Here is a 230686-nt window from a genome sequence, read left to right on the forward strand (position 1 = left end):
TCCAGCGCACCGGGTTTGGTGAACTGCATCGGATAGCCAATCTTTTCCGGGTTCGGATGATATAGACGAATGGAGTTGGTATCCCCGATAACCACGTAGTCGAAGTCAGTTCCGCTCTGCAGTTTGTCGGCAATCGTCGCCAATCGCTTGTAATCACGATGCTTAACCGCCGTGATGATACTGTCGTTAGAGGCGATGATTTTGGCCTGATTCATTGCCATATCGCGGACATGCGTTGCCAGATAATCTTCAAAGCTGGCGGTGAAGTATTGTGCCAGGGCGGCAATGATAAAAACAGAAACGACCAGAATGAGCAGAAAGATACGTAAAGGAAACGCCAGACTGCGGAAAAAAGGAAACCGTGTTTTATTTTTCTGTTCTGCCATCACATTTTTCCTCACCGACGTTAACTAAAACTAATTTCTCATTGTAGTTGTAATTAAAATGTTCTATTTACACGTTATGGTATAAAACAAGATCGTTGCAGATTCCCCACCTTAAATCAATTAAACAAATTAAAACCACACCTTATTTTAGGGTTAAATTAATTAAAAAACTTAAAACCATAAAACACATTAAAACCTTCTAACTTATTGTGAAATAAATCAAAAATTACCTCCAAAATACCCCTTACGATGTATGCATCAGGGAAAAAAAGAAATACTCCGTAATAAAAAACCATTCCCTTCAATTGCAAACAAAACGTTATCAGGTTGCTAAACAGAGCAACAAAAACAGAAACCCAGTAACAAATATAGCATCGGGGCTCTATTCACTATGTTCGGTAATAATATATTCACGCAAGTTAAACGCTCAGAAAATAAAAAGATGGCGGCTATCGCGCAATTTCTGAAAGAGAATGATTTGAGCGTAGATACGACCGTCGAAGTATTTATCACCGTCACCCGTGACGACCGTCTGATTGCCTGCGGTGGTATCGCTGGGAATATTATTAAGTGTGTCGCAATCTGTGAATCTGTCCGTGGCGAGGGCTTAGCGCTAACGCTGGCGACTGAGTTAATCAACCTTGCCTATGAACGCCATTGTACGCACCTCTTCATCTATACCAAAACCGAGTACGAATCGCTGTTTAAACAGTGCGGTTTTTCTACGCTCACCAGCGTTCCCGGCATTATGGTATTGATGGAAAACAGCACCACACGTCTGAAACGCTACGCCGAGTCACTGGCAAAACAGCGTCATGATGGGAAAAAAATTGGCTGTATCGTCATGAACGCCAACCCCTTCACCAACGGACACCGTTTTCTGATCCAACAGGCGGCCGCGCAATGTGACTGGCTGCATCTGTTTTTGGTGAAAGAAGATACCTCACGTTTTCCGTATGAAGACCGCCTGGATCTGGTGCTTAAAGGAACAAAAGACATTCCGCGTTTAACCGTGCATCGCGGTTCGGAGTACATCATTTCCCGCGCCACATTCCCATGTTACTTCATCAAAGAGCAGAGCGTTATTAACCACTGCTACACCGAAATAGACCTGAAAATCTTCCGCCAGTATCTGGCTCCGGCTCTCGGCGTCACGCACCGCTTCGTCGGTACTGAGCCGTATTGCACCGTCACCTCCCAGTATAACAACGATATGCGTTACTGGCTGGAGACCCCAATGCTTCCCGCCCCACCGATTGAACTGGTGGAAATTGAGCGGCTGTGCTTCCAGGAGATGCCGATTTCCGCCTCCTGGGTGCGCAAGCTGCTGGTTAAAAAAGATCTCACGGCTATCGCATCCCTGGTCCCTGACGCCACGCTGCAGTATCTGCAAAGCATGGTTGAACGAGCCTCATCGGGTGCGGCAGTCCGCCAAAATACCCCCGCATTAGCAACAGGTGAAAAATGAAAATAAACCAGGCAGCCGTCGCAGGCACACTCGAGTCCGGTGATGTGATGATTCGCATCGCCCCACTCGATTCGCAGGATATTGACCTGCAGGTTAACAGTAGCGTCGAAAAGCAGTTCGGTGATGCCATCCGGGCCACCATTCTGGACGTTCTGTTCCGCTACAACGTACGCGGCGTGCAATTGAATGTTGATGATAAAGGCGCACTGGACTGCATTTTACGTGCGCGACTGGAAGCACTACTGGCCCGCGCTGGCGGTATTCCGGCACTGCCATGGGAGGATTGCCAGTGATTTCCGAATCTTTGCAACAACGTAAAACCCGTACTCGCCGCAGCATGTTGTTCGTACCGGGCGCCAATGCCGCCATGGTCAGCAACTCGTTCATCTACCCGGCAGATGCGTTGATGTTCGACCTGGAAGACTCCGTCGCGTTGCGTGAAAAAGATACCGCTCGCCGCATGGTGTACCACGCGCTGCAGCATCCGCTGTATCACGACGTTGAAACCATCGTGCGTGTAAACGCCCTCGACTCCGAATGGGGCATCAACGACCTTGAAGCCGTGGTACGTGGCGGTGCTGACATCGTACGTTTACCGAAGACCGATACCGCGCAGGATGTCATCGACATCGAAAGCGAAATTCTGCGCATCGAAAACGCCTGTGGCCGTGAACCCGGCAGCACCGGTCTGTTAGCCGCCATCGAATCGCCGTTAGGCATTACTCGCGCGGTAGAAATTGCCCATGCTTCCGAACGTCTGATCGGTATTGCCCTGGGTGCGGAAGACTATGTACGTAACCTGCGCACTGAGCGCTCCCCGGAAGGTACTGAACTGCTGTTTGCCCGCTGCTCTATTTTGCAGGCTGCACGTTCTGCCGGTATTCAGGCGTTCGACACCGTGTATTCCGATGCCAACAACGAAGCGGGTTTCCTGCACGAAGCCGCACACATCAAGCAGTTGGGTTTTGACGGCAAATCGCTCATCAACCCGCGCCAGATCGAACTCCTGCATAACCTGTACGCCCCAACGCGCAAAGAGCTGGCTCACGCCCGTCTGGTTGTGGAAGCCGCTGAAGCCGCTGCTCGCGAAGGTCGTGGCGTAGTTTCCCTGAACGGCAAAATGGTCGACAGCCCGGTTATCGAGCGCGCCCTTCTGGTTATCTCCCGTGCAGAACTTTCCGGCATTCGCGAAGAATAAGGCAAAAAAATGACGCAGAAAATCGAACAGTCTCAACGCCAGGATCGCGTGGCGACCTGGAGCCGTCATGCAGAAAGTGAGCTTTCCGCTTATCAGAGCACCGCAAAAGTAGAATTGCAGGCGCAAAAACCGCGCGACAAAAAGCTGTGCGCTAACCTGGAGGACGCTATTCGTCGTTCAGGTTTACAGGATGGTATGACCATCTCTTTCCACCACGCTTTTCGTGGTGGCGATCTGACGATTAACCTGGTGATGGACGCCATCGCCAATATGGGCTTTAAAAATCTGACGCTGGCCTCCAGCTCTCTGAGCGACTGCCATGCTCCACTGGTTGAGCACATCCGTCAGGGTGTGGTTAGCCGCATTTATACCTCCGGTCTGCGTGGTCCGCTGGCGGAAGAAATCTCACGTGGCCTGTTGGCCGAGCCGGTACAAATTCACTCCCACGGTGGCCGTGTGCACCTGGTGCAAAGTGGCGAGCTCAGCATTGATGTGGCGTTCCTCGGCGTGCCGTCCTGCGACCAGTTTGGCAACGCCAACGGTTATACCGGTAAAGCGTGCTGCGGCTCACTGGGCTATGCCCGCGTAGATGCCGAAAACGCGAAACAGGTTGTCCTGCTGACTGAACAGCTGCTGACCTATCCGCATAACCCGGCCAGCATTACGCAGGACCAGGTAGATCTGATCGTGCAGATCGATCAGGTTGGCGATGCTGACAAAATTGGTGCCGATGCGACCCGCATGACCACCAACCCGCGTGAACTGTTAATCGCCCGTAGCGCGGCTGAGGTCATTGCTAATTCCGGCTACTTCAACGAAGGCTTCTCACTGCAGACAGGAACCGGCGGCGCCTCTCTGGCCGTTACGCGTTTCCTGGAAGACAAAATGCGCAGCCGCGATATCCGTGCCGACTTCGCGCTGGGCGGCATTACCGCTACCATCGTTGACCTGCACGAAAAAGGCCTGATTCGCAAACTGCTGGACGTTCAGAGTTTTGACCGTAACGCCGCAGAATCGCTGGCCCGCAATCCAAACCACATTGAGATCAGTGCCAACCAGTATGCCAACTGGGGCTCAAAAGGCGCATCCGTCGATCGTCTGGACGTCGTGGTGCTCAGCGCGCTGGAAGTTGATACCAGCTTCAACGTTAACGTACTGACCGGTTCTGACGGCGTACTGCGCGGCGCATCCGGTGGTCACTGCGATACCGCGGTTGCCGCTGCGCTGTCTATCATCGTCGCGCCGCTGGTTCGCGGACGCATCCCGACCCTGGTTGATAACGTGCTGACCTGCGTAACCCCAGGCTCCAGTGTTGACATTCTGGTCACCGACCACGGTATCGCCGTCAACCCTGCACGTCCGGAACTGGCAGAACGTCTGAAAGAAGCCGGTATGAAAGTGGTGTCCATTGAATGGCTGCGCGAACGTGCACAGCAGCTCACCGGTCAGCCACGCGCTATCGAATTCACTGACCGCGTGATTGCCGTTGTGCGTTACCGCGATGGTTCAGTGATTGACGTTGTGCATCAGGTGAAGGAATAAACCATGCACCTGCTCCCTGAATACGCCACCCAACACGCGGTTTCCATTCCGGAGCTGCTCGCCAGCCGCGATGAGAGACAAGCAAGGCAACAGGAGTGGCTGACACGCCACTCTGCGCCGCTGGTCTCGTTTACCGTCGTCGCACCGGGACCGATTAAAGACAGCGAATTAACCCGTCGTATCTTTAATCACGGCGTAACCGCCTTGCTCGCGTTGGCGGAACAATCCACCTGGATTGTCAGGGAGCAAACAGCGCTGGTTTCTGCCAGCGGTCCAGAAGGTCTTTTGTCTATTGAGGCTCCGGCCCACGACCTCAAGCTCGCCACAATTGAACTTGAGCATTCACACCCGCTGGGACGGCTATGGGACATCGATGTCCTGACCCCTGAAGGGGAAATTCTGTCCCGGCGTCATTTCGCACTCCCTGCCCGCCGCTGTCTGCTGTGCGAGCAAAGTGCTGCCGACTGTGCGCGGGGTAAAACCCACGCGTTTTCCGACTTACTCACTCAGATGGAGGCACTGCTGCATGATGCCGATTCCCGCAACATCAACCAATAACGCAGTCCTTCCTCTGGATCTGCCTGATGCTTACGCAACGCTTGCGTGGCGCGCCATGTTGACTGAAGTCAACCTGTCGCCCAAACCCGGTCTGGTAGATCGTATTAACAACGGCGCGCATAAAGATATGGCGCTGGAAGATTTTCATCGCAGCGCTGAAGCGATTCAGTCGTGGCTGCCACGTTTTATTGAATATGGGGCGTTTAGCGCACAGCTGTCGCCTGAAGATGTATTGAAAGGACTGCGCCCGCTGGGCATGGCCTGCGAAGCCGATATGTTCCGCGCCACCGCCGGGGTGAACACCCATAAAGGGAGCATCTTTTCACTGGGACTGCTGTGCGCCGCCATTGGCCGCCTGCACCAGCTCCAACTCACTGTTACCGCTGAAACCATTTGCTCTACGGCAGCAACATTTTGCCGTGGCCTGACCGAGCGCGAACTGCGCCAGAACAATCAACAACTCACGGCTGGCCAACGTCTTTATCAGCAATTGGGATTAACCGGCGCACGGGGCGAAGCCGAAGCGGGATATCCGCTAGTCATCCAGCATGCCCTGCCGCACTACCGCGCACTGCTGACTCAGGGCCGCGACCCTGAACTGGCGTTACTCGACACATTATTGCTGCTGATGTCTATCAACGGCGACACCAACGTGGCTTCACGTGGCGGCGTAGAAGGTCTGCGTTGGCTACAGCAGCAGGCCACCGCCCTGATGCAGCAAGGGGGGATTCGTACCCCTGCCGATCTCGAATATCTACACCAGTTCGACCAACAGTGCATTGAACGCAACCTCAGTCCCGGAGGTTGCGCCGATCTGCTGATCGTCACCTGGTTCTTAGCTCAGATTTCACAAGTTCATCATTATCACAATTAAAGATCCTTTCCGGAGAATCACACACATGTCTTTAGCAAAAGATAAAATATGGAAGTTATTGGCCCCCCTGGTCGTCATGGGTGTCATGTTTCTTATCCCCGTCCCTGATGGAATGCCTCCACAGGCCTGGCACTACTTTGCCGTGTTTGTGGCGATGATCGTCGGTATGATCCTGGAGCCAATTCCGGCAACAGCGATCAGCTTTATCGCCGTAACGATCTGCGTTATCGGCAGCAACTATCTGCTGTTTGATGCTTCAGAACTGGCCGACCCGGCATTTAAAGCGGGTAAGCAAGCGCTGAAATGGGGTCTGGCTGGCTTCTCCAGCACCACCGTGTGGTTGGTGTTTGGTGCGTTTATCTTCGCACTGGGTTATGAAGTCACCGGTCTGGGTCGTCGTATCGCGCTGTTCCTGGTGAAATTCATGGGTAAACGTACCCTGACGCTGGGCTATGCGATTGTTATCATCGACATTCTGCTGGCACCGTTTACTCCATCCAACACCGCGCGTACCGGTGGTACCGTATTCCCGGTTATCAAAAACCTGCCGCCGCTGTTTAAATCATTCCCGAACGATCCTTCAGCGCGCCGTATCGGTGGATATTTGATGTGGATGATGGTCATCAGCACCAGCCTGAGCTCCTCGATGTTCGTGACCGGCGCTGCGCCAAACGTACTGGGACTGGAATTCGTCAACAAAATTGCCGGTATTCAAATCAGCTGGTTGCAGTGGTTCCTCAGCTTCCTGCCGGTCGGTATTATTTTGCTGATCGTTGCTCCGTGGCTGTCATACGTTCTGTACAAACCAGAAGTTACTCACAGTGCTGAAGTTGCCGCTTGGGCCGGTGATGAACTGAAAGGCATGGGTAAACTTACCCGTAAAGAGATAACGCTGATCGGTCTGGTACTGCTCAGCCTGGGCCTGTGGGTCTTCGGTGGTAAACTGATTGATGCAACCGCAGTGGGCCTGCTGGCTGTCTCCCTGATGCTGGCGCTGCACGTTGTACCGTGGAAAGACATTACCCGTTATAACAGCGCATGGAACACTCTGGTTAACCTCGCCACGCTGGTCGTTATGGCGAATGGTTTAACCCGTTCAGGCTTCATCGACTGGTTCGCCAACACTATGAGCACGCACCTGGAAGGCTTCTCGCCTAACGCGACCGTGATCGTTCTGGTGCTGGTGTTCTACTTTGCTCACTACCTGTTTGCCAGCCTTTCCGCTCACACCGCCACCATGCTGCCGGTTATTCTGGCCGTCGGTAAAGGTATCCCGGGCGTGCCGATGGAACACCTGTGTATCCTGCTGGTACTGTCCATCGGTATCATGGGCTGTCTGACTCCATATGCAACAGGCCCAGGCGTTATCATCTACGGCTGTGGTTATGTGAAGTCCAAAGACTACTGGCGTCTGGGTGCTATCTTCGGCGTTATCTACATCGCTATGCTTCTGCTGGTCGGTTGGCCGATTCTGGCAATGTGGAGCTAATCATTCCTGTTCACGCCTGATGAAAATGATGCCAGTCAGCTAAACCTGACTGGCATTTTTTATGATTAAATAGATGATATTCAGAATTTATATAAGTGTCCGAAATCATCATGACATCAACATGGCGTTATTCTTCGTTGCTGGCAGCACTCTTGCTGCCAGTTTCTGCAGCTCAGGCCGATGAACTTCAGGCAAAACAGTACGCTGATTTTGACAGCTACGTGCTGGCTCTCTCCTGGCAAACCGGATTTTGTCAGAGCCAACACGAGCGTAATCGTCAGGAGCCTGACGAATGTCGTTTGCAAAAAGAGAGCGCAGACAAAGCGGATTTCCTGACCGTTCACGGTTTATGGCCCAGCCTGCCTAAATCCATTGCCGCCCGTGGAGTAGACAATCGCCGTTGGATGCGTTTTGGCTGCGCGACTCGCCCTATTCCCAACCTGCCTGAAGCCCGCGCCAGCCGTAAATGCGCGGCCCCCGAAACCGGGCTGTCGCTGGAAAGCGCGGCAAAACTCAGCGCCGTAATGCCCGGCGCTGGAGGGAGATCCTGTCTGGAACGTTACGAGTATGCCAAACATGGCGCGTGTTTCGGTTTTGATCCCGACGCGTACTTCGGCACGATGGTACGGCTGAATAATGAGGTTAAGAACAGCGAGGTGGGCAAATTCCTGGCGGAAAACTACGGCAAAACCGTCAGCCGTAACGCATTTGACGCCGCCGTTGCCAAAAGCTGGGGCAAAGAGAACGTCAAAGCTGTGAAGCTAAGCTGCCACGGCAATCCAGCGTATCTCACTGAGATCCAGTTATCCCTGAAAGCCGACAACATCAACCAGACGTTATCTGCCCAGTCATTCTTACCGCAACCGCATCCAGGTAGCTGCGGTAAACAGTTTATTATCGACAAAGTGGGATACTGAAACTTGTGACCGACGCTGCGAGCTGGCGTCGGTCCGTAAACTTAGCGTTTTGCACGGGCGTCCGGGCGAACTAAATCAAAACGATGTGTTTCACTGATCGAATAATACGCCGTTGGCCCACCTGCACGCAGTACCGGCTTCGCTTTCGCCGTCTGATAGATGCCGTCTTCCAGGAGCGTTTCATCTATGTGAATGCCTACCACTTCCCCCAACACCAGCCAGGTTTCAACCGGTGAGCCATCAGCAGTAGTCAGTTGCAGGCTTTGCGATAAGCGGCACTCAAAATTGACCGGGCTTTGCGCCACGCGCGGCACGTTGACTATCCGGCTATCTGCCTTGCTAAGCCCGGCGGCAAAAAACTCGTCCTCACCGTGCGGCAAGCTGGCTGACGTTTCGTTCATCGCAGTGGCCAGCTCAAGAGTCGTCAGGTTCCAGACAAATTCACCAGTTTCGATAATATTCTGCACGCTGTCTTTCCAGCCGCTGCTGGCGAAACCGATAATCGGCGGATGATAGTTAAAACAGTTAAAGAAACTGTACGGTGCCAGATTGTGCCGACCGTTGCCGTCACGCGACGCAATCCAGCCAATCGGGCGCGGTCCAATGATGGCATTTAGCGGGTCGTGCGGTAAGCCGTGTCCCTGTGACGGTTGATAGAAATACATAGCGTTCCCTGTTGAAGTTAACGTCAGCGCAGCACAAATTATGCTTCGCTCATCCCCCTGGAAAAAGAAGATCAGCGTAGAACAATCTGCCAACGATTACGACTGAATAAAGTTGAGCAGGTCACCGTTGATCTGTTGCTTATGGGTGGTGCAAATGCCATGCGAGCCGCCGACATATACCTTCAACTGCGAGTCCGGCAGTATTTCCGCCGCGACCTTTCCGCAGGTTTCAAACGGGACAATCTGATCGTCATCACCGTGGATCACCAGCGTCGGGATGGTCATCTTTTTGAGGTCTTCACGCAGATCTGTTTCCGAAAACGCGTGTATACAGTCGTACAACGCTTTGATGGAACCTTGTAAGCCTTGTTCAACAAAACTTTCCCTGACGGCTTTCGACTCTTTTGCGCCCGGACGGTTGTAGCCATAGAATGCAGCGGTCAGTTCATAGAAAAAGGCGGCGCGATCGTTCAAAACCCCCTCACGGATGCCATCGAATACCTCTTTCGGCACGCCATTTGGGTTAAAGTCAGTCTTGATCATGATGGGCGTCACCGCGCCAATTAACACCGCTTTTGCCACCCGCTGCGTCCCATGCCGGCCAATATAACGAGCCACTTCCCCACCGCCGGTAGAGTGTCCGACATGTACGGCATCTTTAAGATTGAGATGCGCGGTAAGTTCAGCCAGGTCGTCAGCATACTGATCCATATGATGTCCATCCCAGGGTTGGGCCGAACGCCCATGTCCGCGCCTGTCATGGGCGATCACACGAAATCCTTTCGATCCAAGGAACAGCATCTGATCTTCAAACGCGTCTGCCGTCAGCGGCCAACCGTGACTAAACACAATAGGTTGTCCACTTCCCCAGTCTTTAAAATGCAAATAGCTGCCGTCTTTCAAGGTAAGTTTGTCGTACTGGCTCATGAGATCTCCTGTCGCGGAACACTGAGTTGTTTGACGCGCCCGCAGCGAGCGCTTAAAAAGCATAATGCAAATTGGAGAACGATCACGTTTTTCGGCTAAAATCACACCATATGCGACAATATTGATGATTTACCTGAATGTGAACTAAATCACTTCAAACATGGGGTAAGTCTCAGTATCATCATAAAAGCTAAACCCTTGCCGCCTGACGGTGAGGGTTTTCTTTTGGGATTATTTACCTGCGCACCCGCAGTATCGACGACATGGAGTAATAAATGTCCAGACCAACTATCATCATTAACGACCTCGATGCGGAACGCATTGACCGCCTGTTGGAGCAACCTGCGTTTGCTGGTTTACCGATTGCCGACGCCCTGAACGCCGAGCTGGATCGTGCCCAAATGTGTTCTCCAGAAACCATGCCGCACGACGTCGTGACCATGAACAGCCGCGTGAAATTCCGCAATCTGAGTGATGGCGAAGTCCGTGTGCGTACCCTGGTGTATCCGGCCACTATGACTGACAGCAACACACAGCTTTCGGTAATGGCACCTGTCGGCGCTGCACTTCTGGGGCTACGCGTGGGTGATACCATTCATTGGGAACTGCCAGGCGGGACCTCAACGCACCTCGAAGTTATCGAGCTTGAGTATCAGCCTGAAGCTGCAGGCGACTACCTGCGCTAACTCTGTCTTATCAAAGCCACTCGCTTTATCTTACAGGGGATGCATCCGCATCCTCTTTCCGGTTAGATCTCCCTGCTCCTCGCTTTCTTTCCTGTTCGCAAAACATAAATCTGTGTCGTGACTGACAGAATCATTTTTAATACTATGCTGTTATGTGTTCATGTAATGACAAGGAGAATGTTTATGTACAACACAATCATAATGCCTGTTGATGTATTCGAAATGGAACTGAGCGACAAGGCTATTCGCCATGCAGAATTTCTGGCCCAGGATAAAGGGGTTATTCATCTGCTGCATGTGCTGCCAGGCTCAGCGAGCTTAAGCCTGCATCGCTTTGCGGCCGATGTCCGTCGTTTTGAAGAGCATTTGCAACACGAAGCGGAAACCCGTCTGCAAACGATGGTCGGTCACTTCAGCATCGATCCTTCCCGTATTAAACAACACGTCCGCTTTGGCAGCGTCCGTGACGTTGTCAACGAGTTGGGTGAAGAGTTGAATGCGGATGTCGTTGTCATTGGGTCGCGTAACCCATCAATCAGCACCCACCTGCTCGGCTCAAACGCTTCCAGCGTTGTTCGACACGCGACTTTGCCAGTGCTGGTTGTTCGTTAACAGCCACTGATTTGCTAAAGAAAACCCCTGCCAGGTTAACGCCTGACAGGGGTTTTTATAGTGCAGGTGAGTCTTACTTTTTTTATGCTACTGTCGTGCGAATCAGATAATCAAACGAACTTAACGAGGCCTTCGCGCCTTCACCTGTCGCGATGATAATCTGCTTATACGGTACGGTGGTGCAGTCACCGGCAGCGAAAACGCCTTTCACGCTGGTTTCGCACTTGGCATCGATGATGATTTCACCCATACGGTTACGTTCAACGGCACCTTCCAGCCAGTTGGTGTTCGGTAGCAGCCCAATCTGAACAAAAATACCGGCCAGTTCCACATTGTGAACATCGCCGCTCACACGGTCACGATACTCTAGGCCAGTAACTTTGCTGCCATCGCCTTTCACTTCTGTCGTTTGCGCATTCAGAATGATGTCGACGTTTTTCAGACTGCGAAGCTTATTCTGCAGCACCTGGTCGGCCTTCATTTCAGGAGCAAACTCCAGCAGCGTCACATGTTCAACAATACCTGCCAGGTCGATAGCCGCTTCAACGCCGGAGTTACCGCCGCCAATCACCGCAACACGCTTGCCTTTAAACAGCGGGCCATCACAGTGAGGGCAGTAGGTTACGCCTTTGGTGCGATACTGATCTTCACCCGGAACGTTCATGTTGCGCCATTTCGCGCCGGTGGCGATGATAATGCTACGTGCTTTCAGCACCGCGCCGGAGGCCGTTTCAATCTGATGCAAACCGCCTTCCTGCGCTGCTGGAATGAGTTTGCTCGCGCTCTGGCTGTCAATCACATCGACATCATAATCATCAACATGTGCTTTCAGCGCACCTGCCAGTTTCTGACCTTCAGTTTTCGGTACTGAGATATAGTTTTCAATATCAATAGTATCAAGGACCTGACCGCCAAAACGTTCGCCCATCAGACCGGTGCGAATGCCTTTACGTGCAGAGTACACCGCTGCCGCCGCACCTGCAGGACCAGAACCGACAATCAATACGTCATAAGCATCGCGCTTATTCAGCTCTTCAGCCGCACGTTTTTCTGCGCCAGTATCCACTTTCGCCACGATCTCAGTCAGCGTCATACGCCCCTGACCGAACTCTTTGCCGTTCATAAATACCGCCGGAACGCCCATCACGTTACGATCGGTGATTTCGTTCTGGAAAGTACCGCCGTCAATCGCCGTATGTTTGATACGTGGGTTCAGCACCGCCATCAAGTTCAGCGCCTGCACCACGTCCGGGCAGTTATGGCAGGAAAGTGAATAATAGGTTTCAAATTCAAAATCACCGTCGAGATCGCGGATCTGCTCCAGCAACGTCTGCGCCTCTTTTGACGGATGACCACCGGTCCACAACAGCGCCAGCACCAGAGAGGTAAACTCATGACCCAGCGGAGAACCGGCAAAACGCGGTCCCTGGTGAGAACCGGGATTGGTAATCAGGAACGATGGCTTACGCACCGCCAGAGTATTGTCTTCTTTGAAGGTGACTTTTTCTGACAGTTCAGCAATTTCAGTCAGCAGTTCCTTGATTTCTGCCGATTTAGCGCTGTCGTCCAGCGTCGCAATCAGCTCAACAGGTTTGGTCAGTTTCTCAAGGTAAGCCCTGAGCTGGGTTTTCATATTTGTGTCGAGCATTCTTCTTCCCTCTCTGAAAACATCATCATGCAAGCCGATTTTGCGGGACTGCATTAATGCAACTTGCGTCATGGTGCTGGAATGAAACAGGCGCAAATTTGCGCCTGTGGAATGCCGGATGCACTACGTTTATCCGGCCTACAAACTACGCGACTTAGATTTTACCAACCAGGTCCAGAGATGGCGCTAAGGTTGCTTCACCTTCTTTCCATTTCGCCGGGCAAACTTCACCTGGGTGGGAAGCGACGTACTGTGCGGCTTTGATTTTACGCAGCAGGTCAGACGCATCACGGCCGATACCTTCAGCAGTAACTTCGATTGCCTGGATGATACCCTGCGGGTCAACAACGAAGGTTGCGCGGTCAGCCAGACCTTCATCTTCACGCATGTTGTCGAAGTTACGGGTCAGGGCGCCAGTCGGGTCGCCGATCATCGCGTATTTGATTTTTGCGATGGTTTCAGAGCTGCTGTGCCATGCTTTGTGGGTGAAGTGGGTGTCGGTAGAAACGGAATACACATCTACGCCCAGTTTCTGCAGTTCTTCGTAATGGTCTGCAACGTCACCCAGCTCGGTCGGGCATACGAAAGTAAAGTCAGCCGGGTAGAAGAAGAAGACGCTCCAGCGACCTTCGGTATCTTTCTCGGTTACTTCGATGAACTCACCGTTTTTGAACGCCTGGTTTTTGAAAGGTTTAATTTTGGTATTAATCAAAGACATCTGTACTTCCTCCGTGTTTTCGTTGAGAGATAAGTTAACGAAAATCTCTTCGCAGGGCTAATGCGTTTCCTTTATCAAATCAATAAGCGTTAACTAACAACTCACTCAAACTCATGTTGTGAACCTAAAGATAAAAGTAAAAAAGGCCCCCTTTGCAGGGAGCCTCATTACCCGAGCTACCCGCAGGTAACGTCAGTGCCAGCAGAGCTGGCTATGTGTTGCGCTCTACATTACCTTAACAAAGGTCGTAACAGCGATGGGGATTACATCACCCAACTAAAGAAAGGGCAATCGACAGACCGTCGATCTTACCTATGGCTGTGATAGGTTTTGCAATTAAGCCCACTTTCCTGCTGATTTTATAAGGAAAATCAATGTTTAAACGCATCTTACTCTTAACTCTTCTCCCCGCTATCGTGCACGCAGAGGAGCTCCCTGCCCCTGTTAAAGCCATTGAGAAACAGGGAATTACCATCCTGAAGCCCTTCGACGCACCGGGTGGAATGAAAGGCTATCTGGGAAAATACCAGGACATGGGGGTCACTATCTATGTCACGCCTGACGGTAAACATGCCATCTCCGGCTACATGTATAATGAAAAAGGCGAAAACCTCAGTAATGCGCTCATAGAAAAAGAGATCTATGCCCCTGCCGGACGTGAGATGTGGCAGCGAATGGAAAAAGCGTCGTGGATTCTGGACGGGAAAAAAGAGGCCCCGGTCATCGTTTACGTGTTTGCCGATCCCTTCTGTCCTTATTGCAAACAGTTCTGGCAGCAGGCGCGCCCATGGGTAGATTCCGGTAAAGTTCAGTTGCGTACGCTGCTGGTTGGCGTGATCAAGCCTGAAAGCCCGGCAACTGCTGCTGCGATCCTGGCATCCGAAGATCCGGCCAAGACCTGGCATGACTATGAAGCATCCGGCGGGAAAATGAAGCTGGAAATCCCGGCTTCAGTCCATCCAGAACAGATGAAGGTACTGAATATCAACCAAAAAATCATGGATGATTTAGGTGCTAATGTGACGCCCGCGATCTACTACATGAGCAAAGACGATACGTTACAACAGGAAGTGGGATTACCCGATAAGGAAAAATTAAATATTATTATGGGGAATAAATAAAGGTAACAAAATGAGTGATTGTTATGGTTCTCATTTCAATCACTCTTTTAAATATATTTTTATCTTAACTATCAAGCAATCTGTGTTATTTTAGTTTAAGTTAATCATTCATTAAGCTATAAACATAAATTCTAAGAATGATTAGAATTTAAATTATTCAATAATTGAATTACCCAATACATTACCATCACAGGAAGGTATGCATGGCTAACCTCTATGACCTCAAAAAATTCGATCTTAACCTGTTGGTAATTTTTGAATGTATTTATCAACATTTGAGCATCAGTAAAGCTGCGGCAACACTGTATATCACCCCTTCAGCCGTCAGCCAGTCATTACAGCGACTGCGTACACAGTTTAACGATCCCCTGTTTATTCGCTCAGGCAAAGGCATTACGCCTACGGTCACAGGGGTAAATCTTCATCTTCACCTTGAAAAAAATCTCAACAATCTGGAACAAACCATCAATATCATGCACGGTTCCAGCCTGAAAAATAAATTCGTCATCTACAGCCCACAAATTACAACCAATCTGAATGTGACATCTTTAATTAATAACCTCAGAGAAAACTCAGATATTGAAATTGAACATCATGATATATTGATGTCAGCAGAATCGGCTGAAAATATCCTTGCATATCGTAAAGCCGATCTGGTTATTTCAATAACACCGGTCCACAATCGGTCTATTGTATGCACTCATTTTAAGACCATTGAGTGTGTTTTAGTATGCAGCGGCAACCACCCCAGAATAAATGAAACGAGTACACTCGAACAAATCCAACAAGAACAGTTTACATATTTTTCCTCTGAAGAACAGGGTATTAAAGATTATCGTTCCCGTGTCAGTGAATCGATGGTATTCCATAACGTCGGTTTTAGTAGCGATTCCTTACTCTCGATTGCTAACGTTATCGCCACTACGGATATTATTGGTTTTCTCCCCAAACAAATTTATGAACTTTATCAACCAGCATTGAACTTTAAAGAAATAAAAACCGATTTTGAATTGCCAAAAATTAAACTATTCATCATGTATAACCGCGCATCACTTAATAACAAAGCCTTTGCAGATTACATAAACAAACTATCTTTAGATAGTTAATGATAACGCATTTAAATTCATACAAAACATATAACGGTGACATTACATGCAAATAATGAATATATTTAAATATTGCATGTCGCAAGAAAAAGCCTATCTTATTACGGACATTTATTATGGCTGCAAATAATAAAAATTCGATATGGATTTGATATGTCTGTTTATAAAATACCGTTGGATAAAAATGTTCTGCAAGCAGCACAGGAACGCATTACCTGGACGCTTGAGACTCTACCGCGTGTCTGCGTTTCTTTCTCTGGAGGTAAAGATTCGGGGTTAATGTTACATCTGACCGCCGCCATTGCCCGCCAGTTACAGAAAAAAATAAACGTCTTATTTATCGACTGGGAGGCTCAGTTTTCCTGCACTATCGACTATGTCCAGGCGCTACGCGAGAGTTATTCCGATATCATCGAAGAATTTTATTGGGTTGCATTGCCACTGACGACGCAAAATTCACTGTCACAATTTCAGCCTGAATGGCAATGCTGGGAACCGGGTACTCAATGGGTGCGCCAACCGCCCGCAGATGCCATTACCGATCCCGAGTTTTTCTCTTTCTATCAACCCGGTATGACTTTCGAGCAATTTGTTCGTGAGTTCGCTGAATGGTTTTCGCAGAAACGACCGGCCGCCATGATGGTCGGGATCCGCGCCGATGAGTCATATAATCGTTTTGTCGCCATTGCGAACTCGAAAAAACAGCGTTTTGCCGATGACAAACCTTGGACCACCAGCGCCCCCGGTGGGCATACCTGGTATATTTATCCTATTTATGACTGGAAAACTGCTGACATCTGGACGTGGTTTGCGAAGTCAATGCTCCCGTGTAATCCCCTGTACAACCTGATGTATCAGGCAGGGGTTCCCACGCGATACATGCGTATCTGCGAACCCTTTGGACCAGAACAACGCCAGGGGCTGTGGCTTTACCATGTTATTGAGCCTGAACGCTGGGCAATGATGTGCTCCCGCGTCAGCGGGGTAAAAAGTGGCGGGATATATGCTGGTCAGGACAACCATTTTTACGGTCACCGCAAAATATTAAAACCCGAACATTTAAGCTGGCAGGAATACGCCATGCTGTTATTGAAGAGTATGCCGGAAACGACCGCCGAACATTATCGCAACAAAATCGCCGTCTATTTACAGTGGTATAAGAAAAAAGGCATGGAGAATATCCCACAAACCCAGGAAAGAGATATTGGTTCAGTGGATATTCCGTCGTGGCGGCGTATCTGTAAGGTCCTGCTGAATAACGACTATTGGTGCCGGGCTCTCTCATTTAGTCCAACGAAACCCAAAAACTATCAACGTTACAATGAGCGTATGAAAACAAAACGCCAGGAATGGGGACTCTTATGCAACAGCGATTAACTCAGGAACTCCTCGGCTTTCTTTCTGGTTTATCAGAACCAGAGAGAATTGAAGCCATAAATGAATTCAGAAAGGCAATACACAGCGTCAGTCCCTTTCGCGAGGAGCCCGTAGATTGCGTTCTTTGGGTTAAAAATGATCATATTTCACCCAATGACTACAACCCCAATAACGTTGCGCCACCGGAGAAAAAGCTGCTGCTGAAGTCCCTCGAGGCTGACGGGTTTACACAGCCCATTGTGGTGGTTCACTCAACGGCTGAAGAGTACGAAATTGTCGACGGTTTCCACCGCCACGAGTTAGGTAAAGCCAAAGCCTCACTGAGGCCCAGGCTGAAAGGATATCTGCCGGTTGCCTGTTTAGAACGCGAACGCCATGAGCGTATGGCGGCAACCATTCGCCACAACCGCGCTCGCGGGCGTCATCAAATCCACGCCATGTCCGAGATTGTCCGCGAGCTATCGCAACTGGGATGGAGTGAAGAAAGAATTGGCAAGGATCTTGGTATGGACAGCGACGAGGTGTTACGCCTGAAGCAAATTAACGGCCTGCAAGCGTTGTTTGCCGACCGTCGATTCTCCAAAGCCTGGACCGTGAAATAGCTACAACGAAACCAGACGCTCGGCTGCCGCTAACAGCGTCGATTCTTGCTTGGCAAAACAGAGGCGAATCAGTTTATGCGGGAAAGGATCGGCGCAGAACACCGACAGCGGAATTGCCGCCACGCCCACTTCAGTGGTCAGCCACTGGCAAAACTCCACGTCGTTAAGCGAGGAAACGGCGCTGTAATCGACCAGTAAAAAGTATGTGCCTTCACACGGCAGAATTTCCAGTCGACTATCACGCAGTGCGTTCACCAACACGTCGCGTTTTTTCTGATAAAACGCGGGCAGTTCGCGATAGTGTACCGGATCTTCTCGTAGCATATCCGCCAGTGCGAGCTGAGCCGGCGTGTTGACGGAAAACGTCAGATACTGGTGCACTTTTCGTAGCTCAGCGCTAATGGCGGCTGGCGCAACGCAGTATCCGACCTTCCAGCCAGTCATATGGTAGGTCTTACCAAACGATGAAACAGCAACAGCGCGTTCCCGCAGCTCTGAATGTGCCAGCACGCTGGCATGCCCCTGTTTGGCGAAACAGATATGCTCATAAACTTCGTCGCTGATGACAAAGATCTCGCGTTCTTTAATCGCCTGCCACAGCGCGTCAAAATCGGCGTGATGCCACACAGTGGCAGAAGGGTTATGTGGCGTGTTCAGGATAACCAATCGGGTACGGTCGCTGAGTAAGGCACCAAACGCCTGCCAGTCGACGCGAAAAGCCGGTGGTTGCAGGGCAATACGTTTAACCACACCGCCGGATAATTCAACCGCAGGCGCATAGCTGTCGTAGCTCGGGTCAAAACAAATCACCTCATCACCTGGGCGCACCAGCGCAGTGATCGCGGCATACAATGCTTCCGTGGCCCCCGCCGTGATGGTCACTTCATTATTCGCGTCAGGTTTATAGCCATACAGGTCTGCCGTTTTATCCGCGATAGCTTCGCGCAGCGGCTGCACGCCCGTCATCGGCGCATACTGGTTTGCGCCATGCGCGACGTGATACGCCAGACGCTCTTGCAAAAAGAGTGGACCGTCAAAATCAGGAAATCCCTGCGAGAGGTTAATGGCCTGATGCTGCTGCGCCAGCGCACTCATTTGCGTGAAGATAGTGGTGCCCAGATTAGGCAGTTTGCTTTGCGGAATCAGCGGGTTATTACTCATTATTGTTATCCCAGCGTGTGATGTTGTGGTTGAAGCCACTATAGCACGATGCTAGTATTTGGCAATCAAGACGTTCAGACGTCCATATAAAAATAACCTGCCTGGACAGGACAGCCAAAAGGACAACACAACATGAGTAATACCGAGATTCGCGTCGTCACCGGCCCAGCCAACTATTTTTCCCATCCTGGCAGCCTGTCGAGACTGAACGATTTTTTCTCTGCCGACCAACTTTCACGCGCCGTGTGGGTTTATGGTGAACGCGCCATCGATGCGGCCCGCCCTTACCTGCCAGAGGCTTTTCATCTTGCCGAGGCTAAACGCCTGCTGTTTACGGGACATTGCAGCGAAACCGATGTTGCTCAACTGGCAAAAGAGTCGGGAGAGGATCGCAGTGTGGTGATTGGCGTGGGTGGCGGTACATTGCTCGACACCGCTAAAGCGTTGGCCCGTCGTCTGGATCTGCCGTTTGTCGGTATTCCTACTATCGCGGCGACCTGCGCTGCCTGGACGCCGCTCTCCGTCTGGTATAACGATTCGGGCCAGGCACTACATTTCGAAATTTTCGCTGACGCGAACTTCCTCGTGCTGGTCGAACCCGGGATCGTTCTCAATGCGCCAGAAGAATACTTACTGGCGGGGATCGGCGACACGCTGGCAAAGTGGTATGAAGCCGTCGTGCTCGCACCTCAGCCGGAAACACTGCCATTGACAGTACGTCTGGGTATTCAAGCTGCGCAGACCATCCGCGACGTCCTGCTGGAAAGCAGCGAGCAGGCGCTGGCAGACAAACAACAAGGCACGCTAAGCCGCACGTTTTGCGATGTGGTAGATGCGATTATTGCCGGAGGCGGCATGGTTGGTGGTCTGGGCGAGCGCTACACACGCGTGGCGGCAGCGCATTCTGTTCACAATGGCCTGACCGTCCTCCCACAAACCGAGAAGTTTTTACACGGCACCAAAGTGGCGTACGGCATCCTGGTGCAGAGCGCGCTGCTGGGACAAGATGATGTGCTGGCGCAGTTAATTACTGCTTATCAGCGATTCAACCTGCCAACCCGGTTAGCTCAACTGCAAGTGGACATCAATAACCGCGCCGAAATCGACAAAGTGATTGCGCACACTCTGCGCCCGGTGGAGTCCATTCACGCCCTGCCGGTAACGTTAACGCCGGAGACACTGCGCGCAGCATTCGAAAAGGTGGAGTCGTTTACGGTGTGATTATGGTGCGGGTTGCCTGATGGCGGCTTCGCCTTATCAGGCCTACGGTCAGAGCATTGTGGTAGGCCGGATAAGCATCAACGCCATCCGGCAAAAAATCAACAGCACTTCGCGCCACCTTTCCCGCCATATCGTGCATCCTGGCGCTCACGGAAAAATTCTTCGTAGGTCATTGGCGTCTGGTCCGGATGCGTGACGCGCATATGTTCAACATAGTTGTCATAATCCGGCATACCTATCATTAATCGGGCGGTTTGGCCTAAATACTTCCCGGCTTTGGCGAGTGTTTCAAACATAGTGTTTCCCTTTCGTACAAACGCCCTCCCCGTTCAGGAGAGGGCTCGTTGGTTAAGAGAATATTAGTGCGCGCCTTTCGCCTGCGCCACGATCTCTTCAACATTCTCAGGCATTGGCTCGTACGGTGTCTCTTTCGACGTTGGTTTGTCCTCTTTCAATGCTGCCAGCGCAGTTTTGATGGAGAACAGACCCAGCACCACAACGACTACCATGAAGAAGATGGTGAGACCCGCATCCAGGCGGTTGTTAAACACCAGTTGCGTCAGCTGCGACTGGGTGTATTGCGCCGGAATGTTACCGCTGTCGATCATCGCCTGGAACTTGTTGGCGATAGCCAGGAAGCCGATTTTCGCATCCGGGCTAAACGCTTTCTGCCAGCCAGCGGTCAGGGTACAAATTAGCAACCAGGCCGTTGGCACCAGCGCCACCCACGCGTAGCGCTGGCGTTTCATCTTGAACAGCACCACAGCACAGAGCATCAACGCCATACCGGCCAGCATCTGGTTAGCGATACCAAACAGCGGCCACAGGGTATTAATACCACCCAGAGGATCCACCACGCCCTGGTGTAAGAAGTAACCCCAGGCCAGCACGCACAGCGCTGTAGCCAGCAGGTTTGCAGGCAGCGAATCGGTACGTTTCAGGCTCGGTGATACCACGCCCAGCAAGTCCTGCAGCATAAAGCGCGCGGCGCGTGTACCGGCATCTACCGCCGTCAGAATAAACAACGCTTCAAACAGAATGGCGAAGTGATACCAGAACGCCACATCCATCATGCCACCCAGCGCGCCGTGCAGAATGTACGCCATCCCGACGGCCAGCGTCGGCGCACCACCTGCGCGGGAGATGATGGATTGCTCACCCACTTCATTGGCGATTTGATGCAGGGTGTCTGGCGTAATGGCAAAGCCCCAACTGCTGACTACCTGCGCCGCAGAAGCCACTACGTCAACCGTGCCCGCAGGAGCCAGCACCGCCATCGGGCTGTTCATCGCAAAGTACACTCCCGGATCGATGATGCACGCTGAAACCAGCGCCATAATGGCGACAAAGGATTCCATCAGCATTCCGCCGTAGCCGATAAAGCAGGCCTGCCCTTCATTCGCCAGCATCTTCGGCGTGGTTCCGGAGGAGATCAGCGCATGGAAGCCAGAAACCGCACCACAGGCAATGGTAATAAACAGGAACGGGAACAAGTTACCGGTCCAGACCGGGCCAGTACCGTCAACAAACTTGGTCAGCGCTGGCATGGTCAGCGTCGGACGCATGATCAGAATCCCTACTGCCAGACCAACAATGGTGCCGATTTTCAGGAAGGTAGAGAGGTAATCACGCGGGGCCAGCAGCAGCCACACCGGCAGGACGGCGGCAACAAAACCGTAGCCCACCAGCATCCACGTCAGCTGTACGCCGGTAAAGTCAAAGTACGGTGCCCAGGTCGGGCTTTCAGCCACCCAGCCGCCGGAAATAATGGCAAACACCAGGAACACCAGACCGATGACCGACACTTCGCCAATGCGGCCCGGGCGCAGATAGCGCAGATAAATCCCCATGAAGATCGCCAGCGGGATGGTGAACGCCACGGTGTAGGTTCCCCACGGACTGTGGGTCAGCGCTTTCACGACGATCATCGCCAGTACCGCGAGAATAATCACCATGATCATAAAACAGGCCACCAGCGCAATAACGCCCGCCGTTGGGCCCATCTCTTCTTTCACCAGTTCGCCAAGGGAACGACCATCGCGACGGGTAGAAACAAACAGCACCATGAAGTCCTGCACCGCACCCGCCAGTACCACCCCGGCGAGAAGCCAGATCATCCCCGGCAGATAGCCCATTTGCGCCGCCAGCACCGGTCCAACTAACGGACCCGCTCCGGCAATTGCCGCAAAATGGTGACCAAACAGCACTTTTTTATCGGTGGGAACATAATCCAGACCGTCGTTATGGCGCACGGCTGGCGTCATACGCGTCGGGTCAAGCGCCAGTACATTTTTCGCGATGTACAGGCCGTAGAAACGGTAAGCGATAAGGTAGACACAGACCGACGCCACGACTATCCACAACGCGTTGATCTGTTCACCACGATTTAATGCGATATAGCCGAGGGCAAATGCTCCCATAACGGAGAGCACTGTCCAGACGAGGTACTTCCCTGATTTGTTCATAGTTGTTATCCGTTGTCCGATCCAGAGAGATGTTACATTTTGTTTCTATAACATCTTTTCTGAATTTAACAACCTGACAACCATGCAAACCCGAAGTATCACTGAGTATTTACATTGCATTGTTAACTAGATCACTTCATTTACCTGTTAACTCTGCAATTTCATTTTACTTTGCCGGGTGACCTCACCCCATCACCGCAGTGCCTAAACGGCAGGTGCAGCAGCGTCGTCCCTGCTCATCAAAGATGACGATTTCCCAGCTTTGATTTTGACGCCCAAGGTGCAGCGGCTGGCAAACGCCGCGCACTTTCCCCTGCGATACCGCCCGATGATGCGTGGCGTTGAGTTCCGTCCCCACCACGCATTGCCCGTCGCGGGTCATCAGATAACCCGCCATCGAACCCAGCGTTTCCGCCAGAGCCGCCGACGCGCCACCGTGCAGCAGGCCAAACGGCTGATGCGTGCGGCTATCCACCGGCATTTCGGCTTCCAGCACATCATCCCCCAGCCGGGTGTAGACCATGCCTAAATGCGCCACCATCGTGTTCTGACTGGTGGCATTGAGTTCATCCAGCGTTAAATGACGCTTCCAGATCATCGTCATGCCCCCAGCGTGGAACCGCCGTCCACCACGATATCCTGTAACGTAATGTGACTGGCCAGATCGGAAGCGAGGAATAAAATAGTGTTGGTGATCTCTTGCGGCCGGGCGATTTTCCCCAGCGGAATCCCGAGTTTAAACTGCTCGCCAAATCCACGAATGCGCTGTTGCTCCGCGTCATCGCTAACCCACAGCGTGCGCTGCATATCGGTGTCGGTCGAGCCTGGCGACACCACATTACAGCGCACACCGCTGCCCGCCAGTTCAAGTCCGACGGTCAGCGCCAGACTTTTCAACGCGGCTTTTGACGCGCCGTAAGCACTCATGCCGATACGCGGCGTGTGCGCCGCATCCGACGCGACGGTCACGATCGCCCCGCCCTGCTGGCGACGAAACTGCGCCATCGTCTGCTGAAACAGATTGAACGCCCCACCAACGTTAACCGCAAACGTCTGCTGCCACTCCTCAGCGCTCAGCGCATCGGTGGCCCCCATACGCAAAATACCTGCGGCATTGACCAAAATATCCAAACGCTCGCGCGCTTTGAGGACGCGCTGGCACACATCAGCTACCTGTCCGGCATTCGCCACATCCAGCACTTCGGTCGCAAACGGGTAGTTATCCTGAGGAAATTCGCGATCGAATCCTGTCACCTCAGCGCCTGCATTCGCAAATGCCAACGCCGTGGTGTAGCCAATCCCTTTACCCGCGCCGGTTACCCAGACGGTTTTCCCGGCAAAATCAAATCCAGCCATTACTTCACCTCACGGGAGAGCAGTGCCCACCATGCGTCAATGGTCGGTTTTTTCGCCAGCATCACGAAATCAATGTCACCATGAACCTTACGCCAGCGCGCCGCCAGCGCCATCATGCGCACGGAATCCAGCCCGTAGTCGATCAGGTTTTCGTCATCCATCGGCTCTTCAGACTCATCCAGCAACGGCAGAATAACGCTGCGCAACGCATCTTTACTGGTCGGGACCGGTGTCGGCAATAATTCCTGGGTCATTACCACACGCCCGGAACGTCCCGCCACGTATTTCAGCGACATCAGGTGTTCGTCACGGCTAAAGTCCGCCAGCGCATCGGCAACCATAAACGGCTTGATGTCACGCATGAAGGCGTCCGTTGCGGTGGTCATACAGCCGATATGCGCATACACCCCGGTAATGATCAGTTGATTACGTCCGGTTTCCTTGAGCATCTGTTCCAGCGGGGAGCGATGAAATGCGCTATAACGCCATTTCACCAGAATGGTATCCGCTTCATCCGGCGCCGGCGCCAGCGCCTCAACGATCTTTTGTTGTTCCGGGGAACGCGTCAGGCCCGGTCCCCACATATCATTGAGCAGAGCGCGGTCTTCATCACTCTGTTCTTTCGGCTGAGCGGTGTAATACACCGGAATGTTATGCTCTTTGCAGTACTGGCGCAGCGCGGCGATGTTCGCGACGACCTGCTCCATCATCGGGCAGTTATCGCCCCAAAAGCCGATAAAATAATCCTGCATGTCGTGGATCAGCAGCGCGGCGCGTTCAGGGTCAAATGCCCAGTCGACTTTGTTCACCGGAACATCGAGCGCCGTTGGTAGCGCATAAGCCTGCAGTTTAGGAATTGCCATTTCTATTTCTCCTTCAGGCCAGTGAACGTGATGCCAGCCACTGACGTAATTGTTTTTTATCTACCTTCCCCACTGGAGTCAGCGGTAATGACTCAACGCACTCAACACGATCGGGTAATTTGAATTCCGCTATGCCCTGTTCGCGTAGAAAACGGCGCACCTGCACCGCGCGCAGCGGCTCTTTCACCACCAGCCAGGCACAGCTTTTCTCACCCATCAGTTCGTCTTCCATACTGACCAGCGCGGCATGGATCACCATAGGATGGCGCAGTAGCAGGTTTTCAATCTCTTCAGCAGCGATCTTCTCCCCGCCGCGATTGATCTGATCCTTTTCACGCCCCTGAACGGTGATGTAACCATCCGGATCGATAGCGATCAGATCGCCGGAACAGTAAAAGCCGTCGGCGTCAAAGGCGCTGGCATTATGCTCAGGACTTTTGAAATAACCGCGGAAGGTGTACGGACCACGCGTCATCAGGCGTCCGGTCTCTCCCTGGGCTAAAGGGTTGCCGTCAGCGTCTGCTACCCAGACTTCATCATCGGGACACATCGGGCGACCTTGGGTATTGATGATGCGCTCAGGACTGTCGTCCAGACGGGTATAGTTCACCAGCCCTTCCGCCATGCCGAAGACCTGCTGCAACTGGCAGCCAATCTCAGCCGGAATACGTGCCGCAAGCGTGGCGGAAAGTCTCGCGCCACCGACCTGAAGCAGTTTCAGCGAAGCCAGTTGCGCATTACTGCCCCACTCAGCAATCGCCTGCAACCACAGGCTCACCGCAGGCGGCACCAGCGCCGTGACGTTAACCTGATGCTGTTCAATCAACGGGAAACACAGAGTGGCACTCGGATCAGCCGCCAGCACCACAGTGCCGCCGGCCAGGAATACGCCCAGCGCGCCTGGCGAACTCATGGCGTAGTTATGCGCCGCCGGGATCGCGCACAGATAACGCGTTTCCCCGGTGAAGCGGCAAATCTCATTGCTGCGACGCACGCTGTAGTAGTAATCGTTATGAGTGCGAGGAATCAGTTTTGGCGTCCCGGTCGTCCCGCCAGAAAGCTGGAAGTACGCCACCTCATCAGCAGGCGATGGCGTGGCGGAAAAATCTGTCGCAGGCTGGTTTATCGCCGTTTGCAGATTGTGTTCACCCTCATCATTACGCAGTTGCACCACGCGCACTGAATTGTGTTCGGCCACAAAAGCGTTAAGAAAATCGTCGCCGCTAAACAGCGTATGCTGGCGATCGGCAATCAGCAGTGCCGGCTCAATCTGTTTGGCATAGGCGTTGAGTTCGTTACGCTGATGGCTGAACAGGGCCAGCACTGGAGCTACGCCCAGCTTGAGCAGCGCAAAGAAGGTGATGTACAGCTCAGCCACATTGCCCAGTTGTACCAGCGCGGTTTCGCCAGGTTTGATCCCCTGGCGACGCAAACTGCAGGCAAGATTGTCAGCGGCCTGATTCAACTGGCGATAGCTCAGATGGCATTCACCATCAATAACCGCCGTATGGTCGCTGTCGGCGTGACGGGTCAGAATGTCGGTCAGCGGCAAATCCTGCCAGTAACCTTTTTCACGATACCTGCGGGCAAACTCTTCCGGCCAGCGGGTGAAAGGAATACTCATTATTGCTCCTTAAAGCCAGTCCACAAGGCTCTTAATGCAGTCCAAAAACATTCAACATCGTGGAGAGCTTGGCCCCCGTTTCACGCCATTCCGCAACCGGGGAAGAGGCTGGAACAATTCCTGCTCCGGCAAAAAAACGCACCTGATTGCGCAGCAGCTTCGCACAGCGGATCGTCACCACCCACTCACCGTTACCTTCGGCATCACACCAGCCGACAATACCGCCGAACAATTCACGATCGAACGGCTCCAGCTCGGCGATAAGCTTGCGCGCAACCTGATGTGGGAAGCCGCTTAGCGCAGGCGTCGGATGCAGCAGGCACGCCAGCGTCAGGGCGTTTTCCTGCGGGTTGGCTTTACCTTCAAACGGCGTACCGAGGTGCCAGAGCGTCGGCGTGGTAACCAGTTGTGGAGAAGAAGGCAGTTGCAGTTCACGGCTGCGATCGCGCAATACCGTTTTCATCGCCTGCGTCACCAGTTCGTGCTCATGGCGGTCCTTCTCAGACGCCAGCAGGCGGATCCCTGCTTCGCGATCCAGCACATCATCAGGCTGACGACGTGCTGAGCCCGCCAGCGGCAGAGAACTGAAACGATCGCCTTCTTTGCGCAGTAACAGTTCCGGACTGGCACCAATCAATACGCCGCCGTCTTCAATCGGTACATGGAAGTTGTAGCTCGCTGGATTTTGCGCCACCAGACGCTCCAGCAGCGCACCGCTGTCAATGTTGGCATCGGCGGTGATATCGATCAGGCGTGACAACACCACTTTGTCGACTTCTGGAGTGGACGTCAGCGCTGCCGCCCGGGCGACCATATCTTCAAAAAAGTCCTGTTCCGGGATCGATTTACGTTCAACGACGTTCAGCGACTGATGCGCGGTAAAGTAACGTGATGATTGCTGCTTCGCCGTGCGAGAGAAGCTCAGCCATGATTGGGGAATAAACAGCGATGATGGCTGGCGGGTATCAAAGGGAATCGCCCCGACCATGACAGGGTTCGCGATGCCCTGCGATTTGGCATCAGCAAACAGTGCGTTCATTTTCTGTTGGAAAGGGCTGTCTGGCGAATCGCCATCAATTGCCGGTTCCGCATAGCGGGCGAAGCATCCTGACGTCGTAAAACTACGGTACGGCGACATAAAGAAAAAACTGTCGGGAGCGAGCGTCGGCATAGTCTGCGTTTTTTCCTCGGCCAGTGACATATCCATATCATCCTCCAAAAATGATAAAGGCTCTAATAATGATTATCATTTATATTTTCGGTCGCTAACCTAAAAGCAAAGCGGCGGTATGTCAACTCTTGTGGTAGCACAATGTGCGACTTTGGCTTGCATCCTTGCTCGCTAACAATGAAAATGAGAAGCATTACTCATACTGATAACAGGAAGCCGATTCGTGAGTCTCCCCTCTTTTTGTCGCACCGTGCTTTTACTGACTGGTGTATTTATTTCAGGAGTTTCTTTAGGTCACACCGCCGACTGGCCGCGTCAGGTTACTGACAGCCGCGGCACGCATACGCTGGAGCATAAGCCGCAGCGAATTGTCTCCACCAGCGTGACCCTCACCGGCTCGCTGCTGGCGATTGATGCCCCGGTCATTGCCAGCGGTGCCACTACGCCGAACAATCGCATCGGCGATGCGCAGGGCTTTTTACGTCAGTGGAGCGAAGTAGCAAAAGAACGCAAACTGAGCCGCCTGTATATCGGCGAACCGAGCGCCGAAGCCGTCGCAGCTCAAATGCCAGATCTGATTCTGGTAAGCGCCACAGGGGGAGATTCTGCCCTCGCGCTATACGATCAGCTGTCCACCATTGCGCCAACGCTCATCATTAATTACGACGATAAAAGCTGGCAGTCGCTGCTGACCCAGTTAGGTGAAATTACCGGTCAGGAGCAACAGGCAGCAGCGCGAATTGCCGAGTTTGATAAGCAACTTCAGGCGGTTAAGCAACATATTACCCTGCCACCACAGCCGGTCAGCGCGCTGGTATATACCGCCGCGGCGCACAGCGCCAACCTGTGGACGCCTGAGTCAGCGCAAGGCAAGCTGATGGAGCAGTTAGGGTTCACGCTGGCAACGCTGCCTGCCAACTTGCACACCAGCCAGAGTCAGGGCAAACGCCACGATATCATCCAGCTTGGCGGTGAGAACCTGGCGGCAGGCCTGAACGGCGAAGCGCTGTTCCTGTTTGCTGGCGACAGCAAAGATGCCGACGCTATTTACGCCAATCCGCTTCTGGCGCATCTGCCAGCCGTGCAGAATAAACGCGTTTACGCCCTGGGTACGGAAACCTTCCGTCTCGACTACTACAGCGCCACGCTGCTGCTGCAACGTCTGTCGGCTCTGTTTTAATGGTCAGCGCCGGATGCGGCTCACGCCTTATCCGGCCTACAACCGTAGAGCACAACGCGATCAGGCATTCACGGGGACCTGCCGGAATCGGCGCACTTCTCGCAACAACAGCAGCAGTAACAGACCGACAATCACCAGCCCGAATCCACTCACGCTTGCCGAAGCAACCGGCGTCATCATCGCGCCCAGCCCACCTAACAACGCCGCGCCAATCGCATCGCCGGTGACGTTTTGCGCCGTCCACAAACCGTTAATTCGCCCGAGCATCGCTTCCGGCGTCTGCGTCTGTAACAGGGTGTACTGCAACAAAGAGCTGACCGCGCTCAACCAGCCAAACAGCGCCAGACAAACCACACCAAGCTGCCAGACGGGCATCAAGCCAAACAGGCCGATAGCCATAAATGAAGCCACGGTCGATGCCAGCATAATCAGTCCCGGGCGAACGCTGTGCGCCAGTTGTCCGCTGGTCAATGCGCCCACGCCTGCCCCCAGCGGAATAGCCGCATACAACAGGCCAATTTGCGCACTCGACATGTGCCAGTTAATCGCCAACGCCGGATACAGCACACGCACGGCGCTCGCCATGGTTAACAGACCACCGAGCAGCGCAATGCCGCCAATCAGCGGGCTGGCAAGCAGAAAGCGAAATGCTGCCAGCAGCGATTTCAGCGGATGCTCGCGCGGCTGCGGTGGAGGTGGCAGTGCGGGAAGGCTCAGCAGAGGTAACAAAGTAATAAATGTGCCAGCCGCCGCCAGTCCGTAGTTCCAGGCCACGCCGCCGGTCGCGAGCAGCACCCCGCCAAGCATCGGCGAAATTACCGATCCCAGACGCACCGTCAGCATGGTAATCGCCCCGGCCTGCATCAAATTCTCGCGCCCAACCAGCGCTGGCGTCGCTGCCAGCAAAGCGGTCACGCCCAGCGAGGCAAAGAAACCGTCCCATAAGCCAAGCAAATAAATCGCCAGCAACGACGGTTCAGGCAGCAGCGCATTCAGACACAGGCCAATAAAGCCAATACCACAGGTTCCACGCGCCAGCAGGATCACTTTTTTACGCTCATAGCGGTCGGCCAGCACTCCGCCCACCATCAGGCCAATAAACATTGCGCTACCGGTCAACGTCACCGACAAACCCACCTGCCAGGTCGACTGGGTCATCATCTGGATTTGTACCGGAACCGCCACGCCGAGTAGCCCCAGAGAGACAATGGAAATAAAACGGGCGAGGAAGACAGCGCGAAATGCTGGGTGGGTCTTTAACAGGCTGAGATTGAGCAGCCAGGATTGTCGATTCATTACAGAGCCTTACCAGGTACTTTTTCAATATCCATTCGATGGCTGCACATGCTAACATATCCAAATAAGATCGATAACGATAATTACTATCATTATCAGGGAAGTTGATATGTCATGCTCTGTTTCCGCGACACGTGCCTTCGCCGTGCCCGGACTATTGTTATTACTTGTTCTCACCACGGTATTAAGTCTGGTTATTGGCGCCAAGTCGTTACCTGCCTCCGTGGTGCTGGATGCGCTCACCGGCAGTTGTCAAAGTGCTGATTGCACCATCGTGCTGGACGCGCGCCTGCCGCGCACGCTGGCGGGGCTGCTCGCCGGTGGCGCGCTGGGCCTGGCTGGCGCACTTATGCAAACGCTCACGCGTAACCCTCTCGCCGATCCCGGCATTCTGGGTGTCAACTCCGGCGCCAGCTTCGCTATTGTGCTGGGGGCCGCGCTGTTCGGCTTTTCCTCTGCGCAAGAACAGCTGCTGATGGCCTTTTGCGGTGCGCTGGCTGCATCGCTGATCGTAGCTTTTACCGGTAGTCAGGGCGGCGGGCAGTTAAGCCCAGTACGTCTGACGCTGGCGGGCGTTGCGCTGGGCGCGGTGCTGGAAGGATTATCCACCGGCATCGCCCTGCTCAACCCGGACGTTTACGATCAGCTGCGTTTCTGGCAAGCCGGCTCACTGGATATCCGCAGCCTGCAAACGCTGAAAGTTGTGCTGGTACCGATACTGATTGCCGCGGCTGTCGCACTGTTCCTCAGTCGCGCTCTGAATAGTCTGAGCCTCGGCAGCGACACCGCTACCGCGCTTGGTAGTAAAGTCGCTCGCACGCAGTTTATTGGCCTGCTGGTTATTACCGTACTGTGCGGCAGCGCGACCGCGATTGTCGGTCCTATCGCCTTTATCGGCCTGATGATGCCGCACATGGCGCGCTGGCTGGTGGGGGCGGATCACCGCTGGTCACTGCCCGTAACCCTACTGGCAACGCCTACTCTGTTACTGATTGCCGATATAATCGGTCGCCTGATTGTCCCCGGCGAGCTGCGCGTGTCGGTAGTCAGTGCTTTTATCGGTGCACCGGTGCTTATCTTTCTGGTACGCCGTAAATCCCGCGGAGGTGGCGCATGATGCACCTCTCCCGCCGCCTGATAATCAGCAGCCTGCTGCTGATTGCAGGTTGTCTCGTCATTGGTTTGTGGAGCCTGCGTAGCGGCGTTGTTACGCTGGAAACCCAGCAAATTATTGCCGCCCTGCTCGGCGATGCGCCGCGCAGTATTACGCTGGTGGTGACCGAATGGCGTTTGCCACGCGCGCTCATGGCGCTATTGATTGGCGCGGCTCTCGGCGTGAGCGGCGCAATATTTCAGTCGCTGATGCGTAACCCGCTGGGTAGCCCGGATGTGATGGGTTTCAATACCGGAGCCTGGAGCGGTGTGCTGGTGGCAATGGTGCTGTTCGGACAGCATCTCACCGCTATCGCGCTGGCGGCCATGCTGGGTGGGATTCTGACCTCTCTGGTGGTCTGGGCGCTCGCCTGGCGCAATGGGATCGACACCTTCCGGCTGATTATTATTGGTATCGGCATTCGCGCCATGCTGGTGGCGTTCAACACCTGGCTACTGCTGAAAGCATCATTAGAAACCGCGCTGACGGCTGGGCTGTGGAACGCCGGATCGCTCAATGGCCTGACCTGGGCCAAAACCTGGCCTTCTGCTCCGCTGATTATCATCATGCTGGTGTACGCCGCGCTGCTGGTACGCCGGATGCGTTTACTGGAAATGGGTGATGACAGCGCCTGTGCGCTTGGCGTCAGCGTTGAGCGTTCACGTCTGATGATGATGCTGGTTGCGGTGGTACTGACCGCTGCCGCCACCGCGCTGGCCGGTCCTATCTCGTTTATTGCTCTTGTCGCGCCGCATATCGCGCGACGTATAAGCGGTACATCGCGCTGGGGATTAACCCTGTCGGCGCTGTGCGGCGCGTTGCTGTTGCTGATGGCGGATTTATGCGCCCAACAGCTGTTTATGCCTTATCAGCTTCCGGTGGGCGTTGTCACCGTAAGCCTCGGCGGTATTTATCTTATCGTCTTGTTAATTCAGGAGTCCCGCAAAAAATGATCGAATCAGTAGCCCGTTTGCGTGGCGACCAGTTAACGCTGGGTTATGGCAAGTTTACCGTGGCGGAAAACCTCAATGTATCGATTCCCGACGGCCATTTCACCGCGATTATCGGGCCAAACGGCTGCGGGAAATCAACGCTACTGCGCACGCTGAGTCGTCTGATGACGCCCGCGCACGGCAAGGTCTGGCTCGATGGCGAGCATATTCAGCACTATGCCAGCAAAGAAGTCGCCCGCAGAATAGGTTTGCTGGCGCAAAACGCCACCACGCCGGGAGATATTACGGTACAGGAGCTGGTTGCCCGCGGACGCTACCCGCACCAGCCGCTGTTTACCCGCTGGCGGAAAGAGGATGAAACTGCGGTCTCAAACGCCATGCAGGCGACGGGTATCACCCATCTGGCATCACAAAGTGTGGATACCCTTTCCGGCGGACAACGTCAGCGTGCATGGATTGCGATGGTGCTGGCGCAGGAAACGTCGATTATGCTGCTCGATGAACCCACCACCTGGCTGGATATCAGTCATCAGATCGATCTGCTGGAACTGTTGAGTGAGCTAAATCGGGAAAAAGGTTATACGCTGGCCGCCGTTTTGCACGACCTGAATCAGGCCTGTCGCTATGCAACACATCTGATCGCGCTGCGTGACGGAAAAATAATTGCCGAGGGTGCACCGAAGGAGATCGTCACCGCGCAGCTTATTGAAAAAATCTATGGACTGCGCTGTATGATTATCGACGATCCGGTTGCCGGAACGCCGTTAGTGGTGCCGCTTGGACGCAACAAATAACACGCGTTACAGTATGGCGGCCAGCTTGCCGCCATACGACAATTCATCACACCAGTTGCTGATCAATAAACGTCATTTTTTGCTTACGCGACATCATGGCATGGTTCAACAGAACACCACCGCACGCCACCATTCCCCCCAGTAATGCGGCCAGAATAACGATCATTGATTTAGCCGGACCGTCTTTTTTCACCGGCAGCGAAGGTGAAAGTTGATACTTAAACGGCGTAAATGTTACGTCACCCACATTCATCGCTAACAGTTGCTCAACGTGATACTGGCGATTACGTAATTCACCGTTAATTTCAGCAATATCGGTCACTGATTTTTCTATTTCTAATTTACGTTCGATGCCGTCAGCACCCAGTGAAATAGAGAAATCGGGGTCATCCTTCACGGCCTGGCCATTACTGTAGACCGGCTTTTTAATCCCGGCGGCATTGGCGATCTCCAGCGAATAGTTCAGTCGCTGGATATTTGCTTCCAACTGGTTTTTGAGCCTGACGCGATCCATCTCCAGTCTTTCTTTCTCATAGCTGGTTTTGATGAACAGCTTATTACGAATATCTTCCAGCGTTTCTTTCACCACAAGGGCAGAAATATACTGGATATATCCCTTCAGCACTGACTGGGCTTCTTCGGCCTGAGGTGCGGTAAAGCTCAACGTCCATGCGGTATACAGCGAAGTTTCGTTCTTCTTACCCAGGTTAGTATCAACCGCTTTCATTTTCTCACTGAGCCTGACAATTGCCTGATGCAACTCCATTTCGTCGATATCAGCACCTTTCAATTGATCCATTACGTAAGGCGAAGAGCGCAGATACTCTTCTAACAATGAAGGCGACTGGAATTTTTTGATAAACAGGTTAAATACATCACCACTGCTAACGCTAATATCCATATCCAGCACGCGCAATTTGGTCAACGTATTCTCGAGTCCCTGCCATTGAACCGCTTCTGCCGGCGTCACGATGGCCTGACTGGTCCATTTTTGTGGCAGCAGAAAAGAGACCAGAATACCCACACAAGCAAAGGCGAAAACGGTCGCTATAATTTTCGCTCTTGCACGCCATAAGATTTCGATTAGATTCACTAAATCGATTTCATTTGCGTTTGCCGTTGGCTGAGGATACCCAGTAAATTCCGAAACGTTATCTTGCTTTATATTTAATGATGACATGTTGCGTGACCTGAAAACTTTCCTAAAAGAAAAACATTCCTGTGGGAGAAGTCTACCAGCTAGTCAGAATTATCCGAAACAATCTTTGTGCTTATCGCCCTACCAAAAATTATATTCGGAATTTATTCACCCCTTTCATCACCTTGTATTGCATAAAAAAGAACAATTCCATAACATATTATTTACATTATGGAATTGTTCGATCACCGCGATAGCAATATTCGTCTTGTTACACAGATTTATTAATCAGTGCATTTATTACAGGCCCTATCGCCTCAAATGAGGCAGGGGAAATAATATCAACATGCGCGCAATCCTGGCGGTAAACATCCAGACTGGATATCCACGGTAACCAGCTGCGTTCAGGACTGACACCCGGTACTAACGTGCGCTCAGCAACGAACAGCGTAGCGTGACCTGCAAACGGCACGCTGTGTGCCGTGGTGAGCAGGCGAACCGCATCGGCATAGTTGCCTTCGATTGCGTTAAATAAAGCCTCTGACGCATTCCCCTGCTGTGCAGCCAGAAACGCTTCGCGTTCACGCTCGATCTCCGCCAGTACCGCTGGATCCAACCCATTAGCCTCTTTTTCTTGCCAGTTTTGCGTTTCTGGCGGCCAGGTATCCAACAGCCCGAGGAATGCAACCGTCTCTCCTCTGGCATGTAAGCGCGCGGCGATCCCTTGTGCCAGCGTGCCGCCCAGCGAATAACCTAATAAATAGTAAGGTCCGTGAGGCTGTTGACTGAGCAATGTTGCCAGGTGATGTTCGCATACCGCATCAAGATTTTCCGCCGTCTGCATAGGGCCATCCGGGCGCGGCGACTGAATACCTATAATCGACCACTGCGGGCTGAGATATCGCGATAGCACGCTAAACTGCCAGGCAAAACCCGACGCCGGATGGAAACAGAACAGCGTTGGGCCGTGACTTTCACGCAGCGGCAGCAGTGCCTCAAATCCCATATGTTGCGACTGCTCATCATCAGTGCTCTCCAGTAGAGCACTCAGTTGTTCAACGGTAGAGGCCACCATAATCTGCCCCGGCGTCACCTGACGCTCAAAAACCCGGCTCAACTGTGCCGCCAGCTTCATCGCCAGCAACGAATGTCCGCCAAGCGCAAAGAAGTCTGCCGCCACGTCATTAACCTCGCAACCCAGCAAAGCCGCAAAAGACTGCGCGATGGTGGTTTCAGTCCCTGCTCGCGGTGCGCGCCCGGAAGTACGCGACGTCAACTGCGGCATCGGCAGCGCTTTACGATCCAGTTTACCGTTCGCGCTAAGCGGCAGCTCCGCCAGCTGCAACAATACCGTCGGCACCATATGCGCAGGCAGTTTTTCACGCAGCTTTTCCCGCAACGCTGACGTATCCAGCGGAAAACCCGATTGTGACACCAGATACCCCACCAGTTGACGCGCATCGCCGCCTGTCGCCGCCGCCTGGTTGAATACGCAGGCGTGGGCAACGGCATGCTCGACATCAGGCAACTGCTGCATCACCCGGTCAATCTCGCCGAGCTCAATGCGTTGTCCGCGAATTTTAAGCTGGTCATCGCTGCGTCCAAGGTACTCCACCGCGCCATTTTCCAGCCAGCGCGCCACATCTCCGGTACGATACATGCGTTCGCCAGCGTTAAACGGATCGGCGATAAAGCGGCTTGCGGTCAGATCCGGACGGCCCAGATAACCTTGCGCCAGTTGGATCCCTGTCAGATATAAGTCACCAGCCACGCCGAAAGGCACCGGGCGCATCATGGCATCCAGAATACGTAAACCGGTATTCCATACCGGATAGCCAATCGGCACGCTGTTGCCGGTTACAGCAGCAAGGTCTTCCCCCCAGGCCGGATACCAGCTCACATCAACCGCCGCTTCCGTTGGTCCGTACAAATTGTGCAGTGGCGCATGAGTTAACTGTTCCCACTCACGGCATAAATCTGCAGGCAAGGCTTCGCCGCTGCAAAATACCCGTTTCAGCGAGGCACAACTCTCCCGCGCGGTTTCCGGCGTCAGTGAAGCGACAAAAGCGGCCAACATAGAGGGAACAAAGTGCGTGGTCGTCACCCCATATTGGGCAAAGAACTGCTGCATCGCCAGCGGATCGCGGTGCGCCTCAGGCTCTGCCATTACCAGCTTTGCCCCGGCAATAAACGGCCAGAAAAACTCCCATACCGAGACGTCAAAACTGCACGGTGTTTTCTGCGCCACCACATCATCCGCGGTCAGCGAATAGTGATTTTGCATCCACAGCAGACGGTTAACGATGGCGGTTTGCCCAACCATCACCCCTTTTGGTCTACCGGTAGAACCGGAAGTAAAAATGATATAGGCAGTATGATTGGGCTGAGATAGCGCCAGCGGAGCAGCATCTTCTGCTGGCAGGGGCGAGTCATAGCACAGACTTTCCAGCCCAGGAATATCGCTAAAGCGCGCCAGTTGCTCATTGGTCGCGATCAACAATTTTGGCTTCGCGTCTTCGAGCATCATCCGCAGGCGATCGTCCGGGTATCCGGTATCCAACGGCAGCCAGGCTGCACCGGCTTCAACGATACCGTGCAGCGCCAGCGTCAGGAACACGGAACGCGGTAATGCCACGGCGACGCTGTCGCCAGGCTTGACGCCGCGTGCACGCAAAAGGCTCGCCAGCGCCACGACCTGCTGGCGCATTTCGCGATAGCTAAACTGATAGCGGGCATCGGCCAACGCCGGGGCATCCGGCGTTTTATCGGCCTGCTGTACCACCAGCGCGCTCAGCGTAGTGGACGGGATCTCGACGGTGGTGTGATTAATCTTCGCCAGCCGCTCATGTTCTGTTGGCAACAGCATCCCGGCGTCGCCGCAGCATAGCGCCGGATTGTCGGCAAACTGCTCGATAAGCCCGATTAAACGCGAGGCATGCTGCGCCAGCGTTTCTGCATCGTAGCGCTGTTTATTGGCCAAGATTTCAATACTCAGCCCACCGTTTTCATCCGGGAATAACGCCAGCTCAAGATCGTTCACCGGCCCTGTCGCCAGCGTGTGGGTTTGTGCCTGAACGCCGGGAATATTCAGCTGATAGTCGAATATTTTCACGTTCAGCACCGGGCCAAACAGCGGCTCAGCACCAGCTGCACGCCCGCTGTCGCGAACGATTTGTTCGGCATCATAACGTTGATGCCGACGCATTTTCTTCAACTGCCCGGCCAGTCGTTGTGCAAGCACAGGCAAGCTTTCTGCCGCATCCAGCCTCACACCAAATGGCAGTACGTTTAAAACCGGTCCAGTGGAGGTCAACGCCGCCGACCCCATGCGCCGCATAAAGATAAACCCGGCGGCATAATCCATTCGGCTGCATAAACGTCCCAGCCACAATGCCACCAGCGCGAGGGCCAGATCCGCACGCTGAACGTCAGGCATACGTGCCGCAAGCCGACGAAACGCCCCTTCAGGCGCGGTTAACTTCATACGAATAATATCCGCGCTGGCCGATCGTCCCGGCAACGGATTGTTCGACAGCGAGGCAGGAGGCGGGAGTTGCTTTCGCTGCTCGCTCCAGAAAGCGCCGTCGCGTTGCCAGGCATCGCTTTGACGGTACTGTTGATACTCTTCCACCACCTCGGCGAACGGCGTAAAAGGCGAGTCTGGCGTAGGCTCGCCGTGTAGCCATGCGCGATAAATTGCGGCTATCTGGCGGGTAATGGCCGGAAAACTGAAGCCATCGACCAGCAAATGATGGTAACGTTGATACCAATACCAACGCTTTTCTCCCACCTGTATAAGCAGGTGAAAAACCAGCGGCTTATTGCCATCAGCACGTATGTCCTGCTGCAGGTCTGCCTGCATCAACGCACGCGCCGCCTCATGTGGATTGGATTTTTCGCGCAGGTCGATAATTTCAGGTTGCGCAAAGGCGAGCGCAGAATCCACCCATTGCCAGATCTCACCGTTATCTTCGCTAAACCGCATCCGCAGGGTATCGGCCTGCTCCAGGCCCGCCACAACGGCTTTCGCCAGCAACGACGCGTCCAGTTCGCCAGTTAACTCTACGTAGTGCGCCACGCTCCATGCCGAGGGCAATGTGGAGAGTTTTTCGGCCATCCAGATCCCCGGCTGAGCCGCCACTAACGGTAAACGCTGAGTCATGGAGCCTCCTGCACATCGACGTAGTTCGCGGTCGTCAGCGTGGTCCAGTTTGCTTCCAGCCATTGCTGGCAGGCTTCCTGGGATTGGGGTTCGCAAGCAATTTGCCAGCCAGCAGGAAGCGAGCACTGCTGCGGCCAAAGGCTAAACTGACGCTGGGGATTTTGCAGAATGTAAAACTGGCCCTGCGGATTATCGAAGGGGTTACTGAATTCCATACTCAACTCCTGTCGTGGAACATCGTCCGGTTAAATCGTGTCGGTAAGCGGTTGCCAGAGCGTCATTAGCCCTTGCATCAGACCGCCGCGCCAGCAAAGCGCATCGTGTCCGCCATCAACCTGACGCCAGAAAATAGACTGTGGTGCAGAAGGTAACTGGGCATATAACGCCTGATTAGCGCGATAAATAATGGGCTCGCGGATCCCCGCTTCCAGGACAATACGCAGCCCCTGAGCACTCACCTTCCCGCTTTTCAGTTGCTCGACGATCGCCCCGTCCTGATGACCACCGCGATGCGGCCACCAGTAAGAACCGGACTGGCTAAGCACACAGCCAAAGCGCGCGGGCCAGTTCAGCCCGGCATAAAGCGATGACAACCCGCCAAAACTTTGCCCAGCCACCACGGTGCGCTGCGGATCGTCACTAAACGCGGTCGTTGTCTTCACCAGTGGTAATAGCTCCTCCTGCACCGCCAACCAAAAATCCGCATTACACGGTAGCTCATGGCTGCGGTGAGCCGTATCAATGGCATCAATCAGGAGATAAACGGCAGAAGGAAGGTGTCCGCGATGCGTGAGTGAAGTCAACGCAGGCCAGACCGGCATACTCTGTGCCCAAAACTGTCCGTCCAGCAGGATAGCCAACGGACGCGTTTCGGGTTGAGCATCACCGGTGGTAAACACCCATACGCGACGCGTATTGCCGAGCCTGGCGCTATGCCATTGCAGGCAAACTGCGGGTGAATCTGGGTTTTCAGGTCGATCCCATCCTGGCTGTACGGGTGCCTCCGGCATTTCCAGCGCAGACACCGCGTGGCCACGACCGCCCTGCCAGCTCAGCGAATTAAGGGGATCGGCAATGGCCTGTGGCAGCAATTGCCGCCAGCCTTCACGCAGCAGGTTTCGGTCAGACGCTTCGCCTGCCACAAGCGAGGAAAAGATATCGTTGCGCTCTGTTGGGATAAAACAATAGCTGCCACGCCAGTTGGCGCTGAGGGAAACACTCCAGCACCAAACATTTGTTCCATCAATGCGTCGCATCGACTGAGGGGGGGCATTTTGATGGTGGTCGGTGACGCCGGTGATATAAACCCAAACGCGATGGATGGCTGACTCATTTTCCGTTCCCTGCGGGTCACGCCACCAGAAGGTTACCCGATAATTTCCGTTGTCTTCACGCTCCCACTCCGGGCCTTTTTTCGACTGCCACCACGCCTCGCTTCCCATCTTTAACGTCGTCACAGCCATAACCCCATGTTTATTGTGAAATTTTATGATCTAGCGTGAAATATATTGATAATATTATTGATAACTATTTGCATTTGCAATAGCGTATTGTCGCGCTGTGGGAAGCGCGTACAGTTTTTCACCACTTATAAACCGACCTGGCGCTGCGTACTTTTTCTGGAATGGATAGTTTACGCAGATGCGGGCGACATCAGGCCAAATGCCGCACCACGGCACATTGGTACTCGTGGCTAAAAGAACAGCAGGACATACAATGAACAACAAGATTCATTCACTGGCCTTATTGGTCAATTTAGGGATTTACGGGGTAGCCCTGCCAGCAATGGCAGAAGATCAAACCGATAGCGTCGCTGTCTCTCCTGAAGACACCATCGTCGTTACCGCCGCCCAGCAGAACCTGCAGGCGCCGGGCGTTTCAACCATTACCGCTGATGAAATTCGTAAGAACCCTCCCGCTCGCGATGTGTCGGAAATCATCCGTACCATGCCTGGCGTTAACCTGACCGGTAACTCAACCAGCGGTCAGCGCGGCAACAACCGCCAGATCGATATTCGCGGCATGGGGCCAGAAAACACCCTGATTTTGATCGACGGTAAACCGGTTACCAGCCGTAACTCCGTGCGTCAGGGCTGGCGCGGCGAGCGTGATACTCGTGGCGATACCGCCTGGGTTCCACCGGAAATGATCGAACGTATTGAAGTGCTGCGCGGTCCTGCCGCGGCACGCTATGGCAACGGTGCAGCTGGCGGTGTGGTGAATATCATCACCAAAAAGGGCAGCAATGAATGGCACGGCTCCTGGGATACCTATTTCAACGCCCCGGAACACAAAGACGAAGGTTCGACCAAACGCACCAACTTTAGCCTGAATGGTCCAATGGGCGGGGATTTCAGCTTCCGCCTGTACGGTAATCTTGATAAAACCCAGGCCGACGCATGGGACATCAACCAGGGCCATCAGTCAGAACGTACCGGCACTTACGCCAACACCTTACCGGCCGGTCGTGAAGGGGTGATCAACAAGGACATTAACGGCGTGGTGCGCTGGGATTTCGCCCCGCTCCAGTCACTGGAACTGGAAGCCGGTTATAGCCGTCAGGGCAACCTGTATGCGGGTGACACCCAAAACACCAACACCAACCAACTGGTGAAAGATAACTACGGGAAAGAGACCAACCGTCTTTACCGCCAAAACTACTCTTTGACCTGGAACGGCGGTTGGGATAACGGCGTCACCACCAGCAACTGGGTGCAGTATGAACATACGCGTAACTCCCGTACACCAGAAGGCCTTGCAGGTGGTACGGAAGGGATCTTCGACCCGAATGCGTCACAAAAATATGTCGATGCCGACCTGAATGACGTCATGCTGCACAGTGAAATCAGCATTCCGTTAGATCTGCTAGTTAACCAAAATCTGACGCTCGGTACCGAATGGAACCAGCAACGCATGAAGGACATGTTGTCCAATTCGCAGACCTTTATGGGCGGTGATATTCCGGGCTCCAGCAGCACCAATCGTAGCCCGTACTCAGATGCAGAAATTTTCTCTCTGTTTGCTGAGAACAACATGGAACTGACCGACAGCACCATGCTGACGCCGGGTCTGCGTTTCGACCACCACAGCATCGTTGGCGACAACTGGAGCCCATCTCTGAACCTGTCCCAGGGGCTGGGCGATGACTTCACCCTGAAGATGGGGATTGCGCGCGCCTATAAAGCACCAAGCCTGTACCAGCTCAACCCGAACTACATTCTGTACAGTAAAGGCCAGGGTTGCTACGCTACCGGTTCCGCGACCGGAATTGGTTGCTACATGATGGGCAACGATGACCTGAAGGCTGAAACCAGTATCAACAAAGAGATTGGTCTTGAGTTCAAGCGTGACGGTTGGCTGGCTGGGGTAACCTGGTTCCGCAACGATTACCGCAACAAGATTGAAGCAGGTACGGTACCGTTCGATAGAACATCTATCACCAACAAAGGGAAAACGACTTACACCGATATCTACCAGTGGGAAAACATTCCTAAAGCGGTGGTTGAGGGTCTGGAAGGTACGTTGAACGTGCCGGTTAGCGAAACCGTTAACTGGACCAACAACATTACCTACATGCTGCAAAGTAAGAATAAAGAGACCGGCGAGCGCCTGTCGATTATTCCTGAGTACACGCTGAACTCGACTCTGAGCTGGCAGGCACGCGAAGATTTGTCGCTGCAGTCCACCTTCACCTGGTACGGCAAACAGCAGCCGAAGAAATACGATTACCAGGGTAAACCGGTAACCGGTAGTTCGGCGAGTGAAGTCAGCCCGTACAGCATCGTCGGCCTGAGCGCGACCTGGGATGTGACGAAAAACGTCAGCCTGACCGGCGGCGTGGATAACGTCTTCGACAAACGTCTGTGGCGTGAAGGTAATGCCCAGACCACGGGCGATATTGTAACCGGGAACTATATGGCGGGCGCTGGCGCGAATACCTATAACGAACCGGGCCGGACGTGGTTCATGAGCGTAAACACCCACTTCTGATAACGCTTTCCCTCTCCTCGCTGCGGGGAGAGGGAAATTATAACTATCATGCACACCACGCACACACCGCTCACTTTCGCAGACCACATGCTGCACATGGTCGAGTTCGATCCCGACAGCTTCCATGAGCACGACCTGCTCTGGCTCCCTCACCACTCTCAGCTTCAATCCTGTGGACGTAAGCGTAAAGCTGAGCACTTAGCAGGGCGTATTGCCGCAGTACATGCATTACGTGAATACGGTATCAAAACTGTACCTGGCATCGGCGGGCAGCGACAACCGCTGTGGCCACAAACGTTGTTTGGCAGCATTAGCCACAGTGCGTCAACTGCGCTGGCGGTGGTATCGACGCATCCCGTCGGGCTGGATATAGAAGCTATTTTTACGCCACAAACCGCAGTTGAGCTGACTGACGGTATTATCGATAACCGCGAACGATCGATTTTGCATCATGCTGGTCTGCCCTTTCCGCTCGCCTTAACTCTGGCATTCAGCGCCAAGGAGAGCCTGTATAAGGCTTTTTCCACTCAGGCATCCGGGTTACCAGGTTTCACCAGCGCAAAAATTACCGCGCTCACGAATCAGCAATTAACATTGCAAATCATGCCATCATTTTCGCCTAACCTCGCCAATCAGGAAATTAACGTGCATTGGTTTCAACGCGATAAAAACATCATTACCCTGTGTGCACCCACGCTGTCAGGATCGTGATCCTTTTCTCCTTTTAAGAAATTAGCTGCGCAAATCGTAGACAGTTCGATTATCTCGACTTATCGTTAGCTTGAATAATAAATCATATTTGAATAAATATTCAAAGTGGAGAAAGAGATGAACAAGACCCTGATTAAATCCGTATTACTGGCCTCGATCCTTACCGCATCGGGTTCGCTGTATGCTGCCGACAACGGACTGATTGCGATTATCACCCCTTCACACGACAACCCGTTCTTTAAAGCCGAAGCCGACGGCGCGATCGCCAAAGCGAAAGAGCTGGGATATACCACGCTGGTCGCCTCTCATGATGATGATGTCAATAAACAAAACCAACTGATTGAGACCGCCATAGCCCGAAAAGCGAAAGCCATCATTCTCGATAACGCGGGCGCCGATGCTACCGTTGGTCCACTGGAAAAAGCCAAAGCGGCGGGCGTGCCTGCATTCCTCATCGATCGTGAAATTAATAAGACCGGCATCGCAGTCGCGCAAATCGTGTCGAACAACTACCAAGGCGCGCAGCTCGGCGCAGAGAAATTCGCCAAACTACTGGATGGAAAAGGCAAGTACGTTGAGCTGCTGGGACGCCAGTCCGACACCAACGCGCATGTGCGCTCACAGGGATATCACGATGTGCTCGACGACTATCCGGATATGAAAATGGTCGCCCAGCAAACGGCGAACTGGAGCCAAACTGAAGCGTTTACCCGTATGGAAGCTATTTTACAAACCAACCCTGATATCGTCGGCGTCATTTCCGGCAACGACACCATGGCGCTGGGCGCAGAAGCTGCCCTGAAGGCTGCTGGGAAAAACAATGTCATCGTGGTGGGTTTTGACGGCAGCGACTACACCCGAGATTCCATCATCAACAAGAGCAACATTAAAGCGACCGTCCTTCAGCCCGGCTGGCAGCAGGCACAAATGGCGGTTGAGCAGGCTGATTACTATCTTAAAAACGGCAAAGCGCAGAAAGAAGAAAAACAGCTCATGGATTGCGTGCTGATTGATGAAACCAATGCCAGCAAGCTGAGTAAATTCAACCTGAGCCACTAAGCGGAGGCACTATGTCGTTAACACAATGGGGTGCTGCACTGGTTGGGTGCGCCACCCTGTTGCTGACGGCCTGCACGGTAGTTGACCTCGACGAAAACGGCAACCCCATCATCCCGGCCGACCCACAGGCCAAAGCCAGTTTCGACAATCAAACACCCGAGCAGATCGCGCAACAAACCTGGCAATCCCGCGTCCTGGATACGGCAAAGCAACACGCTCTGGATGCGTCAGCGCTGAGCGCACGCCTGAAGACGCCCTCACCCACCGCCGAGAGCGTATTTGTGCGCCTGACCAGTCAGATTGAGAACGTCGACACCACCAATGCGCGCGAGAAAAGCATTATGATGAGAGTCAATGACGCCCCTGTCACCATCCAAATAGGCCCGGTGATGCGCGGCAATGCCATTCGCGATGCGAGTGGTTTTAAGTTTGAAGACTTCACTAACCAGGTTCAGTTTGCCCAGCTTTCCCGGGCGTATAACCGCGAAGCGGTAAAACACTTGCCCGCAGTGGACGAAAGCTGGCAAGGGAAGCGTGCCACGGTACTGTTCGCCGTAACGCTGAATGCAGGAAAAGCGGAAAACGCGGCAGCGTTAGCGCTGGAACAGGAGGCACACTGATGAATAATTCCTCAGCAGAGGACATCATCCTGCGCACACATGCCATCTCAATGCTATTTCCCGGCACGATTGCGCTGGACAGCGTGGATTATCAGGTGTGGCGCGGTAAGGTCAACGTGATTATTGGCGAAAACGGTGCGGGGAAATCCACGCTGATGAAGATCCTCGCCGGTGTTCAGCAGCCCAGCAGCGGCGAGATGACGCTCAATGGCAACCCTGTTCGCTTCGCCAATACCCGGGACGCCGCGGCGCACGGGATTGGTATGGTGCATCAGGAACTTAACCTGTTTGAGAATCTCACCGTCGCGGAAAATATTTTCCTTGGCCGGGAGATCCAAAAAGGCATGACCCCCATTGATGAGGCCGAGCAGGAGAAGCGTACTGCGGAGCTGCTAACCCGACTCGATCAGCCCATTTCACCCCGCGATCTGGTCGGCAATCTCAAAGTTGGACAGCAACAGCTGGTTGAAATCGCCAAAGCGTTGGCGGAGGACGCTGACATTCTAATCCTCGACGAACCCACCTCGGCGCTGAGTAAAACCGAAGTCGAGATCCTGTTTCGCGTGATTCGCGAACTGACTCGCCAGGGCGTTTCGATAATCTACATCTCTCATCGACTTGAAGAATTGATGGCGATTGGCGATGTGATCACCATTTTACGCGATGGCAAATTCCAGGCCGAAGCCAGAGTTAGCGATATCGATGTGCCGTGGATTGTGCGTGAAATGCTGGGCAGCGACCCGGTGAGTAATTTTCTTGAGCCAGGCCGCACGTTCGGCGCGCCGGTTCTCGAAGCGGAACATATTACCTGCGTCAATGCCGCTGGCAATGCGGTGGTCAACGACGTCACCTTTAACGTCCACGCGGGCGAAATTGTCGGTATCTATGGACTGATGGGGGCCGGACGAACCGAATTGTTCGAGTGCTTGCTGGGTACTGAGCGCAACTACCTCGGTAAACTGTGGCTCGACAGCAAGCCAGTTCCACAGCGCTTAACCACCGCCGACCGCATTCGTATGGGAATGAGTCTGGTACCGGAAGATCGCAAGCGCACAGGCATTTTTCCCATTTCTTCGGTTGCCAGCAATCTGACTATTGCCAGCCTGTGGCGTCGCCTGCAGCGCGGTTTTGCCATCGCCCGCAAAGATGAGGAGGCCGTCGTCGCCAGCACAATTGGTAATCTGTCGATCAAAGTGTCCTCACCGGATGTTGAAATCCAGGCTCTGAGCGGGGGTAACCAGCAGAAAGTGGTGATTGGTCGCTCCCTACTTACCAATCCCAAAATTCTGTTCCTTGATGAGCCCACACGCGGCATTGACGTTGGCGCGAAGGCCGATGTGTTTCGCATGATGGTACAGCTTTCACAACAGGGTATTGCCGTTGTCTTCTCCACCTCGGATTTAAAAGAAATTATGGCGGTCTCTGACCGCATTCTGGTGATGTCTGGCGGCAAGCTCACGGCCGATATTACTCGCGATCGTGCCGAAGAATCGGCGCTGGTCACCGCAAGTGCTCAGGGGTTCTGACATGAAAACACTACAATCTGCCGTCGTCGCACCGCGAGCCGGCGTCACCTTCTCGCGGGAAAATATCCTGCTGCTGATCCTGAAATTACGTACCTTTATTGCGCTATTTCTGATCGTCGGATTTTTTGCCTTCACCGTCCCCGGTTTCCTCTCTGGCGGCAGCATGGTCATTATGATCAAGCACATCGCCATTAACGCGTTTCTGGCGTTGGGAATCACTTTCGTCATTATTACTGCCGGCATTGATCTCTCGATTGGCGCTACGCTTGGGCTGTGCGGCATGATTGCCGGATGGCTGATCACCAAAGGCATTGTATTACCCATGTTTGGCATCGCTATCTTCCCCAGCGTCTGGGTGATTGTACCTGTCGTACTGCTGATTGGCGGATTGATTGGCGCAGCAAATGGCTGGATTATTACGCGCTATAACGTCGCACCTTTTATTTGTACGCTGGGCACCATGTACGTATTGCGCGGCGCGGCGATGCTGACCTCTGACGGACAAACATTCCCCGGGCTTTCCGGCAATCCACAGTTGGGTAACACCGGTTTTGATGAAATTGGCGCGGGAACTCTGTTTGGTATTCCGTGGGCCATCTGGATGATGATTGTGCTGGCGCTGGTTATTGCCTACGTTGCCCGCCGTCTGCCCTTTGGCCGCCACGTGTACGCCATCGGCGATAACGAACGCGCTGCTGAACTGTCCGGGGTAAAAGTGAGGCAGGTAAAAATCTGGGTGTACACCCTGTCCGGACTATGTGCTGCAATTGCCGGAATAGTTGTTTCAGCACAACTTTCCGCTAGTCATCCGGCCAACGGTACAGCATTTGAGATGAACGCCATTGCCGCCGTTGTACTAGGTGGTACGTCGCTGGCCGGTGGTCGTGGCACCATCTTAGGCACGTTAATTGGCGCTTTCGTTATCGGTTTTCTGGCCGATGGTCTGGTGATGATGGGCGTCAGCGAATTCTGGCAAATGGTGATTAAGGGCATCGTGATTATTGTCGCGGTCATTATCGACCAGATGCAAAACCGGATGCAGCAAAAAGCCGCAGTGGTTGCGCAAAAGGCGGCGATGGAAAGTCAGTAGCCCTGAAATTACGCCTGATGGCGCTGCGCTTATCAGGCGTAGGTCGTGTATGACATATGGGCCTGATAATGCACCGCCATCCGGCAGTGGGGAAATTTTATTTCATGACGGCTTCAGCCTGCCCTGCCGAAACCTTATCATCCAGTTTAAACATCATCAGCAACCCCAAACTAATGGCATGGAAAATGGCAGGAATCCCGGCAATTAAGAACATAATCGCCGTCATCGTTTCCGATGACACCGCCTCACCCGCTTTGTAACCGCTAAGGGAGAGCACTAGCCCAACCATCCCACCCGCCAGTGCCAGACCAACCTTCATCGAAAAGAGCGTACCGGCAGCGACAGCCCCAGACATTCTGACGCCGGATTTGTCTTCACAATAGTCGGCACAATCAGAAGGCAGCGCCCAGGCAGTAATCGAGCCAAGTTCAGCCATCAATACCGACAGCACCAGTAGAACACATGCCAGTGAGATTTGTTCAGGGTTAACGAAATAGAGACATAATGCCGCCACGCCACCGCCCAGTTGCGCCACCTTCAGCGTACCTAATTTCGAGAGCTTGTTGCGCTTAATCAGTTGAATAGCAATCATCGGCGCAATGATCCCCGCAATCGCTGTGGCCGAAAGCAGACCAGAAACAAAGCCATCCCCACGATTCAGGAAATACTTCACAAAATAAATAGTCACACTGCCTTTAATTACAAAAGCAATGGAGCTGGTAATTTTGAACAGATAGAAAACAACAACCGGTTTCGCTTTCAGCATAATTCCCAGTTGTTTGGTAAACGGGACTTTATCGGTCTCCACGCTAACCTGATATCGCTCCTTTGTTCCCCAGAAACAGAGCAGCATAAACGCCGTGGCCAGCACGGCAATAAAGCTCATCGCCATCATGTAGGCGCGTGCTTCATCGGTTTCTCCATACCAGGCGACGAAAATCGGCACTACCATTGAGCAGATAAGAAAGGCCATTTTAGCCAGTGGGAAACGCCAAGAGTTGGCGCTTAAACGATCCATGGGATCGGCGGTGAGTGTCGTCAACAACGCCACATACGGCACCACCGTGGAGGCATACATCAGGATCAGAAATAGATAGGTAATCACTGCATAGACTAGCTTTCCAGTGGGTGAAAAGTCCGGCGCCAGAAAGACTAAAAAACAGGAAATACCGTAAGGGATCGCCAACCAGAGCAAAAAAGGACGATACGAGCCGTGCTTTGTCCGCGTGCGATCGGAGATATTACCGATAAATGGATCATAGAAGGCATCAACCAGACGGGCAACAATAAACAATATCCCCATCGCCGCTGCCGAAATCCCTAAAACATCGGTATAAAAATAGGGCAAAAACATCATCGTCATCCCAAGAAAAATGTTCGCTGACGAATCACCTAACCCATAACAGATCTTCTCTTTGATACTCAATTTATGCTGTTGCTTCATGAGAAACCCTCTTTATGAATATATATTCATTATCGAATTACTATTCACGCAAAGGTTAAGCCCACGAATTTAGCGCTGGCAAGTGGTTAGTCGTGACATTGTTACCAGTATCACAATTAACCTCATTCTTTTGCTCCTAAGCGCGCCGTCATCTAGTGGCGAAATGTCATCTTATTAATAAACAAGACGTTTATGCTGGCTGGCCGTTTCTCTCGTCATTCAGATAACGCTTACTCCTTTCAGTCTCACAGTAAAAATCTTACAGTAATCAGCAGAAATGGCGGCGTTTTTGTGATCGCATGCTCATTTTTTCGCCTTGACAGTGGAATGTTAACGGTAACCTCCCTTACTCTCATCGTGAATATAAAATCACAATGGAATATATATTCCAAAAGAGAGGTGCTATGAGCGAACAAAGTATTGCCCTGTGGGGGCGGTTTGAGTATCAAGTCACGGACGTTGACGATCCTCGCCATTTTACCGACACCGAGCTATCAGCCACCTTTACCTGCGGCGAAGAATCCCGCACGGTTTGGGGCTTTTACAACGGTAACGGTCAGTTCATACTGCGCTTTATGCCGGATATCCCCGGCGTCTGGCACTATCGCATCAGCTCAAATATTCCTTCGCAGTCCCCTGTCGAAGGAACGTTTACCTGCGTCCCTGAAACACAGTTAACCGGCCCGGTACAGCGTGATGGCGACGGGCACTTCCGCTATGCCAATGGCAACGCGTTTTATCCTTTTGGCACCACGGCCTACGTCTGGAACTACCAACCGGACGATATACAGCAACAAACGCTGGCATCGCTGGCGGCGAGTCCGTTCAATAAAATCCGCATGTGCGTATTTCCTAAACACTATCGCTACAATCTGCAGGAACCGATGCGCTTCCCCTTTCCGGGTACACTCGACCAGGGATTTGATTTTACCCGCTTCGATACCACCTTTTTTGCCCAGTTGGAGAGTCAAATACAAAAGCTGGATGAACTGAATATTGAGGTGGATTTGATCCTCTTTCATCCGTACGACCGCTGGGGATTTTCCGCCATGTCGCAGGAGACCGATCGCCGCTATCTCCGCTACGTGGTGGCACGCCTCGCATCGTTTAAAAATATTTGGTGGTCGCTGGCCAATGAGTTCGACCTGCTGAAAGAAAAACCGATGTCATTCTGGGATGCCGCCATAGCGCAAATCAAACGCGAGGATCCCTCTTCGCACATGATCTCCATTCATAACTGGCACAACCCGCCGATCCACTACCGCTCAAATGCGCACTGGTACGATCATCACAATCCCGCGCTCACCCACGCCAGCATCCAGCACCACGATATGCACTTTGTCCCGGAATGGCGGCAGACATTTGCCAAACCCATTGTCATTGACGAATGCTGCTATGAAGGCAATGTCGATCTCGGCTGGGGCAATATCACCGGAGAAAAAATGACTGCATTGTTCTGGCATGGCGTAATACTCGGCGGCTATGTCACTCACGGCGAAACATACCTGAATGAAGATGAGATTATTTGGTGGTCACATGGCGGCACGCTCAAAGGAACAAGCATCCCGCGCATCGCTTTTTTGCGCAACATCCTTGAGGAAGGACAAGCCAAACGCCTGGCGCCGCTCCCGTGGGGCAGCCACTGGGATACATCGATGGGGATAAGCTGCGAGGGCAACTGGGGACTGTTCTATTTTGGCGATCATTGCCCTGCCTACAAGATGATGACTATGTTGCCGGAGAATACGACGTGGAAGGTCGATATCATTGATACCTGGGCCATGACGATAACGCCGGTTGCGGGGGTTATTCAACACGGTGACAAGCTGGATCTACCGGCTAAGCCATGGATTGCTCTACGCTTAATAAAACTCTGATAACTACAGCCAGCCCCAGGGGCTGGCGATAACTTGACTCACCGCGGCGTCACCCTTTGACCAGATTGCGCGCTGTCGGGTAGTCGGTGATCAGTACGTCGATATAATTCCCCTGCAGCGCGCCACGGATCGCATTCTGTTTTTCTACCCCGCCCGCCAACGCTATCACATGGTTGCAGTCGCGGATCTGCGCCAGCTCCATGCCGATAACCGGGTCTTCCTCATGGCTGAGTACCGGATTGCCCGCCGCGTCGTAATAATGCAGACAGATATCCCCGACCGCGCCGCGTTCGGCCAGCAGTCGCAGCATCTCTTCGTTGTAATAGTTTCCTGAATTTTTCAGCAATTGAGAAGGTTCCAGCTCCCCGATGCCGACAATCGCCACATCCACTTCAGCAAATTTTTCGACGACCGCCGCCACGTCCGGGCTGTTAACCAGCCGAGAACGTTCTTCCACCGAATGCTCAATACTTTGCGAAGGCAACAGCCAGGCCGGGCAGCCGAGGTGTGCCGCCAGCTGTTGCGTCAGAATCGTGGCCTGCACGTTGCCGTTTGGCCCCACGCCACCCAGTAATTGGATCACGCCTGCCGCCCGGATATTTTGCGGGTGCATTTCATCAACCATGCAGCGAATGGTACTACTCCAGGAGGAAATACCGACCAGGTCTTCGGCACGCAGACGAGTTTCAACGTAATGTGCCGCCGCACTGCCAATGGCATGCTTAATTTGCGTACTACTGGGGTTGTCGCCAACATCCACGACAATCGCCTGGCGCAGACCAAACCGCTCTTCAATGGCTTTTTCCAGCTCGACAAAGATATTAGTCGGCTGTACGACGGTGATTTTCACCAGCCCTTCTTTCTGACAACGCGTCAAGGCACGGGAGACAAAGGACTGCGACAAATGCAGCAGCGTGGCGATTTCAGACTGTTTTTTATTTTCGGCGTAGTAAAGTGTGGCAATCTTAACCAGCAACCGCTGTTCATCCTGCTTTGACATAACATTCCCCCTGGTAAACTGCCTGTTATTTTTATTCATACCTGAATAGATAACAAGTCGTCTGCGCCTTTCCGGTTATCGCGTTAGTGTGATCCTTTTCTCTTTTCGCCAAAATTTGCTGCTATAAGGCGTAGACAAACCCTCAGACAAGGCATATCTTTAATCATGAATAATAAATCAGTAGTGAATATTTATTCTAACCGATAACGACCAACTGTTTTAGCTGCATATTACGCAGTGGATAGCGAGACAGTTGCACTACTGCACCCACATGGAATATTTATTCACTAAGGATTAAACATTCAAGAGGTGTCTTATGAATCCGTTTTCGCTCTCAATACCAGAGCTAGTCAAGAAAGCACGTGCGGTACGTCGTCGCATTATCGTGTTGAATGCAGAAAGCCCGGCGGGGGGACATACCGGCGCTGATCTGTCGCAGGTCGAACTGCTGACAGCACTCTATTTTCGCATCCTGAATTGCTCACCAGAGCTTATAGCAAGCGATGAGCGCGACATCTACATCCAGTCGAAAGGTCATGCAGTGGGCGGTTACTACTGCGTGCTGGCTGAGGCTGGTTTTATTCCCGTGGACTGGCTGGCGACCTATCAGCACGCCGATTCACACCTGCCGGGTCATCCGGTGAAACACAAAACGCCAGGGATCGAACTGAATACCGGAGCGCTCGGTCACGGTCTGCCGGTCGCCGTGGGCATTGCGCTGGCAGCTAAACGTAACAACAGCAAGCGCCGGGTGTTTGTCGTTACCGGTGATGGTGAACTGGCAGAAGGAAGCAACTGGGAAGCCGCACTGGTCGCCGCCCACTACAAGCTGGATAACCTGATTATCATCAACGACAAAAATAACCTCCAACTTGCCGGCGCAACCAAAGAGATCATGAACACCGATCCACTGGATGAGAAATGGCGCGCCTTCGGTATGCAGGTCACAGAGTGCCGCGGTAATGATATGAGTGATGTGGTGCGCACGCTGGAAGGGTTAACCCCGGAAGGTAAACCGCACGTCGTCATTGCCCACACCACCAAAGGGGCCGGGATCTCCTTTATTCAAGGCCGCCCGGAATGGCACCACCGCGTGCCAAAAGGGGAAGAAGTTGAACTGGCGCTGGAGGAACTGAAAGATGCGTAATAGTGAACACCTCGCCACCGTGATGGTGAATACCTTAATTGCCGCGGTCGAGCGCGGAATGGACGTTGTACCCGTCGTTGCTGACTCAACGTCTACGGCGAAAATCGCCCCGTTTATGAAGGAATTTCCCGGTCGTCTGGTCAACGTGGGTATCGCCGAACAGACGCTGGTTGGCACCGCCGCCGGCCTGGCGCTGGGGGGCAAAATCGCCGTCACCTGTAACGCTGCACCGTTCCTTATTTCGCGGGCCAATGAGCAAATCAAAGTCGACATTTGCTACAACAACACCAACGTGAAGCTGATCGGCCTGAACGCGGGCGCCAGCTACGGCCCCCTCGCCAGCACACATCACAGTATTGATGACATTTCCGTTCTGCGCGGTTTTGGCAATATTGAAATTTACGCCCCGTCCTGCCCAGTGGAATGCCGGCAGATTATCGACTATGCCTTAAGCCACGTCGGCCCGGTTTATGTTCGCCTCGACGGAAAAGCCTTACCGGAACTGCACGACGAAAATTACCAGTTCACTCCGGGTAATATCGATATTCTGCGGAAAGGAAAAGATGTCGCGCTGGTCGCGATGGGCTCAACCGTCCATGAAATTGTCGAGGCTGCCACAGTGCTGGAACAGGCGGGTATTGATGCTAGCGTAATCAGTGTACCGTCAATTCGTCCCTGCAATACCCAACAACTGTTGGCGGCCTTAGCCCACTGCAAGGCCGTGGTCAGTGTGGAAGAGCATAACATTAATGGCGGCGTGGGAAGCCTGGTGGCCGAGGTACTGGCAGAAGCTGGCTGTGCCATTCCGCTGCGCCGACTCGGCATTGGCGATGGTCAATATGCTATCGCGGCCGATCGCGCGGCAACACGTGCCTGCCACGAAATTGACGCCGCTGGCGTCGTGAAAAACGCCGCCGCGCTATTGCAGCACCACACGATAAAACAATAACAACAGAACACTTACTGGAGAAAGCGATGTCACGAATTCCTCAACAGTTGACCATGGCGGTGATTATTGGCAATCGGGGATTTTTCCCAAGCTATCTGGTTGCTGAAGCCCGCGAACAAGCCAGCGTGCTCTTTGCGCGACTGGGTATTAAAACCATTATGCTCGACGATACGCAAACGGAACTCGGCGGGGTAGAAACCCGCCAGGATGCGAAAGTGTGCGCCGAACTTTTCCGCGCTCACCGCGACGACATTCACGGCGTGGTCGTGCTGTTGCCGAACTTTGGCGATGAAAAAGCAATAGCGGAAACGCTGCGCCTGTCTGGCCTGAATGTCCCGGTACTGGTTCAGGCGCAGGAAGATAACCTTGATAAAATGGGGCTTGCCACCCGCCGTGACAGCTTCTGTGGAAAAATCTCCCTGTGCAATAACCTGCGTCAGTACGGCATTCCATTTACGCTCACCACCCAGCATGTCTGCGATCTGGCCGGTGAGGTTTTTGCTCAAGATCTGAAACGTTTCGAACAGATTTGCCGTGTTGTCAGCAGTATGCGTGGCGTACGCGTCGGCGCTATCGGTGCTCGCCCGGCTGGATTCAATACCGTTCGCTACAGCGAAAAATTACTCGAAAGACTGGGTATCGCCGTTGAAACGCTGGATCTGTCTGAAGTCTTTACCCGCATCAAATGTCTGCGCGATGACGATATCCGTGTGGATGAAAAACGTCGTCTGCTGCTGGATAACGCCGATGCCAGCGCCATTCCCGCCGACAAACTCGTCACAATGGCAAAACTGTTTGTCGTCATCAGCGAATGGGTCATCGCTAACGATATAGATACCACTGCGATCCAGTGCTGGACTTCGCTGCAGGAAAATTTAGGCATCAACGTATGCTCAATCATGAGCGTGATGTCCGGGCAGTTAATGCCCAGCGCATGCGAAGTGGATGTGATGGGTGCGCTGTCAATGTACGCCCTCGCCAGCAGTAATTTAAGCCCGGCTTCCATTGCCGACTGGAATAACAATTTCGGCGACGATCGTGATAAATGTGTGCTTTTTCACTGCGGAAACTTTGCATCAGCCAGTCTGGAGAGCCCCAAAATGGGCACAGCGGACATCATCGGTACCACCGTTGGGAAAGAGAACACCTGCGGTGCAGTACATGGACGCATGAAAAGCGGCACACTGACCTATTTCCGCCTGAGCACCGACGATTTAACCGGTGAAATCAAAGCGTACGTCGGAGAAGGCCAATCGGTAGACGATCCGCTGGATACGGTTGGCTGTCGTGCAGTAATCCAGGTCCCGCATCTGGAGAATTTACTGGCGTGGATCTGTCGTAACGGTTTTGAACATCACGTGGCAATGAACCATTCCGCCAGCGCCGAGGTGCTGCATGAAGCCTTCACCCGCTATCTCGGGGTGGATACGTTGTTCCATCGCTAATACTCAGGGAAACAGAGAGGCTGGAGAAAACGATGTCAGCAACGAAAGACATTATTATTGCGCTTGATGAAGGCACCACCAATGCCAAAGCCGTTGCGCTGGACGGTAGGGGAAATGTGGTCGCGAAGTTCTCCCGCGCGCTGGCGATCCACACGCCTCGCGAAGGCTGGGTTGAACAGTCCGGCGACGCGCTGCTGGAGGCCTCTCTGGCTGTAATGGCGCAAGCAGTTGCCGCCGTAGGTACGCAGCGGGTGGCGGCGCTGGCGATCAGTAATCAGCGAGAAACGGCAATCGGCTGGTATCGCGCAAGCGGGCGTCCGCTCGGCCCCGCCATTACCTGGCAATGCTCGCGCACGGCTGACTTTTGCCGGGCGTTGCGCGAGCAAGGTCATGAGGCGAAAATAAAATCCATCACCGGATTGCCCGTCGCCCCGCTCTTTTCCGCCTCTAAAATGCGCTGGCTTCTGGAGTCCGTCCCCAACGGAATGGCGCTCGCGCAGCAAGGCGAAATTTGCCTCGGCACTATCGATAGCTGGTTACTGTGGAATCTTACCGGCGGTGCGGCGTTTCGTTGTGACGCCTCCAACGCTTCGCGCACGCAGTTGCTCAATCTACATAGCGGCCAATGGGATAGCGAGATGCTGGCGCTGTTTGGTATCCCGCAACAGGCGCTGCCAGAAGTTTGCCCTTCCAGTCATCATTTTGGCGTGACGAAAGGTCTGGCGACCATCCCCGATGGGATCCCCATTCTGGCGATGATTGGCGATTCTCATGCCGCGCTCTTTGCCCACGGGCTAGGTGCTGAAGGTTGTGTTAAAGCGACCTATGGCACCGGCTCATCGGTGATGGCTCCGGTATCTTCAACGCAGTCTGCGGTGAATGCGCTGGCAACAACTATTGCCTGGCATGATGGCGATACCCGGGTCTATGGTCTGGAAGGCAATATTCCCCATACCGGCGATGCTGTGGCCTGGATGGCCGACAGTACCGGCTTAAGCGAACTGCCGGAGGAGCAACTGTTACATGAACTCAATACTCTGCCCGCCACGGTCGACTCGACGCTGGGCGTCTATTTTGTTCCGGCACTTACCGGGCTGGGCGCACCCTGGTGGGATGAAAGCGCCCGGGGGTTAATTCATGGCCTCAGCCGCGGCGTGAAACGCGCGCATCTGGTGCGCGCCGCGCTGGAGTCTATTACCTATCAAATTGCCGATGTGGTGCAAGCGATGCACCAGCACAGCGGTTTCAGCCTCAGCGCGCTGATGGTTGATGGCGGGCCGACAAAAAATGATTGGCTGATGCAGTACCAGTCCGATCTGCTGGGTTGCCCGGTTATGCGCAGCGACATTCCCGAGCTTTCAGCCATTGGCGCCGGGCTGCTGGCACGCAAGGCGCTGCTCGGTACAGAAACCGCTCAGCTACGCCATTTTTTGCCCGACCACATATCATTTCAGCCAAACGCAGAGCGTCACGGTCGATTGCAAAAACGCTGGCACGAGTGGCAAAGCGCCGTTGAGCGTACGCGCTGGCAAACACCTTAGCGAGTCAGCAATCATGATAAATCCGCCCGCAGCCACGACTGAGTGCGGGCGCTAATCGCGAACAAACTCACCAATCGCCAGATAGGTGGCTTTAGCTTCCTGCGGGACTTTGTCCTCCAGCATTAGATAAGCATGCGTCATCCCAGGAAAGTGAACATGCTGTACGGGTATCCTCTCAGCTTGCAGTCTGGCGACAAAAGCAAAATCTTCATCCCGCAACGGATCCAGCCCACCACTGAATACCAGAGTGGGTGGAAAATCCTGGCTCAACGGCAGGTAAAGCGGAGACGTCTGTTTACGATCTTCTTCATTGCGGAAATATTGCTGAAAATACCAGCGTATTTTGCTTTCATCCAGTAGCTTTCCTGTACCATTCTCCTGCACCGATGGCCAGTTCAGCGTGTAGTCCAGGCTCGGATAAATCAGCACCAGGCGATGAATAAATCCTGGCTGCTCGCGGGAAAAGTAGGCCGCCAGCGTCGCACTAAATGCACCGCCACCGCTGTCGCCGATAAGCGTGAGTTGGCGAGTGTAAGGAATATGCTGACTTTCGAGCAGCGACCAGACGTTTTCTATTACGGCTTTAGCATCGGAAAGACCAGCCGGATACGGGTTTTCTGGCGCAAGTCGATAATCAACCGACACAACGATATTCCCTGTCGCCATCGCCAGATGACGGGCAACCGGGTCATACACTTCCACCGAACCGCTCAGATGCCCACCGCCATGGATAAACACCACCACCTTCGGCTCTCCGGTCAGTGCCGGGCGATAAATCCGTACCGGGATGCGACGCTCTCCGGTATCCACTTCCGTATTGATAATCGCCGCCATCGGTTCTGAGGTGGACACATTTGCTTTTGTCAGTGCTGCTAACCCTGCTCTTGAGCTGAGCGTGTCGTAGCAAAGGTTGGGATTGCGAGGTTGTGCTGCGAGAAAATCAGCCAGAAGCGCGGGAGGTGTTTGCGTCAGCGAGCCGTGTTCCTGTTGCCAGCGCTGTTGATAACATTGCTGTTGCGTCTGCACAGTCTCAGCGTTGGCAGTCTCACAGGAAAAGCACTCTGCCATCGACTGGCGTTGCCGTCCGTTTTCATCAAAGTTCTCTGCTGCCAACCAGCGCTGTAACACGGCGTCACACTGGGGCCATTCGCTATCAATCATTGATAACCAGTCGCTGTCGCGATTACGCCCCTTGCGCACAATCTTCTGGCGAAAGCGACCTTCGAAGATAAACCCAAGGCGTTCCGCTGCCCGTCGAGAAGCGGTGTTCAGAGAATCGCATTTCCACTCCACGCGACGATAGCCCAACGCAAATGCCTGGCGTAACAGCAGCCAGATGCTTTCGGTGCCGAGAACCGTATTTTTCATACGCGGTGACCAGGTCACATGACCAATTTCGACCGAACCGTGCTCTCGTTCAATCGCCATAAAGCACACCAGTCCGACAGCTCGTCCTGAACGCTGTTCAATGACGGCATAGGGAACCAGAGATGCATCAGTAACTTTCCCCTGCACCCAGCAAGCTGCGGCCTCGACGCTTGTGGGGCGAGAGCTTGCAAGCCAGGTCCAGTCGCGATCGTCCGGCGCCTGCGCGTAGGCATCAAACAGATCGGCGGCATGGCTGTCGGCATCCAGGGGAACCAGTCGACAATATTGCCCTATCAGCGTTTCCCGTGGCAGTACGGCAGCGCCATTCCAGTCCGGCACGACATCGCCGACGGTCTGCCCATAAAGATTTATTTCCGGCACGATTCAACCCCAGTAGCGAAGTAAAAAATAGTTATAACACCGGCCATTACACCTTCAAAGCGTCACAAGGGTGATTTTGACGACGAACAGAAAATCAGCAGTCCTTCTATACTAATTAAAAATCAACGCGGAAGAGAGCCTTATGCCACTACCCGATTTTCATGTTTCCGACCCTTTTACGTTAGGCATTGAACTGGAAATGCAGGTGGTCAATCCGCCAGGTTACGACCTGAGTCAGGACTCCTCCCGGCTGATTGATGCCGTAAAACCGCAGCTCACCGCCGGAGAAGTGAAGCACGATATCACCGAAAGTATGCTGGAGATGGCGACCGGAGTTTGCCGCAATATCGACCAGGCTGATGCTGAATTGTCCGCTATGCAGCAGATAATTATGCGAGTTGCTGCAGAGCATCACCTCGCCATTTGTGGCGGTGGCACACATCCATTTCAAAAATGGCAGCGTCAGGAAGTCTGCGATGACGAACGCTATCGGCGCAACCTGGAAAATTTTGGCTATCTTATCCAGCAGGCGACGGTGTTTGGCCAGCATGTGCATATCGGCTGCGCAAACGGCGACGATGCAATTTACCTGCTACATGGCCTGTCGCGATTTGTTCCCCATTTTATTGCGCTCTCGGCCGCCTCACCTTATATGCAGACCTCCGACACGCGGTTTGCCTGCGCGCGACTGAATATATTCTCCGGATTTCCCGATAATGGCCCGATGCCATGGGTGAATAACTGGCAGGAATTCGAGGGGCTATTCCGTCGACTGGCTTACACCAGCATGATTGATAGCATTAAAGATTTACACTGGGATATCCGCCCCAGCCCGCACTTTGGCACGGTAGAGGTTCGGGTAATGGATACACCGCTGACCCTTGATCATGCGGTCAATATGGCAGGACTTATTCAGGCTACCGCCCACTGGTTACTCACCAAACGCCCGTTCAAACACCAGGAGCGTGATTACCTGTTGTATAAATTCAATCGTTTTCAGGCCTGTCGCTTTGGTATGGCGGGAATCGTCACCGACGTGAATACGGGCGATGGGCATCGCCTGGTGGATGACACGCTACGGCTACTGGAGAATGTTGCCGCCTCTGCGGATAAAGTGGGTGCGACCAGCGCGATTGAAGCCTTACGCCTACAGGTTAAACATGGTCATGACGAAGCGCAGAATATGCGTGATTTCGTGGCGGAAGGGGGATCGTTGAGTGGTCTGGTGAAAAAGCATTGTGAGATTTGGGCGGGGTTGTAAGCGTGGGATTTGCGTTGTCCGCAGAGATCCCGGACAATAGCTTTTTAACTCAAGTTTAACAATGTCATGAAACACCCGCTTGAATCACTGATGACTGTCGCAGGGATCCTGCTACTGGCTTTTTTGTCTTGCCTGCTGCTACCCGCCCCCTCACTTGGCCTGGTGCTGGCACAAAAACTCGTCGCCATTTTTCATCTGATGGATCTCAACCAGTTTTATACTTTGCTGTTTTGTCTGTGGTTTTTACTGCTGGGCGTGCTTGAATATTTGCTGCTGCGTTTTATCTGGCGGCGCTGGTTCTCGCTGGCGGATTAGGCCCGCGAGAACCCGTTGCCGTTAATGCGTTCGGCTATGATTTTCTTTGCGATAAGCTCCCGGCGGCTGGCTGAACGTACGGGTGAAAATACGCGTAAAGGTCTGCTGCGAATCGAATCCGTATTTCAAACAGATGTCGTACACTTTCTGGTCGGTATCGCGTAGATCGCGCGCCGCCAGCAGCAGCTTGCGCTCGCGGATGTAACGCCCAAGACTTTCGCCTTTGTACTGCATAAAAAGACGCTGCAGGTGCCATTTGGAATATCCCGCATGGCGTGCAATATCATCAATGCGCAATGGCTGATTCAAATTATCATCAATCCATTCAACAATCGTATCAATTACCTGAGCAGAAATCGTCATCATGCTCTCCCCTGTATTCATTGTGTCACCTGTTGCCACCAGGCCGTAAACGGTTGGTCCGGTTCGGACAGTATTACCGGTTCACCCAGCATTGGCGTCAGCAGTCGGTAATCCTGATGACGGCTGGCAAGCGCCAGTCGTTTGTAAGGATCATCCCAGGTATGTTTCGCCAGAACGAAACGGCCGGCATGCCCTGGCAACACGGCTTTCGCATGCAGATCTGCCGCGGCCTGAGCCGTCTCTTCCGGCATCATGTGAATGAACTTCCAGTCCTGGTCATACTGACCGTTCTCCATAATCGCCAAATCGACAGAGCCAAACTGCTCGCCGATGGCTTTAAAATGCGGTCCATAGCCGGAATCGCCGCTGTAATAAACGTTCTGCTCCGGCGTTTCGAACATGAAGCTCGCCCATAGCGTTTGGTTGCGTTTGATACCGCGTCCCGAGAAATGACGAGCAGGCAGCACATGAACGATCAGCGAATCCGTCACTCTGACGGACTGATTCCAGTCCCGTTCTTCGATTATCTCGCTGCGCATCCCCCAGTAACGCAGATGCGACCCGACGCCGAGCGGCGTAATCACCCGCTTAATTTTCGGCATTAGCGCCTTGATAGTGGCGAGATCCAGATGGTCATAGTGATCGTGCGAGATGATGAGCAGGTCTATCTCCGGCATCGTCTGCGCAGTCCATGGATAATCACCGGCAAAGGCCTTGTTCAGGAACGAAAACGGTGCGGCATAATTGCTGAACACCGGATCAATCAGGATTCGTTGACCCGCCAGCTGTAAATACCACGAAGAATGGCCCAGCCAGACCAGGGTATCCTGCTGCGGCGAAAGCCCGGCGAGATCGGTCGCGACCATAGGTAACGGTTGTGCTGGTCGTGCATTTTCACGCTTAGCGACCAGAAACTCCCACCAGGCCGCCAGCATGCCTTTGTTGCCGGTATAGCCCGGTGTCTGCACCTGGTTATGAAACTGTCCATCACGATAGTGCGGTGACTGTTCAACCTGACTCAGTTGTGCCCCTTGCGGCGCCTGACCAAACCCGGCATTGAGTACAAACGGTAAACTTGCAGCTGCAGCAATAAGCATAATAACAACCACACAAACTGTGAGACGCTTCATATCCTGACCTTAAACGCGCCCCCTTTCCGCTGGTTTGCGCGACTGACTCTTGATTATGAGTGAGTAAGCACTCATTATAGAAATCGAAAGTTCGTCGTCAAGATGATTTTCAATCTTTGACATTCGCCGTTGCGGTGCTGCAAAGGCCGTGATTCAATCATGTTTTTTACAGACTTAAGGGTAAAGTGTAGTGGCTCGTCCGAAGAGTGAAGACAAAAAATTGGCATTACTGGAAGCTGCAACCACAGCATTTGCACAATCAGGTGTTGCGGCCTCTACCGCCGTAATCGCGCGCAATGCAGGGGTTGCGGAGGGAACGTTGTTTCGCTATTTCGCGACCAAAGATGATTTGATCAACGAACTTTACCTCTTTTTAAAACACGATCTCTGCCAGTCGATGATGGCAAATCTGGATCGCTCAGTGACCGATGCCAAAACCATGACTCACTACATCTGGAATAGCTACATTAGCTGGGGTCTGAATCATACCTGCGGACATCGCACCATTCGCCAGTTGGCCGTCAGCGAGAAAATCAGTAAAGAAACAGAACAGAAGGCTGACGATATGTTCCCGGAACTGCGCGATCTTTGCCATCGCTCCGTGCGACCCGAGTTTATGTCGGACGAGTATCGCGCCTTTGGCGACGGGCTTTTTTTAACACTTGCAGAAACAACCATGGAATTCGCTGCCCGCAATCCTGCCCGCGCGGCTGAATACATTTCGCTGGGGTTTGAAGCCATGTGGCGCGCCCTGACTCGCGAGGAAAAATAATGGACGGAAAGACACTGCATGCCTGCGCAAAGCGCCTTGCGCTAGAACTGCCTTTCACCGAGCACTGCTGGCCTTTTGGCCCGGAATACGACGTGTTCAAGGTCGGCGGCAAGATTTTCATGCTGGTGTTTGAACATCACGGACGCCCGCTGGTTAACCTGAAATCCGATCCGCAAAAATCACTGTTAAATCAACAGATCTACCCCAGCATTGAACCCGGTTATCACATGAATAAAAAGCACTGGATCTCAGTCTATCCTGGTGACGATATTACCGAGTCATTACTGGCAGAGCTGGTGAATGATTCCTGGCACCGCGTCGTCGATGGCTTGCCGAAGCGGGATCAAAAATGCCTGCGTCCAGGTTGATTTATCGCTAACCCCGATAAGTGTTTTTGCATTTTCCTGTCTTATCTTTTTCCTGCTAACCCTGTACCCTGCTGAAACAAAACGCACCCGCAGGGTATGGAAAATCACCAGGAGTAGTTATGGATATTGTTTCTGTCGCCTTAAAACGTTACTCCACTAAGGCATTTGATCCGAATAAAAAACTGACCGCTGAGCAGGCCGAAAAATTAAAAACGCTGCTGCAGTATAGCCCGTCCAGCACCAACTCTCAGCCATGGCACTTTATTGTCGCCAGCACTGACGAAGGTAAGGCGCGTGTGGCTAAATCCGCAGCTGGCGGCTTTGTATTCAACGAACGTAAAATGCTGGATGCTTCCCACGTCGTGGTGTTCTGCGCCAAAACGGCGATGGACGATGCGTGGCTGGAACGCGTGGTGGATCAAGAAGAAAGCGATGGTCGTTTCGCCACGCCTGAAGCGAAAGCCGCAAACCACAAAGGCCGCACCTTCTTTGCCGACATGCATCGCAAAGAACTGAAAGATGACAACCACTGGATGGCAAAACAGGTGTACCTGAACGTCGGTAACTTCCTGCTGGGCGTTGCGGCGATGGGCCTGGATGCTGTGCCTATCGAAGGCTTTGATTCAGCAGTCATGGATGCAGAATTTGGCCTGAAAGAAAAAGGTTTCACCAGCGTAGTGGTGGTTCCTGTGGGTCATCACAGCGTAGAAGATTTCAACGCCGCGCTGCCGAAATCTCGTCTGCCTCTGGAAACGACGCTGACGGAAGTCTAATCCTCCGCATTTGCATAAGCTCCGCACAGCGGTCATCATAGACCGCTGTTTATTAAGGAGACATTATGCAGGAATTGATATCTCAGGTAGAAGAACTCGGCATTGAAATAAATCACACCACCTCGCTGGTGATGATTTTTGGCATTATTTTTATCACCGCCATTATTGTTCACGTTATTTTGCACTGGGTGGTATTACGCGCATTTGAAAAGCGCGCCAACGCCAGCTCCCGCCTGTGGCTACAAATCATCACGCAGAACAAGTTATTTCACCGGCTGGCATTCACCCTGCAGGGTATCATTGTCAATATACAGGCCGCACTCTGGCTACAGAAAGGCAGCGAAGCCGCAGAAATATTAGTGAACTGCGCACAGCTGTGGATCATGATGTACGCCCTGCTGTCACTGTTTTCTCTGCTGGACGTTATTCTCAATCTGTCGCAAAAACTCCCTGCTGCGTCGCAACTGCCGCTAAAAGGCATATTTCAGGGCATCAAGCTAATCAGCGCAATCCTCGTCGGAATATTGATGATTTCCCTGCTGATTGGCCAGTCACCGGCAATACTGATAAGCGGTTTGGGTGCAATGGCCGCCGTGTTAATGCTGGTGTTTAAAGACCCTATTCTCGGTCTGGTGGCCGGAATACAGCTCTCCGCCAACGATATGTTAAAGCTTGGCGACTGGCTGGAAATGCCGAAATACGGTGCAGATGGTGCTGTTATCGATATTGGCTTAACCACCGTCAAAGTGCGCAACTGGGATAACACTATCACCACTATCCCCACCTGGTCACTGGTATCAGACTCTTTTAAAAACTGGAGCGGAATGTCGGCTTCAGGCGGTCGGAGAATTAAACGCAGCATCAGCATTGATGCCACCAGCATCCATTTTCTTGATGAGGATGAGCGTCAGCGGCTGCATAAAGCCCACCTGCTGAAACCGTATTTAACCACACGTCACCAGGAAATCAGCGAGTGGAATCAGCAGTTAGATGCGCCTGAATCGGTATTGAATCACCGCCGGATGACCAATATTGGCACCTTCCGCGCTTATCTGAACGAGTATTTGCGTCATCATCCGCGTATTCGCAAAGATATGACGTTAATGGTGCGCCAACTTGCGCCAGACGATCATGGTTTACCGATTGAAATTTATGCCTTTACCAATACGGTGGTCTGGCTGGAATATGAAAGTATTCAGGCTGATATCTTCGACCATATATTTGCCATAGTTGAAGAGTTTGGCTTGCGCATTCATCAGTCGCCTACCGGAAATGATATTCGTGCTCTGTCTGGCGCGTTTCAGCGATAAAGCTCAGGTACTGGCGCGTGAAATATAGCGCCAGTCCATCATCACCCTTTCCGTCTGCGCGTCAGGATTTTCTATTTTATTCAGCAATAATCCTACCGCTTTGCGGCCTATATCCCGTGAGGGCTGCTCAATGGTCGAAAGCTGTGGAGAAACCATTTCTGCCAGTTCCGTACCGTCGAAACCAACAACGGCGATATCCTGCGGGATCTGTAATCCGGCATCGAAAATTGCGCGCATCGCACCAGCGGCTAGCGTGTCCGATACAGCAAACACCGCGTCGGGTTTCACCTCTGCGGCAAGTAGTGTTTTCATCGCCGCAATTCCTGCACTGGAACTTAATTCACTGGCATATTCCACAGCCTGATATTCAAGCGACAGCGCATGCAGCGCCGCTTTATAGCCGCGTTCGCGCAAACGAGCATATTTATAACTCAGGTCATGATTGATTAAGGCAATTCGTCGGTAGCCCTTATCCACCAGGTGAGATATCACCGACTGTGCGGCGTCAACATCGTTAATCCCCACGCAGGAAACCGCGCCTTTGTCAGCATATTCCGCGCACTGAACCCAGGGCGCATCGCCAATCAGCGTAGTCAGTTCCGGTAATTTTGAGAATGCATCCATGGTGATAATGCCATCAACAATTTTCCCCGACAGGAGCTTCAACGCCGATTTTGAGCGGGCTGTATCCGAGCCGGAGTTACACAGCAAAATGCGATAGCCATTCTTCTCCGCCTCCTCTTCAATGCCTTTAACAACCTCTGCACAAAAAGGGTTGGCAATGTTGGAAACCATCACCAGAATCATCGAACTACGTGCCGTACGCAGCTGACGCGCCAGCAGGTTGGGCTGATAATTGCTTTCTTTAATAGCCTGTAGCACGCGCTCGCGATTTTTGGCTTTGACGGTATCACTGTGATTCAGCACACGCGATACCGTCGCCACCGACACACCGGCAAGCTGGGCGATTTTTTGAATAGACATAACGACGACACATCCTGCGGTTTACGCTTTGCGTTGAGGCTACCATAAAATCGCCGACTGGCGAACCGGATGCGTGTTTAGCGCTGTACAGATATCCAACGCTGCTGCTGATGGCTTTTTATAATTGCATCAATAATATACATCACATCCGCACCATCAGAAAAAGACGCAAATCGACGCTCCGCCGTCGCGGGCATTTTGCCTGCCAACACCGCCTGATAAAACTGCTGCATCATATTCTTGAACGCATCCGGCCAGCCCTCAATATGCCCACCCGGAAAGTGCGCACTGGCAGCTACATCAGCATTCATCAATCCTGGGTCGTCCGTCAGGATCTGGTTCGCCTGCTGACGGTGCCCGACCCAAAGCTGTTGCGGCGTTTCCTGATCCCAGTGCAGTGAACAGTGGCTACCGTTAATTTCAAAGCTCAGGTGATTCTTGCGCCCGGCACTCACTTGCGAAACGCTAAAGCAGCCTTTGCTGCCATCATCAAAACGTACCAGCACTGACCCACGATCTTCCGTCGTAACCGCTTTATCCTCAAATTGCACATCAGCCGTTTGCTGGCCAAACGTGGCGTTACTGGCAATGCTGGCTTTACGAACCGGCCAGACGATAGCCAAATCGGCCATCACCTCGACAATACGTTTTCCAGTCACGAATTGCACCGTATCACACCAGTGCGAACCGATATCCGCTACCGCCCGTGAATCGCCGCCCTGTGCGGCATCGACCCGCCAGTTGTAGTCAGTCTCCAGCAGCATCCAGTCCTGCAGGTAGCTCCCCTGTACGGCAAACAGATTGCCCACGCTGCCGCTTCTGACCATACTGGCCGCCTGCTGCACCATTGCAAACTGGCGATAGACAAAGCTCACGCCGTGCACCACTCCAGCCTGCTGTGCCAGCGTTTCCAGTTCACGAGCCTCATCCGGCGTCATACACAGCGGCTTTTCTGAAAACACGTGCAGACCCGCGCGTAAAATCTGCCGATTGATGTCGGCATGCAGATGATTCGGTGTACAGTTATGCACTACCTGCAGTCCGGGATGCGCCAGCAGCGCTTCAACGCTGCCGTAGGCATGAGGAATATGAAGAGCATCTGCGCGTTCCTGGGCAACCGCCAGTGAGCTATCACAGAGCGCCACCACGTTCACACCGCCGAGTCGACGCAACGCCTCAATATGTGCAGGCCCAATAAATCCGCTGCCAATAATGCCAACCTGTATCATTTGCGTACCTCATCGCCAGCGGCGAAATCATCAAATGCACGTGCAGAAACCGGAATAATATGGCGCCGTATAAAATCACTCCCCTCACGCGCCCCGGTTTGCGCGTCTTTCAGGCAACACTCCCATTCCAGCACCGCCCAGCCAGGGAAATCATATTGTGTGAGCTTGCTGAAGATCGTTTTGAAATCGACCTGCCCGTCCCCCAAAGAACGGAAGCGCCCGGCGCGATCGAGCCACGGCTGATAACCGCCATAGACACCGCTGCGGCTACTGGCATGGTACTCAGCGTCCTTGACGTGGAACGCTTTAATACGCGAGTGATAGACATCGATAAACCCAAGATAATCCATCCGCTGCAATAACAGATGGCTCGGGTCATAGAGAATGTTGCAGCGAGGATGATTATCAACCAGCGCAAGAAAACGCTCGAACGTCACGCCATCGTGCAGATCTTCGCCGGGATGGATCTCAAAGCAAACATCCACCCCATGCTGATCAAAGCGATCGAGAATCGGTCTCCAGCGGCGCGCCAGCTCCAGAAAAGCCTCTTCAAAGCGCTGACGATTATGCGGTGGCCACGGATAAAAGAAAGGCCAGGCAAGCGAACCTGAAAACGTGGCATGTGCCGTCAGCCCCAGTCTTTGCGAAGCCGCAGCGGCCTGGTGTAAGGTTTCGATGGCCCACGCCTGTCTGGCCTGCGGATTAGCGCGTACAGACGGCGGAGCAAATCCGTCAAAAGCGTCATCGTAAGCCGGATGGACGGCAACCAGTTGACCTTCAAGATGGGTAGATAATTCGCTAATCACTAACCCATATCCGGCCAGCATCCCGCGAATATCATCACAATAGGCCTGACTTACAGCAGCTTGTTCGACATCAAACAGCGACTTGTGATTACACGGGATTTGTAATGCCTTATAGCCCAGCTCCGCCGCCCATTTTGCCACGCCTTCCAGGGTGTTAAATGGCGGGCGATCCCCAATAAATTGCGCCAGAAAAATGCCTGGCCCCTTGATGGTTTTCATAACCCCTCCTGAAAATTACGCCTGCTCTTTGTCGTCATACTTGAAAGAGAAAAGGAAAATCAGGGCAATCACTGCGGCAGCGACTGCCGGGATCCACCAGAATGTGGTCCACGCCTGAGGCACGGTTTGCCCCGCCACCAGCCGGTTGTAAAGTGCGCCTGAAATTTGCGAGCCCAGCAGCATACCGATCCCATAGGTAAACATGACGATCATGCTTTGCGCCTGACCTTTTACTTTTTCCCCGGCGATACGATCGGTGTAAATAAAGCCGACCACGAAGAAGAAGTCGTAGCACACGCCGTGCAGCAGAATGCCGAGATACAGCAGGAATCGCCCCTCTTCGCTGATGCCGAGGGCAAAAAATGCGTAGCGCACGAACCAGGCGCACATCCCGATTAACAGCATGTATTTCACGCCCAAACGTCTGAACAGGAACGGGATCACCAGCATGAAGAATATTTCAGACATCTGACCAAACGACATCGCCGTACTGACGTCGCCGACGCCCGCATCAGCAAGAAACGACGCGGTATACGCGTAATAGGTTCCCAACGGTACAGAGATAAGCGTCGCGCAGAGTGAGAAGACAAAAAAGTGACGGACCTTGAGTAAGGCAAAAGCATCCGCACAAAACAGATCACGAACTTTCACCGGCAGTCCTTTCGCCGGTGCAGGCGTGTTGGGCAGCGTCAGGCTGTAGAGCGCCAGAATCACAGAGATAATCGCCGCCAGCGTAAAGATGCCGGTGGTGTCCGAAATTCCGGTTACACCGATAAAGATCCCCGCGACAATCCAGCCAATGGTGCCAAACACCCGCACCACCGGGAAGGTTTTGTCCTTATCCGACAGGCTATGAAAAGCAATATTGTTGGTAAGCGCCAGCGTTGGCATGTAGCACAACGTGTAGCCAAACAGCAGACCAATCAACAGTGCACCGTTTTGCGCCACCAATGCCTGCGGAACAAACCACAGGATTGCCGCGCCAGCAAGGTGCATCACCGCCATCACCTTTTGCGAGGCAAAAAAGCGGTCTACCAGCATCCCTAAGACGAATGGCGACAGAATAGAGGCAATGGGCCCGGCTGAGAACGCATCGCCAATCAACAGCGACATGTTGTGCTGGCTCATCACCAGCCCCAGCGTGACGGACCAACTTCCCCAGATAAAGAACTGTAAGAACATCATTAGCGACAGCCGGGGGACCAGCAGCCGGTACTGTACGCTCTGTTTTCCACTACTTTCGGTTGTTGACACCATTTTTTGCCCCATCCTTAAAAAGTAATCGATTACAAATTAGATTCAATAAAAAAGTAATCGATTACAAAATAAAGATCCTGTCAGCAGCAGCAAAATTGCGAGAACGGTCACGATAAACGTTGAGTGAGGATCCGATCCCACCCTGACGATGGGATCGGTAATAACAAGATCGGTAGAAACTTAGCGGGACTTACGACGCAGCAGTTTGAAGGCAACAAACAGGAACAGGATCCACACTGGCAGCAGGATAGCTGACAGGCGCATCTCATCCATCGTACACATCAGCACCAGAATCATGCCAAGGAAAGCAATACACAGGTAGTTCCCTGCCGGATACAGCAGCGCTTTAAACTGCGTGTCACGTCCCTTACGACGCATCGCCGCCCGGAATCGCAAATGTGCCAGGCAGATCATAATCCAGTTCAGCAGCAGCGTCGCCACCACCAGCGCCATCAGCAGGCTAAAGGCCTTTTGCGGCAGCACATAGTTGATGAGTACCACCAGCGACGTAATAGCACCGGAAAGGATCAGTGAGTTCACCGGTACGCCGCGACGGCTGACGCGGGTTAAGAACTTCGGCGCGTTACCCTGAACCGAGAGACCAAATAGCATACGGCTGTTAGAGTAGACGCCACTGTTATACACCGACAGCGAAGCCACCAGGATGACAAAGTTCAGCGCAGAAGCCACTACGTTGCTGTCGAGATTATGGAAAATCATTACGAACGGGCTGCTGTTGGATTTCACTTCCACCCACGGGTACAGCGCCAACAGCACCACCAGAGAACCGATATAAAACAGCAGAATACGGTACACCACCTGGTTTACCGCCTTTGGAATGCTTTTCTGTGGATCCTGCGCTTCCGCGGCAGTAATCCCGATAAGCTCCAGCCCGCCAAAGGAGAACATAATCACTGCCAGCGACAGAATTAATCCGTTCCAGCCGGTAGCAAAAAAGCCGTTGTAACGCCAAAGGTTATCGATGCTTGCATGTTCCCCGCCGTTACCGGAAAACAGCATCCACACGCCAAAACCAATCATGCCGATAATGGCCAGTACTTTAATCAGCGCAAACCAGAATTCCGTTTCGCCATACAGACGTACGTTGACCAGATTGACGGCGTTGATGATCACGAAGAATGCCGCGGCCCAAATCCAGGTTGGAACATCGGGCAACCAGTACTGCATGTAGATCCCTGCCGCTGTCAGTTCAGCCATGCCGACCAGCACAAACATCACCCAGTAGTTCCAGCCGGACAGAAAACCCGCGAACGGTCCCCAGTATTTATAGGCAAAATGGGCAAACGATCCGGAAACGGGTTCTTCGACCACCATTTCGCCCAGTTGACGCATAATCAAAAAAGCGATGATCCCGGCAACGCCGTAACCCAGTAACACCGCAGGTCCCGCCATCTGAATAGCCGGGCCAATGCCCAAAAACAGGCCGGTACCAATTGCGCCGCCCAGCGCAATTAACTGAATATGGCGGTTTTGCAACCCTCGTTGAAGCGTCGGCTCGTTCGTCGACGCGGCATCAGACACGCTGGTGTCAGATGCAGTTGACGCGTTTTTCACGCCCTTCCCCTGTGTGGTTTTTATTGAAGGGGCTTCTTTTAACATTTCAACCTGGTTGTCGCAAGGCGCAATCGATTGGATACGCCGGGCTTCCTTGCCCAACGCACCGAGGCTCGGGAGAAAAACAATAGAAAGAAGGCGAGCTGTTATTGTTTATTCAGGTCAATACGTACCACGTTATCTGGCGCAGACGTAGAGTGGTCTTTATTAAATTTCTGTTTCACGGTGACAAACAGGGTTTGCCCATCTGCCGAGAGCAGCAAGCTGTTAGGGTTAGGTGGTAAATCCCAGCTTTTCTTCACGCTGTAATCGGTCGCATTCAGGCTGAGCAATTTCCCTGAATCACGCTGGGTAATATAGATTTCGTTGCGTTTTGCGTTAAATTTCACCGCCAGCGAATCACCCACATCCAATTTTTTCAGCAGCTTACCGGTATGGATATCCAGCACCAAGGTAGTCTTCGCTTTCGAGTTGTCGGTGACAAACAGGCGACCCGTTTGTGCGTCCTCCGCCATATTCAGCAACAGCGCAGGTTGTTCCCCCAGCGGTTGCCAGCGTTTTTCTACGCGCTGATTACGCGGGTTGATAACAAGAATTTCACCGCCGCCGTTAGCTGCATAAATTCGCTGCGTCACTTCTGAATAATGCAGTCCGGTCATCCATTTACCCGTATTTTTAATGCGGGTTTTTTGTTTCAGGGTTTCAGCGTCAACCACCCAAATCACCGCCGGATCCGCCACGGCACCAATATAGAGCAAACCGTTATGCAGCAGCACCTGCCGCGCACCATACGGGAAACCTTCTGGGTTACGTTCCGGGAACAGTACGCGATTTTTCACTTTGCCGTCAGCGGTATTCAGCGCGCTCAGGCCACCATCCAATGAGTTGGTGACATACACCGTTTTACCGTCCGGCGAGATAGCCATACCAAAGTTTTTCATATCGGTATGACTCAAGCCGAGCGTTTTAAGCGTTTTTGGATCCAGCTTGTAAACCACGCCGCCCTGCACATCTTTAAATCCTTCGGCGCTGGCAACGTACAACGCATCCCCTGCCGGGCTAAGCGCCATTTCATATAACCCATCCGCCAGCGCGCGTTGTTGCACATCACTGACGGCAGGTTGCGCTGTTTTTTCCGTAACGCTGGCGTTGCTGGCTGGCGTGGTATGCGCCGCACAACCGCTTAACGCCGCAGCAATCAGCAATGCCAGCGCGGATGTTGTTTTTTTCATTGTCGGGATCCTTACCAGAAGTAATACAGGGAGTTAATAACAAAAGAGAATGAGAACTATACGCATTATCTTTACCGAATCAAGAATAATTACCCGAGAGTAAAAAACATGAAACAGAGGTTTGAAGATGCAGACAGGTGCGCGCGACTTCCGGTTTTTCATAATTACAGTGAATTATTCTGGACGAAAAGGCATCGCAGGCCACAGAATGCGCTTTACTGTTTTTCTAACATTTTCAAACGGGTGAACCTGTTGTACTTCAGCCACTCGTTTTTTAGCCAAGCCAGGCAATGACTGTCATGAATAAGATCATCAAACGACTGGAAATCGTCAAAAGCGCTATTGAACTGGAAGATGAGGAGATTATTTTCCAGCAGGTGGCGCATCTTAAAAATGAGCCTTTGTCAGTCGTACCTGGCACCATTGTGCAGGCGATCGAAGAACGACGCTTTGGTGATGCCCTGCGGGAAATCTCAGCCTGGCTGCAATCTCAACGGGCAGTCTCTACGTGGCAGGATCCCGCCATTGCTGCCAGTAAGCTGGAACTCAAAGCACTCGAAACACAGTTGCGTGACCTGATCGATAAGCGTAACACGCGCATTCAAATCCTCGATGATTTCAACGATCTGTATCACCTTCGTCTTGGACCGCTGATGAGCCGCATTCTCGAACTGCGTAAACAGCTCGCCGCCAGTGCCCAGCGCAAACAGGAAGCGGAGCGAAAACGCCGGGAAAAAGACTATCAATCCTGTCAGCACTATATTTCCCAGGCTGTTGATCAACTAGCCAGGCTCAAGCAGCACTGGATGAACCAGAATTCAGATTCGCGCGAATCGGTGGAAACACGCCAACGTATTCAGCAGCAAACTGAACTGATTACCGCCCTGCTGGCGGAGATTCGTGAGCTGGAAAACGACTTTTCTCGCCAGGACGACAGTGCAACCCGTCAGGCACAGGAAGAGGCCAGCCATGAATATGATGAATATCAGGAGCAGCAGCAGGATGCACAGCATCGTTTTAGCCGTGACCAGCGGCTTTCCTCTGATGAACGTAATGAGTTAAAACGCCTGTGGCGTCAGGCAAGCCGTCTTTGCCACCCGGACGTGGTAGCCGATGATCTGAAAGAGAAAGCGCATCAGATGATGGTGCAGCTTAACCAGGCGCGCCAAAATGCCGATCTTGCCACCGTCCGGGCGCTACTGACTCAATTGCAAAGCGGCCTCGAACCGATGATGGCCAGTGACCGATTGAACGATTTGCAGCATTTACGCAGCAAAATACAGCAGCTCAGAGAACAAATTAACGCGCTGCTCAAAGAGATTACCGAACTGGAAGCCGAAAACGCCTGGCGGCTTGCCACCTCCGTGACAGATAAAGAAGCCTACTTCTCCGATCAACAACGGGCGCTTACGGAAATCCGCAATACACTGGAACAGCAGGTACATCAGGTTGAACAGGAACTGTTGGCGGGCTAAGCCCTATCAGCAATAGCAATCAGAAAAAATAACCTCTTCAAGTGAGTTTTTAAATTAAGCACAAAAAGCTAAAAATAGGATAATTCCCTAAAAACATCACAACGCTAAGAATTATCAACCTGGATACTCGAGTTTCAGGTCGATAACTGCAAATTTAGCGATATTTCTCTCTTCCCCTCGACGCCCCTTCTCTTTGTCCTGGTCTTGATTAAGAATTCTCCTACCAACCAGTAAGCCCATTAAGAAAAACGTATATCCATCTGAAATATAATGTTTTTCATGTAAATTCCCTCCAAAACAGATAGGAATACCCTGTCTTTATAGAAACCACTCAATCATTATTCATGCGATTCATAAGCGAAATCTATCAATCATTTACGCAGAGCTGAAATAAACGATTTATCTTAAATTTTAACAAAGTGTAATATCTACTTTAAGAATAGTTAATGATTCTAATAAATACAGAGAATATCTGTTTAATCTGGAATTAATAAGGATACGTTCACAACACAGAACGTAATACGAGATTTAATTAACATTTCACGCGTCGCAAGAAACTCTTTTTTAACCTACAAAAAGAGGCGGCTGCTTGCACCAAAATTTCAAGGAGATCGTTATGTCAAAGGCTATTTTTTTGGGTGACTCAATTTACCCTTGGCTAGGCATGCGAGAAATCCTACGTGGCTCATCATTATATATTGATATCGCGTATTACTCCTCCCAGACGCTCTCTGCTGTCAAAATGCTTCCTTATGAAACGGATTGCATCATCATTAATCCTGACAAATCAGATTTTTTAAAATATGCCAGGATTATCCGCAACATGGCTTTACGACCTGTCACCAAAATTATTGTTTTGGCAGATGAAGCTACTTTTACTCTTTTTCAAACCGTTTGTGGGAAGAACATGCTGTTTCTTGATCAAGATGCCAGTCTTGATCGGCTACACCATGCCGTTACACGTATCACAAAGAACAATAACCAACAAAATATCAAAGCATTACACAACAAGATCACAGCAAACGAATTCAACGTAATGATGATGCTTGCCCGAGGATGGTCACTGACACAAATCGCCGGGGCATCACAAAAAAGTGAAAAAACCATCGGGGCGTACAAAAGCAATATTGCCAGAAAACTCGGCAAAAATAACACCCGGCTCAAGTACACCATTTCCCACTATAGCCAGCCGTAACTGACTTATTTAAGGACAATTATCACGGTTATTATTTAAAAAGGTTTTCTTTCGACTCGCTTTTTAATTCCGCATCGCACGGAAGGAAACCCTATTCCCAAAAATCTATTACCGGGTAGCACATCCGCGTGCCAACCATAGCCAACAACTCAATGTATTAACACATGCATAACAGGAATGTAGACGAGGGTTATATATGAACAAAGTTTACAGCATTATTTGGAACGCGGCGCTCGGTATCTGGGTGGTCGTTTCTGAATTAACCAAAGGAAAGAAAAAAAGCAGCTCGCGTAAAACGGTTGCGGTATTGGCAGCGGGTGCATTAAGCGCTGCTTCAATGCAGGTTTCCGCTGATCCGATTATCGACACCGGTGATCACAATATTTTCACCGACTACCAGGCAGGTATTTCCGTTGGGGATTATGCGGGTATCCACGACTACGGATTCTTATATAAAGATATCACTGCTGGTCAGGCGCTCAATATCAGCGGCGCGATCCCAACGATCAGTCCGGGTCAAAGTGGCGTTGTTGAATCAACGACCATCAGAGAGCTGCTGCAAACCGGCAAAATCACTCTTAAGGCCACCAGCCCTGACCAGAGCGTAAAAACGATTACTAATGCTGAAGAGCTGGCGGAATACCTGACGTACAACCGGTCGTCGACGCCTTCACAGAGCACAGAATTCTCTATTAACGACCCGGCATTTCCTGGTGAGCCAGCATCAATTAAAGTCTTTGATACCCAAGAGTTAAGTAGCTTTCTTACCGAATCACAGATCGGCGATTCGGTATTAAACACCTACGATCCAACGTTGTCTAAAATCTATAAACAATTTGGCATCGCGCTGGCGACAAATGGTTCCATAGCCAATCTGGATATTGGCAACGACACGCTCAATGTCCGCGACAAAGCCAATACTATCGAGTTGCTGGCCAAAGACTCCTCCTTGCTGGAGGCTCAGGACGCAGGTAGCCAGGTTAACTGGCAATCCGATAACTATATAAAATTTAACGCCGCCCCAGTTGTCCCTGAAAAAACGTTCGCCGGTTCAGCGCAAACCTCCGTGTTTGGCGATGATGTAACACTCATGTCCTACGGCTATGATGCAGACGGTAAAGTAGTCGAAACGGGTACGCGCACATTTAACATTACCAGCACGCAGGAGCTGGCCGATTTTAACGACTGGCTGTTGGGTAAAAGCAGCGACGCAGCAGAAAACCCTGAAGGGCAAAAGGTCAGCCAACTGCAGTTGTGGCTGGATGTTGAAAACGGTGATATCACAACCGTCGCCGCCGCGCAGACAAAATACGCGGAGCTGATTGATGGCTTGATCAACTCCAGCAAGTCTTCAGACGTGCTTACCTGGGATTACGACGTCTGGACCGACGGCTTGTCGCATAGCAATAACGCGACTGCTGGCCGCGGTGAGCTCCATGCCATTTACGCCAACGGTGCAGGCACCTCCGGCACCCTGAACAAAGATGCGATTATTGCCGTTGACGGCAGTATTAACGGTGTCATGAAATCCCTTGATGGCGGGGTTATCACTAACCTTGGCGAGCTGAACGCATTACGCACGTCTACCGGGCAGAGTCTGGCGATTGGCATGCTGGCAAAAGACGCAACGGCAACCAACAACGGGATCATCAACTCCGGGCTGTTTATCGACAAAGACGGCAATCAAAACGTCAACAGCTATGGCGCATTTGGCATGCAGGGGCAAGGCGCCAGCCAGATAGCAAACAACGGCACCATTAACCAGGCGATCACCACCGATAACTTTGGTACCGCGTCGGCAGCAGATCCCTGGAGTAAGGATGAGCCAGATTCTTCGCTGACGCTGGCTATTGGCATGCAACTGTCTGACGAATCGCAAGGCGTCAACAACGGCGATATCAACGTCGTGGACGGGCGCAAAAACGGTGCATCCTTTGCCAAAGGCACCGCTTATGGCGTAGAAGTCGCCGGGAATGCCACTTTCACTAACGCTCAGGATGCCTCAATTTATCTTGGTCGCGACGCAAGCGATCCGTCTAAAGATGTCACGATGGCTGGCGGCTCTAGTCTGAGCGCCGGGATCATGACCAAGAGTGCCAAAGAGGTGATTAACAACGGTCTGATCACGCTGGGAACCGGGATACGCAACGCCGCGGGGATTCTGGTCGGGAATGCTACAGGCAACGTTCTCAATACCGGCAATATCGTGATCAATGGAGGTTCTGACGGGGGCAGCAGTAAAAACTACGGCATCTCCGTACGCGACAGCGGCGCGGAAAATAATCAGGAAATCCGCAACGACGGCAAGATTAACGTAAATGGCACCAACAACGTGGGGATCCACGTTAGCGCCAATAACAAAAATGCCGAAGTCACCACCAGCGCTGCGGGCTCTATCGTGGTGGACGGAGAAGGTGGCGTCGGTAACCGTAACTACGCTATTTGGGCTGAAGGTGGCAGCAGCGGCCAGGCAGTGGTCAACGTTTACTCCAACATTACGCTGGATAAATCCGGTAACATCGGTGTGCACGTACGTGATAACGCCATCGCTAACGTTGACAGTCTGAGTAGCCCGACATTCAACAACACCGATCAGATTGGTTATTACCTGTATGGTAAAGGCGCTACCGCCAATATTGGTCAGGCGGTGATGAATGACAATGGTCAGGATCGCACCACCATTTTCCGTATCGCCAATGGCGCATTGCTGGCCGGTAACACGACTAACCCGAAAGATCAGTCCAGTTCCAACCTTGATCTTACCCTCAACGGTAAGAATTCCGTGGGCGTTCTCGCCACCGGCGCTGGCAGTAGCGTAGATACTGGTGAAGCAACGTTTGCCGTTAAGGGCAGCGACTCAGCGGCACTGGTAATCGAAGGCGGCGCGAAAGGGACCATCAGTGATAAAACCACCATCAATTTAACCGGCGAAAGAACCATTGCCGGGGTTGTGGATGGTCAGGCTCACCAGTTGAATGGCCGCACGCAGGGTGATCCTACTAGCACCACCCTCACCTCGAACGCGAAGATTACCTCTGAAGCTAGCGGCAATGAGGTTATCGCCTATGTGGCGAGGAATCAGGGCAACCTGATCCTGGATACCAACTCGCTTATTGATCTGGCCAGCGTCGACAGCATCGGTGTTGATGTTCAACAAGGCGGGAGCTTAACCAATAACTCTTCCAGCGCTCTGCATGTCAGCAACGGCATCGGTGTTAGAGCTTCAGGTGCCAGCGCACAGATCAATACACTGGGCAAAGTTCAGGTTGATAATGGTACTGCCGGGGTTCTGCTCACCCAAGGAGCCAGCCTGCTAATTAACGGTATTTCTGGCGACAGTATTACTACCGATGGCACCGCTGACGGTATTCGTCTGGCCGAAGGCGCTGGCGCTCTGTCCGCGCAAAATGTGGAGATCAGTGCAAAGGGTGACGGTGCAGGCATTCAAAACGATGCTAACAATAACAATATCCTGTTACGAAACGTCACCATAAACTCCAACGATGGCGCAGGCATCCGCACCAGTGTGGCGTTGACCATGACCGATAAAGACAGCGCTGGAAATATCCTCAACGTCAACGGGAAAGGTACCGGCTTCGCTTTTGAACAACGCGACGGCGGCTCGGTGACGGGCGATCTGACCATCGGAAAAGGCTACACCATTGAGGTGCTGAACAGCGAAGGCAGCGGTATCCGCGCTAATACCAACGGTAATGTCACCACCAATGCCGACATTAACGTGCATAACGACGCAGGCGGTTCGGCGATCATCGCGAAAAACGTCAGCGCCTTGACCAACAGCGGCAAGATTATCTCTGCCAGCACCACCTCACCGGTAATTGACGCCAGCGGCGACAGCAGTAAAACCATTACCAACACGGGAACCCTGCAGGCCATCAACGACACGGCCGTGGCCATTCAGTCCGGCAAAGGCAATGACACCATTGATATCAGCGGCGGTGTAACCAGCGGCGTAATCAATACCGGCGAAGGTGCGGACATCTTTAACTGGCGTAGTGGCTCCTATGCGGGTGAAGTGAATTTCGCCGGTACTGGCGGTAACAATAAAGCCAACATCGGCAATGTGACGCTGGATAAAACACGCCACATCACTACTGAAGCTGGTAGCGGCAACGCCCTCACCTTCACCGATACAAAAGGTGCGAAGATTGGTACGCTGGCGAGCGACAATCTGACCACTGGCACCAACATCGGCACCGGCTGGGATTCGCTGACCATCAGCGGCTCAAACGCGGATGTCCGCGTCGTAGAAAACCTGACACTGGCAAGCAAAACCATTGCCGTAAACAATGGCGCAACCCTGAGCACCGGCGACCACGTCGAGCCGACCAGTACTGCAGCAAGCATTGGCGATTACAATGTTACGACCCAGGGCACAGGCAGCCGGGTTATCTTCGATACCCAGGGTGATGCTTCAGCGGCGCAAATTTATCGCGGTATCATCAGCGGTGACGGGAAGTTCGAACGTGCGGCGGGCGGTACCACGATCTTCACAGCTAACAATACCTACACCGGCTCTACCACTATCGCTCAAACCGGTACGCTGCAGTTGGGTGACGGCGGAAATACAGGCGAAGTCAGCGCCGTGTCAGACATTATCGACAACGGCATATTGGCGATTAATCGCGCCAACACCGTGCTGCTCAACGGCGTGATCTCCGGTATTGGCGCGCTGCAGCAAATCGGCGGCGGCATTACCCGTCTGAACGGCAATAACACCTATACCGGCGACACCACCGTTACCAACGGCACACTGCTGGTGAATGGCGATCAAAGCGCGGCGCGCGGTGCCACCACCGTTAGCGGCACGTCCACACTTGGCGGTAATGGCACTATCGGCGGCAACGTGCTGATGAACGATGCCACGACCCTCAGCGCCGGTGACGGTGGTGCGGGTACGTTATCCATTAACGGTAATCTGCAGCTTGGTAGCAAAACGACTTCCGCTTTCGAGCTGGGTCAGGCCTATACGCCAGGCGGCGCGCTAAACGATCTGATTAACGTCGCAGGCGATCTGCAACTGGACGGGACTCTGGATGTCACCACTTCACAGGGCGGTAACTTCGGACCGGGTGTGTACCGTATCTATAACTACGGCGGCACGCTGGATAACCAGATGCTGGAGTTAGGCGCGATACCGGATAGCCAGGATAAGAGCAATATTTTTGTCCAGACCTCCATCGACAAACAGGTCAACCTGGTGAACGCCAACGGCGTTACCCTGCAGTTCTGGGACGGCGCAACCGTTAATCAGAGCCACGGTGCGTCGGGCATTGAAGGCGACAGCAAAATTGACGGTGGCGATGGCAAATGGATGGCGATTGGCAGCCAGGGTGATAACAACTGGACCACCGCAACCGGTGAAGGTAACGCCCCTTGGGCACAGAAGTCCTTCGCCGTCTTCACCACCAAAGGCGGTACAGTTACCGTGGACAACGCCGCGGGAGAAGTTAACTTCTCCGGGGCACAGTTTGATGCCGATGGCTATGTCGTTAAAGGCGATGCGCTTAACGCGTATGCCACCACGGAAAACGCGACCCACGCAGGCCAGACGCCGGGAACTGGCGAACTGCTGCTGCGCGTTGGCGCCGGTGGCGCGGGGCAAAACTATACCGCGACCATTGAGTCTGTTATCCGCGAAGCCAGTACTGCTGATAAGCTGACGCTGGTGAAAACCGACCTTGGCCGTCTGATTCTCAGCGGTGACAACGAGTATCGCGGCGGCACGCGCATTGATGGCGGCACGTTGCAGATCTCCTCCGACAGCAATCTCGGCCAGAGCGGAACCGACCTGGCAATCAATAACGGTTCAACGCTGCAACTGGGCGCGGACCTGACCAGCAATCGCACCATCGAGCTGGGAGCGAATGAGAACGCAGCGGTGTTCGATCTCAATTCGCATCACTTCACGCCAACTGGTGAGATTACCGGCGACGGTAAACTGAAAGTCACCAGCAGCTCTAGCGATGCGGGCAGCACCTTGTCGCTCGACCGCGCAAACAGCTACAAAGGCGACACAGAAATTGCCGGTACCGGAAACGCCAATAATGTGACGGTCAACGTCAGCAAAACCGGAGCCTTTGGCAGTAACGAAAGCAGCACAGTGAACGTCAATAAGGGCGCGACGCTCAATGTCAGCGGGACAGATACCAGCCTGAAATCCCTGACCATGAACATCGCCGACAGCCTGTTAACGCTGGCAGATAACGTCACCGCAGCGAGCGCAATGCTGAACCTGACGGGCACGGCGAAAGCGGTGTTAACCAACAACGCCACCGCGGGCAACGCGACGGTTAACGTGTCAAAAGACAGTACTCTGGCGCTGGAAGAAGACGCCAGCGGCGGCAATGCCACCGTGAACAACAGCGGGCTGATGACCTTTGCTGACCTGGCGATGGCAGAAAATACCGTCGTTAAAAACCTGGCGGGCGGTAAGGTCGATATCAGCGCAGTCGACAGCGCAACATCGATCGGCTCCTTGTCCGGCGCGGGTAATGTCGAACTGGGCAATAAAGAGCTGTCGCTGGGTAATCTGCATCTTGATGACACCATCAGCGGCATTATCAGCGGCAACGACGGCAGCCTGGTGAAAATCGGTGACGGCACGTTAACGCTGACCGGCGACAACACATACACTGGCACCACGGACGTCAATGAAGGCGTACTGCTGGTCAACGGTAATCAGTCTGCGGCTACCGGCCAGGTGACAGTGAAATCCGGGGCAACGCTCGGCGGTAACGGGATTATTGGCGGCGCGGTTGATGTACTGGACGACGCTCATATTACCGCGGGTGCAGCTATCAACAGCGTGGGTAAACTGACTACCGGTTCGCTGACGCTCAGTGATAACGCACAGCTGGATTATCAGTTTGGTCAGGCTTACACCCCGGGCGGTGCTTTCAACGACTTGATTGACGTTAATGGCGATCTGACGCTCGACGGTAAGCTCAACATTGAAACCTCACCGGGCGGCAGCTTTGATGTCGGCGTCTATCGCGTCATCAACTACACCGGCACATTGACCAACAATGTGATGGATATTGCTAACGCGCCGGAAGCGGCTGACAGCCTGTACGTGCAGACATCGGTGAAAAATCAGGTCAACCTGGTCAACCACGCAGGACTAACGCTGCGCTTCTGGGACGGCACCGGTGGTGAAAATGGCGAGCTGAAAAACAACGGCGTCATCAACGGCGGCGACGGTATCTGGCAATCCAGCCAGGGTAACGACAACTGGACTACCGATGAATCAACGCCGGAAGGCGCGCTGAACGCACCGTTTACCGATGCCGCGTTTGCCGTCTTCCAGGGTGAAGCAGGCAACGTGACCGTCGATAACAGCAAAGGCGACGTCATCATCAGCGGCGCGCAGTTCGCCACCGATGGTTATCGCGTGGGCGGCGAAGCCATTACCACCGATACGGCCAACACCCTGATTCGCGTTGGCGATGGCACAGTAGACGGCGCCAACTACACCGCGACTATCGACAGCGTGATCCGCGGTACCGGCGGCCTGAATAAAGGCGATCTCGGTACCCTCATCCTCACGGGCGACAACACCTACAGCGGCGGAACGACCATCACCTCCGGGACGCTGCAGGTAGCGGGCGATACCAACCTGGGTGCGGCAGATACGGGAATTACCTTTAATGGCGGTACGCTGAAGTATGGCGAAGCGTTTGATACTGCCCGTCAGGTGACGCTGGAATCCGGCGGCGGGACATTCGACACCAACGGGCATGACGTTTCTCTGCTAACGGAAGTCGAAGGTAATGGTCAACTGACCAAAACCGGTAAAGGCTCCCTCACCCTGACACTGGATAACACCTACACCGGTGGCACCACCATCGAACAAGGCGTTTTACAGTTGGGTAACGGCGGCGATATCGGCAGCATTCAGGGGGATGTCGTTGATAACGGCGTACTCAACGTCAATCGTGGCGATACCCTGGCCCTGACCGGCAATATCAGTGGTAAAGGCCAGTTGCATCAGACCGGTAGCGGCATTACCGAGCTGCAAGGTGAAAACAGCTACAGCGGCGCGACGTTGATCGCCAACGGCGTGTTGCAAGCGGGTAATGCCAACACCCTGAGTAGCGCATCTCACCACTATGTGGTCGCAGACACCACGTTGAACACTCAGGGTTACAACCAAACGGTAGCGGGCCTGAGCAACGGTGGCGATGTCTCGCTCATCGGTCAGCAGACTGGCACAACCTTAACCGTCAAAGGGGATTACACCGGCGAAAAAGGGACTATCAACATGGCGGCTATCCAGAATGGTAGCGGCGCAGGCATTGCCGACCGTCTGATTATCGATGGCGGTAAAGCCAGCGGTAGCACGCTGCTGGATGTCGATGGTTCTGGTCTCGGCGCGCCGACCATTGGGGATGGTATCGAAGTGGTGACAGCGCTCAATGGCGCAACTACCACCGCACAAACGTCGCGGGATGCCTTCCATCTTGCCGCCGATCGTATGGCTGCAGGTGCGTTTGAGTACCAACTGCATGCGGGTAATGCTCAGGGCCAGGGTGAAAACTGGTATCTGAGAAGTGAATACCGTCCAGAAACTATGCTGTATTCTGGCCTCGCCAGCGTCGTACGTCAGGGTGATATTAGCCTGTTGGGTAACATGCACCAACGTATGGGTGACGAGGTTAAACCGGGCATTGATGAAGACAATCGCGCCTGGGCAAGAATGATTGGCTACTCCGGTAAAACCAAACTGGATGATGCGGCCGGTACGCAAACCAGCTCCCATACCATGGGCATTCAGGTCGGCGTTGATATGTATGCTAACGAAAGCTGGAAAGCCGGGATGTATACCAGCATCCTTGATATTGACAGCAACGTGAAAGGCACGAAGACAGGCAGCGATGGCAAAGGCGGTAACATCGACGACAACGCATTTTACGTCGGCGGCTATGCTACCTGGTTCTCGGGTGACGGTATGTATGTTGATAACGTCCTGCAGTACGGTAACCATAAATCCCGCCTGGAGGCGACCGGGAACAACGGCTCGTATACGGTCAGAGGCAACACGCTGACGGCGTCGACAGAGGTGGGTAAATCGTTCCGTTTAGGTGCCAGCGTATGGAGTCTGGAACCTCAGGCTCAGTTGATCTACCAGTACAGCGACTTTGATAACAGCACTCTGGATGGTGTGACCCCAACGAAAGTGAAAATGGATACTGCGGATTCCTTTACCGCGCGTCTGGGCGTGCGTCTGGTCGCTGACTATGACACCAACCATGGCAAATTCCAGCCGTACGGCAGGGTAAACGTCTGGCAGGGTCTGGGTTCAAAAGACAAAACGCACTTTAGCAATGCGGTAGCCACCACCACGCTGGAATCTTCACAGCAGTACTCCAGCACTGAAGTTGCAGCCGGCCTGTCATGGTCCATCGACAGAAACCTGCAGGTCTACGGTGAGCTGGGTACGCAATTCAGCAACGGCGGCAGTAAATCGCAGGTAGAAGCGCCGGTCAATGCCTCTATCGGGTTCAAGAAATCGTTCTAAGCTGACATAAACTCACCAGCCCCCCTGTTCTGCAGGGGGCTTTTTTTTGCCGTTCAAAGCCGCCTGATGCGCTACGCTTATCATGCCTACAGACTTAACAGCAACGCGGAACAACCAAGGGGTTGGGAAACGTGAAAAGGAGGGATTAACGATTATATTGTGCTAAGAGTGAAGGGATCTCTTCTGCCAGCACCGGGGGAGAAATGAAAAAGCCTTGAATTTTGTCACAACCAATCTGCATCAACCGCTCCAGCTGGGACTGGGTTTCCACCCCTTCGGCAAGAACTTCAATGCCAAAATTATGCGCCAGTGAAATAATACCCTCAACAATCTTTGTTGATCGGGTGTCGGGCTCAATACCGGTGACAAATTCCTTATCAATCTTTAAGGTGTCAAAAGGATATTTCAACAGGTAATTAAGATTAGCATGGCCAGTTCCAAAATCATCAAGTGCAAGCTTGACCCCTATCGCCTTTAATTCTGTCATATTTTTAGCCGCAATCTGGCTGTCACACAGCGGTGACGTTTCCGTGACCTCTATTTGGCATCGATGGACCGGCAATCCGGAAGTGGCAAGATTTTGTCTGACGCGTTGGGGTAACAGAGGATCGCAGAATTCAAGCGCGGAAATATTGACGGATAATACAATGGGGTCAGGCCAGGAAGTTGCAACATCCCACGGAGAGTGAGTAACCATATCTTCAATGGAAATAATATTGCCGCTATCTTCCAGTAAGGTAATAAAAACATCGGGAGAGATCATACCCATCTGAGGACTATTCCAACGCATTAATGCTTCAAATCCGCTTATACGCTGGGCATGCAAATTGAAAATAGGCTGATAAACCATATAAAGTTGACTGGTATTCAAAGCCTTTTCAAGCGCAGTTAGCACCTCATTGGAATTAAACATTCCCCTCTCCCTCTACAAATCATAAAATTAAAAACCAGTCAAAATCACGCCCAAATTGTATCTACTATTAGGTGTATTACATCAGAAAAGAATGGTCAGGTTAGGGTAAAAAAGACATAGGATGGGTAAATCTGACAATTAACTTATTTAAATCAGAGGTATTGGTCAGGCCAAGCTTGGCGACGACTCTCATCTTATGTGCCTGAATCGTTTTATAGTTCAGGCTAACTAACTCAGAAATTTCTTTGGCTGTATAACCACTTACCAGTAAGTTCAGGATCTGCTGTTCTCTTTCGGTTAATCTCTTCTGCGAACGATACAGTCGGGGGTTCCATTTCCCGACTGATAATGTTGCCAATTGACCAAAATCACGCAGTGAAGATTTTTCAGTCAAAACTATTGTTTTTTCGACATATAATAACTCTACGCATAATTTCGCCACCAAACTATCAGCAACAATCACCACGACGTTATTATAAAATTTGAATCGGTTTTTATTCAAAAACTGAACAATGTCTGAACACGCTTGTTCATTATCAATGATATTAAAAACCATGGTTTGATGCTGGCATAATGATGACTGATGCAACATATCCTCAAACTGGAATGTTTGTATCGGTACATGTTTGCTGGTCAGGTAGGCAAACATACCATTGCCCACAAAATTATCACTGCCACACATCAACATCCTGTTCACCGTTCCTTATAAGCTTCTAATCTTGTTACTCATTAAAAATTTAATAATGATTTTCTCGACTTCAGTCTCTTCACGACGATTTTTAAAGTCGAACTCACATGAGATCTGATGACAGGAATACAACTGGTTATCCTCATCAAATTCATTGATCGGGACGACATCGATCACTTTTAAGTCCAGTTGTAAACTGCCAAATGTATCGAAATCCAGAGATGCATTTTTAATCACCGCATCTTTATAAAGAAAACGGGCGTTTACATCTTTAACGATTAACGCACAACCACCCTGCGAGATATTTTTAATCTTGAGAGAGTAGTTTTCTCCATTTTTGTAACGACCAAAACAGAAAAAGTCATAGCCCTTCAGGAATGAAAAACGCTGATTTTGTCTCTGCTGGGCAAAGAAAATCATATCCGGGATGAAGTAGGATAATCCTGCTGACGAGGTTTGTTCGAACCTGGCAGTAAATTTTACAATCCCGCTTTCGCTGTGCAGGATAAAGTATTGGACCTTTTCAGGAACAATGTCTCCGTGTCCGGAGATGACAAACCGTTCAAAATCAACTTTCTCTAACTGCGTGATAACGCTACTGTCTCCACACAGGATTTCCAGTTTCGTTTTCTTATGAAGCTCTTCACGAAGGATAGCGATGATTTCAAACTTGTCTTCCTTTGCTAAGCCAAAGCTCATTCTAAAACCCTTATTTCCATATTTAAGATATGTCCCGCCTTTGGTTACTCACAAAACGCGAGATCAGCATCCACCCCTGGTGCTTAATTACCATAGTGGATTCCATGTCAAACAGTTGGTTAAAAGTTAAGTTTTTAACTATCTTTAGTCAGTTATTGATACGTAAAAACATTTAATCAGGATTAATTCTAGCTCAAGCCAGGCCTAAAACCACGCGAACTTGCGTACTGGCTATAACAAAAGCGAATAACAAAATTTTTAAAATGAGGTTTTGAGATAACAAATAGCAAGAATTGTACAGAAAAAAAATAAAGCCATCATGATGGAGGGGCTAAGCAACATGCGGGTTGGCGTGCTATCGCGGGGGATAAGAGAAGATGTTTACTGCACTCTATCATTAACTAAAAATATAGCTCTGACTCGTTATGCTTCTAAATTGAATAATTGCAATTTATATATGCTTAATAAATTTACCTTAAGTCAGAAAAAAAGCCAGCATCCTGCTGGCCCGGTAAGTACCGAATCGAACTATAGTGGCTTGCTATCTTACAGAGGGCACAACGTTAAAAATTCAATATCGTTGCTTAATTATTGATCGGGATGAATCTGCGATGATCATCACTGCTCCCGCCAACATTAACGTGTCTTTCAAGACCAACCGTCCGGCGCCTGACAAGTACGGAAATCCGTGGTGTAAATCACCCAGCGGCATTACCCATGCTTCCGGAGTGGTTATTAAAAATGATAAGGTAACAATTGGTGTGGCAAATGCCAGAACGCCGCCAATTAATCCCAACCAACGGCTAACAGGATTAGCCAGCACCAGCAAAGCGATAAGAACTTCGACTACGCCCAGGCCATTTGAGAACGTATACGTGTTATTCGCCGTCTGCCATTCACGAGCCTGCGGTTTGAATTCACCTTCGTGGGTTAAATGTTGTTTGTATTCTTCTGGATGCTCATAAAAAAATGACATTACCGGACTATTGGCGACAAACGGCGTAATGCTGTCGGCTTCGTAAGGTACAAATTTTAATAAACCAATCCAGATAAAAACAATCGCGATACTCAGGCGAATCAAGGTTAATCCAACTCTATCGCCTTTGCCCAATATACGAAGATACTTTTCCATCCCGGCTCTCCTCACTTGTACAAAATTGCCGTTGCGTGAGTGCTGCTATCAATGCGCATTGAGGTAATTTTCCAGGAAGTCGCATTCTTTTCCTGCGCCAGTTTCGCAATGGCATCTTCCACCACGGAAGGAGAGCCAGACACGGCTGATACGCTAACGTGGGCAACCTCGGTTTGCGCTAACGCGGAAAATGTCACCGGAGCAGTCAGTAACGCAGTCATTAGTAACGTAGTTTTAAGCATGTTCATTTCTATTTCCATTAACGAGTTATTTCAGTGGGAATATAATAAAACATGTCACTTTATTTTATTTCATCCGTAACGCCAGAATAACTGTCAATTAGTATCAGAAATATAAAAAACAAATAAAAAAAAGCCCCACACGGGTGGGGCAAATATGCAGACTACGCTATTATCATTTTATGAGAGAAAAGAGATCGTTTAATGATTCGCTCATACTTGGATGGGTAAATATCTGGTCACGCAATGTGGTATAAGGTAACCCCGCATCCATAACCGTCTTGATGATATTAATCATTTCATGAGAATCCACGCACAGCAGCGACACGCCTAATATTTGTTTCGTTTCACTATCCACCACCGCTTTAAGAACACCACGCGTATCATTCATCACCCGCGCTCGCGGGATAGCCGCTACCGGCAACGTCACGACTTGCACCGCCGCACCGCTGGCGCGAGCCTGTTCTTCAGTCATTCCGACTCGGGAAAGCGGCGGCGTCATAAAGACGGAATACGGTACGTTTTGGCGATCGCCCGTGTTACGTAACCCCTCGCCTAGCAGGTTGTCACGCACAATACGGAAGTCATCCAGCGAGATATAGGTAAATTGTAATCCACCAGTGACATCGCCCATTGCCCAAATGTTATCTGCCGATGTACGCAAATATTTATTCACAACAATGGCACCACGATCGTTTACATCCACACCCGCTTTCTGCAATTGCAGGTTTTCTGTCGCCGGTTTGCGACCTGATGCTACCAACAGCGCATCCACCGTCTGGGCACCCTCCGGCATGTGCAGCTGTACTGCACCATCATGAGAGGAGACCGACTGCACGTTGGCATTGAGGATCAGCTCGACGCCTTTGTCGCGTAAAATGTTGGCGATAGCGTCAGCAATATCCCGGTCCTCACGAGGAAAAAACTGCGGAGCTGCTTCATAAATAGTGACTTTGCTACCAAAGTTGGCAAACATCGATGCGAATTCAACGCCGATATACCCACCGCCCAAAATGCCCAGACGCTCTGGACGTTGCGTCAAATTCAACAGCCCGGTGCTGTCAAATACGCCAGGTGTCGTGGTTAATCCCTCAACGTTTGGAATCGTTGACTGGGCGCCAGTATTAATAAAGATTTTCTCGCCGCTCAGCTCAATCTCGCCTGTTGACTGCACGACTCGCACAGTATGGTTATCAACGAATTCAGCACGACCTTCAATCACATCCACGTTTTCCAGATCGGCAAGATTATGGAAATTTTTATCGCGCAGAAAACTGACAACAGAGGCCTTGCGTTGCATTGCTTCGGCAAAGTCATGCTGAAGTTCAGCATCATGTACCAGGGTTTTGGTTGGGATACAGCCGATGTTGATGCATGTCCCGCCATACATGGTGTTTGACTGTTCAATAATCGCTACCCGCCAACCCGTTTTGGCCAGTGTTGCCGCCAGCGTTTTACCCGCTTTGCCAAATCCAATAATAATCGCCTGATACTGATTCATGCTGTCTCTCCGCCAAGTCACTGTTCGTTTGATGAACTGAAATATAGCTCTAACTCTGCCAGAACAATGTATCCACAACTCGCCAATAACTGTCAGATCGTCTAAATTAGCCTTAAAGATGACTAACATTTCGAGAATGAATTATTACACTAACACTTTGAAGGTATTAATATAATAATAAAATAAAGAGATAATATCGTTTCAATAAACGACAACAAAAAATGTTCAGGAGTCTCCATGGATGCCCTTAGCCGATTACTGATGCTTAACGACCCACAAGGCTCGATCGATCAAAATTGCCTGCTGAGCAGGGACTGGCAACTGCCGCACGCAGCAGGTGAATTGTCCATTATCCGCTGGCATACGGTCACACAAGGGGCAGCCCAACTGGACATGCCCGATGGGACATCTTTTACTCTGCGGCCCGGTACTATCGTGATCCTGCCGCAAAACTCCGCACATCGGCTCTGCCAGTCTGGCGATGAACAAACACACATTGTTTGTGGCAGCCTTCGATTGCACGCTTCCTCACGCTATTTTTTAACTGCGTTACCGGAAGTATTGGTTCTGGCACCTGATGAAAATAGCCCTGTCAGCCATTGGCTCAAGGCCATGATTGCGTTGATGCAACAGGAATCCATGAGTACTCTGCCAGGTTCCAGTGTAGTCTGCAGTCAACAATGCGCCACACTGTTCGCCTTAGCCGTTCGCGAATGGTTAACCAAGGCGACCCCCGTTCAAAACGTGTTGAATCTACTGCTTCATCCCAAACTAGGGGCTGTCGTCTTCATGATGCTGGAGTCACCGGCGTTTGCCTGGACCGTCGAAGAATTGGCGAAACGTGCACATATGTCGCGGGCCAGCTTCGCGCAGCTATTTCGTGAAGTCTCAAACTCCACGCCGCTCGCAGTATTAACCACTTTACGCCTGCAATTCGCTGCCCAGATGCTGTCACGTGGGTCGCAGCCATTGGTTGTGGTGGCCGAGTCGGTAGGCTACGCCAGCGAATCGTCATTCCATAAAGTCTTTTTACGGGAATTTGGCTGCACGCCGGGTGAGTACCGCAAACGCGTGAAGGCACTGGAGGTATAACGCGGCGCCTGCTTCGGCAACAAATCCGAATGCAGGCGCGCGCTTTAGAGTATTATTTTTGACCGCGGTGTCTGTGCAGCCACATCAGCTTATACGCAGCCGGAATAATGAATAGCGACAGCAATGGTGCGGTGATCATGCCGCCAATCATCGGCGCGGCTATGCGGCTCATGACTTCTGAGCCTGCTCCCGTCCCCCACAAGATAGGTAACAGACCCGCGATAATCACCGCCACAGTCATCGCTTTTGGCCGCACGCGCAGCACAGCACCGTGATATAACGCTTCATCCAGCTTGTCCGCCGTAAAGGTTTGCGGATTTTCCAGCGCGGGTTCGGCTTCAATAGCGTGGCGCAAGTACATCAGCATCACCACGCCAAACTCCGCAGCAACACCTGCCAGGGCGATAAATCCGGTTCCGGTTGCAACCGACATATGGAACCCCATCCAGTAAAGGAACCAGATACCGCCCACCAGCGCAAAAGGCACACTGGTGATAATCAGCAGCGCTTCGCCAAAGCGACGGAAGGCCAGATAAAGCAATACGAAGATAATCATCAGCGTCATTGGTACCATCAACTTGAGCTTATGGCTGGCGCGCTCAAGCAGCTCGAATTGCCCCGAAAACGCCACACTGGTCCCCGGCTTTAACTGGACCTTTTCAGCAATAGCCTTTTTCAGATCGTTCACCACTGAGACCATGTCACGATCTCGGGCGTCGATGTAAATCCAACTGGTTGGTCGCGCATCTTCGGTTTTCAGCATCGAAGGCCCCGAAACCACCGTCACATCGGCGACATCCGCCAGCGTAATTTGCTGTTTCATGGGCGTCAGAATCGGCAGATTACGCAATGCTTCCGGGCTATCACGATAGCTCTGCGCATAGCGCAGGTTGATAGGATAGCGTGCAATCCCTTCCACCGTTTCGCCCACCATTGCCCCTCCTACCGCTGAAGTGACAAACAGCTGCACAGCACCTACAGTCATGCCGTACCGGGCCGCTCTTTCACGATTAATATCTACGTTGAGATAGCGTCCGCCCACCAGACGCTCGGCCAGCGCCGAAGAGACACCCGGCACGGTTCTGGCCACCTCTTCAATTTGCTCCGCCGTGGCGTCGATATCTGCCAGAACATTACCCGACACCTTAATGCCAATTGGGCTTTTGATCCCCGTAGAGAGCATGTCGATACGGTTACGAATCGGCGGAACCCACAGATTCGCCAGCCCCGGCAAGCGTACGGTTTTGTCCAGCTCGGCGATGATTTTGTCCATCGTCATCCCCGGACGCCACTGGTCCTGCGGCTTCAGTTGGATCGTCGTTTCAACCATTTCCAGCGGCGCGGAGTCTGTTGCGGTTTCTGCCTTACCGGTTTTACCAAACACGCGCGCCACCTCCGGAACGGTCATGATCAGCTTGTCGGTTTTCTGCAGCATGTCCGCTGCCTGCGCCGCTGAGATCCCCGGCAATGTCGAAGGCATATACAGCAGATCGCCTTCGTTAATCTGCGGCAGGAATTCACCACCGACTTTATTCAGCGGGTAGACAACCGTCAGTATTGAAAGCACCGCCACCAGAATGGTTGTCTTGGGCCAGTGCAACACCTTCAGCAACAACGGATGGTAAATACGGATCAGAAAACGGTTAAGCGGGTTGCTACTTTCGGCCGGTATTTTTCCACGGATCCAGAACCCCATCAGGATAGGAATAACCACAATCGCCAGAAATGCCGCGCCTGCCATCGCATACGTTTTGGTGAACGCCAGCGGGCCGAACAGTCGCCCCTCTTGCCCCTCAAGCGTGAAAATGGGGATAAACGACAACGTGATGATCAACAGGCTGATGAACAATGCCGGGCCGACTTCTACCGAGGCGTCAGTAATAACCTTCCAGCGCGTTGCGTTATCGAGCTTTTCATTCGGATGCTGATGCCCCCACTCTTCGAGCCGCTTATGGGCGTTTTCAATCATCACGATTGCGGCATCAACCATCGCCCCGACGGCAATGGCAATTCCCCCTAGCGACATGATGTTGGCGTTCAAACCCTGGAAATGCATCACGATAAACGCGATACACAGCCCCAGCGGCAAGGAAATAATCGCCACCAGCGCCGAACGCAGATGCCACAGGAACAGTGCGCACACCAGCGCCACGACGATAAACTCTTCCAGCAGCTTGTAGCTGAGGTTATCAATGGCACGATCGATGAGCTGACTGCGATCGTATGTTGTAACTACCTCTACGCCTTCCGGCAGACTGCTTTTCAGCGTGTCGAGTTTGGCTTTAACGGCAGAGATCACCTCACGCGCATTTTTACCGGAACGCAGGATAACCACCCCGCCCGCGACTTCGCCTTCGCCATTCAGTTCGGCGATCCCACGGCGCATTTCCGGCCCAATCTGTACGCGCGCCACATCGCGCAGGTAAACAGGTACACCGTCGGCCCCTGTTTTCAGGACGATGTTATTAAAATCATCGAGCGTTTGCAGATATCCACTGGCGCGGACCATATATTCCGCTTCAGCCATCTCAACAGATGAGCCGCCCGCTTCCTGATTCGACGTATCCAGCGCCGATTTCACGTCCGCCAGGCTGATGCCATATTGCGTCAGCTTCATCGGATCGATAACGACCTGATACTGTTTAACCACGCCGCCTACCGAAGCTACTTCCGCCACGTTAGGAATCGTTTTTAACTCATACTTTAAAAACCAGTCCTGAAGAGAGCGTAATTCCGCCAGATCATGTTTCCCACTGCGATCCACCAGCGCGTACTCAAATATCCAGCCGACGCCCGTGGCGTCCGGTCCCATTTCCGCGCTAACGCCAGCCGGTAATTTTCCCTGAACCTGGTTGAGATACTCCAGTACGCGCGAGCGCGCCCAGTAAGGATCGGTACCATCTTCGAAAATGACGTACACGTAGGAATCACCAAACTGCGAGAAACCGCGCAGGTTTTCGCGCCGGGTACCGACAGCATGGTGGTGGTCAGCGGGTAGGTCACCTGATTTTCAACAATTTGCGGCGCCTGACCCGGATAGCTGGTTTTGACGATCACCTGAACATCAGAGAGATCGGGCAGCGCATCAACCGGCGTATTGATGATGGTCCAGGTTCCCCAGACGCTAAGAAACAGCGCCCCCATCATCACCAGAAAACGGTTTGCCACCGAACGACGGATAATCCATTCAATCATTTATCATGTCCTCAGTGTGAATGGGTCGCCTGGGCTGGCATGGCGGCTGCGTCTTGCGCCTTACTGTTCTGGGCGCGCATACGGTCCAGTGCGCCAGAGATATTCGCTTCAGAATCAATCAGGAACAGGCCACTGGACACCACTTTTTCGCCTTCGGTCAGGCCGGAGCGGATAGCCGTCAGCCCCTGGGATTCATGGAATACCGCAACCTGTTTCGGCACAAATCGGCCTTCGTTATCAACGGTGATGACCCGCTGCTCGGTACCCGTATCAATCAGTGCCTTAGACGGGATCAGCAGCATTGGCTCGCTTTGTGTTTTCAGTTGCAGGTAAGCATTCATCCCGGGCTTGAGCGCCTCGTCGGGGTTATCGACCTGTAAACGGAGCTGGAGCGTACGCGTGGTAGCATCAACGCTTGGTAAGATACTCCACTTGCTGATGGTGAAAGGCTTATCCGGCCAGGCGGGCACGGTGATGGTAAATTGCGAGGCATCTTTAATCAGCCAGGCGATAGATTCCGGGACCGACGCGCTAACCCATACCGGGTCCATACCCTGAATTTTCGCGACCACATTGTCTTTGGAAATGTTCATACCGGTACGCAAATCGAATGCGGTGATCACCCCATCGATAGGCGCTTTCAGAGTAAAGCGGGTCTGAATTTTACGCGTCGATTTTAAGCGCTGAATATCCGCTTCAGGCATTCCAGCCAGACGTAATCTCTCCAGAATCCCTTCCACCTGCGTCGCGCTGCCGCCCGTTTCCCGCAGCAATAAATATTCGCTCTGCGCCTCAACCCAATCAGGAATAGTCAGGTCGATCAGCGGCGAACCCTTCTTAATTTTGTCCCCCACGGTCAGCGGGTAAACCTTCTCGATAAAGCCCGCAGAGCGTGCCTGGACAATAACAAACTGGTATTCGTTATAACTAACGTTGGCCGGGAAAGTTTGCGCGTAGTGCAGTGGTCCACGACGCACTGGCTCTGTTTTCAGCCCCAGGTTCTGGGTCTGTGTAGGATCGATGCGCACGCCTGGTGATGATGCGTTCGCGGTCTCTTCATCGGCATATTTCGGGATCAGATCCATATCCATAAACGGTGATTTACCCGGTTTATCAAAGCGCGTGTTCGGATACATGGGGTCATACCAGAACAACACTTTTCTGGCTTCTTTTTGCTGAACTGGTCCGGCTACAGACGATATTTTTGCCGATGAATAATAAGTATAAACACCGACAGAAATAATCCCGCCGGCAATCATGCTACCGAGAATAAGCGCGGTATTTTTAATATTTAAAGACGCCATAGTGATTTCCATTGCGCGATAGTCTCGCCCGCGTTCGCAAAAACCCGGGCAAGAATAAAAGAGACCAGCGAGAACGTTATTTACTGATGTGAATATCGCGTAACACAGAGAGATTCCCCTGCTGAACAAACGTAAACGCGACATTATTGCCTGGCTTAATATCATCAGCCTTCGTATCAGCAACCAGCGTAAAGCGCATCGTCATGGCCGGCCAGTTCACCGCTGGAATAGGGTCATGTTTGATCGTGATTTTTTTACTCTCCATATCAACAGCTTCAATCACCCCGGTAGCGCTAATGAGTTGTTCCTGTTGAGCCGCTGGCTGCATATTCATCATCTCGCCATGCTGATTTTCATTGGCCTGGGCGTTAAACATAACCACAGAGAAAAGGCTAAACAGTACGGCTTTGGCGGTAGTATTCATACATCATGCTCCTGAAAAGTTAATATTAAGGATTACTCCACCCAACCGCCGCCTAAGGCAGCAAACAGTTTAATTTCATTAACCTGTTGGGCGTAATTAAGATCGAGCAGCGATTGCCGCGTAGCGAATAAAGAACGTTCTGCGTCTAATACTTCGATATAGCTAACTGCACCATTCTGATAAAGCGCTCTGGCGCGCTGTAGTGTGATTTGCAATGAATCCAGATAACGCTGCTGCCCACTAATTTGATCGGCAATGCTTTGGCGTAACACCAGTGCATCCGCCACTTCTTTAAACGCGTTCTGAATTTTTTGTTCGTAATTCACTACCGACTGTTGCTGGCGAATTTCTGCCAGGTCGAGATTGGACTGATTACGTCCGGCATTGAAGATTGGAATATCTATTTTGGGGACAAAATTCCACATGCCGCTGGAGGCATTAAATAAATTGGAAAGATCGCTACTGCTACTGGACACGGAACTGGTCAACGTTATCGACGGAAAAAATGCCGCCCGTGCAGCACCGATATTGGCATTTGCCGCCAATAATCCGTGCTCAGCTTCCATAATATCCGGGCGCTGCAACAGTATTTGCGACGAAAGCGATGGCGGCAGCGTTACCGGTTTAATATCCCCACGGCTGCGCGCCTGGTCATCGGGTAATTTCCCGTATGTACCCAGCAACAGTTGCAGCGCGTTATTGGCCTGTGCCAACTCACCTTTACGCTTGGCAATTTCGCTACGCGTACTTTCAATCACGCCGCGCGCTTGTTCCAACGCCAGTACGTTGGTGCTACCGGTTATCAGTTGCTTCTCTACAAAAGCATAAGAGCGCTGATAGTTTTGCAGCGTTTCTTCGGCAACTTGCAACTGCGCGTAAGCCAGACGCTGGTTGAAATAACTTTGCGATACGTTGGAAATTAATAAGATATGCACCGCCCGATGCGCCTCTTCGCTGGCGAAGAAGTTCTGCCGTTCGGCTTCACTCATATTTTTAAGCCGCCCAAAGAAATCCAGGTCGAAACTGAGATTGAGTCCAGCTTCGAATTGACGATCGGTGCTGCTATCACCTTTTAATTTACCGCTGTAGGTACCGCTGGAGCCTGCCGTGATTTGCGGATAACGGTCAGCGTCCGTGACGCCATACTGCGCTCGCGCTTCCTGAACCTTCAGCGTCGCCATGCGTAAATCGCGGTTATTGATCAGCGCTTCACCAATCAACGCCTTCACCTGGTCGTCAACAAAAAAGGTTCGCCACCCCGTGTCCTGGTATTCACCAGGAGCCAATACCAGGGAATTCTGGCTTAAAGAAAATTGCTGTGGCACCGGCAAGGCCGGGCGCTGATAGTCCGGCGCCAATGAACAACCAGCGAGCACGAATATAGCGCTGAGAGTAAGAAGCTTAAATTTGCTCATAGTTCTTCTCGTCCTGACCGGACTGATGTCCCTAAAATAAGTAGGAATTTATAGTCTTGTACTTTAACGAAGTGACTCTGTTTAACCGGTGACAGGAAAATGACAAAACTGTCATTTTCCCAATAACAGATTGCTATCCGATCCCGCTTCCCTAGAATTGAAAGTCCGCACAACCAGTGCGAGAAGGAGAATGCGATGAAGGTTTTGATAGTCGAAGATGAGAAAAAAACCGGTGAATACCTGACAAAAGGCCTGACGGAAGCGGGTTTTGTCGTGGATTTAGCGGATAACGGCCTGAACGGGTATCACCTGGCGATGACCGGCGATTACGACCTGCTCATACTCGACATCATGCTGCCGGATGTAAACGGCTGGGATATCGTGCGGATGCTGCGTTCCGCCAACAAAGGAATGCCCATTCTTCTCCTCACCGCACTGGGTACCATTGAACATCGGGTTAAAGGTCTGGAATTGGGTGCTGATGATTACCTGGTTAAACCGTTTGCCTTCGCGGAACTGCTGGCACGGGTCAGAACGCTGCTGCGCCGGGGCGCTGCGGTGATTGTTGAAAGCCAGTTTCAGGTCGCGGATTTAATGGTCGATCTGGTCAGCAGGAAAGTCACCCGCAGCGGTACGCGCATCACCCTGACCAGCAAAGAGTTTACGCTGCTTGAGTTTTTCCTGCGCCATCAGGGGGAAGTTTTACCCCGCTCACTGATCGCCTCCCAGGTCTGGGATATGAATTTTGACAGCGATACTAATGCCATCGACGTCGCCGTTAAGCGTCTGCGCGCCAAAATTGATAACGATTTTGAGCCGAAACTGATTCAGACCGTGCGCGGTGTGGGATATATGCTTGAGGTTCCTGATGACCAGTAAACGATGGCGGCGCCCTTTTTCACTGGCGACACGACTGACCTTTTTTATCAGCCTGGCGACAATTGCTTCATTTTTCGCCTTTGCATGGATAATGATCCACTCCGTGAAAGTCCACTTCGTCGAGCAGGACATCAACGATTTACAAGAGATTAGCGCCACGCTGGAGAGGATTATTAACCAACCCAACGAGCCAGAATCACGCCGCCTGGAAACGCTAAAAAATGTGGTGTCGGGTTATTCGAACGTCATTATTTCTCTGGAAGATAGCAACCAGAAGGCCATTTTCCATTCGCCCAATGCGCCGGATCTCCGGCAGTTTATCGCCAGTGCAAGGCCGGATAAAAATGCTCATGCCAGCGATGTTTTTATTATCTCAGGCCCCACACTGCAAACCTCCAAACATATCCACGGACAGAAAACATCGTCTAACTGGCGAATGATTCGCCTGCCGGTAGGACAACTCGCCGATGGAAAACCAGCGTATACGCTGTATCTGGCATTATCGATCGACTTTCATCTGCACTATATTAACGATCTGAAAAACAAGCTGATTATGACAGCATCGCTGATTAGCATGATGATTGTTTTTATCGTGTTGTTCGCCGTATACAAAGGTCATGAACCGATTCGTAACGTCAGTCGTCGCATCCAAAATATCACCTCGAAAGATCTCGATGTACGCCTCGATCCGCAAGCTGTTCCTATTGAACTGGAACAACTGGTGAGTTCGTTTAATCACATGATCGAACGCATCGAAGACGTATTTAAACGCCAGTCGAACTTCTCAGCGGATATTGCCCATGAGATCCGCACGCCAATAACTAACCTCGTCACCCAAACGGAAATTGCGCTCAGCCAGACCCGCAGCCAAAAAGAGCTGGAAGATGTGCTGTATTCTAATCTCGAAGAGTTTGGCCGTATGTCGAAGATGGTGAGTGATATGCTGTTTCTGGCGCAGGCGGATAACAATCAGCTGATCCCAGAAAAAAAAGCGCTCAATCTGGCTGATGAGGTCGGTAAAGTGTTCGACTTTTTCGAAGCCTGGGCTGAAGAGCGTGAGGTTGGTTTACGGTTTGAAGGACGCGCATGCTGGGTTTCAGGCGACCCATTAATGTTACGCCGGGCAATGAGTAATCTGCTGTCAAATGCCATGCGCTATACGCCAAAAGGCGAGTCGGTAACCGTACGGGTGAAAGAGGCGGATGGCCAGGTGCAGATAGTCGTTGAGAATCCCGGAAACCCCATTCCCCCGCAACATCTTCCGCGACTCTTTGACCGCTTTTATCGAGTGGACCCTTCACGACAGCGTAAGGGCGAAGGCAGCGGCATTGGTCTGGCGATTGTGAAATCAATTGTGACTGCCCATCAAGGAAAAGTCTCGGTGACTTCCGACCCTCATGCCACTCGCTTTATTCTGACGCTGCCCAAGCACGCGATTTAATTTATGGTGATGACGCTTATACCCGTCATCACCTGTTGTCTGACACAACCGTCATAATCCTGTCACGCCACTGACAGCCCCTATTAATTATACTTTCTTCCGTAAACCCAAACAGGAGAAATATGATGAATAAGATGTCCTCTTTTTTAGCTATCGCGTTTTTTATTTCAGCTGGCGTTAATGCGGCAGAAACACCCAAAATGCATCAGCAGGCCGCAATGGCTCATGAAATGATGAATAACAGCGATGCTCCTGCACATCAACAAATGGCACAAGCACACGCCGCGCAAGCAAATAATTCATCGTCAATATCAACCAATGCGAAATCATTTTCACAAATGAATGAACATGAAAAAGCGATGGTTGTTCACCAATCGGTAAACAACGGCCATTCATTTGCTCATGAGGTACAGGCCGAGCAGCACCGCGCGCAGATCTCCACTCAGGGGTAAAGACGAACTATATTGACAACGACATCCATAAATACGCGAAGTTTGAATATTGTGGACTACTCTCCCCACGCGGGCCTGTTTATATACAAGCCCGCGTCCCACTTCATCGTTAATGTCAATATTAATAATTTATTAAATCCTTCCTCTAAAAGTAAATACATCTTAGCTCTCTACCCGGATTGTATAAAATAAGTAAATAAACGGCTTGTTTTGTTGCGTATTACAGCATTCATCACCCCACCCTAATTATAAATTAGGATTCCCCCTGGTATGCTTCATTAATATTTAATGGGAGACTGCCGTCGTCGTAAACATGACAGCCCAAAAGTTCGTATTCCTATAAATAAATTTAATGATGATAGTGAGTAAAAAATGAATAAACGTCTGCTAACCCTCCTGGTCCTTGGCCTGACAACTGCCACAACAGCATGTGCAATTACCCCGGCAATGCAGAAAAAGTATGAACGTTCAGGTTGTACGCAGATGAGTGAACTCAATGGCTGCGATGTGAATAAATCCTATCAGTGGAACCGCGATCATGGCTTTATTGAGAACAGCAACGGCCAGCAGAATCGTCATCATCATGGTGAAAAACAGCAAAATACCACTAACACGGATAACCACGATAATGCCGGTATTGATGGCAAATTCAGCGGAAATTACGTAGCCAAATTTGCCAATGGTCAACGCAGTGTTGATATTCACGTCGAAGATTCCGGCGTTTACGTCAATGGTAATGAAGTGCGTGACGTAAATACCTATAAGGATACGATGACCTTCCGTGTCGGCTATGCCACCTATACGATTAAAACAAATGGTCACGGTAGCTGGAATGACAGCGATGCAGGAAACGCAGGCAAAATTGTGCGTGAATAACGGATAACGCTAAAGAGCGCTGAGATCACAGCGCTCTCAAAAGCGATGCATTACAGTATGCCGTTTTAATACGGGAGTCAGGCATGGCTTTAACCCTCACGGTGCTGCTTGAAAACCGACGCGCTGCTGGCGCAGAAAAATCAATACTGGCCAAGCCTGGATTAAGTCTGTTAGTTCAGGATGAAACAACCACAATATTGTTTGATACCGGGCCGGATGGCAGCTTCATGCACAACGCTACGCAAATGGGCGTGGACCTGACCCAATTAACCGCCGTAGTGCTGTCGCACGGTCATTATGATCACTGCGGCGGCGTGCCGTGGCTTGCGGATAACAGCCGTATCATTTGCCATCCTCAACTGGCCTGCGAGCGTTACGCATCGATAACGGTTGCGGGAATACCACGAAAAATTAAAAAACTCTCGCGTGATAACAACTACTCTCGATTCATAATGGAATACACCCGCGAGCCGCTGGCTATCAGCGATCGTTTTTTGTGGTCCGGGGAAATCAGTGTCCCCACGCCACAGTCCTATGGCGTGATTAGCGAGAAAACACTCCAGCCAGATTACATCAGTGACGAAGGCGTATTGATCTATAAATCTGCACGCGGGTTAGTCATCATTACCGGTTGCGGGCATCGGGGAATAGAGAACATCGTACGCCATTGCCAGAAAATCACCGGGGTTACCAAAATTCACGCCCTGGTCGGTGGCTTTCATTTACGCGCCGCCTCCCCCGCTAAGCTATGGCGGACCCGACAATTTATTCAGCAACAGCAACCCGAAAAACTGCTCGGCTGTCATTGCACCGGTTCGTGGGGGCGATTGTGGCTACCGGGAACTGACGCCCCGGCAACGGGAGATGTGATAGTGCTGGCTGAGTAACAACAGTAAAACGTTGCCCAAACAGCAATAAAAAACGGGAGCCTTACGGCCCCCGTTTATCAGTCATCACTACATGGTGACAATTGCTGGTTCATCAAAGACGGTGAGTTTTGGCGCTTCACCGGTGTATTTTTCTGCGTATACCAGGCTGGTATTCCCGGCACAGCCGTTCGCCAGTCTTGAAGTCGGGATATCCGCCGTCAGCACGTTCGCGCCGCCATTTTTACAGATACCGTTTTCAATATCCGGCCATGCGCCTTCATGAATACAGATGATGCCCGGTTTGATGCCGTCGCTGACGTGCGCCCCAACCAGAACCTGTCCACGAGCATTCCATACGCGGACCAGATCGCCCTCGGCAATCCCTCTGGCTTTTGCGTCATCCGGATGAATCGTCACCGGTTCACGATTGGCAATCGCGTACTCTTTACGTAGCGACGCGTAGTTCAGCTGACTATGCAGACGATGTGCCGGGTGCGCCGTCAGTAGCTGCAGCTGATCTTTATCCGCAGTTCCTTTCCATTCATCCGGTTCAATCCAGGACGCATGCGGCGGACAGTCTTTATACTGATAGCCTTCAATCGTTTTCGAGTAGATTTCAATCTTGCCGCTCGGCGTTCCGAGTGCGTTCATCACCGGATCGCTGCGGAAATCCGCGTAGCGCACATATTTGTTATTCTTTTCATTCTCACGCATTTCGATCAGCTTATTCTGCTGCCAGAACGCGTTGAACTGAGGCATGGCAACACGCTGGGCGCGGGCGGCTTTTTGCGCGACGTCATAGAACTGCTTCAGCCACGCCATTTCGTCTTTGCCTTCGGTGTAGACAGCTTTCCCCCCCGGCTTGAGCATCTCAGCCAGATCGGCAAATACGTCAAAATCACTACGCGCTTCAAACTGCGGCTCAATGACCTGCTTCATCGGTACCAGATGCTGGTTACTGTAATCACCGGTCATGGTCAGATCGTTACGCTCAAACGAGGTGGTGATTGGCAGAACGATATCGGCGTGTTTGGCCGCAGCGGTCCAGTAGCATTCAGAGATGACAACCAGTTCAGGCTTCTGCCAGGCTTTGATTAAGCGGTTGGTATCCTGATGATGGGTAAAGTTAGCGCCGCCCGCCCACCAGATCATTTTGATATCCGGGAAGGTTTGCTCTTTACCGTTATGTTGATATTTGCCGCCTGGGTTTTCCAGCGCCTCGACAATTCTCGCTACCGGCAGGCTGGTCACCGCATCGGAAACCGCCCAGTCATTACCTGCCGATGACCCACCCTCAATTTTGGCGGAGATCGCCGGTAAGACTCCACCGATGCGCGTTGGATTACCGCCGTTGGAATAGTGATAAGAGAACCCGAAGCCGCCGCCTTCGGTACCAATTTGCCCCAGCATCGCCGCCAGTGTCACCAGCATCCAGTGTTTTTGCTCACCGTATTGCTGGCGCTGAATCCCCCAACCTGCCATGAGCATGGTTTTGTTGCTGGAGAAAATTTCCGCCAGCTTTTCCAGTTGCTCAGCAGGCACGCCACACACGCCAGATGCCCACTCGGCGGTTTTCTCTACTTTATCGCTCTTGCCGAGCAGGTACTCTTCAAACTGCGGATATCCGGTAGTGTATTTTTCCAGGAAGGCTTTGTCGTGAAGGTTTTTCTTCACCAGCGTATGGGCAATCCCTAACATCATTGCCACATCGGTCCCCATATGTGGCGCAATCCAGGTCGCATTCTCACCAAAGAACTCAATGGTTTCAGAACGCATCGGATCGATGGCGATGACGCTTTTCCCTGATTTCTTCAGCAGATTAAAGTATTCGCTCCCTTGTTCATCCGTGCTGCTCCAGGCAATCTTAAGGGTGTTGAGCGGGTTCATCCCCCACAGCACCACGACCTGACTGTGCTCAAGCACCATCGGCCAGGTGGTTTGCTGCTCATAGACCTCAACCGATCCCACAACATAAGGCATGATCACCTGCGCGGCACCGGTTGAATAATCTCCGGTATGCCCAGCGTAGCCACCGGCCATGCTCATATAACGTTGCAGTAAGGTTTGCGCCTTATGCAGAACGCCGCTGGATCGCCAGCCATAAGAACCGGCAAATATCGAAGCGGGACCATAGCTGCTGCGGATCCGGCTGTGCTGTTCATGAATGAGCTTCAGCGCTTGCTCCCAGCTGACCCGCACGAAAGGATCGTTACCGCGTTTGCCATCAGCTTTACCCGGGTTTTCCAGATAGCTTTTGCGCACCATCGGATACTTAACGCGGATATTGGTATGAACCTGATCTGGCGCAGTTTGCTGTAATGAGTTCGGCACCGTTTTCGGCAACGCACCTTTTGAGGAAACCACTTTTCCGTCTTTTACTTCCACGTATACCGCACCCCAACGTGCTGCCGTCAGGATTGCTCCGCCATTCTGGCCTTCGGCCCAGGCTGGCATTGGGATCACCGAAGAAATCGCCATTGTCCCGGTTGCCGCGCCAGCCGTCTTAATAAAGTCACGTCTTGTGAGTTTCATGATTTCTCCTGATTGATCGCTTATTTATTCATGTCTTTAGCGTTGTACTGGAAGTAACGGCTCAGGATATCCAGTTCGGTTTCACTGATATTGGTGCGAGCGCCCATCCCTTTGGCTACTGAAGGCCAGGCGTTGAGCGTGAAATGATTCGCCGGAATTGGCGCATGACAGCCTGCGCAGTACACATTGTCGAGTTTGCGCGCGTAATCCCACATTGGTTCGCGGCTGGCGAGAGCGGAACTGCTCCATTCCCCCTGTAGCACGACATCTCGCCACGCATTGCCGTAGTCATCTTTTTTCCAGTCGGAGAGGATCTTCAGCGACTGTTGACCTTTTTCACTCAGGCTGGCAAGAATCAAACGCTGCCCTGCTGCGTAGTAAATAACCTGTTCACTTCCTTGCATCTGGCTACCGCGAATCTCGACCAGTCGCGCGTTGTCCGTTGTTTTCAGGACCTTCATTTTAGTTGCCGGGTAAACGGTTCCCAGATCGCCCAACGCGGTGTTGCTTACAGCATAAAGTTCAGTTGCTGAAGCTGGGGTGGAGGCTGACTGCGCTTCAAGCCCTTTAAGCGCGCTGTCATCCATTTTTATTTCAGGTGGGAAATGGGCGACGCCTTTATGGCAATCAATACAGGTTTGCTTTTCCGCGATGCCCATTTTGTGCATCTTCTGAGCATCCGCGCTTTGTGCGGCAAGATCCATGGAGTCCATACTGTGGCAGCTACGGCAGGTCGCAGAATCATTAGCCTTGAGCTGTGCCCAAACGGTTTGCGCCATCTCCAGACGGTGTTCTTCAAATTTTTCCGGGGTATCGATCTTTTTGGTGATGAACTGATGATAAACATCTTTTGAGGCCCGCAGCTTAGCCACCAGAAAATCCAGACCGCCCTCCGGGATATGACAGTCCGCGCACTCTGCGCGAATGCCTTTCTGATTCTGGAAGTGAACCGAGCCGGTATATTCTTCGTAGGGCGCCTGCATCGTATGGCAAGACAAACAGAATTCTGTACTCGAGGTTTTATGTAATGTCCATTGCCCCGCCAAAACAATAACTGCGCCAAGAACAATGCACAGCAGCATCGTACATAGGATAGTTTTATTTATTTTTCTCATCTTTTATTTCCATCAGACGAATACCCTTTTAGAGGTAGACAATAAATATCCTAAAGCAGCTATTTATTGATATTCATCAAGCAAAGAGAGAAATAAGAATCAGCCAATGGGTAAGTTTGAAGGGGCTCGCATAATTAGTGAGAATGAAATGTAAATATCAAATTTCTTTTAAAATTAGAGTTTTATTCTACATACAAGGTTTGATTATCCATTAACCACACAAACTTCAGAATAAAAATTCTATAAACAGTAAAAGTCGCTGAAGTTAATCCCGCGTTAAAACTTGCTATATAATTAAATATACAATGAAAGCATATAAAAAAGAACCCTTTTCTATTTTGCGATTACACGTATTAATGAAGATACCTGTCTTACTATTTCGCTCACATATACATTACGGCCAGACATACGACACACACACATTTCATTGGCCCGCACTGATGCACACATTCTTGATCTGGTCACTTATTATACAGAAACAACTTTCGCTACACTCAGGGTAGAGGTAAAACAAACAGGAGGTAGTGAATATGTATCGCTCAATTCTGGTGCCCATTGATATCTCTGAAGCCGATCTCACTCGTCATGTTGTGCCGCAGGTCCAGGCGCATGCCAAAACCGCGAAGGTCCACTTTTTAGCCGTTATTCCTACCGTTCCGTTCTATGCCTCGCTGGGACTGGCCTACTCTACCGAATTTCCGGACAGAAGTGGTCTGCAGGCCAAGGCCAGCGAAAAACTCGAAGAAATTATTAAGCAGTTCAATATTCCTGCCGGCAGGACTCAGACCCACGTTGTTTACGGCCCGCCGAAGGATCAAATCCTCAAGCTGGCGGAGGCGGTTGACGCCGAGCTTATCGTCATCGCCTCACACAAGCCGGGGTTTAGCACTTATTTACTGGGTTCAACGGCGGCAGCCGTAGTCCGCCACGCGAAATGCCCGGTGCTGGTTGTGCGGTGATAGGGTTAAAACGGGAGCGAATGTGCTCCCGTTTTTCTGTGGCTCAGGCCATCACTCAGTTCTGATGATCCAGCCTGACAAATGACAGCAGCAGCTGGCTCAGCGCACCGTAGAAACCAAAGTCATCATATCGGCGGCATTTAGCGGTGAACTCCGGTAACCAGCGTAACAGCCCCGCCAGCGTTTCTCTGCGCAACGCATCAATACGCTGACGGCTAACCCCTGGCTCACCAAGAGAAAAATGCAGATGGCTCAGCAGTTCGATAAAAATCGCCAGATGATCGGCTGATTCGCTAAACGTATCGCTTACCTGCATGCCCGCATCAGATAACAGTTGTTTAATGACCCCGTAGTTTGGCCCTTCTTCAAGATGAGCCGACGCATAGGGTAACGCGGCGTGTTTATCCGACATCAGGAACAGGCTGCAAAAATCAGCCGCCAGTTCCAGGGTAGCATCTTCACGTACCTTGAGCGCGGCAATTTTCGCTTCCAGCAAAAGAACATCCGCCTCAAGCGACGGTTCACCTTTGAGCACGGTGAACCACTCCATCATTTCGCTGGACTGCAATTGCGCTAATCCCTCACCGTCACGCTCCCGGGAAAACATTTGCGCCAACCATGCATAAACACAGGCCATCTGTTCTGTCGTCAGGGAGGTGTGTTTCATCATGACGTCACCTTCTGTGCCGGGACATATTCACACTGCGCCACCATTTTTATCGGGCCGCTGAACGCCGTCACGTTATCCACCTTACCGGTATATTTCTCAATTTCCACCAGCGTAGTATGCGCACTGGTCGCCTGCGCCAGCTGAGACGTGCCGATATCTAGGGTTAACACGTTCGGATTGCCGTATTTACACAGCGATCCGATTTCTCCACCGTTATCAGGATCGTACCAGGCACCTTCATGGATGCGCGCCACGCCCGGCGAGTAGAGATCGGAGACAACCGCGCCGGCCAGCACTTGTCCACGCGCGTTAAATACACGAACTATATCGCCGTTGCGGATCCCCCTGGCGCTGGCATCCTGCGGGTTAATAAACACCGGTTCTTTGCCACCTACCGCGTAATGCTTACGCAGCGCTTCGGACTCGCAGAGCTGTGAATGCAGACGGAAATCCGGGTGGACGGATTGCAGATGCAGCGGCCAACGTTGCGATCCAGGCCCACCGTGTGAACGTTCGATTTTCTCAAACCACATCGGATGCCCCTGGCAATCGTCATATTGCATATCGGCAATAGTTTTCGAATAGATCTCGATCAAACCGCTCGGCGTCCCCAGAGGTTCAAGGTCGGGATCTTCGCGGAAGGCCTGATGACGGACAAACATCTGCGGATGTTCGAATTCAACGTACTCCTGCTGATTCCAGAAAACGTCGAAAGCCGGGAGATGGACACCGCGCCCTTTCCCCTGCTGGCTACCTTCCTGCCAGATCCGTTTTAACCAACCCATCTCATCCAGCCCTTCGGTGAACGCTTCTTCACGGTTAAAGCGGCGGCAAAGATCGCGGAAAATATCGAAATCATTACGCGCTTCAAACTGCGGCTGCACCAGCTGCTTCATAGCGATAATGCCGCGGTTGGAGTGGTTGCCATATTGGTCGAGATCGTTACGTTCAAACTGGGTCGTCGCCGGCAATACGATATCGGCGAATCGACAGGTCGAAGTCCACTGATTGTCGATGGCGATAACGGTTTCCAGCTTACGCCAGCCCTCAATAATGCGGTTGATCTGCTGGTGACGATGGAACGGATTGGTCCCGGCAAAAACGCACATCTTCAACGGTGGCAGCTTGACGGTTTTACCGTTCCAGTTAATGCTCTTGCCCGGCTCCAGAATCGCATCGATAAAACGCGCGATCGGAATGGTACTGCTGTAGCCCTTATAATCGGTGCTGTCATGTACCGGTGGAACGGTGGTAGAACCAGAAAATCCGCTCAGGATAACGCCTTTACGACCTGGGGTGCCCGCGCCGTTGTAATGCCAGCCAAAGCCAAATCCCCCCCCGGGTAAGCCAATTTGCCCAAGCATTGAGGCTAGCACTACGATCATCCACGCCCACTGTTCCCCATGCTGCATACGCTGCACGCACCAGCCAGCAATAATTTGCGTTCTGCCCCCCGCCATCTGCCGAGCCAGTTCACGGATTGCCTCAGCATCAATCCCGCAGATTTTTTCCGCCCACTGAGCATCTTTAGGCTGTCCGTCACTTTCTCCCAGCAGATAAGGCAGAAATTGCTCAAACCCAACGCAGTAGTTCTCGAGGAAATGCTTATCGTAGAGCTTCTCGGTATACAGCGTGTGTGCCAGCGCCAGCTGTAGTGGCACATCAGCCTGCGGGTTTACGGCGATGTGCTTAACCTTGTCGCGGCCCAGGTAGTCATGAGTCGAGGTGACGACCGGGTCAACGCTGATGACCGAAATCTCGCCCCGCGCCACTTTATCCTTCAGTTGCTCGTAGTATTCGTAGACATCATGATCCGGGCACCACCAGTTCGCCTGCTGGTTTTTGATGAGGTCAGAACCCCACAGCACAATGGTTTTGCTGTTTTCGAGTACCAGTGGCCAGGAGGTCTGCTGTTCATATACCTCCATTGAACCCACCACGCGCGGCAGAATGACCTGAGCGGCACCGGTGGAATAGTCGCCCCCCGTACTCACGCTGTTGCCATGCAGCGCAATGGCACGCGCCAGCATCCCGGAAGCATTGTGGAACATCCCGGTCGATTGCCAGCCGCTGGCCGTTAGCAGCGCGCTCGGACCATAAGTCTTCTGAATGCGCTCCAGCTCCTGATAGAAGAAATCCAGCGCTTCATCCCACGAAACGCGCACAAAGCGGTTATCTCCACGTTGCGAGGTATCGCTCTGATGGCGTTTACGCAACCAGTCCACGCGGACCATCGGGTAGCGAATACGCGCTCCACCATGTACGTGATCCGGGAGTCCGGCAATCATTTTTGACGGGTATTTATCGCGCTCGAACGGCCTGGCCTCAATGAAACGACCGTCAACCACGGTGGCACGAATCGCCCCCCAGTGAGAACCGGTCAGAATCCCCTCTTTGACGCCTGCCCCCTGCACCTCTGCAGCATTAGCGCTACGCGGCGTGAGCAGCGAAGGCCCTAACATACCAGCTACGGTCAAGCCGCCCAATTGCAGCAAAAAACGTCGGCGCGATGCCTGAAAGAGATCGTTATTTTTCATTGCTTTCTCCCTTATCGCCATGCGGCTTATCCGTAGTGTCAGAGGCATTCATCTGCAAATATTTCAGCAAGGTACGTTCTTCACGTTTATCCAGACTGGTAAATCCAATCATGCCGTTCAACGTGCCAATCCAACCGTTAGCATCAAAGTGTTCTTTCTCTGGTGCACCGTGGCATTGGTTACAGGTTCCGTTATAGAGCGAGTCGGCATAAGCCCAGATAGGTTTGATATCGTTGACCATATCGCCCTTCTGCATCCAGGCAGTGGCCTGCAATTTACTCCATGGCGTATTCGTTTCCGCAACGGTGGTTTGCTCCAGCGTCTTCACGTGCTGCTGGATGTCACCACGAATGGAAGCCACAAAAATGCGCTTGCCCGGCAGTTGCGCCAACACGCGCTGACGCCCATTACTCTCGGTCCAGCCCACAATTTCAATTTGCAGCCAGTCACCATCACGCTTTAACACTTTCACTTCAGAAGCGGGCAGCAGTGAGCCTGCAGGTTCTTTATCACCTTTGGCGGCATAAATAGGTTTGATGTCCAGAGAGTAGAGCGTCTCGCCATCGTCGTTCGCCCTGGCGCGTAACTCATCAAACTGCTTGCGGAAACCGCTGCTCATATCGGGAAGCTGGTGTGCAATACCTTTATGGCAGTCGATACAGGATTGGTTGTCCTTGGCCGCAATCTTCATCTGGCGCGCAGCTTCAGGATGTTGTTTCGCGTGGTCCATCGCATCATAGTCATGACAAGAACGACAGGTCGCGGAGTTGTTCTCCTTCATTCGCGCCCATTCGCGCTCCGCCAGCTCAGCGCGTTTGGCTTCGAATTTCTCTGGAGTATCAATAGAGTGGGCAACAAAGGTTTGGTAAATATCGTTGCTGGCCTCCAGCTTACGTTTCACCATGCCTGGAATATCGGATGGAATGTGGCAGTCATGACATTCTGCGCGCACCCCGGAGGCATTCTGAAAATGCGCAGACTGTTTATATTCTTCGTAAACCGGCTGCATACTGTGGCAGCTCACGCAAAACTCGGTAGAACTCGTTAATTTAATACCAACGTGCGGCAAGACGATCAGCGCAATACCGACCACAATCCCGATAACGACCAGCGCCAACACTGACCAACGTGCGCTCGGTCTGAGCAGCGCCCTCCATAGTTTCCGCATAATAGCCCCTGTAATCATATGGTTTAGTTACAGAGGATCTTATTTCTCAAATGTGAACAGCAACACTGGTCAGGATGAATGGCTTACGGCACAATGTGAACAGATATGAACAGAAAGAGAACGCCATCAAGATGCCGCATCACATTGTCATTGTTGAAGATGAACCCGTCACCCAGGCGAGGTTACAGGCATATTTTGAACAGGAAGGTTATCATGTCTCTGTCACCGCCAGCGGAGCTGGTCTGCGTGAAATCATGTCACAACATCCTGTCGATCTCATTCTGTTGGATATCAACCTCCCGGACGAAAATGGCTTAATGCTGACCCGCGCCCTGCGCGAACGCTCAACGGTGGGGATCATTCTGGTGACAGGTCGTAGCGATCAAATTGACCGGATCGTTGGCCTGGAAATGGGCGCTGATGATTATGTCACCAAGCCGCTGGAGCTACGTGAACTGGTGGTTCGGGTTAAAAATTTGCTCTGGCGTATCGATCTTGCCCGCCAGGCACAGCCGGAGACCAAAGATAACTGCTATCAGTTTGCCGGATACTGTCTGAATGTCTCCCGGCATACCCTGGAGCTGGGCGATGAGACGATCAAACTCACCCGCGCCGAGTATGAAATGCTGGTCGCCTTTGTCACCAATCCGGGGGAAATTCTCAGCCGCGAACGTTTACTGCGTATGCTTTCGGCACGACGGGTAGACAATCCAGACTTACGCACCGTAGATGTACTGATCCGCCGTTTGCGCCACAAGCTACGGGCTGATTTACTGGTGACGCAGCACGGCGAAGGTTATTTTTTAGCGGCCGACGTGTACTGATACAGATAAACCGGACGGAACCCGCCAGGAGACAGCGAGCGTTGAACATGCTGGCTGTCGGCATTTTTCGGGGTGAGCACCAGGATCGGCGGACTGATATTTTCCGGTACCGGTTGCCCTTGTAGTACCCTGATCGCCTGTTGAATCGCCAGTTCACCTTGCCAGACCATCTGATCGCTGGCAGCCATAATGATTCTTTCGCGTTTAAGTCCGCGATACACCTGATGCGACAGGTAAAAAGAGACCACGGTGAGCGGCGTCCCCGGATTCCGCTTCTCTCCCATCGCCGCTTCAGCAGCAATTGCCGTACCGGCAACCACATCGACATCCGGGTGACGCTCAAGCATCTCCTGCAACAGGTTGCGCTGAACTTCAATATCATTATCCCCCAACGCCACATCCACGATGTTCACCTGACTACCGGCAATCGCCTGACGGAATCCTGCCACCATTTCGCGGCTGCCTCCGGCGTCATCAGGTCCTGGCAATAGCAGAACCTTTAACGGTTTGCCGCCGCTCCACTTGACCAGATAGCGGCCCGGCTGATACCCCATCTGGAACCACGGAACGCCGACCCGAGCTTTCACCGTCGGATCGTGTATCGCATTCACTACCTCAATGACCGGCAACGCGCCTACCTGCGCGGAAAGATCCGGGAAGGTCGTCGTGCTGCTACCCAGCAATATGGCATCTGCTCCCCATTGCTGGCACTGGGCGATTTGCGTTTTTTGCGTGGAGAACTGACGATACCCTCCCGCCTCTAACACCTTCAGACTTACCCCGTATTTTCTCGCCGCCTCAAGCATGCCGTAATTCACGGAAAGCCAATAGGAGTCTTTCAGGCTGGGATACAGTGCGCACAGTTTCCAGACTTTGTTTGCAGTAACGTCCGATTGCAGTTCCGGGACTGCCTGCTGCGTATCCTGCCAGCGCAGCAATGCGGCCCCAGCCGCATGACTCAAACCGGGAAAAAGCGTGATTAACAGGAAAACCAATACGCGCATGATAGCCTCAACATTGATAAGGCTTTATCCTAGTTGCTTTCCTCTTTTGGACTCAACCTTTTTAATCTGTGGCGACCAGACAGTGAATTTATCTCTGACCAAACGACTGTGGATAGGCTTTGCGCTGATGGCGGCACTGACTCTCATCAGTACGCTGACAGGCTGGTATAACCTGCGTTTTGTCAGCCAGGTTGAGCAGGCCAATACCCAGGCGCTAATTCCAACCATGGATATGGCGCGCCAGCTCAGCGAGGCCAGTGCCTGGGAACTGTTTTCCGCACAAAATCTGACCACCGCAGACAATGAAAATATGTGGCTGGCTCAGGGGAGAATGCTAACCGCCCAGAGCCTGAAAATAACCACATTACTCAAAACCCTTCGAGAACAGGGCTTTGATACTTCTGCCATTGAACGGCAGGAGAAAGAAATCGCCCGGTCGTTAAGCCACCAGGGGGAGATGGTTGGCGAACGCCTGAAATTACGCGCTCAACAGCAACAACTCAGCCAGCAAATTACTGAGGCCACTGCTGACGTTGCCGAAATGGCACGCGGACAGGCAAGTAATGCCGCCACGTCGGCGGGTGCGACACAGGCCAGCATTTATGATTTGATTGAGAGCCATCAGGGGCAGGCCGCTGAACACGCGCTGGACAGGCTCATCGATATCGATCTGGAATATTATAACCAGATGAATGAACTGCGCCTGAGTGCGCTACGCGTGCAGCAAATGGTCATGAACCTGGGGAATAACCAGGCGCAGAATAACCTGGCTGCGCTGGAAAACCAGTTGAATGCCGCCGTCAGAGTACTTCAGCGCCGACAACTACGTATTGAAGATCCCGTGGTGCGCATTCAGGTGACCAACACCGTCAATACGATTAGCCGTTATGTTGAGCTGCTGTCCCTGTATCGCCAGGATAATGACATCACGACCCAATTGCAGATCTTATCGCAGAATAATATCGAGCAATTTACCCGTTTCAGTAGCGAAGTCAGCCAGTTGGTGGAAACCATCGGCCAGCGTAATCAAAGTGGACTGGCGCATCTCAAACAGACCAGCCAGCGCGGGCAACACTTGCTTCTGCTGTTAGGTGGCGTGTCATTATGTTTGCTGATTCTTATACTTTGGCGTGTGGTTTATCGCTCAGTCACTCGACCACTGGCACATCAAACCCAGGCGTTACAGCGTCTGCTTGAGGGGGATATTGACTCCCCATTCCCGGAAACCGCAGGCGTTCGTGAACTGGATACCATCGGGCGGTTGATGGATGCCTTTCGCGGCAGCGTTCACGCCCTCAATAGCCATCGCGAACATCTGGCCGCACAGGTTAAAGCTCGCACCGCCGAGCTGCGTTCTATGGTATCTGAACACCGACAGGCCCGTGCAGAAGCTGAAAAAGCTAACCAGGCAAAATCGGCGTTTCTTGCCGCCATGAGCCATGAAATACGCACCCCACTGTATGGTATCCTCGGCACTGCGCAGTTGCTCTCAGACAATCCCTCCCTGGCACAGCATCGGGAAAATCTACGCGCAATTACCGATTCGGGCGAGTCTCTGCTGACCATCCTCAACGATATCCTGGACTATTCCGCCATCGAAGCCGGTGGAAAAAATGTGGCGATAGGCGATGAGCCTTTTGAACCCAACCCCTTGCTGGAAAGTACGCTTCAACTCATGAACAGCCGCGTTGCTGGTCGCCCGGTCGTGCTGGTTGCGGATTTTGCCAATGACGTTCCCGCTTCCCTGCGTGGCGATCCGCGCCGAATCCGGCAAATCATTACTAATTTATTAAACAACGCACTACGCTTTACCGATCGGGGACACATCATCCTGCGTAGCCGATGTGAGGGCAAAAACTGGTACATCGAGGTTGAAGATACGGGATGTGGAATTGACCCTGCCCGCCAGCACGATATTTTTCAGCCGTTTGTTCAGGTCAGCAGTAAACGAGGTGGAACCGGACTCGGACTAACCATCAGCGCCAGTCTCGCTCAGGCAATGCAGGGAGAGCTGAGCGTCACCAGCACACCCGGCGTCGGGAGTTGTTTCCAGTTGCGTCTGCCATTGCGGGCAACCACGATGCCCATCATGAAACCCGCACAACGCTCCATATCGTTACAGGGCTTACGCTTATTGCTTATCGAGGATAATCCTCTTACACAACGTATCAGTACTGAAATGCTCATCCTCAATGGCGCACAGGTTACTGCTGCCAGCAGTGCCGCTGAGGCGCTAAAAATATTGCAGGAAGATACACGCTACGATGCTGCTCTGGTTGATTTCGATCTTCCTGATATCGACGGGATCACGCTGGCGCAGCAGTTAGCCCACGACTATCCGGCACTTAACCTGATCGGCTTTAGCGCGCACGTCATCGACGAAACGCTAAGCCAAAGAACCAGCACCCTGTTCCTTGGCATTATTCAAAAACCAGTCCCCCGGGATGAACTCAGTCGACTTATTACGCATTATCTGCACGGTAGTGCGACTCTCCCGCTTGCATCAGAAAATGACAACAAACGGTTAGATTTTCAGCAATTGGCTGGAGATATCCAGGTTATGGGGTGGCAAAAGGTGCACGAATGGTTAGTGCTCTTTAAGCAACACACTCTTCCTGTATTAGATGAGATTGACGCTGCCCGCGCAGCACATGACGACGAGCGGATAAAACGTCTGACGCATCAGCTAAAAAGCAGCTGCGCCAGCATGGGAATGCGCTCAGCCAGCACGATGTGTGCAGCACTTGAACAGCAGCCGTTGGGTGATTTTTCACTCAGAGAGGAGATCCAACAAAGTCTTTATGAGGTAGAACGTTGGCTGGAAAAAGAAAAACCGTCCCGCGCGTAACGGTACGTTGAAGCTGAGCATAGGGACTAACTTTAAATGGTACGCCCTGTAGGATTCGAACCTACGACCTACGGCTTAGAAGGCCGTTGCTCTATCCAACTGAGCTAAGGGCGCATTGCGAAGTGATTACTTCATGCAGATGAAACGCGTGAATTATACGGTCAGCGCCTGCTGAGTCAATGCCTTTTGTTTCAGTTGCTGGCGAAGTGAACGAATGTTGATTTTTTCTGCTTGTTCAAGGGTATCCAGGAAATCGCCTGGTAACAACTCAGCCCACGAAACGCCAGATTTAGGGATACATGTATTTAGAATATTTATGATTTTGCTTAACATTCCCTTACCCCTCCAGCGGTTCAGGAACTCTTTAATGTTAAGTATCGCCATCAAGGAAGAAAACAGTCACTTCGAACATGGACTAAAAATTATCATCTCCCATTTGGCAAATCAGTGGCATCAGGAGATTTGCTTTTTGCCTGTCGAGGATATTGATCGCGCTGACATCGCGTTTATTTCCCTGGATGAAGATTGGCTCAGCGCCGATTGCTATCAGATTCCGGTCCATACCCGCCGCCAACATCGGGTAGTCATCTGCAACAGAAACGATAAAGATAAGCTGATGTTCCGGCCCTGCCTGTACATGTTGCCACTGATCTATCGGGAAGATGACGTTGAGGAAATGACTAAAAAATTAGTCCTCATCCTGCAAAAACGTGCGCTGCGCAACAACGTGCCCGCAACTATCTGCCATTACTGCACCACTCGCAACTTTTCTATCGAAGAACGTCAGTTCTTAATGTTTCTCGCCAGCGGCTATACCTTAGCCGAAACGGCTCACTTGCTCTCGGTAAGCGAAATTCAGGCTAAAGCCACCCGTCGCAGTATTATGAAAAAGCTGCATGTGAAAAACGATCAGCAATTCTTAAGATACATCCGGGCGCATCTGAACTTTCTACAAAATTAGGTGGCATCTCTCTGCCTGATTTTTTATTGAGAAAAATCTCATCACCAATTAAGTATCGGCACCTACTGTACCTATCTCCATGCTGCCAAAATAATCTTGGCTTACTATTTCCGGGGTAACAGAAAGACACACCCGGTAATATTTTATCTAATCCCATAGAGAGGTTGAACTGGATAAAACGACTTTTTGGGCATTGAGTAAGACATCAGAAAACTTCCGGCAGATTATTCTGATGGGATACGCAATTGCCAGTCTGATGATTGCTGAAGCATTGAAACCCAACAGCACAAGGAAACTCGCCTTTACGCTGGAGAAAATTTGGGTCAGGGATGTTTATAGCCAGCAATTTATCCAGACCTGCCGCAACAGAAATGGAATGGAAAAGGATGCACAGCGCAAAACGCCGGGATCGACATCGTCGTATACGAAACACTAACTGTACCTGGCAATATCCTCACTACACATCACAGGTATTTGACCAACTTGAGTATCTGACGCAAAAACTCGAATACACATTACCGAGTGACACTATATCTCAGGCGATTATTACGACAGATTACTATCTGGCCTATGCGCTGGGTCGACATTTATTTTCAGGAGCACGTACCGCGATCTTCCAGACCATTGAATCGGCCAAAATCAGCCTGCGAGAGTCGGTAATTAGTCAGTTAGTGGTTGATATGGAAGGTTTAACAATCTCTTATTTTGATGTTCTGGAGTATCTGCGCCAGCTAATTAAACCGCGGAATAACATCCAAATCTTCATATTACTTTCCCGCCACGATGAAGACCTAATCCCTTTTATTTCTCTGTCCGGTCCATTTTATATCTTGTCACGTAGCCTGCGCCTCCCGGAGATGCGCCGCGCTTTATTGTCGCCAGTCCTTAACTATATTCACTCCAGGCACATAAACCAGCTTGATTGGGAGATGGTGGAATTACTCTTACAAGGTAACTCCTTAAAAGAGATTGCTTTGTTACAAGCTCGCCCCTACCACCGTATCATCTATCGCCTGAACCAGCTGATTGCGCGTCTGGGCTTAGCAAACCGGCAGCGTTTTTTGCACCTGATACATCGCCTCAGCGTTACCTCTGCTCATTTAATTTAACACCCTAACCCTATGTGCCATAAGATTTTTTAGGAAATTACTTATTTTTATATGAGATAAAAGATCTAAATTTCACAACTATTTAATATTTACAACTATTCCTGGTATTATGCTAACTTCCACCACCCCAGTAAACCATACTGATTCTGTGCATATCAGCACAAATAGCGTCATTCCCACCTTAACAAATCCTAAACAATTAGTTTATTGTATTGTTTTTACCATTTAAAAATTTTTTTCAGTCTGCCATAATTCAAACAGCAGTAAAATAATGCCAATAGTCATTAACACATCTGGATCTTTTAGAACATCCTAACTGACATTAACAACCTGAATGTTGTAAGCCTTTTCCGAAAGAACAGAGCAGGTATAATCCCCATAGTTTTCTGATTAATTGTTAGTTTTCCCAGTGTGAAATGGATTTTCCACAAATTCATTGTTCTGTAGAAGAGCAACCGAATAAACAAGGATGAAATAATATTTATTCGACTCTCCCTCAGAACAACCCTTGGCTATTTGACAATATTATAACGCCTGATGTTTTATAAAATTATCAAGATACGCATACAGTTTGAGGCATACAACAATGAAACCAGCATCCGTTATCATTATGGACGAACACCCTATTGTCAGAATGTCGATAGAAGTACTACTTGAAAAAAACAGTAATATCCAGGTTGTGTTGAAGACCGATGACAGCCGTACGGCAATAGAGCACCTGCGCACTTACCCTGTAGATCTTGTCATTCTGGATATTGAACTACCTGGTTCAGATGGATTTACATTACTCAAGAGAATAAAGTCTCTGCAGGAGAATACTCGGGTGCTGTTTCTCTCCTCCAAATCGGAGTCTTTTTATGCCGGGCGTGCTATCCGGGCCGGTGCAAATGGTTTTGTCAGTAAACGAAAGGATTTGAATGATATCTACAATGCGGTAAAAATGATTTTATCGGGATATTCTTTTTTCCCTTCAGACACCCTTAACTTCATTAACAATATAAATATGAAAAAAGGTGTATTGAATGACATGCCGCTCTCTAATCGCGAAGTTACGGTTTTGCGTTATCTGGCAAATGGCCTTTCTAATAAGGAAATTGCTGAGCAGCTGTTACTCAGCAATAAAACGATTAGTGCTCACAAAGCTAACATCTACGCCAAACTCGGCTTACATACTATCGTTGAGCTGATCGATTACGCAAAAATGCATGAATTAATGTAATAGCACTCCCGGCGAGACTTCGTTCGGGAGCGTTTTATCCGCGCATTGATTAGTTATAGTTAATCATAAATGTGGCATCGGCCCTGGCGAGGCCAGGCCGAACCCCGTCTGCTAACGCGATATAGTTGGCGAAAAAGGTCAGCGTGGCATTGCCGTTCTCATCAATCCCTACGGTTTGGCTGGCCTGCTCGAGCGGTAATCTCGTACGGTCGCTGTCATGCAGTTCGATCGCCACCTTTTGCGCCATCACCGCGTCATCAAGCGCCAGCAACGTCGTACCGGGGGCCGGAGTACCAGAAAACGTTATTGACGCGGATCCCGGCGGGCAGCCTTCCAGCTTCAGCGTAAACGCGACTGGTTGGGTAGTATCCCCGCTGGTCTGTAACTGCTTTGTTGGCCAGGTGCCCAATTCAACCGACTTATTGCTGTCGCTGGCAATCACCGCGCAGGTAAAGTCCACCACGTTTCCGCGCAGTTCAATATTGATTTCGCCCAGCGATGAGGCCGCATGGCACAACGAGCTGAATGTCAGTATGGGCAGCATCACCAGAAGCGCCCATGAAGTTGGCGTTTGCTTGTTAGTCATAATCTACTCGCAGATAGCCACGGGCAGTAAAAGGCCCTTCGGTAGGTTTATTCCCCGTCACGCTGACCGGCCAAGTCCGAATACTCACGTTTGCCGCGGCGTTATCATCCAGTTGAAATGGGATCGTGCTGGACAGATTATTGGGCGTCAGCGGTCTACCGGTTTTGTCGGCGACAATGAACCCTAAGTCAGGATTGTCCGATACCATCATTTGCCCAGAGGCTTTCTCGGCCTCTACCCGCATGGTTAAGTAGGCCTGTGCAGCGACGTTGGTGCATTTTATCGCCACCGTTTTGGTCTGCGGATTAATGCCTTCAGGACGGTTTCCTGCCCCCGCCTTGCTGAACAACGATGCGCCAATATCGCCAAAATCAAACTCGACAATCTGCCCTGCGTTCACCTCACAGTTTTGTGGAACCTCCACCTTACCGCTGTAGCTGATGGTATAAACCGGCGTGCTTAGCGCATCTCCGGTACTGGTCGTGACATAGACTCTGAACATGGTCTGGCGCGGGATCGGCACCATGTTAATAAACGAGCGGATCACTTTGAGTTTAAACACCAGGTTTGAATCCTGTACGCCAAAAGGCTTCTGCTTCGAAACGTTCGAGTCAACGCCCATACGGATATAATTTCGCGGAGGATAAAACAACCCGGCATAGCTGTCGGTGATGCTCATGGCCCCCAGCAGGTAGTCATTGAGCTTCAGATACTGAAAACCACCCTCGGTACTTTGAACCGGAAGTTCAGTGACATAGCTTCGATAGGTGTAATTCACCGTTGTCCCAGCCGGACAGGTGGCATTAACGCCAACCCAGCCCGATTTTTCCGGTAACGTCACCACCTGCCCCGGCTGATTATTGCTGCTGTTAAAGACGTTCGACAGATCGTAAAAAACATCCGTTGGTGTGCCATTCGAGTTTTGGCAGACCGTCGCCCAGGACGAATGAGCCATCAGCAGTAAAGCGCTTCCCAGTAACAAACCTGTTTGTCGTTTCATCGTATTATTCCTGTCGTGCCGTTGGAGATTCGCACGTCACGTTCGTGAGCGTCACCGCCTGTTTCAGACTCTCCTCAGGCAAGGCATAGTGCGCCACGCAGCGAGCGTTAGCGCTTTCCCCCCATTGGATCAGCAATTCGCCTTTTAGCGGTAAGCCGCTCAGGTAGATTTGTCCGTCTTCGCCCACCATACTGGTCACGCCGCTGGTGTTTTCACGCACAACGGATCCAAATGGCACAGGTTTACCTGCATATTTCGCGGTTATCAGCGCCCGCACGCCGATACGTGTATCAAACGCTGCTCGCACCAATGCCCCTTGCGTTGGCACGACGCTGCTAACGTTATTTTCCACATCGGTATTGTTGTTCATTGAATTGGTATCTAACGCGACGCGGTTATAGCGATAAACGGTGGCATACGGCATCACCGCGTATCCGCGCCAGTCGGTTTGCACGCCGGTCTGGTTTTCTATCCGGACACCCTGCGCGCCAGGTGCTTTAACCAGCACATTGGTGTCCCCCAGCGGCTGACTGAGGGTAATACCGTCCGCATGCCCCACCACGCCGCCGGAGAGCTGCCAGTTATAGTCATGTTGATCGCGATCGTAGTTGTATCCCACGCCCAGCGTGCCATAAGCCGCCTGCCAGTTGGCGCTGGCGTTTCCGCTGTAACCGTTGGTGCTGCTGTGCCCCTGATTCACGCTGTAGCTCAGGTTGCGTCCATCCAGTAATGTACCGCCGATCCCGCTCTGCCAGCTGTTTTGTCCGTTGCTGTTGCGGTTGGCATTAAAAGTGGCGTAGGTGCGATCGAGTGCGTTATCACGCGAGTAGCGCCGTCCACTTAGCAGGCTGAACGGCACTGACATATTGAATGCCAGAATACGGTCAGTGTCGGAGATGCCTACCGATTCATTCCACGACCAGGAGAGTGAATAGCTAATTCCCTGCCAACCGCTGGCATAGCCCACCTGATACCAGGTATTGGTGTCTGAGGTATTCCAGTACGTTTGCTGACTCCCCGAAACATACAGCGAGCCGTAGTCTCCCAGGTTCTGCGAAATGTTAATCTGGAAGCGGCCCTTTTTGCTGTAACTCAGGTTGTGGTAACTCTTCACATCGGGCACGTCGTGGCGATTGCCTTCGCTGTCGTATTCATACTCATACCCTTCCATGCTGCGATACGCGACGTCATCAAGGGTATAGAAGCCGCGCGTTGAGTAGCGATATCCCAACAGCTGGAAGTTTGTACCAAAGTTGTTCAGCGATTTTGCATACAGAAAACGCAAAGACTGCCCCTGATGCGTACTGTCATCCGCCAGTTGACTGCGCGCATGGGTTAAATCCACAGAAACCGCCCCCCAGTCCCCCAGGTTTCGGCCGGTGCCTAAAACTACCGCGGTGTAACGTGAGGCCAGCTGCGTACCGCCATAAGCGGTGTAGCCTTCTGGTAACCCGGCAATTAATGTTCCCTGGAAAAAGAACGGTGAAGATTGCTGGCTATTGCCGCTGCGAAAATCCCCGGCAACCACGTCGTATTTGAAACGCCCTTCTCGTTGTAACAAGGGAACCGTGGAGTACGGCACCGTATAGCGCTGCTGGCTGCCGTCCTTTTCGTCCACCGTCACCTCAAGGTCACCGCTGGATGACGTCGGGTTGAGATCGGTTATCGAAAAAGCGCCCGGTGACACATAGCTTTGATAAATCACATAGCCATTCTGACGAATGGTCAGTTTCGCTGCGGTACGCGCAATGCCGCGAACGGTTGGCGCGTAGCCCTGTAAGCTGTCGGGATACATACTGTCTGAGGAATAGAGCCGCGCCCCGCGAAATCCGACGCTGTCAAAAACGTCGTTGCCGGTGTTGCTGTCGCCCATCACCAGTTCACCCTTCAGCGGGATAATCGCGCGCTGAAGCCATGTACCGATATTTTTCCAGCTTTGTGAGTGGTATCCGTCACCTTTGGAATAGCTCCATGCGCCGTTATTTCTCAAGCGCCAGGGGCCATAATTCAGGCCACTGAGCATACTTAAGAAATAGCTGTCAGTGTCACTGCCGCGGCTGCCGGTAAAGCTGTAGTTGACCAGCGCAGCCGGGATCCCTTCATCCCACTCCTCCGGCGGAATATAGCCACGCGCGCTGTTTAACATTGACGCCTGCGGCAGGCTGACGTTTAAGCGCAGGGTAGAAAAATCAAATGCAATCTCGCTGCCTGGAATCGCCTCCGGTAGATTGATGCAGGTATCGTTCGGATCCTTACTGAGTGCCGGAAATGCAGCGATATTGACGCCAAGGCGCTTCACCCAGTCGAGTCCAAAACACGGCATCAGCCCACCAGACTTCTCCCCGATTTTTCCCGCACTGCTCGTAAAACGAATATCCTGAGTGGCAACAAACTCATCGTTGCGCCAGATATCCACACGATAAACGCCTTCAGGCTGATGATTGCCTTTTTCAAAACGTGATAAATCCGCCACGGTCGCCGTATCCGCAGATAAAAAGGCCGGATTAAAATAGCTTTCCCCATGGCTTAAAGAGGGAAAGAGCGCCGCCAGCGTGGACAACGCCACCCCCGCCAGCGGTGGCGTAACCCCCGGTAACAGGCCAGGAAAATACGTTGTCTTATTCATCGTTATCTCAACGCACGCTAACCGTTTGGGCCGGAGTCACGGCGCCATAATCATTGACCGTCTGGAACGTGACGTTGCCCTGAACGCCCGTTGGTAGCAGTACCTGCGCATCACTTTTCGGCGCGACCATCACGTTATCAACCTTCGTTTTCCCCACGTTGAGATTGACCAAGGTGACGTAATACGCTGACGGATTATTGATTTTCAGGTGGTTGCCGGTACGGGAAAATTTCAGCATCCCGGGCGCATCTTCCGGAATTTGCGGCAGATTATTCGGACGGACAAAAAGCTTGATGCGGGACAGAATCGCCAGTTGCAGAACGTTTTTACCCTCAAGGCTGTTTTTATTGACTGACGGAATGGCTTTCACATTCATCCAGAACAGCGATTCACGGTCTTTGGGCAGCGGAACACCTGCATAGATGATACGCAGCGTGTTTTCGCTTTTGGGTTCGCTGACGAACAGCGGAGGCGTAACCACAAACGATTTTTCTTTAACGCCTGCGCTATTCTCGATCCATGAATTGACCAGGTAACGTTCTTTGGTATCACTATTGCTAATAGACAGGGACGTTTGTTTGGCATCAGCTGGATAAATAACGCGGGTAGCGCCTAATGCAATACCGCCGGCAGCCTGAACACTGGCAGCAGAAAATAAGGCCAGTAAAAGGATAAAACCTGATTTTAGATAATTAAACATAGCTACAAATACCCTTGGTGTGATTATCGTTGGGAAATTAATCAGGGATAAACCAACGTAAACCACACGTCTGAACGAAGCGTTCCCGGCGTTATATTTTCCGAGACAGCCCGATAACGAGCAGTGAAATGAAACGTCATCTCTTGCGTTATAATCGGCGCATAATGAAGCGGCAGCGCATTCGGAATAATTTGCTGTTGGCGCTCATCAAATAACGCCAGACCGATCCCCGAAGCCGCAGACGCATCACCACTGGCAAGAAAAACCTGCGGATCTTCTGCTGGTGTCACACCTGCAAACGCAATCCCAACGTGGTCGTAAACATCGGAGCTGCATGACGTTAAGCGCAGTGAAAACGGCACGCTGGTCGAGGCAAAGCTTCCCGTCCCGGAGAAAGCATTGGTGCGATACTGCCCCATTTGCACCCGCAAATTTTGGCTGTCGGTAGCGACCGTACAGGCACCATTGACGAGCTGCCCCCGTAAGTGAAGGCGGCCACTTTCCAGTATTACCGTATGTGCAAACACAGGCAGTACGCACAGCATTCCCGCCAGCGCCACGCCTTTCCCTATCATCTGCCGCATCCTTCATCATCCCCGGAAATTGCCTCATCCAGTGAGGCGAACGTCATCCTTGCGCAAATCAGAACGGCTTATTCGTACTTCATAATGAACGTCGCGTCGGCATTTGCCTGACCCGGCGTAGCGCTGGTGGCTGTGGCTTTGTAACGCGCAGAGAAACGCAGGGTGTTGGTCCCTTCTACCAGCGCCTGAGCTGTAGAGAAGGTGGCTCCATCCGGCTTCAGCGCGGTGGACGTATTGTCCAGGATTTCAATCCCGACACCGCTGGCAGTAGTACCGTTATCTGCAGAAGTGACAGCCAGCAGGTTGTTGTTGGTAATATCGGATTGACCAGAGAAAGCCACGGCTGCGGTTGCGGCAACTTTCGGGTCACAGTCGTTTAGCACGATTGAGAACGGAATTTGCGCCGTTGTATCGCCAACTGCGGTAAAACTGGCGGTACGATACTGGCCTAAGGTGACAACCTGATCGGATGACTGAGTACTGACTGCACAGGCTGCATTGACCAGTTCACCTTCAAAATGCACAGTACCGCCGCTAACGCTTACCGGATCGGCTGCAACCGCTGCACCTGCAACTAACATCAGGCTGGCAATAACAGAAGAGGTCATTAATTTACGTTTCATGGATTTCCCTTGAATTACACACATCCGGCTCCGGCGTCCTGCGGGATCCGTTTGAATCATTATCGACATTAAATGTCAGGCTAATTATCTCTGCATCCTGTAAAGATATATATCGCAAGAGAATTAGCTAACCTTTTACCCCAACTCTCCTGAGTATTTGATTCACTAATTAATCTTCGCGAATATGACTATTCGTCACAGGGTTAAATTAAACATTTCAATTAATGAAAAATACCTGCAAATCCTTTTATTGACCCTGGTCAATTCTTATTGGGACCTAAGAAAAATCTGGGTGAATATTACTTAAATGCTCCCATAAAGGTACGTAACAGACTGGTTTATGGCGCATTACCCCTGAAAACACTAGGGTGATGAATTGTTTCATTCACGTTAATTTTAATTCGCATGCTCATTAATTACCTGGGAGACTTCAGCCTCTGTGCTGATCCCATGCTCTGACCATGGCACCCGTTATCGCACGTAAAAACGCAAACGAAAACTGACAGCACGCCCCGCTTCTGACAAAATAGTGACATCCCCTTCGGTTTAACGTAACAGACGGAATTCTCTCTCTGATGGCAGCAAAGATTATTGACGGTAAAACGATTGCGCAGCAGGTGCGCTCTGAGGTTGCTCAAAAAGTTCAGGCGCGTTTAGCGGCTGGATTACGCGCCCCAGGCCTGGCTGTTGTGCTGGTAGGTAGCAACCCGGCTTCGCAGATTTATGTTGCGAGTAAACGCAAAGCCTGTGACGAAGTGGGGTTTGTCTCCCGCTCCTATGACCTGCCTGAAACCACCAGCGAGGCGGAGCTTCTTGAGCTGATCGATACGCTCAATGCAGATACCACCATCGACGGTATCCTGGTACAACTGCCGTTGCCGGCGGGTATCGACAACGTGAAAGTGCTGGAACGTATTGCACCGGATAAAGACGTTGACGGTTTCCACCCGTATAACGTCGGTCGCCTGTGCCAGCGCGCGCCGCGTCTGCGCCCATGTACTCCGCGCGGTATCGTTACCCTGCTTGAGCGTTACAACATCGATACCTACGGTCTGAATGCCGTGGTCATTGGTGCCTCGAATATTGTCGGTCGCCCAATGAGTATGGAGCTACTGCTGGCTGGCTGCACCACCACCGTCACCCACCGATTCACTAAAGATCTGCGCCGCCACGTAGAAAATGCTGACCTGCTGATTGTTGCCGTCGGTAAACCGGGCTTTATTCCTGGTGAGTGGATCAAAGAAGGTGCAATTGTGATTGATGTCGGCATCAACCGTCTGGAGAATGGTAAGGTTGTTGGCGATGTGGTCTTTGACGATGCGGCCGCACGAGCGTCATATATCACGCCGGTCCCCGGCGGTGTAGGCCCAATGACGGTCGCCACACTTATCGAAAACACGCTGCAGGCGTGTGTTGAATATCATGATGTAAAGGACGTTTAAGATGGCCACATTTTCACTGGGTAAACACCCACACGTTGAACTCTGCGATTTGCTGAAGCTGGAAGGCTGGAGCGAAAGCGGCGCCCAGGCAAAAATTGCTATTGGCGAAGGGTTAGTGAAGGTCGATGGCGTTGTTGAAACGCGTAAACGCTGCAAAATCGTTGCCGGACAGACCGTCAGCTTTGAAGGCCACAGCATTAACGTCGTGGCGTGACCCTAAGTGCCGGATGAGGTTAACACCGTATCCGGCCACTTCCCCTTCTCGTTTTCAGATAATGACTTCATCCCCACTTCACAGTGAACTGATAGCATGTTGTTTTTCCTCACGAAGCGATCATCATGCCCACTATCGTTACCCACGCGGCCGTTCCGCTCTGTTTAGGGTTAGGTCTCGGACTTAAAGTCATCCCCCCACGATTACTGTTTGCTGGCGTCGTTCTGGCCATGCTGCCAGATGCCGACGTGTTGTCATTTAAGTTCGGCGTCGCCTACGGCAATGTGTTTGGTCACCGGGGTTTTACCCACTCACTGCTGTTCGCCTTCGTGGTACCGCTGCTCTGCGTCTTGATTGGCCGACGATGGTTTAAGGCGGGATTGATTCGCTGCTGGCTATTCCTGACGGTTTCACTGCTGTCGCACAGTCTGCTGGATTCTGTCACCACCGGCGGCAAAGGCGTCGGCTGGCTGTGGCCGTGGTCGGATGAACGCTTTTTCGCGCCGTGGCAGGTGATTAAAGTCGCGCCGTTCGCGCTGTCACGCTACGCCACGCCATACGGGCACCAGGTGATCATGTCGGAGTTGATGTGGGTATGGCTGCCGGGAATCGTAATGATGGGTGTGCTGTGGTGGTATCGGAAATATTAATCTGCCGGATGCGACGCGCTGCGTCTTATCCGGCCTACACGGCCCGGTAAGCGTAAGCGCCACCGGGCATTACAGAGTTACTTACGACGCCAGGTGGTACCCTGCGGGCCGTCTTCCAGCACGATGCCCATCTCGTTGAGACGGTCACGCGCGGCGTCAGCTGCCGCCCAGTCTTTCGCCTTACGCGCATCCAGACGCTGTTGGATTAACGCTTCAATTTCAGCGACTTCACCGTCATCCGCCTGCGCACCGCTTTGCAGGAACGCTTCTGGATCCTGTTCCAGCAGGCCCAGTACGCTGGAAAGCTTACGCAGATGCGCAGCCATGCCGTTAGCCGCCGCCATATCTTCACCCTTCAGACGGTTTACCTCACGTGCCATATCAAACAATACGGAGTAGGCTTCCGGGGTGTTGAAGTCGTCGTCCATCGCTTCAATAAAGCGCGCTTCAAAGGCTTCGCCACCGGCTGGCGCAACGGATTTGTCGGTACCACGCAGCGCGGTATACAGACGCTCCAGCGCAGAACGCGCCTGCTTGAGGTTCTCTTCGCTGTAGTTTAACTGGCTACGGTAATGACCAGACATCAGGAAGTAGCGAATGGTTTCGGCGTCGTAGTATTTCAGCACATCGCGAACGGTAAAGAAGTTGCCCAGCGATTTGGACATTTTCTCGCGGTCAACCATCACCATCCCTGAGTGCATCCAGTAATTAACGTACTCACCGTCATGCGCACAGGTGGACTGAGCAATTTCGTTTTCATGGTGCGGGAACATCAGGTCCGAACCGCCGCCGTGAATATCGAAATGGTTGCCCAACTGTTTGCAGTTCATCGCCGAACATTCGATGTGCCAGCCCGGACGGCCCGCGCCCCACGGAGACGGCCAGCTCGGCTCGCCTTCTTTGGACATTTTCCACAGCACGAAGTCCATCGGGTTGCGCTTCACATCAACCACGTCAACGCGCGCGCCTGCCTGCAGCTGATCCAGATCCTGGCGCGACAGCTGGCCGTAGTTCGGGTCAGTCGGCACGTCGAACATCACGTCGCCGTTATCGGCAACATAAGCGTGACCTTTGGCAATCAGCTGTTCAGTGATTTCGATAATTTCAGCGATATGGTGCGTAGCACGCGGCTCCAGATCCGGGCGCAGAATATTCAGCGCATCGAAATCGCTGTGCATTTCCGCGATCATTCTGTCGACCAACGCCACAAAACTTTCGCCGTTTTCATTCGCGCGCTTGATGATTTTGTCATCGATATCGGTAATGTTGCGCACATACTTCAGCTTATAGCCGAGGAAGCGCAGATAACGCGCAACGACGTCGAAAGAAACGAAGGTACGTCCGTGGCCAATATGACAGAGATCGTAAACGGTAATACCACACACGTACATGCCGACTTCCCCGGCATGAATAGGTTTGAATTCCTCTTTTTGGCGCGTCAGTGTATTAAAGATTTTTAACATCGAAGATTCCGTGTAGACGTGTGTGGATAGTAAAGTCTGTATAATACCCATAATTTAGACCGGAAGCAGCACACTTTGCGAGGTGATCGCAGCTTGCGGTTATGCTATAACACACCCCTAACTCTGACCCTTGACGGGGTCGAAGCACCAATCTATCGGAACAGGATGCAAAAATGGTTACTTTCCACACTAATCACGGCGATATCGTAATCAAAACGTTTGATGATAAAGCGCCTGAAACAGTTAAAAACTTCCTGGACTACTGCCGCGAAGGTTTTTACAACAACACCATTTTCCACCGTGTTATTAACGGTTTCATGATCCAGGGCGGCGGTTTCGAGCCAGGCATGAAGCAAAAAGCCACGAAAGAAGCGATCAAAAACGAAGCGAACAACGGTTTGAAAAACACCCGTGGTACGCTGGCGATGGCGCGTACTCAGGCTCCGCACTCCGCAACCGCACAGTTCTTCATCAACGTTGCAGACAACGACTTCCTGAACTTCTCCGGCGAAAGCATGCAGGGTTGGGGTTACTGCGTGTTCGCTGAAGTTGTTGAAGGCATGGACGTGGTTGATAAAATCAAAGGCGTTTCCACTGGTCGCAGCGGTATGCATCAGGATGTGCCAAAAGAAGACGTTATCATCGAAAACGTGACCGTCAGCGAGTAATCGTGGCGACACTGTTTATTGCAGATCTTCACCTCTGCACAGAAGAACCGGCGATCACCGCCGGTTTTCTGCGTTTTTTAGCCGGTGATGCGCGAAAGGCCGATGCGCTATACATTCTTGGCGACCTGTTTGAAGCCTGGATTGGCGACGACGATCCTAATCCGCTGCATCGTGAAATGGCCGCGGCGATAAAATCACTGACTGATTCCGGCGTTCCCTGCTTTTTTATTCACGGCAACCGTGATTTTCTGCTCGGTAAACGTTTTGCCCGTGCGAGCGGCATGACCTTGCTTCCCGAAGAAAAAGTGCTCGACCTGTATGGCCGCAAGGTGCTGATCATGCATGGCGACACCTTATGCACCGACGACGCAGGCTATCAGGCATTTCGCGCCAAAGTGCATCAACCCTGGTTACAGAAGCTGTTCCTCGCTCTGCCGCTGTTCGTTCGCCAGCGAATCGCTGCGAAAATGCGTGCCAACAGCAAAGCAGCCAACACCACCAAATCGCTGGAAATCATGGATGTGAATCAGCAGGCCGTGATTAGCGAGATGGAAAAACATCAGGTTCAGTGGTTAATTCACGGCCATACCCACCGTCCTGCCGTCCACAAACTTACGGCCAATGAACAACCCGCTTTCCGCGTGGTTTTAGGCGCATGGCACACCGAAGGTTCGATGATCAAAGTCACCCCTGACGACGTTGAACTGATCGCCTTTCCGTTTTAATTCTGCAGATACTCAGTTCCTCTTTACACAAAATTATTCGAGTTGCATCGAGGCGGCAAATCTGTGAGTCCTCTGGAGCTTACAAAAGTAAGTGACTGGGGTGAGCAGATGCAGCCAACAAAGAGGCAGCTTGAAGAGTGAAGTGCAAAGCGCGCAATCGTTTTCCTTGGCGGTGAATTATGCTATTCTCTGTGGCCTCAAAAGTCGAGTGTAGTGCACCACAGGAGTTTTCAGACGCATGTCTTCCCGCAATAATCCGGCGCGTGTCGCCATCGTGATGGGGTCCAAAAGCGACTGGGCTACCATGCAGTTCGCCGCCGAAATCTTCGAAATGTTGGACATTCCACACCATGTTGAGGTCGTCTCTGCTCACCGTACCCCAGACAAACTGTTTAGCTTCGCCGAAAGCGCTGAAGAGAACGGTTATCAGGTGATTATTGCCGGGGCCGGTGGCGCAGCGCATTTGCCTGGCATGATTGCGGCGAAAACGCTGGTGCCAGTTTTGGGCGTTCCGGTGCAAAGCGCAGCGCTGAGCGGCGTAGATAGCCTCTACTCTATCGTTCAAATGCCGCGCGGTATTCCGGTCGGCACGCTGGCGATCGGCAAAGCGGGGGCGGCAAATGCGGCCCTGCTGGCAGCACAAATTCTGGCAACACACGACAAAGAACTGCATCAGCGTCTGGCTGAGTGGCGCAAAGCGCAAACCGATGAGGTGCTGGAGAACCCGGACCCGCGAGGTGTCGCATGAAGCAGGTCTGCGTACTTGGCAACGGACAGCTAGGGCGCATGCTGCGCCAGGCCGGTGAGCCACTGGGCATAGCGGTCTGGCCCGTCGGGCTGGACGCTGAACCGGCTGCGGTCCCTTTTCAGCAAAGCGTGATCACCGCTGAGATTGAGCGCTGGCCGGAAACGGCACTCACCCGCGAACTGGCACGCCACCCGGCGTTTGTTAACCGCGACGTCTTCCCGATTATTGCCGACCGTCTGACGCAAAAGCAGCTTTTTGACAAGCTCGGTCTGGCGACCGCGCCGTGGCAACTGCTGGCAGATAAAAGCGAATGGTCTGCGGTATTCGACAAACTTGGCGAGCTGGCGATCGTGAAACGTCGCGTCGGCGGCTACGACGGACGTGGACAGTGGCGCTTGCGCGCAAATGAAACTGAGCAACTGCCGGACGACTGCTACGGCGAGTGCATCGTCGAGCGGGGAATCAACTTCTCCGGAGAAGTCTCACTGGTTGGCGCTCGTGCGCACGACGGCAGCACCGTTTTCTATCCGCTGACCCATAACCTGCATCAGGACGGCATTCTGCGCACCAGCGTGGTGTTCCCGCAGGCTAACGCCAGACAGCAGGAACAAGCTGAAGCAATGCTCTCTGCCATCATGCAGGAGCTGGGCTATGTCGGCGTGATGGCGATGGAGTGTTTCATCACCCCGGAAGGTCTGCTGATTAACGAACTGGCTCCGCGCGTGCACAACAGCGGGCACTGGACGCAAAACGGCGCCAGCATCAGCCAGTTTGAGCTGCATCTACGTGCCATTACCGACCTGCCGTTACCGACGCCGGTGGTGAACCACCCTTCGGTGATGGTAAACCTGATTGGTAGCGACCTGAACTACGACTGGCTGAAGCTGCCGCTGGTGCATCTGCACTGGTATGACAAAGAGGTGCGTGAAGGGCGTAAGGTGGGTCACCTGAACCTGAGCGACAGCGATACCGCGCGCCTTAGCGCGACGCTGGAAGCGCTTATCCCCCTGCTGCCGCCGGAATATGCCAGCGGTATTATCTGGGCGCAGTCAAAGCTGAAATAAGCCAATAATGCCGGGGAGTTGATTTTATCCTTCCCCGGCCCCTCCTCTGGCGCGTAAAATCCCCTCCATTGCTGTTTTGTATTTTCAGGATCAAACATGAACGATGGAACGGACTACCGCGCAATTTTGCTTGCCGGTACGCCTTTAATCGATGTACGCGCCCCCGTGGAATTTCAGCAGGGCGCAATGCCGGGCGCAATCAACCTTCCCTTAATGAACGATGACGAACGTGCCGCCGTGGGTACCTGTTACAAACGCCAGGGGCCCGAAGCCGCCCTCGCGCTCGGCCATCAACTGGTCTCGGGGGAGACCCGCCAACAGCGCATGCATGCCTGGCAGGATGCCTGCCGTCAAAATCCTGCAGGCTATTTATGCTGCGCGCGTGGCGGTCAGCGTTCGCATATTGTGCAGCAGTGGCTGCATGAGTCCGGCATTGACTATCCGCTGATTAAAGGCGGTTACAAAGCCCTGCGCCAGGCAGTGATACAGCTGACTGAAGAATTAGTGCAAAAGCCGATCGTCTTAATTGGCGGCTGTACCGGGAACGGCAAAACCCAACTGGTGCAACAACAGCCAAACGGTGTGGATCTCGAAGGTCTGGCGCACCATCGCGGCTCCTCGTTTGGGCGCACCGTTGAACCTCAATTGAGTCAGGCGAGTTTTGAAAACCTGCTGGCGGTTGAAATGCTCAAAACCGATAGCCGTCAGGATTTACGTCTGTGGGTACTGGAAGATGAAGGCCGCATGATCGGGGCTAATCATCTGCCCGAATGCCTGCGCGAGCGCATGACCCAGGCATCAATTGCAGTGGTGGACGATCCTTTTGAGCGTCGTCTGGAGCGACTACGCGAAGAGTATTTCGTGAAGATGCACCACGATTTTACCCACGCTTATGGCGAGAGCCAGGGCTGGCAGGAGTACAGCGAGTATCTGCACCACGGCCTGTTTGCTATACGCCGTCGTCTGGGTTTACAACGTTTTGCCGAGCTGACCACCCTGCTCGACGAGGCTCTGCGCGAACAGCAGGCAACGGGCAGCACCGACGCCCATATGGGCTGGCTGGTACCGTTGCTCAACGAATATTACGACCCGATGTATCGTTATCAGTTGGAAAAGAAAGCCGCGAAAATCGTTTTTCGCGGCACATGGCAGGACGTTGCCGACTGGCTTAACGCACAGTGATCAGTGTCTGTCGCGCTTATCTGCGCGTTTTGCCAGCCAGTCACCCAGCATCTGAACGACCTGCACCAAAATAATCAGCGCCACCACAGTGACGATCATGACCTGGGTTTCGTAGCGGTAATAACCAAAGCGAATCGCCAGGTCGCCGACTCCACCGCCGCCAACGATCCCGGCCATCGCGGAGTAACCGATCAGACTCACCAGCGTTATCGTCAACCCACGCAGCAGACCCGCGCTCGCTTCAGGTAACAGAACGGTGCAGATGATGCGCATCGGGCTGGCACCAAACGCTTCCGCTGCTTCAATAATCCCTTTATCGACTTCACGTAGCGCGCTATCAACCAGACGGGCATAGAAGGCGATTGCCGCCACTGAGAGCGGGACCGACGCCGCAATCGGGCCAATGGTATTCCCGAGCAAAAACTGGGTTAGCGGCAGCAGCAGAACCAGCAGGATCACAAACGGTACCGAACGAATGATATTCACCAGCACGGAGCTGAGCAGATACACAAAACGGTTTTGCCAGAATAAATGCCGGTCGGTGACGAAAATCAGAAAACCGAGCGGCAGACCACCAATAATTGCCAGCACCGTAGAGATGCTCAGCATCTGGAAGGTTTCATTAAACGCCAGCGTCAAATCAGGCAATAAATCATCCACGAATCACCTCCACCTGTGCAGTACGTTGACGAATATGTTCCACGGCGACTTCCACCGCTGAAGGGTTATGCGGCGCGGTCAGCTGCACGACCAGAATCCCCAGCGCACGTTCGCCAATATATTCAATTTTGCCGTGCAGAATGTTCACCGCCACGCCAAATTTAACCGCGACTTCTGACAACACCGGCTGTTCCGCCGAATCGCCGATGAACAGAATTTTTAGCAACTGGCCGGGCAGATGCTGGCGCAGACGCTCGGGCAGCGTCAAATTGAGGGTATGCGACACCAGCTGCTGCGTAAACGCGTGCTGCGGATGAGCAAAAACGTCAAACACCTCACCAGACTCCACCACCTTGCCACCGGACATCACCGCCACGCGATCGCAAATCGATTTGATCACGTTCATCTCGTGAGTGATCAGCACGATCGTGATCCCCAACTGTTGGTTGATCTGCTTAAGCAATGCCAGAATCGTGGCTGAGGTTTCGAGATCTAAGGCGGAAGTAGGTTCATCACACAGCAACACATCCGGATGATTGGCAATCGCGCGGGCAATACCCACACGCTGCTTTTGCCCACCGCTGAGCTGAACCGGAAAGCGGTTCGCCTTGTCTGACAGCCCCACCAGCGCCAGGATTTCGCTCACGCGCGGGCCAATTTTACTGCGCTCCCATCCGGCAGCCTTCAGGCTAAAGGCGACGTTTTGCGCCACGGTACGGGTATGCATCAGGTTAAAATGTTGAAAAATCATCCCGATACGCTGACGGGCTTTACGTAGATGCCCCCCTTCCAGCGCGGAAATTTCTACGCCGTTCACCTTCACGCTTCCCTGGCTCGGACGCGTTAAGGCGTTCAGGGTGCGCAGCAGCGTACTTTTCCCCGCGCCGCTGGTCCCGACAATGCCAAATATCTCACCTGCGCCAATGCGCAAGCTAACGTCATCAACCGCCCGGGTTGATGGTCCACGGCCTGCGCTAAAATCCACGCAAACCTTTTCTATCTCAATCATATCCACCTCAGAAATGCGAAAAGGGCAGTCGTCGCTGCCCCTGTTAACCCTTGTGCGCAGCGATTATTGGGCTGTCGACATCCATTCCGGTTTCTGGAAGGCGCTGTAGATATTTTGCGGATCGTCGATCACCGCGCGATACGCCGGAGATTTCACCGCCTCAACAATATCTTTCGCGAACGGTTTATCCGCATCTTCACTGCGTACCGCGATGATATTTTTCAGATTTTCGTCCAGGTGCTCTTGCTTGATGGCGCTGGAAAGATCCAGTTTTGCCGCCACGGCAAAGTTACCGTTGACCAGCGCGCCGGTCACACCGTCCAAAGTGCGCGGCAGTTGTGCCGCTTCCAGTGGTTTAAATACCAGTCCTTTCGGGTTGCTGGCGATATCGCGCTCGGAGGCTTTCGTAGGATCGATATTATCTTTGATGGTGATAAGGCCAATGGATTGCAGGAAACGCAGACCGCGGGCCAGGTTGGTCGGATCGTTGGACAACGTGATCACATCCCCTTTTTTCAACTCATCCAGGCTTTTGATTTTATGTGAGTAAAACCCCATCCCGGCCGTCGGGACCACAATCAGCTTGCTCAGCTTCAGGCCTTTATCGGCGGTGAATTTGTCAAAATAGAGCGAATGCTGGAACAGGTTAGCATCAATGCTACCGTTGGAGAGCGCCATGTTTGGCTGCACGTAATCGCTGAATTCGCGCACCACTACCTTATAGCCTTTCTCTTTCAGCGTGGGGGCAATGGCCTGTTTCACCATATCGCCGTATGGCCCAGGCGCGACGCCAAACACGATGGTATGCGGGTCACTGTTCGCATGAGCAAATTGTAAGCCGCAGGCCAGTAACAGCGCCCCGGTCGCGACGCGTAAACTCTGACGCAATCCCATATTCTCTCCATTTTAACGTTGTGGTGTCATGTCTCACGCCGTTCTTGCGACGTTGTTCTTGTTGGCCCGTTAACAGGCTGATTGTTAACATGACACAGATCACAACCTGCTGTCCTTGAAATTATTTCATGATGTTGCAGAGTATGTTTTTAAATGAAAGAAGGTATGAAAAAGCCGGATGTCGGCACAAGTGCCTTATCCGGCCTACAACAGCTTTCTTAGGCCCGATAAGCGCAAGCGTATCGGGCGGCAGGCGTTCGATTAGAAGTCGTAACGCAGACGAACCAGGTTCATGTCACCCAGATTGTCGGTGCTGGAGGTAAAGACGTGTTCGTAGTCAACACGGAAACCGTAATCCAGCTGGAAGCTGATCCCCACGCCGTTGTCGGTACGCAGGTAGTTACGGCCATTCACGTACTCAATACGGTCGCCCATAAAGTACGGCTGAACGGATTTCAGCGCATATTGACCCACCGGGAAGGTGTAACCGGCGAAGTATTCCAGACCCCAGGCGTCACCGGCAAAGTAGTCGTTAACAGAGACTTTTTTGGTGGTCATGAAGTTTTGATACCAACCGCCGCCCATCGAGAAGGTCCAGTTGTCCGGTTTCCAGCTCAGCGCGGTACCGACGATGTTTTGATCGTAGGTTTTGCTGGTGTTGCCACGCATTTCCGCGCGAGTGTAGTTCCACGCCGTACCCCAGGTCAGGTCATCGGTAATGTGATAATCCACACCCAGTGAGCCGCCGCCTTTACGCTTGTAGCGCAGACCGTTGTTCGGGTTGTAATCATCGCTGAACAAATAAGATGCATAGAGATCAACATCCCCCACCGTTTTCTTATACTTCAGAGATTTACGTGTACGATAGGAACCGTCATAGTCGCCATTAATACCGTTACCTGGAGCCTGACCAATCATGTCATAGTCCCAGATATCCGTTTTCGCACCGACTACATCATAGTAAATGCTGTTTTGTTGACCGAAGGTCAGCGTACCCCAGGTTGCACTCTTCAGACCGGTGTACAACATACGACGCGTGGTATCGTTGGCACCGTCAGCGTAGTGGTTATCCCAGTTGAACATCGCCGGGAAGTTGACGCCCAGCTCGTAGTAGCTCACCCAACTGATATCATCAAACAGATAGTAGTCAGCGGCAAAGCGGAAACGTGTACCGCCATCGAAGCCATTACGTTTGTAGCCATTCTTACCATCGTCACCGGCCATATTCTGGAACTGCGGACGAATACTGCCGCCGACGGTGAAGTTAAGACGGCTCAGCGGGTTGCCCGCCTGCGGATCTTGTTTCAGGACCGTGATTTCCGCCTGTGAAGCGAAAGTCGTTAATGCCACTGCTGCGCCGATCGATACCGCCAGCGCTGTTTTTTTTATAGTCATTATTTATACCTTGATAGATAGCCTGCCAATTATTCAGCACACAAATATTAACGTTTATTAATACTCTCGTGTTGTTGGGTTTTTATTGTTCTGTTCTGTTAAATATCAAGGAGTTATCAATTTGTGCTACATAGAAAAAAAGACGCACCGATTTTAAAACCGGTGCGTAATCATCACGAATATGAATTAACTACTGAACTGACGGAACAGCGCTTTACCTTTTAGCAGACGTGAACCGAGCCATCCGCCGCATAAAGAGAGCAGCAATGCTCCACTAAATGGTAATACTACCCACAGTCGCCAGTCTGGCCCCCACGGGAAATCAAACACTTTGGTTTGCAGTACCGCCAACGCTGTTTCCGCACCGATGGCCGCCACCAGTCCGGCAACCATCCCGAGCATGGCGAACTCGCACCACAGCGTGGTACGCAGCAGCTTCTTACCTGCTCCCAGCGTGCGCCAGACCACCAACTCCTGATGACGCTGACGCATCCCCACCTGAACCTGCGCCAACAGCAACAACATGCCGCAGGCGGTAACCAGTACCACCATCACTTCCAGCGCTCTACTTACCTGCTCCAGCACCTGCCCTACCTGTTTGAGGATGGCGCCAATATCCAGCAGGCTGATGGTCGGGAATTCGCGGTTAAGCTGCGTCAACATGCCGTTGCCGTTCTCCCAACGAAAGCTGGTTAACCAGCTCTGGGGCTGATCGTCCAGCGCCCCGGCAGGGAAAATAAAGAAGAAATTAGGCCGCAGGCTTTCCCAGTCCACTTTACGCAGGCTGCTGACCGTGGCGCTGAAATCCTGGGTATCGCCCATAAAAGTCACCCGATCGCCGAGTTTGACGTTCAGCCGTTTCGCTAACCCCTCTTCCATCGACACTTCGCCCGCTTTTGGCGGCCAGCTTCCGGCGGTTATCGGGTTATGATCCGGTCGGGTATCCTGCCAGGTCAGGTTAAGCTCGCGGTTCAGCGCCTCATCCTGATTGCCTTCGGTCGGCTTCTCATTGATCGCCGTCAGACGCGCCCGCACAATCGGATAGAACGATTCCGGGATCACCTGATGTTCCGACAAGAATGACTTCAGCGGTACAACCTGCTCACTGGCAATGTTGATCAAGAAATAATTGGGACTTTCCGGCGGCATTTGCTGCTGCCAACGGTCGAGCAGATCGCCGCGCAGTACCAGTAACAACGCCAGCAGCATAAAGGAAAGCGAAAATGCCGATAGCTGGCTGAGCGTTGACCACGGCTGGCGCAACAGTCGACTGACCGCCAAACGCAACGGCAGTGAGGAAAGCGTCAGACCACGCAGCACGTTGAGCAGCATCCAGCCGAGCACCCCGCACAACAGCGCCAGTACCACCGCACCAGCCAGTACCGCCCACAGCAGCGGACTTCCGCCCATCAGTCCAGCAAGCAGTGCAATCACGACTATCACTACCACCGGCAAATAAAACTTCAGCGGCCAGACGTTTGCCACCACGTCACGGCGCAGCACCCGCAGCGGCTGCGTCGCCAGCAGCAGGCGGTAAGGGCGTAACCCGACCAACAGCGAAATCACCGTCATGGTGCCTAGTGCCCATAGCCACGGCCAGGGGCTGGCAGGCGGTAGTTCTCCAGGCAGAACCGGCTTGAGCAGTAGCACCAGCACGCGCTCAAATAGCAGTCCGAACAGCCCGCCGGTCAAGCCAGACAGCGCCAGCACCATCAGCCATTGACCAACAATCAGCCTGCGCAGTTGCGCTCTGCCCGCGCCGAGGGTTTTCAGTATAGCCACCAGATCGTAACGGCTGCGGCAATAATGGCTCATCGCCACAGCAACCGCGGCGACCGCCAGCAGCAGCGTTAACAGCGCCGACAACAGCAGGAACTGTTGCGAACGCTCCAGAGATTTCCCCAGCGCGCCTTCATCCTGCTCCAGCCCGTACCAGCGCTGTTCAGGCTTTAGCTGCGGCAACAGCCATTTTTCGTAGGCGTCCAGTTGCTGCGGCGTTCCGCCAAATTTATAGCGCCAGGTCACGCGGCTTCCCGGCTGGACCGCCGCCGTTTTTTCGACATCCGCCATGCTCATCATCAGACGCGGTGCTATCTGGAACGGATTAAAACCAGAGTCCGGCTCCTGCACCACCTCCCCGGCAATGCGCAGCGTGGCATCACCGACGTCAATAGAATCACCGATTTTTAGATTGAGCAGCGCCATCAGACGCGGGGCCAGCAACACCATGCCCGGCTGTGGTTTCAACCCCGGTGGATTAGTTTGTAACGTGCCGTACATCGGATACACGTCATCCACCGCTTTGACATTCGCCAGCTGCGGCGTATCCCGGGCAAAAGTCATGGTCGCAAAAGTCAGCTGCTCGCCGACTTTCAAACCCCGCTGTCGCGCCTCGTCAATCCACGCTTTCGGCACGGTACGCGAACTTTGTAGCGACCGATCGCCCGCCATAAACTCACGGCTTTGCTGGCTCAGCCCTTTTTCCATACGGTCGCTGATATTGCCCAGCGCCAGCACACAGGCTACCGCCAGGCTTAGTGCCAGCCAGACAATCAGTAATGAAGGCGAGCGCCATTCGCGCCAGAACCAGCGTGCAATCATGCCTCCTCCTGCAACTGTCCATTCACCAGACGTAAGCGCCTGTCGCAACGCGCCGCCAACTGCGGGTCATGCGTCACCAGAATCAGGGTGGTGCCGTGTTCCCGGTTCAGAGAAAACAGCAGGTCGGCTATTTTGTCTCCGGTCTGGCGATCGAGGTTGCCTGTCGGCTCATCGGCAAACAGCACATCCGGACGCCCGTTAAACGCTCGCGCCAGCGCCACGCGCTGCTGCTCCCCGCCGGAAAGCTGGGCCGGAAGATGATCAAGACGTTTTCCCAGTCCCAGTTGTTCCAACAGCGTTTTTGCCCCGTCACGACTTTTTCCGCTATTTTCGCCGCGCAACAGCGCGGGCAGTTCGACGTTTTCCAGCGCGTTGAGGGTCGGAATTAACATGAATGACTGGAAGACAAAACCCACGTGCCGCGCCCGCAGCTGCGCCCGGGCTTCTTCGTCCATGGTGTGCAGCGCCTGCCCCACCAGGCTGACTTCACCGCTGGTGCCATCGTCCAGCCCGGCGAGGATCGCCAGCAGCGTGGATTTCCCCGATCCCGACTCGCCAATCAGCGCAATGGTCTCGGCGCGTTTGACAACCAGTTCAACTCCGGTAAGGATGGATAGCTCATGATCACCCTGACCGACGGATTTCTTAAGATGATGAACTTCAACAATGTTTTCCGCTGGCATTGGCCTTTCCTGTTCCTGGTCCTGTTAACTTTCCGCGCCGCCGCAGCGGACACGTTATTAATTCTGGGTGACAGCCTGAGCGCCGGATACCGAATGTCCGCCAGCGCCGCGTGGCCTGCGCTACTTAATGATAAATGGCAAACCAAAACGCCAGTGGTGAATGCCAGCATTAGCGGCGACACCTCGCAGCAGGGCCTGGCCCGTCTGCCTGCATTACTCAAGCAGCACCAGCCGCGTTGGGTACTGGTCGAACTTGGCGGCAACGATGGCCTGCGCGGCTTTGCGCCTGCGCAAACCGAACAAACCCTGCGCACGATTTTGCAGGACGTGAAAGCGGCAAATGCCGAACCGCTATTAATGCAAATTCGTCTGCCGGCAAACTACGGTCGCCGTTATAATGAAACCTTTAGCGCGATTTATCCAAAGCTCGCCAAAGAGTTTGATATCCCTCTGCTGCCCTTTTTTATGGAAGAGGTTTATCTGAAACCCCAGTGGATGCAGGATGATGGTATTCATCCTAACCGTGACGCCCAGCCGTTTATCGCCGACTGGATGGCGCAACATCTCACACCTCTAGTAAATCACGACTCATAAAACAACGGAGATCCTGACAGGTAAAGTTATGCAAAAATCGGTCTTAATAACAGGATGTTCCAGCGGAATCGGCCTGGAAAGCGCGCTTGAGCTAAAGCGCCAGGGTTTTCAAATTCTGGCAGGCTGTCGCAAACCTGACGATGTCGCGCGTATGAACAGCATGGGATTCACTGGCGTGTTGCTGGATCTGGATTCACCCGAAAGCGTGGATCGTGCCGCCGATGAAGTGATCGCCCTGACCGATAATCGTTTATATGGGATCTTTAACAACGCCGGATACGGTGTCTATGGCCCACTGCCCACCATCAGCCGTGAACAGATGGAACAGCAGTTTTCCGCCAACTTCTTTGGCGCACATCAGCTTACCATGCGCCTGTTACCTGCCATGTTACCCCACGGCGAAGGGCGCATTGTGATGACCTCCTCGGTGATGGGATTGATCTCAACGCCGGGACGCGGCGCCTATGCCGCCAGCAAATATGCACTGGAAGCCTGGTCCGACGCACTGCGTATGGAACTGCGCCACAGCGGGATTAAGGTCAGCCTGATTGAACCCGGCCCCATCCGTACCCGCTTTACCGAAAACGTCAACCAGACCCAGAGCGATGCTCCCGTTGAAAATCCCGGCATTGCCGCGCGTTTTACGCTGGGACCAGAAGCGGTTGTCGCCAAAGTGCGTCATGCGTTTGAGAGCGATAAACCAAAGCTACGTTATCCGGTTACGCTGGTGACGTGGGCAGTGATGCTGCTTAAACGCCTGCTGCCAGGCCGCATAATGGACAAAATTTTACAGGGTTGAGTTGAAGCTCGCGCGTCAGCCCCCATGTAACAAGAAATCGACAAAAGAGAGTAACTCCATGTCCACACAGAATATTGTTAACATTAACGAATCGAACCTACAGCAGACCCTTGAACAGTCGATGACCACCCCGGTCCTGTTCTATTTTTGGTCTGAGCGCAGCCAGCATTGTCTGCAATTAACGCCGGTACTGGAGAGCCTTGCCGCCCAGTATAACGGTCAATTTATTCTCGCTAAGCTTGACTGCGACGCCGAACAGATGATCGCCTCCCAGTTTGGTCTGCGCGCGATCCCTACGGTTTATCTGTTCCAGAACGGCCAGCCAGTGGATGGATTCCAGGGCCCGCAACCGGAAGAGGTTATTCGCGCACTGCTGGAGAAAGTGCTGCCGAGCGAAGAAGAGCTGAAAGCACGCCAGGCTATCGAATTCATCGAAGCCGGTAATCACGCGGATGCGCTGCCACTGCTGAAAGAAGCCTGGCAGATCTCCAACCAGAGCAGCGAAATCGGTCTGCTGCTGGCGGAAACGCAAATCGCCCTGAACCGTTCTGATGAAGCCGAAGCGGTACTGAAAACCATTCCGTTGCAGGATCAGGACACCCGCTATCAAGGGCTTATCGCACAGTTCGAACTGCTGAAGCAGGCCGCTGATACGCCGGAAATCCAACAGTTGCAACAGCAGGTCGCCAGCAATCCACAGGATGCGGCGCTGGCAACGCAGTTGGCTATTCAATTGCACCAGGTCGGGCGCAACGAGGAATCGCTGGAATTACTGTTCAGCCACCTGAAGAAAGATCTTACGGCTGCCGATGGTCAGGCACGTAAGACCTTCCAGGAGATCCTTGCCGCACTGGGCACGGGCGATGCGCTGGCCTCGAAGTATCGCCGCCAGCTGTACGCGCTGTTGTACTAATTGGTTCATCATGCCCGATGGCGCTACGCTTATCGGGCCTACAAACACAACCAACACCTCATTCCCGTCGGCCGGATATGGCGGTAGCCGCCATACGGCATCACATCACGGTTTCTTTAATGGCGTCACCACCAGTTGGTGGCGCGAATTATAGAACTTCCGATAGGTTAAATAGCAGGCAATAATGGTCGACAGGCTGGCGGTTGATAGCAGCATAAACGTCACCATAATCTGATACTTAATCGCTTTTACCGGGTCAATACCTGCAAAGATCAATCCCGACATCATCCCCGGTAAACTCACCAGCCCCACTGTCTTCGCTGAATCGATAGTCGGAATCAGCGAGGCGCGAATGCTGTCGCGAATCAGCGGCGCAGAAGCCACCTTCGGCGTTGCGCCGAGGCTGAGTTTTTCCTGAATTTGCTGCTGCTCGCTGTTAAACCGCTGCCCCAAATTGTTGTAACACAGCCCCACCGCCACCATCGCATTACCTGCAATCATGCCGGAGATCGGGATGACCTGCATCGGCGTGAACTCGATAGAGCCTGACAGAACCAGCACCGAAAGCGTTAGCCCCGCCCCCGCCGTAATGGCAATAAACGACGAGAGAAAAGCTTTATCAATATATTTACTGCGCTTTTGCGCGTTATAGGCCGCGTTAAAGCAGATAAACAGCACCATCAATAAGGTCAGAATGCTATGGTTGACGCCAAAAATATATTTCAGCACGTAGCCCACGATAATAAGCTGAACCACTGCCCGGCAAACGCTCCAGAGAATATCTTTTTCCAGCGCCAGCTTTTCTTTGTTGCTGATCAGTATCGCGACCACCACCAGCATCATCGCTAACGCCAGGGATTCATTGGTAATATTATGCTCGTTCATTGCTGACTTCCTGCATTTCTCCGGCGTGCGGTTGAAGAGTGATGACATTATCCGCGTGATTAATCTCATCTTTATCGTGCGTCACCCACAGCACGGCAATATTCTTGTCGCGAACATAGTGGTGAATTAATTCGTTCACGTTACGTTTGTTGGACTCATCCAGTGCGCTGGTGATTTCATCAAGCAGCAGGATTTTCGGCAGAAACTGCAAATTACGAATTAACGAGACGCGCTGCTTTTCGCCACCAGATAGCTCATTGATATTTTTTTTCAGGATCGTCTCGGGCAACTGAAAACGAGCCAGATCTTCCAGAAACACATCCGGTTCCGGGCGTTTATCGCGGATTTGCCAGGGAAAAATGAGGTTGTCGTAGACGGTATCACCGAACAAAGCGGGCGTTTGCGCGCAATAAGAGACCTGCTGGCGATAAGCTTCAGGCTTAAGCGTTGATATCTCCTTACCCTCAAAAAGGATTTCACCGGAACTCGGGCTAATTAACGACGCGACTATCTTGAGTAACGTACTTTTACCGCAGCCGGACTGGCCGGTAATCAGCTTAAATTCTCCGGCGCGGAGATCAAAACAGATGTTATTAAGAATCTGCGTCGCCCCTGCCTGCCATGCGACATTTTTTAACTGAAGCAGAATGCTGCTTTCTTCCATTACCAATCCCTTTTTACATCTTTCGTGCAGATAGTCTATCCCTGTAATTTATTATAGGGGAGCCCACCTTGATAAATCGGGTATAATTTGACTAATGAGGCAGTAAAGGACAGCACAACAGGAGGTTTCATCAATGCTCATTTTTATTCCTATTCTTATTTTTGTCGCGCTGGTGATCGTCGGCGCAGGCGTCAAAATCGTCCCGCAGGGATATCAGTGGACGGTAGAGCGTTTTGGCCGTTACACCAAAACCCTGCAGCCGGGTTTAAGCCTTGTTGTACCGTTCATGGACCGCATTGGTCGTAAGATCAATATGATGGAACAGGTGCTTGATATCCCCTCTCAGGAAGTCATCTCCAAAGATAACGCCAACGTCTCGATTGATGCTGTGTGCTTTATTCAGGTGATCGACGCGCCGAAAGCCGCGTATGAAGTCAGCAACCTGGAACTGGCGATCATCAACCTGACCATGACCAACATTCGTACTGTTCTCGGCTCGATGGAGCTCGATGAAATGCTCTCCCAGCGCGACAACATCAACACGCGCCTGCTGCATATCGTTGATGAGGCAACCAATCCCTGGGGCATCAAAATCACCCGTATTGAGATCCGCGACGTGCGTCCTCCGGCAGAACTTATCGACGCCATGAACGCGCAAATGAAAGCCGAACGTACCAAGCGCGCCTACATTCTTGAAGCCGAAGGGATCCGTCAGGCAGAAATCGTTAAGGCCGAAGGTGAGAAGCAGTCGAAAATCCTCATCGCGGAAGGTGAACGTCAGTCCGCATTTTTACAGGCTGAAGCGCGTGAACGTTCCGCAGAAGCAGAAGCCCGCGCAACACAGATGGTGTCTGAAGCCATTGCCGCCGGGGATATTCAGGCTGTGAACTACTTCGTGGCTCAGAAATACACCGAAGCGCTGCAGCATATCGGCTCGTCAAATAACAGCAAAGTGGTGATGATGCCGCTGGATGCCAGCAGCCTGATGGGTTCCATTGCCGGGATCGCCGAACTGGTTAAGGACAGCGCCAGCGAGCGGAAAAAATCATGATAGCGATGATTCTGGTGCACCCGCATATCTTCTGGCTCAGCCTCGGTGGTCTGTTACTGGCCGCCGAGATGCTGGGCGGCAACGGCTATCTGCTGTGGAGCGGCGTGGCAGCGGTGATTACCGGTCTGGTCATCTGGCTCGTTCCACTAGACTGGGCGTGGCAGGGGGCAATGTTCGCTGCCCTCACCCTACTGGCGGCCTGGCTGTGGTGGAAGTGGCTGGCAAGGCGCGTTCAGGAGCAGCAGCCAGCCGATAGCCATCTTAACCAACGTGGACAACAGTTAGTTGGCCGTCGATTTACTCTGGAAACTGACCTGGTCAATGGTCGCGGACATATGCGCGTCGGCGACAGTTCCTGGCCCGTTAGCGCCCGTGACGATTTGAGCGCCGGAACGCAGGTTGAAGTCATTGCCGTTGAGGGAATCACCCTGATTATAAAAGCGGTATCACACTAAAAAGACAGGAAATAAGACTATGGTCAGGAAGACACCCCTTGCCTTTGCCCTTTGCACATTGCTGACCGCCGCCCCGCAGGCATTCGCTTCGTTCGATATGGAAGACTGCAAATGGAGCGACGACAGCTGCCTGCTGAAGGGAACGCCGACCTTTAACCCTGAAAACGACAGCCGCGACAACCTGCTGCGGCTGCTGAGCCAGGAAAAATCATTTGCTCTGCCCGTGCAGTCGATGCCCGCAGACATCACTCGCTCCCGCGATTTCTATTTTGCCTATCACCCGCAATGGGATGAGGCTGCCCCGCAAACAGCGGCAGCTCAGGCATCCGCCGCGGACAGCCCTCTCTCCCGACAGATGGCCGAGCTGAACATTAGCGCCGACGAAATAAACATCAATGACGCTGAGCTAGAGAACCGTCATGTTTCGAATAACGCCGAGAGCGTTAGCGCCTTTTTTGCCGCGCTGTTGGCCGATTCCACATTAACAGCGGAACAGCGTCAGGCCTTAGCCCAGGCGCGTACAGGACTGCTTTCCGGAGCAACCCGCGAGCAAATTGAGTCTTCTCTTGCCACCTTCCCGGCAGATTCTCAAGCTCTGCCCTATAAAAGCTATCTGGCAGCAGCTGCCAGTTTCTATGCCGGTGATTATGCCAGTGCCGAACGGGATTTCACTCAGCTTGCTACAAGCGACCGTCCGTGGCTGGCAGAGACCGCGCAATACATGCTGATGCGCACGGCGTTGAACAAGAGCAGTCAGAACAGCGTGGGCGAGTACGGCGATTTTGATATTGCGAAAATTAATCGCGAGGATGCCACTCAGGCTCAAGAGTTAGCGCAGGCCTATCTGCAGCGTTTTCCCCAAGGACTCTACGCTGACTCTTCACGAGGCATGTTGCGTCGCATCAACTGGTATTTACAGTCATGGCCGCAGCTGGCCGGGTTGTATGAACAGACGCTAAAGCAGTCGGCTGACGCACGGCAACTGCGCGAAAATGTCATCGAATACGATAATGTCTATGGCATGGCGTTCTACGACCAGTCCGTCGTTGAGGCCTTCCCCGACGCGCCGCGAGTCAGCTATATCGAACTGCTACGCGCGCTGCGCCTGGATAACAACAGCAAACCCACGCTGACGCAGGCACAGCTCGACGCCAGCAAACCGGTGTTTGAACAGAGCCAAAAACTGCCGCTATGGCGCGATCTGCAACTGAATCTGTGGCTGGCAACGGGCAACTACGCGGCAATTATTCAGACAGTTACGCCAGCGCAGAAACTTGCCGCTCACGATACCCTCGCCTTCAGCGAACAGGTGCTGTACGGCGAAGCGTTGATGGGCCAGAAGAAATGGGCCGAGGCGCGCGATTTTTGGCAGCAGTTGTTAAAACTCAGCCAGGATAACGAACAGCAGCAATATGTGCAGGCTAAGCTTGCCGCCACGCTGGTATATAGCGGCGATGTGGCGGCAGTTTTCGCACCGAATAGCGCGGTGACCAACCTGCGCTTTCGCTCGCAGGTGCTGAAAACGCAGGCCACGCCAGAACTGCTGCGCCAGCAGGCCGTTCATGGCCCGAATAACGAAGAGCGTACCATTGCGCTGCATACGCTGCTGGTGCGGGATCTTACAGAGAATCGTTTTGGCGACTGGCTTACTGACAGAAAACTGGCCAGCGCGATTACATCACCGGTCATTGGCGAAGCGTTTGCTGACGTTAACCTGAGCATATTCGACTGGAATGGCGACACGGCGCAGGCGGGTTATACGTGCCGCAGCCTCAATGAAACGGTAACGGTATTGAGCAAAAAAGCGGATGATGCTCACGCGCTGAACTGCCTTGGCGAATTCTTCCGCACCACGCAAACACATGTTGATCTGTGGAAAAACAGCGCTGGCAACGACGTGCTTGAATCAGCTATTTCGCGTAAGAAACCGTTCGGCCTGTTCGACAGACAGAGCTACTACCAGCAGGTAATCACCTCACCCACCGCGGAAGTCGAAGATAAGAGCTTCGCGCTGTATCGCGCCATCATGTGCTATGCGCCATCAGGCGCTAACGAATGTGGCGGAGAAGACGTGGACAAATTGCAGCGTAAGGGCTGGTTCACCCAACTGAAAACGCAGTATCCGGGAAGCCCGTGGGCGCAAAAACTCAAATATTACTGGTAACCGCACTGCTTCTCGGCCAGGCACAGGCGGCGGATATCGTCGCCGCCCGTGAACATTCAGCCTTCTGGCTGTGGTCTGGGGTGAAAGCCAGTGACGAGCTGAAAGACGCGCAAACGGTTTATCTGCACCAGGGCGAGGTACTGGTTCGTTCCGGTAACGTGGTGTTCCAGCGCCTCGGACTGCCGGTCAGTCGTCTGTCTTTTCCCTCAATCTGGCTGACCGTACGCTTTACAACCCTCGACGTACCGGAAGAGATCCCGGCGCGTATCATACGGTTGATGCAGCGCTGGCAGATCGCCGGGAATCACGTCGTCGGCCTGCAGGTTGATTTTGACGCTGCGACCCATCAACTGACCGACTACGCCCGCTTTCTGCAGCAACTGCGCCAACAGCTCCCGGCCGAGTTTGCGCTAGGCGTAACCGGACTACTGGATTGGGCAAAAACGGGCGACGTCGCTACGCTGAACGCGTTGGCGGTCGATGAACTGGTGGTGCAAAGCTATCAGGGGCGTCACACGGTGACGAATTATCAGGCGTATCTACCCGCGCTGAGCCGCCTGCGCATTCCATTTAAACTGGGACTAGTGCAAAACGGTAACCGGGACCCACTGGCTGAAGCGCAGCTTGAGAAATCCCCGTGGTACCGCGGCACGGTGGTGTTTATGCTTAATCCCTCTCGCCGTTAAGCCTTGGCTTTGTGATGACTGCAACCGGAGAGATTATCCATGATCGGACATTCAGCACTGTCATCGCCAGGGCAACTGTCTGCCAGCGCCAGCAAATGCAAGCGCATGGCCTGCAATTCTCTGATATGCCGCTCAATGTCAGCCACCTTTTCCAGGGTGCGCTTTTTCACATCCGCGCTATGACGCGCCGGATCGTTAAACAGGTTTACCAGCTCGCCGCACTCTTCCAGGTTAAACCCAACCTGCCGCGCCTGACGCAGCAACGTCAGTTCATTCAGATGCTGTTGGTTGTAAGTGCGATAGCCATTGTCACTACGCAGCGGCGGCGTCACCAGTCCTTTCTCTTCATAAAAGCGAATGGCTTTGCTGGTTAAACCGGTTTTTTTAGCAACATCGGATATATTCACATCTCCCCCCTTGACCTTCCCCTTGATGGAAGGTTTAACCTTTATAACAGTTAGTCAAAACGATTGCTAAGGTCAATGAATCTCAGAACAATCATAGAGGAAATTTGTTATGTCTCAAACCATCGATCTAACCCTGGACGGCTTGTCCTGTGGTCACTGCGTAAAACGCGTTAAAGAGAGTCTGGAGCAACGCCCGGACGTTGAGCAAGCGGATGTCACTGTGACTGAAGCGCACATCACCGGGAGCGCCAGTGCTGAAGCGCTGATTGAAACCATCAAACAAGCCGGTTACGGCGCGGAGTTAAGCCACCCAAAGGCTAAACCGCTGACGGAGTCATCAATCCCGTCGGAAGCACTGGCAGCGGTCCCTTCCGAGCTTCCGGCAGCTACGGCTGATGATGACAGCCAACAGTTGCTGTTAAACGGCATGAGCTGCGCCAGCTGTGTTATCCGCGTACAAGATGCTCTGCAAAGCGTACCGGGTGTCACGCAGGCACGGGTAAACCTGGCGGAACGTACTGCGCTGGTAATGGGCAGTGCGTCCGCCGACCAGTTAGTGAAAGCGGTGGAAAAAGCGGGCTACGGCGCAGAAGCCATTGAAGATGATGTTAAGCGCCGCGAGCGTCAGCAAGAAACCGCCGTAGCAACCATGAAACGTTTTCGCTGGCAGGCGGCCGTCGCGCTGCTGCTGGGTATCCCTGTCATGGTATGGGGAATGATTGGCGAAAACATGATGGTCACTGCCGACAACCGTAGCCTGTGGCTGACGATTGGTCTGGCAACGCTTGCCGTGATGGTTTTCGCGGGCGGTCATTTTTACCGCAACGCGTGGAAAAGCCTGATGAACGGCACCGCGACCATGGATACGCTGGTGGCGCTGGGTACAGGGGTGGCATGGCTTTATTCCATGAGTGTCAACCTCTGGCCGCAATGGTTCCCGATGGAAGCGCGACACCTCTATTATGAAGCCAGTGCGATGATTATCGGTCTGATTAACCTCGGGCACATGCTGGAAGCGCGGGCTCGCCAGCGTTCGTCCAAAGCACTGGAAAAATTACTCGATCTGACGCCGCCGACCGCGCGTGTTGTTACCGACGAAGGCGAAAAGAACGTGCCTCTGGCAGACGTTCAGGCGGGAATGCTGCTGCGCCTGACCACCGGTGACCGCGTTCCGGTAGACGGCGAAATCACTCAGGGCGAAGCCTGGCTGGATGAAGCCATGCTGACCGGAGAGCCTATTCCGCAACAAAAAGGCGAAGGCGATAGCGTCCACGCCGGTACGGTCGTACAAGACGGCAGCGTGCTGTTCCGCGCCAGTGCCGTTGGCAGCCACACCACGCTGTCACGCATTATTCGTATGGTGCGCCAGGCGCAAAGCAGTAAACCGGAGATTGGTAAACTAGCCGACCGTATCTCCTCAGTGTTCGTTCCGGTCGTCGTCGTCATTGCGCTGGTGAGTGCGGCAATCTGGTATTTCTTCGGGCCGGCACCACAAATTGTTTATACGCTGGTGATTGCCACTACCGTACTGATTATTGCCTGCCCTTGTGCGCTGGGCCTGGCGACGCCGATGTCGATTATTTCCGGTGTAGGTCGTGCCGCTGAGTTTGGGGTTCTGGTACGTGATGCCGATGCGCTGCAGCGCGCCAGTACGCTTGATACCGTCGTATTTGATAAAACCGGGACATTGACTGAAGGTAAACCGCAGGTTGTCGCCATCAAAACGTTTGGCAACACCGATGAAGCACTGGCAATTCGTCTGGCAGCAGCCCTTGAACAGGGGTCCAGCCACCCGCTGGCCAGAGCGATACTGGACAAAGCCGGTGATGTTACGCTGCCACAGGTCAATGGTTTCCGTACGCTGCGCGGTTTAGGCGTAAGCGGTGAAACGGAAGGTCATACGCTGCTGCTGGGCAACCAGGCACTGCTCAATGAGCAACAGGTTGATACCACTGAAATGGAAGCTGAAATCACCGCTCAGGCATCCCAGGGTTCAACCCCGGTCCTGTTGGCGATTGATGGTAAAGCGGCGGCGCTGTTAGCGGTGCGTGATCCGCTGCGTAGCGACAGCGTGGCAGCACTTCAGCGCCTGCACCGCAACGGGTATCGTCTGGTGATGCTTACTGGTGACAACCCGACCACGGCTAACGCTATTGCCAAAGAAGCCGGTATTGATGAGGTGATTGCCGGTGTTCTGCCGGACGGTAAAGCCGAGGCGATTAAACGTCTGCAAAGCCAGGGACGTCAGGTTGCCATGGTGGGTGACGGTATTAACGATGCACCTGCGCTGGCTCAGGCCGATGTCGGAATTGCCATGGGTGGCGGCAGCGATGTGGCGATTGAAACCGCCGCGATTACGCTGATGCGTCATAGCCTGATGGGCGTTGCGGATGCACTGTCTATCTCCCGGGCAACGTTGCGCAATATGAAGCAGAACCTGGTTGGCGCGTTTATTTATAACAGCATCGGTATTCCCGTTGCCGCTGGGATCCTGTGGCCGTTCACCGGAACACTGCTGAATCCGGTCGTTGCAGGGGCGGCGATGGCACTCTCCTCCATTACTGTGGTGAGCAACGCTAACCGACTGCTGCGCTTCAAACCGAAAGAGTAACCCTCTGCCGCATGGCGCTCACGCTTATCCGGCCTACAAAATGCAGGTAACATTGTAGGCTGGATAAGACGATTTCGCGTCGCCATCCGGCGATTCTCGCATTGCACCTTCCTGGACCACGCGCTAGCATGAAAGTCTACTTAGGGAGGTCGTATGGATCTGTTATACCGGGTAAAAACATTTTTCACCGCGCTACGCGGCAACCACTATACCTGGCCTGCCATCGACATTTCATTGCCCGGCAACCGCCATTTTCATCTGATTGGCAGTATTCATATGGGCAGTCGCGATATGGCACCTCTGCCTGCCAAATTACTCAAAAAACTCAACCATGCCGATGCGCTGATTGTCGAAGCAGATGTTTCCGGTGACGACGCGCCGTTTGCTAACCTTCCTACATTTGCCGCACTCGAAGAACGTATCAGCCCGGAGCAGTTAGAAAACCTGCGTAAAGTCACCAATGAACTGGGCATTTCCCCCTCCCTGTTATCTACTCAGCCGTTGTGGCAAATCGCCATGGTATTACAGGCGACACAGGCACAGCAGTTGGGGCTACGGGCGGAATACGGAATTGATTACCAATTGCTGAAAGCGGCAAAGCAAGCGCATAAACCCGTCATCGAACTGGAAGGCGCATCCAGCCAAATCGAGCTGTTATGTCAGTTGCCTGATAACGGACTGGCCCTGTTGGACGATACTCTGACGCACTGGCATACCAATGCCAGATTGTTGCAACAAATGATGGGCTGGTGGCTTAAAACACCGCCACGCAATAGCGAACTGACGCTTCCCAATACCTTTAGCCAGTCGTTGTATGACGTATTGATGCATCAACGCAACACAGCCTGGCGCGATCGGCTCAGGGCGATGCCTGCTGGTCATTACGTCGTGGCCGTTGGCGCGCTACATCTGTACGGAGAGGGAAATTTGCCGGAGATGTTACGGTAAAAAAAATGGCCAATATTTCTATTGGCCCGTCAAAGAGGAATTTCATCATTATTATGATCCCAATGCTTAAAGCATCGGTGTAGTTCGATTGTCGCTCAAAGTCATCATCCTGCCAATACTATTGCGCAAGATGGTACTATTTTTTAGACAGACATCAGGCGTATGCTTGAGTCGTATTTTGTCTGGTCCAGGAAAATTGCTATGACACCCGCCGTTAAATTACTCGAAAAAAACAAAATTTCTTTCCAGATTCACACCTACGATCACGATCCGTCCGAGACGAACTTTGGTGATGAAGTGGTACGCAAGTTAGGTCTGAATGCGGACCAGGTCTACAAAACGCTGCTGGTTGCCGTGAATGGCGATATGAAGCATCTGGCGGTTGCGGTCACGCCTGTAGCCGGTCAATTGGATCTCAAAAAGGTCGCTAAGGCGCTGGGGGCTAAAAAGGTCGATATGGCCGATCCAATGGTTGCGCAACGAACCACCGGTTATCTGGTGGGGGGGATCAGCCCATTAGGACAGAAAAAGAGATTGCCAACGCTCATTGATGCCCCTGCCCAGACGTTTGACACCATTTATGTTTCCGGCGGCAAACGCGGGCTGGATATCGAACTGGCAGCGGGCGATCTGGCGAAAATTCTGGATGCGAAATTCGCCGACATCGCTCGTCGCGATTAAGCGGTTATAGACTGATTGCCTGATGGCGCGCAGCTTTAAGGCCTACAAACCGCACTGACCTGTAGGCCGGATAAGGTGCCCGCACCGCCATCCGGCACTCCGCCCTGTTACTGCCAGGTAACTTCACCCCTCGGCTCATACACACTGGCATCCAGCGGTGAGTTCTTCTGCACGTACTCTTTCAGCACTTCCGCATCAATAAACCCGGTATTCACATAGCCTGGTTTGTTATCAATGCGCGGATAGCCATCGCCACCGGTTGCGTTGAAGCTTAGCGTTGCCATGCGATAGGTTTTGGCTGGGTCAACGGGTTCGCCTTTGATTTTCAAATCGTTAAGCTTGCCGTCTTTCGCCACAAAGCTGACGTTGGCAAACTGCGGATAGGCCCCGGAGTCCGGCTTCATTTGTGCCACGGCGGTCAGATAGTCAATCACCTCTTTCCCGCTCATGTCGGCATACACCACGATGTTTCCGAACGGCTGTACTTTCAGCACGCTCTTATAGGTGATATCACCGCCTTCGATGGAATCACGGATGCCACCGCCGCTCATCACGCCAAAATCAGCGCTGGTTCGCGCCATTTGCGCAGCCAGCAGCAAATGTCCCATGTTGGTCTGCACGAAACGGACTTTGCTTCGGTCGCCTTCGAGGCGCGCATTGACGCTACCGATTTTCACGTCGAGCTGCGCTTTACCTTTATTCTGGAACGGCGTCAGCAGCGAAAGCATTTGCTGATTTTCAGCTATTTCCGGGGTGTAGAGTACGCGCTCACTTTTACCGTTGTCCCAGGTCACTTTTTTCTTCAGGTTGACGGGAATGAGCTGGTAGTTAACCATTTTCATTTCGCCGTTACGGAACTCAAAGTCTGCCCGGCCCACGTATTTCCCCCACTCATGCGCCTGCACAATCCAGATCCCATTTTGCTTGTCTGGCGCACACGGCGTACCCGGTACGTAATCAACCTGCTTCTTGTTCTCTGAAGCCATACACACCGGATCCTGCGAGTGACCACCGACAATCATCGCCAGCGATCCCGCCGGCAGGCTACGCGCCATTTCGACATCGCCGGGAGCGTTCGAGCCGTGGTTGCCGTTGTCATAATGTCCCATATGGGTGGTCGCGATAATGATGTCTGGCTTTTCACCCATATTCAGTTCCTGGATAACCAGTTTGGCTTCATCAGCAGGTTTACGGAACTCAATATCGGTAAAGAACTCGGGGTTGCCTATTTTTGCCGTATCGTCGGTGGTTAAACCGAGTACGGCAATTTTTAAATCCTGGCGCTTAAAGATGGCCCACGGCTTAAACAAACGCTCGCCAGTGCTTTTCTGATAGATATTGGCCGAGAGAAACGGGAATTTGGACCATTTTTCCTGCTGGCGCAGTACGGTCATGGGATTATCAAACTCGTGGTTTCCGACCGCCATTGCGTCATAGCCAATCAGGTTCATCCCACGAAAATCAGGTTCCGCATCCTGCAGATCGGACTCCGGTACGCCGGTATTAATGTCGCCACCGGAAAGCAGCAGTACGCTTCCCCCTTCCTCTGCCACCTCTTTACGAATACTGTCCACCAGCGTTTTTTGCGCCGCCAGTCCGTATTCTCCGTATTCGCTGCGCCAGAAGTGACCGTGATGATCGTTGGTATGCAGAATGGTAATTTTGTAGGTTTTATCTTTTTCGTACGCTTGTGCAGGCTGACCTGCCAGCGTAAATGCGGCTAATAACGCCAGCGCCACGCCCCGTTTTAAAAACTTCATATTTCTCTCCCTGAGCCAAAATCAACGACTGAAATTACAATGATATGAAATAATAGTCGAAAATGTTTTCAGAAATGAGACTTCCTTCAAACACCTTCCGCAGGTATGTTAGTCAGGTAATAATAACAAAATAGATTACCCTCATAATCGCAACCCAAACAGAAGTGACTTTCTATGGCAATAAGTGAACCAACCCAGCCTGTGGCTGGCGCGTCAGCGTCGGTTGCTAAAGCACGCACCTCATTTGGCATTTTAGGAGCGATCAGCCTCTCCCATCTGCTAAACGATATGATTCAGTCGCTGATCCTGGCGATTTATCCGCTATTGCAGTCAGAGTTCTCGCTAACGTTTATGCAGATCGGGATGATCACCCTAACCTTCCAGCTTGCTTCCTCGCTGCTGCAACCGGTGGTGGGTTACTGGACGGACAAATACCCGATGCCGTGGTCGCTGCCCATTGGGATGTGCTTCACGCTGAGCGGACTTGTTTTGCTGGCCATGGCTGGCAGCTTCCATATGGTGCTGCTCGCCGCGGCGCTGGTTGGCACCGGCTCTTCGGTATTTCATCCGGAATCGTCCCGCGTGGCACGCATGGCCTCCGGCGGTCGTCACGGCCTGGCGCAGTCAATTTTCCAGGTTGGCGGCAACTTCGGCAGCTCTCTGGGGCCCTTGCTGGCAGCTGTCATCATCGCGCCATATGGTAAGGGTAATGTGGCCTGGTTTGTTCTGGCTGCGTTATTAGCGATTGTCGTCCTGGCACAAATCAGCCGTTGGTATGCCGCGCAGCATCGGATGAGTAAAGGAAAACCGAAAGTCGCCATCGTAAATCCGTTACCGCGCAATAAAGTGGTGCTGGCGGTAAGCATCCTGCTGGTGCTGATTTTCTCCAAATACTTCTATATGGCGAGCATCAGCAGCTATTACACCTTTTATCTGATGCAAAAATTCGGATTATCGGTACAAAACGCCCAGTTTCATCTGTTTGCCTTCCTGTTTGCCGTCGCGGCCGGGACGGTGATTGGCGGACCATTAGGCGATAAAATTGGCAGAAAATATGTTATTTGGGGCTCTATCCTCGGCGTTGCGCCATTTACCCTCGTCTTACCCTACGCAACGCTGGAATGGACCGGGATTTTAACCGTGATCATTGGTTTTATCCTCGCATCGGCGTTTTCTGCTATTTTGGTCTACGCGCAGGAGCTGCTTCCTGGGCGTATCGGCATGGTTTCTGGGCTATTTTTCGGGTTTGCCTTCGGCATGGGCGGCTTGGGAGCCGCGGTGCTAGGGCTAATAGCCGACCATACCAGCATCGATTTGGTCTACAAAATATGTGCTTTCCTGCCACTTCTGGGGATACTGACCATATTCTTACCTGATAACCGACACAAAGCCTGATTTTCTGACGGCCAAAAGTAAATTTTGGCCGTCATTACTTGCAGTAGCCATCAGCCTTTACCTCTCACATATCACCGTACTTTTCCGATCCGTGCTTTTTTACTCTTAAAATCCCGTTTTCTTCAAAATTCAATAATTATTCATAAACATAAACATTAAAATTGTCATAAACTATTACTCGTAGTTTGGGTTTTCAGGATCATCACAGCAACCAAAGGAGACGGAATGCATCACGCCACCCCGCTTATCACCACCATTGTCGGCGGCCTTGTGCTCGCTTTTATATTAGGCATGATTGCCAATAAACTGCGTATTTCTCCTCTGGTGGGATATCTGTTAGCGGGCGTTCTGGCCGGTCCATTTACACCTGGTTTTGTTGCTGATACTAAGCTCGCGCCTGAGCTGGCCGAGCTTGGCGTTATTCTGCTGATGTTTGGCGTGGGGCTGCACTTTTCGTTGAAGGATTTGATGGCGGTAAAGTCTATCGCCATTCCCGGCGCGATTGCCCAGATAGCGGTGGCAACGCTGCTGGGTATGGCGCTTTCCGCCATATTGGGCTGGTCACTGATGGTGGGGATCGTGTTTGGTCTGTGTCTTTCAACCGCCAGTACCGTGGTGCTACTGCGTGCGCTTGAAGAACGACAGCTCATTGACAGCCAGCGCGGGCAAATCGCCATTGGCTGGTTGATTGTCGAAGATCTGATGATGGTGCTGACGCTGGTTCTCCTGCCAGCCGTCGCCGGGATGCTGGAAAAAGAAGACGTCGGCTTTGCCTCGCTGGCCGTCGATATGGGTATTACCATCGGTAAGGTGGTGGCGTTTATCGCGATCATGATGCTGGTGGGTCGTCGCCTGGTACCGTGGATTATGGCCCGCAGCGCCGCAACCGGTTCACGCGAACTGTTTACACTCTCAGTCCTCGCCCTCGCCTTAGGTATCGCCTTTGGCGCAGTAGAGCTGTTCGATGTCTCCTTTGCGCTGGGCGCGTTCTTCGCCGGTATGGTGCTAAATGAATCTGAACTAAGCCACCGTGCGGCGCATGATACTCTGCCGCTGCGCGATGCGTTCGCCGTGCTGTTCTTCGTTTCCGTCGGGATGCTGTTCGATCCGTTAGTTCTGATCCAGCAGCCGTTGGCGGTACTGGGCACGCTGGCGATTATCATCTTTGGTAAATCCCTTGCCGCCTATTTCCTGGTGCGCCTGTTTGGTCACTCCCAACGCACAGCGCTCACCATTGCCACCAGCCTGGCGCAGATTGGTGAATTTGCCTTTATCCTGGCGGGTCTGGGAATGGCGTTGAACCTGCTGCCGCAGGCCGGACAGAATCTGGTGCTGGCCGGGGCAATCCTGTCCATCATGCTCAACCCGGTGCTGTTTGCGGTGTTAGAAAAATACCTCGCCAAAACAGAAACGCTGGAAGAGCAGACGCTGGAAGAGGCCATCGAAGAAGAGAAGCAAATTCCGGTGGATATCTGCAATCATGCCTTGCTGGTTGGCTTTGGTCGCGTCGGCAGCCTGCTGGGTGAGAAATTGATGGCTGCGGGGATCCCGCTGGTGGTGATCGAAACCTCACGTACCCGGGTGGATGAACTGCGCGAGCGTGGGATCCGCGCGGTACTGGGAAATGCCGCCAACGAAGAGATTATGAATCTGGCGCATCTGGATTGCGCGCGCTGGCTGCTGCTGACCATTCCCAATGGTTATGAAGCGGGTGAAATTGTCGCTTCTGCACGTGAGAAATGCCCGTCGATTGAGATTATCGCCCGCGCGCATTATGACGATGAGGTGGAATATATTACCGAACGCGGCGCCAACCAGGTCGTCATGGGTGAGCGTGAAATCGCCCGCACCATGCTGGAGCTGATTGAAACGCCGCCTGCAGGTGAAGTTGCTACGGCCAGTTAATGTCCGTGCCGGATAGCGTTATCGCTTATCCGGCCTATGCAAGATTTAACGGTCCCAGTACGACTCTTCGAGACTGTCTTCACGTTCCGGTAAACCGCGCGTCAGGCGCGGTGAATGCTGGTTCAGCACCTGATAACTCACGCGATTAGCATACTTACACACCTGGGCTAACGACGAATAGGTCAGCCAGGTGAACTTGTGCTTGCTGGAGTTAGGCACGTTGCTGCGGTGATAGCTGTTGGCGGTAATATCATGCAGCAATGCCGCCAGCGCGCCGTCGCCAGCGCCGTTGGTGTTCATTATCTTCTCAGGCCCGCCCATATACGGTGCGATGTGCGAATACACGCGCAGCGGATTGGTACAGTCTTTATGGCGCATGGCACGGCTGAATTCGTACTGGTTAAATTCGGCAATAGCACCAGGGAGCAGCGGATGCTGGGTTTTACGTTTAACTTCTTCTTCCGTAAAGCCCGCCATATACAGACCCGCCGGACCCGCCGTGCACAGCACCAGATCCACCCAATCCAGCGCCTTATCAGACGCCAGCAGCGGGTCGTTCTCGCCGGTCAGCGCTTCAGCCTCTTCTTCATTCATCGCCAGAATAGAGACATGCTCTTTCAGGAATGCCTGCCACCACTGCGGGTTATCGGCAATGACGAATTTGGTGCCCAGGGTCAGAACCACTGGCACATTGTGCTTTTTGGCGTATTCAATCGCCTTCATGGTCGCTTCCGGCATCGGCTCACCCGGTTCGCAGCGCACCAGATAAGACGTCAGCACCAGCGCGGACGCTCCGGCAATCACTGATTCAGGGATGCTATCCGCTCGTAGCTTATTCATATGCCCAGGGCTGATTGCGAAGGTACGCTCACCTGACTCGCCAATCAGCGTAAAGCAGCGGCCAATCGGTCCGTTAACGCCTTGCAGGTAATTCAGGTCGGTACGGCTGGAGGTATTGCATAAATAGCGGTAAGCATAGCTGCCAATCTCGATATTGCTGCACATCACGCCCAGCAGCACCGAGCGGTCATCCGCCAGCACAGAGTAGTTGTGCATCGTGTTACCGATAGTACCGCCCGCAAACTGATGGGTGATCAAATTTTCACGCACCAGTTCCTGGTAGAGCGCTTCTGCGACATCATCGGCAATCACCAGAGAATGCCCGGCGCTTAATCCATAACGTTTTACAAAGTCATCATCCACTTTGGCTTCAATATCCACCAGCGTCTGGTCGATACCTACCACCCAGGCTGCGCTGGTTTCATTTTCTGGCTGAATTTGTTGCAGCAACGGATCGCGCGCGCTGACGGGAAAATAGTGTTTGGATTTGCGTTTACCGGGAAATTTCATGGTCGATTTTACGGGTGGTTAACTGAGCGATGCATGGTAGCACATTCCCTGCCACGCATGCGATGCGGCGCTAAGTTTCAATATCAGACGGTGAGATCGCAGTTTATACGGGATTAATTTCTACAATAACTCACCTTCACAAGGAGCGTTTTATGAAGCCGGAAAACAAGATCCCCGTACTCGACAGAATTTCGGATGAAATGAAAAGCGTGGTGAATTTTCATCGCGACGATCTGCCGCCGTGGCCCGCTGCAGATGACTTCGTGGCCCAGCGCCAACACTACATTCATGAACGGCAGCTGTGGAATGCCGATGCCCCAGAGATGAATACCCGCGAATGCGTTATTTCTACCGCATGCGGCCCCGTGGCCACACGTATTTACTCACCGCAGCCTCATAGCCTGGCAACGTTGTATTATCTGCACGGCGGCGGTTTTATTCTCGGTAATCTGGATACCCACGACCGTATTATGCGCCTGCTGGCGCGCTATACGCAGTGCACGGTAATTGGTATCGACTATTCGCTTGCGCCAGAAGCCCGTTTCCCGCAAGCCATCGAAGAGATTGCCGCCGTCTGCCAGTATTTTCATCAGCACGCTGGCGACTATTCTCTTAATGTGAATCATATCGGTTTTGCGGGCGATTCCGCCGGAGCCATGCTGGCGCTTGCCAGTGCTCTGTGGCTGCGGGATAAACGCATTGTCTGCGGCAAGGTGGCTGGGGTGCTTTTGTGGTATGGGCTTTACGGCCTGCAAGATTCACTGAGTCGACGGCTGATGGGCGGAGCGTGGGATGGGTTAACCCGCGAGGACTTGCAGATGTACGAAAACGCGTACCTGCGTAGCGCTAACGATCGCGAGTCACCGTATTATTGCCTGTTTAATAACGATCTGACGCGTGACGTGCCACCGTGTTTTATCGCTGGCGCTGAGTTTGATCCGCTGATTGACGATAGCCGCTTACTATTCCAGACGTTGCAGGCGCATCAGCAGCCCTGCCAGTACAAAATGTACCCTGGCACGCTACACGCCTTCCTGCACTATTCGCGAATGATGAAAACCGCCGACGATGCATTACGGGAAGGCGCTCGTTACTTCAGAGCCCAGCTTTAACGGTAAGCGTCGGTCAGTTTAACCATCATTTCGATATGTTCCGGTGCGGCATTAAGCGCCGGAATATACTCATATTGCTTACCGCCAGCTTCGAGGAAAATCTCCCGGTTTTGTACCGCTATCTCTTCCAGCGTTTCGAGGCAATCTGCCGAGAAGCCCGGACACATAACCTGGATATGTTGTGTCCCTTTCTCCGCCAGCATTTTTAACGTTTCGTCGGTATACGGCGTCAGCCACGGTTCGCGACCAAAGCGAGACTGGAAGGTCATCATTACTTTTTCTGGCGGCAGGCCAAGCGCTGAAACCAGCTCTCGGGTGGTATCGCGACAGCGCTGCGGGTAGTCATCGCCTTCATCGGCGTAACGCTGCGGAATGCCGTGATAGGAGAGCAGCAGCAAATCAGGTTCACCGTGTTGAGCAAATGAATCCCGGGCACTCTTCGCCAGCGCATCGATGTAGCTGCTGTCATCGGCGTAATCACGAATAAATGAAACGCCAGGAATACCGCGTTTACGCGCTAAGATTCGCGCCAGCTCGTCCCAGACTGCCGCCACCGTCGAACAGGAATATTGCGGGTACAGCGGTAACACCACCATGTGTTCAACCCCGCTTGCCAACAGTTCATCGACCGCGCTTTCAAGCGACGGCGAACCGTAGCTCATTCCCAGCGCAACAGGGGTATTTGGTAGGCGTTCTGCCAGCGCACGCTGTTGTGCCCTGCTATAAACCATCAGCGGGGAACCGTCTTCCATCCAGATTGACTGGTACAGCTTGGCTACGCGTGGCGCACGCAACGGTAAAATCACCCCGCGCAGAAGCGGCCACCACAGTGCAGGTGACGTATCAACTACGCGTGGATCGCTTAAAAACTGGCGCAGGTAGCGCTTAACGGCTTCGGGGGTTGGGGCATCGGGAGTGCCGAGGTTTGCCAGCAGGATACCGGTTTTCGTCTGACGCATTACCGCCTCTTATCGATTCAAATTGTTGATAATTGTAGCGGAAAAGCGATAAAGAAGAACTAATTGCTGTGAGAGGTAAGACGAGAATTTGCCTGATGGTGCTACGCTTATCAGGCCTACGCGATAATGGCAGGCCTGATAAGAGATTTATTACGCGAAAAAATTAGCCGAGGATTTTTTCCAGCGCTGCGCGCACGTCAGCAACGGCCTGAGTGCCATCAACTTTCGCATATTTGGTGTTACCCGCCTGCGCTTCTTTAGAGTAGTAGCCGATCAGCGGAGCGGTCATCTGATGGTATTCCACCAGGCGCTTACGTACAGTTTCTTCCTGATCGTCTTTACGGGTGGTCAGCTCTTCGCCGGTCACGTCGTCTTTACCTTCAACCTTAGGCGGGTTGAATTTGATGTGGTAAACGCGGCCAGAAGCAGCGTGTACGCGACGACCCACGATACGGTCAACGATCAGTTCGTCAGGAACATCGAACTCCAGAACGTAGTCCACGTTGATGCCCGCTTCTTTCATGGCGTCTGCCTGCGGAATAGTACGCGGGAAGCCATCCAGCAGGAAACCATTACGGCAGTCTTCCTGAGCAATACGCTCTTTTACCAGCGCGATCACCAGCTCATCAGTCACCAGCTTACCGGCGTCCATGATGTCTTTCGCTTGTTTGCCCAGCTCGGAGCCAGATTTCACGGCGGCACGCAGCATATCACCGGTGGAGATTTGCGGAATACCATACTTCTCCATGATGAACTGAGCCTGAGTTCCTTTACCCGCGCCCGGAGCGCCAAGCAGAATGATACGCATTACGAAAATCCCCTTAAAGGTTGTCGATATTTTTTAAAAAGCGCTAAACGATACCACCATCACGCAATTGGCTCAAGAAAGACGCCCGACGCTGAAACGGTTAACGGTGGGAAAATTAAAAATAAGGCGAGAAAATGCCGGATGGCGGTGGAAACACCGTATCCGGCATACTATTACGAGATGCTGTAGGCCGGATAAGCGTTAACGCCATCCGGCATTACATTACGGGTATCAGGACACCAGCAACTGGTTCATACGACGGATGAACTGGTTCGGGTCTTCCAGCGTGCCGCGCTCAGCAAACAGCGCCTGATCCAGCAGCAGTTCGACCCATTCTTTGAACTGCGCTTCGTCCTGGGTATCCGCCGTGCGTTTTACCAGCACGTGGTCCGGGTTCAGTTCAAAGATATATTTCACTTCCGGTACGGCCTGGCCCGCAGCGGCAAACAGTTTCGCCATCTGGGTACTCATTTCATCCGCATCGGTGGTGACGATGGCTGGCGTGTCGGTCAGACGGTGAGTCAGACGCACTTCTTTCACGCGGTCGCCCAGCAGGGTTTTCACGCGCTCAACGAACGGCGTCAGCGCTTTTTCCGCTTCTTTTGCCGATTCATCAACTTCATCCGCCAGCTTGTCGATGGACTCGTCAGCTTTGGCAACAGACTGGAATGCCTTACCGTCGAACTCGGTCAGGTAGTTCATCATCCACTCATCGATGCGGTCAGAAAGCAGCAGCACTTCGATGCCTTTCTTACGCAGCAGTTCCAGGTGCGGGCTGCTCTTCGCTGCCGCATAGCTGTCTGCGGTGATGTAGTAGATTTTCTCCTGCCCTTCTTTCATCCGCGACACGTAGTCTTCCAGCGACACGGTCTGTGCGGAGGAGTCAGTGTGCGTAGACGCGAAGCGCATCAGCTTAGCGATCGTTTCCTGGTTGGCGTGATCTTCCGCCGGGCCTTCTTTCAGTACCAGGCCGAACTGTTTCCAGAAGGTCTGGTATTTTTCCGCGTCGTCTTTCGCCAGTTTTTCCAGCATCTGCAGTACGCGTTTGGTCAACGCGCTGCGCAGGTTACGGGTGACGGTGCTGTCCTGCAGGATCTCACGGGAAACGTTCAGCGGCAGATCGTTGGAATCTATCAGACCGCGCACAAAGCGCAGGTAGTTCGGCATGAACTGCTCGGCGTCGTCCATAATAAACACACGCTGGACGTACAGTTTCAGACCATGCTTGTGATCGCGGTTCCACATATCCCACGGAGCCTGGGACGGGATGTACAGCAGGCTGGTGTACTCCTGCTTACCTTCCACACGGTTGTGGCTCCAGGTCAGCGGGTCAGTGAAGTCGTGGGCGATGTGCTTGTAGAACTCGTTGTATTCGTCGTCTTTGATTTCCGACTTGTTACGGGTCCACAGCGCCTGCGCTTTGTTGATCTTTTCCCAGGAAACCACGGTCTCGCCGTCTTTTTCTTCGGATTTTTCGATCTCTACCGGCAGCGCGATATGGTCGGAATATTTGCTGATGATGGAACGTACGCGCCAGTCATCAAGGAACTCATCTTCGCCTTCACGCAGATGCAGGGTGATTTCGGTGCCGCGATCGTCTTTGGTGATGTCAGCAACGGTGTACTCACCTTCACCCGCAGATTCCCAGAACACGCCGTTTTCCGGCTTATCGCCCGCAGCGCGGGTACGCACGGTGACTTTGTCCGCCACGATGAACGCAGAGTAGAAACCCACCCCGAACTGGCCGATCAACTGGCTGTCTTTCGCCTGATCGGATCCCATGGACTCGAGGAAAGATTTAGTACCGGATTTCGCAATGGTCCCCAGATGATCGATAACGTCATCACGGTTCATCCCCACGCCGTTATCGGCAATGGTCAACGTACGCTTATCTTTATCGAAGGAAACACGTACACGCAGCTCACCGTCGCCTTCATACAGGTCCGGGTTAGACAGGGCGCGGAAACGCAGCTTGTCTGCCGCATCCGAGGCGTTAGAGATAAGCTCACGCAGGAAGATTTCTTTATTGGAATACAGAGAATGGATCATCAGGTGCAGAAGTTGTTTTACTTCTGACTGAAAACCACGAGTTTCTTGTCCTTTCATGTAGATCTACCTCAACAATGCCATTTTCAATGGTAAAAACACGTTGAGGGTGAAATGGGGACAAGCGGGAAGGATTTCAAGCGGAAGCCGCCGTCGCGGCCTCCGTTTGTTCAGAATTTAATCTTGTGTCGCCCAGCCAGAGAGTGCGACAGCGTGGTGCCATCGACCATTTCCAGCTCGCCGCCTACCGGAACGCCATGGGCGATACGGCTGGCTTCAACGCCATATTGCATGCAAAGCTCAGCAATATAGTTGGCGGTCGCCTCTCCTTCGACCGTGGGATTGGTCGCCAGGATCAGTTCGTTGATTTGCTCAGACGCCAGTCGCTGTTCGAGACGATCCAGCCCGATATCATCAGGGCCAATACCGTCCAGCGGCGACAGGTGTCCCATCAGCACGAAGTAACGTCCGGAAAATTGCCCGGTTTGCTCAATGGCGTAGATGTCCGCCGGACTCTCCACCACACAAATCTGACCGTTTTCCTGGCGACGCGGGTTCGAGCAAATGTTGCAGACGTCTTGCTCTGTGAAGGTGCGGCAATCGGCACAATGGCCGATTTCCGACATTGCCTTCGTTAACGCCTGTGCCAGACGCATCCCGCCGCTGCGATCGCGCTGAAGTAGCGTGAACGCCATGCGCTGCGCCGACTTCGGGCCAACGCCCGGCAGACAGCGCAGTGCTTCCATAAGCTGAGTTAACAGCGGGCTGGTTTGCATCAGAACGGCATCTTAAAGCCAGGCGGCAGCTGCATTCCGGAGGAAACAGAGGCCATCTTCTCTTTCTGCGTCTCTTCAATGCGACGTGCTGCATCGTTGAATGCCGCAGCAACCAGATCTTCCAGCATCTCTTTGTCGTCTTCCAGCAGGCTTGGATCGATCTCCACGCGACGGCAGTTGTGCGCGCCGTTAATGGTCACTTTTACCAGACCCGCGCCAGATTCGCCGGTCACTTCCAGCTTGGCGACTTCTTCCTGCATCTGCTGCATTTTTTCTTGCATCTGCTGGGCCTGTTTCATCAGGTTACCCAGACCGCCTTTACCAAACATAGGCTTCTCTCTCAATCACGTTAAGGGATGACGACCGTCAAACCATTAGGCTCACGATCAAATGGGGCGAATACTCTCTTCGTCCAGCTCCGCATCGAAAAAACGACGCAGTGTCTGGATGTTATTATCCGCAATAATCGACTCACGCGCCTGCGCGAGCTTCTCTTCATAAATGGCCTGACGCCACTCCAGCGGCGTACGCACCGCTGGATTATCATCTTCAACGATGGTCAATTCAACCGTTGACCCCGTTAAGGAACTCAGTGCTTCAGCCAGTTTTTGCTGCGCGCCGCTGGAATTTAGGTGTCGCTGCGTGGAACGCAGGTGCAGGCAAACTACGTTGCCATTCTCTTCTTTCCAGGCATTAAGCGCCACCTGCTCCACCAGTTTAGGCAGCGAGAGCTGACTCACCTGGGCGGCCCACGGGTCGCGTTCAATGGCTTCAGCCGCAAGCTTTGCCGCCAGTTCCGGCGTTTTTTCATGCTCAAGCGCTTTTTTCAGCGCTTTCGGCGTGGCAACGACTTCTTTAACCTCTGCAACAGGATTGGTCGCTTTCCAGCGATACGCTTCTTTCTTCGCCGGTGCTTTTTCCAGCGCAGAGACCGCCGGACGCGCCTGAACACGTTCCGACACCGAAGCCAGTCTTTCCAGCGCAGCATTATTCACCGGCCGCGCGCGGGAAGCGGCTGCCGGTTCACTCTTTTTTGCTTTGGTTGCTCCCTGAGCGCGTTGCAACTGGCTACGCGCCGCCAACACCTGACTGGTGGCATCGGAGAGCGGCACATTCTGTTGCTGTTGTGCAGGCGCAGGCTGCTGCTGCACCTGCGTCGGGGTCATCACCGCAGTGGGTGCGACCGGGGCAAACGACTGTCGTGGAACTTCAGGTTCCGGGAGCGGCATGCGCGGATGAAAAGCCAGCGCACGCAGCAGCGTCATTTCGACGCCCATTCGCCTGTCCGGCGCATACGGCAGTTCTTTGCGCCCGATTAACAAAGTTTGGTAGTAAAGCTGCACATCGGTTGGCGGAACGATTCGCGCCAGTTCACGCATACGCTGTTCAATGGCGGCCATATCGCTGCCGAGCGCGGCAGGCGAAAGCTGAACCATGGCAATACGATGCAGCAAAGCCGACATCTCAACCAGCAGCGCTTCCCATTCGATACCGCGCGCGGCGGCGTCGTTTATCAGCGCCATAACGCGTTCGCCGTCCGCAGCCACAACCGCTTCAACGAGCGAGAGCGCCTGGTCGTCGTCCAGCGTGCCGAGCATGGTGCTTACCGCCTCGGTCGAGACCTGACCATCGCCGCTGGCGATCGCCTGATCGGTCAGGCTCAGCGCATCACGCAGGCTGCCGTCCGCGGCGCGAGCCAGCAGTTGCACTGCACGCGGTTCATGGGCGATATGCTCTTCTTTGAGGATATGCTCAAGCTGATGGCGAATCTGTTCGACATCCAACGCTTTAAGATGGAATTGCAGACAGCGCGACAGGATAGTCACCGGCAGCTTCTGCGGATCGGTAGTCGCCAGCAGGAACTTAACGTGCGCGGGCGGCTCTTCGAGCGTTTTCAGCAAGGCATTAAAACTGTGGCGCGACAGCATGTGCACTTCGTCGATCAAGTAGACCTTAAAGCGACCGCGCGCAGGCGCATACTGGACGTTATCCAGCAGGTCACGGGTGTCTTCGACTTTGGTGCGTGAGGCGGCGTCGATTTCAATCAGATCGACAAAACGCCCCTGCTCGATTTCCCGGCAGTTATCGCACACGCCACACGGCGTGGCGGTGATGCCGGTTTCACAGTTTAATCCCTTCGCCAGCAAGCGGGCGATAGAGGTTTTCCCGACGCCACGGGTGCCGGAAAACAAATAAGCATGATGAATACGCCCTAGCGACAAGCCGTTCGCCAGTGCCGTCAGCACATGTTCCTGGCCGACGACGTCAGCAAAGGTTTGTGGGCGCCATTTTCGGGCTAAGACCTGATAACTCATTGGCAGGCTCTGAAAGGCTGGAGGGTGGATTCACAGGGGGATAATGCTAACACAACCTCGCAGCGACGGCGAGGTTGACACGTTATATTCGGGCGTTATCGTTGCAGTCAGTTTGGTTTCGGGCAGCGCACAGAAACCGGAGCGTACACGCAGTACGTGAGGATTTCGAGCACTGACTGGGGCCAAAATGGCAAAAAAGATAGCCCTAAATTAGTGGCCCGGGAATGGAACCAGGCTATAACAGGTAAGCCCCTGTTTTTCCAGACGCTGTTCGCCGCCCAGATCAAACAGGTTAATGATAAAAGCAGCATCGGTAACTTCACCACCCAGACGGCGGATCAGCTTTACGGTCGCTTCAATCGTGCCGCCAGTTGCCAGCAGGTCGTCCACAACCAGCACTTTATCGCCAGGTTTGATGGCATCAACGTGGATTTCCAGCTGATCGGTGCCGTACTCCAACTCATAGGTCTCAGCAATAACTTCACGCGGAAGCTTACGGGGTTTGCGTACCGGAACAAAGCCGACGCCCAGCCCCAACGCTACCGGCGCGCCAAACAGGAAGCCACGCGCTTCGGTGCCAACCACTTTAGTGATACCCGCATTTTTGTAGCGTTCAACCAGCAATTCAATGCTGAGGGCGTAGGCTTTCGGGTCTTCCAGTAAACTGGTGACATCACGAAAGAGAATGCCCGGTTTTGGGTAGTCGTGGATGCTTTTGATGCTATTTTTGAGAAACTCAAGCTGCTGTGCTGTCGCGGTCATAAGTTTGTGCCTGATTAATACAGTATTACTTCACGGCGCACTAAACACTTCATCCTCGACGTATCTTGAATGATTTTGTGTCTATATAAGAGCCAAGGTTACACTTGCTTAACCTTTGACCACCTGCGCCTGTGCTCGAAAACGGTCGAATTTACTGGCTGTGAGAGACAATTGCAACAGCGATTATTGCGCTTTACTGCTTTTGTTGTTTTTCATCAATCACCGGGATCCGCCACATAAAAATCAGTAAACAGGCGAGAATAACCAGCAGCAGGCCGCGCACCCACATCATATTGACCAGCCACAGTGAAATGCCAAACGTCACCAGGATCAACAAAATAGCGCGCGGTTTTGCTCCCGGCGGCATCGCACGGTGTTTTTGCCAGTGGCGCAAATACCCGCCGAACCACGAACGGTAAAGCAACCAGTCGTGAAAACGCGGCGATGAGCGGGCAAAACACCAGGCGGCCAGCAGTATAAACGGCGTCGTCGGCAACAGAGGCAATACAACGCCCAGCGTACCTAGCACTACCGCTATCCAGCCAATGATGATTAGAATAATGCGTTGCATAATATGAGTACTTAACACAGAGAATCGCTACTTTAGCATAACGGTTCTCATTTTCATCGGAGTGTTGTTGTGAAAACCGCCATGCTGTTACAGACGCTCGAAAATCAGCTTAACCGCTTGCGACAACATTGCGCCCCGCTGGCGCACCACACAACGCTTAGCGCCCGCTTTGACAGGCATCTGTTTCACACGCGCAGCACGTTGCTGCAGGCCTGCCTGGAAGAAGCTGACGATAATCTTACTGCCCTGCGCCGCGCCGTTGAGCAGCAGCAACTCCCACAAATCACCTGGCTTGCGGAACACCTTGCCTCACAGTTAGAGGCGATTTCACGTGAAACCGCCAGTTGGTCCCTTCGAGAGTGGGACAGCGCTTCTCCAGGTCTGGCGCGCTGGCAGCGCAAGCGGGTCCAACATCAGGAATTTGAACGCCGTCTGGTTGAAATGACGCGTGAACGCAAAGAGCGTCTGGCTCAAGCTACCGGCTTTGAAGAACAGCAAAAACTGCATCGTGAAGTAGAAGCATTCGAGGCGCGGCTGGCGCGCTGTCGCCATGCTCTGGCAAGAATAGAAAACGTGCTGGCGCGTTTAACCCGTTAATCCCCGGAGAATTTATGTCATTAGAGAACGCCCCAGACGAGGTCAAACTGGCCGTCGATTTGATTGTTTTACTTGAGGAAAATCAGCTACCAGCACGAACGGTGCTACGCGCGCTGGAGATCGTCATGCGTGATTATGAAAACAAACTTAAAACTGCGGAAGGCACCTCGCAAACTGATTAATTGCCCTCTGGTCTGCCATTGGCTTCGGTGTCAGAGTCGTCGCAACATCACGACGATAACGGACAGATCATGGAACGACTCCCCACCACACCCCACGACGCGGTCTTTCGGCAAATGCTGACGCAAAAGGAAGTTGCCCGAGATTTTTTGCAGATCCATTTGCCTGAGGCATTTCTCAATATATGCGATATGGATACATTAACGCTGGAATCAGGCAGCTTTATTGAGGACGATTTACATACCAGCTATTCAGATATCCTCTATTCCCTGCAAACAACACATGGACCCAGCTACGTTTACGCACTGATTGAACATCAGAGTAAGCCCGATAAATTCATGGCCTTTCGCCTGATGCGCTACGCAATTGCCGCCATGCAACACCATCTTAACGCCGGGCATAAGACATTACCTCTGGTCGTTCCTATCCTGTTTTACCATGGTATGGAAAGTCCGTGGCCTTATACCCTTAACTGGCATCACCTGTTTAGCGAACCAAAGCTTGCGAAAGCGCTTTACGGCAATGAATTTACACTGGTAGACCTGACCGTAATGCCAGATAATCAGATCTTGCAGCATCAACGGGTAGCGATGCTGGAACTCCTGCAAAAACATATTCGTCGACGGGATCTGAGTGAGCTATTGGATCAACTGGTCACACTCTTAACACAAGAGCATCTGACAGAATATCAAATCGACGTTTTGATTAATTACATGCTTAAAGCAGGAAATACCACGGAACCCGGCGTACTTGTCCGCCATCTGGCGCAGAGTGCGCCACAGTACAAGGAACAGCTGATGACGATTGCCGAATGGTTGGAAGAAAAAGGCAGAGTGGAAGGCATACAACAAGGGCTGGAAAAAGGGTTAGAAGAAGGTCGGCAGGTTGAAGCGCGTAATATCGCACAAAAAATGCTCGCCCGCGGCCTGGAACTGGAGCTGATTACGCACCTTACAGGCCTGACGCAGGAAGAACTGGTCGCGCTGGCGCACTAAATGCAATCAGGGCGGCAAATATGCCGCCCTGATTGCAACTTAACCTACTGAAGGCGTCGGATCATCACCTTTAATGATGTCACGCTTAACCTCGGTCACGGTATCACCTTTCGCGTTATGCAGGTGCACTTCGAGCTGGTTAAAGGCGATATCAATGTCGTTTTCACGGCATAAACGATCGACCGCACGGTTCAGTTCATCAACCGTGTGGCTACGATCGCGCAGTTCACGTACGTATAATCGCAGTTCATGATCCAGCGTGCTGGCGCCGAAGGCGGTAAAGAACACCGCAGGCTCTGGATCGTGCATCACTTTCGGGTGTTCCATCGCCGCCTGCAACAGCACTTTCTTCACTTTATCCAGATCCGAACCGTAGGCCACGCCGATGCGGATCACCAGGCGCGTGGTGGTATCGGAAAGCGACCAGTTGATCAAACGCTCCGTCACAAATGCTTTGTTCGGGATGATCACCTCTTTGCGATCGAAGTCGGTAATAGTGGTGGCACGGATACGGATCTTGCTGACCGTTCCTGAGAACGTACCGATAGTCACGGTATCGCCGATGCGGACCGGGCGTTCAAACAGAATAATCAGACCCGAAACAAAGTTACCGAAGATTTCCTGCAAGCCAAAACCAAGACCAACCGACAGGGCTGCTGCCAGCCACTGTAGCTTATCCCATGAAACACCGAGCGATCCGAAGACCGTCATCGCGCCGATGGCGATGATCGCGTAGTTAAGGATCGTGGTGATCGCATACGAAGCGCCCTGACGCATCTTCAGTCGCGACAGCACCAGCACTTCCAGCAGGCCGGGTAAGTTACGGATCAGCGCCCACGCGACCATTGACGCAATAATCGCAAACAGCAGGCTGCCCATGGTGACGTCTTTCACCACCGCAGCTCCCGCTTCGGTGCCGTTGTAATGCCAGAGCGTAATGCTATCGAGGTAACTGAATACAGTTATCAAATCAGACCAAATAGCCCAGAACAGAACACCAAACAGGGCAACCATTACCAGCATGGTGATGCGCAGCGTTTGCTGGTTCACCTGCTCAAGCGCGATGGTCGGTTCTTCCTGCGGCTCGGCTCCTTCCGCCCCTTCTTTCACCAGGTTCTGACGACGCGCTAAGGCACGGCGCCAGGCGATACGCCGTGCCGCCACGCTCAATCCACGCAGTACCGTCTGATACAGCAGGTTCCAGAGGATAACCAGATAGACCGTTTCAATCCAACGACCGGCCAGGCGCAACGTGGTGTAGAAATACCCTGTCGCCGTCAGCACCATTAATGCAATCGGGATAATTGAGAGGACAGTAATGGTAACCAGACGCAAGCCATGCGACTCTTTGTCACGCCAGCTTTCACGACACATTGGCCATACCAGGAAGGCGATCAGCAGCAGGTTGAGGAAAATAACTACCTGACCCAGCACATCGTCCATCAAATTAAGCGGTGACAGCTCAGCAATGACCGACCAGAAGTTGAGCGGTAACAGCGCCAGGCTAATACGCACGATCTGGCGGCGCCAGTGGCTGGTCTGCTTCGCTGGCATACCAAAATGACGAATTGCCACGCCATCTTTTTCCAGCACCTTCCAGCACAGACCAAACACCAGCCAGAAGACTGTCATCTTCTTACTGAACGCCCACAGCAGGTCGCTGATATTCAACTGCATGGTAAGCAGAATCAGGCCCACGGCGAGGATAATCAGGCACGCCGGCAACGCTCTGATCAGATCGATCAGAATCGCTTTTGGCGTATTGAGCTGACTGTCATTACGCAGATTCCCTACTGCGGCGGCTAATTTCGCCTGATACTCTTTCAACCATTTCAAACGCCAGCGGATTAACCCGGCAATAAGCAGCAACGGTAGCCCCGCCAGGAACGCAATAAAGACGGCGGGCCAGGCTTTTTCCCAGTTCACCGTGATTTTCATCGACTTAAACTGGTCTTTTAGCGTTTGCGGGAAGGCTTTGATCCAGTCCCAGTCCATCGGACGGTTACTATTAACCCAGAAGATTTGCTGCGTGAGGATCCCTTTCAGGTTCTTCGACACGCTCATTAGCTGCTGTTGATTGATTTGCAGGTTAATCGCCATCATCAACTGGTTGCCCAGCTGCTTGTTCAGCTGATCCAACAGTTCACGGCGCATATCCACAACCTGCAGCAGGGCATCATGGACTTCACCATTGACTTCGTTGCTGTGCCCTTCTTCCAGTTTGGCGACAAACGCATCGTTCTGGAATAGCGCATCACGCTGCTGGTTAATCTCAAACTGCTCCAGACGCAAATCGGCGATCCGGTTGGTCATATCGGCAAGTTCATCCGCCGACGGCAGTGTTTGTTGTTGCTGATACAGAATACGCGACAGCAGCAGACTGCCTTTCAGGACGGCGATCTGTTCTTTAATATTGCGTTCGGATTGCAGCGCGCGGTCAAGCCAGTTTTTGACTTTGATATTCTGCTGCATCAGGTTGTTGCCGTTTTCGGTCGCGGCAATCAGACGCTGGCTGAGCTGATGGTTAACGTCCAGTTCCTGCTTCACTAACGGGTTTGACTGAATACGTTCGGCTTCATCCGGCGTTACCGCTTCCTGAGCCGTCTTTTCGGTTAACGTTAGTCGTTTGCTGTTCACCGCTTCTTGCAGAAGCTGGAGCTGATGTTCAAGCCGGTTACTGTTAGCTGTTACGTAATCACGTTGTTTTTGCAAGGTATCCTGCAAAACAGTATTACCTTCGAGGCTCTTACGCTGTTGGTCGATCTGCGCATTCAGCAGCGCCTGCTGCGCCTGCAGCAACACCTGCTGGCTGGGGCGTAACGCCGCCTCTCCCACATTGGTGCCATCGAGTCGATTGCGGATTTGCTGCATTTGCTGCGACGCGGTGTACATCGCATTCTGCACACGCTCTGGCTGCGTTTGCAGCGACACCAATTGGCTGTTGTAGGCAGCAAGATCGTTTTGCGAGCTTTGCAGATCATCCAAAACCTGTGCCACGCGCGACTCAAGCTGTCGTAAGGAGAGTGTACTCAGCGTTTTTCGCGTTTCATCGTCGTTATCGACATCGCTGAGCGAATTTAACGCATCCGTCGCCTGACGCATTTTCTCCGGCGCCTGGGCAACTTTCTGACGAAGCTGTACGGTCTCATCTTTCACGCGATCGATTTTATCCAGCGTGGCGATGGTATCGAGGAGATCCTGTTGGACCAGCTTATCCTGCGCGGAGAGATCTTTTTGTTTACTCAGTGCATCCAGTTGGCTCTGAATATCCGCTTTCGTCGGCAGTTCACCACTCTGTTGCGCCCGCGCAAAAGCAGACGACTGGCAAGATAGCAAGAGAATGAAGAAAAGAATGGTAATAGCAATAAGATGCTGTGAACGTTTATAGAGCTGCAACATAGTCATGAGAGTGAACGTTTCTGAACCGGAAAAGTGACCGAAAATAGTCAAGCGGAAAGAATATCACGGCTGTGACCGGCAGAATAGCAGCAGGCAAAACGACCAGGAGAATTCCTGGTACAGGCCCAAAACATTTAGTGGATTTCCGCCACGCCAAGCCGCAGAGTTGGGCACATAAGGCACATCTCCAGCAGCACTGCGACGTATTCCCGAGCTTCTTTTTTCAGATCAAACGATTCGGGGGCAAATAACCAGTTTTCTATGATTCCGGTAATATAGCTGCGCAACAGGACCGCCACGCGACGGGTGTTCAGGTTTTCCGGCAGCATATTGGCATCCATACAGTGCCGCAATGTTTGTTCGATACGATCGTAATTTTCAATACAAAGATGGCGTTGAGCTAACTGAACAGAGGCCATTTCCCCGACAAATTCGCATTTGTGGAATATAATTTCCAGCAACAAACGTCGGCGTTCTTCTGTCACGGTAGCTTCAAGAACGTAAATTAAAATTTCTCTTAATACTGATAGTGGATCGTCGGGGAATTTTGCCTGATACTCAGTCTCTAACTCATCAATGTTAGGTTTTGCTAGCTCCCAGATTTCACTGAATAAATCCGACTTGTTTTTGAAATGCCAATAGATTGCGCCGCGCGTGACACCAGCGGCTTTTGCGATCTCCGCAAGCGAGGTGGATGATACCCCTTGTTGCGAAAACAAATGCAGAGCAACATCGAGAATATGCTGTCGTGTTTCCTGTGCTTGTTGTTTGGTTTTTCGTGCCATATGTCAGTGAATTTACAGGCGTTAGATTTACATACATTTGTGAATGTATGTACCATAGCACGACGATAATATAAACGCAGCAATGGGTTTATGGGCTTTAAGCCATTGATCAATTTGAAATCGGACACTCGAGGTTTACATATGAACAAAAACAGAGGGTTAACGCCTCTGGCAGTCGTTCTGATGCTCTCAGGCAGCTTAGCGCTAACAGGATGTGACGACAAACAGGCCCAACAAGGGGGCCAGCAGATGCCAGAGGTTGGAGTTGTTACGCTCAAAACTGAACCTCTACAGATAACAACTGAGCTTCCGGGTCGCACCAGTGCGTTTCGCATTGCAGAAGTTCGCCCTCAGGTTAGCGGTATTATCCTGAAGCGTAATTTCACCGAAGGTGGTGACATCGAAGCGGGTGTATCTCTCTATCAGATTGATCCTGCGACTTACCAGGCCGCTTATGAAAGCGCAAAAGGTGATCTGGCCAAAGCACAAGCCGCAGCAAATATCGCTCAACTGACGGTTAAACGTTATCAGAAACTGTTGGGTACTAAGTACATCAGTCAACAGGATTACGATAGCGCGCAGGCAGACGCACAGCAGGCAAACGCCGCCGTTGTCGCCGCGAAAGCCGCGGTAGAAACTGCACGCATCAATCTGGCCTATACCAAAGTGACGTCGCCAATCAGCGGCCGCATTGGTAAATCATCCGTTACGGAAGGTGCTCTGGTGCAAAACGGTCAAGCGACCGCACTGGCGACCGTTCAACAGTTGGACCCGATCTACGTGGATGTGACGCAGTCAAGCAACGACTTTCTGCGCCTGAAACAAGAGCTGGCCAACGGCACGCTGAAGCAAGAGAACGGCAAAGCGAAAGTCGAACTGGTGACCAACGACGGCATTAAATACCCGCAGTCCGGTACGCTGGAATTTTCTGATGTGACGGTTGATCAAACTACCGGGTCGATTACGTTACGCGCCATCTTCCCTAACCCGGATCACACCTTACTGCCGGGTATGTTCGTCCGCGCACGTCTGGAAGAAGGGATTAACCCAACGGCATTACTGGTTCCACAGCAAGGCGTTACCCGTACACCGCGTGGCGATGCCAGTGCATTGGTTATCGGTGCAGACAATAAAGTTGAAACTCGTCAAATTGTCGCCGCACAAGCGATTGGCGACAAATGGTTAGTCACTGATGGACTTAAGCCGGGCGACCGCGTGATTGTCACTGGGCTGCAGAAAGTACGTCCTGGCGCGCAGGTAAAAGCGCAGGAAATCACCGCTGATAACAACCAGCAAGGCCAAAGCGGTAGCCAGCCTGAACAGTCCAAGTCTTAACTTAAACAGGAGCCGTTAAGACATGCCTAATTTCTTTATCGATCGCCCAATATTTGCGTGGGTGATCGCCATTATCATCATGTTGGCAGGGGGGCTCGCGATCCTCAAATTGCCGGTAGCGCAATATCCAACTATTGCACCGCCAGCAGTGACGATCTCCGCGACCTACCCTGGCGCTGATGCCAAAACAGTACAGGATACTGTTACGCAGGTTATCGAACAGAACATGAACGGTATCGATAACCTGATGTACATGTCCTCTAACAGTGACTCCACGGGTACCGTGCAGATCACCCTAACCTTCCAGTCTGGTACTGATGCGGATATCGCGCAGGTACAGGTGCAGAACAAACTGCAGCTGGCCATGCCGTTGCTGCCTCAGGAAGTACAGCAACAAGGGGTTAGCGTTGAGAAGTCATCCAGCAGCTTCCTGATGGTTGTCGGTGTAATCAACACCAACGGCACCATGACGCAGGAGGATATTTCCGACTACGTTGGCGCCAACATGAAGGATGCCATCAGCCGTACTTCAGGTGTGGGTGATGTTCAGCTGTTCGGTTCTCAGTATGCGATGCGTATCTGGATGGATCCGAACAAACTGAACAACTTCCAGCTGACGCCGGTTGATGTAATCAGCGCCATCAAAGCGCAGAACGCCCAGGTTGCAGCCGGTCAGTTAGGTGGTACACCACCGGTGAAAGGCCAGCAGCTTAACGCATCAATCATCGCGCAAACCCGTCTGACCTCTGCTGATGAGTTCAGCAAGATTCTGCTGAAAGTGAATCAGGATGGTTCCCAGGTTCGTCTGCGTGACGTGGCGAAAGTGGAACTGGGCGGTGAGAACTACGACATCATTGCGAAGTTCAACGGTAAACCGGCATCCGGTCTGGGTATCAAGCTGGCGACAGGTGCTAACGCCCTGGATACAGCAAACGCTATCCGCGATGAACTGAAGAAGATGGAACCGTTCTTCCCGTCAGGTCTGAAGATCGTTTACCCGTATGACACCACACCGTTCGTGAAAATCTCTATTCACGAAGTAGTGAAAACGCTGGCGGAAGCAATCATCCTCGTGTTCCTGGTAATGTATCTGTTCCTGCAGAACTTCCGCGCGACGCTGATTCCGACTATCGCCGTGCCGGTGGTGCTCTTGGGTACGTTTGCCGTCCTTGCGATTTTCGGCTTCTCGATAAACACCCTGACGATGTTCGGGATGGTACTCGCCATCGGCCTGTTGGTGGATGACGCCATCGTTGTGGTCGAGAACGTTGAACGTGTAATGGCTGAGGAAGGACTACCGCCGAAGGAAGCAACGCGTAAATCAATGGGCCAGATTCAGGGCGCACTGGTGGGTATCGCGATGGTACTGTCAGCGGTATTTATCCCAATGGCGTTCTTCGGAGGTTCTACCGGTGCAATTTACCGTCAGTTCTCCATCACCATTGTTTCCGCGATGGCGTTGTCTGTGCTGGTGGCGTTGATTCTGACCCCTGCCCTGTGTGCGACCATGCTCAAACCGATTGCTAAAGGCGATCACGGAGAAGGCAAAAAAGGCTTCTTCGGCTGGTTTAACCGCATGTTCGATAAGAGTACGCACCATTACACCGATAGCGTAGGCGGTATTCTGCGTAGCACCGGTCGTTATCTGGCGCTGTATCTGATCATCGTCGTGGGCATGGCCTATCTGTTCGTTCGTCTGCCAAGTTCGTTCCTGCCAGACGAAGACCAGGGGGTATTCCTGTCTATGGCTCAGCTGCCTGCGGGTGCAACGCAAGAGCGTACCCAGAAGGTGCTGGACGAAATGACGGATTACTATCTGACCAAAGAAAAAGCGAACGTTGAATCGGTGTTTGCCGTTAACGGCTTCGGTTTTGCAGGTCGTGGTCAGAACACCGGTATCGCATTCGTCTCTTTGAAAGACTGGAGTGAACGTCCAGGTAAAGAGAACAAAGTTGAAGCGATTACTCAACGTGCAATGGGCGCATTCTCGCAGATCAAAGACGCGATGGTCTTTGCCTTTAACCTGCCAGCGATTGTGGAGTTAGGGACCGCGACCGGTTTCGACTTCCAGTTGATTGACCAGGCTGGTCTGGGCCATGAGAAGCTGACTCAGGCGCGTAACCAACTGTTTGGTGAAGTCGCGAAGCATCCTGATCTGTTGGTCGGTGTTCGTCCTAACGGTCTGGAAGATACGCCGCAGTTCAAGATCGATATCGATCAGGAAAAAGCGCAGGCTCTGGGCGTTTCCATTAGTGATATTAATACAACGCTGGGTGCAGCATGGGGCGGAAGCTACGTGAATGACTTCATCGACCGTGGTCGTGTGAAGAAAGTTTACGTCATGTCTGAAGCGAAATACCGTATGTTGCCGGAAGATATTGGAAACTGGTATGTCCGCGGCAGCGATGGACAGATGGTACCGTTCTCCGCCTTCTCTACCTCACGTTGGGAATACGGTTCACCGCGTCTGGAACGCTATAACGGTCTGCCGTCCATGGAAATCTTAGGTCAGGCCGCTCCGGGTAAAAGTACCGGTGAAGCCATGGCCATGATGGAGCAACTGGCCAGCAAACTGCCATCCGGTATCGGTTATGACTGGACCGGTATGTCCTACCAGGAACGACTGTCCGGCAACCAGGCCCCTGCCCTGTATGCCATTTCATTGATCGTCGTGTTCTTGTGTCTGGCAGCGCTGTACGAGAGCTGGTCAATTCCGTTCTCCGTAATGCTGGTTGTACCGCTGGGTGTTATCGGTGCATTGCTGGCAGCAACGTTCCGCGGCCTGACCAACGACGTTTACTTCCAGGTAGGCCTGCTCACAACCATTGGGTTGTCGGCGAAGAACGCGATACTTATCGTCGAATTCGCCAAAGACTTGATGGATAAAGAGGGTAAAGGTCTGATAGAGGCGACGCTGGACGCAGTACGCATGCGTTTACGTCCAATCCTGATGACGTCACTGGCCTTTATTCTGGGCGTAATGCCGCTGGTCATCAGTTCCGGCGCAGGTTCCGGTGCACAGAACGCCGTTGGTACTGGCGTAATGGGCGGGATGGTGACGGCAACCGTGTTGGCGATCTTCTTTGTTCCGGTGTTCTTTGTGGTGGTACGCCGCCGCTTTAGCCGCAAAAATGAAGATATTGAGCATAGCCACTCAGTAGAGCATCATTGATACATCTCTAAAGATAAGGCCGCGCAAGCGGCCTTTTTTCTGGAAAAATCATAAAAATCACTTATTGCCATTCCGTTTATTTTCTATCGGATAAATAAGCGATATAATCCTTGCAGCCTTAAAGGCTATTCTTAAAAAAACAGCGAGAGTTCTTATTTACTTTAATAAATATTAAGATTAATCCTATCCACTAGTTCACATTGTCGGTTGTTGCCTTTCGTTGCTAAACCTAAACAAGATAACCCGATGATTGCCCGAAGAATAAAGAAATTGTCCCATTTCGAATAGCGGCATTTATCTGTTAAAATGTAAAAATGACGTTGCATCATAATTTTACATAATTGTAATTTTTCGTGATATGACGATGAAATCTTTTTTAGAGTAGATTATAGTTAAATCATCAGGAGTCGCGGGCAAGTTCCAGGTAGTTGTTGTATCCATCCCGAAAGGTGTTCGGTTAGTTTAAGCCACTAAGAAGGGGATGCGTTATGGATGAATACTCACCCAAAAGACATGATATCGCGCAGCTTAAATTTCTCTGCGAAACTCTGTATCATGACTGTCTTGCAAACCTTGAACAAAGTAACCATGGCTGGGTTAATGACCCTACCTCTGCAACCAGCTTGCAGCTCAATGAACTGATAGAGCATATTGCAACCTTCGCACTTAATTATAAAATTAAGTACAATGAGGACAATAAGCTGATCGCGCAGATAGATGAATACCTGGGTGACACTTTTATGTTGTTCAGCAGTTATGGTATTAATACGCAGGATCTGCAGAAATGGCGGAAGTCAGGTAATCGACTGTTTCGCTGTTTTGTCAATGCCACCAGGGCTAATCCTGTAAGTTTGTCTTGTTAAAAATTATTACAATCATAGGTAAGAGTTATGTCCGATAAACCATTAACTAAAACAGATTATTTGATGCGCCTGCGACGTTGCCAGACAATTGATACGCTAGAGCGCGTTATTGAAAAAAATAAATATGAATTGTCCGACAACGAACTGGCTGTATTTTACTCAGCAGCAGATCATCGCCTTGCTGAATTGACCATGAATAAGCTTTACGACAAGATTCCAACTTCTGTTTGGAAATTCATTCGCTAATTGCACTCAAGGTTAAGTCAGGTATAGCGGTACAGTTGTCTGGCTGACCATTTTCGTATTTACAATGGTTATTTAATTAAAATCGCGTGACTATGATCACAGCAAAGAAGCGGGAACGTTCCCCTTTTCTGCATTACGTTTTACTGTGCTGAAATAACCTTCAGTACACAGGGAATTCGTAATGCGTAATGAAAAGCAAAAAATGATCGCCGGCGAATACTATCGCCCGGCAGATGAAACGCTGCGCAGTGACCGACTACGCGCTCGTCAGTTGATCCATCGCTACAATCTCACCGCACCCGATGAAAAAAATGAGCGTCAGGCAATCCTGCACGATCTGTTAGGTCAGAGTGAGGGAGCCTATATTGAACCCTCTTTCCGTTGTGATTACGGTTATAACATCTATCTTGGTAAAGACTTTTACGCTAATTTCGACTGCGTTATGCTCGACGTCTGTCCAATTCATATTGGCGACAACTGCATGCTGGCACCAGGCGTTCATATCTATACCGCGACCCATCCGCTGGATGCTACCGAGCGCAACAGTGGCCTGGAGTTCGGGAAGCCCGTGACTATCGGCAATAATGTCTGGATAGGTGGCCGTGCAGTGATCAATCCCGGCGTCACGCTGGGCGATAACGTGGTTGTGGCATCAGGCGCAGTGGTCACTAAAAGCGTTCCGGCAAACACCGTGGTTGGGGGCAATCCCGCAAGGATCATCAAAACGCTGTGATCTTAAATGTAACTGTTATGCTAAATTGCGGTTAATCTGTTACTTTCTTCAAAGGGTATCCCCTTTTAAAATAGGGCGATCCCTCCTGAATTTTGCAGATATCACGAAGGCAAGAGATGACAGAAATACAGCGCCTGCTTACTGAAACAATCGACGACTTAAATATTCGCGAGAAGCGCGACAACAAACCGCGCTTTAGCATCAGCTTTATTCGCAAACACCCAGGGCTGTTTATCGGCATGTATGTTGCGTGGTTTGCCACGCTGGCGGTGATGCTACAGTCAGAAACGTTAGTCGATTCGGTATGGCTGCTGGTGGTACTGTTCGTTGTACTCAACGGCTTTTTCTTTTTCGACGTTGCGCCACGATACCGCTTTGAAGATATCGACGTTCTGGATTTTAGAGTTTGCTATAACGGAGAATGGTACAACACGCGCTTTGTCCCCTCCTCTCTCATCGATACTATCCTGCACTCACCGTCCGTGGATAGCGAACATAAAGCACAGCTGCAAAAGATGATATCGCGCAAAGGTGAACTCTCGTTTTACGATGTCTTTACGCTTACCCGCGCCCAGACCAGCCAGTAACGGCATCTCAGCACAGATAAAAAAAGTGCGTTCCTGCGAAGGTAACGCACTTTAATCCCTGAAATGCTGGCAAAGAAACTAACGTCTTTTTTTACGCCCCTGTACTGCTTTAAAGCGCGGATTCGTTTTGCAGATAACGTACAAACGCCCTTTGCGTTTTACTATCTGGCAGTCAGGATGGCGCTGTTTTGCGCTGCGAAGTGAATTGAGTACCTGCATTTTAACCCCGCTTAACGCCAATAAAATGACCAAAACGTTTTTGGAAACGTGCTGCACTACCTTCATTATCAAAGGTTTTTTGTTTCCCGGTATAGTACGGATGTGATTTAGAAGAGATATCGAGGGTCACGTACGGGTACATTTTCCCCTCAAACTCAATTTCACGCTCAGTCTTGATGGTCGAACCGACCTTAAAGAATTCATTGGCACTGGTATCGTGAAACACTACGGTACGGTAAAAAGGATGAATATCCGGTTTCATGGCAACCTCAATTTGTTACGTTATAACATAACCATCAAAATACACCACTCTTGTACAAACCACAACCTGATTTACGCTACAGAGATTTAAACGGGATGATAAATGGCCGTAAATATATGATGCCAATCGAATAGCTTTTTGGGGTTTCGGATATACTTTCCCTACGCTGTGTAAATAAGGATATCACTGTGACAACACGACATTTGATAAGCCTGGTGACTGGGGTACTGTTCCTTTCCATCCTCGCGCCTGTAGGTTTAAGCCTGTGGCTGGCACATCGTCAGGTCGAAACGAAATTTATCGATGAACTCGACATGTTCTCAACTCGAGTCGCATTACGTACGGAACGCGTAGGCGAGCAGGCGAAAAAAGCATTACGCAATATTGAAGCTTTTCAGGGAGTGCCTTGCAGTGACGAGCATTTGCTGGAAATGCGTCGTTTGTCCTATAGCTATCGCTATATTCAGGAAGTGCTGTACCTCAAAGATAATGTTCCACAATGCTCATCCCTGGAAAAAAGAAGTAAGGCCGCCGCGTTTCCATCAGCGATGAAAGTCACGCCTGATGGATATCGCGCATGGCTTACTACGCAAAACGATTTAGGTATCAAGCGTTTTATGGCGGCATTAGGGAGTGAAAATTATGTTGTGATGGTCGATCCGGGTTCTTTCATTGACGTCATCCCGTTTGGCTCATGGCCGATTGAAGTCACTATCATTGGAACCGTGCGCAACATAGTCGTTGCCAGTAGCGCCAACCTGCCATCGGACGTTTTACAGCATGTAAAACAAGAGAGCTCGATTACCCATTTTCAGAAGGATGGCAATATTTTTAACGCTCGCCCCTTCCCGGAACTGGGTATCACGATCGTAACCTGGGCATCTACCCTGCCGTTACAAAAAACCTGGCACCGACAGGCGCTGATCTGGCTTCCGGCAGGCATTCTTATCGGATTGCTCACCGCCGCCTTTGTTTTGCGCATTTTGCGCCGCTTACAGTCGCCCCATCACCAGTTACAGGACGCTATCCAGCATCGGGATATCAAGGTCTACTACCAACCGATTATCTCGCTCAAAACGGGAAAAGTCGTCGGGGCTGAAGCACTGGCTCGCTGGCAACAGGCTGACGGAAGCTATCTGTCGCCAGAAATTTTCGTCGCGCTGGCGCAAGAGACCGGGCTGACAGAGCCTCTCACACGATTGATTATTGAAAGCGTATTTGAAGATTTAGGTAAATGGCTGCGTCAGCATCCGGAGCAGCATATATCCATCAATCTTGAGTCAGCCGATCTGGCCTCCGAGACGCTTCCTGCTCTGTTAAGTCAGAAAGTGAACCACTGGCAACTTAAGCCTACGCAAATCGCGCTGGAACTAACCGAACGCGAGTTTGCCGACCCGAAAAACAGCGCGCCGTTTATTGCTAAATACCGTCAGGCAGGCCACTCGATCTATATCGATGATTTTGGCACCGGCTATTCCAGCCTGAGCTATTTACAGGATCTGGATGTCGACATCCTGAAGATAGACAAATCGTTCGTTGATGCACTGGAGTACAACAACGTGACGCCACATATTATCGAGATAGCGAAAACGTTGAAGCTGGAGATGGTGGCGGAAGGTATCGAAACCGAGAATCAGGAAGCCTGGCTACGCCAGCACGGCGTGCAGTACGGTCAGGGCTGGCTTTACAGCAAAGCGCTGCCGAAGGCGGAATTTATTCTGTGGGCAGAAAAACGGCTTTAACATTGCTGTTGATGTTGAGATGGCTGGCGGCACGCCGCACAGCCAGTCACATCACTCTTCCATAATGGGCGCAAATCCACCGTAGATCATTCGCTTGCCATCAAATGGCATAGATTCACCGAACTCCTTCATACGGGGATCGGACATCATCTTCTGATTCGCCGCATCGCGGACCTCTTTGGAAGGGTATTCAATCCAGCTGAATACCACTTCTTCATGCTCCTGTGCTTTCACAGCCATGCGAAAATCGGTCAGTTTGCCGTCGGGGACATCATCTGCCCAGCACTCCACTACGCGCAATGCACCGAACTCCTTGAAAAGCGGAGCTGCTTTTGCCGCCATCGCAATGTACGCCTCCTTGTTTTCAGCGGGTACGGCAACCACAAAGCCATCAACATACTTCATGAGAAAAACCTCCGAAGTGTACTGCGCGGCAAGCCGATTCCGGCCGCGTCAGTCGAGGTTAAGTTTAGTCGCCAGTAGGCGATCGCGCCCCAGGTGCATTCCTGATACGCGTACGTGACTGCGGCTGATGCCGAAACCACGGCAGGCAAAGCTGAATCAACGGTCCGATAGCCAAGGCATACAGCACCGTACCAACCCCCACGGTTCCCCCCAGCAGCCAACCGATAAGCAGCACCGACACTTCGATTGCGGTTCGAATTCGTCGTACTGGCCAGCCGGTACGCGCGTGGATACCGGTCATCAGACCATCACGCGGACCGGCGCCAAAACCTGCGCCAATGTACAGGCTGGTTGCTAACGCATTCAATATTACCGCTGAAACCAGCAGCCCACTGCGCGCCAGCAGGGATTCAAATCCAGGAATCACCAGCAGCGCGGCATCTGCCGCCAGCCCGATCATAATCACGTTGCTCAGCGTGCCAAAGCCTGGACGCTGGCGTAACGGTATCCACGCCAGCAGCACCAACACGCCCACGGCAATAATCACCACGCCGATATTCATTGACAATAAATTGGCTACACCCAGGTGAAACACGTTCCACGGATCGGCCCCTAAATCGGCACGGACAAACATCGCCGTCGACACACCGTACAGCGTCAGCCCGATAAATAGCTGAAGTAAACGACGCAGCATGCTTTTCCCCTCTCACTCTCGGATAACTTTCATCTTCACCGCAATTGGCACTATGATTAATGTCCAGTTTTCAAAAAGTGGACTGTTATGTCATCTCGCCGTTATGGAAGTCAGTCTTTGCAACGCCTGCTCGGACACTGGCTGGAAAGCCCCTCGCGAACGCCCATCTGGCGACAGCTGGCAGAAGCGTTACGTCTGCTTATTCTCGATGGTCGGCTGGCGCTGGATAGCCGCTTACCGGGTGAACGCGAGCTCGCCGTCGTCCTGCAAGTAAGTCGAACTACCGTCGCCAGCGCTATGGCGCAACTGCGTGAAGAGGGATATCTGGAAAGCCGTCATGGTAGCGGCTCACGGGTGATCCTGCCGGAACATATTCGCCATGTGCCAACCCGGACCAGCACCGGCACAGCGCTTGATTTGTCCACGGCGGCACTAAGTGCCGGTCCCGAAATTCATCAGGCTTACCAGCAGGCGCTGTTTGCTATGCCACAGCATTTGCTGAGCTCCGGGTATTTGCCGCAGGGGCTGTCGGTATTGCGTGAGTCCATCGCTCAGCATTATTGCGATCGCGGGCTCCCGACGCAGCCCGATGAAATCATGGTCGTGAATGGTGCAGTCAGCGGCCTGGCGCTGATCCTGCGTTTGCTCACCGGCCCCGGCGATCGCGTAGTGGTCGATCACCCCACTTATCCCCTGGCGATTGCCGCGATTCAAGGCGCATCCTGTCGCCCCGTCGGCGTGTCGCTACCCGAGCACGGTTGGGATACCGCGGGTCTGGTCGCCACCATCGCGCAAACCGCACCGAGAATGGCCTACCTGATGCCGGACTTTCACAATCCGACCGGGCGTTGCATGGACGCTGCAACTCGCCAGGTCGTGGCGGATATTGCCGAACGAACCCGCACTACCCTGGTGGTCGATGAGACGATGGTGAACCTGTGGTATGACGCCCCGCCGCCACCGCCGCTTGCCGCATTCAATCGCGACGCGCCGATCATTCTATTGGGTTCGGCCGGGAAAAGCTTTTGGGGGGGATTACGTCTGGGCTGGATCCGGGCGTCGGCGCGAACCATTGCGGCGCTGGTACAAACCCGCGACACCTTCGATTTAGGCTCCCCCGTGCTTGAACAACTCGCCACCAGCTGGCTGCTGGATAACGCCGCCGACTTTCTTCCTGACAGAAGACGGCTACTCACATCGCAGCGCGATCTGTGCTCGAGCCTGATGAACGCACATTTCCCAGAGTGGCAGTTTACCCCACCACAGGGAGGACTCTCTTTTTGGGTTGAACTGCCCGATACGCTGGCAACGCTATTCGCTACGCGCGCCGAAAGCGTAGGCATTCAATTAGGAACCGGTACGCGGTTTGGGCTTGATGGCGCATTCGATCGTTTTTTGCGTATGCCTTTCACGTTGCCGGATGACACAGCGCGTGCCGCCTTCAGGGTGTTACAACCCATTTGGGATAACCTGCGTTTGCAGGCCAGCAGCGGGAAAGTACGCAAAATAATCTAAGCGACGAGTCAAAGGACTCGCCCTTATAAGCCGGGATGGATGAAAGAGTCCCGGTGATATTACCGCTGAGGGGGAACCGGAAAACCCTTCAGTGAAATCACGAAATTTTCACCGTCTTTCTTAATTTTTGCCCCAGCATCACACCAGTCGGAGGCAATACGGAAGAACTCATCGCTGCCGACATTCCAGCTCAGGCGGACATGTTTCACATAACCGGAGCGTAGTAAATCACAAGCTTCGCCGTAATTACTGGCGGTTGAGAGCGGTTGTTGTTTCATTTTTTCTTCTTCAGTAGTCTGCGCAATGCTTTGATTTCTTTAGGAGTCAGTGCTTCAACTACGGACTCTTCCGTATGCTGGCTATCGATATCCTCAGCGGAGACTCCCGCCTCTTCAACGGCGGTAAACGCAATCAGCAGCAGTTTTTCCTTCGCAACACTTAAATTTTCGTTATGCACTTCAGCGTAATGGCGAAGCTTTTCTTTTAGCGCCTCATCAATTTTGACATTCAATACAGCGGTCGACATCGTAGAAAATCCTTGTGGTCAGCCAAAACACACCGGATGTAAGACCCTGTCGTTACAGCGCGATGGCGGCGGCAAAAGCAACAAATAACATCCCCGAAACACATTGACAGCATTTGATGACAATAAAATGACAATACGATGACAAAGAAAAGAAGATAAGAAGAAGGGAAATTGCCGGACGGCAGAATTGGGTGGGGGCCCTGCCAGCTACATCCCGGCACACACGTCATCTGCCTTGGCTGCTTCCTTCCGGACCTGACCTGGTAAACAGAGTAGTGTTGCGGGAGAACCAACAGAGCCCCCATTGAGAGCGTTGTTAACCAACGCGCAGGCGCATTATCACTGCTGCACCCTGTAATTGCAACCCATCCAGCATCGGATGCTGTTTTCTTGTGCAATGCGGCTTCACTCCCTCGCCATTCGGCATTATGCTGGAGGATTAGCGCAGGAATAAATAATGGATATACAAGACACTTTCCCCCAACGCGTCTGGCAAATCGTCGCGTCAATCCCCGAAGGTTTCGTCACCACGTATGGCGATGTTGCCAGGCTTGCCGGTTCGCCGCGCGCTGCGCGCCAGGTCGGCGGTGTGCTTAAGCGTCTCCCCGAAGGCAGCACTTTGCCCTGGCATCGGGTGGTTAATCGTCATGGTGCCATTTCGCTGACCGGCCCCGACTTACAACGGCAGCGTCAGGCGTTGCTGGCAGAAGGAATAGTGGTTTCAGGAAGCGGGCAGATAGATTTACAGCGCTATCGCTGGGTGTACTAACCCTCTCCAGGCGGAGAGGGTTACGACTGCCTTAGTACTGCGTGGGAGCAGGAACGGCAGAAGAGGGATTTACCTGGGTTGGTGACGTTGACGGCACCGTGGTGGCTGCCCCACCGCTTGCCTGAACCGGTACTGCTGTTTGCTGTACAGGGACCAGCGTCAGGTCAGCTTTCGTACCACCCTGATTAATGACCGTCTGAACGGTATCAGTAATAAAGACCAGTTTGTCATTAACCGTAATTGCCGCACTCAGCAGAATACGGGCGTTAGGCTGAATATCTGCCGGGTTAAATGGTAATACAAAGCTGAATGGCGCCTGCTTACCTTCAGTACGGACCGCTTTTTGCGACAGCACTTTTGACGGTGCATCGGCCAGCGACGCATCTGACAGCGTGACGGTCAGCACCGCATCGGGTGGCAAGGCCACTTTCTGGCGGATCCATACCGTACCAGAAACGTTTGGCTGTTGAATTTTAGACTGTGTGTCAGCAATTGACGTATTAGGGCTTGGCGCAGGTGTCTGAATATCTGCACTTTTATCAGCACAGGCCGCCAGAGCGACCGCAACCGCTAAACCACTTACCATGTGCACGAGTTTCATTAAATTCTCCTTATCATCTATGCACCAGCGAGAACTATCCTCGCCAGAAGAGTGGTTAACAAAAACATAACGTGACTAAGTGTGGCACAAGACAGCTGTTTTTGCCTGTAATAGGCCTTTAATTCAGACAATTGCACCCATCGGACCACTTTCAAAATTGCGTTATACTCTGCCTACCTCGCTGCGAGATCGATATAACCTGGAGAGCACGTATGAGTCTGGCGCTGAAAAATTTGCTGACATTGTTAAATCTGGAAAAAATTGAAGAAGGACTCTTTCGGGGCCAAAGTGAAGACTTAGGGTTACGTCAGGTTTTTGGGGGACAGGTTGTCGGTCAGGCGCTGTATGCCGCCAAAGAAACCGTACCGGAAGAGCGTCTGGTGCACTCCTTCCACAGCTACTTTTTACGCCCCGGCGATAGCCAAAAGCCCATCATCTATGATGTTGAAGTCTTGCGTGATGGTAACAGCTTCAGCGCGCGCCGCGTTGCCGCAATTCAGAATGGTAAACCCATTTTTTACATGACCGCCTCTTTCCAGGCACCGGAAGACGGATTTGAACATCAGAAAACCATGCCGGATGCACCGGGTCCCGATGAGCTGAAATCAGAAACAGAAATTGCCCGCTCAGTGGCGCATTTACTGCCGCCGCTGTTGAAAGAAAAATTTATCAACGATCGTCCGTTGGAAGTGCGCCCGGTTGAATTTCATAACCCCTTAAAAGGTCACGTCGCACCTCCGGCGCGCCAGGTATGGATCCGTGCAAACGGCGAGCTGCAGGACGATCTGCGCGTCCATCAATATCTGCTGGGTTATGCCTCAGACCTGAACTTCCTGCCTGTAGCGCTGCAGCCGTACGGGATTGGTTTTCTGGAAAAAGGGATTCAGATCGCCACCATTGACCATTCAATGTGGTTCCACCGTCCGTTCAATATTAATGAGTGGCTGTTGTATAACGTCGAAAGTACTTCTGCCTCCGGTGCCAGAGGTTTTGTACGCGGGGAGTTTTATACGCAGGACGGCGTGCTGGTCGCCTCTACCGTGCAGGAAGGGGTAATGCGTAATCGCAATTGAGAATTACCGGATGGTGGCGCAAAAGCGTTGCCATCCGGCAGATTGAAACATCAAGCGTTGTAAGCGTTCTCGCCGTGACTGTTCACATCCAGACCTTCGCGTTCCTGCTCTTCCGGTACGCGCAGACCCACCGTCATATCCGCCAGCTTATAGCCAATGAAGGCCACCACGCCGGACCAGACGATGGTGATCGCCACGCTTTCCAGTTGCACCAGCAGCTGATGCCCCATGGTCACTCCCTCAGCAAAGCCCACGCCGCCCAGTGAGCTGGCAGCGAAAACCCCGGTCAGGATGCAGCCAACAATACCGCACACGCCGTGCACGCCAAACACATCACACGGATCGTCCACGCGCAGAAAACGCTTCAGCATGGTTACGCCCCACAGGCCAGCCAACCCCGCAACCACACCGATAATCAGCGCCCCGCCGACACCGATGTAGCCACATGCAGGTGTTACGCCCACCAGACCCGCAATAGCGCCAGAACAGGCGCCCAGCAGAGACGGTTTGCCACGCAGCGCCCATTCACCGAAGATCCATCCGAGGATGGCGGCGGCGGTGGCGACCACGGTATTGACGAAAGCCAGTGCGGCAATTTCATTCGCCGTTCCCGCTGAACCGGCGTTAAAGCCAAACCAACCAATGTAGAGAATAGCGGTACCGGTGAAGACCATCGGCAGGTTATGCGGTTTAAAGGCTTCTTTGCCAAAACCGACGCGTTTACCAATCAGATACGCACCAACCAGACCGGCAATCGCTGCGTTGATGTGCACGACCGTCCCGCCGGCAAAATCCAGTGCGCCGTGAGAAGCCAGCAATCCGCCGCCCCAGACCATATGTGCAATGGGGATGTACGACAGCGTTAACCACACCACCACAAAAATCAGCACCGCAGAGAAACGAATACGCTCAGCCAGCGCCCCGACAATCAGCCCAACGGTGATGCAGGCAAAAGATCCCTGAAAAGCAACGTGAATGTACTGGTAGAAGCTCCCCGTGACCGCCGTCAGCGCGATGTTCTTCAGCAATACCCAGTTGAAGTTGCCGAAGAAATTATTCCCTTCGCCAAAGGCCAGTGAGTAGCCATAAACCACCCATAGAATACAAACCAGAGCGAATGTCACCGTCACCTGAGTCAGCATCGACAGTACGTTCTTACCGCGAATCAAACCGCCGTAGAACAACGCAATGCCAGGGATAGTCATAAACAGCACCAGCGCGGTACAGATCATCATAAAAGCGTTATCTGCTTTATCCGCAACCGCCGGTGCCGCCATCGCCAGTCCCGGCAGTAGTGCCAGTGAAGCAATACCCGTTTTCATCGTTGCTATCTTCATTTTTTGGTTTCCTATCACTGTGTGCCAGAAGTTACAGTGCGGCTTCGTCGGCTTCGCCGGTACGAATACGAATCACACGTTGCAGCTCGGCGACGAAGATTTTGCCGTCGCCAATTTTTCCGGTGTATGCCGCCTTACTGATGACATCAATCACGCCATCCAGTTGGTCGTCGGCAATCGCCACATCAATCTTCACCTTTGGCAGAAAATTGACGCTATATTCAGCCCCACGGTACAGCTCAGCATGACCTTTCTGTCGGCCAAACCCCTTCACTTCGGTGACGGTCAGCCCCTGAATACCAATAGACGACAGTGCTTCACGGACGTCTTCCAGTTTGAACGGTTTGATTACCACGGTAACCAGCTTCATAGATCCCCTCCAGTCAGAATTCAGTAGTGGCTGCAGATACACGAGAGGAATATTGCAAGGGGTGTGCCAGGAATGAAAAACGCGGAATGATTCAGGTTCGCCGGGTACTATCGGGAGAGAAAAAGAAAAAACGCACTATAACGGTGCATAGTGCGTTACATTTTTGCACCAGATTGTTGATTGCCGGATGGCGGCGTAAACGCCTTACCCGGCCTACGATACCGCGTGGCCGGATAAGCACTGCGCCGTCAGGCGATAACAGAATCCTCTTGCGTGCTGGCGGCTAACTCTTCGCCCGCCAGCTGCAGCTGATACATCTGCCAGTAACGGCCTTGCGCCGCCAGTAATTGCTGGTGCGTACCACGCTCAACCGCCTGACCGCGATGCAGCACCAGAATGGTATCCGCATCGACAATCGTCGATAACCGATGCGCAATCACCACCAGCGTAGTGTGTTCACGGACCGCCGCCAGCGCGTGCTGAATGGCCTGTTCAGTACCGGAATCAATACTGGCCGTGGCTTCATCGAGGATCAGCACCTGCGGCGTTTCAACCAATACCCGCGCCAGCGCCAGCAGCTGTTTCTGCCCAACGGAGAGATTATTGCCCTGCTCGCCCAGCCGGGTATGGATCCCCTCGCTCAAACCCCGAGCCAGTTCTGCCAGTTGCACAGTCTCCAGCGCCTGCCAGACCCGCTCTTCTGAGATATCGCGACCCAGCGTGACGTTTGCCAGGAAGGTATCCGCCATCACCACCGGATCCTGCTGCACCATCGCGATGCCCTGACGTAACGCACCGTGGCTCAGAGAAGACAACGGACGTCCGTCAAGGCGGATTTCCCCCTGCGTAAGCGGGTAATATCCCATCAGCAGGCTGGCCAGCGTGCTTTTGCCGCTGCCTGTGTGTCCGACCAAAGCCACAAAGCTGCGCGAAGGCACGGACAGACTGATGTTTTGCAGCACCAGGTTGTCGTCGCGATAGGCAAATGAAACGTTATCCACCTCAATGTCTCCGCTTTTGAGCGGGCGATCGTCTTCACCATAGCGCTGACGAGGCCCGTCCATCAGTTCGAACACTCGCTCACCAGCGACAACCGCCTGCTGCAGCATTGATTGCTGGGTGGTCAGCTCGATCAGCGGTTCGTTCAAACGGCCGAGGTAGCTGATGAACGCGTACAGCACGCCAACCTCGATGGAGGTGCCAGAGGTAAAACTGAACAGCATCAGCAAACCGCAGAGGATCAGCGCCGAGAACAGGCTCAGCAGCGGACGCAGCAAAAAACCATCCAGTCGCAGGGTTTGCATACGCGCCATATAGTGCGAGCGGCTGGCCTCGCCCATTCTCTCGCCAAACCTTGCCTGCTGGCGGAACTGCTGGATAACGCTCATGCCGTTGATGACTTCGTTAAAGCCATCGTTAATATCCGCCAGATAAGCGCGCACCCGACGCACAATCGGGGTGCTGTAGCGTTGGTAAATCACCATCACCACCAGCACGGCTGGGAAAATGGCCATTGCCACCAGCGCCATGCGCCATTCCAGGCTGAACATTGCCACTAACATCGCGCCGATTAAGGCCGCGCTGCGCAGGACCGTTGCGACCACCGTCACGTACAGGTCGCGAATAACTTCAGTATCATTGGTCACGCGGGAGATAAGCTGCCCGACGGGCTGAGTATCAAAAGCACTGAGCGGCTGGCGCAGCGCAGCGTCCATTACGTCGGTGCGTAACTGTTGTACTACGCCAACCGCCGCCTGGTTAAACAGCAATGACTGCGCGTAATGCAGACCTGCCGCCAGCAGTTGCAGACCGACATAGGCCGCAACCAGCCCGGCAACCATCGCCAATGGCAGATTGTTCTTCGCCACCATGTTATCGATAAAATAGCTAATCAGCAGCGGACCGCTGACTTCCGCCGCCGCAGCCACCCATAGCATGACTACCGCAATCGCCAGCTGTTTTCGCCATGGGGAACCATACGCCAGCAGTCTTTTCAGAGTTGGCCATAATTGCCCGAAACTACGCATTAGCCGCCTCCTCGTTTATCTCTGGTGCATCAGACAGCGCCGCTTCAAGTTGCTGATAGCGGTACATGTCGCGATACCAACCGGGCTGTTGCACTAAAGATTCATGCTCACCGCGCTGAGCAATATGCCCATGCTGCATCACGATAATCTCGCTGGCTTCCGTCAAAGCCGATAAACGGTGTGCGCTGATAATCACGGTTCTGCCTTCGCCCCACTGGCGCAGGTTATGTAGGATCTGATGTTCGGTACGACCATCCACCGCCGACAGCGCATCATCCAGAATCAGAATTTCAGCGTTCAGCAGTAACGCTCGAGCGATAGAAATACGCTGTTTTTGCCCGCCAGACAGCATCACCCCGCGTTCGCCCACTTCGGTGTCGTAGCCCTGAGGAAGACGTAAAATATCCTCATGAACGCTGGCAAGGCGCGCCACATGCTCGATCTCTTCCTGCGTGGCCTGCGGGCGTCCTAAGGCGATGTTATTACCGACGGTATCGGAAAACAGGAATGGCGTCTGGCTGACAACCGCCAGTCGGCTGCGCCAGCTATCCAGCTGTAAGCGCGTTAATGGGATATCATGAAAGCGCACATCGCCCTGGGTGATATCAAAATGACGCTGGATCAGCGACAGTACCGTACTTTTTCCCGCACCGGTCGGACCACAGATGCCCAGCATCTGTCCAGGTTTGAGCTGGAAATTCACATTTTCCAGCGCCGGGTGGGTGGTTTGCGGGTAACAAAATTCGCGAATCGCCACCGCCAGCTCCCCGCGTCCTTCCGGCACCGGTTCAGTACCGTCATCCACTACCGGCGCTTCTGCCAGCATGGCGCGAATTCGGCTATACGCGGCGCTGCCGCGTTCGACGATGTTAAACATCCAGGCCAGCGCCAGCATCGGCCAAATCATCAGACCGAGATACATCATAAAGCTGGTGAGCTGCCCGAGCGTCAGCGAGCCGTGAACCACCATCCAGCTTCCCCCGGCAATCGCCAGCAGGTTAGCCATACCAATGGCGATATAAATCGTAGGATCAAAGCGGGCGTCAATGCGCGCCACACTCAGGTTTTTCTTACCGGTATCTTCAGCATCAGCGGCAAATAATGCCGACTGCCGATCCTCCAGCCCAAAGGCCTTGATCATACGAATACTGGTCAGGCTTTCCTGAGTACGATCGTTGAGACTGGAAAACGCCGCCTGCGCCAGCTTAAAACGGTGATGGAGTCGATCGCCGTAACGTTTGATCATCAACGCCATCACCGGCATCGGCAGCAGCGCAATGAGCGTCAGTTGCCAACTTATCTGCGTTGACATCACGATCAGCACCGCACACCCCATAACCAGCGAATCTACCAGCGTCAGCACCCCTTCTCCGGCGGCAAATACGACGCGATCGACATCGTTGGTTGCCCGCGCCATCAGATCGCCCGTACGGTGCCGCAGATAAAATTCTGGATGCTGGCGACTCAACTGACGGTAATAATCTTCCCGCAGCTCAACCGCCAGTTGGTAGGATGCGCCAAAGAGCAGCACGCGCCAGACATAACGCAGCAAATAAACCACCACGGCAATCAGGGCAATTGTCCCCACCCACATCAGCAGCCGCTCGGTGGTGAAGCGTTGAGTCGTCACGCCATCCACAATGATCCCGACCACTTTCGGCGGAATAAGCTGAAGGATAGCGATGATGATAAGCAGGGCCACTGCCCCGAGGTAGCGACGCCACTCCCGGCGGAAGTACCAGCTTAATTGAGCAAATAATCGCACGCGTTATGTCCTGACAAGATTTCCGGCAATAAGCGCCGGGAGAATTATTCAATAGGTAGAGCAGTTGTGTATTTAATCTGTTCCATGGCAAAGCTGGAGGTGACGTCAGACAGGCCCGGTACGCTGTTCACCAGGCGCTTATAGAATTCATCATAGCTTTTCATATCAGCAACCTGCACTCGCATCAGGTAGTCATACTCCCCTGCCATACGCCAGAACCCCAGAACCTCGGGCATTCCGGTCACTTCAGTGACAAAGCGGCAATACCATTCGCTGCTGTGATGCTGAGTTTTGATCAGCACAAACGCGGTGAGTCCCAGCCCCAGTTTTTCTGGATCCAACAGGGCGACTCTGCCCAGCAGGATACCGTCATCCTCAAGTCGTTTGAGACGTTTCCAGCAGGGGGTGGTAGTCAGATTAACGGCATCTGCTAATGCCTGCAAAGAAAGGGTGCAGTCCTGTTGCAGTAAGCCGAGTAGCTTGCGGTCAATTTTGTCTAACATATCCACTCCACAGAGAAGAATTTTCTCCTTACATTCTATTTTAAAGGCTAAATGGCAACAATTTTTTCCGTGCTTTTCGCTATTCTGGGCACAAAATGACAAATGGATATCTATTAATGATGAATAGCTCCTGGGTTAAAAACGCCATCAATGAAATCAACGCGGATTATCAGCGTTCTGCGGATACGCATCTCATTCGCCTGTCGCTACCGGCGTTCCCGGGCATTCAGCTCTATTTAAAAGATGAGAGCACGCATCCGACCGGGAGTCTGAAGCATCGTCTGGCGCGCTCACTGTTTCTGTACGGATTGTGCAATGGCTGGATCAAAGAAGGCACCACCATCATTGAATCATCGTCCGGTTCAACGGCGGTCTCTGAAGCTTATTTCGCTCGACTGTTAGGGTTGCCATTTATTGCCGTCATGCCTTCCTGTACGGCAAAACGTAAAGTTGAACAGATTGAATTTTACGGCGGTCGCTGTCATTTCGTGGAAAGCGCCTGCGAAATCTATGCGGCCTCTGAGCAACTGGCGCGTGAGCTGAACGGTCATTACATGGACCAGTTCACTTACGCTGAGCGCGCCACCGACTGGCGCGGCAATAATAATATCGCCGACAGCATCTTTCGTCAGATGCAGTGCGAGCCCAACCCCGTTCCCCGCCATATTGTGATGAGCGCCGGAACCGGTGGCACCTCAGCAACCATTGGCCGCTATATTCGCTGTCAGGGCTACGACACTCAACTGATGGTGGTAGACCCGGAAAACTCGGTCTTTCTGCCCTTCTGGCAGGATCGCGATGCCACGTTACGCAGCCCGGTAGGAAGTAAAATTGAAGGTATCGGGCGTCCGCGCGTAGAACCCTCTTTCATTCCTGACGTGGTCGATGAAATGCTGCGCGTGCCGGATGCCGCAAGCGTGGCCACCGCGCACTGGCTGGAAACGCAGTTGGGCCGCAAAGTCGGCGCTTCAACTGGCACCAATATGTGGGGAACGCTGCAACTTGCCGCCCGTATGCGCGATGCCGGAGAAAGCGGCTCACTGGTGACGCTGTTGTGTGACAGCGGCGAACGCTATCTGGAAACCTACTACAACCCACAGTGGGTCGATGCACACATCGGTGATTTAACGCCGTGGAAAGCGGAGCTCGCCCGACTACTGAACACCCATTAATAGGATAAAAAAAAGCCAGACGCGAAGTCTGGCTTGCTGGAAGGGATCTCTCATTCGGGGGAATAAGGTAGATGCGGATTGTCCAGCCAATGCGTCAAAAAGTGTGACACTGCCTGATTACGGCAATGCCCAATCACCGATAAATGAGGCAGTTCAGCAATCAGTTGCGGCATCGCGTTACCCATAATCAGGCCGCGCCCAACGCTGCCTAACATTTCGCGATCGTTCATGGCATCGCCAAACGCCATACACTCGGCCATTGAATAACCTAAATAGTCGCTCAACACCGCCAATGCCGATCCTTTATTACAGCCCAGCGGCAGCACCTCAAGGCAATCAAACGCGGAAAAACAGAGATTCGCCTGTTCACCCAGCGCTTCATTCAGTTGAATGCGCAATTGGATCAGAGAATCATGATCGCCGCAGAAACAGACTTTCGTGACCTGATGCGCCGGAATACGTTTCACATCGACGATCTGGTAGCGAAATCCGCTATACACATGCGCCTGCAGCAGTGAGGGGATCTCTTGTCCGGTGAACCAGCCATTGTCATTAAAGACATGCATGCTTGCGGTAGTGTCCCACTTCTGATGCAACACAATGTCCGCGACATTCGGATCCAGATCCTGACGGTGTAACACATCGCCCTCAAGTGAGTGAATGCGCGTGCCATTACCCGTGATCAAAAAGGCGTCCAGTGAGATCGAGCCTAAAATATGGCGCATCTCAAGCACATGGCGACCGGTAGCAAATGTCAGAGTAATATCGCGTTCACGCAGGCGCGACAGCGTTGAAAGCGTTTCGTCACCTAAATGGTGATTCGGCATCAAAAGGGTGCCATCCATATCAAATGCAGCCAGACGAGCCATTTCTTTCTCCACACTGTGACGCGGTTAACTTGTGATCCAGTATCACCTGAGATATACGGAAGTAATAGTGAATAGATAAAATGAATTGTTCCGGGTTTCTCTACGCATAAACCGTTAACGAACACCCTGAAGGAAAAAGTATCAATGCGTCTGCTTAATCGCCTGAACCAGTACCAACGCCTGTGGCTGCCCTCGAACGGCGAACCGCAGTCGGTGACCGTCGGGGAACTGGCCGAACGCTGTTTTTGTAGCGAACGCCATGTGCGTACCCTGCTAAAGCAAGCGCAGGATGCGGGCTGGCTGGAGTGGCATGCCCAGTCGGGGCGCGGGAAACGCGGGCAGCTGCGGTTTTTAGTGACGCCAGATTCACTGCGCAACACCATGATGGAACAGGCGCTGCAAAAGGGCGAGCAGCTTAGCGTACTGGAACTGGCTCAGCTGGCGCCGGGTGAATTAAGAACACTGTTACAACCGTTTATGGGCGGTCAGTGGCAAAACGACACGCCAACCCTGCGTATACCCTATTACCGCCCGCTCGACCCCTTGCACCCCGGGTTTCTCCCCGGTCGCGCGGAGCAACACCTCGCTGGACAAGTTTTCTCTGGCCTGACCCGGTTTGACAGCACTACGCAACGTCCCTGTGGAGACTTAGCCCACCACTGGAATATCTCCGCTGACGGCCTGCGCTGGGATTTCTATATTCGTTCCACCCTGTACTGGCATAACGGCGATGCGGTCAGCAGCACACAGCTACATCAGCAGTTGCTGAAGCTGTTAGAACTCCCCGCGCTGAATAAGCTGTTTATCAGCGTAAAGCGCATTGAGGTGACGCATCCCCAGTGTCTGACCTTTATTCTGCATCGTCCCGACTTCTGGCTGGCGCACCGTCTGGCAAGCTACAGCAGTCACCTGGCGCATCCTGAGCACCCGTTTGTGGGTACCGGCCCGTTCCGGTTGACGCTGTTTACTCCTGAGCTGGTGCGTATCGAGAGTCACGATCACTACCATCTGAGTCATCCGCTGCTAAAAGCCATTGAATACTGGATAACCCCGCAGCTCTTCTCCCAGGATTTGGGCACCAGCTGTCGCCATCCGGTGCAAATTGCGATTGGTAAACCCGAAGAGTTGCCTATGCTAAGCCAGGTAAGCAGCGGGATCAGTCTTGGTTTTTGCTATCTCACGCTCAGAAAAAGCGCGCGCCTGAATACGCAGCAGGCCCGTAGACTGATCAATATCATCCACCGTTCTTCCCTGCTACAAACGCTTGAAGTGGATGAAAATCTGATCACGCCAAGCAATGCACTGCTCCCCGGATGGACTATCCCGCAATGGGATGAACTCGATGAGGTGGCATTACCGGAAAAGCTGACGCTGGCTTATCACCTGCCGGTAGAACTTCACGCTATGGCTGAACAGCTTCGCCAGGCGCTGGCGCTGCTCGGCTGTGAATTAACGCTTATTTTTCATAATGCTAAAAACTGGGATGGCGATCATCCCTTAGCCCAGGCCGACCTGATGATGGGCGACAGGCTGATTGGTGAGGCACCTGAATATACTCTCGAACAGTGGTTGCGCTGCGATCAGCTCTGGTCACATGTATTGAATGCGCCCGCATACACACATTTGCAAACGACCCTGGATGCCCTACAAATTCAGGCCGATGAGGACGATCGCCACGCGGCTTTACAGCAAGTTTTCGCCACGCTAATGCATGACGCTACCCTGACGCCACTGTTCAATTATCACTATCGCATCAGCGCGCCACCGGGCGTGAACGGCGTACGCCTGAATCCTCGTGGCTGGTTCGAGTTTACCGAAGCCTGGCTGCCACCTCCTTCAGCGTGAAGAAGCTGGTCGACGGCACGCCCAGGCGCTACCATAAGGGCTTCGTTATTTTGTCAGGAAAAGCCATGAAACGTGCCGTTGTTGTATTCAGTGGAGGTCAGGACTCCACGACTTGTCTGGCGCAAGCGCTGCATCAGTATGATGAAGTGCACTGCGTGACCTTTGATTATGGTCAGCGCCATCGCGCTGAGATTGATGTCGCACGTGACCTGGCCTTAAAACTTGGCGCGCGCGCGCACAAAGTACTTGATGTCACATTGCTCAGTGAACTGGCTGTCAGCAGCCTGACCCGCGATAACATTCCGGTACCCGATTACGAACCGGATGCGAACGGCATTCCCAATACCTTTGTGCCAGGACGCAATATTCTGTTCTTAACGCTGGCAGCAATTTACGCGTACCAGGTGCAGGCAGAGGCGGTCATTACCGGCGTTTGTGAGACCGATTTCTCCGGCTATCCGGACTGTCGCGATGAGTTCGTTAAAGCCCTGAACCATGCTGTAAGCCTGGGGATGGCGAAAGATATTCGCTTTGAAACCCCACTGATGTGGATCGATAAAGCCGAAACCTGGGCACTGGCCGATTACTGGGGCAAGCTGGACCTGGTACGCGAAGAAACGCTGACCTGCTATAACGGCATCAAAGGTGACGGTTGCGGTCACTGTGCGGCGTGTAATCTGCGTGCCAACGGCCTGAACCATTATCTGGCGGATAAACCGGCAGTGATGGCGGCAATGAAACAGAAAACCGGGTTAAAGTGATTGTATTGCCGGATGGCGCTTTGCGTATCCGGCCTACTTGCAGTTGCAGCAACTCTTGTAGGCCGGATAAGACGCTTGAGCGTCGCCTTCCGGCAGTCGCAGCCACTACTGCACCATCTGCTCCAGTTTTTCGCGCAACTCCCCTTCCAGCGGCAGCGCTTTTTGCGTCTTCAAATCAATGCAGACGAACGTAATCAGCGCATCAGCCACCACCTGCCCTTCCGGCTCCAGGGTAATGGTCTGATTTAACACACCACTTTTGCCATTTAACTGTTGAACCTGACTGGTGATAGTCAGCAGGTCGCTCAGCACCGCAGGACGGCGATAGTTGATATTAATATTCACGACCACAAAAGCGATGTTGTGTGCGGTCATCCACTGAAAGCTGTCGCTGTTTTCCAGACCATCCCAGCGGGCCTCTTCCAGAAACTCCAGATAGCGGGCATTGTTAACGTGCTGATAGACATCAAGATGAAAACCACGAACTTTGATTTGTGTTTGCATAGCGCAGGAGCCTTACGTTGTTTTTATAGGAACAGACTTTAGGGTAAAGAGGTCATAACTGGTATGACCTCTACAGTCTGGCAAACTTTCAGCGCTCTGCAAGTTATTAAAGTGTTAAAACTGCCAGATTACGCTCAACCAGCGAACTACCCATGCCCGGCACCTGTTTTAAATCGTCCACCGTTTTAAACGGCCCGTACTCCTCACGATAGCTCACAATCGCCTGCGCTTTCTTTAGACCCACGCCATTCATGACTCGCGCTAAATCCTCAGCAGAAGCGCTGTTGATGCTTACCCTGGTACCTTCATCGTCGCTTGCTTTAGCGGGCAGTGTGGCTTTGCTGTGTGCCGCCCCTGAGTTTTCCGCTTTGGTTTGAGTCGCCTGGCTTTTGGCGACAGGCTCAGCCGCCAATGCGGTTTGGGCCATACCAGCGCAGGTCAATGAAAGAGTGATAAGCAGAGCTTTGATTCCATGTTTCATACTGTTTTCTCCTTGTTTGTTAACAGTGGAATCACGATAGCGAGGTGCAGAACGGCAGACAAACGGCAAATATCAGAAATGGAAAAGGCCGCGAAAGCGGCCTTTGGTAGATACAACTTTTTGCAATTTTTTGCGAACTGCCTCGGTTATTGCTGCTGTTCCAGCGCATCACCGATTTTAATTTTTGCGGCTTTACGCAGGTTGCTCATCAGCGCTTCAAAGACAATCTGCGCGTTGTTCTGAGTGATCCCCTGAACCATCGCTTTCTTCTGCGCTTCAGGCATAGAACCGGCTTTCACCTCGTCCAACGCCAACAGAACAACGTTACCCTGCATGTCGTTCGCGACGCCGTAGCTCGGTTTGTCTTTCGCCGGCAGGCTCAGACCAAAGGCAGCCTGGCTCAGCGGATCCTGACCTGTACGGCTCAGCGTTTTCGCCTCGCCAAAGCTCAGACCCGCCGCTTTCATCGCTTCATCGCCTTTACCGGCTTTCAGATCCGCCAGCAGTTTATCGGCATCAAGCTTCGCCTGCTGCTCTGCTTTATTGTGCTTAACGAGCGCAGTTACCTGCTCTTTCACTTCAGCCAGTGGCTTCACGGCTTCGGCTTTGTGCTCTGCAATACGCAGCACGAACGCACGATCGCCGTCCACGGTGATGATATCGGAGTTACTGCCAGGCGTACCGTTCTCACCAACCAGACCACCATTGAAAATGATGTCAGCGACTGGTTTGAAATTCAGTTCTTCCGGCAGGCTGTCACGGCTAAACCAGCCCGTTTCAACCGCTTTCATACCCGCAGCCTGCTCTGCACCCGCCAGAGATTCGTTATCGTTGCTGGCCGCGTCGCTGACTTTCTGCTGCAGCGCATAGTACGCATCCAGCGCTTTTTCCTGCTTCACTTTTGCCGCAATCTCGTCACGGGCTTCGCTCAGCGGTTTAACTTGCGCGGGCTGTACGTCGTCAAGACGCGCAACGAGGAAACCAACGGAAGACTTAATTACGCCAGACAGTTGGCCTTTTTCTTTCAGACCAGCATTTTTCAGCTCATCCGGGGTGGTGGAATCTTCCAGCCATCCCATATCGCCACCTTTACGGGCAGAGATGATATCGGCAGATTTTTCTTTCGCCAGCGCAGCAAAATCACCGCCTTTGTTCAGCTCATCCAGTACCGCTTTGGCTTCATCTTCCGTTTTGGTCTGAATGATACTGTAGCGGTTACGCTGCGGCTGAGTGAACTGATCCTGATGCTGGTCATAGTAAGACTGAATATCAGCATCGCTGGCCGTCTCCTGCATAGCAGCAGCGTCCAGCTTGATGTAGCTCACGCGGAACTGTTCCGGCGTCATAAAGTTGTTTTTATTCTGCTCGTAGTAGCTGGCAACTTCCTGCTCGGTAACAGACTGCTTCGCGGCCAGTGCGTTAACGTCAATCGTCGCCTCGCGCACGATACGCTGCTGCGCGACCAGCGCTGCCAGTTCGTCCGTTTCGCCTTTCAGCATGAAGTCCGTACCGGCAACACCGTTAATCAGCTGCTGTGTCGTAAGCTGATTACGTAATGCCTGAGCGTACTGGTCTGCAGTCATTCCCATTTGATTGACAATCGCGTTGTAGCGGTTGTTATCAAACTTGCCGTCCACCTGGAACGCAGGCGTGGCGAAAATGGCCTGTTTAACCTGATCGTCGCTGATGTTGAGCTTAAGCTCGCGGGAATACTGATCCAGCAGAGCTTCGTCAACAAGACGATTCAGCACCTGCTGACGCAGCGTTTTCATATAACCTTCGTTCGCGGCCAGCTCGGAGTATTGATCGCCCAGCTGTTGCTGCATGCGGTTACGTTCACTGTTGAACGCATTCTCGAACTGCCCGCGGCTGATCTCCTGGCCATTCACTTTGGCGGCGAAGTTATTGCCCCCGCCAATCAGGTAACCACTCACGCCGGTCAAAATGAACGACACGATAATGATACCGAAAATAATCTTGAGCACGAGACTGTTAGCAGCCGTGCGTAAGCTGTCCATCATGGTGTAACCACACTCCGCTGTAGATGACTATACGCGTTATCCTTTCTGCTGCCCCCGCGTTGATGACAACAACGGCAACAAGGATTTTGAGTATATATGCTTCACGCAGCATAGCGTTTCCTGAACGCTGCGCACAAAGGTCTATTGTGACAAGAAACAGGGGCAATTGTCAGCCCACAACGCGTAGAAAGTACCGGAATTACAAATAAAAAAGGCACATCAGTCGATGCGCCCTTGTACTTCGTCACATCCCCAAAGGGGAAATCACTTAGTTTACCGCGTCTTTCAGTGCTTTACCTGCACGGAAGCCCGGTACTTTAGCCGCGGCGATGGTGATCTCTTTACCTGTTTGCGGGTTGCGACCAGTACGGGCAGCACGCTCTTTAACGGCAAAAGTACCAAAACCTACCAGCGCTACGTCATCACCTTCTTTCAGAGATTCAGTAACAGAAGCAATAATTGCATCTAACGCACGTCCAGCCGCAGCTTTAGAGATATCAGCCCCTGCAGCAATTTTGTCGATCAGTTGAGATTTATTCACTCTTCTCTTCCTCTTTATAATTTATATCGCACCTGAATCCTTCAAAGTGCGACCGCGCAGCAGTTATATCAGGCCTGCCATGCCCTTACAACACCCGTTAATGATGGCAAGCCCAATCCGTTATCTAAATTAGCTATACAAAAAAAGGCTGGCAAGCCCGAAATGGCCTGCCAGCCCTGTTTTTATTAATGCTCTTTGCGCGAGGTCACTATTTTGCCGTCACAACCTGCATTCCAGAGGGTTCATTTTGCAACGCAAGAGTCAGAACTTCCTCAATACGTTTCACCGGGTGAATATTAAGATCGGCAATTACGTTGTCCGGAATCTCTTCCAGGTCACGTTTGTTCTCATCGGGAATTAAGACCGTCTTAATGCCGCCACGGTGTGCCGCCAGCAGTTTTTCTTTCAAACCACCGATAGGCAGAACCTGACCACGCAGGGTGATCTCACCCGTCATCGCCACGTCGGCGCGAACTGGGTTACCGGTAAGACAAGAAACCAGCGCAGTACACATAGCAATACCCGCACTTGGACCGTCTTTCGGCGTCGCCCCTTCAGGTACGTGAACATGGATGTCGCGTTTTTCGTAAAAGTCCGGGTTAATACCCAGTTTTTCCGCACGCGCACGCACCACGGTCAGCGCAGCCTGAATCGACTCCTGCATGACTTCACCCAGAGAACCGGTGTAGGTCAACTTACCTTTACCCGGTACGCAGGCGGTTTCGATGGTCAGCAGATCGCCGCCCACTTCCGTCCACGCCAGCCCCGTCACCTGACCAACGCGGTTTTCGTTGTCCGCGCGGCCATAGTCAAAGCGCTGTACACCCAGATAGTCGTGCAGGTTGTCGCCATTGATCTCAATATGTTTCAGCGATTTATCCAGCAGCAGCTGTTTCACCGCTTTACGGCACAGTTTAGAGATTTCACGTTCCAGACTACGCACACCTGCTTCACGGGTGTAGTAACGAATAATGCCCACAATGGCGCTATCGTCGACCGTCAGCTCACCTTTTTTCAGCGCATTACGCTCAATCTGTTTCGGTAACAGGTGACGTTTGGCAATGTTCAGCTTTTCGTCTTCGGTATAACCGGACAGACGGATCACTTCCATACGATCCAGCAACGGTGCCGGAATATTCATGGAGTTAGAGGTCGCAACAAACATCACGTCGCTGAGATCGTAGTCCACTTCCAGGTAGTGATCGCTGAACGCCACGTTCTGCTCTGGATCCAGCACCTCAAGCAGTGCGGAAGCCGGATCGCCACGCATGTCGGAAGACATTTTGTCGATCTCATCAAGCAGGAACAGCGGGTTTTTAACGCCCACTTTGGCCATTTTCTGGATCAGTTTACCCGGCATAGAACCGATATAGGTCCGGCGGTGACCACGAATTTCGGCTTCATCACGCACGCCGCCCAGCGCCATACGGATGTATTTACGCCCAGTTGCCTTCGCGATGGACTGCCCCAGAGAGGTTTTACCTACCCCCGGCGGTCCAACCAGACACAGGATCGGCCCCTTGATTTTATTTACACGGCTTTGAACCGCGAGGTACTCAAGGATACGATCTTTGACGCGCTCCAGACCATAATGGTCGGTATCGAGGATTTCCTGCGCCTGACGTAGGTCTTTTTTGACCTTGCTACGCGCATTCCACGGCACCTGTACCATCCAGTCGATGTAGCCACGCACCACGGTCGCTTCCGCCGACATAGGAGACATCATTTTCAGCTTCTGCAGTTCTGCTTCCGCTTTCTCTTTTGCCTCTTTCGGCATTTTCGCCGCGTCGATTTTACGCTTCAACGCTTCGTTTTCGTCCGGTGCATCGTCCATCTCACCGAGTTCTTTCTGAATAGCTTTCATCTGCTCGTTCAGATAGTACTCACGCTGAGATTTTTCCATCTGCTTTTTCACACGGTTGCGAATGCGTTTCTCAACCTGCAGCAGATCGATTTCAGACTCCATCATCGCCATCAGATATTCCAGACGTTCGTTAACGTCGGACATCTCCAGCACGGACTGCTTGTCAGCCAGCTTCAGCGGCATGTGTGCAGCGATGGTATCCGCCAGACGTGCAGGATCGTCAATGCTGTTCAGCGACGTCAGCACTTCTGGTGGGATTTTCTTGTTCAGCTTGATATAGCCTTCGAACTGGCTGATAGCGGTACGCACCAGCACTTCCTGTTCGCGCTCATCAATAGCAGGCGAGTCAAGGTACTCTGCTTTCGCAGAGAAATGCTCGCCGTTGTCAGACAGCGCAGAAATACGCGCACGCTGTAACCCCTCGACCAGCACTTTTACGGTGCCGTCAGGCAGTTTCAGCATCTGCAAAATAGAGGCCACGGTCCCGACGGTGAAAAGATCGTTTACACCCGGCTCATCCGTTGACGCTTCTTTCTGTGCGACCAGCATGATTTTTTTATCATGGTCCATAGCCGCTTCCAGACAACGGATAGATTTTTCCCGCCCTACAAATAAGGGTATGACCATGTGCGGATAAACCACCACATCGCGCAACGGCAATACGGGGATTTCAATGCGTTCAGAACGCTCAGGATTCATAGAGCTCTCTCTTAGTTTAGTTTCCGCCAGGTAATCAGGTGGTACGACTGTGCTTCACACCACCTTTAACATGTATGTCAGTATATGGGGATGTTTCCCACACATTCAACGCCATGTTTACGGAAAAATAAAAGGGGAGATAAAATCCCCCCTTTTTAATTAAATGTCTGTATGAATTGATGAATTATTCGCCAGATGCCTGCTGCGCTTCCGGCTTACCGTAAATCAGTAATGGCTTGCTCTGACCGCCAATCACCGACTCATCGATCACCACTTTTTCGACGTCTTCCATAGAAGGCAGATCGTACATGGTGTCGAGCAGCGCGGCTTCGACGATAGAACGCAGACCACGAGCACCGGTTTTACGCGCCATCGCTTTCTTAGCGATCGCATCCAGCGCTTCCTCACGGAATTCCAGATCGACACCTTCAAGATTGAACAGCGCCTGGTACTGCTTGGTCAGGGCGTTTTTCGGCTCTTTGAGGATCTGGATCAACGCTTCTTCGCTCAGCTCGCTCAGCGTTGCCACAACCGGCAGACGACCGATGAACTCAGGGATCAGACCAAATTTGATCAGATCTTCCGGTTCAACCTGCGACAGCAGTTCACCTTCGCTGGCTTTATCAGACTGTGCTTTTACCGTTGCGCCAAAACCAATGCCGGAGCCGGTTTCAACACGGTTAGCAATCACTTTATCCAGACCGGCAAAGGCACCACCGCAGATAAACAGGATCTTGGAGGTATCAACCTGCAGGAATTCCTGCTGAGGATGTTTACGACCACCCTGTGGCGGAACGGCAGCAACCGTCCCTTCGATCAGTTTCAACAGCGCCTGCTGTACACCTTCGCCGGAAACGTCACGGGTAATAGATGGGTTATCAGACTTACGAGAAATCTTGTCGATCTCATCGATATAGACGATCCCACGCTGTGCTTTCTGCACGTCGTAATCGCACTTCTGCAACAGCTTCTGAATAATATTTTCAACATCTTCACCCACATAACCGGCTTCGGTCAGCGTGGTGGCATCAGCCATGGTGAACGGAACGTCCAGCAGGCGCGCCAGCGTTTCAGCCAGCAGCGTTTTACCGGAACCCGTCGGGCCAATCAGCAGGATGTTACTTTTGCCCAACTCGACGCCATTGCTGGTGTCGCCGTTGCGCAGACGTTTGTAATGGTTGTATACCGCGACCGCCAGCACTTTCTTCGCCTGCTCTTGACCGATAACGTAATCGTCCAGGTGGTTGCGAATTTCATGTGGCGTCGGCAGCGCACTGCGTTCACGGTGCGGTGCTACTTCCTTAATCTCTTCGCGAATGATGTCGTTGCATAAATCAACACATTCGTCGCAGATATACACGGATGGACCGGCAATCAGCTTACGCACTTCATGCTGGCTTTTGCCGCAAAAAGAGCAGTACAACAATTTGCCCGAGCCATCTTTGCGTTTATCTGTCATGGGTCAAAACCTCTTCTTTGTTCTTTGTGCCGCACACGACGACGCAAATGCCATTCTCAGGCGCAAGACGCTAGTCAGCGTTGTGCCGCTCCAGGTAATTATAGCGGCACACCTGCGCACTGGGCATTAATTACGATGGGTCAAAATCGAGTCAACCAGACCATACTCTACCGCTTCAGAAGCGGAGAGGAAGCGATCGCGCTCGGTATCACGTTCAATCTGCTCAAGAGATTGACCCGTATGATGCGCCATAAGTTCGTTCATGCGCCCTTTTACCTTCAGGATTTCACGGGCATGAATTTCAATATCCGTTGCCTGGCCCTGGTAACCGCCCAGAGGCTGGTGGATCATGACGCGAGAGTTAGGCAGGCAAAAACGTTTGCCTTTCGCCCCGGCGGTCAGCAGGAACGCGCCCATTGAGGCCGCCTGGCCCATACAAATGGTGCTGACGTCCGGCTTAATAAACTGCATGGTGTCATAGATAGACATCCCGGCAGTGATCACTCCACCAGGGGAGTTGATGTACAGGTAGATATCTTTTTCTGGGTTTTCTGCTTCCAGGAACAGCATCTGCGCCACGATCAGGTTAGCCATATGGTCTTCGACCTGGCCGGTCAGAAAAATGACGCGTTCCTTAAGTAGACGAGAATAGATATCAAAAGAGCGCTCACCACGTGAGGTCTGTTCAATGACCATCGGCACCAGCGCCATATGGGGTGCAAAGTTATCTCGTTCGCCGCTGTATGACATTTCCGTCTCCTGGATAAAATTTGAAAAAACCTGCTGTGCTGATTGTAACCTTATGGACGGATTATCAGCTAGTCCCTCAGTAATGGGTACGACATCGCCATAATTCAAGCATAACAATCTTTTGTTGTAACGCTAACACTGAAACGCTGTTTTCGCACTCTTCCCATGCAAAATGCGTGACAAAAAAAAACCCGCCACCAAAAGGTGACGGGCTTGCGTACGAAATTCGAGCTAAAAAAGCGACGAATTACGCCTGCTGGTTCATCAGTTCGTTGAAGGAAGTGGCTTTTTCAGTCACTTTCGCTTTCGCCAGAACGGCTTCAACAGCCTGCTCTTCCAGAGCGACGTTACGCATGTTGTCCATCAGCTCTTTGTTTTTGCTGTAGAACTCAACAACTTCTTTCGGATCTTCGTAAGCAGAAGCCATCTCTTCGATCAGGCCTTTAACACGATCTTCGTCAGCTTTCAGTTCGTTGGTACGAATCACTTCGCCCAGCAGCAGACCAACAACTACGCGACGCTTAGCCTGTTCTTCGAACAGTTCACGCGGCAGTTCCAGAGCTTGTTTCTCGTTGCCGCCGAAACGTTGTGCAGCCTGACGACGCAGAACGTCGATTTCGCTGTCGATCAGAGCAGCCGGAACGTCGATGTCGTTAGCTTTTACCAGACCTTCGATCGCCTGAGACTTAACGCGGTTACGCACAGCGCCTTTCAGCTCGCGTTCCATGTTTTTACGGACTTCAGCACGCAGACCTGCTACGGAACCATCTTCAACGCCGAAACGTTTGATGAATTCTTCAGTCAGTTCCGGCAGTTCGCGTTCTTCAACTTTCTTCAGGTTGATAACGAACTTCGCAGCTTTACCTTTCAGGTTTTCAGCGTGGTATTCTTCCGGGAAGGTCACGTCGATAGTGAACTCTTCGCCAGCTTTGTGGCCTTTAACGCCTTCTTCAAAGCCCGGGATCATACGACCCTGGCCCATCGCCAGTACGAAGTCAGACGCTTTGCCGCCTTCGAACTCTTCGCCGTCTACAGAACCGGTGAAGTCGATGGTTACACGGTCTTCTGCATCAGCAGCGCCGTCTTTGTCTTTCCAGGTAGCCTGCTGCTTGCGCAGGGTGTCCAGCATTACGTCAACGTCAGCGTCGGTAACTTCAACAACCGGTTTTTCAACTTCGATTGCTTCCAGGCCAGTCAGCTCAACTTCCGGGTAAACTTCAAACTCTACCGCGTAAGTAAAATCTTCACCCAGTTTGTATTCGCCCGGAACGTAGTTCGGTGCGCCAGCCGGATTGATTTTTTCTTTGATGATCGCGTCAACGAAGTTGCGGCTCATCAGGTCACCCAGAACGTCCTGGCGAACAGACGCGCCATAACGCTGAGCAACAACATTCATCGGTACTTTTCCTTTGCGGAAACCGTCAATACGCACTTTCTTCGCTACGTTGACCAGCTCGCTTTTCACAGCGGTCTCGATGCTGTCAGCAGCGATAGTAATCGTTACACGGCGGCCAAGGCCTTGAGTGGTTTCAACTGAAACTTGCATCTTGTTACCTCAAAAAATCACAGTGCTCGGTCAACTCTTCTCCGCAAGCACAGGTTGTTGGCTTCGCGGAACTGGGATGTTCTCATAAGCAATCACATTCCCTGTCGTCAGAATCATCCCGAAGACATTCCGAAAAATAAGACGCGCATTATAGCGGCATCACTTTTATGAGTCGAGAACGGTTATCGCGCGTTGCTGCGGCTTTTTTCACAATTCCCGGCTAATTTTTGTCTGAATACTGTACGACTGCCCCAGAATTCAGACAAAACAAAACGGCCCGCAGGCCGTTTTCACATAATCTGTAGCAACATACTGGAAAAGCGTCGGTTGTTGCAAATCCGTTTTTACGCGATGCTTCCCGCCCCACGACACGGAGGCGATGCAAAAATCGTATCCTGCAACGCTTCCCACTCCTTAATAGTGTAGGTATGCAGGGCAAGCGCATGAACGGTTGTGGAAAGCTCCGCCGTTAACGTGCTGTAAATCATCCGATGACGATTAAGAAAACGTTCACCTGTAAAGCGATCGCTAACCAGTACAACCTTAAAGTGGCTTTCAGAACCAGCCGGGACATTGTGACGATAGCTTTCATCCACAACTTCGAGGAACACGGGTTCGAACGCTGCCCTTAATTTTTCTTCTATTTGCTCACGAATCATCATGAAATTTTTCCTCCGACAACGCTGAGATGTCACCCATCCCTTTAAATACTAGCCGCTTTTACCGTTTTCATTACACCTTAGCAACAAAAAATTAGCGCTTGTCTGATTTTCTCATTCAAACGGATGAAGTTCACTGATTCCTCACTCCAATTTATTGCAAAAAGTCCGTTTATAGTCTCCACAAAGTCATAAAACGGACAACACAATGAATTTACATGCGTTACCCACTTCCCCTCATCGTTGGCGATGTTATGATGGCGGGAATTTTCTCTAACCATACAATTTAGATTCGCTGAGAGCCCTGGCATGTTTAAAAAAATCCTCGTCCCGTTTGTCGCGCTGTTTATGTTAGCTGGATGCGCAACACCGCCGACCACTATTGAAGTCTCCCCGAAAATTACCCTGCCGCAGCAGGACCCAAGCCTGATGGGTGTGACCGTTAGCATCAACGGAGCCGACCAGCGCCAGGATCAAGCGCTGGCAAAAGTCACCCGCGACAACCAGTTGGTGACCCTGACCGCATCCCGCGACCTGCGTTTCCTGCTGCAAGAAGTACTGGAAAAACAGATGACCGCACGCGGTTATATGATTGGACCGAACGGTGCAGTCAACCTGCAAATCATTGTTAGCCAGCTGTATGCTGACGTGTCTCAGGGTAGCGTGCGCTATAACATCGCCACCAAAGCAGACATCGCCATCATTGCGACCGCCGCCAACGGCAACAAGATGACCAAAAACTACCGCGCAAGCTATTCTGTTGAAGGTGCACTGCAAGCCTCTAACAAAAATATCGCTGATGCCGTTAACAGCGTGCTGACCGACACCATCGCTGATATGTCTCAGGACACCAGCGTTCACGATTTCATCAAGCAGAACGCTCGTTAATTTCTGCCCATATGGCCCGGCGTTCGTCGGGCCTATAGAAGCCCATGTCCAGTCAATACTTACGTATTTTTCAGCAACCACGTTCAGCTATCCTGCTCATTCTGGGGTTCGCCTCCGGTTTACCGCTCGCACTCACCTCCGGTACGCTTCAGGCGTGGATGACAGTCGAGAATATCGATCTTAAAACCATCGGTTTCTTTTCCCTGGTCGGTCAGGCCTACGTATTTAAATTTCTCTGGTCCCCGTTGATGGACCGTTACACGCCACCGTTTTTAGGTCGACGTCGCGGATGGCTGCTGGCGACCCAGGTGCTGTTGTTAATTTCTATCGCCGCGATGGGCTTTCTGGAGCCTGGCACACAGTTACGCTGGATGGCCGCACTCGCAGTAGTGATCGCTTTTTGCTCGGCATCGCAGGATATCGTCTTTGATGCCTGGAAAACCGACGTATTGCCCGCAGAAGACCGCGGCACCGGCGCGGCTATCAGCGTGCTGGGCTATCGATTAGGGATGCTGGTTTCAGGCGGATTGGCCTTATGGATGGCCGATCGCTGGCTGGGCTGGCAAGGGATGTACTGGCTGATGGCTGCGCTATTGATTCCCTGTATCATCGCCACCCTGTTAGCACCTGAACCGACTGACACCATTCCGGTGCCTAAAACGCTGGAACAGGCAGTTGCGGCTCCGCTGCGAGACTTCTTTGGTCGTAACAACGCATGGCTGATCCTGCTGCTTATTGTGCTGTATAAGCTCGGGGATGCTTTCGCCATGAGCCTGACCACCACCTTTTTAATCCGCGGCGTTGGGTTTGATGCGGGTGAAGTTGGCGTGGTGAATAAGACGCTGGGGCTACTGGCGACCATTGTTGGCGCGCTGTACGGTGGGATCCTGATGCAGCGCCTCTCTCTGTTCCGCGCATTGCTTATTTTCGGCATCTTGCAAGGGGCGTCGAATGCGGGCTACTGGCTACTGTCCATCACTGACAAACACATGTTCAGCATGGCGGCGGCCGTCTTCTTTGAAAACCTGTGCGGCGGAATGGGCACGGCGGCATTTGTCGCTTTATTAATGACGCTGTGCAATAAGTCCTTCTCAGCGACCCAGTTCGCCCTGCTCTCCGCGCTTTCAGCCGTTGGTCGCGTTTACGTTGGCCCGGTAGCGGGTTGGTTTGTCGAAGCACACGGCTGGCCGACGTTTTATCTGTTCTCCGTATTTGCCGCGATCCCCGGCCTGATACTGCTGCTGGTATGTCGCCAGACCCTGGAACATAGCTGGCAAAATGAAAGCTTCATTCCGCGCACGGAATTTCGTGGAGCATACAGTCTGGCATTAATGACGCTAGTTGCGGGCTGCTGCCTGCTGCTGGTTTGGCTGCTGCTGTTAACCATGAACGCGCTGGATTACACCAACTTCTCCTTCCTGCCGGAACTGCTTGAAGTCTCAGTGGTGGTCGCTGTCTGCGGGGTCGTTTTTGGTGGATTGCTTGATTATCTGGCATTGCGCAAAACCCGTCTGGCATGATGTTGCATATTTATGCTCTAAATAATTCGAGTTACGGGAAGGCGGCGACGCAGCAAATCCCCAGGAGCTTACATAAGTAAGTGACTGGGGTGAGCGAGGAAAGCCAACACACCCGTAGCTTGAAGTATGACGAGCATATTTGGTCGTTGTAATCACCCTACGTAATTATAACGGCGAAATAAGCAACAACTGCTAAAAATAATATTTGTTATTTTGTGCGCCAAAGAATTTGGAAATTATTGACGCCTTTTATATATACTATTTTCCTTACTCGATTCAGCCACGAAAGATTTATTTTTTGTTCCTCAATTGTCCTTTTATTGATAATCAATTGTTAAGCAATTGTTTTATTTTCGTATTGGTTATACCAATTGCCCTCAGTACGCCCCCCACCTGCCCGCTTTCGTTATAACGTGATGTTGCAACAGGTTCTTAAAGCCAAAGCGACATATATTGCAACATATGTGACATGCACGGCAGAACCCAGTAACACAGATCTAGAGATGTTTACAGTAATGTAACCTTCCCGTAAAATGCCCTCACACTTTAAACGCCACCCGGTCCCGTGGAATTGAGGTCGTTAAATGAGACTCAGGAAATACAATAAAAGTTTGGGATGGTTGTCATTAATTGCAGGCACTGCATTACTCAGTGGCTGTAATTCTGCGCTGCTTGACCCTAAAGGACAGATTGGACTGGAACAACGGTCATTGATACTGACGGCATTTGGCCTGATGTTGATTGTCGTTATTCCCGCCATCTTGATGGCTGTTGGTTTTGCCTGGAAGTATCGTGCAAGCAATAAAGATGCGAAGTACAGCCCGAACTGGTCACACTCCAATAAAGTGGAAGCTGTGGTCTGGACGGTGCCGATCTTAATCATCATTTTCCTTGCCGTTCTGACCTGGAAAACCACTCACGCTCTTGAGCCAAGCAAACCGCTGGCGCATGACGAGAAGCCCATTACCATCGAAGTGGTTTCCATGGACTGGAAATGGTTCTTCATCTATCCGGAACAGGGTATCGCTACCGTGAATGAAATCGCCTTCCCGGCGAATACTCCGGTTGAATTCAAAGTGACTTCCAACTCCGTGATGAACTCCTTCTTTATCCCGCGTCTGGGTAGCCAGATTTATGCCATGGCCGGTATGCAGACTCGACTGCATCTGATCGCCAACGAAGTCGGTACTTATGATGGTATCTCCGCAAGTTATAGCGGACCAGGCTTCTCCGGTATGAAGTTCAAGGCTATCGCAACAAAGGACCGCGCCGAATTCGACCAATGGGTTGCTAAAGCTAAACAGTCCACGAACACCATGAGCGACATGGCTGCGTTCGAGAAAGTGGCTGCGCCAAGCGAATACAACCAGGTGGAATACTTCTCCAACGTGAAACCGGATTTGTTTAAAGACGTTATTAACAAATTTATGGCTCACGGTAAGAGCATGGACATGACCCAACCCGAAGGTGAGCACAGCGCACACGAAGGCATGGAAGGCATGGACATGAGCCACGCGGAATCCGCTCACTAAGGGGCCGAGGAAGAATACGATGTTCGGAAAATTGACGCTGGATGCAGTGCCGTTCCATGAACCTATTGTCATGGTTACGATTGCTGCCATTATCATCGGTGGTGCGGCCTTACTGGGCCTTATCACTTACTTCGGTAAGTGGACCTACCTGTGGAAAGAGTGGCTGACTTCTGTTGACCACAAACGCCTTGGCATCATGTATGTCATCGTCGCAATCGTCATGTTGATTCGTGGCTTTGCCGACGCCATCATGATGCGTAGTCAGCAAGCGCTGGCTTCTGCAGGTGAAGCGGGCTTCCTGCCTCCTCACCACTACGACCAGATCTTCACGGCTCACGGCGTGATTATGATCTTCTTCGTGGCAATGCCATTTGTTATCGGTCTGATGAACCTGGTGGTTCCACTGCAGATCGGCGCACGTGACGTTGCATTCCCGTTCCTGAACAACCTGAGCTTCTGGTTCACCGTTGTCGGCGTAATCCTGGTTAACCTTTCTCTGGGCGTGGGTGAATTCGCGCAGACCGGTTGGCTGGCGTATCCGCCACTTTCGGGAATAGAGTACAGTCCAAGCGTCGGGGTCGACTATTGGATATGGGCAGTCCAGTTGTCCGGTATTGGTACAACCCTAACCGGTATCAACTTCTTTGTGACCATCATTAAGATGCGTGCACCAGGAATGACTATGTTCAAGATGCCGGTGTTTAGCTGGGCATCTCTTTGCGCGAACATCCTGATTATCGCTTCTTTCCCAATCCTGACGGTTACCGTCGCGTTGCTGACCCTGGATCGCTATCTGGGCACCCATTTCTTTACCAACGATATGGGCGGCAACATGATGATGTACATCAACCTGATTTGGGCCTGGGGCCATCCGGAAGTGTACATTCTGGTTCTGCCAGTCTTCGGTGTGTTCTCCGAAATCGCGGCAACCTTCTCACGTAAACGTCTGTTTGGTTACACCTCGCTGGTGTGGGCAACCGTGTGTATCACCGTTCTGTCGTTCGTTGTTTGGCTGCACCACTTCTTCACCATGGGTGCAGGCGCTAACGTAAACGCCTTCTTCGGTATCACCACCATGATTATCGCCATCCCGACCGGGGTGAAGATCTTCAACTGGCTGTTCACCATGTATCAGGGCCGTATCGTATTCCACTCAGCAATGCTGTGGACGATTGGCTTTATCGTCACCTTCTCAGTCGGCGGCATGACCGGTGTACTGCTGGCGGTGCCGGGTGCGGACTTCGTTCTGCACAACAGTCTGTTCCTGATTGCGCACTTCCATAACGTTATCATCGGCGGCGTTGTATTTGGATGCTTCGCTGGTATGACCTACTGGTGGCCAAAAGCGTTTGGCTTCACGCTGAACGAAACCTGGGGTAAACGCGCATTCTGGTTCTGGATCATCGGCTTCTTCGTAGCATTTATGCCACTGTACGTGCTGGGCTTCATGGGTATGACCCGTCGCCTCAGCCAGCAGATTGATCCACAGTTCCATCCGATGCTGGTCGTTGCCGCCTGCGGTGCCGCGCTGATTGCACTGGGTATCCTGTGCCAGCTGATTCAGATCTTCGTTTCTATTCGCGACCGCGAGCAGAACCGTGACCTGACCGGTGACCCATGGGGTGGTCGTACGCTGGAGTGGGCAACCTCTTCCCCGCCTCCGTTCTATAACTTTGCCGTTGTGCCGCACGTTCACGAGCGTGATGCCTTCTGGGAAATGAAAGAAAAAGGTGAAGCGTACAAGCAGCCTGCGCACTATGAAGAAATTCATATGCCGAAGAACAGCGGTGCCGGTATCGTCATTACCGCCTTCGCAACACTGTTTGGTTTCGCCATGATCTGGCATATCTGGTGGCTGGCGATTGCAAGCTTCGCAGGCATGATCATCAGCTGGATTGTGAAAAGCTTTGATGAAGACGTGGATTACTACGTGCCGGTCCCGGAAGTCGAAAAACTGGAAAACCAGCATTTCGATGAGATTACTAAGGCAGGGCTGAAAAATGGCAACTGATACTTTAACGCACGCGACTGCCCACGCGCACGAACACGGGCACCACGATGCAGGCCAGACCAAGATCTTCGGATTCTGGGTCTACCTGATGAGCGACTGCATTCTGTTCTCTATTCTGTTTGCAACCTATGCCGTTCTGGTGAACGGCACCGCAGGTGGCCCGACAGGTAAGGACATTTTTGAACTGCCGTTCGTTCTGGTTGAAACATTCCTGCTGTTATTCAGCTCCATTACTTACGGCATGGCAGCGATTGCCATGTACAAGAACAACAAGAGCCAGGTTATCTCCTGGCTGGCGTTGACCTTCTTGTTCGGTGCCGGATTCATCGGGATGGAACTCTATGAATTCCATCACCTGATTGTTAACGGTATGGGCCCGGATCGCAGCGGCTTCCTGTCTGCGTTCTTCGCGCTGGTGGGTACGCACGGTCTGCACGTCACCTCCGGTCTTATCTGGATGGCGGTGCTGATGGTGCAAGTTGCTCGTCGCGGTCTGACCAGTACTAACCGTACCCGCATCATGTGCCTGAGCCTGTTCTGGCACTTCCTGGATGTGGTGTGGATCTGTGTGTTCACTGTTGTTTATCTGATGGGGGCGATGTAATGAGTCATTCTAACGAGAGCGGCGGCGCATCCCATGGCAGCGTAAAAACCTACATGACAGGTTTTATCCTGTCGATCATCCTGACGGTCATTCCGTTCTGGATGGTGATGACAGGTTCTGCCTCACCGGCCGTCATTCTGGGAACTATTCTGGCAATGGCAGTGGTACAGATTCTGGTGCACCTGGTGTGCTTCCTGCACATGAATAGCAAATCTGATGAAGGTTGGAACATGACGGCCTTTGTCTTTACTGTGCTAATCATCGCCATCCTGGTTGTGGGCTCCATCTGGATTATGTGGAACCTTAACTACAACATGATGATGCACTAAGAGCGGCGATTATGATGTTTAAGCAATACCTGCAAGTAACGAAACCAGGCATCATCTTTGGCAACCTGATCTCGGTGATTGGGGGATTCCTGCTGGCCTCGAAAGGCAGCATTGATTATCCCCTGTTTATCTACACGCTGGTTGGGGTGTCACTGGTTGTGGCGTCGGGTTGTGTATTTAACAACTACATCGACAGGGATATCGACAGGAAGATGGAGAGGACCAAAAACCGCGTGCTGGTTAAAGGTCTGATTTCCCCTGCGGTCTCGCTGGTATACGCCACCCTGCTGGGTATTGCTGGCTTTATGCTGCTGTGGTTTGGCGCGAACCCTCTGGCCTGCTGGCTGGGGGTAATGGGCTTCGTGGTCTATGTGGGCGTTTATAGCCTGTACATGAAGCGCCATTCCGTTTATGGCACGCTGATTGGCTCACTCTCCGGCGCTGCGCCGCCGGTGATTGGCTACTGTGCCGTAACCGGTGAGTTCGATAGCGGTGCGTTGATTCTGCTGGCTATTTTCAGCCTGTGGCAGATGCCGCACTCTTACGCGATTGCGATTTTCCGCTTCAAGGATTATCAGGCTGCCAACATCCCGGTACTGCCGGTGGTGAAAGGTATTTCAGTCGCGAAGAACCATATTACGCTGTACATCGTGGCGTTTGCTATCGCCACATTGATGCTAACCCTGGGCGGCTATGCAGGTTATAAATACCTGATTGTTGCCGCGGCGGTGAGCGTCTGGTGGTTGGGCATGGCGCTGCGCGGTTATAAAGTGGAAGATGACAGAGTCTGGGCGCGCAAGCTGTTCGGCTTCTCCATCATCGCCATTACCGCGCTCAGCGTGATGATGTCCGTCGACTTTATGGTGCCAAACTCGCAGAACCTGCTGACTTACGTCTGGTAAGAATCGGCAGATAAGAAAAGGGTGCTTTGGCACCCTTTTTATTTACTACGCTATTTTGAGAGCGTCAGGTCTCGTCTTTTTGTTTATCAGGCCAGATCTCAAACAACCATTTCCCCGCTTCAGCCGACTCAGCAAACATCCTTACGGTTAACGGTATGCGTGTTGCTTCCACTTCTTCCCGGTTAGCTTTGAACCATCTCGTGAATAGTGGCAGATTGTGCCATGGATAATAAGGTTTCCAGTTCACACATGATAAATCAACTTTGAACTCTTTCTCATATCGATCCAGAGCGCTGTGGAGATCATCTCCGGGGACATCAAACAATTCTGAGTCGAGTTCTAAAGAAACTTCCTTCCAGTTTTCATCCAAATACCCAGGTATTTCTTCCCTGAAAAGCTTTAACACATCGTCTTGAATACTCATTAGAATGATGTCCACTGAATGCGATCTTTAGGTCGAGCAATTAAGTTGTATTTTAGCTGCGTCTTTCTTGATACTTGCACAAGTGCATTTACCAGACCAATCCACCCAAGCCAAGGTATATACCGAGCAATCACAGCTGCAAGTTTGTTAGTGCTTTGTATCCTGAAACCTACTGGTGTGGGGACTTTAATACCAAATGGTACCCGCGTATCTCTCAGAAGCATTCTCCCGTATTTGGAAACAACACTTGTTCCTTCAATAGCCCCAGAAGGTTTCTGTCTAGTCTTCAACCAAGGCTGACCAGCCAGAATAGCTGCTCCCGATTCAATGCCAATTCCTAACTCATCACAAAACTGTTCCAGAAAGATGAGATCATACAATTCCCCAGCTGATAGATTGCTGTGACCATGATACCAATAGGTTCCATTCGCTTCTTCAGTGGTGTCCATTCAATCACCCATTATGCCGTCTGCCGGTCATTCCATGCGTCGGTATAGATAATGTTCCCGTCGCAATGCTTCCAGGTGATTTTTTCGTAGCGTAATTCTATGGTTTCAAGGTGATTGTTGTTTTTGTCTTCTGGCCCAGCCATCGTAGGAGAGACCGAGACAATCCGCACGCCCTCGAGCAGCATGTTGAAATACTCCACTTCCTGACCCGCATCATTGATTTTGTACCAACGAATCTCTGCAGACTTAAGATTCTGACCAGAAGCGACAGCTTTGTATAAATACGGGCTGGAGTAGTCAAACTCTTTAACGATCATCATCGGTGAATGTTGGCGTGTGCCTGTTGGTTTACCCGTTGCATTATCGGTGGGAATAGAGAGATTGTGATGAAAACCTTTAAATTCAATACTGTATTCTCTTCCCTTTACGTCACACCCGCCCTTTATCAGCGCGCCACCATCGTCATAAATCCACATATTGCCTGGAATTGCCATTTTCCTTTTCCCTGTTTCCATTAGTAATAACCACAAAAAGACCACACCTGTAATTATCGCAAGTAAATTAGTTGCGGAAGTAATTATTTCAATTATCCCACTACACAATTCCACATATCGTAGAGGTTTACCCCACCCCTTCCCCGCTTTACACTAGGCGCGAAATTAATACAGAGGTGGGAATGAACGATTACAAAATGACGCCCGGTGAGTTGCGCGCCACCTGGGGTTTAGGGACCGTATTCTCGTTGCGCATGCTTGGCATGTTTATGGTCCTGCCAGTTCTGACCACGTACGGTATGGCGCTACAGGGTGCCAGCGAAGCGCTGATAGGCCTTGCCATCGGCATATATGGTCTGGCTCAAGCCGTCTTCCAGATCCCCTTTGGCCTGCTCTCTGACCGCATCGGTCGTAAGCCGCTTATTGTCGGCGGGCTGGCGGTATTTGTTCTCGGCAGCATAATTGCTGCTCTCTCCGATTCAATCTGGGGCATTATTCTTGGCCGGGCCTTGCAAGGCTCTGGCGCGATTGCTGCTGCCGTAATGGCGCTACTTTCCGACTTAACCCGTGAGCAAAACCGTACCAAAGCGATGGCGTTTATCGGTGTCAGCTTTGGTATCACCTTCGCCATTGCGATGGTGCTGGGACCAATCGTTACCCATGCGCTGGGGCTACACGCGCTGTTCTGGATGATTGCAGCCCTTGCTACCACAGGTATCGTGCTGACCATTTGGGTCGTTCCCAATAGCACTACCCACGTGCTGAACCGCGAGTCGGGCATGGTAAAAGGCAGCTTCAGCAAAGTGCTGGCAGAGCCCAAACTGCTGAAGCTCAACTTTGGCATCATGTGTCTGCACATATTGCTGATGTCCACCTTCGTCGCCTTACCAGGTCAACTGGCGAAAGCAGGCTTCCCCGCCGCAGAGCACTGGAAAATTTATCTGGTGACGATGCTGCTGTCTTTTGTTTCCGTGGTGCCGTTCATCATTTACGCCGAAGTGAAGCGCCGCATGAAACGCGTGTTCCTCGCCTGCGTGTTACTGATACTTATTGCAGAGATTGTATTGTGGAGCGCTAACGTGCGTTTCTGGGGGGTGATTGCGGGCGTGCAGATATTCTTCCTCGCCTTCAACCTGATGGAAGCCCTCCTCCCCTCGCTTATCAGTAAAGAGTCTCCGGCTGGCTATAAAGGCACGGCAATGGGCGTTTACTCCACCAGCCAGTTTCTTGGCGTGGCGATTGGCGGTTCGCTCGGCGGTTGGGTGGTTGAAATGTTTGATGGTCAGGCCGTATTCCTGGCCGGTGCGCTTCTGGCGGCAGTGTGGTTATTGGTGGCGAGTACAATGAAAGAGCCGCCGTATGTCAGCAGCCTGCGGGTGGAAATCCCACCTGAAATTGCTGCGGATGACACCCTGAAGCAGCGTCTGCTGGCTAAAGAAGGGATAAGCGAAGTGTTAATTGTCGCGAAAGAACATTCGGCCTACGTGAAAATCGACAGCAAAGTCACCAATCGATTTGAGGTTGAGCAGGCCATCAGCCAGGCGTAAAGATGAGATTTGTCAGATGGCGGCTTACGCCATCTGACATAACGACTTAATCGCGGAAGTTCTTGAACTGGAACGGTTGACCGAGGTCGCCGCCGCGAACCAGCGCCATAACGGATTGCAGGTCGTCACGCGCCTTGCCGGTTACACGGATTTCTTCGCCCTGAATCTGCGCCTGCACCTTCAGTTTGCTGTCTTTGATCAGCTTAACGATTTTCTTTTGCACTGCGCTTTCAATGCCTTGTTTCAGCTTAGCTTCAACAAACCAGGTTTTACCGCTGTGCACGAAGGTTTCTGGTACGTCCAGCGACGTGCCTTCAATACCGCGTTTGAGCAGCTTGGCACGCAGAATATCCAGCAACTGATTGACCTGAAAATCAGATTCGCTCAGCACCTTAATCGTCTTATTTGACTCATTCAGCTCAAAAGTCGCTTCAACGCCACGAAAATCAAAGCGTGACTCCACTTCGCGGCTGGCGTTATCTACCGCGTTACGGGCTTCCTGAAGATCAACTTCAGAGACAATATCGAAAGATGGCATCTTTTCCTCTCCCTTCATTTTTGATGCGAAGCATAATACCTGCAAAGTTACCCAACAGACAGCGCTATACTAGGCTGTATCCTTTAATTGTACGTGGTACTGATACCTGCGAACAATAATGGGGTACGGCCGATATGGATTAACACCTGGTGCTGTTGCAGGTGAGGAGGAAGAATGAAAATTACCGTACTGGGATGTGGAGCGCTAGGACAGCTTTGGCTTACCGCGCTATGCAAACATGGACATGAGGTGCAAGGGTGGCTACGCGTACCGCAACCCTATTGCAGCGTAAACCTGATCGACACGGATGGGTCAGTTTTTAATGAATCCCTGACGGCAAACGACCCCGACTTTTTGGCAAAAAGCGACCTGCTACTGGTCACCCTGAAAGCCTGGCAGGTTTCTGATGCGGTAAAAGGCCTGGCCGCAATTCTGCCTGAAACTACTCCCATTCTGCTGATTCACAACGGCATGGGGACAATTGAAGAGCTGCATAACATTAAGCAACCTCTGCTGATAGGTACCACCACCCACGCAGCACGCCGTGACGGCAACGTCATCATTCATGTCGCTCAGGGAACAACGCGCATTGGTCCTGCGCGTGAACAAGACGGTGATTTCAGTTATCTGGCTGAAATCCTGCAAGAGGTGCTACCGGACGTCGCCTGGCACGACACTATTCGCGCCGAACTGTGGCGAAAGCTGGCCGTCAACTGCGTCATTAACCCGCTGACCGCATTATGGGATTGCCCAAACGGCGAGTTACGCCATCATCCTGAAAAAATAGCACTCATCTGCGAGGAAGTGGCCGCGGTCATTGAACGCGAAGGCCACCATACATCTGTGGATGATTTACGCTATTATGTCGAGCAAGTGATTGACAGTACGGCGGAAAATATCTCATCAATGCTGCAAGACATTCGTGCCCTGCGTCATACAGAGATCGACTACATTACCGGATATTTGTTAAAACGCGCCCGCGCACACGGCATCGCCGTCCCGGAAAACGCCCAACTGTTTGAAATGGTAAAGAGAAAGGAAAGTGAGTATGAGCGCTCAAGCACTGGTATGTCTCGCCCCTGGTAGTGAAGAGACCGAAGCGGTCACCACTATCGATCTGCTGGTTCGCGGCGGAATTAAGGTCACGACCGCCAGCGTCGCCAGCGATGGCGACCTGACGATCGTGTGCTCACGCGGAGTGAAGCTGTTGGCGGATGCGCCATTAGTCGAAGTTGCTGACGGCGATTTCGACATTATCGTGCTGCCGGGCGGTATTAAAGGCGCCGAGTGTTTTCGCGACAGCCCGCTGCTTATCGAAACCGTGAAACAGTTTCATCGTTCCGGGCGCATTGTCGCGGCAATTTGCGCCGCGGCCGCCACCGTACTCGTCCCACACGATATTTTCCCCATCGGTAACATGACCGGTTTTCCGGCGCTGAAAGACCAAATTCCCGCTGACCAGTGGCAGGACAAGCGCGTCGTATGGGATCCGCGCGTCAATCTGTTAACCAGTCAGGGACCGGGGACCTCAATCGATTTCGGTTTAAAAATCATTGATCTGCTGGTGAGTCGCGAAAAAGCTCACGAGGTGGCGTCACAACTGGTGATGGCCGCGGGAATCTATAACTACTACGAGTAAATCTTCGAGCCACTCCCTTATAAGGAATCATAATGAAAGGATATCTGAGTGGAGTGGCTTTACTGCTCCTTTCCGGTTATGCCACAGCGACGCAACTCGAAATAAAGAGTATTGAATATCGCTATCCCGGAAGCACTGAAATGCAGTATCGCGTGCCATGGTTTTCCTCGACGGATAACCCCAACGTTGCAAAACGCATTAACGATTATATTTTCGCAAGCTTTATCAATCAGCTACCGGGTAATACTCCACAGGCCACAGTAAATCAGTTTGCGAAATCAGCCATGAATCCCACCGCAAACCTTGACTACACGGTTGAGTATCGCGACGCAAAAATCCTGACGCTCAACATGTTTATCGAAGGTTGCGGGGCGTATTGCGAGTCGTACAATGTGCCGATTAGCTTCGATTTAGCCAGCGGTGCGGCAATTACCCTTAACGATCTCTTTTCCCAGGCTACAATCGCCGAATTAAACACCCGCATCAGAAAAGATATCCGCGGCCAAATCGATACCTTTGTTACGGCGCATAATTCGCAAACACCAGAACAAATAAAAGAAGATAAAGGTGAAGATTTTAACTATGCCGAATTCTACGCATCGTGCGCAACCTACACCGACGGTTTGTACTACATCGACAAATTCTCCCTGCAAAAAGACCACCTGGCTTTCCTGAACGGACGCTGTAGCAACCACGCCAGCCGTGCGCTCGACGAGTTGGGTGATTTCACAACGAAAATCCCAACCGCGGAACTGCAAAATCGACTCACACCGTACGGCCAATATCTGACTACCGCAAAGAGTACAACACCAGTTTCGCCAGCGCCCGGCATTGACGGCAAAGTCATGTACGGCACGCTGGGAAAAAGCATGCGTATTGTGTTGAAGGTGGACTGCAAATACGGTGATTTTTTTGAAGGGGCTTACTTTTACCAAAAATTTGGCGCACCGATTGAATTGACCGGCAAATGCGACACAGCCGACAATCAACATTATGAACTGAAGACATCTGCGGCTGAACAAACGCAAGAGAAGATAACGCTAGAGTTAAAAGACGGTGTCTATCAGGGGGTCTGGGAGTCGAACGGGAAGACGCTTCCCGTTCGTTTTGAATAATATCGTTATATTGCCGGATGGCGGCGTAACCGCCTTATCCGGCCTACAACACGATGTTTACTCAATTACGGGCGATACACCTTCACATTTTCAAAGCCCTGCTCGCGCAGATAAAGCGCCTGCAGGCGACTCATCACCCCGCGTTCACACCACAGCAGCCAGGTTTTACTCTGGTCCAGATCGCCGAATTTAGTGCTCAGCTTGTAGAATGGCAGAGAAACGACGTCCACACCTTCAACCTTCAGCGGTTTATCATCCTGTTCATCCACAGAACGGATATCAAGGATTACGTCATTCGGGCCGAAACCGCTCACGGTTTCCACTTCTACCACGGTCTGCTGCGTCTGCTGGGCGATATCGCGAATATCGATATTGTTCGCTTTTTCAACCACTTTATCGAGGATAGAGAAATCGAAGTTTTCTTCTTCGGCCTCAATCTTCGCTTTGATCGCTTTCACCGTCGGGCTTTTTGAAATTACACCGCAGTATTCCGGCATGGTACGGGCAAAGTCTTCGGTGCCAATTTCACGCGCCAGATTGATGATGTGCTCTTTATCATGGGAGATAAGCGGGCGCAGGATCAGGGTGTCAGAAACGTTATCGATCAGACGCAGGTTGGTCAGCGTCTGGCTGGACACCTGGCCCAGTGCTTCACCGGTTACCAGCGCCTGTACGCCGTAGCGCTCAGCGACTTTCGACGCCGCGCGAACCATCATACGTTTGAGAACCACGCCCATCTGGCCGTCATCAACTTTCTCCAGGATCTCACCGACCACCGGTTCAAAGTTGATAGCAACAAAACGCACGCGATGCGAACTACCGAAGCGATTCCACAGGTAATGCGCCACCTGGCGAACGCCGATTTCATGCGCTGCGCCGCCAAGGTTAAAGAAGCAATAGTGAACACGGCAGCCGCGACGCATCAGCATGTAGCTGGATACACCAGAGTCGAAACCGCCGGAAATCAGCGACAGTACGTCTTCCTGCGTCCCAATCGGGAAACCACCAATACCTTCATAGCGGCCTTTAACCAGCAGCAGACGGTCGTTTTCGATTTCAAGATTAACGGTCACATCCGGCTTCGTCAGCTTCACGCGTGCAGATTCAATATGTTGGTTCAGTCCACCGCCAACATAACGTTCCACCTCAATGGAGCTAAACTCATGCTTCCCGCGACGCTTCACGCGAACACAGAAGGTTTTACCTTCCAGTTGATCGCGATACTGAACCAGTGCTTTCTCGAAAATATCGTGCATATCGGTAAACGGCACGTCTTCTACTTCGAGAATGTGGTGGATACCCGGAATACGGGTCAGCGCGTCGCGAATATCCAGGCGCTGGCTTTCATCTTTAGCGCGAACCTCAACGTGATCCCAGTGACGAACAACAGCAAGGTCTTCATCATAGTGCTTTAAAACGTTACGAATGTTCCCTGTCAGAATTTTTATAAAGCGCAAACGCACAGATTGGCTTTTGATGGTGATTTCTGGGAACAATTTAATGATAAACTTCATGGCGGCAATGGTTCTTAGGCAAGTCTGAATGACTTGTAATGGAAAAAAATACAGCAGCCCATACCCGCGACTGCATCCAGGCGCGCAAGTATATCACCATCACGCGGCTACTGTGCACATTGCGCGTTATTTGCTTATCAGTGCGAGTCCGTTACCATAGTCTTGTGCTGCCAATACAGAGAGTCAGACATTCATTATGCCGAAGAAAAATGAAGCGCCCGCCAGTTTTGAAACCGCGCTGAGCGAGCTGGAACAAATTGTTACCCGTCTGGAAGGCGGCGACCTGCCGTTAGAAGAAGCGTTGAACGAATTCGAACGTGGCGTACAGTTGGCGCGTCAGGGACAGGTCAAATTGCAACAGGCTGAACAGCGCGTACAAATCCTGCTGTCAGATACTGAAGACGCCGCCCTTACGCCTTTTACACCGGATAATGAGTAAATGGATTTTACGCAGCAGCTACAGGCTTGCGTTGAGCAAGCCAACCAGGCACTGAGCCGTTTTATCGCGCCACTGCCCTTTCAGAACACTCCCGTGGTAGAAACCATGCAATATGGCGCATTATTAGGCGGTAAACGCCTGCGCCCGTTCCTGGTGTATGCGACCGGTCAGATGTTTGGGGTCAGCCTGAGTACGCTTGATGCTCCCGCTGCCGCCGTCGAATGCATTCATGCCTATTCGCTGATGCACGATGATTTGCCCGCGATGGATGACGATGACCTGCGACGCGGTCTGCCGACTTGCCACGTAAAATTTGGCGAGGCAAATGCGATCCTGGCCGGAGATGCGCTACAAACGCTGGCATTCTCCATTATCAGCGACGCCCCAATGCCGGAAGTCACTGACCGTGACCGCATCGCGATGATCTCTGAACTGGCTCAGGCCAGCGGCATCGCCGGTATGTGCGGCGGTCAGGCGCTGGATCTGGAAGCTGAAGGTCATCAGGTTGAGCTGGATGCGCTGGAGCGGATTCACCGCCATAAAACCGGAGCATTGATTCGCGCCGCCGTGCGTTTGGGGGCATTAAGTGCTGGCGATAAAGGGCGAGAATGCCTGCCAATACTCGACAAATACGCAGAAAGCATCGGTCTGGCTTTCCAGGTTCAGGATGACATCCTGGATGTGGTAGGCGATACTGCAACATTGGGTAAACGTCAGGGTGCTGACCAGCAGCTTGGCAAAAGTACCTATCCTGCACTTCTGGGTCTTGAGCAAGCCCAGGATAAAGCCCGGGATTTAATCGAGGATGCCCGCCAGTCGCTAAGTCTGCTGGCCGCACAGTCACTCGATACCTCGGCACTGGAAGCGCTAGCGGACTACATAATCCAGCGTGATAAATAAACCAACATATCCCATGAGCTTGCGATGAGTTTTGATATAGCCAAATACCCGACCCTGGCGCTGGTCGACTCCACCCAGGAGTTACGTCTGCTGCCAAAAGAGAGCCTGCCAAAGCTTTGCGACGAACTGCGCCGCTATTTGCTCGACAGCGTAAGCCGTTCCAGCGGGCACTTCGCCTCTGGTCTGGGCACGGTGGAACTCACCGTCGCGCTGCACTATGTCTACAACACCCCGTTTGACCAGTTAATCTGGGATGTGGGACATCAGGCTTATCCGCACAAAATTCTGACCGGTCGCCGCGATAAAATCGGCACCATTCGTCAGAAAGGCGGCCTGCATCCGTTCCCATGGCGCGGTGAAAGCGAGTATGACGTACTGAGCGTTGGGCACTCTTCAACCTCCATCAGCGCAGGTATCGGTATTGCCGTTGCCGCCGAGAAAGAAGGTAAAGAGCGCCGTACCGTGTGTGTGATTGGTGATGGTGCCATCACCGCAGGGATGGCGTTTGAAGCGATGAACCACGCGGGCGATATTAGGCCCGACATGCTGGTTATCCTCAACGACAACGAAATGTCGATTTCAGAGAACGTTGGCGCGCTGAACAATCATCTGGCACAGCTGCTCTCTGGCAAACTCTACTCATCGCTGCGCGAAGGCGGGAAGAAAGTCTTCTCCGGCGTGCCGCCGATTAAAGAACTGCTCAAACGTACCGAAGAACACATTAAAGGTATGGTTGTGCCGGGGACTCTGTTTGAAGAACTGGGCTTTAACTATATCGGTCCGGTGGACGGTCACGACGTGCTGGGGCTTATTACTACGCTCAAAAACATGCGCGATCTGAAAGGCCCGCAGTTCCTGCACATCATGACCAAAAAGGGTCGTGGCTACGAGCCTGCGGAAAAAGATCCGATAACCTTCCACGCGGTACCCAAATTCGATCCGTCCAGCGGATGCCTGCCGAAAAGCAGCGGCGGTCTGCCGAGCTATTCAAAAATTTTCGGTGACTGGCTGTGCGAGACCGCAGCGAAAGACAATAAGCTGATGGCAATCACCCCGGCAATGCGCGAAGGTTCCGGAATGGTGGAGTTTTCACGTAAATTCCCGGACCGCTATTTCGATGTGGCGATTGCCGAGCAGCACGCTGTGACGTTTGCTGCCGGTCTGGCGATTGGCGGCTACAAGCCGGTGGTAGCCATTTACTCGACCTTCCTGCAACGCGCCTACGATCAGGTGCTGCACGATGTAGCCATCCAGAAACTGCCGGTCCTTTTCGCCGTTGACCGGGCAGGGATTGTTGGCGCAGATGGACAAACCCATCAGGGGGCGTTCGATCTCTCCTTCCTGCGCTGCATCCCGGAAATGGTCATCATGACCCCGAGTGATGAAAACGAATGCCGCCAGATGCTGTTCACCGGCTATCACTACAACGACGGTCCAACGGTCGTGCGCTACCCACGCGGCAACGCGGTAGGCGTTGAGCTGACCCCGCTGGAACAACTGCCAATTGGTAAAGGCATCGTGAAACGTCACGGGGAAAAAGTGGCAATTCTCAACTTTGGCACCCTGATGCCGGAAGCCGCTCAGGTCGCAGAGTCGCTGAACGCCACGCTGGTCGATATGCGCTTTGTAAAACCACTGGATGAAACGTTGATCCTTGAAATGGCTGCCCAACACGAGGTGCTGGTTACCATTGAAGAGAACGCCATTATGGGTGGTGCTGGCAGCGGCGTAAACGAAGTGCTGATGGCCCATCGTAAGCCCGTCCCGGTGCTGAACATTGGCCTACCAGACTTCTTCATCCCGCAGGGAACTCAGGATGAAGCCCGTGCCGATCTGGGTTTGAATGCCGCCGGAATTGAGACCAAAATCAAGGCCTGGCTGGCATAATCCCCTCTCCGCTCCTGCTATGCTTAATTCATCACGAGCTAAGCAGGAGTGGATTGATGAAATACAACATCTTAGGAAAAACCGACCTACGGGTCTCCCGCCTTTGCCTGGGTTGCATGACATTTGGCGAACCCAATCGCGGCAATCACGCCTGGACGCTACCTGAAGAAAGCAGCCGCCCAATAATCAAGCACGCCCTTGAGGGTGGCATTAACTTTTTCGATACCGCCAACAGCTACTCCGCTGGCAGCAGCGAAGAGATTGTCGGCCGCGCGCTGCGTGATTTCGCCCGCCGCGAAGATGTCGTGGTCGCTACCAAGGTTTTTCACCAGGTGGATGATTTAGCGGAAGGTTTATCCCGCGCACAAATCCTGCGCTCAATCGACGATAGCCTCAGACGCCTGGGTATGGACTATGTGGACATCCTGCAAATTCACCGCTGGGATTACAACACGCCAATCGAAGAAACGCTGGAGGCTCTAAACGACGTCGTGAAAGCCGGTAAAGCTCGCTATATTGGCGCCTCATCCATGCACGCTTCGCAGTTTGCCCAGGCTCTTGCCTTACAGAAGCAACACGGCTGGGCGCAGTTCGTCAGCATGCAGGATCACTACAACCTGATCTACCGCGAAGAAGAACGCGAAATGCTGCCGCTCTGCTATCAGGAAGGTGTCGCGGTGATCCCGTGGAGTCCGCTGGCGCGTGGTCGCCTGACGCGTCCCTGGGGAGAAACAACCGCACGTCTGGTTTCCGATGAAGTCGGTAAAAATTTGTACAACGAGAGCGATGGAAACGACGCGCAAATCGCCGCACGACTGACCGGTGTCAGTGAGGAGTTGGGTGTAACGCGGGCACAGGTTGCGCTGGCCTGGCTGCTGAGCAAACCCGGCGTGGCAGCGCCAATTATTGGCTCTTCGCGTGAGGAACAGCTGGATGAGTTGCTCAACGCGGTGGATTTAACGTTGAAGCCGGAGCAGATTGCCGAGCTGGAAACGCCGTACAAACAGCATCCGGTAGTGGGATTTAAATAAGTGAGGTTGTAGATTGTAGGCCGGATAAGCATAGCGCATCCGGCACTGATCGCCCGATGTCGCGGCGCTTATCGGGCCTACAATAGCCGCTGAAAAGGGTTAAATGATACCTACCGGCCAGTGATGACCGATAAAATACAAAATTCCGGCAGAGAGTATCCCGGCCACAATATCGTCGATCATGATCCCCGTCCCGCCATGCACGTTGCGATCAAACCAACGAATCGGCCACGGCTTCCACATATCCAGAATACGGAAAATCACAAATCCGGCGGCAACCCACTGCCAGTCGTTGGTCGGCAGCGCCATCAGGGTAATCCACATCCCGACAAACTCGTCCCAGACAATACTACCGTGATCGTGCACGCCCATATCTTTCGCCGTTTGATGGCACAGATAAACGCCGATACAGATAGATAACATCACCACCAGCGAATACAGCTGCCACGGCAGAAAAGTCATTAAATAC

General features: G+C 52.4%; 203 protein-coding genes, 1 tRNA gene, 1 other RNA gene, 3 pseudogenes and 1 other annotated feature (2 of these 209 cut by a window edge). Of the genes and pseudogenes, 103 read left to right on the top strand and 105 right to left on the bottom strand.

Features of this window, described 5'->3' with window-relative positions; all coding sequences use genetic code 11:
- Window positions 1-386: the 5' portion of a sensor histidine kinase DpiB gene (gene dpiB / locus SK35_RS17845; protein WP_008784080.1), read on the bottom strand. 1276 nt of this gene lie to the left of the window's left edge; 386 of the gene's 1662 nt are visible here — the first part of the coding sequence; it begins with the start codon at window positions 384-386; its stop codon lies off the left edge, out of view.
- Between the two features lie 391 nt (window positions 387-777).
- Here dpiB and citC point away from each other — a divergent pair, with 391 nt between their 5' ends.
- The 8 genes from citC to rna all read left to right on the top strand — a co-directional run bounded on the left by citC (window position 778) and on the right by rna (window position 8432).
- Window positions 778-1854 (top strand): [citrate (pro-3S)-lyase] ligase, encoded by a 1077-nt coding sequence (citC, locus tag SK35_RS17850; protein ID WP_048214699.1) that lies wholly within the window; start codon window positions 778-780, stop codon window positions 1852-1854.
- Entirely contained in the window at window positions 1851-2147 is a 297-nt protein-coding gene (citD, locus tag SK35_RS17855) for a citrate lyase acyl carrier protein (protein ID WP_048214700.1), read from the top strand. The genes citC and citD overlap by 4 nt, the downstream gene beginning before the upstream one ends.
- Window positions 2144-3052: an aldolase/citrate lyase family protein gene (locus SK35_RS17860; RefSeq protein ID WP_003831275.1), complete on the top strand. Its 909-nt coding sequence runs from the start codon at window positions 2144-2146 to the stop codon at window positions 3050-3052. The genes citD and SK35_RS17860 overlap by 4 nt, the downstream gene beginning before the upstream one ends.
- A 9-nt stretch (window positions 3053-3061) precedes the next feature.
- Window positions 3062-4594: a citrate lyase subunit alpha gene (citF, locus tag SK35_RS17865; RefSeq protein ID WP_008784078.1), complete on the top strand. Its 1533-nt coding sequence runs from the start codon at window positions 3062-3064 to the stop codon at window positions 4592-4594.
- A 3-nt stretch (window positions 4595-4597) separates the two neighbouring features.
- On the top strand, window positions 4598-5152 hold the full coding sequence (gene citX, locus SK35_RS17870; RefSeq protein WP_048214701.1) for a citrate lyase holo-[acyl-carrier protein] synthase: 555 nt from the start codon (window positions 4598-4600) through the stop codon (window positions 5150-5152).
- Window positions 5121-6026, top strand: coding sequence for a triphosphoribosyl-dephospho-CoA synthase CitG (gene citG / locus SK35_RS17875; RefSeq protein ID WP_048214702.1), 906 nt, complete (start codon window positions 5121-5123; stop codon window positions 6024-6026). Before citX ends, citG begins: the two co-directional genes overlap by 32 nt.
- A 25-nt stretch (window positions 6027-6051) precedes the next feature.
- The gene (gene citT / locus SK35_RS17880) at window positions 6052-7515 is read left to right on the top strand and encodes a citrate/succinate antiporter CitT (RefSeq protein WP_003831271.1); all 1464 of its coding nucleotides are present in this window, start codon (window positions 6052-6054) and stop codon (window positions 7513-7515) included.
- Window positions 7516-7625: 110 nt separating this feature from the next.
- Window positions 7626-8432, top strand: a complete 807-nt coding sequence (rna, locus tag SK35_RS17885) for a ribonuclease I (protein ID WP_003835606.1) — start codon at window positions 7626-7628, stop codon at window positions 8430-8432.
- 41 nt (window positions 8433-8473) lie between these two features.
- Here rna and SK35_RS17890 read toward each other — a convergent pair whose 3' ends face one another.
- A complete protein-coding gene (locus tag SK35_RS17890) occupies window positions 8474-9097 on the bottom strand; it encodes a flavin reductase family protein (RefSeq protein ID WP_048214703.1) in 624 nt (207 codons plus the stop codon).
- A gap of 96 nt (window positions 9098-9193) precedes the next feature.
- Window positions 9194-10024, bottom strand: a complete 831-nt coding sequence (locus SK35_RS17895; RefSeq protein ID WP_048214704.1) for an alpha/beta fold hydrolase — start codon at window positions 10022-10024, stop codon at window positions 9194-9196.
- Between the two features lie 275 nt (window positions 10025-10299).
- Here SK35_RS17895 and rnk point away from each other — a divergent pair, with 275 nt between their 5' ends.
- Together rnk and uspG are read left to right on the top strand one after the other, a co-directional pair.
- Window positions 10300-10710, top strand: coding sequence for a nucleoside diphosphate kinase regulator (rnk, locus tag SK35_RS17900; RefSeq protein ID WP_003831264.1), 411 nt, complete (start codon window positions 10300-10302; stop codon window positions 10708-10710).
- Window positions 10711-10893: 183 nt separating this feature from the next.
- A complete protein-coding gene (uspG, locus tag SK35_RS17905) occupies window positions 10894-11322 on the top strand; it encodes a universal stress protein UspG (protein ID WP_003022101.1) in 429 nt (142 codons plus the stop codon).
- An 82-nt stretch (window positions 11323-11404) separates the two neighbouring features.
- On the opposite strand, the gene ahpF is transcribed toward uspG, so the two are convergent.
- Both ahpF and ahpC read right to left on the bottom strand, forming a co-directional pair.
- On the bottom strand, window positions 11405-12970 hold the full coding sequence (ahpF, locus tag SK35_RS17910; protein WP_048214705.1) for an alkyl hydroperoxide reductase subunit F: 1566 nt from the start codon (window positions 12968-12970) through the stop codon (window positions 11405-11407).
- A 154-nt stretch (window positions 12971-13124) separates the two neighbouring features.
- Window positions 13125-13688 (bottom strand): alkyl hydroperoxide reductase subunit C, encoded by a 564-nt coding sequence (gene ahpC / locus SK35_RS17915; RefSeq protein ID WP_002894394.1) that lies wholly within the window; start codon window positions 13686-13688, stop codon window positions 13125-13127.
- A 374-nt stretch (window positions 13689-14062) separates the two neighbouring features.
- Here ahpC and dsbG point away from each other — a divergent pair, with 374 nt between their 5' ends.
- The 4 genes from dsbG to SK35_RS17935 all read left to right on the top strand — a co-directional run bounded on the left by dsbG (window position 14063) and on the right by SK35_RS17935 (window position 17894).
- A complete protein-coding gene (dsbG, locus tag SK35_RS17920; RefSeq protein ID WP_048214706.1) occupies window positions 14063-14809 on the top strand; it encodes a thiol:disulfide interchange protein DsbG in 747 nt (248 codons plus the stop codon).
- Window positions 14810-15012: 203 nt separating this feature from the next.
- Window positions 15013-15915, top strand: coding sequence for a DNA-binding transcriptional repressor CitR (gene citR, locus SK35_RS17925; RefSeq protein ID WP_048214707.1), 903 nt, complete (start codon window positions 15013-15015; stop codon window positions 15913-15915).
- Between the two features lie 153 nt (window positions 15916-16068).
- A complete protein-coding gene (locus tag SK35_RS17930; RefSeq protein WP_048214708.1) occupies window positions 16069-17292 on the top strand; it encodes a phosphoadenosine phosphosulfate reductase in 1224 nt (407 codons plus the stop codon).
- On the top strand, window positions 17277-17894 hold the full coding sequence (locus SK35_RS17935) for an IbrB-like domain-containing protein (RefSeq protein WP_032942666.1): 618 nt from the start codon (window positions 17277-17279) through the stop codon (window positions 17892-17894). The genes SK35_RS17930 and SK35_RS17935 overlap by 16 nt, the downstream gene beginning before the upstream one ends.
- Here SK35_RS17935 and SK35_RS17940 read toward each other — a convergent pair whose 3' ends face one another.
- Window positions 17895-19055, bottom strand: coding sequence for a pyridoxal phosphate-dependent aminotransferase (locus SK35_RS17940; RefSeq protein ID WP_048214709.1), 1161 nt, complete (start codon window positions 19053-19055; stop codon window positions 17895-17897). It abuts the gene before it with no gap.
- A gap of 132 nt (window positions 19056-19187) precedes the next feature.
- Here SK35_RS17940 and SK35_RS17945 point away from each other — a divergent pair, with 132 nt between their 5' ends.
- On the top strand, window positions 19188-20276 hold the full coding sequence (locus SK35_RS17945; protein WP_048214710.1) for an oxidoreductase: 1089 nt from the start codon (window positions 19188-19190) through the stop codon (window positions 20274-20276).
- Between the two features lie 98 nt (window positions 20277-20374).
- On the opposite strand, the gene SK35_RS17950 is transcribed toward SK35_RS17945, so the two are convergent.
- The 7 genes from SK35_RS17950 to entC all read right to left on the bottom strand — a co-directional run bounded on the left by SK35_RS17950 (window position 20375) and on the right by entC (window position 27791).
- The gene (locus SK35_RS17950; RefSeq protein ID WP_008784064.1) at window positions 20375-20572 is read right to left on the bottom strand and encodes a YbdD/YjiX family protein; all 198 of its coding nucleotides are present in this window, start codon (window positions 20570-20572) and stop codon (window positions 20375-20377) included.
- 63 nt (window positions 20573-20635) lie between these two features.
- Complete coding sequence (cstA, locus tag SK35_RS17955; RefSeq protein WP_008784063.1) at window positions 20636-22741, bottom strand: pyruvate/proton symporter CstA; 2106 nt, start codon at window positions 22739-22741, stop codon at window positions 20636-20638.
- 184 nt (window positions 22742-22925) lie between these two features.
- Entirely contained in the window at window positions 22926-23339 is a 414-nt protein-coding gene (gene entH / locus SK35_RS17960; RefSeq protein WP_003022055.1) for a proofreading thioesterase EntH, read from the bottom strand.
- A gap of 2 nt (window positions 23340-23341) precedes the next feature.
- Window positions 23342-24097, bottom strand: coding sequence for a 2,3-dihydro-2,3-dihydroxybenzoate dehydrogenase EntA (gene entA, locus SK35_RS17965; protein ID WP_048214711.1), 756 nt, complete (start codon window positions 24095-24097; stop codon window positions 23342-23344).
- Window positions 24097-24960: an isochorismatase gene (locus SK35_RS17970; protein WP_048214712.1), complete on the bottom strand. Its 864-nt coding sequence runs from the start codon at window positions 24958-24960 to the stop codon at window positions 24097-24099. Before SK35_RS17970 ends, entA begins: the two co-directional genes overlap by 1 nt.
- A 13-nt stretch (window positions 24961-24973) precedes the next feature.
- Window positions 24974-26584 carry a (2,3-dihydroxybenzoyl)adenylate synthase EntE gene (gene entE / locus SK35_RS17975; protein ID WP_048214713.1) on the bottom strand — a complete coding sequence of 537 codons (1611 nt, stop codon included), beginning with the start codon at window positions 26582-26584 and terminating at the stop codon, window positions 24974-24976.
- 31 nt (window positions 26585-26615) lie between these two features.
- The gene (entC, locus tag SK35_RS17980) at window positions 26616-27791 is read right to left on the bottom strand and encodes an isochorismate synthase EntC (RefSeq protein ID WP_048214714.1); all 1176 of its coding nucleotides are present in this window, start codon (window positions 27789-27791) and stop codon (window positions 26616-26618) included.
- 187 nt (window positions 27792-27978) lie between these two features.
- Between entC and fepB the strand changes: the two genes are divergently transcribed.
- On the top strand, window positions 27979-28935 hold the full coding sequence (fepB, locus tag SK35_RS17985) for a Fe2+-enterobactin ABC transporter substrate-binding protein (protein WP_048214715.1): 957 nt from the start codon (window positions 27979-27981) through the stop codon (window positions 28933-28935).
- A gap of 60 nt (window positions 28936-28995) precedes the next feature.
- On the opposite strand, the gene entS is transcribed toward fepB, so the two are convergent.
- Complete coding sequence (gene entS, locus SK35_RS17990) at window positions 28996-30231, bottom strand: enterobactin transporter EntS (RefSeq protein WP_048214716.1); 1236 nt, start codon at window positions 30229-30231, stop codon at window positions 28996-28998.
- Window positions 30232-30340: 109 nt separating this feature from the next.
- Between entS and fepD the strand changes: the two genes are divergently transcribed.
- From fepD to fepC, 3 genes are read left to right on the top strand one after another with little or no spacing between them, the layout of a single operon-like run.
- Entirely contained in the window at window positions 30341-31348 is a 1008-nt protein-coding gene (gene fepD / locus SK35_RS17995; RefSeq protein ID WP_048214717.1) for a Fe(3+)-siderophore ABC transporter permease, read from the top strand.
- Window positions 31345-32337, top strand: a complete 993-nt coding sequence (fepG, locus tag SK35_RS18000) for an iron-enterobactin ABC transporter permease (protein ID WP_048214718.1) — start codon at window positions 31345-31347, stop codon at window positions 32335-32337. The genes fepD and fepG overlap by 4 nt, the downstream gene beginning before the upstream one ends.
- On the top strand, window positions 32334-33131 hold the full coding sequence (fepC, locus tag SK35_RS18005) for an iron-enterobactin ABC transporter ATP-binding protein (RefSeq protein ID WP_032942652.1): 798 nt from the start codon (window positions 32334-32336) through the stop codon (window positions 33129-33131). The genes fepG and fepC overlap by 4 nt, the downstream gene beginning before the upstream one ends.
- Before the next feature lie 46 nt (window positions 33132-33177).
- On the opposite strand, the gene wzz(fepE) is transcribed toward fepC, so the two are convergent.
- The 4 genes from wzz(fepE) to fes all read right to left on the bottom strand — a co-directional run bounded on the left by wzz(fepE) (window position 33178) and on the right by fes (window position 39894).
- The gene (gene wzz(fepE), locus SK35_RS18010; RefSeq protein WP_048214719.1) at window positions 33178-34311 is read right to left on the bottom strand and encodes an LPS O-antigen length regulator Wzz(fepE); all 1134 of its coding nucleotides are present in this window, start codon (window positions 34309-34311) and stop codon (window positions 33178-33180) included.
- 229 nt (window positions 34312-34540) lie between these two features.
- Window positions 34541-38431 carry an enterobactin non-ribosomal peptide synthetase EntF gene (gene entF, locus SK35_RS18015; protein ID WP_048214720.1) on the bottom strand — a complete coding sequence of 1297 codons (3891 nt, stop codon included), beginning with the start codon at window positions 38429-38431 and terminating at the stop codon, window positions 34541-34543.
- Window positions 38428-38646 (bottom strand): MbtH family protein, encoded by a 219-nt coding sequence (locus tag SK35_RS18020; RefSeq protein ID WP_032941816.1) that lies wholly within the window; start codon window positions 38644-38646, stop codon window positions 38428-38430. Before SK35_RS18020 ends, entF begins: the two co-directional genes overlap by 4 nt.
- A gap of 30 nt (window positions 38647-38676) precedes the next feature.
- Window positions 38677-39894, bottom strand: a complete 1218-nt coding sequence (gene fes, locus SK35_RS18025) for an enterochelin esterase (RefSeq protein ID WP_075551208.1) — start codon at window positions 39892-39894, stop codon at window positions 38677-38679.
- A 253-nt stretch (window positions 39895-40147) separates the two neighbouring features.
- Here fes and SK35_RS18030 point away from each other — a divergent pair, with 253 nt between their 5' ends.
- The 6 genes from SK35_RS18030 to SK35_RS18055 all read left to right on the top strand — a co-directional run bounded on the left by SK35_RS18030 (window position 40148) and on the right by SK35_RS18055 (window position 47427).
- The gene (locus SK35_RS18030) at window positions 40148-42421 is read left to right on the top strand and encodes a TonB-dependent siderophore receptor (protein WP_048214721.1); all 2274 of its coding nucleotides are present in this window, start codon (window positions 40148-40150) and stop codon (window positions 42419-42421) included.
- A 48-nt stretch (window positions 42422-42469) separates the two neighbouring features.
- On the top strand, window positions 42470-43132 hold the full coding sequence (gene entD, locus SK35_RS18035; protein ID WP_048214722.1) for an enterobactin synthase subunit EntD: 663 nt from the start codon (window positions 42470-42472) through the stop codon (window positions 43130-43132).
- A gap of 117 nt (window positions 43133-43249) precedes the next feature.
- Window positions 43250-44191, top strand: a complete 942-nt coding sequence (locus SK35_RS18040; RefSeq protein WP_048214723.1) for a D-ribose ABC transporter substrate-binding protein — start codon at window positions 43250-43252, stop codon at window positions 44189-44191.
- 11 nt (window positions 44192-44202) lie between these two features.
- Window positions 44203-44811: a DUF2291 family protein gene (locus tag SK35_RS18045; protein ID WP_048214724.1), complete on the top strand. Its 609-nt coding sequence runs from the start codon at window positions 44203-44205 to the stop codon at window positions 44809-44811.
- Entirely contained in the window at window positions 44811-46337 is a 1527-nt protein-coding gene (locus tag SK35_RS18050; RefSeq protein ID WP_187426960.1) for a sugar ABC transporter ATP-binding protein, read from the top strand. The genes SK35_RS18045 and SK35_RS18050 overlap by 1 nt, the downstream gene beginning before the upstream one ends.
- Window position 46338: 1 nt before the next feature.
- On the top strand, window positions 46339-47427 hold the full coding sequence (locus tag SK35_RS18055) for an ABC transporter permease (RefSeq protein WP_048214725.1): 1089 nt from the start codon (window positions 46339-46341) through the stop codon (window positions 47425-47427).
- Between the two features lie 97 nt (window positions 47428-47524).
- On the opposite strand, the gene SK35_RS18060 is transcribed toward SK35_RS18055, so the two are convergent.
- A complete protein-coding gene (locus tag SK35_RS18060) occupies window positions 47525-48871 on the bottom strand; it encodes a glycoside-pentoside-hexuronide (GPH):cation symporter (protein WP_048214726.1) in 1347 nt (448 codons plus the stop codon).
- Window positions 48872-49275: 404 nt separating this feature from the next.
- On the opposite strand from SK35_RS18060, the gene SK35_RS18065 reads away from it, so the two are divergent.
- A complete protein-coding gene (locus SK35_RS18065; protein WP_048214727.1) occupies window positions 49276-50748 on the top strand; it encodes an apiosidase-like domain-containing protein in 1473 nt (490 codons plus the stop codon).
- A gap of 49 nt (window positions 50749-50797) precedes the next feature.
- On the opposite strand, the gene SK35_RS18070 is transcribed toward SK35_RS18065, so the two are convergent.
- Window positions 50798-51748: a sugar-binding transcriptional regulator gene (locus SK35_RS18070; RefSeq protein WP_048214728.1), complete on the bottom strand. Its 951-nt coding sequence runs from the start codon at window positions 51746-51748 to the stop codon at window positions 50798-50800.
- Between the two features lie 316 nt (window positions 51749-52064).
- Here SK35_RS18070 and SK35_RS18075 point away from each other — a divergent pair, with 316 nt between their 5' ends.
- Genes SK35_RS18075 through SK35_RS18090 form a run of 4 tightly spaced genes read left to right on the top strand, consistent with a single transcriptional unit; the run spans window position 52065 to window position 56830 of the window.
- Window positions 52065-52895 carry a transketolase gene (locus SK35_RS18075; RefSeq protein WP_032942640.1) on the top strand — a complete coding sequence of 277 codons (831 nt, stop codon included), beginning with the start codon at window positions 52065-52067 and terminating at the stop codon, window positions 52893-52895.
- Complete coding sequence (locus SK35_RS18080) at window positions 52888-53844, top strand: transketolase family protein (protein ID WP_048214729.1); 957 nt, start codon at window positions 52888-52890, stop codon at window positions 53842-53844. The genes SK35_RS18075 and SK35_RS18080 overlap by 8 nt, the downstream gene beginning before the upstream one ends.
- Before the next feature lie 26 nt (window positions 53845-53870).
- Window positions 53871-55289 (top strand): L-fucose/L-arabinose isomerase family protein, encoded by a 1419-nt coding sequence (locus SK35_RS18085; RefSeq protein ID WP_032942637.1) that lies wholly within the window; start codon window positions 53871-53873, stop codon window positions 55287-55289.
- 32 nt (window positions 55290-55321) lie between these two features.
- Window positions 55322-56830 carry an FGGY family carbohydrate kinase gene (locus SK35_RS18090; RefSeq protein ID WP_048214730.1) on the top strand — a complete coding sequence of 503 codons (1509 nt, stop codon included), beginning with the start codon at window positions 55322-55324 and terminating at the stop codon, window positions 56828-56830.
- Window positions 56831-56881: 51 nt separating this feature from the next.
- Here the strand turns inward: SK35_RS18090 and SK35_RS26915 are convergent, their stop codons facing one another.
- A complete protein-coding gene (locus SK35_RS26915; RefSeq protein ID WP_326929074.1) occupies window positions 56882-57898 on the bottom strand; it encodes an alpha/beta hydrolase in 1017 nt (338 codons plus the stop codon).
- Window positions 57890-58579, bottom strand: a pseudogene (locus SK35_RS26920) (GNAT family N-acetyltransferase); the annotation flags it as partial. The gene SK35_RS26915 and the pseudogene SK35_RS26920, both read right to left, overlap by 9 nt.
- 142 nt (window positions 58580-58721) lie before the next feature.
- Between SK35_RS26920 and SK35_RS18100 the strand changes: the two are divergent.
- Together SK35_RS18100 and SK35_RS18105 are read left to right on the top strand one after the other, a co-directional pair.
- Window positions 58722-59840, top strand: coding sequence for a YbdK family carboxylate-amine ligase (locus tag SK35_RS18100; RefSeq protein WP_048214731.1), 1119 nt, complete (start codon window positions 58722-58724; stop codon window positions 59838-59840).
- 66 nt (window positions 59841-59906) lie between these two features.
- Window positions 59907-60155, top strand: coding sequence for a DUF1158 family protein (locus tag SK35_RS18105; RefSeq protein WP_048214732.1), 249 nt, complete (start codon window positions 59907-59909; stop codon window positions 60153-60155).
- A gap of 21 nt (window positions 60156-60176) precedes the next feature.
- Here SK35_RS18105 and SK35_RS18110 read toward each other — a convergent pair whose 3' ends face one another.
- Window positions 60177-60518, bottom strand: coding sequence for a RamA family antibiotic efflux transcriptional regulator (locus SK35_RS18110; protein ID WP_003021996.1), 342 nt, complete (start codon window positions 60516-60518; stop codon window positions 60177-60179).
- Window positions 60519-60535: 17 nt separating this feature from the next.
- Window positions 60536-61648: an MBL fold metallo-hydrolase gene (locus tag SK35_RS18115; RefSeq protein ID WP_048214733.1), complete on the bottom strand. Its 1113-nt coding sequence runs from the start codon at window positions 61646-61648 to the stop codon at window positions 60536-60538.
- Between the two features lie 190 nt (window positions 61649-61838).
- Here SK35_RS18115 and SK35_RS18120 point away from each other — a divergent pair, with 190 nt between their 5' ends.
- The 4 genes from SK35_RS18120 (at window position 61839) to SK35_RS18135 (ending at window position 64871) form a co-directional block, all read left to right on the top strand.
- Complete coding sequence (locus SK35_RS18120; RefSeq protein ID WP_048214734.1) at window positions 61839-62420, top strand: TetR/AcrR family transcriptional regulator; 582 nt, start codon at window positions 61839-61841, stop codon at window positions 62418-62420.
- On the top strand, window positions 62420-62788 hold the full coding sequence (locus SK35_RS18125) for an MmcQ/YjbR family DNA-binding protein (protein ID WP_048214735.1): 369 nt from the start codon (window positions 62420-62422) through the stop codon (window positions 62786-62788). The genes SK35_RS18120 and SK35_RS18125 overlap by 1 nt, the downstream gene beginning before the upstream one ends.
- Window positions 62789-62907: 119 nt before the next feature.
- Window positions 62908-63561 (top strand): oxygen-insensitive NAD(P)H nitroreductase, encoded by a 654-nt coding sequence (gene nfsB / locus SK35_RS18130; RefSeq protein WP_048214736.1) that lies wholly within the window; start codon window positions 62908-62910, stop codon window positions 63559-63561.
- A 65-nt stretch (window positions 63562-63626) separates the two neighbouring features.
- Window positions 63627-64871, top strand: coding sequence for a mechanosensitive ion channel family protein (locus SK35_RS18135; protein ID WP_048214737.1), 1245 nt, complete (start codon window positions 63627-63629; stop codon window positions 64869-64871).
- Between the two features lie 3 nt (window positions 64872-64874).
- Here the strand turns inward: SK35_RS18135 and SK35_RS18140 are convergent, their stop codons facing one another.
- The 6 genes from SK35_RS18140 to SK35_RS18165 form a co-directional block, all read right to left on the bottom strand.
- Entirely contained in the window at window positions 64875-65855 is a 981-nt protein-coding gene (locus tag SK35_RS18140; protein ID WP_003831159.1) for a LacI family DNA-binding transcriptional regulator, read from the bottom strand.
- Window positions 65856-65932: 77 nt separating this feature from the next.
- Window positions 65933-67084, bottom strand: a complete 1152-nt coding sequence (locus tag SK35_RS18145; protein ID WP_048214738.1) for a Gfo/Idh/MocA family protein — start codon at window positions 67082-67084, stop codon at window positions 65933-65935.
- On the bottom strand, window positions 67081-68109 hold the full coding sequence (locus SK35_RS18150) for a sugar phosphate isomerase/epimerase family protein (protein WP_048214739.1): 1029 nt from the start codon (window positions 68107-68109) through the stop codon (window positions 67081-67083). Before SK35_RS18150 ends, SK35_RS18145 begins: the two co-directional genes overlap by 4 nt.
- 15 nt (window positions 68110-68124) lie before the next feature.
- Window positions 68125-69366, bottom strand: coding sequence for an MFS transporter (locus SK35_RS18155; protein WP_032942623.1), 1242 nt, complete (start codon window positions 69364-69366; stop codon window positions 68125-68127).
- Window positions 69367-69546: 180 nt separating this feature from the next.
- Window positions 69547-70941: a phenylalanine transporter gene (pheP, locus tag SK35_RS18160; RefSeq protein WP_008784036.1), complete on the bottom strand. Its 1395-nt coding sequence runs from the start codon at window positions 70939-70941 to the stop codon at window positions 69547-69549.
- 146 nt (window positions 70942-71087) lie between these two features.
- Entirely contained in the window at window positions 71088-72173 is a 1086-nt protein-coding gene (locus SK35_RS18165; RefSeq protein ID WP_048214740.1) for a YncE family protein, read from the bottom strand.
- A 299-nt stretch (window positions 72174-72472) separates the two neighbouring features.
- On the opposite strand from SK35_RS18165, the gene SK35_RS18170 reads away from it, so the two are divergent.
- The 3 genes from SK35_RS18170 (at window position 72473) to SK35_RS18180 (ending at window position 84384) form a co-directional block, all read left to right on the top strand.
- On the top strand, window positions 72473-73648 hold the full coding sequence (locus SK35_RS18170) for a DnaJ family molecular chaperone (protein WP_008784034.1): 1176 nt from the start codon (window positions 72473-72475) through the stop codon (window positions 73646-73648).
- Between the two features lie 616 nt (window positions 73649-74264).
- Complete coding sequence (locus SK35_RS18175; protein WP_008784033.1) at window positions 74265-74843, top strand: helix-turn-helix transcriptional regulator; 579 nt, start codon at window positions 74265-74267, stop codon at window positions 74841-74843.
- 196 nt (window positions 74844-75039) lie between these two features.
- The gene (locus SK35_RS18180) at window positions 75040-84384 is read left to right on the top strand and encodes an autotransporter outer membrane beta-barrel domain-containing protein (protein WP_048214741.1); all 9345 of its coding nucleotides are present in this window, start codon (window positions 75040-75042) and stop codon (window positions 84382-84384) included.
- A gap of 145 nt (window positions 84385-84529) precedes the next feature.
- Here the strand turns inward: SK35_RS18180 and SK35_RS18185 are convergent, their stop codons facing one another.
- The 6 genes from SK35_RS18185 to rclA form a co-directional block, all read right to left on the bottom strand.
- A complete protein-coding gene (locus tag SK35_RS18185; RefSeq protein WP_003831149.1) occupies window positions 84530-85297 on the bottom strand; it encodes a putative bifunctional diguanylate cyclase/phosphodiesterase in 768 nt (255 codons plus the stop codon).
- A 100-nt stretch (window positions 85298-85397) separates the two neighbouring features.
- Entirely contained in the window at window positions 85398-85979 is a 582-nt protein-coding gene (locus tag SK35_RS18190) for a helix-turn-helix transcriptional regulator (RefSeq protein ID WP_171846098.1), read from the bottom strand.
- 21 nt (window positions 85980-86000) lie between these two features.
- Complete coding sequence (locus tag SK35_RS18195) at window positions 86001-86684, bottom strand: flagellar brake protein (protein WP_048214743.1); 684 nt, start codon at window positions 86682-86684, stop codon at window positions 86001-86003.
- Window positions 86685-87255: 571 nt separating this feature from the next.
- Window positions 87256-87816, bottom strand: a complete 561-nt coding sequence (rclC, locus tag SK35_RS18200; RefSeq protein WP_008784029.1) for a reactive chlorine resistance membrane protein RclC — start codon at window positions 87814-87816, stop codon at window positions 87256-87258.
- Window positions 87817-87827: 11 nt separating this feature from the next.
- The gene (gene rclB, locus SK35_RS18205) at window positions 87828-88058 is read right to left on the bottom strand and encodes a reactive chlorine resistance periplasmic protein RclB (protein ID WP_048216347.1); all 231 of its coding nucleotides are present in this window, start codon (window positions 88056-88058) and stop codon (window positions 87828-87830) included.
- Between the two features lie 172 nt (window positions 88059-88230).
- A complete protein-coding gene (rclA, locus tag SK35_RS18210; protein WP_048214744.1) occupies window positions 88231-89556 on the bottom strand; it encodes a reactive chlorine resistance oxidoreductase RclA in 1326 nt (441 codons plus the stop codon).
- 237 nt (window positions 89557-89793) lie between these two features.
- Here rclA and rclR point away from each other — a divergent pair, with 237 nt between their 5' ends.
- Window positions 89794-90648: a reactive chlorine-specific transcriptional regulator RclR gene (gene rclR / locus SK35_RS18215; RefSeq protein ID WP_048214745.1), complete on the top strand. Its 855-nt coding sequence runs from the start codon at window positions 89794-89796 to the stop codon at window positions 90646-90648.
- Between the two features lie 52 nt (window positions 90649-90700).
- Here rclR and SK35_RS18220 read toward each other — a convergent pair.
- The 4 genes and pseudogenes from SK35_RS18220 to SK35_RS18235 all read right to left on the bottom strand — a co-directional run bounded on the left by SK35_RS18220 (window position 90701) and on the right by SK35_RS18235 (window position 96986).
- Window positions 90701-93843: pseudogene (locus SK35_RS18220) on the bottom strand (CusA/CzcA family heavy metal efflux RND transporter).
- An 11-nt stretch (window positions 93844-93854) separates the two neighbouring features.
- Window positions 93855-95147: an efflux RND transporter periplasmic adaptor subunit gene (locus SK35_RS18225; RefSeq protein WP_008784024.1), complete on the bottom strand. Its 1293-nt coding sequence runs from the start codon at window positions 95145-95147 to the stop codon at window positions 93855-93857.
- Window positions 95148-95223: 76 nt separating this feature from the next.
- Window positions 95224-95571 carry a cation efflux system protein CusF gene (cusF, locus tag SK35_RS18230; protein WP_048214746.1) on the bottom strand — a complete coding sequence of 116 codons (348 nt, stop codon included), beginning with the start codon at window positions 95569-95571 and terminating at the stop codon, window positions 95224-95226.
- Between the two features lie 32 nt (window positions 95572-95603).
- A complete protein-coding gene (locus SK35_RS18235; RefSeq protein ID WP_048214747.1) occupies window positions 95604-96986 on the bottom strand; it encodes an efflux transporter outer membrane subunit in 1383 nt (460 codons plus the stop codon).
- Window positions 96987-97181: 195 nt separating this feature from the next.
- Here SK35_RS18235 and cusR point away from each other — a divergent pair, with 195 nt between their 5' ends.
- The 5 genes from cusR (at window position 97182) to SK35_RS18260 (ending at window position 101521) form a co-directional block, all read left to right on the top strand.
- Complete coding sequence (gene cusR, locus SK35_RS18240; RefSeq protein ID WP_003831137.1) at window positions 97182-97865, top strand: copper response regulator transcription factor CusR; 684 nt, start codon at window positions 97182-97184, stop codon at window positions 97863-97865.
- Complete coding sequence (locus SK35_RS18245; RefSeq protein WP_048214748.1) at window positions 97855-99306, top strand: Cu(+)/Ag(+) sensor histidine kinase; 1452 nt, start codon at window positions 97855-97857, stop codon at window positions 99304-99306. The genes cusR and SK35_RS18245 overlap by 11 nt, the downstream gene beginning before the upstream one ends.
- Window positions 99307-99431: 125 nt before the next feature.
- The gene (locus SK35_RS18250; protein WP_048214749.1) at window positions 99432-99758 is read left to right on the top strand and encodes a hypothetical protein; all 327 of its coding nucleotides are present in this window, start codon (window positions 99432-99434) and stop codon (window positions 99756-99758) included.
- A 372-nt stretch (window positions 99759-100130) separates the two neighbouring features.
- Window positions 100131-100634 carry a hypothetical protein gene (locus SK35_RS18255; protein ID WP_008784020.1) on the top strand — a complete coding sequence of 168 codons (504 nt, stop codon included), beginning with the start codon at window positions 100131-100133 and terminating at the stop codon, window positions 100632-100634.
- Between the two features lie 83 nt (window positions 100635-100717).
- A complete protein-coding gene (locus SK35_RS18260) occupies window positions 100718-101521 on the top strand; it encodes an MBL fold metallo-hydrolase (protein WP_048214750.1) in 804 nt (267 codons plus the stop codon).
- A 69-nt stretch (window positions 101522-101590) separates the two neighbouring features.
- Here SK35_RS18260 and SK35_RS18265 read toward each other — a convergent pair whose 3' ends face one another.
- Window positions 101591-104035 (bottom strand): trimethylamine-N-oxide reductase 2, encoded by a 2445-nt coding sequence (locus SK35_RS18265; RefSeq protein WP_048214751.1) that lies wholly within the window; start codon window positions 104033-104035, stop codon window positions 101591-101593.
- Window positions 104036-104055: 20 nt separating this feature from the next.
- Window positions 104056-105150, bottom strand: coding sequence for a NapC/NirT family cytochrome c (locus SK35_RS18270; RefSeq protein ID WP_048214752.1), 1095 nt, complete (start codon window positions 105148-105150; stop codon window positions 104056-104058).
- A gap of 530 nt (window positions 105151-105680) precedes the next feature.
- Between SK35_RS18270 and uspF the strand changes: the two genes are divergently transcribed.
- A complete protein-coding gene (gene uspF, locus SK35_RS18275; protein ID WP_003831130.1) occupies window positions 105681-106109 on the top strand; it encodes a universal stress protein UspF in 429 nt (142 codons plus the stop codon).
- Between the two features lie 55 nt (window positions 106110-106164).
- On the opposite strand, the gene torD is transcribed toward uspF, so the two are convergent.
- Genes torD through torC form a run of 3 tightly spaced genes read right to left on the bottom strand, consistent with a single transcriptional unit; the run spans window position 106165 to window position 110484 of the window.
- The gene (gene torD / locus SK35_RS18280; protein ID WP_048214753.1) at window positions 106165-106779 is read right to left on the bottom strand and encodes a molecular chaperone TorD; all 615 of its coding nucleotides are present in this window, start codon (window positions 106777-106779) and stop codon (window positions 106165-106167) included.
- Window positions 106776-109316: a trimethylamine-N-oxide reductase TorA gene (gene torA / locus SK35_RS18285; RefSeq protein WP_048214754.1), complete on the bottom strand. Its 2541-nt coding sequence runs from the start codon at window positions 109314-109316 to the stop codon at window positions 106776-106778. The genes torD and torA overlap by 4 nt, the downstream gene beginning before the upstream one ends.
- Window positions 109306-110484 (bottom strand): pentaheme c-type cytochrome TorC, encoded by a 1179-nt coding sequence (torC, locus tag SK35_RS18290; protein ID WP_003831126.1) that lies wholly within the window; start codon window positions 110482-110484, stop codon window positions 109306-109308. The genes torA and torC overlap by 11 nt, the downstream gene beginning before the upstream one ends.
- 131 nt (window positions 110485-110615) lie before the next feature.
- Between torC and torR the strand changes: the two genes are divergently transcribed.
- Window positions 110616-111308: a two-component system response regulator TorR gene (gene torR, locus SK35_RS18295; protein ID WP_020996565.1), complete on the top strand. Its 693-nt coding sequence runs from the start codon at window positions 110616-110618 to the stop codon at window positions 111306-111308.
- On the opposite strand, the gene torT is transcribed toward torR, so the two are convergent.
- A complete protein-coding gene (torT, locus tag SK35_RS18300; protein ID WP_048214755.1) occupies window positions 111281-112312 on the bottom strand; it encodes a TMAO reductase system periplasmic protein TorT in 1032 nt (343 codons plus the stop codon). The two genes, torR and torT, sit on opposite strands and share 28 nt — an antisense overlap.
- Window positions 112313-112394: 82 nt before the next feature.
- Between torT and torS the strand changes: the two genes are divergently transcribed.
- Window positions 112395-115160 carry a TMAO reductase system sensor histidine kinase/response regulator TorS gene (gene torS, locus SK35_RS18305; protein WP_075551209.1) on the top strand — a complete coding sequence of 922 codons (2766 nt, stop codon included), beginning with the start codon at window positions 112395-112397 and terminating at the stop codon, window positions 115158-115160.
- A gap of 37 nt (window positions 115161-115197) precedes the next feature.
- Here torS and SK35_RS18310 read toward each other — a convergent pair.
- Together SK35_RS18310 and SK35_RS18315 are read right to left on the bottom strand one after the other, a co-directional pair.
- A tRNA-Arg gene (locus tag SK35_RS18310) sits at window positions 115198-115274 on the bottom strand.
- Between the two features lie 39 nt (window positions 115275-115313).
- Window positions 115314-115493 (bottom strand): hypothetical protein, encoded by a 180-nt coding sequence (locus tag SK35_RS18315; protein WP_003831122.1) that lies wholly within the window; start codon window positions 115491-115493, stop codon window positions 115314-115316.
- Between the two features lie 34 nt (window positions 115494-115527).
- Between SK35_RS18315 and fimW the strand changes: the two genes are divergently transcribed.
- The 3 genes from fimW (at window position 115528) to fimZ (ending at window position 118449) form a co-directional block, all read left to right on the top strand.
- Window positions 115528-116121 carry a fimbria biosynthesis transcriptional regulator FimW gene (gene fimW, locus SK35_RS18320; protein ID WP_008784010.1) on the top strand — a complete coding sequence of 198 codons (594 nt, stop codon included), beginning with the start codon at window positions 115528-115530 and terminating at the stop codon, window positions 116119-116121.
- A 386-nt stretch (window positions 116122-116507) separates the two neighbouring features.
- Complete coding sequence (gene fimY, locus SK35_RS18325; RefSeq protein WP_032942589.1) at window positions 116508-117230, top strand: fimbria biosynthesis regulator FimY; 723 nt, start codon at window positions 116508-116510, stop codon at window positions 117228-117230.
- A 586-nt stretch (window positions 117231-117816) separates the two neighbouring features.
- A complete protein-coding gene (fimZ, locus tag SK35_RS18330) occupies window positions 117817-118449 on the top strand; it encodes a fimbria biosynthesis transcriptional regulator FimZ (RefSeq protein WP_003831119.1) in 633 nt (210 codons plus the stop codon).
- A 49-nt stretch (window positions 118450-118498) separates the two neighbouring features.
- Here fimZ and sfmF read toward each other — a convergent pair whose 3' ends face one another.
- The 6 genes from sfmF to fimA form a co-directional block, all read right to left on the bottom strand.
- A complete protein-coding gene (sfmF, locus tag SK35_RS18335) occupies window positions 118499-118993 on the bottom strand; it encodes a fimbria assembly protein (RefSeq protein WP_251365198.1) in 495 nt (164 codons plus the stop codon).
- 34 nt (window positions 118994-119027) lie between these two features.
- The gene (fimH, locus tag SK35_RS18340) at window positions 119028-120035 is read right to left on the bottom strand and encodes a type 1 fimbria D-mannose specific adhesin FimH (RefSeq protein WP_048214757.1); all 1008 of its coding nucleotides are present in this window, start codon (window positions 120033-120035) and stop codon (window positions 119028-119030) included.
- Between the two features lie 4 nt (window positions 120036-120039).
- Window positions 120040-122661 (bottom strand): fimbrial biogenesis usher protein, encoded by a 2622-nt coding sequence (locus SK35_RS18345; RefSeq protein ID WP_048214758.1) that lies wholly within the window; start codon window positions 122659-122661, stop codon window positions 120040-120042.
- 7 nt (window positions 122662-122668) lie between these two features.
- A complete protein-coding gene (gene fimC / locus SK35_RS18350; RefSeq protein WP_008784004.1) occupies window positions 122669-123361 on the bottom strand; it encodes a type 1 fimbria chaperone FimC in 693 nt (230 codons plus the stop codon).
- A 41-nt stretch (window positions 123362-123402) separates the two neighbouring features.
- A complete protein-coding gene (fimI, locus tag SK35_RS18355) occupies window positions 123403-123936 on the bottom strand; it encodes a type 1 fimbrial protein subunit FimI (protein WP_048214759.1) in 534 nt (177 codons plus the stop codon).
- A 77-nt stretch (window positions 123937-124013) separates the two neighbouring features.
- Entirely contained in the window at window positions 124014-124568 is a 555-nt protein-coding gene (fimA, locus tag SK35_RS18360; RefSeq protein ID WP_032934356.1) for a type 1 fimbrial major subunit FimA, read from the bottom strand.
- Between the two features lie 575 nt (window positions 124569-125143).
- On the opposite strand from fimA, the gene folD reads away from it, so the two are divergent.
- From folD to SK35_RS18375, 3 genes are all read left to right on the top strand, one after another.
- Entirely contained in the window at window positions 125144-126010 is an 867-nt protein-coding gene (folD, locus tag SK35_RS18365) for a bifunctional methylenetetrahydrofolate dehydrogenase/methenyltetrahydrofolate cyclohydrolase FolD (protein ID WP_003831112.1), read from the top strand.
- Between the two features lies 1 nt (window position 126011).
- On the top strand, window positions 126012-126224 hold the full coding sequence (gene ybcJ / locus SK35_RS18370) for a ribosome-associated protein YbcJ (RefSeq protein ID WP_003831111.1): 213 nt from the start codon (window positions 126012-126014) through the stop codon (window positions 126222-126224).
- A 125-nt stretch (window positions 126225-126349) separates the two neighbouring features.
- Window positions 126350-126874 (top strand): metal-dependent hydrolase, encoded by a 525-nt coding sequence (locus tag SK35_RS18375; protein ID WP_048214760.1) that lies wholly within the window; start codon window positions 126350-126352, stop codon window positions 126872-126874.
- A gap of 77 nt (window positions 126875-126951) precedes the next feature.
- Here the strand turns inward: SK35_RS18375 and cysS are convergent, their stop codons facing one another.
- On the bottom strand, window positions 126952-128337 hold the full coding sequence (gene cysS / locus SK35_RS18380; RefSeq protein ID WP_003831109.1) for a cysteine--tRNA ligase: 1386 nt from the start codon (window positions 128335-128337) through the stop codon (window positions 126952-126954).
- 173 nt (window positions 128338-128510) lie between these two features.
- Here cysS and ppiB point away from each other — a divergent pair, with 173 nt between their 5' ends.
- From ppiB to mnmH, 5 genes are all read left to right on the top strand, one after another.
- On the top strand, window positions 128511-129005 hold the full coding sequence (gene ppiB, locus SK35_RS18385; RefSeq protein WP_003021875.1) for a peptidylprolyl isomerase B: 495 nt from the start codon (window positions 128511-128513) through the stop codon (window positions 129003-129005).
- Between the two features lie 2 nt (window positions 129006-129007).
- Window positions 129008-129730, top strand: coding sequence for a UDP-2,3-diacylglucosamine diphosphatase (gene lpxH / locus SK35_RS18390; protein ID WP_048214761.1), 723 nt, complete (start codon window positions 129008-129010; stop codon window positions 129728-129730).
- A gap of 238 nt (window positions 129731-129968) precedes the next feature.
- Window positions 129969-130478 carry a 5-(carboxyamino)imidazole ribonucleotide mutase gene (gene purE, locus SK35_RS18395; RefSeq protein ID WP_048214762.1) on the top strand — a complete coding sequence of 170 codons (510 nt, stop codon included), beginning with the start codon at window positions 129969-129971 and terminating at the stop codon, window positions 130476-130478.
- Complete coding sequence (purK, locus tag SK35_RS18400) at window positions 130475-131542, top strand: 5-(carboxyamino)imidazole ribonucleotide synthase (RefSeq protein WP_003831106.1); 1068 nt, start codon at window positions 130475-130477, stop codon at window positions 131540-131542. The genes purE and purK overlap by 4 nt, the downstream gene beginning before the upstream one ends.
- Before the next feature lie 96 nt (window positions 131543-131638).
- Complete coding sequence (mnmH, locus tag SK35_RS18405) at window positions 131639-132724, top strand: tRNA 2-selenouridine(34) synthase MnmH (RefSeq protein ID WP_048214763.1); 1086 nt, start codon at window positions 131639-131641, stop codon at window positions 132722-132724.
- Here mnmH and SK35_RS18410 read toward each other — a convergent pair whose 3' ends face one another.
- The 6 genes from SK35_RS18410 to ybbA form a co-directional block, all read right to left on the bottom strand.
- Window positions 132725-133384: a methionine ABC transporter permease gene (locus SK35_RS18410; protein ID WP_048214764.1), complete on the bottom strand. Its 660-nt coding sequence runs from the start codon at window positions 133382-133384 to the stop codon at window positions 132725-132727.
- Window positions 133377-134393: a virulence-associated ABC transporter ATP-binding protein SfbB gene (gene sfbB, locus SK35_RS18415; RefSeq protein ID WP_032942581.1), complete on the bottom strand. Its 1017-nt coding sequence runs from the start codon at window positions 134391-134393 to the stop codon at window positions 133377-133379. Before sfbB ends, SK35_RS18410 begins: the two co-directional genes overlap by 8 nt.
- 63 nt (window positions 134394-134456) lie before the next feature.
- Entirely contained in the window at window positions 134457-135287 is an 831-nt protein-coding gene (locus SK35_RS18420) for a MetQ/NlpA family ABC transporter substrate-binding protein (protein WP_048214765.1), read from the bottom strand.
- Window positions 135288-135548: 261 nt separating this feature from the next.
- On the bottom strand, window positions 135549-136682 hold the full coding sequence (locus SK35_RS18425; protein WP_048214766.1) for a porin: 1134 nt from the start codon (window positions 136680-136682) through the stop codon (window positions 135549-135551).
- Between the two features lie 186 nt (window positions 136683-136868).
- On the bottom strand, window positions 136869-139283 hold the full coding sequence (gene ybbP, locus SK35_RS18430) for a putative ABC transporter permease subunit YbbP (RefSeq protein WP_048214767.1): 2415 nt from the start codon (window positions 139281-139283) through the stop codon (window positions 136869-136871).
- Window positions 139280-139966: a putative ABC transporter ATP-binding protein YbbA gene (gene ybbA, locus SK35_RS18435; RefSeq protein WP_008783992.1), complete on the bottom strand. Its 687-nt coding sequence runs from the start codon at window positions 139964-139966 to the stop codon at window positions 139280-139282. Before ybbA ends, ybbP begins: the two co-directional genes overlap by 4 nt.
- On the opposite strand from ybbA, the gene tesA reads away from it, so the two are divergent.
- Genes tesA through SK35_RS18450 form a run of 3 tightly spaced genes read left to right on the top strand, consistent with a single transcriptional unit; the run spans window position 139934 to window position 142272 of the window.
- Window positions 139934-140560 (top strand): multifunctional acyl-CoA thioesterase I/protease I/lysophospholipase L1, encoded by a 627-nt coding sequence (gene tesA / locus SK35_RS18440; protein WP_003021850.1) that lies wholly within the window; start codon window positions 139934-139936, stop codon window positions 140558-140560. The genes ybbA and tesA overlap by 33 nt on opposite strands.
- Before the next feature lie 28 nt (window positions 140561-140588).
- On the top strand, window positions 140589-141359 hold the full coding sequence (locus SK35_RS18445; protein ID WP_003835790.1) for an SDR family oxidoreductase: 771 nt from the start codon (window positions 140589-140591) through the stop codon (window positions 141357-141359).
- A gap of 58 nt (window positions 141360-141417) precedes the next feature.
- Window positions 141418-142272, top strand: coding sequence for a co-chaperone YbbN (locus SK35_RS18450; RefSeq protein ID WP_048214768.1), 855 nt, complete (start codon window positions 141418-141420; stop codon window positions 142270-142272).
- Window positions 142273-142377: 105 nt separating this feature from the next.
- Here the strand turns inward: SK35_RS18450 and fetB are convergent, their stop codons facing one another.
- Together fetB and fetA are read right to left on the bottom strand one after the other, a co-directional pair.
- Window positions 142378-143157 carry an iron efflux ABC transporter permease subunit FetB gene (gene fetB, locus SK35_RS18455; protein ID WP_048214769.1) on the bottom strand — a complete coding sequence of 260 codons (780 nt, stop codon included), beginning with the start codon at window positions 143155-143157 and terminating at the stop codon, window positions 142378-142380.
- On the bottom strand, window positions 143144-143821 hold the full coding sequence (gene fetA / locus SK35_RS18460) for an iron efflux ABC transporter ATP-binding subunit FetA (protein ID WP_048214770.1): 678 nt from the start codon (window positions 143819-143821) through the stop codon (window positions 143144-143146). The genes fetB and fetA overlap by 14 nt, the downstream gene beginning before the upstream one ends.
- Window positions 143822-143954: 133 nt before the next feature.
- Between fetA and SK35_RS18465 the strand changes: the two genes are divergently transcribed.
- From SK35_RS18465 to SK35_RS18480, 4 genes are read left to right on the top strand one after another with little or no spacing between them, the layout of a single operon-like run.
- Window positions 143955-144872, top strand: coding sequence for an SPFH domain-containing protein (locus tag SK35_RS18465; RefSeq protein WP_003831073.1), 918 nt, complete (start codon window positions 143955-143957; stop codon window positions 144870-144872).
- Entirely contained in the window at window positions 144869-145327 is a 459-nt protein-coding gene (locus SK35_RS18470; protein WP_048214771.1) for an NfeD family protein, read from the top strand. Before SK35_RS18465 ends, SK35_RS18470 begins: the two co-directional genes overlap by 4 nt.
- A 19-nt stretch (window positions 145328-145346) precedes the next feature.
- A complete protein-coding gene (locus SK35_RS18475) occupies window positions 145347-147491 on the top strand; it encodes a hypothetical protein (protein WP_048214772.1) in 2145 nt (714 codons plus the stop codon).
- On the top strand, window positions 147461-148177 hold the full coding sequence (locus tag SK35_RS18480; protein ID WP_048214773.1) for a DUF3142 domain-containing protein: 717 nt from the start codon (window positions 147461-147463) through the stop codon (window positions 148175-148177). The genes SK35_RS18475 and SK35_RS18480 overlap by 31 nt, the downstream gene beginning before the upstream one ends.
- On the opposite strand, the gene cueR is transcribed toward SK35_RS18480, so the two are convergent.
- Complete coding sequence (gene cueR / locus SK35_RS18485) at window positions 148174-148584, bottom strand: Cu(I)-responsive transcriptional regulator (RefSeq protein WP_048214774.1); 411 nt, start codon at window positions 148582-148584, stop codon at window positions 148174-148176. The two genes, SK35_RS18480 and cueR, sit on opposite strands and share 4 nt — an antisense overlap.
- 109 nt (window positions 148585-148693) lie before the next feature.
- Between cueR and copA the strand changes: the two genes are divergently transcribed.
- The 3 genes from copA to ybaK all read left to right on the top strand — a co-directional run bounded on the left by copA (window position 148694) and on the right by ybaK (window position 152824).
- Window positions 148694-151195: a copper-exporting P-type ATPase CopA gene (copA, locus tag SK35_RS18490; RefSeq protein WP_032942557.1), complete on the top strand. Its 2502-nt coding sequence runs from the start codon at window positions 148694-148696 to the stop codon at window positions 151193-151195.
- 153 nt (window positions 151196-151348) lie between these two features.
- Window positions 151349-152143, top strand: coding sequence for a TraB/GumN family protein (locus SK35_RS18495; RefSeq protein ID WP_003831057.1), 795 nt, complete (start codon window positions 151349-151351; stop codon window positions 152141-152143).
- 201 nt (window positions 152144-152344) lie between these two features.
- Window positions 152345-152824 carry a Cys-tRNA(Pro)/Cys-tRNA(Cys) deacylase YbaK gene (ybaK, locus tag SK35_RS18500; RefSeq protein ID WP_003831056.1) on the top strand — a complete coding sequence of 160 codons (480 nt, stop codon included), beginning with the start codon at window positions 152345-152347 and terminating at the stop codon, window positions 152822-152824.
- A 107-nt stretch (window positions 152825-152931) separates the two neighbouring features.
- Here ybaK and ushA read toward each other — a convergent pair whose 3' ends face one another.
- Window positions 152932-154584 carry a bifunctional UDP-sugar hydrolase/5'-nucleotidase UshA gene (ushA, locus tag SK35_RS18505; protein WP_048214775.1) on the bottom strand — a complete coding sequence of 551 codons (1653 nt, stop codon included), beginning with the start codon at window positions 154582-154584 and terminating at the stop codon, window positions 152932-152934.
- A 174-nt stretch (window positions 154585-154758) separates the two neighbouring features.
- On the opposite strand from ushA, the gene fsr reads away from it, so the two are divergent.
- The gene (fsr, locus tag SK35_RS18510; RefSeq protein WP_003021788.1) at window positions 154759-155979 is read left to right on the top strand and encodes a fosmidomycin MFS transporter; all 1221 of its coding nucleotides are present in this window, start codon (window positions 154759-154761) and stop codon (window positions 155977-155979) included.
- Between the two features lie 225 nt (window positions 155980-156204).
- Window positions 156205-157884, top strand: a complete 1680-nt coding sequence (ybaL, locus tag SK35_RS18515; protein ID WP_048214776.1) for a YbaL family putative K(+) efflux transporter — start codon at window positions 156205-156207, stop codon at window positions 157882-157884.
- Window positions 157885-157929: 45 nt separating this feature from the next.
- Here the strand turns inward: ybaL and gsk are convergent, their stop codons facing one another.
- On the bottom strand, window positions 157930-159234 hold the full coding sequence (gene gsk, locus SK35_RS18520; RefSeq protein ID WP_003021781.1) for an inosine/guanosine kinase: 1305 nt from the start codon (window positions 159232-159234) through the stop codon (window positions 157930-157932).
- A 152-nt stretch (window positions 159235-159386) separates the two neighbouring features.
- Here gsk and aes point away from each other — a divergent pair, with 152 nt between their 5' ends.
- Window positions 159387-160346, top strand: a complete 960-nt coding sequence (gene aes, locus SK35_RS18525; RefSeq protein WP_048214777.1) for an acetyl esterase — start codon at window positions 159387-159389, stop codon at window positions 160344-160346.
- Here aes and hemH read toward each other — a convergent pair.
- The 8 genes from hemH to SK35_RS18565 all read right to left on the bottom strand — a co-directional run bounded on the left by hemH (window position 160343) and on the right by SK35_RS18565 (window position 168583).
- A complete protein-coding gene (gene hemH, locus SK35_RS18530; protein WP_048214778.1) occupies window positions 160343-161305 on the bottom strand; it encodes a ferrochelatase in 963 nt (320 codons plus the stop codon). The two genes, aes and hemH, sit on opposite strands and share 4 nt — an antisense overlap.
- Before the next feature lie 163 nt (window positions 161306-161468).
- Window positions 161469-162113, bottom strand: coding sequence for an adenylate kinase (gene adk, locus SK35_RS18535; RefSeq protein WP_003021773.1), 645 nt, complete (start codon window positions 162111-162113; stop codon window positions 161469-161471).
- A gap of 231 nt (window positions 162114-162344) precedes the next feature.
- Window positions 162345-164219, bottom strand: a complete 1875-nt coding sequence (htpG, locus tag SK35_RS18540; protein ID WP_032942554.1) for a molecular chaperone HtpG — start codon at window positions 164217-164219, stop codon at window positions 162345-162347.
- A 110-nt stretch (window positions 164220-164329) separates the two neighbouring features.
- Entirely contained in the window at window positions 164330-164935 is a 606-nt protein-coding gene (gene recR / locus SK35_RS18545; RefSeq protein ID WP_003021767.1) for a recombination mediator RecR, read from the bottom strand.
- Window positions 164935-165264, bottom strand: coding sequence for a YbaB/EbfC family nucleoid-associated protein (locus SK35_RS18550; RefSeq protein ID WP_003021764.1), 330 nt, complete (start codon window positions 165262-165264; stop codon window positions 164935-164937). Before SK35_RS18550 ends, recR begins: the two co-directional genes overlap by 1 nt.
- Before the next feature lie 57 nt (window positions 165265-165321).
- Complete coding sequence (gene dnaX, locus SK35_RS18555; RefSeq protein WP_048214779.1) at window positions 165322-167250, bottom strand: DNA polymerase III subunit gamma/tau; 1929 nt, start codon at window positions 167248-167250, stop codon at window positions 165322-165324.
- Window positions 165925-165989, bottom strand: a sequence feature (DnaX frameshifting element). (Overlaps the previous gene by 65 nt.)
- A gap of 210 nt (window positions 167251-167460) precedes the next feature.
- A complete protein-coding gene (gene apt, locus SK35_RS18560; RefSeq protein ID WP_003021759.1) occupies window positions 167461-168012 on the bottom strand; it encodes an adenine phosphoribosyltransferase in 552 nt (183 codons plus the stop codon).
- Between the two features lie 193 nt (window positions 168013-168205).
- Entirely contained in the window at window positions 168206-168583 is a 378-nt protein-coding gene (locus SK35_RS18565) for a DUF454 family protein (protein WP_008783969.1), read from the bottom strand.
- A 69-nt stretch (window positions 168584-168652) separates the two neighbouring features.
- Between SK35_RS18565 and priC the strand changes: the two genes are divergently transcribed.
- The 3 genes from priC to SK35_RS18580 all read left to right on the top strand — a co-directional run bounded on the left by priC (window position 168653) and on the right by SK35_RS18580 (window position 170355).
- Window positions 168653-169180: a primosomal replication protein N'' gene (priC, locus tag SK35_RS18570; protein ID WP_048214780.1), complete on the top strand. Its 528-nt coding sequence runs from the start codon at window positions 168653-168655 to the stop codon at window positions 169178-169180.
- A 14-nt stretch (window positions 169181-169194) separates the two neighbouring features.
- A complete protein-coding gene (gene rsmS / locus SK35_RS18575) occupies window positions 169195-169362 on the top strand; it encodes a pleiotropic regulatory protein RsmS (RefSeq protein ID WP_065772037.1) in 168 nt (55 codons plus the stop codon).
- Window positions 169363-169431: 69 nt separating this feature from the next.
- Window positions 169432-170355 carry an Rpn family recombination-promoting nuclease/putative transposase gene (locus tag SK35_RS18580; RefSeq protein ID WP_048214781.1) on the top strand — a complete coding sequence of 308 codons (924 nt, stop codon included), beginning with the start codon at window positions 169432-169434 and terminating at the stop codon, window positions 170353-170355.
- Window positions 170356-170394: 39 nt separating this feature from the next.
- Here the strand turns inward: SK35_RS18580 and mscK are convergent, their stop codons facing one another.
- Both mscK and acrR read right to left on the bottom strand, forming a co-directional pair.
- Window positions 170395-173760 carry a mechanosensitive channel MscK gene (mscK, locus tag SK35_RS18585; protein WP_048214782.1) on the bottom strand — a complete coding sequence of 1122 codons (3366 nt, stop codon included), beginning with the start codon at window positions 173758-173760 and terminating at the stop codon, window positions 170395-170397.
- 128 nt (window positions 173761-173888) lie between these two features.
- Complete coding sequence (gene acrR / locus SK35_RS18590; protein ID WP_003831045.1) at window positions 173889-174539, bottom strand: multidrug efflux transporter transcriptional repressor AcrR; 651 nt, start codon at window positions 174537-174539, stop codon at window positions 173889-173891.
- 141 nt (window positions 174540-174680) lie between these two features.
- On the opposite strand from acrR, the gene acrA reads away from it, so the two are divergent.
- The 6 genes from acrA to SK35_RS18620 all read left to right on the top strand — a co-directional run bounded on the left by acrA (window position 174681) and on the right by SK35_RS18620 (window position 181475).
- Window positions 174681-175874 carry a multidrug efflux RND transporter periplasmic adaptor subunit AcrA gene (acrA, locus tag SK35_RS18595; RefSeq protein ID WP_032942549.1) on the top strand — a complete coding sequence of 398 codons (1194 nt, stop codon included), beginning with the start codon at window positions 174681-174683 and terminating at the stop codon, window positions 175872-175874.
- A 22-nt stretch (window positions 175875-175896) separates the two neighbouring features.
- The gene (gene acrB / locus SK35_RS18600; RefSeq protein WP_008783964.1) at window positions 175897-179046 is read left to right on the top strand and encodes an efflux RND transporter permease AcrB; all 3150 of its coding nucleotides are present in this window, start codon (window positions 175897-175899) and stop codon (window positions 179044-179046) included.
- A gap of 488 nt (window positions 179047-179534) precedes the next feature.
- Window positions 179535-179909 (top strand): Hha toxicity modulator TomB, encoded by a 375-nt coding sequence (gene tomB / locus SK35_RS18605; protein WP_048214783.1) that lies wholly within the window; start codon window positions 179535-179537, stop codon window positions 179907-179909.
- A 27-nt stretch (window positions 179910-179936) separates the two neighbouring features.
- Complete coding sequence (locus SK35_RS18610; protein ID WP_002892050.1) at window positions 179937-180155, top strand: HHA domain-containing protein; 219 nt, start codon at window positions 179937-179939, stop codon at window positions 180153-180155.
- 181 nt (window positions 180156-180336) lie between these two features.
- Window positions 180337-180888: a maltose O-acetyltransferase gene (maa, locus tag SK35_RS18615; RefSeq protein ID WP_003835924.1), complete on the top strand. Its 552-nt coding sequence runs from the start codon at window positions 180337-180339 to the stop codon at window positions 180886-180888.
- 116 nt (window positions 180889-181004) lie between these two features.
- On the top strand, window positions 181005-181475 hold the full coding sequence (locus SK35_RS18620) for a YlaC family protein (RefSeq protein WP_020996574.1): 471 nt from the start codon (window positions 181005-181007) through the stop codon (window positions 181473-181475).
- A gap of 78 nt (window positions 181476-181553) precedes the next feature.
- Here SK35_RS18620 and ykgO read toward each other — a convergent pair whose 3' ends face one another.
- Entirely contained in the window at window positions 181554-181694 is a 141-nt protein-coding gene (ykgO, locus tag SK35_RS18625; RefSeq protein ID WP_005125190.1) for a type B 50S ribosomal protein L36, read from the bottom strand.
- Between the two features lies 1 nt (window position 181695).
- Window positions 181696-181956 (bottom strand): type B 50S ribosomal protein L31, encoded by a 261-nt coding sequence (locus SK35_RS18630; RefSeq protein ID WP_008783961.1) that lies wholly within the window; start codon window positions 181954-181956, stop codon window positions 181696-181698.
- Between the two features lie 188 nt (window positions 181957-182144).
- Here SK35_RS18630 and SK35_RS18635 point away from each other — a divergent pair, with 188 nt between their 5' ends.
- Entirely contained in the window at window positions 182145-183698 is a 1554-nt protein-coding gene (locus SK35_RS18635) for an EAL domain-containing protein (RefSeq protein ID WP_048214784.1), read from the top strand.
- A gap of 51 nt (window positions 183699-183749) precedes the next feature.
- Here SK35_RS18635 and SK35_RS18640 read toward each other — a convergent pair whose 3' ends face one another.
- Both SK35_RS18640 and yczE read right to left on the bottom strand, forming a co-directional pair.
- Window positions 183750-184103, bottom strand: a complete 354-nt coding sequence (locus SK35_RS18640; protein ID WP_008783959.1) for a DUF1428 domain-containing protein — start codon at window positions 184101-184103, stop codon at window positions 183750-183752.
- Window positions 184104-184167: 64 nt separating this feature from the next.
- A complete protein-coding gene (gene yczE / locus SK35_RS18645; protein WP_048214785.1) occupies window positions 184168-184797 on the bottom strand; it encodes a membrane protein YczE in 630 nt (209 codons plus the stop codon).
- Between the two features lie 87 nt (window positions 184798-184884).
- Between yczE and yczR the strand changes: the two genes are divergently transcribed.
- Entirely contained in the window at window positions 184885-186312 is a 1428-nt protein-coding gene (yczR, locus tag SK35_RS18650) for a MocR-like transcription factor YczR (protein ID WP_048214786.1), read from the top strand.
- Window positions 186313-186371: 59 nt separating this feature from the next.
- Here yczR and SK35_RS18655 read toward each other — a convergent pair whose 3' ends face one another.
- The 3 genes from SK35_RS18655 to ffs form a co-directional block, all read right to left on the bottom strand.
- A complete protein-coding gene (locus tag SK35_RS18655; RefSeq protein WP_008783956.1) occupies window positions 186372-186590 on the bottom strand; it encodes a hypothetical protein in 219 nt (72 codons plus the stop codon).
- Complete coding sequence (locus tag SK35_RS18660) at window positions 186587-186838, bottom strand: hypothetical protein (RefSeq protein WP_048214787.1); 252 nt, start codon at window positions 186836-186838, stop codon at window positions 186587-186589. Before SK35_RS18660 ends, SK35_RS18655 begins: the two co-directional genes overlap by 4 nt.
- Window positions 186839-187036: 198 nt before the next feature.
- An RNA gene (gene ffs / locus SK35_RS18665) (signal recognition particle sRNA small type) lies at window positions 187037-187133 on the bottom strand.
- Window positions 187134-187217: 84 nt separating this feature from the next.
- On the opposite strand from ffs, the pseudogene SK35_RS18670 reads away from it, so the two are divergent.
- Window positions 187218-187607 (top strand): annotated as a pseudogene (locus SK35_RS18670) (MGMT family protein).
- A 31-nt stretch (window positions 187608-187638) separates the two neighbouring features.
- On the opposite strand, the gene SK35_RS18675 reads toward SK35_RS18670, so the two are convergent.
- Window positions 187639-188208, bottom strand: a complete 570-nt coding sequence (locus SK35_RS18675) for a YbaY family lipoprotein (protein ID WP_003021666.1) — start codon at window positions 188206-188208, stop codon at window positions 187639-187641.
- 212 nt (window positions 188209-188420) lie between these two features.
- Between SK35_RS18675 and tesB the strand changes: the two genes are divergently transcribed.
- Window positions 188421-189281, top strand: a complete 861-nt coding sequence (gene tesB / locus SK35_RS18680; protein WP_003831027.1) for an acyl-CoA thioesterase II — start codon at window positions 188421-188423, stop codon at window positions 189279-189281.
- A 50-nt stretch (window positions 189282-189331) separates the two neighbouring features.
- On the opposite strand, the gene amtB is transcribed toward tesB, so the two are convergent.
- From amtB to decR, 5 genes are all read right to left on the bottom strand, one after another.
- Window positions 189332-190618, bottom strand: coding sequence for an ammonium transporter AmtB (gene amtB / locus SK35_RS18685; RefSeq protein ID WP_008783954.1), 1287 nt, complete (start codon window positions 190616-190618; stop codon window positions 189332-189334).
- A 31-nt stretch (window positions 190619-190649) separates the two neighbouring features.
- Window positions 190650-190988 carry a P-II family nitrogen regulator gene (gene glnK / locus SK35_RS18690; protein WP_003021657.1) on the bottom strand — a complete coding sequence of 113 codons (339 nt, stop codon included), beginning with the start codon at window positions 190986-190988 and terminating at the stop codon, window positions 190650-190652.
- Between the two features lie 248 nt (window positions 190989-191236).
- The gene (locus SK35_RS18695) at window positions 191237-193015 is read right to left on the bottom strand and encodes a SmdB family multidrug efflux ABC transporter permease/ATP-binding protein (RefSeq protein WP_008783952.1); all 1779 of its coding nucleotides are present in this window, start codon (window positions 193013-193015) and stop codon (window positions 191237-191239) included.
- The gene (locus SK35_RS18700) at window positions 193008-194780 is read right to left on the bottom strand and encodes a SmdA family multidrug ABC transporter permease/ATP-binding protein (protein WP_048214788.1); all 1773 of its coding nucleotides are present in this window, start codon (window positions 194778-194780) and stop codon (window positions 193008-193010) included. Before SK35_RS18700 ends, SK35_RS18695 begins: the two co-directional genes overlap by 8 nt.
- 44 nt (window positions 194781-194824) lie before the next feature.
- Window positions 194825-195283, bottom strand: a complete 459-nt coding sequence (gene decR / locus SK35_RS18705) for a DNA-binding transcriptional regulator DecR (RefSeq protein ID WP_003831023.1) — start codon at window positions 195281-195283, stop codon at window positions 194825-194827.
- Window positions 195284-195399: 116 nt separating this feature from the next.
- Between decR and SK35_RS18710 the strand changes: the two genes are divergently transcribed.
- Window positions 195400-196455, top strand: a complete 1056-nt coding sequence (locus SK35_RS18710; protein ID WP_122984023.1) for a PLP-dependent cysteine synthase family protein — start codon at window positions 195400-195402, stop codon at window positions 196453-196455.
- A 50-nt stretch (window positions 196456-196505) separates the two neighbouring features.
- Here the strand turns inward: SK35_RS18710 and cof are convergent, their stop codons facing one another.
- On the bottom strand, window positions 196506-197324 hold the full coding sequence (gene cof / locus SK35_RS18715) for an HMP-PP phosphatase (RefSeq protein WP_032942541.1): 819 nt from the start codon (window positions 197322-197324) through the stop codon (window positions 196506-196508).
- A 144-nt stretch (window positions 197325-197468) separates the two neighbouring features.
- On the opposite strand from cof, the gene SK35_RS18720 reads away from it, so the two are divergent.
- Window positions 197469-199169 carry an SgrR family transcriptional regulator gene (locus SK35_RS18720; RefSeq protein ID WP_048214789.1) on the top strand — a complete coding sequence of 567 codons (1701 nt, stop codon included), beginning with the start codon at window positions 197469-197471 and terminating at the stop codon, window positions 199167-199169.
- A 65-nt stretch (window positions 199170-199234) separates the two neighbouring features.
- The gene (gene queC / locus SK35_RS18725; protein ID WP_003021638.1) at window positions 199235-199930 is read left to right on the top strand and encodes a 7-cyano-7-deazaguanine synthase QueC; all 696 of its coding nucleotides are present in this window, start codon (window positions 199235-199237) and stop codon (window positions 199928-199930) included.
- A gap of 105 nt (window positions 199931-200035) precedes the next feature.
- Here queC and fadM read toward each other — a convergent pair whose 3' ends face one another.
- The 9 genes from fadM to bolA all read right to left on the bottom strand — a co-directional run bounded on the left by fadM (window position 200036) and on the right by bolA (window position 210457).
- On the bottom strand, window positions 200036-200434 hold the full coding sequence (gene fadM / locus SK35_RS18730) for a long-chain acyl-CoA thioesterase FadM (protein WP_003021636.1): 399 nt from the start codon (window positions 200432-200434) through the stop codon (window positions 200036-200038).
- 106 nt (window positions 200435-200540) lie between these two features.
- Window positions 200541-200915, bottom strand: coding sequence for a helix-hairpin-helix domain-containing protein (locus tag SK35_RS18735; RefSeq protein ID WP_048214790.1), 375 nt, complete (start codon window positions 200913-200915; stop codon window positions 200541-200543).
- A gap of 146 nt (window positions 200916-201061) precedes the next feature.
- The gene (ppiD, locus tag SK35_RS18740; RefSeq protein ID WP_003831016.1) at window positions 201062-202936 is read right to left on the bottom strand and encodes a peptidylprolyl isomerase; all 1875 of its coding nucleotides are present in this window, start codon (window positions 202934-202936) and stop codon (window positions 201062-201064) included.
- Between the two features lie 268 nt (window positions 202937-203204).
- The gene (gene hupB, locus SK35_RS18745) at window positions 203205-203477 is read right to left on the bottom strand and encodes a nucleoid-associated protein HU-beta (RefSeq protein WP_003021629.1); all 273 of its coding nucleotides are present in this window, start codon (window positions 203475-203477) and stop codon (window positions 203205-203207) included.
- Window positions 203478-203685: 208 nt separating this feature from the next.
- Window positions 203686-206040, bottom strand: coding sequence for an endopeptidase La (lon, locus tag SK35_RS18750; RefSeq protein ID WP_003831014.1), 2355 nt, complete (start codon window positions 206038-206040; stop codon window positions 203686-203688).
- Between the two features lie 184 nt (window positions 206041-206224).
- Window positions 206225-207499: an ATP-dependent protease ATP-binding subunit ClpX gene (gene clpX / locus SK35_RS18755; protein WP_003831013.1), complete on the bottom strand. Its 1275-nt coding sequence runs from the start codon at window positions 207497-207499 to the stop codon at window positions 206225-206227.
- A gap of 126 nt (window positions 207500-207625) precedes the next feature.
- On the bottom strand, window positions 207626-208249 hold the full coding sequence (clpP, locus tag SK35_RS18760) for an ATP-dependent Clp endopeptidase proteolytic subunit ClpP (RefSeq protein ID WP_003021624.1): 624 nt from the start codon (window positions 208247-208249) through the stop codon (window positions 207626-207628).
- Between the two features lie 247 nt (window positions 208250-208496).
- Window positions 208497-209795, bottom strand: a complete 1299-nt coding sequence (tig, locus tag SK35_RS18765; protein ID WP_003021622.1) for a trigger factor — start codon at window positions 209793-209795, stop codon at window positions 208497-208499.
- A 344-nt stretch (window positions 209796-210139) separates the two neighbouring features.
- Window positions 210140-210457 carry a transcriptional regulator BolA gene (gene bolA / locus SK35_RS18770; RefSeq protein ID WP_003021619.1) on the bottom strand — a complete coding sequence of 106 codons (318 nt, stop codon included), beginning with the start codon at window positions 210455-210457 and terminating at the stop codon, window positions 210140-210142.
- Window positions 210458-210763: 306 nt separating this feature from the next.
- On the opposite strand from bolA, the gene SK35_RS18775 reads away from it, so the two are divergent.
- The 7 genes from SK35_RS18775 to cyoE all read left to right on the top strand — a co-directional run bounded on the left by SK35_RS18775 (window position 210764) and on the right by cyoE (window position 218240).
- A complete protein-coding gene (locus SK35_RS18775; RefSeq protein ID WP_016152050.1) occupies window positions 210764-211342 on the top strand; it encodes a lipoprotein in 579 nt (192 codons plus the stop codon).
- A gap of 44 nt (window positions 211343-211386) precedes the next feature.
- The gene (gene ampG, locus SK35_RS18780; RefSeq protein WP_048214791.1) at window positions 211387-212862 is read left to right on the top strand and encodes a muropeptide MFS transporter AmpG; all 1476 of its coding nucleotides are present in this window, start codon (window positions 211387-211389) and stop codon (window positions 212860-212862) included.
- A gap of 584 nt (window positions 212863-213446) precedes the next feature.
- Window positions 213447-214394, top strand: coding sequence for a cytochrome o ubiquinol oxidase subunit II (gene cyoA, locus SK35_RS18785; RefSeq protein WP_032942534.1), 948 nt, complete (start codon window positions 213447-213449; stop codon window positions 214392-214394).
- A gap of 19 nt (window positions 214395-214413) precedes the next feature.
- Window positions 214414-216405 (top strand): cytochrome o ubiquinol oxidase subunit I, encoded by a 1992-nt coding sequence (cyoB, locus tag SK35_RS18790; RefSeq protein ID WP_003831008.1) that lies wholly within the window; start codon window positions 214414-214416, stop codon window positions 216403-216405.
- Entirely contained in the window at window positions 216395-217009 is a 615-nt protein-coding gene (locus SK35_RS18795) for a cytochrome o ubiquinol oxidase subunit III (RefSeq protein WP_003831007.1), read from the top strand. The genes cyoB and SK35_RS18795 overlap by 11 nt, the downstream gene beginning before the upstream one ends.
- Window positions 217009-217338, top strand: coding sequence for a cytochrome o ubiquinol oxidase subunit IV (locus SK35_RS18800; RefSeq protein WP_003831006.1), 330 nt, complete (start codon window positions 217009-217011; stop codon window positions 217336-217338). The genes SK35_RS18795 and SK35_RS18800 overlap by 1 nt, the downstream gene beginning before the upstream one ends.
- Window positions 217339-217349: 11 nt before the next feature.
- The gene (gene cyoE / locus SK35_RS18805; protein WP_003831005.1) at window positions 217350-218240 is read left to right on the top strand and encodes a heme o synthase; all 891 of its coding nucleotides are present in this window, start codon (window positions 217350-217352) and stop codon (window positions 218238-218240) included.
- A gap of 64 nt (window positions 218241-218304) precedes the next feature.
- Here the strand turns inward: cyoE and SK35_RS18810 are convergent, their stop codons facing one another.
- From SK35_RS18810 to SK35_RS18820, 3 genes are read right to left on the bottom strand one after another with little or no spacing between them, the layout of a single operon-like run.
- Window positions 218305-218664 (bottom strand): DUF1493 family protein, encoded by a 360-nt coding sequence (locus tag SK35_RS18810; RefSeq protein WP_048214792.1) that lies wholly within the window; start codon window positions 218662-218664, stop codon window positions 218305-218307.
- Window positions 218664-219113 (bottom strand): STM2901 family protein, encoded by a 450-nt coding sequence (locus SK35_RS18815; RefSeq protein WP_048214793.1) that lies wholly within the window; start codon window positions 219111-219113, stop codon window positions 218664-218666. The genes SK35_RS18810 and SK35_RS18815 overlap by 1 nt, the downstream gene beginning before the upstream one ends.
- 11 nt (window positions 219114-219124) lie before the next feature.
- The gene (locus SK35_RS18820) at window positions 219125-219607 is read right to left on the bottom strand and encodes an Hcp family type VI secretion system effector (RefSeq protein ID WP_003021598.1); all 483 of its coding nucleotides are present in this window, start codon (window positions 219605-219607) and stop codon (window positions 219125-219127) included.
- 182 nt (window positions 219608-219789) lie between these two features.
- Between SK35_RS18820 and SK35_RS18825 the strand changes: the two genes are divergently transcribed.
- A complete protein-coding gene (locus SK35_RS18825) occupies window positions 219790-221154 on the top strand; it encodes an MFS transporter (RefSeq protein WP_048214794.1) in 1365 nt (454 codons plus the stop codon).
- A 46-nt stretch (window positions 221155-221200) separates the two neighbouring features.
- On the opposite strand, the gene SK35_RS18830 is transcribed toward SK35_RS18825, so the two are convergent.
- Window positions 221201-221692, bottom strand: coding sequence for a YajQ family cyclic di-GMP-binding protein (locus tag SK35_RS18830; protein ID WP_003831002.1), 492 nt, complete (start codon window positions 221690-221692; stop codon window positions 221201-221203).
- A gap of 174 nt (window positions 221693-221866) precedes the next feature.
- Between SK35_RS18830 and panE the strand changes: the two genes are divergently transcribed.
- From panE to SK35_RS18845, 3 genes are read left to right on the top strand one after another with little or no spacing between them, the layout of a single operon-like run.
- Window positions 221867-222778, top strand: a complete 912-nt coding sequence (gene panE / locus SK35_RS18835) for a 2-dehydropantoate 2-reductase (RefSeq protein ID WP_048214795.1) — start codon at window positions 221867-221869, stop codon at window positions 222776-222778.
- Window positions 222741-223331, top strand: a complete 591-nt coding sequence (gene yajL / locus SK35_RS18840) for a protein deglycase YajL (RefSeq protein ID WP_008783935.1) — start codon at window positions 222741-222743, stop codon at window positions 223329-223331. Before panE ends, yajL begins: the two co-directional genes overlap by 38 nt.
- Before the next feature lie 32 nt (window positions 223332-223363).
- A complete protein-coding gene (locus SK35_RS18845; RefSeq protein WP_048214796.1) occupies window positions 223364-224446 on the top strand; it encodes a hypothetical protein in 1083 nt (360 codons plus the stop codon).
- A 65-nt stretch (window positions 224447-224511) separates the two neighbouring features.
- Here SK35_RS18845 and thiI read toward each other — a convergent pair whose 3' ends face one another.
- Window positions 224512-225960 (bottom strand): tRNA uracil 4-sulfurtransferase ThiI, encoded by a 1449-nt coding sequence (gene thiI, locus SK35_RS18850; protein ID WP_048214797.1) that lies wholly within the window; start codon window positions 225958-225960, stop codon window positions 224512-224514.
- A gap of 196 nt (window positions 225961-226156) precedes the next feature.
- Here thiI and xseB point away from each other — a divergent pair, with 196 nt between their 5' ends.
- From xseB to yajO, 4 genes are read left to right on the top strand one after another with little or no spacing between them, the layout of a single operon-like run.
- Window positions 226157-226399: an exodeoxyribonuclease VII small subunit gene (gene xseB, locus SK35_RS18855; protein WP_003021586.1), complete on the top strand. Its 243-nt coding sequence runs from the start codon at window positions 226157-226159 to the stop codon at window positions 226397-226399.
- Window positions 226400-227299, top strand: coding sequence for a (2E,6E)-farnesyl diphosphate synthase (ispA, locus tag SK35_RS18860; protein ID WP_048214798.1), 900 nt, complete (start codon window positions 226400-226402; stop codon window positions 227297-227299).
- A gap of 24 nt (window positions 227300-227323) precedes the next feature.
- Window positions 227324-229186: a 1-deoxy-D-xylulose-5-phosphate synthase gene (gene dxs / locus SK35_RS18865; protein WP_003830996.1), complete on the top strand. Its 1863-nt coding sequence runs from the start codon at window positions 227324-227326 to the stop codon at window positions 229184-229186.
- A gap of 56 nt (window positions 229187-229242) precedes the next feature.
- Complete coding sequence (gene yajO, locus SK35_RS18870; RefSeq protein WP_048214799.1) at window positions 229243-230217, top strand: 1-deoxyxylulose-5-phosphate synthase YajO; 975 nt, start codon at window positions 229243-229245, stop codon at window positions 230215-230217.
- A gap of 99 nt (window positions 230218-230316) precedes the next feature.
- On the opposite strand, the gene pgpA is transcribed toward yajO, so the two are convergent.
- Window positions 230317-230686, bottom strand: partial view of a phosphatidylglycerophosphatase A gene (gene pgpA, locus SK35_RS18875; RefSeq protein WP_003021578.1) — the 3' portion only. 149 nt of this gene lie beyond the right edge of the window; 370 of the gene's 519 nt are visible here — the last part of the coding sequence; its start codon lies beyond the right edge, outside the window; the stop codon is at window positions 230317-230319.

The organism is Citrobacter sp. MGH105 (assembly GCF_001037485.2).
Taxonomy (GTDB): Bacteria; Pseudomonadota; Gammaproteobacteria; order Enterobacterales; family Enterobacteriaceae; genus Citrobacter; species Citrobacter portucalensis.

Excerpts from the sequence above, each read along its gene's own strand:
- citC (WP_048214699.1), top strand. The coding sequence starts at position 778 with ATGTTCGGTAATAATATATTCACGCAAGTTAAACGCTCAGAAAATAAA.
- citD (WP_048214700.1), top strand. The coding sequence starts at position 1,851 with ATGAAAATAAACCAGGCAGCCGTCGCAGGCACACTCGAGTCCGGTGAT.
- citF (WP_008784078.1), top strand. The coding sequence starts at position 3,062 with ATGACGCAGAAAATCGAACAGTCTCAACGCCAGGATCGCGTGGCGACC.
- citX (WP_048214701.1), top strand. The coding sequence starts at position 4,598 with ATGCACCTGCTCCCTGAATACGCCACCCAACACGCGGTTTCCATTCCG.
- citG (WP_048214702.1), top strand. The coding sequence starts at position 5,121 with ATGATGCCGATTCCCGCAACATCAACCAATAACGCAGTCCTTCCTCTG.
- citT (WP_003831271.1), top strand. The coding sequence starts at position 6,052 with ATGTCTTTAGCAAAAGATAAAATATGGAAGTTATTGGCCCCCCTGGTC.
- rna (WP_003835606.1), top strand. The coding sequence starts at position 7,626 with ATGACATCAACATGGCGTTATTCTTCGTTGCTGGCAGCACTCTTGCTG.
- SK35_RS17890 (WP_048214703.1), bottom strand. The coding sequence starts at position 9,097 with ATGTATTTCTATCAACCGTCACAGGGACACGGCTTACCGCACGACCCG.
- SK35_RS17895 (WP_048214704.1), bottom strand. The coding sequence starts at position 10,024 with ATGAGCCAGTACGACAAACTTACCTTGAAAGACGGCAGCTATTTGCAT.
- rnk (WP_003831264.1), top strand. The coding sequence starts at position 10,300 with ATGTCCAGACCAACTATCATCATTAACGACCTCGATGCGGAACGCATT.
- uspG (WP_003022101.1), top strand. The coding sequence starts at position 10,894 with ATGTACAACACAATCATAATGCCTGTTGATGTATTCGAAATGGAACTG.
- ahpF (WP_048214705.1), bottom strand. The coding sequence starts at position 12,970 with ATGCTCGACACAAATATGAAAACCCAGCTCAGGGCTTACCTTGAGAAA.
- ahpC (WP_002894394.1), bottom strand. The coding sequence starts at position 13,688 with ATGTCTTTGATTAATACCAAAATTAAACCTTTCAAAAACCAGGCGTTC.
- dsbG (WP_048214706.1), top strand. The coding sequence starts at position 14,063 with ATGTTTAAACGCATCTTACTCTTAACTCTTCTCCCCGCTATCGTGCAC.
- citR (WP_048214707.1), top strand. The coding sequence starts at position 15,013 with ATGGCTAACCTCTATGACCTCAAAAAATTCGATCTTAACCTGTTGGTA.
- SK35_RS17930 (WP_048214708.1), top strand. The coding sequence starts at position 16,069 with ATGTCTGTTTATAAAATACCGTTGGATAAAAATGTTCTGCAAGCAGCA.
- SK35_RS17935 (WP_032942666.1), top strand. The coding sequence starts at position 17,277 with ATGCAACAGCGATTAACTCAGGAACTCCTCGGCTTTCTTTCTGGTTTA.
- SK35_RS17940 (WP_048214709.1), bottom strand. The coding sequence starts at position 19,055 with ATGAGTAATAACCCGCTGATTCCGCAAAGCAAACTGCCTAATCTGGGC.
- SK35_RS17945 (WP_048214710.1), top strand. The coding sequence starts at position 19,188 with ATGAGTAATACCGAGATTCGCGTCGTCACCGGCCCAGCCAACTATTTT.
- SK35_RS17950 (WP_008784064.1), bottom strand. The coding sequence starts at position 20,572 with ATGTTTGAAACACTCGCCAAAGCCGGGAAGTATTTAGGCCAAACCGCC.
- cstA (WP_008784063.1), bottom strand. The coding sequence starts at position 22,741 with ATGAACAAATCAGGGAAGTACCTCGTCTGGACAGTGCTCTCCGTTATG.
- entH (WP_003022055.1), bottom strand. The coding sequence starts at position 23,339 with ATGATCTGGAAGCGTCATTTAACGCTGGATGAACTCAATGCCACCAGT.
- entA (WP_048214711.1), bottom strand. The coding sequence starts at position 24,097 with ATGGCTGGATTTGATTTTGCCGGGAAAACCGTCTGGGTAACCGGCGCG.
- SK35_RS17970 (WP_048214712.1), bottom strand. The coding sequence starts at position 24,960 with ATGGCAATTCCTAAACTGCAGGCTTATGCGCTACCAACGGCGCTCGAT.
- entE (WP_048214713.1), bottom strand. The coding sequence starts at position 26,584 with ATGAGTATTCCTTTCACCCGCTGGCCGGAAGAGTTTGCCCGCAGGTAT.
- entC (WP_048214714.1), bottom strand. The coding sequence starts at position 27,791 with ATGGATATGTCACTGGCCGAGGAAAAAACGCAGACTATGCCGACGCTC.
- entS (WP_048214716.1), bottom strand. The coding sequence starts at position 30,231 with ATGAATCGACAATCCTGGCTGCTCAATCTCAGCCTGTTAAAGACCCAC.
- fepD (WP_048214717.1), top strand. The coding sequence starts at position 30,341 with ATGTCATGCTCTGTTTCCGCGACACGTGCCTTCGCCGTGCCCGGACTA.
- fepG (WP_048214718.1), top strand. The coding sequence starts at position 31,345 with ATGATGCACCTCTCCCGCCGCCTGATAATCAGCAGCCTGCTGCTGATT.
- fepC (WP_032942652.1), top strand. The coding sequence starts at position 32,334 with ATGATCGAATCAGTAGCCCGTTTGCGTGGCGACCAGTTAACGCTGGGT.
- entF (WP_048214720.1), bottom strand. The coding sequence starts at position 38,431 with ATGACTCAGCGTTTACCGTTAGTGGCGGCTCAGCCGGGGATCTGGATG.
- SK35_RS18020 (WP_032941816.1), bottom strand. The coding sequence starts at position 38,646 with ATGGAATTCAGTAACCCCTTCGATAATCCGCAGGGCCAGTTTTACATT.
- fes (WP_075551208.1), bottom strand. The coding sequence starts at position 39,894 with ATGGCTGTGACGACGTTAAAGATGGGAAGCGAGGCGTGGTGGCAGTCG.
- SK35_RS18030 (WP_048214721.1), top strand. The coding sequence starts at position 40,148 with ATGAACAACAAGATTCATTCACTGGCCTTATTGGTCAATTTAGGGATT.
- entD (WP_048214722.1), top strand. The coding sequence starts at position 42,470 with ATGCACACCACGCACACACCGCTCACTTTCGCAGACCACATGCTGCAC.
- SK35_RS18040 (WP_048214723.1), top strand. The coding sequence starts at position 43,250 with ATGAACAAGACCCTGATTAAATCCGTATTACTGGCCTCGATCCTTACC.
- SK35_RS18045 (WP_048214724.1), top strand. The coding sequence starts at position 44,203 with ATGTCGTTAACACAATGGGGTGCTGCACTGGTTGGGTGCGCCACCCTG.
- SK35_RS18050 (WP_187426960.1), top strand. The coding sequence starts at position 44,811 with ATGAATAATTCCTCAGCAGAGGACATCATCCTGCGCACACATGCCATC.
- SK35_RS18055 (WP_048214725.1), top strand. The coding sequence starts at position 46,339 with ATGAAAACACTACAATCTGCCGTCGTCGCACCGCGAGCCGGCGTCACC.
- SK35_RS18060 (WP_048214726.1), bottom strand. The coding sequence starts at position 48,871 with ATGAAGCAACAGCATAAATTGAGTATCAAAGAGAAGATCTGTTATGGG.
- SK35_RS18065 (WP_048214727.1), top strand. The coding sequence starts at position 49,276 with ATGAGCGAACAAAGTATTGCCCTGTGGGGGCGGTTTGAGTATCAAGTC.
- SK35_RS18070 (WP_048214728.1), bottom strand. The coding sequence starts at position 51,748 with ATGTCAAAGCAGGATGAACAGCGGTTGCTGGTTAAGATTGCCACACTT.
- SK35_RS18075 (WP_032942640.1), top strand. The coding sequence starts at position 52,065 with ATGAATCCGTTTTCGCTCTCAATACCAGAGCTAGTCAAGAAAGCACGT.
- SK35_RS18080 (WP_048214729.1), top strand. The coding sequence starts at position 52,888 with ATGCGTAATAGTGAACACCTCGCCACCGTGATGGTGAATACCTTAATT.
- SK35_RS18085 (WP_032942637.1), top strand. The coding sequence starts at position 53,871 with ATGTCACGAATTCCTCAACAGTTGACCATGGCGGTGATTATTGGCAAT.
- SK35_RS18090 (WP_048214730.1), top strand. The coding sequence starts at position 55,322 with ATGTCAGCAACGAAAGACATTATTATTGCGCTTGATGAAGGCACCACC.
- SK35_RS26915 (WP_326929074.1), bottom strand. The coding sequence starts at position 57,898 with ATGGCAGAGTGCTTTTCCTGTGAGACTGCCAACGCTGAGACTGTGCAG.
- SK35_RS18100 (WP_048214731.1), top strand. The coding sequence starts at position 58,722 with ATGCCACTACCCGATTTTCATGTTTCCGACCCTTTTACGTTAGGCATT.
- SK35_RS18105 (WP_048214732.1), top strand. The coding sequence starts at position 59,907 with ATGAAACACCCGCTTGAATCACTGATGACTGTCGCAGGGATCCTGCTA.
- SK35_RS18110 (WP_003021996.1), bottom strand. The coding sequence starts at position 60,518 with ATGACGATTTCTGCTCAGGTAATTGATACGATTGTTGAATGGATTGAT.
- SK35_RS18115 (WP_048214733.1), bottom strand. The coding sequence starts at position 61,648 with ATGAAGCGTCTCACAGTTTGTGTGGTTGTTATTATGCTTATTGCTGCA.
- SK35_RS18125 (WP_048214735.1), top strand. The coding sequence starts at position 62,420 with ATGGACGGAAAGACACTGCATGCCTGCGCAAAGCGCCTTGCGCTAGAA.
- nfsB (WP_048214736.1), top strand. The coding sequence starts at position 62,908 with ATGGATATTGTTTCTGTCGCCTTAAAACGTTACTCCACTAAGGCATTT.
- SK35_RS18135 (WP_048214737.1), top strand. The coding sequence starts at position 63,627 with ATGCAGGAATTGATATCTCAGGTAGAAGAACTCGGCATTGAAATAAAT.
- SK35_RS18140 (WP_003831159.1), bottom strand. The coding sequence starts at position 65,855 with ATGTCTATTCAAAAAATCGCCCAGCTTGCCGGTGTGTCGGTGGCGACG.
- SK35_RS18145 (WP_048214738.1), bottom strand. The coding sequence starts at position 67,084 with ATGATACAGGTTGGCATTATTGGCAGCGGATTTATTGGGCCTGCACAT.
- SK35_RS18150 (WP_048214739.1), bottom strand. The coding sequence starts at position 68,109 with ATGAAAACCATCAAGGGGCCAGGCATTTTTCTGGCGCAATTTATTGGG.
- SK35_RS18155 (WP_032942623.1), bottom strand. The coding sequence starts at position 69,366 with ATGGTGTCAACAACCGAAAGTAGTGGAAAACAGAGCGTACAGTACCGG.
- SK35_RS18165 (WP_048214740.1), bottom strand. The coding sequence starts at position 72,173 with ATGAAAAAAACAACATCCGCGCTGGCATTGCTGATTGCTGCGGCGTTA.
- SK35_RS18170 (WP_008784034.1), top strand. The coding sequence starts at position 72,473 with ATGAATAAGATCATCAAACGACTGGAAATCGTCAAAAGCGCTATTGAA.
- SK35_RS18175 (WP_008784033.1), top strand. The coding sequence starts at position 74,265 with ATGTCAAAGGCTATTTTTTTGGGTGACTCAATTTACCCTTGGCTAGGC.
- SK35_RS18180 (WP_048214741.1), top strand. The coding sequence starts at position 75,040 with ATGAACAAAGTTTACAGCATTATTTGGAACGCGGCGCTCGGTATCTGG.
- SK35_RS18185 (WP_003831149.1), bottom strand. The coding sequence starts at position 85,297 with ATGTTTAATTCCAATGAGGTGCTAACTGCGCTTGAAAAGGCTTTGAAT.
- SK35_RS18190 (WP_171846098.1), bottom strand. The coding sequence starts at position 85,979 with ATGTGTGGCAGTGATAATTTTGTGGGCAATGGTATGTTTGCCTACCTG.
- SK35_RS18195 (WP_048214743.1), bottom strand. The coding sequence starts at position 86,684 with ATGAGCTTTGGCTTAGCAAAGGAAGACAAGTTTGAAATCATCGCTATC.
- rclC (WP_008784029.1), bottom strand. The coding sequence starts at position 87,816 with ATGGAAAAGTATCTTCGTATATTGGGCAAAGGCGATAGAGTTGGATTA.
- rclB (WP_048216347.1), bottom strand. The coding sequence starts at position 88,058 with ATGCTTAAAACTACGTTACTAATGACTGCGTTACTGACTGCTCCGGTG.
- rclA (WP_048214744.1), bottom strand. The coding sequence starts at position 89,556 with ATGAATCAGTATCAGGCGATTATTATTGGATTTGGCAAAGCGGGTAAA.
- rclR (WP_048214745.1), top strand. The coding sequence starts at position 89,794 with ATGGATGCCCTTAGCCGATTACTGATGCTTAACGACCCACAAGGCTCG.
- SK35_RS18225 (WP_008784024.1), bottom strand. The coding sequence starts at position 95,147 with ATGGCGTCTTTAAATATTAAAAATACCGCGCTTATTCTCGGTAGCATG.
- cusF (WP_048214746.1), bottom strand. The coding sequence starts at position 95,571 with ATGAATACTACCGCCAAAGCCGTACTGTTTAGCCTTTTCTCTGTGGTT.
- SK35_RS18235 (WP_048214747.1), bottom strand. The coding sequence starts at position 96,986 with ATGAGCAAATTTAAGCTTCTTACTCTCAGCGCTATATTCGTGCTCGCT.
- cusR (WP_003831137.1), top strand. The coding sequence starts at position 97,182 with ATGAAGGTTTTGATAGTCGAAGATGAGAAAAAAACCGGTGAATACCTG.
- SK35_RS18245 (WP_048214748.1), top strand. The coding sequence starts at position 97,855 with ATGACCAGTAAACGATGGCGGCGCCCTTTTTCACTGGCGACACGACTG.
- SK35_RS18250 (WP_048214749.1), top strand. The coding sequence starts at position 99,432 with ATGAATAAGATGTCCTCTTTTTTAGCTATCGCGTTTTTTATTTCAGCT.
- SK35_RS18255 (WP_008784020.1), top strand. The coding sequence starts at position 100,131 with ATGAATAAACGTCTGCTAACCCTCCTGGTCCTTGGCCTGACAACTGCC.
- SK35_RS18260 (WP_048214750.1), top strand. The coding sequence starts at position 100,718 with ATGGCTTTAACCCTCACGGTGCTGCTTGAAAACCGACGCGCTGCTGGC.
- SK35_RS18265 (WP_048214751.1), bottom strand. The coding sequence starts at position 104,035 with ATGAAACTCACAAGACGTGACTTTATTAAGACGGCTGGCGCGGCAACC.
- SK35_RS18270 (WP_048214752.1), bottom strand. The coding sequence starts at position 105,150 with ATGAGAAAAATAAATAAAACTATCCTATGTACGATGCTGCTGTGCATT.
- uspF (WP_003831130.1), top strand. The coding sequence starts at position 105,681 with ATGTATCGCTCAATTCTGGTGCCCATTGATATCTCTGAAGCCGATCTC.
- torD (WP_048214753.1), bottom strand. The coding sequence starts at position 106,779 with ATGATGAAACACACCTCCCTGACGACAGAACAGATGGCCTGTGTTTAT.
- torA (WP_048214754.1), bottom strand. The coding sequence starts at position 109,316 with ATGAAAAATAACGATCTCTTTCAGGCATCGCGCCGACGTTTTTTGCTG.
- torC (WP_003831126.1), bottom strand. The coding sequence starts at position 110,484 with ATGCGGAAACTATGGAGGGCGCTGCTCAGACCGAGCGCACGTTGGTCA.
- torR (WP_020996565.1), top strand. The coding sequence starts at position 110,616 with ATGCCGCATCACATTGTCATTGTTGAAGATGAACCCGTCACCCAGGCG.
- torT (WP_048214755.1), bottom strand. The coding sequence starts at position 112,312 with ATGCGCGTATTGGTTTTCCTGTTAATCACGCTTTTTCCCGGTTTGAGT.
- SK35_RS18315 (WP_003831122.1), bottom strand. The coding sequence starts at position 115,493 with ATGTTAAGCAAAATCATAAATATTCTAAATACATGTATCCCTAAATCT.
- fimW (WP_008784010.1), top strand. The coding sequence starts at position 115,528 with ATGTTAAGTATCGCCATCAAGGAAGAAAACAGTCACTTCGAACATGGA.
- fimY (WP_032942589.1), top strand. The coding sequence starts at position 116,508 with ATGCACAGCGCAAAACGCCGGGATCGACATCGTCGTATACGAAACACT.
- fimZ (WP_003831119.1), top strand. The coding sequence starts at position 117,817 with ATGAAACCAGCATCCGTTATCATTATGGACGAACACCCTATTGTCAGA.
- sfmF (WP_251365198.1), bottom strand. The coding sequence starts at position 118,993 with ATGCTGCCCATACTGACATTCAGCTCGTTGTGCCATGCGGCCTCATCG.
- fimH (WP_048214757.1), bottom strand. The coding sequence starts at position 120,035 with ATGAAACGACAAACAGGTTTGTTACTGGGAAGCGCTTTACTGCTGATG.
- SK35_RS18345 (WP_048214758.1), bottom strand. The coding sequence starts at position 122,661 with ATGAATAAGACAACGTATTTTCCTGGCCTGTTACCGGGGGTTACGCCA.
- fimC (WP_008784004.1), bottom strand. The coding sequence starts at position 123,361 with ATGTTTAATTATCTAAAATCAGGTTTTATCCTTTTACTGGCCTTATTT.
- fimI (WP_048214759.1), bottom strand. The coding sequence starts at position 123,936 with ATGATAGGGAAAGGCGTGGCGCTGGCGGGAATGCTGTGCGTACTGCCT.
- fimA (WP_032934356.1), bottom strand. The coding sequence starts at position 124,568 with ATGAAACGTAAATTAATGACCTCTTCTGTTATTGCCAGCCTGATGTTA.
- folD (WP_003831112.1), top strand. The coding sequence starts at position 125,144 with ATGGCAGCAAAGATTATTGACGGTAAAACGATTGCGCAGCAGGTGCGC.
- ybcJ (WP_003831111.1), top strand. The coding sequence starts at position 126,012 with ATGGCCACATTTTCACTGGGTAAACACCCACACGTTGAACTCTGCGAT.
- SK35_RS18375 (WP_048214760.1), top strand. The coding sequence starts at position 126,350 with ATGCCCACTATCGTTACCCACGCGGCCGTTCCGCTCTGTTTAGGGTTA.
- cysS (WP_003831109.1), bottom strand. The coding sequence starts at position 128,337 with ATGTTAAAAATCTTTAATACACTGACGCGCCAAAAAGAGGAATTCAAA.
- ppiB (WP_003021875.1), top strand. The coding sequence starts at position 128,511 with ATGGTTACTTTCCACACTAATCACGGCGATATCGTAATCAAAACGTTT.
- purE (WP_048214762.1), top strand. The coding sequence starts at position 129,969 with ATGTCTTCCCGCAATAATCCGGCGCGTGTCGCCATCGTGATGGGGTCC.
- purK (WP_003831106.1), top strand. The coding sequence starts at position 130,475 with ATGAAGCAGGTCTGCGTACTTGGCAACGGACAGCTAGGGCGCATGCTG.
- mnmH (WP_048214763.1), top strand. The coding sequence starts at position 131,639 with ATGAACGATGGAACGGACTACCGCGCAATTTTGCTTGCCGGTACGCCT.
- sfbB (WP_032942581.1), bottom strand. The coding sequence starts at position 134,393 with ATGATTGAGATAGAAAAGGTTTGCGTGGATTTTAGCGCAGGCCGTGGA.
- SK35_RS18420 (WP_048214765.1), bottom strand. The coding sequence starts at position 135,287 with ATGGGATTGCGTCAGAGTTTACGCGTCGCGACCGGGGCGCTGTTACTG.
- SK35_RS18425 (WP_048214766.1), bottom strand. The coding sequence starts at position 136,682 with ATGACTATAAAAAAAACAGCGCTGGCGGTATCGATCGGCGCAGCAGTG.
- ybbP (WP_048214767.1), bottom strand. The coding sequence starts at position 139,283 with ATGATTGCACGCTGGTTCTGGCGCGAATGGCGCTCGCCTTCATTACTG.
- tesA (WP_003021850.1), top strand. The coding sequence starts at position 139,934 with ATGATGAACTTCAACAATGTTTTCCGCTGGCATTGGCCTTTCCTGTTC.
- ybbA (WP_008783992.1), bottom strand. The coding sequence starts at position 139,966 with ATGCCAGCGGAAAACATTGTTGAAGTTCATCATCTTAAGAAATCCGTC.
- SK35_RS18445 (WP_003835790.1), top strand. The coding sequence starts at position 140,589 with ATGCAAAAATCGGTCTTAATAACAGGATGTTCCAGCGGAATCGGCCTG.
- SK35_RS18450 (WP_048214768.1), top strand. The coding sequence starts at position 141,418 with ATGTCCACACAGAATATTGTTAACATTAACGAATCGAACCTACAGCAG.
- fetB (WP_048214769.1), bottom strand. The coding sequence starts at position 143,157 with ATGAACGAGCATAATATTACCAATGAATCCCTGGCGTTAGCGATGATG.
- fetA (WP_048214770.1), bottom strand. The coding sequence starts at position 143,821 with ATGGAAGAAAGCAGCATTCTGCTTCAGTTAAAAAATGTCGCATGGCAG.
- SK35_RS18465 (WP_003831073.1), top strand. The coding sequence starts at position 143,955 with ATGCTCATTTTTATTCCTATTCTTATTTTTGTCGCGCTGGTGATCGTC.
- SK35_RS18470 (WP_048214771.1), top strand. The coding sequence starts at position 144,869 with ATGATAGCGATGATTCTGGTGCACCCGCATATCTTCTGGCTCAGCCTC.
- SK35_RS18475 (WP_048214772.1), top strand. The coding sequence starts at position 145,347 with ATGGTCAGGAAGACACCCCTTGCCTTTGCCCTTTGCACATTGCTGACC.
- copA (WP_032942557.1), top strand. The coding sequence starts at position 148,694 with ATGTCTCAAACCATCGATCTAACCCTGGACGGCTTGTCCTGTGGTCAC.
- SK35_RS18495 (WP_003831057.1), top strand. The coding sequence starts at position 151,349 with ATGGATCTGTTATACCGGGTAAAAACATTTTTCACCGCGCTACGCGGC.
- ybaK (WP_003831056.1), top strand. The coding sequence starts at position 152,345 with ATGACACCCGCCGTTAAATTACTCGAAAAAAACAAAATTTCTTTCCAG.
- ushA (WP_048214775.1), bottom strand. The coding sequence starts at position 154,584 with ATGAAGTTTTTAAAACGGGGCGTGGCGCTGGCGTTATTAGCCGCATTT.
- fsr (WP_003021788.1), top strand. The coding sequence starts at position 154,759 with ATGGCAATAAGTGAACCAACCCAGCCTGTGGCTGGCGCGTCAGCGTCG.
- ybaL (WP_048214776.1), top strand. The coding sequence starts at position 156,205 with ATGCATCACGCCACCCCGCTTATCACCACCATTGTCGGCGGCCTTGTG.
- gsk (WP_003021781.1), bottom strand. The coding sequence starts at position 159,234 with ATGAAATTTCCCGGTAAACGCAAATCCAAACACTATTTTCCCGTCAGC.
- aes (WP_048214777.1), top strand. The coding sequence starts at position 159,387 with ATGAAGCCGGAAAACAAGATCCCCGTACTCGACAGAATTTCGGATGAA.
- hemH (WP_048214778.1), bottom strand. The coding sequence starts at position 161,305 with ATGCGTCAGACGAAAACCGGTATCCTGCTGGCAAACCTCGGCACTCCC.
- adk (WP_003021773.1), bottom strand. The coding sequence starts at position 162,113 with ATGCGTATCATTCTGCTTGGCGCTCCGGGCGCGGGTAAAGGAACTCAG.
- htpG (WP_032942554.1), bottom strand. The coding sequence starts at position 164,219 with ATGAAAGGACAAGAAACTCGTGGTTTTCAGTCAGAAGTAAAACAACTT.
- recR (WP_003021767.1), bottom strand. The coding sequence starts at position 164,935 with ATGCAAACCAGCCCGCTGTTAACTCAGCTTATGGAAGCACTGCGCTGT.
- SK35_RS18550 (WP_003021764.1), bottom strand. The coding sequence starts at position 165,264 with ATGTTTGGTAAAGGCGGTCTGGGTAACCTGATGAAACAGGCCCAGCAG.
- dnaX (WP_048214779.1), bottom strand. The coding sequence starts at position 167,250 with ATGAGTTATCAGGTCTTAGCCCGAAAATGGCGCCCACAAACCTTTGCT.
- apt (WP_003021759.1), bottom strand. The coding sequence starts at position 168,012 with ATGACCGCGACAGCACAGCAGCTTGAGTTTCTCAAAAATAGCATCAAA.
- SK35_RS18565 (WP_008783969.1), bottom strand. The coding sequence starts at position 168,583 with ATGCAACGCATTATTCTAATCATCATTGGCTGGATAGCGGTAGTGCTA.
- rsmS (WP_065772037.1), top strand. The coding sequence starts at position 169,195 with ATGTCATTAGAGAACGCCCCAGACGAGGTCAAACTGGCCGTCGATTTG.
- SK35_RS18580 (WP_048214781.1), top strand. The coding sequence starts at position 169,432 with ATGGAACGACTCCCCACCACACCCCACGACGCGGTCTTTCGGCAAATG.
- mscK (WP_048214782.1), bottom strand. The coding sequence starts at position 173,760 with ATGACTATGTTGCAGCTCTATAAACGTTCACAGCATCTTATTGCTATT.
- acrR (WP_003831045.1), bottom strand. The coding sequence starts at position 174,539 with ATGGCACGAAAAACCAAACAACAAGCACAGGAAACACGACAGCATATT.
- acrA (WP_032942549.1), top strand. The coding sequence starts at position 174,681 with ATGAACAAAAACAGAGGGTTAACGCCTCTGGCAGTCGTTCTGATGCTC.
- acrB (WP_008783964.1), top strand. The coding sequence starts at position 175,897 with ATGCCTAATTTCTTTATCGATCGCCCAATATTTGCGTGGGTGATCGCC.
- tomB (WP_048214783.1), top strand. The coding sequence starts at position 179,535 with ATGGATGAATACTCACCCAAAAGACATGATATCGCGCAGCTTAAATTT.
- SK35_RS18610 (WP_002892050.1), top strand. The coding sequence starts at position 179,937 with ATGTCCGATAAACCATTAACTAAAACAGATTATTTGATGCGCCTGCGA.
- maa (WP_003835924.1), top strand. The coding sequence starts at position 180,337 with ATGCGTAATGAAAAGCAAAAAATGATCGCCGGCGAATACTATCGCCCG.
- SK35_RS18620 (WP_020996574.1), top strand. The coding sequence starts at position 181,005 with ATGACAGAAATACAGCGCCTGCTTACTGAAACAATCGACGACTTAAAT.
- ykgO (WP_005125190.1), bottom strand. The coding sequence starts at position 181,694 with ATGCAGGTACTCAATTCACTTCGCAGCGCAAAACAGCGCCATCCTGAC.
- SK35_RS18630 (WP_008783961.1), bottom strand. The coding sequence starts at position 181,956 with ATGAAACCGGATATTCATCCTTTTTACCGTACCGTAGTGTTTCACGAT.
- SK35_RS18640 (WP_008783959.1), bottom strand. The coding sequence starts at position 184,103 with ATGAAGTATGTTGATGGCTTTGTGGTTGCCGTACCCGCTGAAAACAAG.
- yczE (WP_048214785.1), bottom strand. The coding sequence starts at position 184,797 with ATGCTGCGTCGTTTACTTCAGCTATTTATCGGGCTGACGCTGTACGGT.
- yczR (WP_048214786.1), top strand. The coding sequence starts at position 184,885 with ATGTCATCTCGCCGTTATGGAAGTCAGTCTTTGCAACGCCTGCTCGGA.
- SK35_RS18655 (WP_008783956.1), bottom strand. The coding sequence starts at position 186,590 with ATGAAACAACAACCGCTCTCAACCGCCAGTAATTACGGCGAAGCTTGT.
- SK35_RS18660 (WP_048214787.1), bottom strand. The coding sequence starts at position 186,838 with ATGTCGACCGCTGTATTGAATGTCAAAATTGATGAGGCGCTAAAAGAA.
- SK35_RS18675 (WP_003021666.1), bottom strand. The coding sequence starts at position 188,208 with ATGAAACTCGTGCACATGGTAAGTGGTTTAGCGGTTGCGGTCGCTCTG.
- tesB (WP_003831027.1), top strand. The coding sequence starts at position 188,421 with ATGAGTCTGGCGCTGAAAAATTTGCTGACATTGTTAAATCTGGAAAAA.
- amtB (WP_008783954.1), bottom strand. The coding sequence starts at position 190,618 with ATGAAGATAGCAACGATGAAAACGGGTATTGCTTCACTGGCACTACTG.
- glnK (WP_003021657.1), bottom strand. The coding sequence starts at position 190,988 with ATGAAGCTGGTTACCGTGGTAATCAAACCGTTCAAACTGGAAGACGTC.
- SK35_RS18695 (WP_008783952.1), bottom strand. The coding sequence starts at position 193,015 with ATGCGTAGTTTCGGGCAATTATGGCCAACTCTGAAAAGACTGCTGGCG.
- decR (WP_003831023.1), bottom strand. The coding sequence starts at position 195,283 with ATGTTAGACAAAATTGACCGCAAGCTACTCGGCTTACTGCAACAGGAC.
- SK35_RS18710 (WP_122984023.1), top strand. The coding sequence starts at position 195,400 with ATGATGAATAGCTCCTGGGTTAAAAACGCCATCAATGAAATCAACGCG.
- cof (WP_032942541.1), bottom strand. The coding sequence starts at position 197,324 with ATGGCTCGTCTGGCTGCATTTGATATGGATGGCACCCTTTTGATGCCG.
- SK35_RS18720 (WP_048214789.1), top strand. The coding sequence starts at position 197,469 with ATGCGTCTGCTTAATCGCCTGAACCAGTACCAACGCCTGTGGCTGCCC.
- queC (WP_003021638.1), top strand. The coding sequence starts at position 199,235 with ATGAAACGTGCCGTTGTTGTATTCAGTGGAGGTCAGGACTCCACGACT.
- fadM (WP_003021636.1), bottom strand. The coding sequence starts at position 200,434 with ATGCAAACACAAATCAAAGTTCGTGGTTTTCATCTTGATGTCTATCAG.
- SK35_RS18735 (WP_048214790.1), bottom strand. The coding sequence starts at position 200,915 with ATGAAACATGGAATCAAAGCTCTGCTTATCACTCTTTCATTGACCTGC.
- ppiD (WP_003831016.1), bottom strand. The coding sequence starts at position 202,936 with ATGATGGACAGCTTACGCACGGCTGCTAACAGTCTCGTGCTCAAGATT.
- lon (WP_003831014.1), bottom strand. The coding sequence starts at position 206,040 with ATGAATCCTGAGCGTTCTGAACGCATTGAAATCCCCGTATTGCCGTTG.
- clpX (WP_003831013.1), bottom strand. The coding sequence starts at position 207,499 with ATGACAGATAAACGCAAAGATGGCTCGGGCAAATTGTTGTACTGCTCT.
- clpP (WP_003021624.1), bottom strand. The coding sequence starts at position 208,249 with ATGTCATACAGCGGCGAACGAGATAACTTTGCACCCCATATGGCGCTG.
- tig (WP_003021622.1), bottom strand. The coding sequence starts at position 209,795 with ATGCAAGTTTCAGTTGAAACCACTCAAGGCCTTGGCCGCCGTGTAACG.
- bolA (WP_003021619.1), bottom strand. The coding sequence starts at position 210,457 with ATGATGATTCGTGAGCAAATAGAAGAAAAATTAAGGGCAGCGTTCGAA.
- SK35_RS18775 (WP_016152050.1), top strand. The coding sequence starts at position 210,764 with ATGTTTAAAAAAATCCTCGTCCCGTTTGTCGCGCTGTTTATGTTAGCT.
- ampG (WP_048214791.1), top strand. The coding sequence starts at position 211,387 with ATGTCCAGTCAATACTTACGTATTTTTCAGCAACCACGTTCAGCTATC.
- cyoA (WP_032942534.1), top strand. The coding sequence starts at position 213,447 with ATGAGACTCAGGAAATACAATAAAAGTTTGGGATGGTTGTCATTAATT.
- cyoB (WP_003831008.1), top strand. The coding sequence starts at position 214,414 with ATGTTCGGAAAATTGACGCTGGATGCAGTGCCGTTCCATGAACCTATT.
- SK35_RS18795 (WP_003831007.1), top strand. The coding sequence starts at position 216,395 with ATGGCAACTGATACTTTAACGCACGCGACTGCCCACGCGCACGAACAC.
- SK35_RS18800 (WP_003831006.1), top strand. The coding sequence starts at position 217,009 with ATGAGTCATTCTAACGAGAGCGGCGGCGCATCCCATGGCAGCGTAAAA.
- cyoE (WP_003831005.1), top strand. The coding sequence starts at position 217,350 with ATGATGTTTAAGCAATACCTGCAAGTAACGAAACCAGGCATCATCTTT.
- SK35_RS18810 (WP_048214792.1), bottom strand. The coding sequence starts at position 218,664 with ATGAGTATTCAAGACGATGTGTTAAAGCTTTTCAGGGAAGAAATACCT.
- SK35_RS18815 (WP_048214793.1), bottom strand. The coding sequence starts at position 219,113 with ATGGACACCACTGAAGAAGCGAATGGAACCTATTGGTATCATGGTCAC.
- SK35_RS18820 (WP_003021598.1), bottom strand. The coding sequence starts at position 219,607 with ATGGCAATTCCAGGCAATATGTGGATTTATGACGATGGTGGCGCGCTG.
- SK35_RS18825 (WP_048214794.1), top strand. The coding sequence starts at position 219,790 with ATGAACGATTACAAAATGACGCCCGGTGAGTTGCGCGCCACCTGGGGT.
- SK35_RS18830 (WP_003831002.1), bottom strand. The coding sequence starts at position 221,692 with ATGCCATCTTTCGATATTGTCTCTGAAGTTGATCTTCAGGAAGCCCGT.
- panE (WP_048214795.1), top strand. The coding sequence starts at position 221,867 with ATGAAAATTACCGTACTGGGATGTGGAGCGCTAGGACAGCTTTGGCTT.
- yajL (WP_008783935.1), top strand. The coding sequence starts at position 222,741 with ATGAGCGCTCAAGCACTGGTATGTCTCGCCCCTGGTAGTGAAGAGACC.
- SK35_RS18845 (WP_048214796.1), top strand. The coding sequence starts at position 223,364 with ATGAAAGGATATCTGAGTGGAGTGGCTTTACTGCTCCTTTCCGGTTAT.
- thiI (WP_048214797.1), bottom strand. The coding sequence starts at position 225,960 with ATGAAGTTTATCATTAAATTGTTCCCAGAAATCACCATCAAAAGCCAA.
- xseB (WP_003021586.1), top strand. The coding sequence starts at position 226,157 with ATGCCGAAGAAAAATGAAGCGCCCGCCAGTTTTGAAACCGCGCTGAGC.
- ispA (WP_048214798.1), top strand. The coding sequence starts at position 226,400 with ATGGATTTTACGCAGCAGCTACAGGCTTGCGTTGAGCAAGCCAACCAG.
- dxs (WP_003830996.1), top strand. The coding sequence starts at position 227,324 with ATGAGTTTTGATATAGCCAAATACCCGACCCTGGCGCTGGTCGACTCC.
- yajO (WP_048214799.1), top strand. The coding sequence starts at position 229,243 with ATGAAATACAACATCTTAGGAAAAACCGACCTACGGGTCTCCCGCCTT.